The organism is Amycolatopsis orientalis (genome assembly GCF_000943515.2).
Taxonomy (GTDB): domain Bacteria; phylum Actinomycetota; class Actinomycetes; order Mycobacteriales; family Pseudonocardiaceae; genus Amycolatopsis; species Amycolatopsis orientalis.
In genome coordinates this window covers 964428-1190939 of the sequence record NZ_CP016174.1, presented here as the reverse complement: position 1 = coordinate 1190939, position 226512 = coordinate 964428, and the positions used below count along the sequence as shown (strand labels likewise).

The 226512-nt window shown below is 68.0% G+C and carries 218 protein-coding genes, 3 tRNA genes, 2 pseudogenes and 1 riboswitch (2 of these 224 running past the window's edge); of the genes and pseudogenes, 111 read left to right on the top strand and 112 right to left on the bottom strand.

Features of this window, described 5'->3' with window-relative positions; all coding sequences use genetic code 11:
• The 6 genes from SD37_RS05815 to SD37_RS05790 all read right to left on the bottom strand — a co-directional run.
• Positions 1-343, bottom strand: partial view of a Ppx/GppA phosphatase family protein gene (locus SD37_RS05815; protein ID WP_044852176.1) — the 5' end (the start) only. The gene continues 611 nt to the left of window position 1, outside the view; 343 of the gene's 954 nt are visible here — the first part of the coding sequence; the start codon lies at positions 341-343; its stop codon lies beyond the left edge, outside the window.
• A 67-nt stretch (positions 344-410) separates the two neighbouring features.
• Positions 411-1568: a lytic transglycosylase domain-containing protein gene (locus tag SD37_RS05810; protein WP_044852175.1), complete on the bottom strand. Its 1158-nt coding sequence runs from the start codon at positions 1566-1568 to the stop codon at positions 411-413.
• Between the two features lie 184 nt (positions 1569-1752).
• The gene (locus tag SD37_RS05805; RefSeq protein ID WP_418189803.1) at positions 1753-2268 is read right to left on the bottom strand and encodes a DUF501 domain-containing protein; all 516 of its coding nucleotides are present in this window, start codon (positions 2266-2268) and stop codon (positions 1753-1755) included.
• Between the two features lie 18 nt (positions 2269-2286).
• The gene (locus SD37_RS05800) at positions 2287-2655 is read right to left on the bottom strand and encodes an FtsB family cell division protein (protein ID WP_044852174.1); all 369 of its coding nucleotides are present in this window, start codon (positions 2653-2655) and stop codon (positions 2287-2289) included.
• 177 nt (positions 2656-2832) lie between these two features.
• Positions 2833-4119, bottom strand: a complete 1287-nt coding sequence (gene eno / locus SD37_RS05795) for a phosphopyruvate hydratase (protein WP_044852173.1) — start codon at positions 4117-4119, stop codon at positions 2833-2835.
• A 104-nt stretch (positions 4120-4223) separates the two neighbouring features.
• Positions 4224-4712: a VOC family protein gene (locus SD37_RS05790; protein WP_044852766.1), complete on the bottom strand. Its 489-nt coding sequence runs from the start codon at positions 4710-4712 to the stop codon at positions 4224-4226.
• Positions 4713-4784: 72 nt separating this feature from the next.
• Between SD37_RS05790 and SD37_RS05785 the strand changes: the two genes are divergently transcribed.
• A complete protein-coding gene (locus SD37_RS05785) occupies positions 4785-5198 on the top strand; it encodes a tetratricopeptide repeat protein (protein WP_037317260.1) in 414 nt (137 codons plus the stop codon).
• A 38-nt stretch (positions 5199-5236) separates the two neighbouring features.
• Here SD37_RS05785 and SD37_RS05780 read toward each other — a convergent pair whose 3' ends face one another.
• Positions 5237-5806 (bottom strand): helix-turn-helix domain-containing protein, encoded by a 570-nt coding sequence (locus tag SD37_RS05780; RefSeq protein WP_037317263.1) that lies wholly within the window; start codon positions 5804-5806, stop codon positions 5237-5239.
• 54 nt (positions 5807-5860) lie between these two features.
• Here SD37_RS05780 and SD37_RS05775 point away from each other — a divergent pair, with 54 nt between their 5' ends.
• Positions 5861-6781 carry an NAD(P)/FAD-dependent oxidoreductase gene (locus SD37_RS05775; RefSeq protein ID WP_044852765.1) on the top strand — a complete coding sequence of 307 codons (921 nt, stop codon included), beginning with the start codon at positions 5861-5863 and terminating at the stop codon, positions 6779-6781.
• On the opposite strand, the gene SD37_RS05770 is transcribed toward SD37_RS05775, so the two are convergent.
• Positions 6754-7461, bottom strand: a complete 708-nt coding sequence (locus tag SD37_RS05770) for a lysozyme family protein (protein ID WP_044852172.1) — start codon at positions 7459-7461, stop codon at positions 6754-6756. The genes SD37_RS05775 and SD37_RS05770 overlap by 28 nt on opposite strands.
• A gap of 277 nt (positions 7462-7738) precedes the next feature.
• Between SD37_RS05770 and efeU the strand changes: the two genes are divergently transcribed.
• The 4 genes from efeU to SD37_RS05750 are packed head-to-tail and all read left to right on the top strand — an operon-like array spanning position 7739 to position 11432.
• Positions 7739-8581, top strand: a complete 843-nt coding sequence (gene efeU / locus SD37_RS05765; RefSeq protein ID WP_044852171.1) for an iron uptake transporter permease EfeU — start codon at positions 7739-7741, stop codon at positions 8579-8581.
• 10 nt (positions 8582-8591) lie between these two features.
• Positions 8592-9725, top strand: a complete 1134-nt coding sequence (efeO, locus tag SD37_RS05760) for an iron uptake system protein EfeO (RefSeq protein WP_083255245.1) — start codon at positions 8592-8594, stop codon at positions 9723-9725.
• Positions 9722-10987, top strand: a complete 1266-nt coding sequence (gene efeB / locus SD37_RS05755) for an iron uptake transporter deferrochelatase/peroxidase subunit (RefSeq protein ID WP_044852169.1) — start codon at positions 9722-9724, stop codon at positions 10985-10987. Before efeO ends, efeB begins: the two co-directional genes overlap by 4 nt.
• A 34-nt stretch (positions 10988-11021) precedes the next feature.
• Positions 11022-11432: a PPOX class F420-dependent oxidoreductase gene (locus tag SD37_RS05750; protein ID WP_044852168.1), complete on the top strand. Its 411-nt coding sequence runs from the start codon at positions 11022-11024 to the stop codon at positions 11430-11432.
• A gap of 14 nt (positions 11433-11446) precedes the next feature.
• Here SD37_RS05750 and SD37_RS05745 read toward each other — a convergent pair whose 3' ends face one another.
• The gene (locus SD37_RS05745) at positions 11447-11794 is read right to left on the bottom strand and encodes a MerR family transcriptional regulator (protein ID WP_044852167.1); all 348 of its coding nucleotides are present in this window, start codon (positions 11792-11794) and stop codon (positions 11447-11449) included.
• Between the two features lie 64 nt (positions 11795-11858).
• On the opposite strand from SD37_RS05745, the gene SD37_RS05740 reads away from it, so the two are divergent.
• Complete coding sequence (locus SD37_RS05740; RefSeq protein WP_044852166.1) at positions 11859-12188, top strand: putative quinol monooxygenase; 330 nt, start codon at positions 11859-11861, stop codon at positions 12186-12188.
• Positions 12189-12200: 12 nt separating this feature from the next.
• Here the strand turns inward: SD37_RS05740 and SD37_RS05735 are convergent, their stop codons facing one another.
• Genes SD37_RS05735 through SD37_RS05710 form a run of 6 tightly spaced genes read right to left on the bottom strand, consistent with a single transcriptional unit; the run spans position 12201 to position 16786 of the window.
• Complete coding sequence (locus tag SD37_RS05735; RefSeq protein ID WP_044852165.1) at positions 12201-12773, bottom strand: hypothetical protein; 573 nt, start codon at positions 12771-12773, stop codon at positions 12201-12203.
• On the bottom strand, positions 12770-14143 hold the full coding sequence (locus SD37_RS05730; RefSeq protein ID WP_044852164.1) for an ABC transporter permease: 1374 nt from the start codon (positions 14141-14143) through the stop codon (positions 12770-12772). The genes SD37_RS05735 and SD37_RS05730 overlap by 4 nt, the downstream gene beginning before the upstream one ends.
• The gene (locus tag SD37_RS05725; protein ID WP_044852163.1) at positions 14140-14943 is read right to left on the bottom strand and encodes an ABC transporter ATP-binding protein; all 804 of its coding nucleotides are present in this window, start codon (positions 14941-14943) and stop codon (positions 14140-14142) included. Before SD37_RS05725 ends, SD37_RS05730 begins: the two co-directional genes overlap by 4 nt.
• Before the next feature lie 17 nt (positions 14944-14960).
• The gene (locus tag SD37_RS05720) at positions 14961-15776 is read right to left on the bottom strand and encodes a zf-HC2 domain-containing protein (RefSeq protein WP_044852162.1); all 816 of its coding nucleotides are present in this window, start codon (positions 15774-15776) and stop codon (positions 14961-14963) included.
• Positions 15773-16315: an RNA polymerase sigma factor gene (locus SD37_RS05715; protein WP_044852161.1), complete on the bottom strand. Its 543-nt coding sequence runs from the start codon at positions 16313-16315 to the stop codon at positions 15773-15775. The genes SD37_RS05720 and SD37_RS05715 overlap by 4 nt, the downstream gene beginning before the upstream one ends.
• Positions 16316-16369: 54 nt before the next feature.
• Entirely contained in the window at positions 16370-16786 is a 417-nt protein-coding gene (locus SD37_RS05710) for a winged helix-turn-helix transcriptional regulator (RefSeq protein ID WP_044852160.1), read from the bottom strand.
• 67 nt (positions 16787-16853) lie between these two features.
• Between SD37_RS05710 and SD37_RS05705 the strand changes: the two genes are divergently transcribed.
• Positions 16854-17768, top strand: coding sequence for an NADP-dependent oxidoreductase (locus SD37_RS05705; RefSeq protein ID WP_236725276.1), 915 nt, complete (start codon positions 16854-16856; stop codon positions 17766-17768).
• A gap of 16 nt (positions 17769-17784) precedes the next feature.
• Here SD37_RS05705 and SD37_RS05700 read toward each other — a convergent pair whose 3' ends face one another.
• The 4 genes from SD37_RS05700 to SD37_RS05685 form a co-directional block, all read right to left on the bottom strand.
• On the bottom strand, positions 17785-18702 hold the full coding sequence (locus SD37_RS05700; RefSeq protein WP_044852159.1) for a nucleoside triphosphate pyrophosphohydrolase: 918 nt from the start codon (positions 18700-18702) through the stop codon (positions 17785-17787).
• Positions 18699-19703: a hypothetical protein gene (locus SD37_RS05695; RefSeq protein WP_044852158.1), complete on the bottom strand. Its 1005-nt coding sequence runs from the start codon at positions 19701-19703 to the stop codon at positions 18699-18701. The genes SD37_RS05700 and SD37_RS05695 overlap by 4 nt, the downstream gene beginning before the upstream one ends.
• 67 nt (positions 19704-19770) lie before the next feature.
• A complete protein-coding gene (mfd, locus tag SD37_RS05690; RefSeq protein WP_044852157.1) occupies positions 19771-23325 on the bottom strand; it encodes a transcription-repair coupling factor in 3555 nt (1184 codons plus the stop codon).
• Between the two features lie 56 nt (positions 23326-23381).
• A complete protein-coding gene (locus SD37_RS05685) occupies positions 23382-24284 on the bottom strand; it encodes an LLM class flavin-dependent oxidoreductase (RefSeq protein WP_044852156.1) in 903 nt (300 codons plus the stop codon).
• 97 nt (positions 24285-24381) lie between these two features.
• Between SD37_RS05685 and SD37_RS05680 the strand changes: the two genes are divergently transcribed.
• Complete coding sequence (locus SD37_RS05680) at positions 24382-25146, top strand: helix-turn-helix transcriptional regulator (protein ID WP_037318728.1); 765 nt, start codon at positions 24382-24384, stop codon at positions 25144-25146.
• Here SD37_RS05680 and SD37_RS05675 read toward each other — a convergent pair.
• The gene (locus SD37_RS05675; protein WP_044852155.1) at positions 25143-25646 is read right to left on the bottom strand and encodes a DedA family protein; all 504 of its coding nucleotides are present in this window, start codon (positions 25644-25646) and stop codon (positions 25143-25145) included. The two genes, SD37_RS05680 and SD37_RS05675, sit on opposite strands and share 4 nt — an antisense overlap.
• Entirely contained in the window at positions 25618-26220 is a 603-nt protein-coding gene (locus SD37_RS05670; RefSeq protein ID WP_044852154.1) for a class I SAM-dependent methyltransferase, read from the bottom strand. Before SD37_RS05670 ends, SD37_RS05675 begins: the two co-directional genes overlap by 29 nt.
• A gap of 131 nt (positions 26221-26351) precedes the next feature.
• Between SD37_RS05670 and SD37_RS05665 the strand changes: the two genes are divergently transcribed.
• Genes SD37_RS05665 through SD37_RS05655 form a run of 3 tightly spaced genes read left to right on the top strand, consistent with a single transcriptional unit; the run spans position 26352 to position 29377 of the window.
• Complete coding sequence (locus SD37_RS05665; protein WP_044852153.1) at positions 26352-27518, top strand: sensor histidine kinase; 1167 nt, start codon at positions 26352-26354, stop codon at positions 27516-27518.
• Positions 27515-28171, top strand: coding sequence for a response regulator (locus SD37_RS05660; RefSeq protein WP_044852152.1), 657 nt, complete (start codon positions 27515-27517; stop codon positions 28169-28171). The genes SD37_RS05665 and SD37_RS05660 overlap by 4 nt, the downstream gene beginning before the upstream one ends.
• A gap of 21 nt (positions 28172-28192) precedes the next feature.
• Positions 28193-29377: a PQQ-dependent sugar dehydrogenase gene (locus SD37_RS05655; RefSeq protein ID WP_044852151.1), complete on the top strand. Its 1185-nt coding sequence runs from the start codon at positions 28193-28195 to the stop codon at positions 29375-29377.
• Here the strand turns inward: SD37_RS05655 and SD37_RS05650 are convergent.
• Positions 29374-30099 (bottom strand): SDR family NAD(P)-dependent oxidoreductase, encoded by a 726-nt coding sequence (locus SD37_RS05650; protein WP_044852150.1) that lies wholly within the window; start codon positions 30097-30099, stop codon positions 29374-29376. The two genes, SD37_RS05655 and SD37_RS05650, sit on opposite strands and share 4 nt — an antisense overlap.
• A 32-nt stretch (positions 30100-30131) precedes the next feature.
• On the opposite strand from SD37_RS05650, the gene SD37_RS05645 reads away from it, so the two are divergent.
• Both SD37_RS05645 and SD37_RS05640 read left to right on the top strand, forming a co-directional pair.
• Positions 30132-30653, top strand: coding sequence for an isochorismatase family protein (locus SD37_RS05645; protein ID WP_044852149.1), 522 nt, complete (start codon positions 30132-30134; stop codon positions 30651-30653).
• Positions 30654-30656: 3 nt separating this feature from the next.
• On the top strand, positions 30657-31049 hold the full coding sequence (locus tag SD37_RS05640) for an NUDIX hydrolase (RefSeq protein WP_044852148.1): 393 nt from the start codon (positions 30657-30659) through the stop codon (positions 31047-31049).
• Between the two features lie 3 nt (positions 31050-31052).
• On the opposite strand, the gene SD37_RS05635 is transcribed toward SD37_RS05640, so the two are convergent.
• The 3 genes from SD37_RS05635 to SD37_RS05625 form a co-directional block, all read right to left on the bottom strand.
• Positions 31053-31688 (bottom strand): LppU/SCO3897 family protein, encoded by a 636-nt coding sequence (locus SD37_RS05635; protein WP_044852147.1) that lies wholly within the window; start codon positions 31686-31688, stop codon positions 31053-31055.
• 81 nt (positions 31689-31769) lie between these two features.
• Entirely contained in the window at positions 31770-32363 is a 594-nt protein-coding gene (locus SD37_RS05630) for a TetR/AcrR family transcriptional regulator (RefSeq protein ID WP_037318732.1), read from the bottom strand.
• A 98-nt stretch (positions 32364-32461) separates the two neighbouring features.
• Positions 32462-33412, bottom strand: coding sequence for an acyl-CoA desaturase (locus SD37_RS05625; protein WP_037317330.1), 951 nt, complete (start codon positions 33410-33412; stop codon positions 32462-32464).
• Positions 33413-33584: 172 nt separating this feature from the next.
• On the opposite strand from SD37_RS05625, the gene SD37_RS05620 reads away from it, so the two are divergent.
• From SD37_RS05620 to SD37_RS05600, 5 genes are all read left to right on the top strand, one after another.
• A tRNA-Gln gene (locus SD37_RS05620) sits at positions 33585-33656 on the top strand.
• Between the two features lie 43 nt (positions 33657-33699).
• The gene (locus SD37_RS05615) at positions 33700-35454 is read left to right on the top strand and encodes a GGDEF domain-containing protein (protein WP_044852146.1); all 1755 of its coding nucleotides are present in this window, start codon (positions 33700-33702) and stop codon (positions 35452-35454) included.
• Between the two features lie 44 nt (positions 35455-35498).
• A complete protein-coding gene (gene glmU, locus SD37_RS05610; protein WP_044852145.1) occupies positions 35499-36986 on the top strand; it encodes a bifunctional UDP-N-acetylglucosamine diphosphorylase/glucosamine-1-phosphate N-acetyltransferase GlmU in 1488 nt (495 codons plus the stop codon).
• On the top strand, positions 36983-37963 hold the full coding sequence (locus SD37_RS05605) for a ribose-phosphate diphosphokinase (protein WP_037317339.1): 981 nt from the start codon (positions 36983-36985) through the stop codon (positions 37961-37963). The genes glmU and SD37_RS05605 overlap by 4 nt, the downstream gene beginning before the upstream one ends.
• Before the next feature lie 129 nt (positions 37964-38092).
• The gene (locus SD37_RS05600; RefSeq protein WP_044852144.1) at positions 38093-38962 is read left to right on the top strand and encodes a TIGR03621 family F420-dependent LLM class oxidoreductase; all 870 of its coding nucleotides are present in this window, start codon (positions 38093-38095) and stop codon (positions 38960-38962) included.
• On the opposite strand, the gene SD37_RS05595 is transcribed toward SD37_RS05600, so the two are convergent.
• Together SD37_RS05595 and SD37_RS05590 are read right to left on the bottom strand one after the other, a co-directional pair.
• Positions 38956-39573, bottom strand: coding sequence for an NAD(P)-dependent oxidoreductase (locus SD37_RS05595; protein WP_044852143.1), 618 nt, complete (start codon positions 39571-39573; stop codon positions 38956-38958). The two genes, SD37_RS05600 and SD37_RS05595, sit on opposite strands and share 7 nt — an antisense overlap.
• Before the next feature lie 94 nt (positions 39574-39667).
• Positions 39668-40789 (bottom strand): hypothetical protein, encoded by a 1122-nt coding sequence (locus tag SD37_RS05590; RefSeq protein ID WP_083254885.1) that lies wholly within the window; start codon positions 40787-40789, stop codon positions 39668-39670.
• Between the two features lie 340 nt (positions 40790-41129).
• Between SD37_RS05590 and SD37_RS05585 the strand changes: the two genes are divergently transcribed.
• The 4 genes from SD37_RS05585 (at position 41130) to SD37_RS05570 (ending at position 43189) form a co-directional block, all read left to right on the top strand.
• The gene (locus SD37_RS05585; RefSeq protein ID WP_044852762.1) at positions 41130-41735 is read left to right on the top strand and encodes a 50S ribosomal protein L25/general stress protein Ctc; all 606 of its coding nucleotides are present in this window, start codon (positions 41130-41132) and stop codon (positions 41733-41735) included.
• 10 nt (positions 41736-41745) lie between these two features.
• A complete protein-coding gene (gene pth / locus SD37_RS05580) occupies positions 41746-42342 on the top strand; it encodes an aminoacyl-tRNA hydrolase (RefSeq protein WP_037317348.1) in 597 nt (198 codons plus the stop codon).
• A 158-nt stretch (positions 42343-42500) separates the two neighbouring features.
• Positions 42501-42860 carry a DivIVA domain-containing protein gene (locus SD37_RS05575; RefSeq protein WP_044852142.1) on the top strand — a complete coding sequence of 120 codons (360 nt, stop codon included), beginning with the start codon at positions 42501-42503 and terminating at the stop codon, positions 42858-42860.
• Positions 42860-43189 (top strand): DivIVA domain-containing protein, encoded by a 330-nt coding sequence (locus SD37_RS05570; RefSeq protein ID WP_044852141.1) that lies wholly within the window; start codon positions 42860-42862, stop codon positions 43187-43189. The genes SD37_RS05575 and SD37_RS05570 overlap by 1 nt, the downstream gene beginning before the upstream one ends.
• A gap of 61 nt (positions 43190-43250) precedes the next feature.
• On the opposite strand, the gene SD37_RS05565 is transcribed toward SD37_RS05570, so the two are convergent.
• The 5 genes from SD37_RS05565 to rsmA all read right to left on the bottom strand — a co-directional run bounded on the left by SD37_RS05565 (position 43251) and on the right by rsmA (position 50314).
• A complete protein-coding gene (locus SD37_RS05565; RefSeq protein ID WP_044852140.1) occupies positions 43251-44942 on the bottom strand; it encodes a fatty acyl-AMP ligase in 1692 nt (563 codons plus the stop codon).
• A 51-nt stretch (positions 44943-44993) separates the two neighbouring features.
• Positions 44994-46766 carry an ABC-F family ATP-binding cassette domain-containing protein gene (locus SD37_RS05560; RefSeq protein ID WP_044852139.1) on the bottom strand — a complete coding sequence of 591 codons (1773 nt, stop codon included), beginning with the start codon at positions 46764-46766 and terminating at the stop codon, positions 44994-44996.
• Positions 46767-46833: 67 nt separating this feature from the next.
• Positions 46834-47799, bottom strand: coding sequence for a 4-(cytidine 5'-diphospho)-2-C-methyl-D-erythritol kinase (locus SD37_RS05555; RefSeq protein ID WP_044852138.1), 966 nt, complete (start codon positions 47797-47799; stop codon positions 46834-46836).
• A 122-nt stretch (positions 47800-47921) separates the two neighbouring features.
• Entirely contained in the window at positions 47922-48932 is a 1011-nt protein-coding gene (locus tag SD37_RS05550) for a methionine ABC transporter ATP-binding protein (protein WP_044852761.1), read from the bottom strand.
• A gap of 210 nt (positions 48933-49142) precedes the next feature.
• A riboswitch (SAM riboswitch) is annotated at positions 49143-49233 on the bottom strand.
• Between the two features lie 244 nt (positions 49234-49477).
• Positions 49478-50314 carry a 16S rRNA (adenine(1518)-N(6)/adenine(1519)-N(6))-dimethyltransferase RsmA gene (gene rsmA, locus SD37_RS05545; RefSeq protein ID WP_044852137.1) on the bottom strand — a complete coding sequence of 279 codons (837 nt, stop codon included), beginning with the start codon at positions 50312-50314 and terminating at the stop codon, positions 49478-49480.
• 40 nt (positions 50315-50354) lie between these two features.
• Between rsmA and SD37_RS05540 the strand changes: the two genes are divergently transcribed.
• Positions 50355-50960: a GNAT family N-acetyltransferase gene (locus SD37_RS05540; protein WP_052674993.1), complete on the top strand. Its 606-nt coding sequence runs from the start codon at positions 50355-50357 to the stop codon at positions 50958-50960.
• 126 nt (positions 50961-51086) lie between these two features.
• Positions 51087-52151, top strand: coding sequence for a DUF222 domain-containing protein (locus SD37_RS41830; protein WP_083254883.1), 1065 nt, complete (start codon positions 51087-51089; stop codon positions 52149-52151).
• 59 nt (positions 52152-52210) lie between these two features.
• Here the strand turns inward: SD37_RS41830 and SD37_RS05535 are convergent, their stop codons facing one another.
• From SD37_RS05535 to metG, 3 genes are all read right to left on the bottom strand, one after another.
• Positions 52211-53587 (bottom strand): resuscitation-promoting factor, encoded by a 1377-nt coding sequence (locus SD37_RS05535; RefSeq protein ID WP_044852136.1) that lies wholly within the window; start codon positions 53585-53587, stop codon positions 52211-52213.
• A gap of 413 nt (positions 53588-54000) precedes the next feature.
• Positions 54001-54837, bottom strand: a complete 837-nt coding sequence (locus tag SD37_RS05530) for a TatD family hydrolase (RefSeq protein ID WP_044852135.1) — start codon at positions 54835-54837, stop codon at positions 54001-54003.
• A gap of 7 nt (positions 54838-54844) precedes the next feature.
• Positions 54845-56638 (bottom strand): methionine--tRNA ligase, encoded by a 1794-nt coding sequence (gene metG, locus SD37_RS05525; protein ID WP_174567823.1) that lies wholly within the window; start codon positions 56636-56638, stop codon positions 54845-54847.
• A gap of 62 nt (positions 56639-56700) precedes the next feature.
• Here metG and SD37_RS05520 point away from each other — a divergent pair, with 62 nt between their 5' ends.
• The 5 genes from SD37_RS05520 to SD37_RS05500 all read left to right on the top strand — a co-directional run bounded on the left by SD37_RS05520 (position 56701) and on the right by SD37_RS05500 (position 61251).
• The gene (locus tag SD37_RS05520; RefSeq protein WP_044852133.1) at positions 56701-57294 is read left to right on the top strand and encodes a PadR family transcriptional regulator; all 594 of its coding nucleotides are present in this window, start codon (positions 56701-56703) and stop codon (positions 57292-57294) included.
• 87 nt (positions 57295-57381) lie between these two features.
• The gene (locus SD37_RS05515) at positions 57382-58392 is read left to right on the top strand and encodes an ATP-binding cassette domain-containing protein (RefSeq protein WP_044852132.1); all 1011 of its coding nucleotides are present in this window, start codon (positions 57382-57384) and stop codon (positions 58390-58392) included.
• Positions 58382-59146, top strand: a complete 765-nt coding sequence (locus SD37_RS05510) for an ABC transporter permease (protein WP_044852131.1) — start codon at positions 58382-58384, stop codon at positions 59144-59146. Before SD37_RS05515 ends, SD37_RS05510 begins: the two co-directional genes overlap by 11 nt.
• Positions 59147-59238: 92 nt before the next feature.
• Positions 59239-59853: a glycoside hydrolase family 25 protein gene (locus SD37_RS05505; RefSeq protein WP_044852759.1), complete on the top strand. Its 615-nt coding sequence runs from the start codon at positions 59239-59241 to the stop codon at positions 59851-59853.
• Between the two features lie 120 nt (positions 59854-59973).
• Complete coding sequence (locus SD37_RS05500) at positions 59974-61251, top strand: aminodeoxychorismate synthase component I (protein ID WP_044852130.1); 1278 nt, start codon at positions 59974-59976, stop codon at positions 61249-61251.
• Position 61252: 1 nt separating this feature from the next.
• Here SD37_RS05500 and SD37_RS05495 read toward each other — a convergent pair whose 3' ends face one another.
• On the bottom strand, positions 61253-62212 hold the full coding sequence (locus tag SD37_RS05495; RefSeq protein WP_044852129.1) for a quinone oxidoreductase family protein: 960 nt from the start codon (positions 62210-62212) through the stop codon (positions 61253-61255).
• A gap of 123 nt (positions 62213-62335) precedes the next feature.
• On the opposite strand from SD37_RS05495, the gene SD37_RS05490 reads away from it, so the two are divergent.
• Positions 62336-62866, top strand: a complete 531-nt coding sequence (locus SD37_RS05490) for a QsdR family transcriptional regulator (RefSeq protein WP_240546935.1) — start codon at positions 62336-62338, stop codon at positions 62864-62866.
• A 3-nt stretch (positions 62867-62869) separates the two neighbouring features.
• On the opposite strand, the gene rsmI is transcribed toward SD37_RS05490, so the two are convergent.
• The gene (gene rsmI, locus SD37_RS05485; protein WP_044852127.1) at positions 62870-63703 is read right to left on the bottom strand and encodes a 16S rRNA (cytidine(1402)-2'-O)-methyltransferase; all 834 of its coding nucleotides are present in this window, start codon (positions 63701-63703) and stop codon (positions 62870-62872) included.
• 68 nt (positions 63704-63771) lie between these two features.
• Here rsmI and SD37_RS05480 point away from each other — a divergent pair, with 68 nt between their 5' ends.
• From SD37_RS05480 to SD37_RS43590, 3 genes are all read left to right on the top strand, one after another.
• Positions 63772-65343, top strand: a complete 1572-nt coding sequence (locus SD37_RS05480; RefSeq protein ID WP_044852126.1) for a dolichyl-phosphate-mannose--protein mannosyltransferase — start codon at positions 63772-63774, stop codon at positions 65341-65343.
• Positions 65344-65427: 84 nt separating this feature from the next.
• Positions 65428-66471: a DUF3558 domain-containing protein gene (locus tag SD37_RS05475; protein WP_065912750.1), complete on the top strand. Its 1044-nt coding sequence runs from the start codon at positions 65428-65430 to the stop codon at positions 66469-66471.
• Between the two features lie 76 nt (positions 66472-66547).
• Entirely contained in the window at positions 66548-67117 is a 570-nt protein-coding gene (locus tag SD37_RS43590) for a hypothetical protein (RefSeq protein WP_236725274.1), read from the top strand.
• Between the two features lie 78 nt (positions 67118-67195).
• On the opposite strand, the gene SD37_RS05460 is transcribed toward SD37_RS43590, so the two are convergent.
• A complete protein-coding gene (locus tag SD37_RS05460) occupies positions 67196-68953 on the bottom strand; it encodes a serine/threonine-protein kinase (protein WP_044852124.1) in 1758 nt (585 codons plus the stop codon).
• Between the two features lie 183 nt (positions 68954-69136).
• Here SD37_RS05460 and SD37_RS05455 point away from each other — a divergent pair, with 183 nt between their 5' ends.
• Both SD37_RS05455 and SD37_RS05450 read left to right on the top strand, forming a co-directional pair.
• The gene (locus SD37_RS05455; protein ID WP_065912749.1) at positions 69137-71008 is read left to right on the top strand and encodes a propionyl-CoA synthetase; all 1872 of its coding nucleotides are present in this window, start codon (positions 69137-69139) and stop codon (positions 71006-71008) included.
• Positions 71009-71116: 108 nt separating this feature from the next.
• Positions 71117-72709: a beta-N-acetylhexosaminidase gene (locus tag SD37_RS05450; RefSeq protein ID WP_044852122.1), complete on the top strand. Its 1593-nt coding sequence runs from the start codon at positions 71117-71119 to the stop codon at positions 72707-72709.
• A gap of 58 nt (positions 72710-72767) precedes the next feature.
• Here SD37_RS05450 and SD37_RS05445 read toward each other — a convergent pair whose 3' ends face one another.
• Positions 72768-73379, bottom strand: coding sequence for a TetR/AcrR family transcriptional regulator (locus SD37_RS05445; protein ID WP_044852121.1), 612 nt, complete (start codon positions 73377-73379; stop codon positions 72768-72770).
• Positions 73369-74064, bottom strand: a complete 696-nt coding sequence (locus SD37_RS05440) for an MOSC domain-containing protein (RefSeq protein ID WP_145926532.1) — start codon at positions 74062-74064, stop codon at positions 73369-73371. Before SD37_RS05440 ends, SD37_RS05445 begins: the two co-directional genes overlap by 11 nt.
• Before the next feature lie 40 nt (positions 74065-74104).
• On the opposite strand from SD37_RS05440, the gene SD37_RS05435 reads away from it, so the two are divergent.
• Positions 74105-74677, top strand: a complete 573-nt coding sequence (locus SD37_RS05435; protein ID WP_044852120.1) for a TIGR03086 family metal-binding protein — start codon at positions 74105-74107, stop codon at positions 74675-74677.
• Here SD37_RS05435 and SD37_RS05430 read toward each other — a convergent pair.
• Together SD37_RS05430 and exaC are read right to left on the bottom strand one after the other, a co-directional pair.
• Positions 74631-75014, bottom strand: coding sequence for a DUF779 domain-containing protein (locus tag SD37_RS05430; RefSeq protein ID WP_007028746.1), 384 nt, complete (start codon positions 75012-75014; stop codon positions 74631-74633). The genes SD37_RS05435 and SD37_RS05430 overlap by 47 nt on opposite strands.
• The gene (gene exaC, locus SD37_RS05425) at positions 75014-76537 is read right to left on the bottom strand and encodes an acetaldehyde dehydrogenase ExaC (RefSeq protein ID WP_044852119.1); all 1524 of its coding nucleotides are present in this window, start codon (positions 76535-76537) and stop codon (positions 75014-75016) included. Before exaC ends, SD37_RS05430 begins: the two co-directional genes overlap by 1 nt.
• 105 nt (positions 76538-76642) lie before the next feature.
• Here exaC and SD37_RS05420 point away from each other — a divergent pair, with 105 nt between their 5' ends.
• From SD37_RS05420 to SD37_RS05405, 4 genes are all read left to right on the top strand, one after another.
• Positions 76643-78124, top strand: coding sequence for a helix-turn-helix domain-containing protein (locus SD37_RS05420; RefSeq protein ID WP_044852118.1), 1482 nt, complete (start codon positions 76643-76645; stop codon positions 78122-78124).
• Positions 78125-78192: 68 nt separating this feature from the next.
• Positions 78193-78993, top strand: a complete 801-nt coding sequence (locus SD37_RS05415) for an SGNH/GDSL hydrolase family protein (RefSeq protein ID WP_044852117.1) — start codon at positions 78193-78195, stop codon at positions 78991-78993.
• Entirely contained in the window at positions 78972-79553 is a 582-nt protein-coding gene (locus SD37_RS05410; RefSeq protein WP_044852116.1) for a TetR/AcrR family transcriptional regulator, read from the top strand. Before SD37_RS05415 ends, SD37_RS05410 begins: the two co-directional genes overlap by 22 nt.
• Before the next feature lie 108 nt (positions 79554-79661).
• Entirely contained in the window at positions 79662-80618 is a 957-nt protein-coding gene (locus SD37_RS05405) for a DUF1996 domain-containing protein (protein WP_052674992.1), read from the top strand.
• Positions 80619-80637: 19 nt separating this feature from the next.
• Here the strand turns inward: SD37_RS05405 and SD37_RS05400 are convergent, their stop codons facing one another.
• Positions 80638-82071 carry a phytoene desaturase family protein gene (locus SD37_RS05400; protein WP_044852115.1) on the bottom strand — a complete coding sequence of 478 codons (1434 nt, stop codon included), beginning with the start codon at positions 82069-82071 and terminating at the stop codon, positions 80638-80640.
• 93 nt (positions 82072-82164) lie between these two features.
• Between SD37_RS05400 and SD37_RS05395 the strand changes: the two genes are divergently transcribed.
• From SD37_RS05395 to SD37_RS05370, 6 genes and pseudogenes are all read left to right on the top strand, one after another.
• Positions 82165-82899, top strand: a complete 735-nt coding sequence (locus SD37_RS05395; RefSeq protein ID WP_044852114.1) for a DUF2786 domain-containing protein — start codon at positions 82165-82167, stop codon at positions 82897-82899.
• A 52-nt stretch (positions 82900-82951) separates the two neighbouring features.
• Positions 82952-83696 (top strand): annotated as a pseudogene (locus SD37_RS05390) (GNAT family N-acetyltransferase).
• Positions 83697-83724: 28 nt separating this feature from the next.
• Complete coding sequence (locus tag SD37_RS05385) at positions 83725-84084, top strand: ArsR/SmtB family transcription factor (protein ID WP_037318764.1); 360 nt, start codon at positions 83725-83727, stop codon at positions 84082-84084.
• Positions 84081-84350, top strand: a complete 270-nt coding sequence (locus SD37_RS05380) for a hypothetical protein (protein WP_037317443.1) — start codon at positions 84081-84083, stop codon at positions 84348-84350. Before SD37_RS05385 ends, SD37_RS05380 begins: the two co-directional genes overlap by 4 nt.
• 121 nt (positions 84351-84471) lie before the next feature.
• Positions 84472-86679 (top strand): MMPL family transporter, encoded by a 2208-nt coding sequence (locus tag SD37_RS05375; RefSeq protein ID WP_044852113.1) that lies wholly within the window; start codon positions 84472-84474, stop codon positions 86677-86679.
• Positions 86672-87394 carry a class I SAM-dependent methyltransferase gene (locus SD37_RS05370; RefSeq protein WP_044852112.1) on the top strand — a complete coding sequence of 241 codons (723 nt, stop codon included), beginning with the start codon at positions 86672-86674 and terminating at the stop codon, positions 87392-87394. Before SD37_RS05375 ends, SD37_RS05370 begins: the two co-directional genes overlap by 8 nt.
• Here the strand turns inward: SD37_RS05370 and SD37_RS05365 are convergent.
• A complete protein-coding gene (locus SD37_RS05365; protein WP_044852111.1) occupies positions 87391-88761 on the bottom strand; it encodes a UTP--glucose-1-phosphate uridylyltransferase in 1371 nt (456 codons plus the stop codon). The genes SD37_RS05370 and SD37_RS05365 overlap by 4 nt on opposite strands.
• Positions 88762-88792: 31 nt before the next feature.
• Complete coding sequence (locus SD37_RS05360) at positions 88793-89365, bottom strand: 5-formyltetrahydrofolate cyclo-ligase (RefSeq protein WP_044852754.1); 573 nt, start codon at positions 89363-89365, stop codon at positions 88793-88795.
• A gap of 218 nt (positions 89366-89583) precedes the next feature.
• On the opposite strand from SD37_RS05360, the gene glp reads away from it, so the two are divergent.
• The 9 genes from glp to SD37_RS05315 all read left to right on the top strand — a co-directional run bounded on the left by glp (position 89584) and on the right by SD37_RS05315 (position 101644).
• Entirely contained in the window at positions 89584-90855 is a 1272-nt protein-coding gene (glp, locus tag SD37_RS05355) for a molybdotransferase-like divisome protein Glp (RefSeq protein WP_037317457.1), read from the top strand.
• The gene (locus SD37_RS05350; RefSeq protein WP_044852110.1) at positions 90855-91526 is read left to right on the top strand and encodes a GNAT family N-acetyltransferase; all 672 of its coding nucleotides are present in this window, start codon (positions 90855-90857) and stop codon (positions 91524-91526) included. Before glp ends, SD37_RS05350 begins: the two co-directional genes overlap by 1 nt.
• A gap of 161 nt (positions 91527-91687) precedes the next feature.
• A complete protein-coding gene (sepX, locus tag SD37_RS05345) occupies positions 91688-92488 on the top strand; it encodes a divisome protein SepX/GlpR (RefSeq protein ID WP_044852109.1) in 801 nt (266 codons plus the stop codon).
• Positions 92489-92558: 70 nt separating this feature from the next.
• Positions 92559-92631: transfer RNA gene (locus SD37_RS05340), tRNA-Ala, on the top strand.
• A gap of 810 nt (positions 92632-93441) precedes the next feature.
• The gene (locus SD37_RS05335) at positions 93442-95874 is read left to right on the top strand and encodes a type I restriction-modification system subunit M (RefSeq protein WP_083254882.1); all 2433 of its coding nucleotides are present in this window, start codon (positions 93442-93444) and stop codon (positions 95872-95874) included.
• The gene (locus SD37_RS05330; RefSeq protein ID WP_083254881.1) at positions 95871-97118 is read left to right on the top strand and encodes a restriction endonuclease subunit S; all 1248 of its coding nucleotides are present in this window, start codon (positions 95871-95873) and stop codon (positions 97116-97118) included. Before SD37_RS05335 ends, SD37_RS05330 begins: the two co-directional genes overlap by 4 nt.
• The gene (locus SD37_RS05325) at positions 97115-97843 is read left to right on the top strand and encodes a TIGR02391 family protein (protein WP_201788868.1); all 729 of its coding nucleotides are present in this window, start codon (positions 97115-97117) and stop codon (positions 97841-97843) included. The genes SD37_RS05330 and SD37_RS05325 overlap by 4 nt, the downstream gene beginning before the upstream one ends.
• Positions 97840-100926: a type I restriction endonuclease subunit R gene (locus SD37_RS05320; RefSeq protein ID WP_044852107.1), complete on the top strand. Its 3087-nt coding sequence runs from the start codon at positions 97840-97842 to the stop codon at positions 100924-100926. The genes SD37_RS05325 and SD37_RS05320 overlap by 4 nt, the downstream gene beginning before the upstream one ends.
• On the top strand, positions 100913-101644 hold the full coding sequence (locus SD37_RS05315; protein ID WP_044852106.1) for a M48 family metallopeptidase: 732 nt from the start codon (positions 100913-100915) through the stop codon (positions 101642-101644). Before SD37_RS05320 ends, SD37_RS05315 begins: the two co-directional genes overlap by 14 nt.
• A 40-nt stretch (positions 101645-101684) precedes the next feature.
• On the opposite strand, the gene SD37_RS43585 is transcribed toward SD37_RS05315, so the two are convergent.
• The gene (locus SD37_RS43585; protein WP_236725273.1) at positions 101685-101936 is read right to left on the bottom strand and encodes a hypothetical protein; all 252 of its coding nucleotides are present in this window, start codon (positions 101934-101936) and stop codon (positions 101685-101687) included.
• A 391-nt stretch (positions 101937-102327) separates the two neighbouring features.
• The gene (locus SD37_RS05305) at positions 102328-102834 is read right to left on the bottom strand and encodes a MarR family winged helix-turn-helix transcriptional regulator (RefSeq protein ID WP_044852104.1); all 507 of its coding nucleotides are present in this window, start codon (positions 102832-102834) and stop codon (positions 102328-102330) included.
• Between the two features lie 93 nt (positions 102835-102927).
• On the opposite strand from SD37_RS05305, the gene SD37_RS05300 reads away from it, so the two are divergent.
• Together SD37_RS05300 and SD37_RS05295 are read left to right on the top strand one after the other, a co-directional pair.
• Complete coding sequence (locus tag SD37_RS05300) at positions 102928-103833, top strand: EamA family transporter (RefSeq protein ID WP_044852103.1); 906 nt, start codon at positions 102928-102930, stop codon at positions 103831-103833.
• 880 nt (positions 103834-104713) lie between these two features.
• The gene (locus SD37_RS05295) at positions 104714-105103 is read left to right on the top strand and encodes a hypothetical protein (protein WP_044852102.1); all 390 of its coding nucleotides are present in this window, start codon (positions 104714-104716) and stop codon (positions 105101-105103) included.
• Positions 105104-105365: 262 nt separating this feature from the next.
• Here the strand turns inward: SD37_RS05295 and SD37_RS05290 are convergent, their stop codons facing one another.
• Positions 105366-105773 carry a VOC family protein gene (locus SD37_RS05290; RefSeq protein WP_044852101.1) on the bottom strand — a complete coding sequence of 136 codons (408 nt, stop codon included), beginning with the start codon at positions 105771-105773 and terminating at the stop codon, positions 105366-105368.
• A gap of 104 nt (positions 105774-105877) precedes the next feature.
• Between SD37_RS05290 and asnB the strand changes: the two genes are divergently transcribed.
• Positions 105878-107629, top strand: coding sequence for an asparagine synthase (glutamine-hydrolyzing) (gene asnB / locus SD37_RS05285; RefSeq protein WP_044852100.1), 1752 nt, complete (start codon positions 105878-105880; stop codon positions 107627-107629).
• 68 nt (positions 107630-107697) lie between these two features.
• Here asnB and SD37_RS05280 read toward each other — a convergent pair whose 3' ends face one another.
• From SD37_RS05280 to SD37_RS05255, 7 genes are read right to left on the bottom strand one after another with little or no spacing between them, the layout of a single operon-like run.
• A complete protein-coding gene (locus tag SD37_RS05280) occupies positions 107698-108957 on the bottom strand; it encodes a nucleotide sugar dehydrogenase (protein WP_044852099.1) in 1260 nt (419 codons plus the stop codon).
• A gap of 9 nt (positions 108958-108966) precedes the next feature.
• The gene (locus SD37_RS05275; protein WP_044852098.1) at positions 108967-110346 is read right to left on the bottom strand and encodes an MFS transporter; all 1380 of its coding nucleotides are present in this window, start codon (positions 110344-110346) and stop codon (positions 108967-108969) included.
• Positions 110343-110495 carry a hypothetical protein gene (locus SD37_RS43025; RefSeq protein WP_167369610.1) on the bottom strand — a complete coding sequence of 51 codons (153 nt, stop codon included), beginning with the start codon at positions 110493-110495 and terminating at the stop codon, positions 110343-110345. The genes SD37_RS05275 and SD37_RS43025 overlap by 4 nt, the downstream gene beginning before the upstream one ends.
• Positions 110492-111187 carry a TfuA-like protein gene (locus SD37_RS05270; RefSeq protein WP_044852097.1) on the bottom strand — a complete coding sequence of 232 codons (696 nt, stop codon included), beginning with the start codon at positions 111185-111187 and terminating at the stop codon, positions 110492-110494. The genes SD37_RS43025 and SD37_RS05270 overlap by 4 nt, the downstream gene beginning before the upstream one ends.
• A gap of 10 nt (positions 111188-111197) precedes the next feature.
• Positions 111198-112550, bottom strand: coding sequence for a YcaO-like family protein (locus SD37_RS05265; RefSeq protein WP_044852096.1), 1353 nt, complete (start codon positions 112548-112550; stop codon positions 111198-111200).
• Positions 112547-113527, bottom strand: coding sequence for a selenoneine biosynthesis selenosugar synthase SenB (gene senB, locus SD37_RS05260; RefSeq protein ID WP_044852095.1), 981 nt, complete (start codon positions 113525-113527; stop codon positions 112547-112549). The genes SD37_RS05265 and senB overlap by 4 nt, the downstream gene beginning before the upstream one ends.
• Positions 113524-115158 (bottom strand): NAD-dependent epimerase/dehydratase family protein, encoded by a 1635-nt coding sequence (locus SD37_RS05255; protein WP_044852094.1) that lies wholly within the window; start codon positions 115156-115158, stop codon positions 113524-113526. The genes senB and SD37_RS05255 overlap by 4 nt, the downstream gene beginning before the upstream one ends.
• Positions 115159-115354: 196 nt before the next feature.
• Between SD37_RS05255 and SD37_RS05250 the strand changes: the two genes are divergently transcribed.
• Entirely contained in the window at positions 115355-115759 is a 405-nt protein-coding gene (locus SD37_RS05250; RefSeq protein ID WP_044852093.1) for an arsenate-mycothiol transferase ArsC, read from the top strand.
• A gap of 92 nt (positions 115760-115851) precedes the next feature.
• On the opposite strand, the gene SD37_RS05245 is transcribed toward SD37_RS05250, so the two are convergent.
• On the bottom strand, positions 115852-116589 hold the full coding sequence (locus tag SD37_RS05245; RefSeq protein WP_044852092.1) for a class I SAM-dependent methyltransferase: 738 nt from the start codon (positions 116587-116589) through the stop codon (positions 115852-115854).
• Positions 116590-116881: 292 nt separating this feature from the next.
• Here SD37_RS05245 and SD37_RS05240 point away from each other — a divergent pair, with 292 nt between their 5' ends.
• From SD37_RS05240 to SD37_RS05230, 3 genes are read left to right on the top strand one after another with little or no spacing between them, the layout of a single operon-like run.
• Entirely contained in the window at positions 116882-117898 is a 1017-nt protein-coding gene (locus tag SD37_RS05240) for a daunorubicin resistance protein DrrA family ABC transporter ATP-binding protein (RefSeq protein ID WP_044852091.1), read from the top strand.
• A complete protein-coding gene (locus SD37_RS05235) occupies positions 117895-118755 on the top strand; it encodes an ABC transporter permease (protein WP_044852090.1) in 861 nt (286 codons plus the stop codon). Before SD37_RS05240 ends, SD37_RS05235 begins: the two co-directional genes overlap by 4 nt.
• Positions 118756-118769: 14 nt before the next feature.
• Positions 118770-119153, top strand: coding sequence for a YciI family protein (locus SD37_RS05230; RefSeq protein ID WP_044852089.1), 384 nt, complete (start codon positions 118770-118772; stop codon positions 119151-119153).
• 58 nt (positions 119154-119211) lie between these two features.
• Here SD37_RS05230 and SD37_RS05225 read toward each other — a convergent pair whose 3' ends face one another.
• Together SD37_RS05225 and SD37_RS05220 are read right to left on the bottom strand one after the other, a co-directional pair.
• Positions 119212-119499, bottom strand: a complete 288-nt coding sequence (locus SD37_RS05225; RefSeq protein WP_044852088.1) for a DUF1905 domain-containing protein — start codon at positions 119497-119499, stop codon at positions 119212-119214.
• A 4-nt stretch (positions 119500-119503) separates the two neighbouring features.
• On the bottom strand, positions 119504-121057 hold the full coding sequence (locus tag SD37_RS05220; RefSeq protein WP_044852087.1) for a GMC family oxidoreductase: 1554 nt from the start codon (positions 121055-121057) through the stop codon (positions 119504-119506).
• A 153-nt stretch (positions 121058-121210) separates the two neighbouring features.
• On the opposite strand from SD37_RS05220, the gene SD37_RS05215 reads away from it, so the two are divergent.
• The 3 genes from SD37_RS05215 to SD37_RS05205 are packed head-to-tail and all read left to right on the top strand — an operon-like array spanning position 121211 to position 124639.
• Positions 121211-122572 carry an aminotransferase family protein gene (locus SD37_RS05215; RefSeq protein ID WP_044852086.1) on the top strand — a complete coding sequence of 454 codons (1362 nt, stop codon included), beginning with the start codon at positions 121211-121213 and terminating at the stop codon, positions 122570-122572.
• Between the two features lie 23 nt (positions 122573-122595).
• Positions 122596-123813, top strand: a complete 1218-nt coding sequence (locus SD37_RS05210; RefSeq protein ID WP_044852085.1) for an epoxide hydrolase family protein — start codon at positions 122596-122598, stop codon at positions 123811-123813.
• A complete protein-coding gene (locus SD37_RS05205; RefSeq protein WP_044852084.1) occupies positions 123806-124639 on the top strand; it encodes an alpha/beta fold hydrolase in 834 nt (277 codons plus the stop codon). The genes SD37_RS05210 and SD37_RS05205 overlap by 8 nt, the downstream gene beginning before the upstream one ends.
• A gap of 54 nt (positions 124640-124693) precedes the next feature.
• On the opposite strand, the gene tnpC (SD37_RS05200) is transcribed toward SD37_RS05205, so the two are convergent.
• The 3 genes from tnpC (SD37_RS05200) to SD37_RS05190 all read right to left on the bottom strand — a co-directional run bounded on the left by tnpC (SD37_RS05200) (position 124694) and on the right by SD37_RS05190 (position 126951).
• Positions 124694-126139 carry an IS66 family transposase gene (tnpC, locus tag SD37_RS05200; protein ID WP_083254876.1) on the bottom strand — a complete coding sequence of 482 codons (1446 nt, stop codon included), beginning with the start codon at positions 126137-126139 and terminating at the stop codon, positions 124694-124696.
• A gap of 84 nt (positions 126140-126223) precedes the next feature.
• Complete coding sequence (locus tag SD37_RS05195; RefSeq protein WP_044852069.1) at positions 126224-126616, bottom strand: SgcJ/EcaC family oxidoreductase; 393 nt, start codon at positions 126614-126616, stop codon at positions 126224-126226.
• Positions 126613-126951 carry a hypothetical protein gene (locus tag SD37_RS05190; protein WP_044852068.1) on the bottom strand — a complete coding sequence of 113 codons (339 nt, stop codon included), beginning with the start codon at positions 126949-126951 and terminating at the stop codon, positions 126613-126615. The genes SD37_RS05195 and SD37_RS05190 overlap by 4 nt, the downstream gene beginning before the upstream one ends.
• 194 nt (positions 126952-127145) lie before the next feature.
• Here SD37_RS05190 and SD37_RS05185 point away from each other — a divergent pair, with 194 nt between their 5' ends.
• The 3 genes and pseudogenes from SD37_RS05185 (at position 127146) to SD37_RS05175 (ending at position 131465) form a co-directional block, all read left to right on the top strand.
• The gene (locus SD37_RS05185) at positions 127146-128549 is read left to right on the top strand and encodes an FAD-dependent oxidoreductase (protein ID WP_044852067.1); all 1404 of its coding nucleotides are present in this window, start codon (positions 127146-127148) and stop codon (positions 128547-128549) included.
• A 35-nt stretch (positions 128550-128584) separates the two neighbouring features.
• Positions 128585-130051, top strand: a complete 1467-nt coding sequence (locus SD37_RS05180; protein ID WP_044852066.1) for an MFS transporter — start codon at positions 128585-128587, stop codon at positions 130049-130051.
• A 197-nt stretch (positions 130052-130248) separates the two neighbouring features.
• Positions 130249-131465: pseudogene (locus tag SD37_RS05175) on the top strand (IS30 family transposase).
• A gap of 26 nt (positions 131466-131491) precedes the next feature.
• Here the strand turns inward: SD37_RS05175 and SD37_RS05170 are convergent.
• A complete protein-coding gene (locus SD37_RS05170; protein ID WP_167369609.1) occupies positions 131492-133063 on the bottom strand; it encodes a tryptophan halogenase family protein in 1572 nt (523 codons plus the stop codon).
• A gap of 205 nt (positions 133064-133268) precedes the next feature.
• The gene (locus SD37_RS05165; protein ID WP_044851736.1) at positions 133269-133697 is read right to left on the bottom strand and encodes an enediyne antibiotic chromoprotein; all 429 of its coding nucleotides are present in this window, start codon (positions 133695-133697) and stop codon (positions 133269-133271) included.
• A gap of 297 nt (positions 133698-133994) precedes the next feature.
• On the opposite strand from SD37_RS05165, the gene SD37_RS05160 reads away from it, so the two are divergent.
• The 4 genes from SD37_RS05160 (at position 133995) to SD37_RS05145 (ending at position 137837) form a co-directional block, all read left to right on the top strand.
• The gene (locus SD37_RS05160) at positions 133995-134834 is read left to right on the top strand and encodes an alpha/beta fold hydrolase (protein ID WP_044851735.1); all 840 of its coding nucleotides are present in this window, start codon (positions 133995-133997) and stop codon (positions 134832-134834) included.
• Positions 134835-134872: 38 nt separating this feature from the next.
• Positions 134873-136111, top strand: a complete 1239-nt coding sequence (locus SD37_RS05155; RefSeq protein ID WP_044851734.1) for a cytochrome P450 family protein — start codon at positions 134873-134875, stop codon at positions 136109-136111.
• Positions 136108-136890 (top strand): SDR family NAD(P)-dependent oxidoreductase, encoded by a 783-nt coding sequence (locus SD37_RS05150; protein WP_044851733.1) that lies wholly within the window; start codon positions 136108-136110, stop codon positions 136888-136890. Before SD37_RS05155 ends, SD37_RS05150 begins: the two co-directional genes overlap by 4 nt.
• Positions 136891-137006: 116 nt before the next feature.
• Entirely contained in the window at positions 137007-137837 is an 831-nt protein-coding gene (locus tag SD37_RS05145; protein WP_044851732.1) for an alpha/beta hydrolase, read from the top strand.
• A 58-nt stretch (positions 137838-137895) separates the two neighbouring features.
• Here SD37_RS05145 and SD37_RS05140 read toward each other — a convergent pair whose 3' ends face one another.
• Genes SD37_RS05140 through SD37_RS05130 form a run of 3 tightly spaced genes read right to left on the bottom strand, consistent with a single transcriptional unit; the run spans position 137896 to position 141372 of the window.
• Entirely contained in the window at positions 137896-139167 is a 1272-nt protein-coding gene (locus tag SD37_RS05140) for an aminotransferase family protein (RefSeq protein WP_044851731.1), read from the bottom strand.
• Positions 139168-139185: 18 nt separating this feature from the next.
• Positions 139186-140391, bottom strand: a complete 1206-nt coding sequence (locus SD37_RS05135) for a cytochrome P450 (RefSeq protein ID WP_044851730.1) — start codon at positions 140389-140391, stop codon at positions 139186-139188.
• Positions 140392-140409: 18 nt separating this feature from the next.
• Positions 140410-141372 (bottom strand): PDR/VanB family oxidoreductase, encoded by a 963-nt coding sequence (locus SD37_RS05130; RefSeq protein WP_044851748.1) that lies wholly within the window; start codon positions 141370-141372, stop codon positions 140410-140412.
• Positions 141373-141541: 169 nt separating this feature from the next.
• Here SD37_RS05130 and SD37_RS05125 point away from each other — a divergent pair, with 169 nt between their 5' ends.
• A complete protein-coding gene (locus SD37_RS05125; protein WP_044851729.1) occupies positions 141542-142105 on the top strand; it encodes a carboxymuconolactone decarboxylase family protein in 564 nt (187 codons plus the stop codon).
• A 150-nt stretch (positions 142106-142255) separates the two neighbouring features.
• Complete coding sequence (locus tag SD37_RS05120) at positions 142256-142828, top strand: dihydrofolate reductase family protein (protein WP_044851728.1); 573 nt, start codon at positions 142256-142258, stop codon at positions 142826-142828.
• 92 nt (positions 142829-142920) lie between these two features.
• On the opposite strand, the gene SD37_RS05115 is transcribed toward SD37_RS05120, so the two are convergent.
• From SD37_RS05115 to SD37_RS05100, 4 genes are all read right to left on the bottom strand, one after another.
• Positions 142921-144162, bottom strand: coding sequence for an MFS transporter (locus SD37_RS05115; RefSeq protein ID WP_044851727.1), 1242 nt, complete (start codon positions 144160-144162; stop codon positions 142921-142923).
• Positions 144155-145426: a galactosyltransferase-related protein gene (locus SD37_RS05110; protein ID WP_044851726.1), complete on the bottom strand. Its 1272-nt coding sequence runs from the start codon at positions 145424-145426 to the stop codon at positions 144155-144157. The genes SD37_RS05115 and SD37_RS05110 overlap by 8 nt, the downstream gene beginning before the upstream one ends.
• Before the next feature lie 57 nt (positions 145427-145483).
• Positions 145484-146785 carry a cation:proton antiporter gene (locus tag SD37_RS05105; protein ID WP_063774574.1) on the bottom strand — a complete coding sequence of 434 codons (1302 nt, stop codon included), beginning with the start codon at positions 146783-146785 and terminating at the stop codon, positions 145484-145486.
• A gap of 73 nt (positions 146786-146858) precedes the next feature.
• Positions 146859-152153 carry a type I polyketide synthase gene (locus tag SD37_RS05100; protein WP_083254880.1) on the bottom strand — a complete coding sequence of 1765 codons (5295 nt, stop codon included), beginning with the start codon at positions 152151-152153 and terminating at the stop codon, positions 146859-146861.
• Between the two features lie 217 nt (positions 152154-152370).
• Here SD37_RS05100 and SD37_RS05095 point away from each other — a divergent pair, with 217 nt between their 5' ends.
• A complete protein-coding gene (locus SD37_RS05095) occupies positions 152371-154044 on the top strand; it encodes a (2,3-dihydroxybenzoyl)adenylate synthase (RefSeq protein ID WP_044851725.1) in 1674 nt (557 codons plus the stop codon).
• A 54-nt stretch (positions 154045-154098) separates the two neighbouring features.
• Here SD37_RS05095 and SD37_RS05090 read toward each other — a convergent pair whose 3' ends face one another.
• The gene (locus tag SD37_RS05090; protein WP_044851724.1) at positions 154099-155112 is read right to left on the bottom strand and encodes a methyltransferase; all 1014 of its coding nucleotides are present in this window, start codon (positions 155110-155112) and stop codon (positions 154099-154101) included.
• 155 nt (positions 155113-155267) lie between these two features.
• Here SD37_RS05090 and SD37_RS05085 point away from each other — a divergent pair, with 155 nt between their 5' ends.
• Positions 155268-156530 carry an FAD-binding protein gene (locus SD37_RS05085; protein ID WP_044851723.1) on the top strand — a complete coding sequence of 421 codons (1263 nt, stop codon included), beginning with the start codon at positions 155268-155270 and terminating at the stop codon, positions 156528-156530.
• Here the strand turns inward: SD37_RS05085 and SD37_RS05080 are convergent.
• Both SD37_RS05080 and SD37_RS05075 read right to left on the bottom strand, forming a co-directional pair.
• On the bottom strand, positions 156494-157864 hold the full coding sequence (locus SD37_RS05080; protein ID WP_044851722.1) for a pyridoxal phosphate-dependent decarboxylase family protein: 1371 nt from the start codon (positions 157862-157864) through the stop codon (positions 156494-156496). The genes SD37_RS05085 and SD37_RS05080 overlap by 37 nt on opposite strands.
• Positions 157857-158270: a hypothetical protein gene (locus tag SD37_RS05075; RefSeq protein ID WP_236725271.1), complete on the bottom strand. Its 414-nt coding sequence runs from the start codon at positions 158268-158270 to the stop codon at positions 157857-157859. Before SD37_RS05075 ends, SD37_RS05080 begins: the two co-directional genes overlap by 8 nt.
• Before the next feature lie 356 nt (positions 158271-158626).
• On the opposite strand from SD37_RS05075, the gene SD37_RS05070 reads away from it, so the two are divergent.
• From SD37_RS05070 to mscL, 3 genes are all read left to right on the top strand, one after another.
• Positions 158627-158938: an FmdB family zinc ribbon protein gene (locus SD37_RS05070; RefSeq protein ID WP_037317537.1), complete on the top strand. Its 312-nt coding sequence runs from the start codon at positions 158627-158629 to the stop codon at positions 158936-158938.
• 115 nt (positions 158939-159053) lie between these two features.
• Complete coding sequence (locus SD37_RS05065) at positions 159054-159695, top strand: SAF domain-containing protein (protein ID WP_044851721.1); 642 nt, start codon at positions 159054-159056, stop codon at positions 159693-159695.
• An 84-nt stretch (positions 159696-159779) separates the two neighbouring features.
• Positions 159780-160184: a large-conductance mechanosensitive channel protein MscL gene (gene mscL, locus SD37_RS05060; RefSeq protein ID WP_037317542.1), complete on the top strand. Its 405-nt coding sequence runs from the start codon at positions 159780-159782 to the stop codon at positions 160182-160184.
• Positions 160185-160190: 6 nt separating this feature from the next.
• Here the strand turns inward: mscL and SD37_RS05055 are convergent, their stop codons facing one another.
• Entirely contained in the window at positions 160191-160373 is a 183-nt protein-coding gene (locus tag SD37_RS05055) for a hypothetical protein (protein WP_044851720.1), read from the bottom strand.
• Positions 160374-160428: 55 nt separating this feature from the next.
• Here SD37_RS05055 and SD37_RS05050 point away from each other — a divergent pair, with 55 nt between their 5' ends.
• Positions 160429-160707, top strand: a complete 279-nt coding sequence (locus tag SD37_RS05050) for an Rv0909 family putative TA system antitoxin (protein ID WP_044851744.1) — start codon at positions 160429-160431, stop codon at positions 160705-160707.
• On the opposite strand, the gene SD37_RS05045 is transcribed toward SD37_RS05050, so the two are convergent.
• Complete coding sequence (locus SD37_RS05045; RefSeq protein ID WP_005155592.1) at positions 160704-161204, bottom strand: MogA/MoaB family molybdenum cofactor biosynthesis protein; 501 nt, start codon at positions 161202-161204, stop codon at positions 160704-160706. The genes SD37_RS05050 and SD37_RS05045 overlap by 4 nt on opposite strands.
• 128 nt (positions 161205-161332) lie before the next feature.
• Here SD37_RS05045 and SD37_RS05040 point away from each other — a divergent pair, with 128 nt between their 5' ends.
• Positions 161333-162394 carry an NAD-dependent epimerase/dehydratase family protein gene (locus tag SD37_RS05040; protein WP_044851719.1) on the top strand — a complete coding sequence of 354 codons (1062 nt, stop codon included), beginning with the start codon at positions 161333-161335 and terminating at the stop codon, positions 162392-162394.
• A 69-nt stretch (positions 162395-162463) separates the two neighbouring features.
• Entirely contained in the window at positions 162464-163267 is an 804-nt protein-coding gene (locus SD37_RS05035) for an MBL fold metallo-hydrolase (protein WP_037317548.1), read from the top strand.
• A gap of 99 nt (positions 163268-163366) precedes the next feature.
• Here the strand turns inward: SD37_RS05035 and SD37_RS05030 are convergent, their stop codons facing one another.
• The 9 genes from SD37_RS05030 to SD37_RS04990 all read right to left on the bottom strand — a co-directional run bounded on the left by SD37_RS05030 (position 163367) and on the right by SD37_RS04990 (position 171471).
• A complete protein-coding gene (locus tag SD37_RS05030) occupies positions 163367-164557 on the bottom strand; it encodes a serine hydrolase domain-containing protein (RefSeq protein ID WP_044851718.1) in 1191 nt (396 codons plus the stop codon).
• Between the two features lie 54 nt (positions 164558-164611).
• Complete coding sequence (locus SD37_RS05025; RefSeq protein WP_044851717.1) at positions 164612-165661, bottom strand: sensor histidine kinase; 1050 nt, start codon at positions 165659-165661, stop codon at positions 164612-164614.
• A complete protein-coding gene (locus SD37_RS05020) occupies positions 165658-166356 on the bottom strand; it encodes a response regulator transcription factor (protein ID WP_044851716.1) in 699 nt (232 codons plus the stop codon). Before SD37_RS05020 ends, SD37_RS05025 begins: the two co-directional genes overlap by 4 nt.
• A 10-nt stretch (positions 166357-166366) precedes the next feature.
• Complete coding sequence (locus tag SD37_RS05015) at positions 166367-167734, bottom strand: hypothetical protein (RefSeq protein WP_044851715.1); 1368 nt, start codon at positions 167732-167734, stop codon at positions 166367-166369.
• A 58-nt stretch (positions 167735-167792) separates the two neighbouring features.
• Positions 167793-168413, bottom strand: coding sequence for a cupredoxin domain-containing protein (locus SD37_RS05010; protein WP_044851714.1), 621 nt, complete (start codon positions 168411-168413; stop codon positions 167793-167795).
• Entirely contained in the window at positions 168410-168874 is a 465-nt protein-coding gene (locus tag SD37_RS05005; protein ID WP_044851713.1) for a hypothetical protein, read from the bottom strand. The genes SD37_RS05010 and SD37_RS05005 overlap by 4 nt, the downstream gene beginning before the upstream one ends.
• Before the next feature lie 93 nt (positions 168875-168967).
• Positions 168968-169948, bottom strand: a complete 981-nt coding sequence (locus SD37_RS05000) for a cupredoxin domain-containing protein (protein WP_044851712.1) — start codon at positions 169946-169948, stop codon at positions 168968-168970.
• 26 nt (positions 169949-169974) lie between these two features.
• Positions 169975-170877, bottom strand: a complete 903-nt coding sequence (locus SD37_RS04995; RefSeq protein WP_044851711.1) for a copper resistance D family protein — start codon at positions 170875-170877, stop codon at positions 169975-169977.
• A 3-nt stretch (positions 170878-170880) separates the two neighbouring features.
• On the bottom strand, positions 170881-171471 hold the full coding sequence (locus SD37_RS04990) for a hypothetical protein (protein ID WP_236725502.1): 591 nt from the start codon (positions 171469-171471) through the stop codon (positions 170881-170883).
• A 364-nt stretch (positions 171472-171835) separates the two neighbouring features.
• Between SD37_RS04990 and SD37_RS04985 the strand changes: the two genes are divergently transcribed.
• The 6 genes from SD37_RS04985 to SD37_RS04960 all read left to right on the top strand — a co-directional run bounded on the left by SD37_RS04985 (position 171836) and on the right by SD37_RS04960 (position 175959).
• Positions 171836-172390 (top strand): copper resistance CopC family protein, encoded by a 555-nt coding sequence (locus tag SD37_RS04985; protein ID WP_052674968.1) that lies wholly within the window; start codon positions 171836-171838, stop codon positions 172388-172390.
• Between the two features lie 144 nt (positions 172391-172534).
• On the top strand, positions 172535-173191 hold the full coding sequence (locus tag SD37_RS04980) for a glycosyltransferase family 2 protein (protein ID WP_174567822.1): 657 nt from the start codon (positions 172535-172537) through the stop codon (positions 173189-173191).
• The gene (locus SD37_RS04975) at positions 173188-173844 is read left to right on the top strand and encodes a TIGR04282 family arsenosugar biosynthesis glycosyltransferase (protein WP_044851710.1); all 657 of its coding nucleotides are present in this window, start codon (positions 173188-173190) and stop codon (positions 173842-173844) included. The genes SD37_RS04980 and SD37_RS04975 overlap by 4 nt, the downstream gene beginning before the upstream one ends.
• Positions 173841-174452: a methyltransferase domain-containing protein gene (locus SD37_RS04970; protein ID WP_044851709.1), complete on the top strand. Its 612-nt coding sequence runs from the start codon at positions 173841-173843 to the stop codon at positions 174450-174452. Before SD37_RS04975 ends, SD37_RS04970 begins: the two co-directional genes overlap by 4 nt.
• Positions 174449-175528 carry a molybdopterin-dependent oxidoreductase gene (locus tag SD37_RS04965; RefSeq protein WP_044851708.1) on the top strand — a complete coding sequence of 360 codons (1080 nt, stop codon included), beginning with the start codon at positions 174449-174451 and terminating at the stop codon, positions 175526-175528. Before SD37_RS04970 ends, SD37_RS04965 begins: the two co-directional genes overlap by 4 nt.
• A complete protein-coding gene (locus SD37_RS04960) occupies positions 175525-175959 on the top strand; it encodes a hypothetical protein (RefSeq protein ID WP_044851707.1) in 435 nt (144 codons plus the stop codon). The genes SD37_RS04965 and SD37_RS04960 overlap by 4 nt, the downstream gene beginning before the upstream one ends.
• A 108-nt stretch (positions 175960-176067) precedes the next feature.
• On the opposite strand, the gene SD37_RS04955 is transcribed toward SD37_RS04960, so the two are convergent.
• From SD37_RS04955 to SD37_RS04945, 3 genes are all read right to left on the bottom strand, one after another.
• Complete coding sequence (locus SD37_RS04955; protein ID WP_044851706.1) at positions 176068-177468, bottom strand: S1C family serine protease; 1401 nt, start codon at positions 177466-177468, stop codon at positions 176068-176070.
• 73 nt (positions 177469-177541) lie between these two features.
• Positions 177542-178624, bottom strand: a complete 1083-nt coding sequence (gene galT, locus SD37_RS04950; protein WP_044851705.1) for a galactose-1-phosphate uridylyltransferase — start codon at positions 178622-178624, stop codon at positions 177542-177544.
• Positions 178621-179421, bottom strand: a complete 801-nt coding sequence (locus SD37_RS04945; protein ID WP_037318807.1) for a DeoR/GlpR family DNA-binding transcription regulator — start codon at positions 179419-179421, stop codon at positions 178621-178623. The genes galT and SD37_RS04945 overlap by 4 nt, the downstream gene beginning before the upstream one ends.
• An 82-nt stretch (positions 179422-179503) precedes the next feature.
• Here SD37_RS04945 and SD37_RS04940 point away from each other — a divergent pair, with 82 nt between their 5' ends.
• Positions 179504-179887 (top strand): VOC family protein, encoded by a 384-nt coding sequence (locus SD37_RS04940; protein WP_044851704.1) that lies wholly within the window; start codon positions 179504-179506, stop codon positions 179885-179887.
• Here SD37_RS04940 and lspA read toward each other — a convergent pair.
• The 6 genes from lspA to SD37_RS04910 form a co-directional block, all read right to left on the bottom strand.
• Positions 179865-180383 (bottom strand): signal peptidase II, encoded by a 519-nt coding sequence (gene lspA, locus SD37_RS04935; RefSeq protein WP_044851703.1) that lies wholly within the window; start codon positions 180381-180383, stop codon positions 179865-179867. The two genes, SD37_RS04940 and lspA, sit on opposite strands and share 23 nt — an antisense overlap.
• Positions 180361-180861 carry a carboxymuconolactone decarboxylase family protein gene (locus SD37_RS04930; protein ID WP_044851702.1) on the bottom strand — a complete coding sequence of 167 codons (501 nt, stop codon included), beginning with the start codon at positions 180859-180861 and terminating at the stop codon, positions 180361-180363. The genes lspA and SD37_RS04930 overlap by 23 nt, the downstream gene beginning before the upstream one ends.
• On the bottom strand, positions 180861-182285 hold the full coding sequence (locus SD37_RS04925; RefSeq protein WP_044851701.1) for a sensor histidine kinase: 1425 nt from the start codon (positions 182283-182285) through the stop codon (positions 180861-180863). Before SD37_RS04925 ends, SD37_RS04930 begins: the two co-directional genes overlap by 1 nt.
• A complete protein-coding gene (locus SD37_RS04920; protein ID WP_037317602.1) occupies positions 182282-182974 on the bottom strand; it encodes a response regulator transcription factor in 693 nt (230 codons plus the stop codon). Before SD37_RS04920 ends, SD37_RS04925 begins: the two co-directional genes overlap by 4 nt.
• An 85-nt stretch (positions 182975-183059) precedes the next feature.
• Positions 183060-183674: a trimeric intracellular cation channel family protein gene (locus tag SD37_RS04915; RefSeq protein ID WP_037317604.1), complete on the bottom strand. Its 615-nt coding sequence runs from the start codon at positions 183672-183674 to the stop codon at positions 183060-183062.
• On the bottom strand, positions 183674-184327 hold the full coding sequence (locus tag SD37_RS04910; protein ID WP_037317606.1) for a response regulator: 654 nt from the start codon (positions 184325-184327) through the stop codon (positions 183674-183676). The genes SD37_RS04915 and SD37_RS04910 overlap by 1 nt, the downstream gene beginning before the upstream one ends.
• A gap of 357 nt (positions 184328-184684) precedes the next feature.
• On the opposite strand from SD37_RS04910, the gene SD37_RS04905 reads away from it, so the two are divergent.
• Positions 184685-184757: transfer RNA gene (locus SD37_RS04905), tRNA-Arg, on the top strand.
• Positions 184758-184785: 28 nt separating this feature from the next.
• Here SD37_RS04905 and SD37_RS04900 read toward each other — a convergent pair.
• On the bottom strand, positions 184786-187350 hold the full coding sequence (locus tag SD37_RS04900; RefSeq protein WP_044851700.1) for a GmrSD restriction endonuclease domain-containing protein: 2565 nt from the start codon (positions 187348-187350) through the stop codon (positions 184786-184788).
• A gap of 317 nt (positions 187351-187667) precedes the next feature.
• Between SD37_RS04900 and SD37_RS04895 the strand changes: the two genes are divergently transcribed.
• Genes SD37_RS04895 through SD37_RS43020 form a run of 5 tightly spaced genes read left to right on the top strand, consistent with a single transcriptional unit; the run spans position 187668 to position 194184 of the window.
• Positions 187668-188525: a vWA domain-containing protein gene (locus SD37_RS04895; RefSeq protein WP_044851699.1), complete on the top strand. Its 858-nt coding sequence runs from the start codon at positions 187668-187670 to the stop codon at positions 188523-188525.
• A complete protein-coding gene (locus SD37_RS04890; protein ID WP_044851698.1) occupies positions 188522-189247 on the top strand; it encodes a protein phosphatase 2C domain-containing protein in 726 nt (241 codons plus the stop codon). The genes SD37_RS04895 and SD37_RS04890 overlap by 4 nt, the downstream gene beginning before the upstream one ends.
• Positions 189238-190905, top strand: coding sequence for a DNA-binding protein (locus SD37_RS42470; RefSeq protein WP_145926531.1), 1668 nt, complete (start codon positions 189238-189240; stop codon positions 190903-190905). Before SD37_RS04890 ends, SD37_RS42470 begins: the two co-directional genes overlap by 10 nt.
• A gap of 1 nt (position 190906) precedes the next feature.
• Entirely contained in the window at positions 190907-193945 is a 3039-nt protein-coding gene (locus SD37_RS41825) for an AAA domain-containing protein (RefSeq protein WP_083254878.1), read from the top strand.
• Positions 193942-194184 (top strand): hypothetical protein, encoded by a 243-nt coding sequence (locus SD37_RS43020; RefSeq protein ID WP_044851696.1) that lies wholly within the window; start codon positions 193942-193944, stop codon positions 194182-194184. Before SD37_RS41825 ends, SD37_RS43020 begins: the two co-directional genes overlap by 4 nt.
• Before the next feature lie 83 nt (positions 194185-194267).
• On the opposite strand, the gene SD37_RS04870 is transcribed toward SD37_RS43020, so the two are convergent.
• The 6 genes from SD37_RS04870 to msrA all read right to left on the bottom strand — a co-directional run bounded on the left by SD37_RS04870 (position 194268) and on the right by msrA (position 198891).
• On the bottom strand, positions 194268-194714 hold the full coding sequence (locus SD37_RS04870) for a hypothetical protein (RefSeq protein ID WP_236725270.1): 447 nt from the start codon (positions 194712-194714) through the stop codon (positions 194268-194270).
• Positions 194715-194716: 2 nt separating this feature from the next.
• Positions 194717-195832 carry a wnt family protein gene (locus SD37_RS04865; RefSeq protein ID WP_236725269.1) on the bottom strand — a complete coding sequence of 372 codons (1116 nt, stop codon included), beginning with the start codon at positions 195830-195832 and terminating at the stop codon, positions 194717-194719.
• 62 nt (positions 195833-195894) lie between these two features.
• The gene (locus SD37_RS41820) at positions 195895-196191 is read right to left on the bottom strand and encodes a hypothetical protein (protein ID WP_083254877.1); all 297 of its coding nucleotides are present in this window, start codon (positions 196189-196191) and stop codon (positions 195895-195897) included.
• A 68-nt stretch (positions 196192-196259) separates the two neighbouring features.
• Entirely contained in the window at positions 196260-196982 is a 723-nt protein-coding gene (locus SD37_RS42465) for a hypothetical protein (RefSeq protein ID WP_145926530.1), read from the bottom strand.
• A gap of 965 nt (positions 196983-197947) precedes the next feature.
• Positions 197948-198418, bottom strand: coding sequence for a molybdenum cofactor biosysynthesis protein (locus tag SD37_RS04860; protein ID WP_044851694.1), 471 nt, complete (start codon positions 198416-198418; stop codon positions 197948-197950).
• Positions 198397-198891 (bottom strand): peptide-methionine (S)-S-oxide reductase MsrA, encoded by a 495-nt coding sequence (msrA, locus tag SD37_RS04855; RefSeq protein ID WP_037317611.1) that lies wholly within the window; start codon positions 198889-198891, stop codon positions 198397-198399. Before msrA ends, SD37_RS04860 begins: the two co-directional genes overlap by 22 nt.
• 108 nt (positions 198892-198999) lie before the next feature.
• On the opposite strand from msrA, the gene SD37_RS04850 reads away from it, so the two are divergent.
• The 4 genes from SD37_RS04850 (at position 199000) to SD37_RS04835 (ending at position 206136) form a co-directional block, all read left to right on the top strand.
• The gene (locus SD37_RS04850) at positions 199000-199326 is read left to right on the top strand and encodes a hypothetical protein (protein WP_044851693.1); all 327 of its coding nucleotides are present in this window, start codon (positions 199000-199002) and stop codon (positions 199324-199326) included.
• An 86-nt stretch (positions 199327-199412) separates the two neighbouring features.
• On the top strand, positions 199413-200906 hold the full coding sequence (locus SD37_RS04845) for a TIGR02677 family protein (RefSeq protein ID WP_044851692.1): 1494 nt from the start codon (positions 199413-199415) through the stop codon (positions 200904-200906).
• The gene (locus SD37_RS04840; RefSeq protein ID WP_044851691.1) at positions 200903-202135 is read left to right on the top strand and encodes a TIGR02678 family protein; all 1233 of its coding nucleotides are present in this window, start codon (positions 200903-200905) and stop codon (positions 202133-202135) included. Before SD37_RS04845 ends, SD37_RS04840 begins: the two co-directional genes overlap by 4 nt.
• Positions 202132-206136, top strand: coding sequence for a TIGR02680 family protein (locus tag SD37_RS04835; RefSeq protein WP_044851690.1), 4005 nt, complete (start codon positions 202132-202134; stop codon positions 206134-206136). Before SD37_RS04840 ends, SD37_RS04835 begins: the two co-directional genes overlap by 4 nt.
• A gap of 71 nt (positions 206137-206207) precedes the next feature.
• Here SD37_RS04835 and tnpC (SD37_RS04830) read toward each other — a convergent pair whose 3' ends face one another.
• Positions 206208-207653 (bottom strand): IS66 family transposase, encoded by a 1446-nt coding sequence (gene tnpC, locus SD37_RS04830; RefSeq protein WP_083254876.1) that lies wholly within the window; start codon positions 207651-207653, stop codon positions 206208-206210.
• 176 nt (positions 207654-207829) lie between these two features.
• Here tnpC (SD37_RS04830) and SD37_RS04825 point away from each other — a divergent pair, with 176 nt between their 5' ends.
• Positions 207830-210850: an AfsR/SARP family transcriptional regulator gene (locus tag SD37_RS04825; RefSeq protein ID WP_236725268.1), complete on the top strand. Its 3021-nt coding sequence runs from the start codon at positions 207830-207832 to the stop codon at positions 210848-210850.
• A 1-nt stretch (position 210851) separates the two neighbouring features.
• Here the strand turns inward: SD37_RS04825 and SD37_RS04820 are convergent, their stop codons facing one another.
• Positions 210852-211283 (bottom strand): hypothetical protein, encoded by a 432-nt coding sequence (locus SD37_RS04820; protein ID WP_044854007.1) that lies wholly within the window; start codon positions 211281-211283, stop codon positions 210852-210854.
• 152 nt (positions 211284-211435) lie between these two features.
• Here SD37_RS04820 and SD37_RS04815 point away from each other — a divergent pair, with 152 nt between their 5' ends.
• A complete protein-coding gene (locus SD37_RS04815; protein ID WP_044854006.1) occupies positions 211436-212143 on the top strand; it encodes a hypothetical protein in 708 nt (235 codons plus the stop codon).
• 18 nt (positions 212144-212161) lie between these two features.
• Here SD37_RS04815 and SD37_RS43015 read toward each other — a convergent pair whose 3' ends face one another.
• Positions 212162-212323: a hypothetical protein gene (locus tag SD37_RS43015; RefSeq protein WP_167369607.1), complete on the bottom strand. Its 162-nt coding sequence runs from the start codon at positions 212321-212323 to the stop codon at positions 212162-212164.
• A gap of 51 nt (positions 212324-212374) precedes the next feature.
• Entirely contained in the window at positions 212375-212863 is a 489-nt protein-coding gene (locus SD37_RS04810; RefSeq protein WP_044854005.1) for a DoxX family protein, read from the bottom strand.
• A gap of 84 nt (positions 212864-212947) precedes the next feature.
• Here SD37_RS04810 and SD37_RS04805 point away from each other — a divergent pair, with 84 nt between their 5' ends.
• Positions 212948-213490, top strand: coding sequence for a TetR/AcrR family transcriptional regulator (locus tag SD37_RS04805; RefSeq protein WP_037317637.1), 543 nt, complete (start codon positions 212948-212950; stop codon positions 213488-213490).
• Between the two features lie 9 nt (positions 213491-213499).
• Here SD37_RS04805 and SD37_RS04800 read toward each other — a convergent pair whose 3' ends face one another.
• Together SD37_RS04800 and SD37_RS04795 are read right to left on the bottom strand one after the other, a co-directional pair.
• Positions 213500-214267, bottom strand: a complete 768-nt coding sequence (locus tag SD37_RS04800; RefSeq protein WP_044854004.1) for an SDR family oxidoreductase — start codon at positions 214265-214267, stop codon at positions 213500-213502.
• Between the two features lie 110 nt (positions 214268-214377).
• Positions 214378-214932 carry a TetR/AcrR family transcriptional regulator gene (locus SD37_RS04795; RefSeq protein WP_044854003.1) on the bottom strand — a complete coding sequence of 185 codons (555 nt, stop codon included), beginning with the start codon at positions 214930-214932 and terminating at the stop codon, positions 214378-214380.
• 80 nt (positions 214933-215012) lie between these two features.
• Between SD37_RS04795 and SD37_RS04790 the strand changes: the two genes are divergently transcribed.
• Positions 215013-215816 carry an SDR family NAD(P)-dependent oxidoreductase gene (locus SD37_RS04790; RefSeq protein ID WP_044854002.1) on the top strand — a complete coding sequence of 268 codons (804 nt, stop codon included), beginning with the start codon at positions 215013-215015 and terminating at the stop codon, positions 215814-215816.
• On the opposite strand, the gene SD37_RS04785 is transcribed toward SD37_RS04790, so the two are convergent.
• Genes SD37_RS04785 through SD37_RS04775 form a run of 3 tightly spaced genes read right to left on the bottom strand, consistent with a single transcriptional unit; the run spans position 215803 to position 217624 of the window.
• Positions 215803-216486, bottom strand: a complete 684-nt coding sequence (locus SD37_RS04785; protein WP_044854001.1) for an ABC transporter permease — start codon at positions 216484-216486, stop codon at positions 215803-215805. The genes SD37_RS04790 and SD37_RS04785 overlap by 14 nt on opposite strands.
• Complete coding sequence (locus SD37_RS04780; RefSeq protein WP_044854000.1) at positions 216483-217295, bottom strand: ATP-binding cassette domain-containing protein; 813 nt, start codon at positions 217293-217295, stop codon at positions 216483-216485. Before SD37_RS04780 ends, SD37_RS04785 begins: the two co-directional genes overlap by 4 nt.
• Positions 217292-217624 (bottom strand): PadR family transcriptional regulator, encoded by a 333-nt coding sequence (locus SD37_RS04775; RefSeq protein WP_037317652.1) that lies wholly within the window; start codon positions 217622-217624, stop codon positions 217292-217294. The genes SD37_RS04780 and SD37_RS04775 overlap by 4 nt, the downstream gene beginning before the upstream one ends.
• A 162-nt stretch (positions 217625-217786) precedes the next feature.
• Between SD37_RS04775 and SD37_RS04770 the strand changes: the two genes are divergently transcribed.
• Together SD37_RS04770 and SD37_RS04765 are read left to right on the top strand one after the other, a co-directional pair.
• Entirely contained in the window at positions 217787-218155 is a 369-nt protein-coding gene (locus SD37_RS04770) for a YciI family protein (protein ID WP_044853999.1), read from the top strand.
• On the top strand, positions 218143-219363 hold the full coding sequence (locus SD37_RS04765) for an RNA polymerase sigma factor (RefSeq protein ID WP_044853998.1): 1221 nt from the start codon (positions 218143-218145) through the stop codon (positions 219361-219363). The genes SD37_RS04770 and SD37_RS04765 overlap by 13 nt, the downstream gene beginning before the upstream one ends.
• Here the strand turns inward: SD37_RS04765 and soxR are convergent.
• Complete coding sequence (soxR, locus tag SD37_RS04760) at positions 219353-219799, bottom strand: redox-sensitive transcriptional activator SoxR (protein ID WP_083254875.1); 447 nt, start codon at positions 219797-219799, stop codon at positions 219353-219355. The genes SD37_RS04765 and soxR overlap by 11 nt on opposite strands.
• Before the next feature lie 76 nt (positions 219800-219875).
• Here soxR and SD37_RS04755 point away from each other — a divergent pair, with 76 nt between their 5' ends.
• The 3 genes from SD37_RS04755 to SD37_RS04745 all read left to right on the top strand — a co-directional run bounded on the left by SD37_RS04755 (position 219876) and on the right by SD37_RS04745 (position 222488).
• On the top strand, positions 219876-220466 hold the full coding sequence (locus tag SD37_RS04755) for an antibiotic biosynthesis monooxygenase (protein ID WP_044853996.1): 591 nt from the start codon (positions 219876-219878) through the stop codon (positions 220464-220466).
• Positions 220463-221287, top strand: coding sequence for an NAD(P)H-binding protein (locus tag SD37_RS04750; RefSeq protein WP_044853995.1), 825 nt, complete (start codon positions 220463-220465; stop codon positions 221285-221287). Before SD37_RS04755 ends, SD37_RS04750 begins: the two co-directional genes overlap by 4 nt.
• Before the next feature lie 124 nt (positions 221288-221411).
• Positions 221412-222488, top strand: coding sequence for a methyltransferase (locus tag SD37_RS04745; RefSeq protein ID WP_044853994.1), 1077 nt, complete (start codon positions 221412-221414; stop codon positions 222486-222488).
• A 39-nt stretch (positions 222489-222527) separates the two neighbouring features.
• Here the strand turns inward: SD37_RS04745 and SD37_RS04740 are convergent, their stop codons facing one another.
• Positions 222528-223412 carry a LysR substrate-binding domain-containing protein gene (locus SD37_RS04740; RefSeq protein ID WP_044853993.1) on the bottom strand — a complete coding sequence of 295 codons (885 nt, stop codon included), beginning with the start codon at positions 223410-223412 and terminating at the stop codon, positions 222528-222530.
• Between the two features lie 70 nt (positions 223413-223482).
• Between SD37_RS04740 and SD37_RS04735 the strand changes: the two genes are divergently transcribed.
• Positions 223483-224823: an FAD-binding oxidoreductase gene (locus SD37_RS04735; RefSeq protein WP_044853992.1), complete on the top strand. Its 1341-nt coding sequence runs from the start codon at positions 223483-223485 to the stop codon at positions 224821-224823.
• A gap of 96 nt (positions 224824-224919) precedes the next feature.
• Positions 224920-226101 (top strand): acyltransferase family protein, encoded by a 1182-nt coding sequence (locus SD37_RS04730; protein ID WP_044853991.1) that lies wholly within the window; start codon positions 224920-224922, stop codon positions 226099-226101.
• Between the two features lie 75 nt (positions 226102-226176).
• Here the strand turns inward: SD37_RS04730 and SD37_RS04725 are convergent, their stop codons facing one another.
• On the bottom strand, positions 226177-226512 hold the 3' portion of the coding sequence (locus SD37_RS04725) for a nitroreductase family deazaflavin-dependent oxidoreductase (protein ID WP_044853990.1). Its footprint extends 81 nt past the window's final position; 336 of the gene's 417 nt are visible here — the last part of the coding sequence; the start codon falls outside the window, past its right edge; it ends in the stop codon at positions 226177-226179.

Below are 226512 nucleotides of genomic sequence, written 5' to 3'. Positions count from 1 at the left end.
CGCCGCTGATGACCTCGGCCTCGGTGCCGAGCACCTCACGCGTCATCGCGAAGAACTCGTCGCGGTTGCTCGCGTCACGGGTCGCCGACGTCGCGACCATGCGGACCTTCTCGACGCCCTTGCGGCGCGCGGCGATCGTGTAGTCGGCCAGCGCCTTGCGGGTGCGCTCGAGCGCCTCGGGGGCCAGCTTCCCGGTGGCGTCCACACCCTGGCCGAGGCGGACGATCCGCATCTCGCGGTGCAGGTCGCGCAGGTCGACCGTCCCGTCGTGGCGGGGGGTCAACTCGGCGACGAGCAGGCGGATGGAGTTGGTCCCACAGTCGATCGCGGCAACACGAGGCATGCCCGGAGATTACAGCGGAGCGAAGCTTCTCCGTTGAGGGTGGTGGCGGGGGCATGGATGAAGGCGATCAGGTGGGTTTGGTGCTGGGGCTCCCTGACGTCACCGTCGTCGTCGTTGTGGTCGTCGTCGGTGAGCTGCAGGTCGGCGGCGGCGGTGATGGCGTCGTGGTCGCCTGGCTCGGGCTCGAGGTCGGTTGTGTCTCCGTCACGGTGACTGTCGGGCAGGGCGGCAACTTCGAGGGCGTCGTCGTCTTGGACGGCGAAGACGAATTCGTCGACGGCGGCAACGTGCTCGACGGCGGCGGCGTCACCGAACCGGGCGGCGTCGGCGGCACCGGAGGCGGCGGGACCGAAGCGGGCGGCGGAGCGGCGGCGGCGTTCGGCGCGCCGATGGGCACCTTGCTGTCCGGCGTCGGCAGCACCCCAGTGCGGTAGGCCTCGGCCCAGATCAGCACCGTGTTCACGTAGGTGTCGGAGTTGTTGTAGCGGTACACCGCCGCGCGCAACTGGTCCGGTTTGGACAGATCCAGTCCACCCGAGCACAGGTAGCGGCCGGTGCCCAGCGCCGCGTCGAAGATGTTGTTCGGATTGGATTCGCCGTCGCCGTTCCCGTCGGAGGCGTAGCGAGCCCAGGTCGACGGGATGAACTGCGTCGGCCCGACGGCGCGGTCCCAGACCGTGTCGCCGTCGTACTTTCCGCCGTCGCTGTCCGGGATGGCCGCGAACGGACCGGCGCCGTTGAGCTGCGGGCCGAGGATCGGTTCGAGGGTGTTGCCCTTGGCGTCGACGAAGCCGCCGCGAGCGTGGTTGGACTCGATCCGGCCGATGCTGGCGATGAGCGCCCAGTCGATGTGACAGCCGGGCTGTTCGGCGATGAGGATGTCGGCGGCGTTGCGGTACGCGGCGAGCGCGGTGACCGGGATGCCGAGCGGTCCGTTGGGGAGTTCGTCCGCGGGGAGCGGGAGCGGGGTCGGCGCGTTCGGCAGGCTTCCGTCGACGCCGATCTGCTGGACGAGCGGGTTCTTCGGGTCATAGCCGCCGACGAGGGCGACGTTGTCGGAATGGATCGTGCTCGCCGTCGCGATCCAGGTGCCCGTGCCGATCACCGCGGCACAGGCCGGGACGATGGCGAGGACTCCTCCGGTCACCGCGGCGATCGTGCGGTGCCGGAGACAGAGTCTCCGGACATGACCGTTCACCGCGCCTGGCACGTGCCTCACGCGCATACCTCAGAACCCTCCCGGCGGATCGCGACTCGGCGATCCGGTTACTTGCCCACCCCGACAACCCGCAACTGGTGCATAGCCTGCCGCATGCGGTGACCGGTTTCACCCCATAGGGAGAAGGAGTTGACCGACAACGGGTGAATTAACCCACCTGGAGGAACTATCTGTACAGCGGGGGCGGGTGTTACCCCTGGCAGTCGCCCGACGGCCACCCGTTCGACTTAAGCAGCGCGAGAGTCTCGTCCCCGAAGGGGTTCACGCCGGGGCCGACGGCGAGCGTATGCGCCAGGTGGACGTGCAGGCACTTGACGCGTCCGGGCATCCCGCCCGCGCTGACCTCGTGGCCGAGCGATTCGATGGCGTCGCGTTCGGCGAGGTAGCTCTCGTGGGTCCGCTGGTAGGCGGCCGCCAGCTCGGGGTCCTCCGCGAGCCTGTCGGTCATCTCCTTCATCAGCCCGGACGCCTCGAGGGTGCCGACCATCGAGGTCAGCTTCGGGCAGGTCAAGTAGTAGAGCGTCGGGAACGGAGTGCCGTCGTCGAGGCGGGGACTGGTCTGCACGACCGACGGGTGGCCGCTCGGGCAACGCGCGGCGACGGCGCGCAGCGCACGGGGTACCCGGCCGAGCTGTTCCGCGATGATCTCGCGGTCGGCGTCGGTCACAGGCTCATAAGAAGACTTTTCCGTGCGGTTCACGCCCATAAGGGTAAACAGGGAGCTTTAGCCGCCCGCGACCTGATCCCACAGCTTCTCGTACCAGGAGCCCGCGGGCACCGGCTGCTCGCCTTGCCGGCCCTGCTCCGGCGCCTTGTCCTCGGGCAGCTGCACGATGTACGGCGTCTCACCGGGTTTCACGAAACCGAAGCGCTTCCGGGCCTCCGCCTCGATCTGCGCGGGATCGCTCAGCTCGGCCTTGCGGCCCTCCAGCTGGGCGACGCTCCGCTGCAGTTCGGACTGCAGCTGCTGCTGCTCACTCACCTCGGACTTCTGGCTGAGGTAGGTGCGCAGCGGGACGGCGATGGTGAACGCGAGGGCGCACACCACGATCGCCACCACCGCGGCCCGGCGGGTGGTGGACATGCCGAGCACCTTCGCGGCGCCCGATGCCCTTTTCGCCGCCAGGCTGCGGCGCAGCCGGGTTCGGGCGCGGACCTCCGTCGTCGTGGTCCGCCGGGCGCGCTCCGGTCGGCGGCCCCTGCTGGAGCCACCGCCGTCCGCGCGCCCGCTACGACGGGTCCGCGCCCTCCCCCGGTCCGCCATAACCGATTACCCCTCCGGGGTGAACCGCGGGAAGGCGAGGTCGCCGGCGTAACGCGCCGCGTCGGCGAGGGTCTCCTCGATCCGCAGCAGCTGGTTGTACTTGGCGATGCGCTCGCCGCGCGCCGGGGCGCCGGTCTTGATCTGGCCGACGCCGGTGGCGACCGCCAGGTCGGCGATGAAGGTGTCCTCGGTCTCGCCGGACCGGTGGCTCATCATCGACTTGTAGCCGTAGGAGGTGGCCAGCGAGATCGCGTCGAGGGTCTCCGACAGCGTGCCGATCTGGTTGACCTTCACCAGCAGCGCGTTCGCGGCGCGGCGGGTGATGCCCTCTTCGAGGCGGTCCGGGTTGGTGACGAACAGGTCGTCGCCGACGATCTGGACCTTCTCGCCGACCTCGGCGGTCAGCTGGACCCAGCCGTCCCAGTCGTCCTCGCTCAGCGGGTCCTCGATGGACACGAGCGGGTAGTCGCGCAGCAGTTCGGCGTAGTAGGCCGACATCTGCTCGGCGCTCTTCTTCGCGCCTTCGAAGGTGTACGCGCCGTCGGAGAAGAACTCCGTCGCGGCGACGTCGAGCGCGAGCGCGACGTCGCGGCCCGGGGCGTATCCGGCCTTCTCGATCGCCTGCAGGATCAGGTCGAGCGCCTCGCGGTTGTTCTTCAGGCTGGGCGCGAAGCCGCCTTCGTCGCCGAGACCGGTGGCCAGGCCGCGGCCCTTCAGCACCGACTTCAGCGAGTGGTAGACCTCGGTGCCCCAGCGCAGGGCCTCGCGGAACGACTCGGCGCCGATCGGCGCGATCATGAACTCCTGGATGTCCACATCGGTGTCGGCGTGCGCGCCACCGTTGAGGATGTTGAGCATCGGCACCGGCAGCACATGCGCGTTCGGCCCGCCGAGGTAGCGGAACAGCTCCAGCTCGGCCGACTCCGCGGCCGCCTTCGCGACGGCGAGGGAGACGCCGAGGATGGCGTTCGCGCCGAGGCGGGACTTCGCCGGGGTGCCGTCGAGGTCGACCAGCTTCTGGTCGACGATGCGCTGGTCCACGGCGTCGGTGCCGACGAGGTCCGGGCCGATTTCGTCCAGGACGGCCGCGACCGCGCGCTCGACGCCCTTGCCGTTGTAGCGGCCGGTGTCGCCGTCACGCAGCTCGACGGCTTCGTGTTCGCCGGTGGAGGCACCCGAGGGGACCGCGGCCCGCGCCAGCGTGCCGTCGTCGAGAGCCACCTCCACTTCGACCGTCGGGTTGCCTCGCGAGTCCAGAATCTCGCGAGCGCCTACCTGCTCGATGAGCGCCACGCCATGCTCCTCATGTGGGTTGTGCCTGCGGTGACGGGCCCCAGCCTAGCCGTCGGCGCCGTTCACCCGTTGGAGGCACGCGCCACAGCGCTCACTCCGCGGGGTCACTCCGAGGGAGGTTCGTCCGCACGGACTTCGCGCCAGCCCGACGGCAGCTCGACGGTGTCGGAGAACTGCTGCCAGAAAGTCCAGCTGTTGCCGCCGATGTCGGAGACGGTGAACACGCGGGCGCCGTAGGGCTGATCCTGTGGCGCGTCGAGGCCGGCGTCGTCGCCCAGCGCGGCGCGGACCCGCTCGTACTGCGCGTCGACGTCGGGGACGTAGACGATGTTCAGCTGGCCCACCGGGCCGTCGACGCCCTTGGCTTCCCAGTACTCGGGACCGACCCCGGCCAGCTGGATCTTGGCCGGACCCGCGCACAACGTGGCCTGGAACACCTCGCCCGACGCGTCGGCGAAGCGCACTTCCTCGGTGAACCCGAACACTCTGACCAGCCACGCGACGGCTTCGGTCGCGTCGGCGTAGTAGAGGTACGGCGCGAGTCCGAGGTAGCCGGGCTCGCTTTCGGGCCTATCCGCTTCGGCACTGCTCATGGCGAGACAGTCCACCATGACCGTTTCAGCTCCTCGTGAACGACCCTGCCCAGGCGTATCGTGGAGCGGACCATGATGGATGCCGAACCCGACCCAGAACCCGGTCCGGACTCGTCCGGCGAATCCCGGTTCCGTGCCTTCCGGCAGGCGGAGGCACTGGTCGAAAGCCGCAGGCCGCTCGACGCCCTCAAGGCCCTCGAGCCGCTGCTGGAGGAGGAAACCGACAAACCGAGCGTGCAGCTGCTGGCGGGGCGCGCGTACTTCCACTCCGCACAGTTGCGGCGGGCCGAGCGCGCCTTCACCCGGGTGCTGGAACTGGATCCCACCGATCATTACGCCCGGTTCGTGCTCGGGCGGACCCTCCAGCGCCTCGGCCGGTTGACCGAGGCGCTCGCGCAGATGCGGATCGCGTCGGCGATGCACCCGATCCCGGAGTATCTGGAAGCGATCAGCGAGGTCAGCGCGCGGATCGCGCTGCGGGACTGATCCGGTCGCCGTCGCCAGAGAGCGAGGGACCTTTGCTCTCATTTCGACTTGGCCCGCAGGTGGGCCCGCTCCCCCTGCTTGCCGAACAGCACCAGCAGCTCCACCGGCCCCGGCCCGGCGCTCCCGAACCAGTGCGGCACCCGCGTGTCGAACTCGGCGGCCTCGCCGGGTCCCATCGTGAAGTCGCGGTCGCCGAGCACCGCCCGCAACCGTCCACTGAGGACGTACATCCATTCGTAGCCCTCGTGCGTCCGTTGCACCGGTTCGATGTCCTCGACCGGGATCAGCAGTTTGAACGCCTGCGGCTGCCCCGGCTGCGCGCTCAGCGACCAGGCGGTGAACCTGCCGAACTTCTGCGGTTTCATCCGGACCCGCGGATCGGACGGCTCGGGTTCGCCGACCAGTTCGTCGAGCGGGACCTGATGCGCTTCCGACAACGTCAGCAGCAGCTCCAGGGTGGCCTTCCGCGCTCCCGATTCGAGCCGGGAGAGCGTGCTGGCGGAGATCCCGGTCGCCGCCGAAAGAGCGGAGAGGGTGGTGCCGCGTTCCTTGCGGAGCAGCTTGAGCCTCGGTCCGACCTCGGCGAGTCGCCGTTCGATGTCCTGCATGACCCCAGTTTGCCAAATCGGCAATGAACTTTGCCAGATCCCGGCCGGATGCGGATGCTCGGGATCATGAAGAACGAATTCGACGTAGTGATCATCGGTGGTGGCGTCGCGGGTCTCAGCGCGGCACTGGTCCTGGGCCGGGCACGGCGAGAGGTCGTCGTGATCGACGCCGGTACCCCGCGCAACACGCCCGCCGCGCACGCGCACGGTTTCCTGACCAGGGACGGCATTCCACCCAAAGAACTGCTGGCGATAGGCCGCGACGAAGTCCGCGCGTACGGCGTGGAAATCGTCGAGGACGTCGTCCACCGGTTACGGCACGACAAGGCGGTGGAGCTGGCGAGCGGCCGGGTCGTCAGGGGCCGCCGGATCGTGGTGACCACCGGGCTGGCCGACGAACTGCCCGACGTCCCGGGCGTCGCGGAGCGGTTCGGCACCGACGTGCTGCACTGCCCGTACTGCCACGGCTGGGAAGTGCGTGATCAGCGCTTCGGCGTGCTGGCCACCTCCGAGAAGTCGGTCCACCAGGCGCTGATCGTGTGGCAGTGGAGCAAGGATCTGACCTTCTTCACGCATACGCGGCAGATCTCGGCCGAGGACAGGGCGAAACTGACCGGGCTCGGTATCCGGATCGTCGACGGCAAGGTGTCCGAACTCGCCGTCGAGGACGATCGGCTGACCGGTGTCCGGCTCGTCGACGGCGAACTCGTCGAACGCGATGTCGTCTTCGTCGGCCCGAAGTTCGTCCCGCACGACAGGCTGCTCGCCCAGATCGGCTGCGAGCGCACCGAAGACGGCTTCGTCAAGGTGGACGCCCAGGGACGCACGAACGTGGACGGCGTCTGGGCGGCCGGGAACGTCGTCGATCCGATGGCGCAGCTCGTCGTCGCGGCCGGCGACGCCTACCGGATGGCGTCGGCGCTCAACTTCGATCTGGTGCTCGAGGATCAGGGCGCGACGCTGGCGTCCGCGTAGGCGTCGGCCGCGCTGAAGACTTCCTGGATGTAGGGGACGGCCGGGTTGAACACCCGCATCGCCTTCCACCAGCCCACCGGGGTCGCGATGTCGTCGCCGTCGGCGCACAGGTAACGAGCGGTGGCGAGGGCGGCGTCGTCGAGGTTCTCGGGATCCGGCCGTTTCCCGTCGCCGGTGGCGCGCATGGAGTGCTTGGCCCAGACATCGGGGGCGAGCGTGATCGGGCCCGGCCTGCCCTGCGCGGTCTCGACGTGGGAGACCCCGGCGAGGGTCGCCCACGAGAGGTGACAGCCCGGCTTCTGCCGCCGGAGCCACATCTCGGCCCGGCCGTAAGCGGACAGGTCGGCGACCGGGAGCTTGGTCTTCGCGGCGACCCGTTTCGCCCAGGTCTCGAGTTCGGCAGCGTCGGACACGGTGGGCCGGTCGGGCGGGGCGGCGAGCCCGGCGCGCGGCGTCGCCACCCCCGGCTGCGGTTTCTGGTCGGGCACCGCGAGCACGGGCTGGGGTGCCGCCGGCGGGGGCGGTTCCTCCCCGCCCGGCCGGTGCACGCCGACGGTCATGATCAGCACCACGCCGGTGAGCACGAGCCCACCCGCGAAAGCGAGCCTGGGGACGTACGGCGGCAGAGGACGCGCGAGGCGCTCCTCGGTGTCGAAGCTCGACTGGGTGGTTTCGGCCACCCGGTCAGGTTACTTCGCGCCACTCCTGGGCGATGACCCATTCGGTCTACGAAGCCAACTGACGGTTAAACGGATCGCCGACCGGTCCTCGGCGGCCGATTCGTTATGCGATCGCCCTAGGTCGCGCTGACCTGGGGATGCGTCCGACGACCGCGTCCGATCAAGGCCTCATCAAGCGTTTCGTCCGCTTTCAGACCACGTCACTCCCGCTGGACTTTCAGGGAAGCCTTACCTAAAACCAGGAGGTTCAGTCAGGACGACGACCAGGGAGAACGACGTGTGGTTCGCGAGTGCGCTCATCGGCCTGCGTGAAGGTCTGGAAGCCGCCCTCGTCGTCAGCATCCTCGTCGCGTTCCTGGTCAAGACCGACCGGCGGCACGCGCTGCGCTGGGTGTGGCTCGGCGTCGGCGTGGCGGTCGTGCTGTCGGTCGGGGTCGGCGCGATCCTCACCTACTCCACCGCGCAGCTGTCCTTCGAACAGCAGGAACTGCTCGGCGGCACGCTGTCGATCGTCGCGGTCGGGTTCGTGACGGCGATGATCTTCTGGATGCGCAAGGCGTCGAGGACGATCGCCGCCGAACTGCGCGGAAAGCTGGACGAAGCGCTCGACGTCGGCCCGCTCGCGGTCCTCGTCCTGTCGTTCTTCGCCGTCGGGCGTGAAGGCCTGGAAACGGCGGTGTTCTTCTACTCCACGGTGCAGACCGCCCAGGGCGGGACGACCGAACCGCTGATCGGCTTCACCGCGGGCATCCTGGCCGCGATCGTGCTGGCGTACCTGATCTACCGCGGCGCCGTCCGCTTCGACCTCGGCAAGTTCTTCACCGTCACCGGTGTCCTGCTGGTGTTCGTCGCGGCGGGCGTCCTCGGCTACGGCCTGCACGACCTGCAGGAGGCCGCGTTCCTCCCCGGTTTGACCACGCTCGCGTTCGACGCGTCGGCCGTCATGCCGGAGACGAGCTGGTACGGCGCGCTGTTCAAGGGGATCTTCAACTATTCGCAGCAGACGACGGTGCTGCAGGCCGTCGCGTGGCTCGCGTACGTGGCCATCGTCCTGCCGCTGTTCCTCAAGCCCAAGAAGAAGACCGTGGCGACTCCCGCCGCGGCCGCAGTTAAGGAGTGACCCCGTGTCCTTGCCTCATCGGATCCCGCTCGCCGCGCTCGCCGGTGTCGGCGCCTTGGTGCTCACCGCCTGCGGTGGCGGCGAGGGCACGCCCGCGGCCACCACGGGCGGCCCGATCAAGGTCGAAGCCTCCGACAGCGCCTGCGCCGTCTCGGTGAACACCGCGAACGCGGGCAACGTGACCTTCGAGATCACCAACAAGGGCAGCAAGGTCACCGAGTTCTACCTGTACGCCGAGGGCGACCGGATCATGGGCGAGGTCGAGAACATCGCGCCCGGGCTGAACCGGCGTCTCATCGTCGAGGTCGCCGAGGCGGGCAAGTACCAGACCGCGTGCAAGCCGGGGATGACCGGCAACGGCATCCGGGGCGATTTCACCGTCACCGGCGGAGCGGCGAAGCAGGCGGACCCGAACTCGCAGAAGGCGCAGGCGGTCAAGAGCTACGCGGAGTACGTCGCGAACAACACCAAGGCGCTCGACGAGGAGACGGGCAAGTTCGTCACCCTCGTGAAGGCGGGCAAGGTCGACGAGGCGAAGGCCGCGTACGCCCGCACTCGCGTCTACTTCGAACGGGTCGAGCCGGTCGCCGAGAAGTTCGGCGACCTGGACCCGAAGATCGACGCACGCGAGGCCGACCTCGAACCGGGCCAGAAGTTCACCGGCTTCCACCGGCTGGAGAAGGACCTTTGGGTGACCGGGCTCCAGCCGGACGCCAACCAGATCGCGGACCAGTTGCTCGCCGACGTCAAGGAACTGGTCACCAAGTCGGCGTCGATCGAACTGAACGCGCTCGACCTGGCCAACGGCGCCAAGGAACTGCTCGACGAGATCGCCACCGGCAAGATCACCGGCGAGGAAGAGGCGTTCTCGCACACCGACCTCTCGGACTTCCAGGGCAACCTCGACGGCTCGAAGGCCGCGATCAACTCCCTGCGCCCGCTGCTGCAGGCCAAGGACCCGGCCCTGGTGTCCACTTTGGACAAGGAGTTCGGCAACGTGCAGGCGCTGCTGGACAAGCAGCGCGAAGGTGACGGCTTCAAGCTGTACACCGCGCTGAGCCAGGATCAGATCAAGGAGTTCGCCGCGGCCGTCGACGCGCTGAGCGAACCGCTGAGCAAGGTCGCGGAGGTGGCCGCGCAATGACGGACACGGAGCACACCCGGGTCTCCCGCCGGAAACTGTTCGGCATGGCGGGAGCGGGTGCCGCTCTCGTCGGTACCGGCGCGGCGGCCGGGATCGGCGCCAAGAGTCTCGCCGGCGGCGACAGTCCGGCGCAGGCCGCGCAGAGCGTCGTCGAGTTCCACGGCGAGCATCAGGCCGGGATCGTCACGCCGGTGCAGGAGAACCTGCATTTCGTCGCGCTGGATGTGACGACGAAGGACCGCGAAAAGCTGGTCAAGCTGCTGCGGACGTGGACCGACGCGGCCCGGCGGATGACCGCGGGCCAAGAGGTCGGAACCGGGGGCGCCGTCGGTGGCGCCCCCGCCGCGCCGCCGAGCGACACCGGTGAAGCGCTCGATCTGGCGGCGTCGTCGCTGACGCTGACGATCGGCTTCGGCCCCTCGCTGTTCGACGACCGGTTCGGGCTGGCCCCGAAACGGCCCGCCGCGCTGATCGACCTGCCTCTTTTCCCGCAGGACAAACTCGATCCCGCCCGCAGCGGCGGCGACATCTGCATCCAGGCGTGCGCGGACGATCCGCAGGTCGCGGTGCACGCGATCCGGAACCTGGTGCGGCTGGGCTTCGGCGTCACCGCGGTGCGCTGGTCGCAGCTCGGGTTCGGCCGCAGTTCTTCGACGTCGCGGGCGCAGTCCACGCCGCGGAACCTGTTCGGGTTCAAGGACGGGACGCGCAACATCAAGGCCGAGGAGACCGACGTCCTGCGCGACCAGGTGTGGGCGACGGCCGAAGACGGGCAGCCGTGGATGGCGGGCGGGTCGTACCTGGTGGCCAGGCGGATCCGGATGCACATCGAGACCTGGGACCGGGAATCGTTGAAGGGCCAGGAAGGGATCGTCGGCCGGTCGAAGGGCGCGGGCGCGCCGCTGGGCCAGGCCGCCGAATTCGACACCCCCGATTTCCAGGTCGGCGGCGCCGGCGGCGAAAAGCTGATCCCGGAGGACTCGCACGTCCGGCTGGCCTCGCACGAGAACCTGAACGGGGTGCGGATCCTGCGCCGCGGCTACAACTTCGTCGACGGTTCCGACGGTGTCGGGCATCTCGAAGCGGGGTTGTTCTTCCTCGCCTTCAACCGGGACACGCGCAAGCAGTTCGTGCCGATGCAGCAGGCCCTGTCCTCGAAGGACGCGATGATGGAGTACCTGCAGCACACCGGTTCCGCCCATTTCGCCGTGCCGCCGGGCGTGCGCGAAGGAGGTTTCTGGGGCGAGGGCCTGTTCGCTTGACCTCTAGTTCGGTAGAGGTCGCAGACTGGGTTCCATGTTCAGTGAAGCGGAACTCGACTTCCTCGCCACCCAGCCACTCGGACGGCTCGCGACGGCACAGCCGAACGGGACTCTGCAGGTCAGCCCGGTCGGCTATGCCTACAACCCGGAAACCCGGACGATCGACATCACCGGCTACGAACTGGCGAAGAGCAAGAAGTTCCGGAACGTGGCCGCCAACGGCCAGGCCGCGTTCGTGGTGGACGACATGCCTTCCCAGGACCCGCCGAGGATCCGCTGTCTCGAGATCCGGGGCCGCGCCGAGGCGTTGACCGGCGCCGGTACCGCCGACGGTCATTTCGACGGCGCGGTGATCCGGATCCACCCGTCGCGGATCATCAGTCTCGGCGTCGACGATCCGGACCACGACCCGCTCGATCTCGTTCCGCACAACCGGAACGTCTGACGGAGACGCACGGTTCAGGCGTGAGCGGAGGCTTCCAGGAGGTCGCCTAGAGCGGAGCGGGCTTGGGTGAGGTCGGCGATGCGGGCGTCCAGCTCGGCGTACTGGGTTTTGAGGTGGTCGAGAACGCAGGCCTGGAGTCCGGTGCCGTCACCGGCGAAACAGGGCATGAGTTCGTGGATGACCTTGGTCGGGAGCCCGGCGGCGAGCAGGGTGCGGATGCGGGCGACGGTGGCCGGGGCTTCGGAGTCGTAATGACGATGGCCGCCTTCGCTGCGGCTCGAGGTCAGCAGCCCCTGGGCCTCGTAGTAGCGAAGAAGGCGTACAGCCACGCCTGTTTCGCGGGACAGCTCGCCGATCTTCATGTGACCCACCTCATGGGGCAGCGACTTGAACCTGACATTGATGTCACATTCTACCGTTGATCGCATGACGACGACTTCGACCGCACCAGTTTCGCTCTACGGTTTCCTGACCCCGAAGCCCGGACATGCCGACGAGCTGAGGAAGCTCCTGTTGGACCTCGTCGAGCCGTCCCGGAGACACGAGGGCAGCCTTCAGTACCACCTCCACGAACAGGAAGACGGCCGGTTCTTCCTCTACGAGGTTTGGCGTTCGCAGGAGGACCTCGACCGGCACAACGCGACCCCGCTGCTGCGCGCCTTCATGGACGAATTGCCTGAGCACCTCGAAGGAGCGCCCGAGGCCTACTTCGGCACGATGAGGAGTTCCTATCCAGCCACCGTGGTCGTTGATTGACGACCACGGCGTTCAGCGACGGTTACCGAAGACCGCGTAGCTCCCCAGTCCCACCACGGCGAGCACCACCGCGGTCCACGTAGCGGCGGCCACCCCGGCGGGCTGGAAGAGCCAGGTCACCACCGAGTGCACGGTCTCCTCGCTCGACGTGGTGACCCAGACCACGAACGACACGATGAACACCAGAAGCGGCAGCGTCCACCCGAAGGCCCCGCCGAACAGCACCGCGGCGATCCCGACGAGACCGAGCAGCCCGCCCGCGTTCCGCACGATGACCTCCACCGGGACCCGCTCCGCCTCCCACAGCCGCGGCAGCAGCGCGGCACCGAGGCCGAGACCGCCGATCAGCAGGAGATGCAGGGCCCGGCGAGGCACCCAGCGGATCGCGGCGGTCCGGTCGAGATCGGTGTCCTGCCCGCTGAGGCCGATGGCGGTCACCGCGATCGCCACCAGGAGCGCCAGGGAGACCGGGATCTCCGACCAGCGGTCCCGCGCGAGGAACCAGACCACGGCCATGCTCACCACCAGCCCCGCGAAGGACGCGGGCATGGCACGGGAGCGGGCGTACAGCACCGCCCATCTCATCGGGTGCCTCCGACGAGGACGTCGAGCTGGTTGCCCTGGCAGGTCAGCGCCGCCTGTCGCAGCGCGATGATCCGCTCTCGCTGCACATCGGGAGGAAGAGCACGGAAGGTCTCCCACTTCCGTGCGACCTCGTTCTTCGTGTCTTCGCTCAGCCAGGAAGCCCCGGACACCTTCCACTCACCGAGGAACCAGCTCGACGAAATCGACCGCGCGGTGAGCTCGTCCAAAAAGGACCGATTGACGCCGTGGAGGCTGTAACAGGTCGGCGTCCCGGCACCGGCGACCAGTGTCCGTGTCATGTCGTTCGAATTCAGGACCGAACGGATGGACCAATCCACCAGGTCCACGTAGACGGTGTCGGCGGCACGCGGCGGCACCTCGTCGTAGCCCAGCCGCCGGTCCAGTACCTCGACCTTGACCGGCGCGTCCGGCAGAGTTCCCAACAGCCGCAACGCTTCCTTGCCCGGCCCGGCGAGGCGAGGCAGCTCGGCTTCGAGCATGCGGGGGACGCAGACCGGGCCGTCGCAGACCATCTCCGTCGCGGCCGGGTCGGCGACTTCGGCTTCGGCCGTGGTGCCGGGAAGAACGGGCAGGGCGATCACGGCCGCCGCCAGTGCGGGGACGACGGCGAGCCCCTTCGCCCGCTTGGAGCGGGCAGCCAGCAGGAGGAACCCGGTCGCGGCCAGTCCGGCGAGCCAGACCCCCTGCCCGAGATCCAGCCGGCCCGCGGTGGTGCTGAACGGATCCCGGACGACGTCCATCGCGGGAGAGAGCAAGGAAACCCGGAACGGCACGATCCCGGCCAGCGCGCTGCCCTCGGCCCCGGCGAACTGGAACAGGAGCACGGCCACGAAAGCGGCGACGGCGACCGCGGGCGCGGTCAGCGGATGCGGCAGTAACCGGCCGATCCCGAGCCCGAGCCAGGCGCCCGCGAGCATCGCGAGCACACCGACCACGACGATCGGGAGCCAGCCGAAGGTGAAGAACCCGCCATTGAAGGCGGCCTGGGCGGCGCCGACCGCGAAGATCAGCAGGTAGCCCGACGTCAGCAGGCCGCCCAGCGCACCGGCGAGTTTCGCGGCCCGTTGCCAGCCGGGACGCGGCATAGTGGTCATGAGTTCGACCGTGCCGGACCGCTTGTCGCGCATACCTTGGATGACGCCGGCGCCGATCGCGATCGGCCACAGGAACACCAGCAGGAACCGGCTCCACTCCGCGGCGTGCGTCCAGTGCTCGTCCCAGGCGAGCGGCGCCTTCGTCCACGGACCGCTGAACGAATAGAGGAAGCCGAACGCGACGACGAGGATCGCGAGCGTGGCCCAAGGGGCGATGGAACGGCGGGTTTCGGTCCGCAGGACGCGTGTGTTCACCAGTTCCCCTTCCCCGGCTCGTGCCCCAGCAGCGCCGAATACCCGCGCTCGATCGGGCTGTCGCCGACGTACTCCTCGCTCCCGGCCGCGGCCAGTTCGTCCGGCGTGCCCTGGAAGACGAGCTTCCCGTTTTCGAACAGGACGACGTCGGTGCAGGCCGTCGCCACGTCCTCGACGAGATGCGTCGAGACGACGACGCAGGCGTCCCGGCCCAGTTCCTGCATGAGGTCCCGAAACCGCACGCGCTGCGCCGGATCGAGTCCGGCGGTCGGCTCGTCCAGCAGGAGGATGTCCGGATCGTTGACGATCGCCTGCGCGATCCCGACCCTCCGCACCATGCCGCCGGACAGCGTCTTCATCTTGTCGTCGGCGCGATCGGCGAGGCCGACCCGCTCGATCGACCGCTGCACCGCCGCCGGGATGTCCTCTTTGGACATTTCCTTCAGCCAGGCGATGTACTCGACGAACTCGCGGACGGTGAATCGCTTGTAAAAACCGAAATTCTGCGGCAGATAGCCGATACGGCGGCGTAGGCGGCGCTGATCGGTGAATCCCCCGACGGATTCACCGAGCAGCGCCAGCCCTCCCTCCGCCGGCCGGAGCACCGTCGCCAGTGCCCGGATCAGCGTGGTCTTCCCGGCGCCGTTCGGGCCGAGCAGACCGTGCACCCCCGTGCCCAGTTCCAGGTCGAGCCCGTTCACGGCGAACTTGCGTTTGCCGACCCGGACCTTCAGCCCCTCCGCCTTGATCTGCCACGCGTAGGTCGTCGGCGCGACCTCCGCGGCCCCGACAGCACGCATCATGTTCTCCCCTTCGTTCAACGTTCGGATCCGGTGAGCAGGCCGAAGACGCTCCGGCGGAGCACCACCACGACCGCGGTCACCGCGAAGATCGCGCCCCACACCGGGAGCAGGCGGGGTTCGAGCGCGGTGGCACTCCCTTGCGAAGCCACCGCGGGCGCCAGGATCACCGCCACCCAGACCCCGGCGAGGACATAGGCCGCCCGCACCACCCCGATCACCCCGCCGAGCGCGAGCGTCCCGGTGGTGAAGGCCAGGCTCGGCAGGAGACCGAGCCCGAATCCGCCGCCGCCGAGCCAGCTCGAGAGGCCTTGGATCGGCAAGACGACGGCGAGGACCGCCGTCGTCCGGCGGAGCAGCAGGTAGAGCCCGGCTCTCGGCGTCGAAGTGACGAGTTCGTACGCGGGGTCGAGCCCCTTCGCCCACGACACCGCCACCCCGAGCACCGGCAGTACCGGCGAGAACAACTGGACGAACGAGTAGCCCTTGCTCCCCGTGAACCCGACCCCGTCCAGCAGGAGGCCGATCGCCGGGATCAGGAGGATCATCACCAGCCACGGCAGCATCACCGGCGTCACCCAGGTGTGCAGCCGTCCGGACCACCGGCTCCGCATCGGGCTCGGCCCCGTTTCGGCGAGTTTCGGCCCCAGCCCGGCCCAGACGTCGTCCACCAGCGCCGACACCGACGGCAGGCTGACCGCGGCCAGCCTCCCCCGGCATTCCGCGCACGATTCGAGATGGGCTTCGACCGCCCAGACCTCGTCACCGGCCAAGCCGTCGTCCCCGGCGACGTACCCGGCGAGGAGCTGTTCGGACACGTGTTCCTTGTTCACGACAGCGCCTCCCGCATCGCGATCCGAGCCCGCCTGGCACGGGTTTTGACGGTTCCTTCGGGCACGCCGAGCAGGACCGCGGTCTCGCGGACGGTCAGCCCGTCGAGCACCATGGCCTGCAGGACCTGACGGAGTTCGGGAGCGAGCCGTCGCAGCGCGTCACCGACGTGGTCGCCGACCGCACCGGCCAGCGCCTCGTCCTCGGCCGCGGGTGAAACGGCCGTTTCCGCGACCGGCGGCGGTTGCGCGTACTTCGCCCGGCGACGGAAGGCGTCGACCAGTCGCCTCGCGGCGATCGTCCACAGCCAGCCGACGGCGCTCCCGCCGACGGCCGAACCGGCGAACGCGCCGGCCGCGCGCCAGACCGCGAGGTAGGTCTCCTGCATCACCTCGGCGACGATCTGCTCGTCGGCGCAGCGACGGCGCAGGCGCACGGCCAGCCACGGCGACGTGCGGCGGTAGAGCTCCTCGAACGCCGCGCGGTCGCCTTTGGCGGTGCGGCGGACGAGCTGCTCTTCGTCCGGTTCCGTTCCCTTCACACCCGGCAAGACGCCGAAGTCGCGAAATCGGTTCTCACTCGATTGTGTTCTGGATCACAGCGGCCGGGTGGCCTCCGCCGCCTTTTCGTCGAAGGCGGCACGCGCGGCGAAGATCTGGTCGACGTTTTCGACCGCCCATTCGGCGACGGCGTTCGTCAGCTTCCCGACGTCGACGCCGAGCGGGGTGAGGCCGTACTCGACCCTCGGCGGAACGGTCGGATAGACCTCGCGCCGGATCAGCCCGTCGCGTTCCAGGGAGCGCAGGGTCTGGGTCAGCATCTTCTGCGTGATCCCGTCGAGCAAACGGCGAAGTTCACTGAACCGCATCGGCCGTTCATAACGCCGGATCGCGCCCAGGACGTACAGCGCCCATTTGTTCGCGAGGACTTCGATGACCGTGCGCGAAGGGCAGTTGCGTCCATGCACGGCCACCCATTCTTCGAACATGCGCCGCTCGGCGAAGGTACCCATGAGGTACCTAGATACCATTCGGGTGCCTACTTCACAACGGGTACCGATGGCCGACATGCTCGTTTCCATGCGAAAGATCCAGCAGGTCTCCTTCGGCGGTCCCGAGGTCCTTCACCTCGTCGAAACCGGGAAACCCGTTCCAGGCGACGGCCAGGTCCTGGTGCGCGTCCACGCCGCCGGGGTGAATCCGGCGGATTGGAAGATCAGGAACGGGCTGGTCATCGGCGAACTGCCGCTGACCGTGGGACTCGATTTCTCGGGTGTGGTGGCCTCGGCCGGAACGCGGTTCCGGCCGGGGGACGAGGTCTACGGCGTCACTTTCCCGCCGAACGGCACGTACGCCGAGTACGTCGTCGTCGGCGAGGACGCGATCGCGGCGAAACCGAAAAGTCTCGATCACGTCGAGGCGGCCGCGCTCCCGATCGCGGCGCTGACCGCTTGGCAGCCGTTCACCCGCGTCTTCCCGGTCGGACCGGGGCACCGCGTGCTCGTCCACGCCGCGGCGGGCGGGGTCGGACACCTCGCCGTCCAGATCGCGAAGGCACGCGGTGCGTACGTCATCGGGACAGCGAGGGAGGCGAAGCACGCGTTCCTCCGGGACCTCGGCGCGGACGAACTCATCGACTACACGACCGGCGATTTCGCGAAATCGCAGGTCGTCGACGTCGTCCTGGACCCGATCTCCGGGGATTACGGTCCTCGTTCCCTGGACGTCCTCGAACCGGGCGGTTCGCTGATCGACATCGTCGGGCACGGTCCGGACCGGACGGAGGTCCGGCGGAAGGCCGAGGAACTCGGTCTCCGTTTCGACGAATTCCACGTTTCCCCGTCCGGAGCGGATCTGGCCGAAATCGCCACTTTGGCCGACGCCGGCTCACTGCGGGTTTCGATCGCCGACGTCCTCCCGCTCGAACAAGCGGCGAAGGCGCACGAACTGAGCGAATCCGGACGCGTTCAGGGCAAACTCGTGCTGACGCTCTAGAACTTGTGAAAACGCCCTAAGGCCAGAACTTGCGCCAGCCGTCGGCTTCGAGCGTGGTCGGTTCGAGACCGGCGTCGCGAGCGGCCTGCTCGGCATCGCGGATGTCGTGGGCGAACTGCTTCGCGACGGCGCGGAGTTCGCCTTCGGGATCGATCCCCGCGCGACGAGCGGTCGCGGCCACCCGGAACAACTGGGCCGCCGCTTCGGAACCACCGGGGAACAGGTCGAGCGGGATCCCGGCACGGCCGCTGCGCTGCCCGAGCTTCCCGGCCAGCGCCACGGCGGGCTGCCCGAGCGCGACGCCGTCCACAATGGACTGGCGGCTCTTCTCGGCCTGTTTCAGTTCTTCCCATTTGAGGTTCTGGTGGTCGACGGTCTCGACCCGCGGGGCGTCGGTGAAGACGTGGGGATGCCGTCCGACGAGTTTCGCGACCAGGTCGGCGGCGACCTCGTCGATCCCGAACGGATCACCCGCGTCCTCGGCGGCGATCCGTGCGTGGAACAGCACCTGGAGCAGGACGTCGCCGAGTTCCTCGCGCAGGGCCGCGCGGTCGCCCTCCTCGATCGCGTCGAGCAGCTCGTAGGTCTCCTCGACCAGGTACTGGCGCAGCGACTCGTGCGTCTGGACGGCGTCCCACGGGCATCCGCCCGGCGAGCGGAGGCGGTCCATCACCTCGGCGGCCTCGACCAGCGGCGGCACGGGCGCTTCGAACACCCGCGCGCCCGCCCTGATCAGCGCCGCGGCCTTCGGTTCCCTTCGCGAACCGGCGATGAGCACGAGGTCGCGCACCTGTGCGTCACCGAGCGCGGGAACACCGAAAACGGCGGGATCGACATCCGATGCCGCATAGACGGCGTCGCTGCTTCGCAGGATCGGGAGTGCCGCGGCGGGCAGGGTCGCCCCGTGGGCGACCACGACGACGGCAGTGCTCACCGTTGTTGCGGGGTGGCACCGTGCACAGGCAGCACGATGCCCTTCTTCGAAGCTTCGTTGGGCGCGAGGTCCATGCCCACAACATCCCACACGCCGTAGCGCGGGTTCACCTTGAGGTCGGCCTGCTCGAGGTACGGCTGGAGGAGCCGGACACCGACGCCTGCCAGCTGCTGGGCACTGGGCTGGGCCGCCTGATCCGACGCGACCGGCTTGTCGGCGGTCCGCTCGCGCATCACGACGACGACCCACAGCGGCTGCTGCGGGGTCGGCTGGAACGCGGCGACCGTGTTGGGCTGGATACCGAACAGGACGGTGGCCGCGGTCGCGGGCGACTGCATCGCCGGCAGCTTCTGGCCGACGCCCGCCTGCGTGTCGGTCGTCTTCTGGTCCTGCTCGATCAGCTCGGCGGCCGCGTTCGGCGACGCGGCGAACCGCTGCGCCTTCTCGATCGCCTGCTCGCGCAGCTTGTCCGCGTCGGCGCCGGTGGCGTCGGTCGAGGAGACCGAGCTGAAATCGAACGTGACGCTGAGCTTGTCCAGGTACTTCATCGCGAGCTGCGTCTGCAGCGCGGCGTCGATCAGGGCGTCGCGGTGATCCCGCACGCGCGCGACGAGCTGCTGGACACTGATCGCGGGGTCGTCCTGCTGCTTGGCCTCCATCGGCTTCGCCAGCGGATCGTTCTGCAACGCGGACACGACGAGGGACTCGTCGACCCGGATGCCCTCGCGCTGGGCGGCGCGTTCGGTGAGCTCGTGGAGGATCTCCTGGCGCACGATCTCGCGGCCGACCAGATCGAGCTTGTGCTCCTTGGCGAGCTGCTGCCCGTACGGGTGCTCACGGACGGCCTTGTCGATCATCTGCTGCACGCGATCCACCGAAACGGACTTGCCGTCGATGAGCACCGCCGCACCGACCTGCCCCGGTCCGGCATTGCATCCGGCGAGAAGGAGAGAACCGGCAAGAACCCCGACCAGCGCGCGACGGCGCCCCATGATCCGCATCACAGCGCATACCCTCTCATACCGGCCTCGGTGAGAGAACCAGGTTGTAGCTCGGGATTTCGGTCGGTCACGCGACGGGCGCCGGCGCCTTCATCAGATTCGTCAGCAGTTTCGCGCACCAGTCCAGCAGTTCCTCGTCCCGCAACGGGGGCGCGCCGATGCGGCCACCGGCCGCGCCCTCGGTCGGCTTCGGCACCGAAACCGTGTTCGTCACGGCCTTGTAGAGAGCCTTGGGATACAAGCGCTTCAGCCGCACCAGCTGCGAATCCGCCAGCGGCAGCGGCGCGAACCGGATCGAAGTGCCCTGGACCGCGACCTCGGTGACGCCCGCCGCGCGGCAGGTGTGCCGGAACGTGGCGACCGCGAGGAGCCGCCGCACCGCGGCGGGCGGCTGGCCGTAGCGGTCGACGAGTTCTTCGCGCACCGCGTCGAGCCCGGCCTGGTCGGGCGCGGCCGCGATCTTGCGGTACGCCTCCAGCCGCAGCCGCTCCCCCGGGACGTAGTCGTGCGGGATGTGCGCGTCCACCGGGAGGTCGACCCGCACGTCGGCGAGCTCTTCCTCCTCCGGCGTGTCCGCGCCCGCGTGCCGCCGGAACGCGTCGACCGCTTCGCCGACGAGCCGCACGTACAGGTCGAAACCGACGCCCGCGATATGCCCGGACTGCTCGGCGCCGAGGATGTTGCCCGCGCCGCGGATCTCCAGGTCCTTCATCGCGACGGCCATCCCCGCGCCGAGTTCGGTGTTCTGCGCGATGGTCGCCAGCCGGTCGTGCGCCGTCTCGGTGAGCGGGGCCTCCGGCGGGTACAGGAAGTACGCGTACCCGCGCTCGCGTCCGCGCCCGACCCGGCCGCGCAGCTGGTGCAGCTGCGCCAGGCCGAGCAGGTCACCACGCTCCACCAGCAGCGTGTTGGCGTTCGAGATGTCCAGCCCGGTCTCGACGATCGTGGTGCAGACGAGCACGTCGTACTCGTTCTCCCAGAAACCCTGGATGATCTTCTCGAGCTTGTCCTCGTTCATCTGCCCGTGCGCGGTGACGACCCGCGCCTCCGGCACCAGCTCGCGAATACGCTTCGCGGCCTTCTCGATCGAGGAAACCCTGTTGTGCACGTAAAAGACCTGGCCGTCGCGCAGCAGTTCGCGCCGGATCGCCGCACCGACCTGCTTGTCGTCGTACGCGCCGACGTAGGTCAGGATCGGATGCCTGTCCTCGGGCGGGGTCAGGATCGTGGACATCTCGCGGATCCCGGCGAGCGACATCTCCAGCGTCCGCGGGATCGGGGTCGCCGACATCGTCAGGACGTCGACGTGGGTCCGCAGCGCCTTGATGTGCTCCTTGTGCTCGACGCCGAACCGCTGCTCCTCGTCGACGATCACCAGGCCGAGGTCCTTGTACCGGATCCCGGTCTGCAGCAGGCGGTGCGTGCCGATCACGATGTCGACGTCGCCCGAGGACAGCTGTTCGAGAATCGCGTCGGACTCGGTCTTGTTAGTGAACCGCGAGAGACCCCTGATCTTCACCGGGAACGAGCTCATCCGTTCGGTGAAGGTGTTGAGGTGCTGCTGCGCGAGCAGTGTCGTGGGCACCAGCACCGCGACCTGCTTACCGTCCTGCACCGCCTTGAACGCCGCGCGCACCGCGATCTCGGTCTTGCCGTAGCCGACGTCACCGCAGATGACGCGGTCCATCGGGACCCCGCGTTCCATATCCGCCTTGACCTCGTCGATCGCGGCGAGCTGATCGTTGGTCTCGGTGAACGGGAAGGCGTCCTCGAGTTCGCTCTGCCACGGGGTGTCCTGCCCGAAAGCGTGCCCGGGCGCCGCCTGCCTCGCTGCGTAGAGCTGCACCAGTTCGGCGGCGATCTCCTTGACCGCCTTCTTGGCCTTGGCCTTGGTGTTCTTCCAGTCGGACCCGCCGAGTTTGTTCAGCGTCGGCAGCTCGCCGCCGACGTAGCGGGAGACCTCGTCGAGCTGGTCTGTCGGCACGAACAGCCGGTCGCCGGGATGCCCGCGTTTGGAGGAGGCGTACTCCAGCAACAGGTACTCACGGGTCGCGCCGGCGACGGTGCGCTGCACCATCTCGACGAACCGCCCGATGCCGTGCTGGTCGTGCACGACGTAGTCGCCCGTCTTGAGCGCCAGCGGGTCGACGGCGTTGCGGCGCCGCGACGGCATCTTGGTACTGAAGTCCTTTGTGGACGTCCCGGCGCCGGAACCCCGGCCGGTCAGATCCGACTCGGACAGGACGACCAGCGCGCGCTCCGGCGACACGAAGCCGTCCGAAAGACCGCCGCACGTCACCGTGACGACGCCCGCCGTCAGCGGACCGGTGATGCCTTCGGCGAGCGACGCGGGCACCTCACCCGCCGACAGCTGCTCGACCGCGCGTGCCGCGGTGCCGTGCCCGGCGACGACGAGCACGGCCGTCCCGCCCGCGGCCGTATGCGCGCGCAGATCGGTCGTCGCGCGCTCGACCTCGCCGCGGTAGTTCGGCGCGGCCTCGACCGAGACGCGGTAGACGTCGGGATCGTCGCTGGCCAGCTGCGTCAGCGTCCACCAGGGACGCTTCGTCTCCTGAGCGTGCTTCGCGATCTCCGCGAGGTCCCGGTACGCGGAGGCGCCGAGATCGATCGGCGCCTGACCGCCCGCGGCCGCCGTGGTCCAGGACGCTTCGAGGAACTCCTGTCCGGTGCGGACCAGGTCGGCCGCGCGGGCGCGGATCTTCTCCGGATCGGCCAGCAGGACGTGCGTGCCCTCGGGCATCGCGTCGGTCAGCAGGTCCAGCTCGCCCTCGCACAGCACGGGGATGAGCGCTTCCATCCCCTCGACGGGGATCCCGCCGGACAGCTTCGTGAGCATCTCGGTGAGCTGCGCGTCCGCCTCGTACGTCGTCGCCAGCTCGGCCGCCTTCGCGCGCACCGGCTCGGTGAGCAGCAGCTCACGGCACGGCGGGGCGCTGACGTGCTGGATCTCCCCCGGCAGCGACCGCTGGTCGGAGACCGCGAACGCGCGGATCTCGCTGACCTCGTCGCCCCAGAACTCGACCCGCACCGGATGCTGCGCCGTCGGCCCGAACAGGTCGAGGATGCCGCCGCGCACGGCGAACTCGCCGCGCTTCTCGACCATGTCCACCCGCGTGTAGGCCAGCTCGACCAGCCTGTCCAGCAGACCTTCGAAACCCTGCTCCTCGCCGACGACCAGGTCGATCGGCGCGAGTGACCCCAGTCCGGGCGCCATGGGCTGGATGAGGCTGCGCACGGTCGCGACGACGACGCGCAGGTCGTCGTCACCGGTCTTGAGCCGGTGCAGCACCTCCAGCCGCCGTCCGACGGTGTCCGCCCGCGGGGACAGCCGCTCGTGCGGCAGCGTCTCCCAGGACGGGAAGTCGGCGACGGCTTCCTCGCCGAGGAACGACTTCAGCGAAGCGGTCAATTCGTCGGCCTCGCGGCCGGTGGCCGTCACCGCGAGCACGGGGCGGCCGGCGCCCTCGTCCGCGGCGAGGGCGGCCGCGACCAGCTGGCGGGTCGCGATCGCGCCCTGCAGCTCGAGCAACGGGGCGCCGGCCCGCTCGACGACCCCGCGAAGGGCCGGATCGGGAAGGATGGCGTGAAGGAGTCCGGACAATGGAGCGTTTGTCACCGTCCCAGCCTACGTGGGGGCACCGACAGTTCGCCGCGCGATTACCTGGGCAGGGCGTCGACGACCTTCGGGAGCTGCTCGTCGAACTCGGCCGGTTCCTGCGTGGCGATGCGGATCAGCACGTGTTCGGCCCCCGCGTCCTGGTATTCGCGCAATCTGTCGGCGACCTGCGCGGGGCTGCCCGCGATCAGCACCTGGATCTTCTCGACGAAGTCCAGCGGGACGCCGTAATTCCGCTGTGCGTAATCCTCCAGCCGTTCCCGGGCCCGGATCGGGTCGTCCTCGATGAGGACCGTCGCGAACAACGCGGGTGTCACCGGCCGTACGGCGGCTTCGCGGATCTTCGCGAGTCCGTCGGAGTAGTCCGCGACGTCGGGCGGATACGGCAGCCAGCCGTCGTAAAGCCGCCCCGCGCGTTCCAGCGCGCCCGGGGTGAACGCGGCCAGCCACACCGGCGGGCCACCCGGACGGTGCGGCTCCGGGTACTCCGGAAGGGTGTCGTAGTGCAGGACGTCGCCGTGGAACGGACCGCTGTTCCCGGCCCAGACATGCCGCCACAGCGCGACGATGTCGTCGAGCCGCGCGCGGCGGCGTTCCCACGGCACGCGGGTGAAGGCGAACTCGGGTTCGCTGCGGCCCGCGAAACCCGCGCCGACCGCCAGCGTGACCCGGCCCTGGCTGATCAGGTCGAGGGAAAGGATCGCGTTCGCGGACAGGAGCGGATCCCGCAGGGCCGGGAGCAGCGCGGCGGTACCGAGGGTGACCCGCTCGGTTCTGGCGGCGAACGCGCCGAGCAACGTCAGTGGATCGATGGGCGCCTTCGCGAGGGTGTCGCCGACCCAGACCGAATCGAGGCCGAGGCGTTCGGCTTCGACCGCGATGGCGACCATTTCCGGCGCGGTGCGCCCGGCGTCGAGGATGGACCGATAAGTGGGGACGACCAGACCGAATTTCTGCCGGAAGCATCTCCGCGGCGGGGAATGGCCTCAATTCCTTCGAGGGAATGGCGGCGGCGCCGTCGCCTCGGCCAAGATGACGACCATGGTTTCCGGATTCGGCCCCGCGCTGCGGGGCTGGCGTGAGCGGCGGCGGCTGTCCCAGCTGGAACTGGCGCTCCGCGCCGGAACCACCCAGCGGCACGTGAGTTTCCTCGAAGGCGGCCGGTCGATCCCCGGCCGCGGCCTGGTGCTGCGCGTCGCCGAATCACTCGAACTCCCGCTCCGGGAACGCAACGGTCTGCTGCTCGCGGCCGGGTTCGCGCCGGGATTCCCCGAAACGAAACTGGACGATCCCGGGTTGAAGCCGGTCCTCGACGGCATGCGGCGGCTGCTCGACGGGCACCGGCCGTATCCGGCCATCGTGGTCGACCGCTACGGCGTGCTCGTCGCCCGCAACGACGCGCTCGACCTGCTCTTCGAAGACGTGGCACCGGAGTTGCTGGAAGAACCGGTCAACACCTTGCGGCTCGCACTGCATCCGAAGGGGATGGCGCCGCGCGTGCGCAATCTCGCGGATTGGGCCCGGCACATCCTGGAGCGGCTGACGCAGGAGATCGCGCACGCTCCCGACGAACGGCTCGCGGCGCTGCTGACCGAACTCGAGGGATACGTTCCGGCGCCCGGACCGCCCGGCCCGGATCACCTCGGGTTCGCCGTCCCGATGCGCCTGTCCACTTCGGCCGGTGAACTGCGGCTGATCACGGCCATCACGACGTTCGCGACCGCCGCCGACGTCACCGTGTCGGAGCTGAAGCTGGAGACGTTCCTGCCCGCCGACGCCGAGACGGCCGAGATCCTGACCCGTTAACCCAAGGCGGCGCCGGCATGGCCCAAGAGCAGCTCGGCACCCGCCCACACCACGGCCGCGCAGACACTGCCCGGCACGAACCGCCGGTACGGCATCTCGGCCGCTCCCGCGATCCGCGGCACCACGGTCCGTACCCCGGCCAGGCAGCGCCCGGCGATCACCGCCGGGACGCCGTAGCGGACGACGGCCCGCTCCACGCGGTCCCACCGGTCCTGGCCGAACCGCCGCCCGAACCGCGTGGTCCGCAGACGGGGGCCCAGCTTCCGCCCCTCCAGGAACGCGATCTGGTCCCCGGCGACCGCGGCGCCGATCGCGACCGTCAACGCCAGCGCCAGGTCCAGCGTGCCTCGTCCGGCGAGGAAACCCATGAGCAGCAGGCTGGACAACGTCGGCAGTACGATTCCCGGCAGCAGCGCGGTTTCCAGGAAGATCAGCGCGCCGCAGACGAGGTAGACGAGCACGGGCGGCGCCTCAAGAAGCGGCCGTAACAGGTTGTCCACTACGCCTCCCGGTCCTCTGCGGCAAAGCCGCGCGGTGCACGAAGGCGGGCGGAAGGTTCGGCCAGACCAGCGGGGTCCGGCCGGTCACCGCGAACCGGTCCCGCAGCGCCGCGGCGAACCGGCGGGCAGGCGACGTCCAGGCGGCGTGCGCGTAGGCGAACGTCGTGAACCGTCCGTGCGGGGCGAGGACTTCCGTGACCTGGTCGAGGATCCGCAGCTGCCGTTCGCCGGGCATGACCGTCCACGGCAGCCCGGACACCACGACGTCGGCGGCCTCGTCCACATACGAACACAGGTTTTCGGCGGACCCCTCGACGACCTCGACGTCTCGATGCCGGGACCGGAGTTCCCGCGCCAGCCGCGGGTTGATCTCGACCGCGATCAGCCGCGCACCAGGCGGCAGGCGGCGGACGACGGCGTCGGTGAACACACCCGTCCCGGGACCCAGCTCGACGACGAGCCCCGCGCTTTCCAGTCCGAGACCCGCCGTCATGGCCTCGGCGAGTTTCGGTGAACTGGCCGCGACGGCCCCGGTCAGGACGGGATGGCGGAAGAATTCCCTGGTGATCGACATGTTCCCGACGCTAGGAACGGTCCTGGTGGCCCCGCGTCGGCCACGTCGGCCGGGTCCGTACTCCCGTGGGAGGACCCCGGCGGTACTCCAGGACGACGCGCGTTCGTACCGGCCGGAGTTACGTTCGAACGGTGCGATGGCTTCTCGACCGGTTCCGCGCCCACCCGTGGGTGACCGACCTTCCCCTGTACGCGTGGTTCGTCTTCCTCGCGCCGACCGGGTCGTCACCGGTGCCCAAAGCCGTCCTGCTGGTGCCGTATCTCTTCCTCGTCCCGTTGCTGTGGCGGCGGCGTCACCCCGAGATCGTCGCCGTGCTGATCGTCGCCGGGGTGACAGCGCAGTACGCCACGGAGATCTGGGCCTACGACCGCGGCCGGGGCGAGCTGGCGATGGCCGTCGCGCTTTACACGCTGGTCCGCGCGGGAAACCGCCGGTTCGGCGCGCTGATCGCCGTCTGGATCGTCGCGCTGGACATCGCGTGGGGTCTCGGCTGGGGAGTGACCACCGACCAGGGAGCCGGTCTCGCCATCGTCGTGACGCTCCCGCTGCATGTCGCGGCGTGGGCGCTCGGAGAGTTCTTCCGTGCGCGGCAACGGCTTTCGGCGGAGGAGACGTCGAAGGCGGAGTTGGCCGCGTCCGAACAGGAGGCCCGCGCCCGTGCCGCCGTCGCGGAGGAGCGCACCCGCATCGCTCGCGAACTGCACGACGTCCTCGCGCACAGCGTGAGCGTCATCGTGGTCAACGCCGAGGGGGCGAAACTCATGCGCGACAAGGATCCCGACGTCGTCGACCGGACACTCGACACGATCGGCAAGGCGGGTCGCGACGCCCTCGCCGAGCTGCGCCGCCTGCTGGAAGTCCTCCATGCCGGCGAAGCCGCCCGAAGCCCGCAACCGACCGTCGCGGAGCTTCGCGACCTGGTCGCGCAGGTCAGCGCGAGCGGGCGGGAGGTGGATCTGCAGGTCACCGGGGACGCCGAAGGGCTGCCGCCGAGCGCCGCGCTGCAGACGTACCGCATCGTCCAGGAGTCGCTGACCAACATGCTCAAACACGCGCCGGGCGACGCGAGCGGCCAGGTCGAGATCGATTTCGGCCACGAAGGCCACCGCCGGAACGTCCGGATCGAGGTGACGAACACGGGCGGGACCGAACCCGTCGCGCCGCGGCTCCCGTCGTCCGGCCGGGGCATCGCCGGCATGACCCAGCGCGTCGAGATGTTCCACGGCAGCCTCGACACCGGACCGACCCACGACGGCGGCTACCGGGTCGCCGCGCGCCTGGTGGTGGAGGCGGGATGACCACGAAGGTACTGATCTGCGACGACCAGGAGCTGGTCCGGGTCGGGATGGGGATGATCGTCACGAGCCAGGACGACCTGACCGTCGTCGGCGAAGCCACCAACGGCGCCGAAGCCGTCGAAGCCGCCGAAAGACTGCGACCGGATCTGGTCCTGATGGATGTCCGGATGCCCGTACTCGACGGCGTGGCGGCGACCGAGCGGATCAGCGAGTCTCTTCCCGACACCCGCGTCCTGATGATCACCACGTTCGACCTCGACGAGTACGCGTATGCCGCGTTGCGTGCCGGTGCCAGCGGCTTTCTCGTCAAAGACGCGCCTGCCGACGAGATCCTGGTGGCGATCCGAGGTGTCCTTCGCGGTGACTCCATGGTCTCGCCTTCGGTGACGAAACGGCTGCTCGACCGCTACCTGGACGACGAACGGGACTCTGGTGCGAGCGCGCGGCTCGAGACACTGACGGAACGCGAAAAGGACGTCCTCTCGCTCATCGCGCGCGGTTTGGCGAACGCCGAGATCGCCGCGAAGCTCTACATCGGGGAGACGACGGTGAAGACCCACGTCGGCCGGATCCTCGCGAAACTGTCGCTGCGCGACCGGGTCCACGCCGTCGTGTTCGCCTACGAAAGCGGTTTGGTTCGCGCGGGCGGTTGAGCGCGGTGGCATGCTGATGCCATGCGCACTACCGCGGTCGTCGCGTTCGCCTCCCTGTCCTTGCTGGTCACGGCCTGTTCCGGGGCGTCGAGCGAAACAGTGCAGAGCGCGCCGCCGGTCACCTCGAAACCCGCCGTGTCGAAACTGAAGGTCGAGCAGGTGACGGCCGGGCTCGAACACGGCTGGGACGTCGGCTTCCTGCCGGACGGGAAGATCCTCGTCACCCAGCGCCCCGGGAAGCTTGCCTTGGTCGACGGCGGCACGAAACGCGACGTCACCGCGGACTTCTCCGACGTCCACGTGCGCGGCGAGGGTGGCCTGATGGGGATGGTGATCAGCAAGGACTTCGCGACGTCGCGCGAGTTCATCACCTGCCAGACCCACAAGGAGGGCGACACTCCCGTCGACATCCGGCTGGTCACCTGGCGGCTTTCCGACGACGGCGCGAGCGCCACGAAGGTCAAGGACCTGCTGACCGGACTACCGCTGAACCCCAGCGGCCGTCATTCGGGCTGCCGTCCCGCGTTCGGCGCGGACGGCGCGCTGCTCGTCGGCACCGGCGACACCGCCCGCCCTCAGCACCCGCAGGACCGCACGAGTCTCGGCGGCAAGGTGCTGCGCGTCGACGCGAAGACGGGGAACCCGTTGCCGGACAACCCGTTCATCACCTCGGCGAACCCGAACGAGCAGCGCTTGTTCACCTACGGGCACCGCAACGTCCAGGGCGTGACGGTCCGGCCGGGCTCCGGCCAGGTGTTCACCGCCGAGCACGGGCCGACCATCGACGACGAGGTCAACCTGGAACGGGCCGGCGCGAACTACGGCTGGGACCCGTCGAAGGGCGGCACCGAGACCAGCTACGACGAAAGCGTCCCGATGACCGACAAGCAGCGCTTCCCGGACGCTGTCAGTCCTTTGTGGACGACCGGTGAGATCACCGAGGCGATCTGCGGCGCCGAGTTCCTCACCGGATCGCAGTGGGGCGCGCTCGAAGGCTCGCTCGCCGTGACCGCGCTGAAGGGACAGAAGCTGCTGCTGTTCCGCCTCGACGACACCGGCAAGGTCACCGAAGTGACGCTGCCACCGGAGTTCGACGACAAATTCGGCAGGCTGCGCGCCGTCCGCAGCGGCCCGGACGGCTCCCTCTACATCACGACCTCGGAAGGCGAAGACGACAAACTGCTGCGCGTCACCCCGGGTGCCTAGCGGCCGAGGTACGCGCCGCCGTTGACGTGGACGACCTGACCGGTGACATGCCGCGCGGCCGGGCTCGCCAGGAACGCGACCACTTCGGCGACGTCGGCGGGTTCACCGGCGCGTTTGGTCAGCGTGTTGCCGATCAATGTCGCGCGGCGCTCGTCGGAAAGCTTGCCGCGGAAGAACTCGGTGTCCCCGACCAGACCGGGCGCGACGACGTTCGCGGTGATCCCGCGCGGCCCGAACTCCCTCGCCACGTCGGCGTTCCACGCCTCCAGCGCGGCCTTGGCGGCGCCGTAGGAACCGGCTCCGGTGCGGGCGGCGATGGACCCGATCGTGACGATCCGCGCGCCGTCGGCGAGCCTGTCCCGCAGGGCGCGGGTGACCAGGACGGCGCTGAACACGTTCGCGTCCAGATTGGCCTGCCAGCTCGCGGCGAACGCCTTCAGGTCATCGGCGGGACCGGTCTGGAAATCGGTGTTTCCGCCGGCGTTGTTGACCAGGACGTCGACCCGCTCCGGCAGGTCCGCCAGCGCCCGCTCCACCGCGTCCGGGTCGGCCGCGTCGAACGGGACCGGGTTCGCGCCGAGCAACGCGGCGGCTTCGGTGAGGACCTGTTCGCGGCGGCCGGTGATCGTGACGCGGTCGCCCTGCGCGGCGAACGCCGCCGCGACCGCGTATCCGATCCCGGTTCCACCGCCGGTGACCACGATTTCCCTGTGCTTCCCCATATCTCCAGCATAGGGACACTAGGCTTCCCCGCATGACGAAGATCGACCCGGCGACGACCGCGCTCGTCCTGATCGACCTCCAGACGCGGATCGTCGCGCTCGAAACCGTCCCGATCGAAGGCGCCGAAGTCGTCTCGAACGCCGTCCTACTGCGAGACGCCTTCAGCGCGGCCGGTTCACCGGTCGTCCACGTCCGGGCGCACCGGCCGGATGTCGGCGAACAGCCGCTCGGCAGCGAAGTGGTCGCCGAACTGACGCCCCGGGAGGGCGAGCACCTGATCACCAAGCACACGATCGGCGCGTTCTACCGCACCGGACTCGACGAACTCCTGCACCGGCTCGGCGTGAAGACGCTCGTGCTCGGCGGGATCGCGACGGAGTACGGCGTCGAATCGACTTTGCGCGCCGCGATCGACCACGGCTACGAGACCATCGCCGTCTCGGACGCGATGGCCGGGATCGCCGCGATCTCCCACGAATCGGCGATCGCGAAGGTGTTCCCGCGGCTGGGCGAAGTGCTCACGACCGCCGAGACCGCCGCGGCGCTGGGCTGAACCATGATCGACAAGATCGCGTGGCTGCACCTGCGGGACGGCCGGATCCTGAGCACCCGCTCCCGCGGCAAGTCCGTGTTCTACCTGCCCGGCGGCAAACGCGAAGCCGGTGAAAGCGACGCCGAGACCCTGATCCGGGAGATCCGCGAGGAACTGACCGTCGAGATCACCCCGTCGAGCATCGCGCCCGCCGGGATCTTCGAGGCGCAGGCCGACGGGCATACGACGGGCATCGTGGTCCGGATGACCTGCTACACCGCCGAATTCGCCGGAACACTCACGGCCAGCAGCGAGATCGACGAGGTCGCGTGGCTCGGCTACGAGGACCGGGGCCGGGTCTCCGCGGTGGACAAGATCATCTTCGACCACCTGCGGGAGACCGGTCTTTTGCGCTGACGCCTACTTCAGTTCGTCGAGGCACAGCACGCGTTCGCGCGGGATCAGCCCACCCACACCCGACGCCCACGTGAGCTTGATGTCCGTCGCCACAACGGAGGCGCACGCCGTGGTCCCGATGGAGACGTCGGGTTCCCTTTCGATGGCGAGCACCTTGAAGTGCGCTCCCGCGCAGTCCACCGTCTCGAGCTTCTTCGCCGCGAAGGCATCCCCGGGGAGGCAGTCCCCGACAGCCGGCAATCGCGCGCCCGGATTCTTGAGGTTCTCCAGACAGAGCAGGATGCCGTCGGAAGCCGTCTGCCTGCCCTGGAAGTAGTACAGGTCGGCGGTGGGGTACTCGTCGCATTCGGACCCGCCCGAAAGCAGTATCCCGCCTTCCGACTTCCCGCCCTGCTTCCCGACGACCTTGAAGTTCGCTTCCGGCGTCCCGCACTCGACGTTTCTGATACTTTCCGCGTTGTCGACGTTGCCCTTGAGGCAGGCGCCGACCTCGGTACGCGCCGCCGTCAACGGATTCTCGACGAAGATCCCCAGCAGGACGATGCCGGCGATGACACCCAGGACGATGACAGGTTTCAGCCACGTTCTCTTCTTCCGCGGAGCCGTCGGTTCCACGGCGTATGCGGGATGGTTCTCCACGGTACTTCCCCCAGCTGGATGATCTCTTGGGGAAGCTAGCGCTCATCGCCCGGGAAACGTTACAGCCGCGCGACCGACGTCTCAGTACAGCCGCAGCTTCGGTTTGTGCTCCAAATTGGACAGACCGTTCCAGGCGAGGTTGACCAGATGCGCGGCGACCTCGTCCCGCTTCGGTTTCCGGGCGTCGAGCCACCATTGCCCGGTCAGCGCGACCATCCCGACGAGTGCCTGTGCGTACAGCGCGGCCAGCTTTTCGTCGTAGCCCCGCGCGGCGAACTGCTGCGCGAGGATGTGCTCGACCTGGCTCGCGATGTCGTTCAGCACCGTGGAGAACGTGCCCGTCGAACTCGCCACCGGTGAATCCCGCACGAGGATGCGGAAACCGTCGTGCGAATCCTCGACATAGGAGAGCAGCGCGATCGCCGCCTGCTCCAGCATCACCCTCGGGTGTCCACCGTGGAGGGTGGAGACCATCCGGTCGAGCAGCAGTTGCGTCTCGCGGTCGACGACGACCGCGTAGATGCCTTCCTTGCCGCCGAAGTGCTCGTACACCACCGGTTTGGAGACGTTCGCGCGATGCGCGATCTCCTCGATGGAAGTGCCCTCGAAACCCTTCTCCGCGAAAAGGGCCCTGGCGACGTTGAGCAGTTGCTGCCTGCGCTCGGTCCCCGTCATCCGTACCCGGGCCACCGGGGCGACAGGACGCGCCCCGGTGACCGCTTCACGTTTGCTTCGCCGTCTCCCCGCCATTCGAGAAGACTAACGCGACCTCGCTATTTGCTTTCGGCGGCGATGCGCGCGAGGCGCTGCGGGGTCGGCCAGCGCACGTCGTAGGCCCAGCCGAACTTCTCGAAGATCCAAATGAGCCGCGCGGAAATGTCGATCTGTCCGCGCTGCACGCCGTGCCGGGCCGAGGTCGGGTCGGCGTGGTGCAGGTTGTGCCACGACTCGCCGAAGGAGAAGATCGCCAGCGGCCAGAAGTTGGCCGACTTGTCACGGGCGGCGAACGGGCGCTCACCGATCATGTGGCAGACCGAGTTGACCGACCAGGTCACGTGGTGCAGCACGCAGACCCGCACCAGCCCGGCCCAGAAGAACGCGGTCACCGCGCCCCAGAACGACCAGGTGATCAGTCCGCCGAGGATCGCGGGCAGCACCAGGGTGAGCAGGCTCCACAGCCAGAACAGGTCGTCGACCTTCTTGATGGCCGGATCCTTCACCAGGTCCGGCGCGAAACGCTCCGCGTTGGTCTGGTCGCGGTCGAACAGCCAGCCCATGTGCGCGTGCCAGAAACCCTTGGCGATGGCGACCGGTGACGTCCCGAACAGCCACGGCGAATGCGGGTCGCCGTCGCGGTCGGAGAAGGCGTGGTGGCGCCGGTGGTCGGCGACCCAGGTGATCACGGGGCCCTGGACGGCCATGCTGCCGGCGATCGCCATCGCGACGCGCAGCCACGGCTTGGCCTTGAACGAGCCGTGCGTGAAGTAGCGGTGGTACGAAACGGTGATACCGAGTCCGCTGATCGCGTAGAAGACCACGAACAGGCCGACGTCGACCCACGTCAGTCCCCAGCCCCAGGCGAACGGGACGGCCGCGAGCAACGCGGCGAGCGGGAAGATGACCCCGAGATAGACCGAGAGCTGCACGCCGCTCGATCGATGTCCTTCCAGGACCGGCTTGGGGCCCTTCGCGGGCGTCTGGGAACGGTCGAGGGTAGCCGTCATGCAGTCACTTCTTTTCTCCGTGCAGCCCTCAGGTGACCCTAAGGGTGTCCTTACCTACGATGCCGTAAGTTACGGTACAGGAGGTTTCGCCCCCTGGGGAGAGGCCGCGGCCGTGAGGTAACCCCCGGGCGCGCGCGGGCGTCTCCGGCATGGCTATCCTGACCAGGATCGATCCGCCGTAGTGTAATCGGCAGCACTTCAGATTTTGGTTCTGACAGTTCAGGTTCGAATCCTGGCGGCGGAGCAGACGAACAGATGACCAGCGGCGTTTTCAACGGTGGGGGTGTGTGCGGCTGACCGAGGACGCGATCGACCCGACGACCAGCAGGCGGCCGGCGCTTGCGGAGATGTCCGACGCCTGGCTCTACGGTCGCGCGCGCGAACTCGGTGCGGCCATCCAGCGCGTCGGTTTCACCGAACAGCTGGACATCGTCACCAGCCTCGACGAACTCCTCGACGAGACACAGCGCCGCGGCGAACCCCTGCTGGTCGCCCAGTTGCTGCGGTACTCCGCGATGGCCAGGCTGGTCACCCGCGGTCTCGCCGCCGAAGCCGAACCCAGGCTCGACGAGATGCTCGCGCACACCAGGCGGCACGGTCTCGCGCTGATGCGGGCCGACGCCCACGCCATGCGCGGTCGCCGTCTGGTGATCGCCAAGCAGGAGGACGCCGCCCTCACCGAGATCGCCAGGGCGCTGGCCATCCTCGACGACTCCGCGGTCCCGGACCGCCAGGTCGGCAGGCGCAACTGGGACCGGATGCTGTCCACGACCCTGGTCGACTGCTGGCTGGTGCTGAACCAGCTGGGCGTCTACGAGGCGGCCGAAGAGGCCATCGCCCGCGCCGCGCAGGCGATCCGCGACAGCGCGAGCCCGCACGAGATCGCACTCCAGCTGATCAACCGGGTCAAGATGCTGCTGGGCTGGGGCCTGCGGCTCGAACGCATCGAGCGGTACGACGAGGGAGCGGACAAGTTCCGCACCGCGGCGTCGATGGCGCAGGCCGCCGAAGGCCCGTTCACCGAGTCGCTGTTCCCGCGCAAGGCCGGGGTGCCCGCGATCGACCAGGTCGGCGTGCTCGCCGCGGCCGCCGCACTGGCGTCACCCGATTCGTCGCATATCGAACGGCTGCACGGGCTGCTGCATCCGGAGCTGGTCTTCCCGCACGAACGCGAGATCATCGCCATCGCGCTGGCCCGCTGCCTGGACAACTCCGGTCGCCGCGAGGACGCGCTGCAGGTGCTCAAAGAGGTTCGCGAGGACAACGAAGAGGGCTCGCTGCCGTCGATGCGCCTGAACCTCGCCCGGGAGCTGGCCCGGCTCGACACCACGCCCGACTACGCGTCCGGCGCGAGCCAGTCGCTGATCGACTACGCGACCATCCTGGAAGCGGAGATGTGGTCGCTGCGGGAATCGCAGATCGCCACGCTCAACGCGCGCCGGGAGCACGAACGCCTGTCCGCCGAGCACGGCGCGATCACCCAGCAGGCCCTGCAGGATCCGCTCACCGGCCTGCCGAACCGGCGCGCGCTCGACGAAAAGCTGCGTTCGCTGGCGTCGTCCGCGGACGCCCAACCGCTCGCGGTCGCCCTGGTCGACCTCGACGGCTTCAAGGACGTCAACGACAAGCAGTCGCACGCCGAGGGTGACAACGTGCTCCGTGTCATCGCGAGCACGCTGCGCGACGCCCTGCGCGGCGACGATGTCGTCGCCCGGTACGGCGGCGACGAGTTCATCGTGCTCCTACCTGGGGCTCCGGCCTCGGCGGCGAAACAGGCGCTGGGTCGTTCTGTGAATGCCGTCGCATCTCTGCCACACCATCTTTCGCACGGCGTCACCCTCTCCGTCGGCCTCGTTTCGCTCCGCCCGCAAGAACGGGCCGAGCAGGTGCTGGCGCGCGCCGATGCGGCCATGTACCAGGCGAAACGCGGCGGCGGGAACCAGGTTTCGTCGGTGAACTCGATGGCCGTCGATCCGGTGACCGGATGGCCCGGCGAGGATGCTCCGACCGACCCCGCGTGGGACGCCGAGCACCCCACGTAGGATCAATGCCCGACAACCACCGTTGGTGAAATGTTGGGAGCGCCGTGACCGGCCCGCTGAGCACGTTGATCCTCGCCGCGGGTGAGGGCACCCGCATGCGTTCGTCCACCCCGAAGGTGCTGCACCCGATCGCCGGCCGTCCTCTGGTCGAGCACGCGGTGCGGGCCGCCGCGGGGCTGAACCCGGAACACCTGGTCGTGGTCATCGGCCATGGTCGCGACTCGGTCGGCGCACGGCTCGCGGAGGTCGGCGAGGCGCTCGGCCGCGAGGTCGTCACCGCCGTCCAGGAGGAGCAGAAGGGCACCGGCCACGCCGTCTCGTGCGCCCTCTCGGCGCTGCCGGACGGACTGACCGGCACCGTCGTCGTCAGCTACGGCGACGTCCCGCTGCTCGACACCGAAACGCTCGGTTCCCTGGTCGCCGAGCACAACTCCACCGGAAACGCGGTCACCGTGCTGACCGCGGTCGTCGCGGACCCGACGGGTTACGGCCGGATCATCCGGGACGAGAACGGCGTCGTCACCTCGATCGTCGAGCAGAAGGACGCCACCCCCGAACAGCACGAAATCGCCGAAATCAACTCCGGCGTCTACGCCTTCGACGCTTCGGTGCTGGTCGACGGGCTCTCGAAGCTGTCGACCGACAACGCACAGGGCGAGCTCTACCTCACCGACGTCCTCGGTATCGCCCGCGGCGACGGCAAGGGTGTCGGCGCGCTGGTCATCGACGACCCGTGGGTGACCGAAGGCGTCAACGACCGCGTGCAGCTCTCCGTGCTCGGTGCGGAACTGAACCGCCGGATCGTCCGCGGCTGGCAGCGGGCGGGCGTCACCGTCGTCGATCCGTCGAGCACCTGGATCGACGCGGGCGTGACCCTCTCGCGCGATGTCGTCATCGAACCCGGCGTCCAGCTCAAGGGTTCGACGTCGGTCGGCGAAGGTGCCCAGATCGGCCCGGACAGCACGCTGGAAAACGTCTCCGTCGGCGCGGGCGCGTCCGTGGTGCGGACCCACGGTTCGGATTCGGAACTGGGCGACGGCGTGAAGGTCGGCCCGTTCACCTACCTGCGGCCCGGCTCGAAGCTGGGGACCAAGGGCAAGCTCGGCGCCTTCGTCGAGACGAAGAACGCGGACATCGGCGCCGGGACGAAGGTTCCGCACCTGACCTACGTCGGCGACGCGACCATCGGCGAGAACAGCAACATCGGTTGTTCCAGCGTCTTCGTCAACTACGACGGCGTGAACAAGCACCACACCACGATCGGCTCCCATGTGCGGCTCGGCGCGGACAACACGTTCGTCGCCCCGGTGACCATCGGCGATGGCGCTTACAGTGGGGCAGGCACCGTGATCAGGCAGGACGTGCCCCCGGGCGCGCTCGCCGTGTCGACCGGGCCGCAGCGCAACATCGAAGACTGGGTGTCCCGGCGCAGGCCGGGTACACCCGCGGCGGAAGCAGCTTCCGCCGCGAAGCAGGACACCACCGCCGTGTCCGATTCAAATAAGGGAAACGACGGGGAGTCGCCAGCATGAGTTCGAAGTCCGGCACACCGAAGAAGAACCTGATGCTCTTTTCCGGGCGCGCGCACCCGGAACTCGCGGAGGAGGTGGCCAAGCACCTCAACGTGGCGGTCGTCCCGCAGACCGCGCACAACTTCGCCAACGGGGAGATCTTCGTCCGGTTCAACGAATCGGTGCGCGGGACCGACGCGTTCGTGATCCAGAGCCACCCGGCGCCCATCAACGAGTGGGTGATGGAGCAGCTGATCATGGTGGACGCCCTCAAGCGGGCGAGCGCCAAGCGGATCACCGTGATCATGCCGTTCTACCCGTACGCGCGGCAGGACAAGAAGCACAAGGGCCGCGAGCCGATCTCCGCGCGCCTGATCGCGGACCTGTTCAAGACCGCGGGTGCCGACCGGATCATGACGGTCGACCTGCACACCGCGCAGATCCAGGGCTTCTTCGACGGCCCTGTCGACCACCTGCTCGCGCAGAACGTGCTGGCCGCGCACATCAACAAGACCTACCACGGCGAGAACATCACCGTCGTCTCGCCGGACTCGGGCCGCGTGCGGCTGGCGGAGAAGTGGGCCGCGCAGCTGGGTGACCGGCCGATCGCGTTCATCCACAAGACCCGCGACCCGGACAAGCCGAACCAGGCCGTCGCGAACCGCGTCGTCGGCAAGGTCCGCGGTCAGCTGTGCGTGCTGATCGACGACATGATCGACACCGGCGGCACGATCGTGAAGGCCACCGAGGCCCTGCTCGACGAAGGCGCCGCCGACGTCGTCATCGCCTCGACCCACGGCATCCTGTCCGACCCCGCCACCGAGCGGCTGTCGAACTGCAAGGCGCGCGAAGTGATCGTCACCAACACGCTGCCGATCCCCGAGGAGAAGCGGTTCCCGGGCCTGACCGTGCTGTCCATCGCGCCGCTGCTGGCGCAGGCGATCCAGCAGGTCTTCGAGGACGGGTCGGTCACGTCCCTCTTCGACGGCAACGCCTGATCGCAGCGAAGCAAGGGACCTTTGCTATCGCTCTCTCCCGGAGAGTGACAGCAAAGGTCCCTTGCTTCGTTTTCGGCTCCTCGCGAAACGGGACGCGCCCAGCCACCCCGCATGGCTAGGTTGCCGTTCATGGGGAAATTCAAGTTCGGCGTGAACCTGTGGGGCGCCGAGAGCCGCGCGGACTGGATCAAGAAGTGCCACCGCGTCGAGGCCCTCGGCTACGACGTCATCTCCGTGCCGGACCACCTCGGCCCAGGACGGAACGCGCCTTTCCCGGCGTTGACGATGGCGGCCGCGGTGACCCAGCGTCCGCGCGTAGGCACCCTCGTCTCCAACGTGCCCTTCTACAACTTCGCGCTCTTCGCCCGCGAAGTCGCGACGACGGTGAAGATGACCGGCGACCGTCTGGACCTCGGGCTCGGTTCCGGCCACATGAAATCGGAATTCGACGACGCCGGCCTGCCGTGGATTCCCGCCAAAGAACGCATCGAGTACCTCGCCGAGAGCCTCGGCCACCTGCGCGAACACTTCGCGAGCGAAGGGGTCACGCCTCCACCGCTGCTCCTCGCGGGCAACAGCGACGGCGTCCTGTCCCTCGCCGCCCGCGAAGCCGATATAGCCGGCTTCGCGGGCCTTCGCCAAGCACCGGGAAAACCGCCGGGCACGTTCCGTCTCGACGACGCCGAGCGCATGGACGAACGCGTCGCCTTCTTCCGCTCACACGCGAACGGCCGAGAACCCGAAATGAACATGCTCGTCCAGCGAGTCGTCGTCACGGACGACAGACGCGCCGCCGCCGAGTCCTGGCGTGACCAGGACGACGACGGCCTCGACGTGGACAGGCTGCTCGAAACGCCACAATTGCTGTTCGGGACCGTCGGCGAGATCGTCCGGCAGCTCCAAGAGCGTCGCGAAAGGTACGGCTTCTCCTACATCACGGTGTTCGAACCGATGCTGGAAGTGTTCGCGCCGATCGTGAAGAAACTGTCCGGTCAGTAAGCGACGCAGAAACGCTGACGGCGGCGCTCCGGCTTGTCGATCTCGTCGACGAAGGCGATCGCGTAGTCGGCGCCGCTGATCTTCGAATCGCCGTTTTCGTCGGTCAGGAGCACGTCACTCCCGAGCCGGAATTCGCCGGTTCGCTCGCCCTCGGCCCACGCGCCGAACTCGGCGGCCGGGCTGAGGTAGAACCAGTCGATGTCCTCGGGAAGCTCGCGGAACGCTTCCAGCACCTTGGCGTGAGACCCCGCTTCACCCTTGTACTCGTCCGGGAACTCGGGGGTGTCGATCAGCCGCGGTCCACCCTCGGCCACGTGCAGGCTCCCGGCGCCGCCGACCACGCCGATCCGGGCGCCGTTGTCCTTCGCGACGCGGGCGATCGAGGGCACCGCGTCCAGCAGACCGCTCTGCCCGTGAACCGCGATCACCAGGACGTCGGCGCCCTTGGCGACTTCGGCCAGGAACGCCTCGTCGTACAGCGACCCCGCGCGGGTCCCCTCGCCTTCGGCGTTCCTCGAAACCGCCAGCACCTCATGCCCACGGCCACGCGCTTCGGCGGTGATCTTCCCGCCCGCGTACCCGGTTCCTCCGAACACGACCAGCTTCGCCATCACGTTTCTCCTTAGATCGGTGTCGACACCGATGCTAAGAACGCAAGATCGGCTACTTCAACGTATGCAACGCACCCCGAGGTGAGTATGCAGGTCAACCGCCCAGCGCGGCGAACTCGGACTTGAGCTTTTCGCGTACTCCGTTCACGTCGACCGGAGCCCGGACCTCACCGCGGGCCGACGGCTTCGCCTGGACCTGATAGCTCGCGTTCCGATTCGGCAGCCTGAACTTGACCTCGCAGGTCATGCTCGTCGTGGTGTCCGGCGCCGCGTTGGCGTCCGCCGTGCAGGTCTGGGCCCCGAGGGACTGGGCGCTGAACTCGACGGTCAGCATCAGGTGCACGGGCGTCCCGCTCGCGCCACCGATCACGGTGTTGGCGACGTCGATGGTCGCCCGGCAGGTGCCGACGTAATCCGTGCAGTCGAGTTTGTCGTTGACCACGCTGACGCTGACCTGGGTGAGCGCGTCGAACGGCTGCCCGATCCCGCCGATCGCGCCGTCGAGATCGGTCTGGAGCTTTTTGAGCGCGTCCCCCGTGAGCGGCTCGACCCGCATCTCGGCGCCGAGCGTCTTGCCGCCCGCCGCGTCGATGAGGGAAGGCGCGAAACTGATCACGCGGTGCGGCGCCGCGGTGGTCACCCGCAGCGCGCCGAGCCCGCTGCCGACGTCGTAGACCTCGGTACCGTCGGGCAACTTCGACCGCACCGGATCGGTCAGCCGGTTCATGGCGGACACCGCGGTCCGAAGCGTCGACGCGGCCTTACGCGGGTTGAGCACCTCGACGGCGTTCACCGGGAGGTCGCTGCTGTCGGTGCGGACCCAGTTGGTGCCGTACTGGTCGCTGTTGCCCAGGCCGTGCGCCTTCCAGTACTCCGGCGTCGCCGAGAGGTACAGCTGCTTGTCGGCCGCGACCACGTTGATGGCCTGGCCATCGACCGGCAGCGCACCGTGCGCGCTGCCGTTGCGCGTGATCCGGAACTGCAATTCGGCGGGTTTGCCGACGGCATCCTTGATTGTCGACTTGTAGACAACGACAGGCGCCTGTTCAAGCGCCTTCAACGCGCTCTCGACGGCGCCGCGCTGCTCCGCGCGCCGGTCCACCCGCTGCTGCTCGGCGGGCGAGATCCCCGCCGCCCCGTCGATCGCGACGTCGCAACCGGCCACGAGGCAGCACAAGACGGCGACCGCGCCGATCCTCAACCGTCGTGCCGGCATTTCGCCCCCTGTGTCTCGCGTGCGAAGAGATCACACCTTAGGAAAGGGGTCGCGCACCACCGCATCCGCGGGTTCCCGAAGCAGCTGTCACCGACTTGTCACCTGAACGAGCCACCCGGCGGGACCCCCGCGCGACCGGTTGGTCTACACTTTCCCGGTCTCGGCGAGGCGGGTTCCGTGAGCACCTGGTGCCCGACGTGATCGACGCGGCGGCTTGAGTGGCCACACGCGGTCGAGCACGCCTGTGGAATTCGCCGCCGAACACCAGAACCGCCCCGAACCATCCCCACCTCAGCATGCTTTAGCTGAACATGTTGGTGAATTGAAGGAGTGCTACACCGTGTCCGAGGTACGTCTGTCCGTCGAGCCCCGCACCGAATTCGGCAAGGGTGCCGCGCGCCGCACGCGTCGCGCCGGCAAGATCCCCGCGGTGCTGTACGGGCACGGCTCGGACCCGCGCCACTACGCCCTGCCCGCCATCGAGTTCGCCCGCGTCGTGCGTGAGAACGGCAGCAACGCCGTCATCACCCTCGACCTCGAGGGCAAGAGCGAGCTGGCGCTGACGAAGACCATCGTCGTCCACCCGCTGAAGAACTACATCGAGCACGTCGACCTGCTGGTCGTCATCCGCGGCGAGAAGGTCACCGTCGACATCCCCGTCGTCGTCACCGGCACCCCCGGCCCGGGCACCCTGGTCACCACCGACCTCGACGCCATCCAGATCGAGGTCGAGGCGCTGCACATCCCCGAGCAGGTCGAGGTCTCGGTCGAGGGCGTCGTCGCCGGCACCCAGATCAACGCCTCGGACGTCGTCCTGCCGAAGGGCGCTTCCCTGGTCACCGACCCGGACGCCCTGGTCGTCGCCGTGAACGAGGCGCCGTCCGAATCCGCGCTCGAGGGCGACGAGGGCGAGGCGGAGGAGACCTCCGCCGAGGCCGCCGAATAAAGTCACTCGTGTGACCGAAGCAGTACTTCCCGGGGCCGGCGAGCAGATTCTGCTCGCCGGCCTCGGCAATCCCGGGCCCCAGTACGCGGGCAACCGGCACAACGTCGGCTTCATGGTGCTCGACGAACTCGCCGGCCGCGTCGGCGGCAAGTTCAAAGCCCACAAGAGCGGTGCCGAGGTACTCGAAGGCAGGCTCGCGGGGCAGCGAGTGGTCCTGGCCAAGCCGCGCTCGTACATGAACCTCTCGGGCGGCCCTGTCGTGGGCGTGGCCCGGTTCTACAAGATCCCGCCGGCCGGTGTCGTGGTCGTCCACGACGAGCTCGACGTCGATTTCGGTGCGCTCAAGATGAAGCTGGGCGGCGGCGACAACGGACACAACGGTCTCCGCTCGATCACCAAATCTCTCGGCACGAAGGACTACTACCGCGTCCGTTTCGGTGTCGGACGCCCTCCGGGACGACAGGATCCGGCGGATTTCGTACTGAAAGACTTCTCGACGGTCGAGCGTAAAGAGCTCGCTTTCGAGATCGATCGTTGCGCCGACGCCGTTGAAGCGCTTATCAGCACGGGGCTCGCGGCGGCGCAGAACACCTTCCACGCTGGGTGAATCAGCTCACATGGCGGTGCGTTACCTCTCGTCACTCGAAGGCGTTTCACCACGCCCCTGATCGAGTCGTGGAATAGCGTGAGCTCTTCCGGGGAACTCTCAAACCCGTTAGGACGGAATGCGGAGATCGCATTCCCCACCGAACCGGAGAGAGTTTCATGTCGTTTACGGCCGAAGACATCACCGGCGCCAGTTTCCCGAACGCCCCGATCGGGCGGCGCGGATACGCCAAACACGAGGTTGACGCGTTCCTTCAGCGAATCGCGGACACCATCTCGGACCGGGACGACCTGACGGCGGCCGAGGTCCATCACGTCATGTTCTCGCGCCCGTTGATCGGGAAGCGCGGCTACGACGAACGCGACGTCGACGAGTTCCTCGACAAGGTCGAAGAACAGCTCGCTCACAGGACCGGACAGCAGGTGCTCGGAGTTCCCGGCGCCCGCGAAGAGGACCAGTTGACCGCCGAACGCGCCGTTCCGGACCGCGGCCCCGTCGAGTTCCTCCAGGAGCGCTAGTGCCCGTCACCGCGTTCGAGGCAAGAACCCGGCAGTTCGACCGGGCACCCATCGGCGCCCGGGGTTACCACGAACCCGCGGTCGACGCCTTCCTCGAACGTGTCGCGGCGACCCTCGACGGCGAAGACGACCTGTCGGTTTCGGACGTCCACAACGTGGCGTTCGCCAAAGCGCCGCTTTCGAAACGAGGCTACGACCCGGCGGCCGTAGACGCGTTCCTGCGGGACGTCGAAGGCACGCTTGCCGGGCTCTCCCAGTCCGCCGGCTACCACATCGCGCCGGCCTTGGAACACACCCACACCCGCAAGCCGCTCTGGCGGCGCCGCTGACGCACGGGAGGTGCAGCGAGAGGGCCGGGTCCGCGATGTTCGCGGACCCGGCCCTCTCGTGTCAGCTGGTGGCCGCGTTCTTGGCGATCTTGTCCGCGAACTGGATGGCGGTCGCGGCCCGCTTCACCTTGCCCGAAGGCGTCTTGGGCAGACTTCCCGCAGGAAGCACGACGACCGCGAACGGCCGCATATCGACGGCGTCGCGCACCTTGGCCGCGACCTCCTTCGCCAGCGCCTTCTCGGTGTCAGGATCCCCGGCGAGTTTCGATTCGACGACGACGGCGAACCGCTCCCGGCGGCTGCCCGCGTCGATCCGCACGGCCACGGCGTTCCCCGCCCGCACCCCTTCGACCGACGTGGCCGCCCGTTCGATATCGGTCGGATACAGGTTCCGGCCGCCCATGATGATGACGTCCTTGCGACGACCGCAGATCACGATCATGCCGTCGACCAGGTAACCGAGGTCACCGGTGAGCAGCCAGCCGTTCTCGTCCTGTGTCGCGAGCGGACCTTCCATCGTCAGGTAGCCCGGCGTCACGGCCTCGCCGCGCAAGCGGATCTCCCCGACCTGGCGCTCACCGAGAACAGTGCCCTTGTCGTCGACGATCTCGGCCTCGAGCCCATCGAGCGGTGGCCCGAGCACGGCGAAGGAGCGGACCTCATCGGTCCCGCGCCGCGGGTCGTCCTCCGGCACCGGCACCGCCCGGTTGTCCGTTTCGAGCGCGTCGGCTTCGACAACGTCCAGCGTCAGCCCGGTGAACAACGGCGCGAACGAAACCGCGAGAGTCGCCTCCGCCATGCCGTAGGCCGGGAAAACACATTCGGCGGGCATCTTGAACCGCGCCCCCGCCTCGACGAACGCCCGTACGGCCGTTTCGTCGATCGGTTCGGCGCCGTTCAGTGCGATCCGAAGCTTCGAGAGGTCGTACGCGTTGTCGTCCTCGACGCGCGCCATGCGCCTGCCCACGATCGCGTACGCGAAGTTCGGCGCGGCAGTGGTCGTCCCGTTGTACTTGCTGATCAGCTGCGGCCAGATCAACGGCCCCGACAAGAACTCGAGCGGCGTGATCTTGACGAGCTCGACGCCGAACGTCATGGGAACGGTCAGGAAGCCGACCATTCCCATGTCGTGGAAGGTAGGCAGCCACGAAACCATCACGTCGACGTCGAAATCGAACTCGGCGCGGTCGACCATCGCCTTGACGTTCGAGTACAGGTTTCCGTAGGTGATCTGAACGGCCTTCGGATCGGCCGTCGACCCACTGGTCAGCTGCAGGAGCGCGGTGTCGGACTCGGCTGTCGGAACGGCCTCGGTCAGGGGTTCGGCCTCAAGCAGTTCGGTGATCACCCGGAAGGCGATCCCATGCTCGGTGAGCACCGGCGCCAGCTGATCGAACGGCTCACCGAGCAGGACGAGACCGGACCCGATCATCCGCAGTACGCGAACGGTGTCCTCGGCCCACTCGGCCAGATCGGTGCGCTGGGTCGGCTGGTGCAGCATCGTCACGCTGCCGCCGGCGAGCCACACGGCCTGAACCGTCGGCGCGATCAGCGATGGCGCTCCCGCCAGGACCGCCACCGCTTTGCCTGGCTCCAGCCCTCCGGCGACCAGGCCCCCGGCCACCCGCATGGCCTGCTCGTGAATCTCGGCCCAGGTACGCCGAACCGGCTCCTTGGGCTCACCTGTGACCATTCCTCGCTGCTGACCTCGCCCCGCCGCGGTGGCGACGAGCGTGTCCACGAACCGACTCATGCGCGTCACAGTACTGTCCGCCCGAGAACGACCGCTCGCCGTCGAGTGAACTCACTCGATCGCTTCGGAGGTCTCGAGCCACTGGGCCTCGACCTCCTCCTTCTCCGTTTCGACGGCTTTCAGTTCAGTGTTGAGCTCGATGAGCTTCGCCGGATCGGTCGCGGCCGCGAGCAGCGCCGCGTGCAGCTTGCCTTCCTTGGCGTGCAACTGGTCGAGCTTGCGCTCGAGGCGGGAGAGTTCCTTCTGCGCCGCCCGCTGTTCCGCGGCGCTCTTCTTGGGCTCGGAAGGCTGTCCGTTGCCCGATTTCCGGTCGGCACCGGCCTTCGCCAGGCTCTTGGTCCGCCGATCGAGATACTCCTCGATGCCGCCCGGCAAATGGGTCACGTGCCCATCTCCGAACAGGGCGACGATGGTGTCGCAGACGCGTTCCACGAGGTACCGGTCGTGCGAAACGACGACAAGGCTGCCCGGCCACGAATCGAGCAAGTCTTCCAGCTGCTGCAAAGTGTCGATATCGAGGTCGTTCGTCGGTTCGTCGAGCAGCAGCACGTTGGGTTCGGCCATCAGCAGCCGGCACAACTGCAGGCGGCGTCGTTCACCACCGGACAGGTCTTCGACCGGTGTCCACTGCCTCGACGCCGGGAACCCCAGCTTTTCGGCCAGCTGCGACGCGGAAAGCTCCTGCTTGCCGAACACGACCCTTCCGGAGACCTCCTCGATCGCCTGGAGGACGCGAAGGTCGCCCGGCAGATCATCGAGCTCCTGCCGTAGGTGCGCGAGACTGACGGTCTTCCCCTCGATGCGGCGCCCCGTCTCGGGCTCCGTGTCACCGCCGAGCAGCTTGAGCAACGTCGTCTTACCCGACCCGTTGACACCGACCAGCCCGATCCGGTCACCGGGCCCGATCCGCCACGTGACGTGGTCGAGCAAGGTGCGGTCGCCGGCGGTCAGGGTGGCGTCCTCGACTTCCAGTACGGTCTTCCCCAGCCGTCGCCGCGCGAACGCCTGCAGTTCGACCGAGTCGCGCGGCTCCGGGACGTCGGAGATCAGGGCCTCGGCGGCTTCGACGCGGTAGCGCGGCTTCGAAGTCCTTGCCTGTGGACCGCGACGTAGCCACGCGAGTTCTTTGCGCGCCAGGTTCTGCCGCTTCTCCTCGGCCGTCGCCGCCAACCTCGCCCGTTCCGCCCGCGCGAAGATCCAGTCCGCGTAGCCACCTTCGTACTGTTCCACGCGACCGTTGGCGACCTCCCAGGTCACACTTGCGACGGTGTCGAGAAACCACCGGTCGTGAGTGACGACCACGACGGCGATCTTGCGGTTGAGCAGGTGGTCCGCCAGCCACCGCACACCTTCGACGTCCAGGTGGTTCGTCGGCTCGTCGAGGACCACGAGGTCCAGCTCGCCGGTGAGAGCCGCGGCCAGCGCGACTCGACGCCGTTCACCGCCGGACAGGTTCTTCGTCGGTGTGTCGACACCGAGAGCGGTGATCCCCAGACCATCCATAATGGACCTGACTCGCGCGTCGGCCGCCCATTCGTGCTCCGCGCCGTATCGTTCCAACACGACGTCGCCGATGGTGCTGCCGCCGGGAAGTTCGGTTCGCTGGGTGACGACGGCCATCCGCAAGCCGCGGACGTGACTCACCCGTCCCGTGTCCGGCTCGCTGATACCCGCGAGAACTTCCAGCAATGTCGTCTTCCCGCCCCCGTTGAGACCGACGACGCCGACGCGCTGCCCCTCCGCGACACCGAGCGAAACACCGTCGAGCAGCGGGCGCACCCCGTAGGACTTGCTCACCGACTCCAGGTTGACCAAGTTGGCCATTCCTCAGCCGATCCTTTCCGAAAAGCTTGCACCACAAGGAATTAGTCGACGTCCGGTTCGGACGTCCTCACGCATGTACTCGAGGCGGCGCCGGGCGCGGCGCGTCATCCCCACCGACCAGCCGGGCGCCGGGTACCGGCCCATGCGCGACCCGCACCGTCCGGCACACTCCCGCTCCGGACAACTCCGCGGCGACCTCGACCGCCGACTGGGCGTCCGCGCAGAGGAACGCGCAGGTCGGCCCGGACCCGGACACGGTGCCCGCGAGCGCCCCCGCGTTGACCCCCGCCCTCAACGTGCGCCGCAGGCCAGGACGCAACGAGACGGCAGCCGCCTGGAGATCGTTGCCCAGCAACAGTGCCAACTGCCTCGGATCACCGGACGCCAGCGCTTCGACCACCGGCGTATGCGAACCGATCCGCGGCGGAGTGCCCTCTTCACGCAATCTGTCCAGTTCGCCGAACACGCGAGGGGTCGAAAGACCACGCTGGTCGAACGCCAGCACCCAGTGGAAGGTATGCCGAGACAGGACCGGTACCAGTTGCTCACCCCGGCCCGTTCCCAGCGCTGTCCCGCCATAGAGAGCGAAGGGGACATCGCTGCCGAGCTTGGCGGCGATACCGGCCAGCTCATCGCGGGAGATGTCGAGCTTCCAGAGTGACGCGAGCCCGACCAGGGTCGCGGCGGCGTCAGCGCTACCGCCTGCCATCCCGCCGGCGACCGGGATGCCTTTGCGAAGTACCACGCGGACCTTGGATTCGCCGTCCGCCTTGCCCACGTGGGCCGCCAGCGCCTGCGCCGCCTTCCACGCCAGGTTGTTGGCCCCGGTCGGTACGGAACCTTCACCCTCGCCATAGACCTCGACGCCGGGGTCCTCGGTGACCGCCACGGTCACCTCGTCGGTCAGGGAAAGCGCCTGGAACACGGTCACCAGCTCGTGGTAGCCATCCGGACGTACGTCACCGACCGACAGGTGCAGGTTGACCTTGGCGGGAACCCTGACGGTGACTGGGGGCGGTACGACGGCGAGCACGAGTCAAGCCTACGTGGCCGCTCCACTTGTGCTGTCACCAGGAGAAAAGAGAACGGGACGAGTCAGACACGAGCGGGTTGTCCTGGACGAAATCCGTCCAGGACAACCCGCACGTGAAGGATTCAGGCAGCGACACCCTGCGGTCCGCGGACCGGGTGAGTCACGTGACCGCCCCGTTCGGCGATCCAGGCGAGGGCGGCATCCGCGTGCTCACCGCGCACGCCGAGGCGGAACCGGCCGACCGGCGTGTCACCGATGCGGGTCAGACCACCCCCGATGGTGGCGAGTTCGACGTCGAAGCGACCGGCGGCCTCAGGAAGCAGCGCGCCGACCGACGCGAAGCCGACAAGCACGACGTCCACCGCGCGGTCGTACTTCGAAGCCTGCGCCCGGCTGGTCTCGATCGAAGGCAGGAGCGCTTGCGCGGTCCGGCTGTTCGGGTCGGAGACCAGGTCGAGCACGGTCCCACGTTCGATGATCGCACCGGCCTCGAGAACCGCCACGTCATCGCAGACACGGCGAACCACGCTGGCGTCAGGTGTGGTGAGCAGCACGGTCACGCCGAGCTCCGCGCGCGCACGGTCGAGCACGGTCAACACCGCCCCGGACTCCTCGGGCCGCACACCCGCGGTCGGGTCGTCGGCCAGGAGCACGGACGGCCCAGCGGCCAAGGCCTTGGCGATCGCCACCCGACGCAGCTGCCCCTCGGACAACTCACCCGGTCGCTGCCCCGCGCGCGGGGTGAGTCCGACGAGGTCGAGCAGGTTGCCGACCCGGGTCCGGCGCTGCGGGCCGTCGAGGCCGAGCTGCTCGAGCGGTGACGCGATGTTGCCGGCGATGGTGCGCTCCGCGAGCAGCTCCGGCTTGGTGCTCACGACACCGACCTGGCGGCGGATCTCGCGCAGGCGGCGTCCGTCCAGGGTGCCGGTGTTGAGGCCGTCGAGCCGGACGACGCCCCGGTCAGGGCGTTCCTGCAGCCCGATGCAACGAGCGAGGGTCGACTTGCCGGAGCCCGCCGGACCGACGACTCCGAACAGCGAGCCGGCTTGGATGTCCACGCTGACGTCGCGTAGGGCGACGACGGGATTTCCGTTGAGGGGGAAGGACTTGGACAAGTTTTCGACAGTGATCACGAAAGGCTCCATGCGAATGGGGCGCCGCTTCTTTCGAGCGCGCCAACCGTCACCGATTAACCGTCCAGACCGGACGGATTTCAGAGGTAAGGGAAAGACTCAGGCAGTAACGGTGGAGCGTCGACACGCACTTACCGTGCGGCGACCTTCATCGACGACACGTCGCCTGGTCAGCAGGAGCGGGTGGGTGACCCTGTTCATTAGGCACAGCCTCCATCGGTCCTGGCGGTAGCACCTGCCCTGTGGAGGGTGGTTGCTGCGACTTCGGCGAGCCAGGTCTCTCAGTCGCTCGGGATGGCTCACTGAGTAAAACCGATCCCACTGGATGAAAGCAAGCGCGTAGGCGCAGATCACACGTCTGGTCGCGTCCATACTACAGGATCTAGTGTCCAGAATATGGGAAAGCGGTAGCGTTCCCGGCTACCCCTCGAGGCCCCTGCCTGCTAAGACAGGCTAGAGCTGCGCAAATCGAGAAGAGGGTTTACGCCGTCGTGCTGACCTGGGCCGGCATCTGCCGGGCGGTGCCCTTCATGCCCACCCGCTGGTCACTCGGCCGCTGCGGCGATACGAGCGAATTGATGAACATCCAACTGCTCGCCGCGCGCCTTGGGGTCGACACCCGCCTTCTCGAGCAACTCCCCCGCGCGTTCGGCGGAACCGGCCCATGACGCCAGCGCCGCGCGCAAAGTCTTTCGCCGCTGCGAGAAGGCGGCATCGACGACCGCGAACAGTCGCTGCCGATCCACGGACCACACCAAGTCGCCACGTTCGAAGGCGACCAATGCGGAATCCACATTCGGCACAGGCCAGAAGACCGATCGGGGCACCGCGGCGACTTTGCGCGCCTTTCCGTACCACGCCAGCTTGACGCTGGGCACGCCGTACGTCCGGCTCCCCGGCCCGGCGGCCATCCGGTCCGCGACCTCGGTCTGGACCATCACGAGACCGCTGGTCAGCGACGACAGCTCGGCGAGCAGGTGAAGCACGACGGGAACTGCGACGTTGTACGGCAGATTCGCGACAAGCGCCGTTGGCCGTTCGGGCAGGTCCTCCGCCTTGATCCGCAGCGCGTCCGCCTCGAGGACCGTCAGCCTTTCGGCCCCGCCCCGCTCGGACACCGTGTGCGGCAACCGTCCGGCCAGGACGGGATCGATCTCGACCGCGACGACCTTGGCGCCGGTCGCGAGCAGACCGAGCGTCAACGAGCCGAGCCCCGGTCCGACTTCCAGCACGACGTCGTCTTCGCCGACCCCCGAAAGGTCGACGATACGGCGCACGGTGTTCGGATCGTGCACGAAATTCTGGCCGAGCTTCTTGGTCGGACGTACGTCCAGCTCGGCCGCCAACGCCCTGATCTCCGCAGGCCCGAGCAGTTCAGTCACCTGACGATCGTAGCCAGCCCCGGTGGGCCACGATTGGCCGGTGGACAACGTCGCACTCGAAGGTGAGAAAGTCCGGCTGCGTGACTGGCGGCCGTCGGATATCCGATCGCTCCGCGACCTACTCGATCCCGCTCGGCCATGGCATAAGACGAACGGCCCGTACTTCGGCCTTCCGTCAGCCGCGGATACCGAATCGGCGGCGCTCAAGCTCACCACGGCCGAGTCGGAACGCCCCGACCCTCGCAGCAGCCTTGCGGTGACAGACCTGAGCGACGGCCGGTTGATCGGTCAGGTCAGCTGGTACTGGGAGAGCAGGCAAACCGACTGGCGACGACTGGGGCTGGCCATCTACGACGAGCGCTATTGGAACGGCGGGTTCGGCACCGAGGCCTTGCGATTGTGGACGACCTACCTGTTCTCCCGCACCGACGCACTCCGCCTGGACTTCGCCACGTTCTCGGGCAACCCGGGAATGATCGCCGTCGGACGACGGCTGGGGTTCGTCGAGGAAGGCCGGTTCCGGCGCGCTCGGCGCTGGTCTGGCGGTGTGCACGATGCCGTTGTCTATGGAGTCCTCCGTGAGGAGTGGGAGCAGATGAATGGCGCCAGGCCCCGTTCCCCCGAAGCTCCACCGCATCATCCTTAGACCGTCTCCGACGCAACCTACGTCCTCCTACGGAGTGATGGGAGCAAGTTCGGGCTGCCGGAGCGTGATCATCATCCACCCGATCGATACCGTGCACTTGTTCGAATCTGGCCCGACAATCGAGGGATGACCAGTACAAACATTCCCAACACCTTCCCGCTCAACCTGCCGGAAGGTGACCCCGATCTGCTTCTCGACGAGTTGCAGACTCGGCTACGCGAAGGGCGACGTCTGTTCGCCGAAGTCGGCCAGATCCTGGCCGAAATCGAGTCCCGTGGTGTCCGAGACCTCTACGGATTCAACTCGATAGCCGTCTTCTATGAGCATGTGGCCCGGGTCCCCCGAGCCGAGGCGAAGAGGGTGGCCGATCGAGCGCTGGCTCTCAACTCGAGACGGACGCGCGACGGGACTTCGACTCCGCCCGTCGCGCCTTTGACCGGAGCCGCGGCCGCCACGGGCGCGCTGGCCGATGGCGGCATCGACCGGATCGTCACGGTCATGAGAAGGCTGCCGGAGCACATCGCCCCGAGCGCCCGGCTCGAAGCCGAAAAGGACCTGGTCGATCTCGCCAGTGTCGCAAGACCACGCGACGTCACGATTGCCGGAACAGATGTGCTCGCGCGTCTAGCCCCTGACGACAACGACACCCACGACCCGACCCCGAGAACTCCGCGAAGCGAGTTCTGGTTGCGGCAGAAACGCACCGGTCGCTGGGACATGCGCGGCAACCTCGATTCTGAGACAGGCGCTCGTCTGAACGCGCTTCTCGTGCCGTTGGCACAACCGGCCCCGGACGGGAAAGCCGACAGCCGTACGCCGGCGGAGAGACGCGGTGACGCTTTCGCAGAGATCGTCGATCTTGCGGAGAGCAGCCCGGACGTTCCTATGCCTCGGCAGACATCAGAACCGCTCACCGAGCGGCCTGAGCCCGCGGAGCCGGTCGAGAAACCGGCGAACAGCTCAGGTACCGCCCAGCCGCGAGAACGAGGCGACCAAAGCCGGCACAGAGGCGACGACAGCGCGCGATCGGACAAGGCTCACGGCGTGGCCCACATACGACCGCCGCGCTGGTGGTTCCGTCTGTCGAGGTCAAGACCCGGCACCGAAACCTCATCGCCGGCGCTTGATCGATCAGTCGTACAGATCTCCGACAAAAACGCTACGCACTCTCAGCAGCGAAAAACGGCCTGAAGGCCACCCTGCGGGAGGAACCCACACGATGGCCTTCAGGAAAGGAGAACGATCTGGCGTCAGGCCTTCTTGCCGCAGTGCGGCCAAGCGCTGTAGCCGCCACGGTCGTCGCGCACCTTCTCGGCGACGGCAATCTGCTGGGCCTTGCTGGCCTGGTGCGGGTACGCCGCGTACTGCGAGCCGCCGTAGGCATCCCAGGTGCTCTTGTTGAACTGCAGGCCACCGTAGTAGCCGTTACCGGTGTTGGCGGCCCAGTTCCCGGTCGACTCGCACTGCGCGATGCGGTCCCAGGCGCCGGCGTCACCGATGACCGGGTCCGCGGGCTTCTTCGTACCGACCTTGATGATCTTGGGCTTGGCCTCGGTGATGACCTCTTCGGAGACCTTCTCGCGGCCGACCTCTTTGCCATTGCGCTGGGTGACCTTGTAGGTCACGGTCTTCTGGCCAGGGGTACCCGGGTCTTCGACCTTGGTCTTGCCCTTTTCGAGCTCCGGGTCGTCGACCTTCTGCTCGGGCGGTGCGATTTCCTCGTTCTGCTTGACCATGGTGACGCCGGTCCGGCTGACGTGGACCTCGGCGCCGTCGACCAGCTTGACGTCGAGACCGCCGACGGCCTCGTCGTCCGGGCCGAGGGTCATCCGCAGCTCACCAAGGAATTCCTTGGTGGTGACCGAGTTGGTCTGGACCTTGCGCGGTTCGTTCGCGCCGTCGTAGAGCGTGACGTTCTTGAGAGTCTTGACCTCGACAGTGGCGCCCTCGAGCGGGAGTTCGCCGTTCTGCGGCATCGAGGTCCAGGTACCGGACTTCGCGAGATCGGAGCGGCCGAGCTGGTTCAGGGCCTCGCCCAGATTGGTCGCGCGAACCCAGGATTCCTGCGCTACGCCGTCGACGACCAGGTTCAGCTTGCGGCCGCGCTCCAGCTTGATGACGCCGCCGTCGCCGACCTCGGCCTGAGGCGAGGGCGAGAGCGAGTCGTGGGCGCCGACCGAAAGGCCAGCGTCTTCGAGGACCTCACCGACCGTGTCACCGAAGCTGTGAACGGTCCGCTGCTGGCCGTCGACGTCGAGCGTGACGCTCTTGTTCATCGCCATCGCGGCCGCGCCGCCACCACCGAGGGTGAGCAGCACCGCCATGACGGTTCCCTTGAGGAAACGCTTCTTCCACACGCGGGTCGAGTTCGAGATGACCTCGTCCTTGGTCGCGGCCTTCATCGGCGCGCCCGCGGTGCGGTCCTCAGCCATCTCGTCCGGAATGACGATCGGCGGGAGCATGGTGGTCTCGGCGCTGATGAGGCGGATCAGCTCGTCGACGTCGACGTCGATCTCGGCCATCAGGGCATCGGCGTCGGGGCCGAGGGCGGCCAGGACGTCCTGGTGCGTGATGCGCGGATCGTCGGAGTAGTCCAGCTCGCCGTACTGAGTGTCGCGGTCGAGCACGGCAACCGAACCGGCGGAAGCGAAGGTGTTCGTCTCTACGCCGAGGCGCGAGCCATCCTGCCTACTGCTACCAGTCACTGGGTCGTTCCCTTTCCCAAGACGTCAAGGAGCTCGACAACCGCTCCATAACGTCCTTCGTCTCGATGCGCACTTTGGCACACCTCTAGAAGTCCGACACCCGCAGCCAGCGCCATCGTCACGGTTCCAGGCCGTACCGCTCCCGGTTCCGCTTCCCCGACGTGCACTGACGTGACTGTGGGCGTAACAGCCGGAGACCGCATGAGCGGGCACCGACCGGCACGATCACGGGACAGTAACGAACCTCGCCGGGTTGCGCAAACACCGCCCGGAGTGTCGTGACGTTGGTCACTCATCAGAGTGGACCATTGATGATCACTAATGTCGCAATCCGTTCAACTGGAGGTGACTCTCGGCAAACGGAAGACCCGCTCGGCGGTCACTCGCACCGATTCGGCCACCTCATGTACAGCCTCGCCCCTGAACGAGGCGAGGTGGCGAACGGTGTAGGCGGCGCAGTAGGGCTCGTTCGGTCGCCCACGGAAAGGATGAGGTGTCAGGAACGGCGCGTCCGTTTCGACGAGGTACTGGCCGACCGGAACGATCCGTGCCGCCTCATGAAGTCCGCGGGCGTTGCGAAAGCTGACCGTTCCAGCGAACGAAAGTACGTATCCCGCGTCGATGCAACGACGAGCCACGTGCTCGTCCCCTGAGAAACAATGGAAGACGACCTGCTCGGGCGCGCCCTCTTCGTCGAGGATCCGGAGGACATCGTCGTGGGCGTCTCGATCATGGATCATCAGGGGCTTACCGATCCGCTTGGCGAGATCGATGTGCCACCGGAAGGCGTCCTGCTGTGCGTCGTGAGGCGAGTAGTCCCAGTAGTAGTCGAGGCCGGTCTCGCCGACCGCGACCACTCTGGACTCCTTCGCGAGACTCTCCACTTCGGATTTCTCGGCTTCGCCGAAATCCTTGGTACGCGTGGGATGGATCGCGACGGCGGCCCAAACCCGGGAGTCCCAAGTGGACGCCTGCGCGGCCCAGCGAGCGGCCGCGAGATCGTCCGCGACGGTGATCACCCGCGAAACACCCGCGCGTTCGGCGCGGTCGACCATGGCGGTGACATCAGCCGCGGTGACCGCGCCGCACGCGTCGAGATGGGTGTGCGCGTCCACCACCGAAACCGGCAACCTGTCCGGGATCGGTGGCAACTCCTTCTTCTCTGTGCTCATCGACTGATCACTTCGAGATCGGCGCCCATTCGGGGCCGGTCTCGCCGAGTTCCGGATCCAGTTTGGCGAACAACGGGGTCGGCTTCTCCAGCGGCTTCCCGACCTCGATCGGCACGGACTTCCAGCGCGCCTGCTCGGCCTTGTAGTCCCCGGTCAGGATGGGGTTGATCCGGCCGGGGATGTCGAGGTCCTCGACTTCCTGCAGTTCGGGCTGGGCCGCCCAGACACCGGAACCGCCGAGTGCCTCGTGCACCTTCTGAGCCGAGTGGGGCAGGAAGGGGGTGAGCAGCGTGTTGGCGTCCGAAACGACCTGCAGAGCGGTGTGCAGGACGCTGTCACGACGAGCGGGGTCGTCCTTGAGCTTCCAGGGCTCCTGATCCGAAAGGTAGCGGTTCGCGGCGGTGACGACGCGCATGGCCTCGCTCGCCGCCGCTTTGAACCTGGACCGCTGGAGGTGAGCGCCGGCGGTGTCGAATGCCTTGCGGGAGAGCGCCTTGAGTTCCTCGTCGGCGGCCGTGGGGGCGTCCGGACGCGGAATGGCACCGACGTTCTTGTGCGCCATCGAGATGGACCGGTTGACGAGGTTGCCCCACTCATTGGCCAGCTCGAAGTTGGTCCGGCGGACGAATTCGTCCCAGGTGAAGTCGGTGTCCTGGGTCTCGGGACCCGCGACCGAGATGAAGTAGCGCAGGGTGTCCGGGCCGAAGTCGCGCAGGAAGTCGTGGACGTAGATGACCGTGCCACGCGAGGTCGAGAACTTCGAGCCGCTCATGGTGAGGAACTCGCTGGAGACGATCTCGTCCGGCAGGTGCAGCTTGCCGTACTTGCCGGGCTCGCCACCCCGGTCGCCCTCGCCGTTGTGACCGAACAGCAGCGCCGGCCAGATCTGGGCATGGAAGGTGATGTTGTCCTTGCCCATGAAGTAGTAGGCGCGAGCGTCCGGGTTGCTCCACCACTCCTGCCAGGCATCCGGATTGCCGGACCGGCGCGCCCATTCGACGCTCGCCGAGAAGTAGCCGATGACCGCGTCGAACCAGACGTAGAACCGCTTGAGCGGCTGGTCACGCCAGCCCTCCAGAGGGATCTTCACGCCCCAGTCGAGATCACGGGTGATCGGCCGCGGCCGCATGTCGTCGATCAGGTTCTTGGTGAAGTTGAGGACGTTCGGACGCCAGTCGGTCTTGCTGGACAGCCACTTGCCCAAGGTGTCGACGAACGCGGTCAAGTCGAGGAAGTAGTGCTCGGTCTCGACGAACTTCGGCGTTTCACCGTTGATGCGGGACTTCGGGTTGATCAGTTCGGCGGCGTCGAGCTGGTTGCCACAGTTGTCGCACTGGTCACCGCGGGCGCCGTCGTAGCCGCAGATCGGGCAGGTGCCTTCGATGTACCGGTCGGGCAGAGTGCGGCCGGTCGAGGGGCTGATCGCGCCCCGGGCTGTCTTGGGGACCACGTAGCCGTTGCGGTGCAGCGCGAGGAAGATCTGCTGGGTGACCTCGGCATGGTTACCCGTGGTGGTGCGGGTGAACAGGTCGTAGGTGAGACCGAGCCCCTGCAGGTCCTGGCCGATCTGACGGGTGTACTTGTCCGCCGTCTGCTGGGAGGTCAGGCCTTCCTTGTCGGCCTGGACGGTGATGGGGGTGCCGTGTTCGTCGGTCCCGGACACCATGAGCACCCGGTTGCCGACCATTCGCTGATAGCGGGAGAAGACGTCGGACGGGACGCCGAATCCGGACACGTGGCCGATGTGGCGGGGGCCGTTGGCGTAGGGCCAGGCCACCGCAGTCAACACTGGGGTGCTCATGCTTGTTTAGCCTACGGACGTCGTCTAAGGCATTGTTGTCCGGGAGAGGATCGGAGGCCTCGGTGTCCGCCACGCGTCTGCTGGTGCTGGGTGTCGTGCGCATGTACGGGAAGGCACACGGCTACCAGGTCCGGCGCGAGCTTCTCTCGTGGGCGGCCGACAAATGGGGCAATGTCCAGCCGGGTTCGATCTATCACGCGCTGAAGAAGATGACCTCTGAAGGGCTCCTGGAACAGGTCGAGGACGTCGAGGCGGGCAGTGGGCCCGACCGGACCGCCTACAAGCTGACCGAAGACGGCGAGACCGAGTTCCTCGTGCAACTCGGCAGGGCCTTGTCGAGTGATGACGCGACCGGGTACTCGCTGTCGGCGGCGGTCACGTTCATGCCGAGCCTGCCCCGCGCGCAGGTGCTGACCCTCTTGAAACAGCAGCTGGCGAATATGGAAGCACACGCTCAATCCACCCACTACGCCCGTGAGCACGCGATCGACCTGGGCAAACCGCCCCACGTCAGCGAGCTGTACCGACTGTGGAGCGCTCACGCCGAGGCGAACGTGACCTGGATGAGGGACCTGATCGGCCGCCTTGAAGCGGGCGAATACGTGATGCTGGGCGAAGGCGACGACGAAGTCGTGTTCGGCACGCCACCCAAGTAATCAAATTTGACTGCCGGACGACCTTTAGGGCACAGTGCGTCCGTTCACTAGTCAAGTTTGACTAGTTGGATCCGGAAAGGAGTACTCATGATCAAGGCACGCGGCCTTGAGCGGCGGTTCCGCCGCAAGGGCCGCAATGGGGGCGAGGTCCACGCCGTCAAGGGCGTCGATCTCGACGTGTCGGCCGGAGAACTGGTCGGCTTCCTCGGACCGAACGGTGCGGGCAAGACCACGACCCTGCGCATGCTCACCACGCTGCTCAAGCCCACGGCGGGCGAAGCGACCGTCGGCGGCTGCGACCTGCTCGCCGACCCGCTGGGGGTGCGCCGGCGAATCGGCTACGTCGCACAGGGCGGCGGCACCGCGCCGGAGAGCAAGGTCGTCGAAGAGATCGAGTTCCAAGGTCGGCTGTACCGGATGAGCAAGGCGGAAGCCCTCGCGCGCGGGGCCACTCTCGCGGAACAGCTGGACCTCGCCGGACTCGACCAGCGGGCGACCAAGACCCTGTCGGGCGGGCAGCGCCGTCGTCTCGACATCGCGCTCGGGCTGATCCACTCGCCCGGTCTCGTCTTCCTCGACGAGCCGTCGACGGGGCTCGACCCGCAGAGCCGCGCGAACCTGTGGGACCACATCCGCAGGCTGCGCGACGAGCAGGGAGTCACGGTCTTCCTGACCACGCACTATCTCGACGAGGCCGACGCGCTCTCCGACCGGCTGATCGTCATCGACGACGGGAAGATCGTCGCCGAAGGCACACCGGATTCGCTGAAGGCGAGGGTTTCAGGCGACAGCGTGGTCATCGGGGTTTCACCGGACTCGGCAGCGGAGACCGCGGAGGTCGCGGGCCGGCTCGAAGGGGCGCACGAAATGACCGTCACCGACGACACGGTGCGTTTCCGGGTGCCGCGCGGGGACACCGCGATGCCCGAGTTGCTGCGCGCGCTGGACGCGCGGGGTATCACGATGACGTCCATGCAGGTGCACAGGCCGACGCTCGACGACGTCTTCCTGACTCTGACGGGCCGCAGCCTGCGTGACGCCGAAGAGGGCGCGCCTCTCGGCGACGAGCCGGCGAAGGAGGCCACACATGTTGCATGACACCTGGTTGATCTTCCGCCGGGACATGCTCGCGGCGTTGCGCAATCCGACGTGGATCATCATCGGCATCATGCAGCCGTTGCTGTATCTGTTCTTCTTCGGACCGCTTCTGGTGAAGGCGCTCAACGCGCAAGGCCTGTCCGATGTGGACGGCTGGATGATCTTCACCCCGGCGATCATCGCGCAGCTCGCGTTGTTCGGCAGTTCGTTCGTCGGGTTCGGTCTCCTCGCGGAGTATCGCTCGGGCGTGGTCGAGCGCATGCGGGTCACTCCGGTGAGCCGGGTGGCGCTGTTGCTGGGCAAGGTGTTCGCCAACGCGCTGCAGACCGTCGTCCAGGCTCTGCTCATCATCGCGCTGGCGTATCTGGTCTTCGACCTGAACGCGCCGTTCGGCGGCGTCGTGCTCAGCCTGGTGATCGTCTTCCTTCTGTCGATCACGCTGGCGTCGTGCTCCTACGCGCTGGCACTGACCCTCAAGAGCGAGGAAGCCTTCCCGGCCTTGCTCAACGCGGTTCTCATGCCGTTGCTGTTGCTTTCCGGAATCCTGATCCCGATCACCGCGGGATCGGCGCCGGATTGGCTGTACACGATTTCCCGCATCAATCCGTTCCGGCATGTCGTGGACGTCGAGCGGAACACTTTCCGCGGTGACTTCTCGATGGACGCGCTGTTCACCGGGAGCGTCGTGGTGCTGGTGATGGCGGTTCTGGCCATCTGGTGGGGCTCGCGGACGTTCCAGCGAGAAAACGCCTGAGACACGCTGTACCGAAAGGTCACCTTGCGGCCGCTCCGCGGACGTAAGGTGACCTTTCCGGCGTACTGGGGCGAAATTCGAGGCAGGTGACTTTGATCGATCCGGAAGGTGAGCACGGCGTCACCCTGTCCCACCGAGAGACGGTGACGGACTGGGCGGCGGTGCGTGGCGCCGACATCCGGTTCGCCTCGGTCACCGTCAGCGAGAACACCAACTGGCGGGACGTCGCCGCGGAACGCAATCTGACGGGCGCGCAGCACGCCGGAATCCACACCGGTGCGCGGCACTACGCGCGCCCCGGCGCGGTCCACGATCAGGCAGACCATTTCGTGCGGACGGCCAGCGCGCTCGGGGCCTTCGCCCCCGGTTCGCTCGCGCCCGCGCTCGAAGTGGAGGCGCCCAGCGTCGACGACAGGTTCATCAAGGCGTGGATCAAACATGTCAGGCAAGCCGCACGCGTCGAACGGGTCCTGGTGTACGCCGGACTCGACTGCTGGACGAACCGCCTGCACCCGGACAAGTGGGCGGACAGCGAAGTGGTGTTGTGGCTGGTCAGGCACAACGAAATCCCGGGAAGACCGGGGTGGTTCCATTCCCGGTTGGGCCTGCATCAGCATGGCTTCGGCACCGGGCTGCCCGGGGTGGAGGGGCCGATCGCCCAGGACGCCGTGGTCTACCCCTTCACTCTCGGGGATGTGCTCCTGTAGCGATTCACTCGTGACGATGGGTGCGCTCAGTGTCACCGACGTGAGTCTTCGTGGTAGCGGATGTCACTTTCCGGGAGGCGCGGGTTGCCATTTCGACTGCTCGGACAGCGACAATGTCGCGTGCGGTTGATGTGCCGGAAACTGCGGACGGACGTCGCGCCCGAGCGGGCGCTGGCGGCTCTCGGCCTGCGCGCCAAGACCCTCGGATCCGCTCCTCCGGCGGCGCTTTGCGGAGAGTGGTTCTCCTCACGCGCGGTCATCGCGCTGTGTGCTTCCCCGTCTCCAGTCCGGAATGTGGCCGAAGCGTTCGCGATTCCCACTCGTCTGCCCATGGTCCGTGACGCCGTGCCCGGCGCGGTCGGGGGCGGCTGGTTCGGTTACCTGGGTTATGACCTGACCGATCCCTCGCACCGTTCGGGCGAGCTTCCACCGGCGGCCTGGGGCTGGGTCGACCGGGTACTGCGGCTGGACCTGGACGGTTCGTGGTGGTTCGAGGCTTTACTCGCCGACGACGACCCGGATCCGGTCGGCGAGGTTTCCGCGGTCGAATCCTTGCTCGACGAGCCCCTCGAAACCACGAGGTGGAACTCCGGTCCGCTATCGCGTCCGCTGCCGTCGGAACATTACGACGCCGTCAAGGCATGCGTGCACGCGATCGAGGCCGGCGAGCTGTTCCAGGCGAACATCTGCGCGCGCTTCACCGGGGAATTCGACGGCGACCCGATCGCGTTGTTCGCCGAAGGGGTGCGGTGCCTGCCCGCCCGGCGGGCGGCGTTCCTCAGCGGCGAGTGGGGCTCGATCGTCTCATTTTCCCCTGAGCTTTTCCTTGCGCGGCATGGACGAAATGTCCGGTCGACGCCGATCAAGGGCACCCTGCCCCGGCGGAACGCCGACGACGATCACCTCGCGCAGCGACTGCGGGAATCGACCAAGGACGTCGCCGAGAACGTCATGATCACCGACCTCGTCCGCAACGACCTCGGACGGGTCTGCGCCACCGGCAGTGTGCGCGTACCGGAGCTGCTCAAGGTCCGGCCCGCGCCGGGGGTCTGGCATCTTGAGTCCACTGTGGAGGGATTGCTCGCCGACGGGATCGACGACGCGGATCTGCTCGCGGCCACCTTCCCGCCGGGCTCGGTGACGGGCGCGCCGAAGATCCGGGCGCTGGACCTGATCGCCGAACTGGAACCCACGGCGCGCGGTGTCTACACGGGCGCGATCGGGCTCGCGTCGCCGATCGCGGGCCTGGAGCTGAACGTCGCGATCAGAACCTTCGAAATCCACGACGGCACGATCGCGCTGGGAGTCGGCGGCGGGATCACCGCCGACTCCGACAGCGAAGCGGAATGGCAGGAATGCCTGCACAAGTCCGCTCCGCTGGAGCGATTGCTCGGCTGACCTACTTGGCGGGGTCCAGCAGGAGCTTGCCGGTGGTCCCGCGCGAACGCAGGGCTTCGTGAGCGGCGCGGGCGTCCGACAGCGCGTACTCGCCACCGGCGATGGCACGCACCTGACCCGCGAGGGCCAGCGAGAAGAGGTCGTCCAGGGCGCGACCGAACTGGTTCCCCGGCAGTTTGAAAACGTGCGGCAGCCACATGCCCGACACGGTCGTGCTGTGCCCGAGGAGGTTGCGGGCTTCGATCGGCTTCGGCTGCCGACGGCTGGCCATGCCGTAGAACGCGAGGCGGCCGAACGGGGCGAGCGCCGCGATGCTCTGATCCGTCACAGAGCCGCCGGTCATGTCGAGAACGACGTCGACGCGTTTGCCGCCGTTCGCTTCCCGAAGGGCGTCGGTCATGTTCTCGGCGCGGGAATCGATGGCGACGTCGGCTCCAAGCTCGAGCGCGAGGGCGCGCTTCTCGTCACTGCTGGCGGTCGCGATGACCCGGCCCGCTCCCCAAGCCTTCGCCAGCTGGACGGCGATGGAGCCGACACCACCCGCGGCCGCGTGCACGACGACGGATTCGCCAGGTTCGAGGTGCACGTTCTTGCGCAGCAGGATCGCGGCGGTGGTGCCTTGGACGATGAAGGAGAGCGCGGTCAGGTCGTCGACGCCGTCCGGCACGCCGAAGGTGGTGACCTCGTCCGCCACCGCGCGCTCGGCGTAGCCGCCGCCACCGTTGAGCAAGGCGACGACGCGCTTGCCGTCGGCGGTCCGGCCGACGACCTCGCCGCCGGGCACGAGCGGGAGCTTGCTCGGCGCGAGGTAGGAGTTCTCGGCTTGGTGCGTATCGGCGTAATTGACGCCGATACGGTCGACGTCGATGAGCAACTGACCAGGGCCGGGAATGGGATCGGGCAGGTCGACGAGGTTGAGCACCTCGGGTCCGCCGAATTCGGTCACCTGTACTGCACGCATCCGCATCCTCCTCGTCGAGATGAGACATTCTTGCATATGTCTCATTCATGAGACAGGTCGTGATATGTTTCACTCATCGAAACCGCACTTGAACGCCAGCTGACTTCGCCGCGCCCGGACGCCGTGCGCGCGTTCACGATCGCGCGCTCCTGGTTCCTGGCGGGACGCCGCGTGGACATGCGCGACCTCGCGGGCGAGCTGGAGATCAGCCGCGCGACGCTGCATCGCTGGGTCGGCGGCCGGGATCAGCTGCTGGGCGAGATCCTGTGGTCGATGACCGTGGAGGTGTTCGAAGCCCGGGTCCCCGGCAAACTCGGCCGCGGCGCCGAAGGGATCGCGGAACTGATCGGCACCTTCGTGCGGACCGTGAACGACTCGAAGCCGTTCCGGGAGTTCCTGCGCAACGAGCCCGAACGGGCGCTGCGGATCCTGACGACGAAGGCCAGCGTGGTGCAGAGCCGGGCGATCGCGAAGTTGAGCGAGTTCCTGGACGAAGAGGTCGCGGCCGGACGGCTCGCCCCGCCGCTGCCGGTCGAGGACCTGGCCTACCTGCTGGTCCGGATCGGGGAGTCCTTCATCTACACCGACGTCATCACGGGCGCCGAGCCCGACTCCGCGAAGGCTCACGCGGCCGCGAAGGCCCTGTTGTCCTAGCCCTTATTTACGGGACGCGAGGACGGCGTCGTAAAGCTCCTTCTTCGACACTCCGGTGGCCTCGGCGACTTCGGCGGCGGCGGACTTGAGCCGTTCGCCGGCGGCGACTCGCGACGAAACTTCCGAAACCAGGTCCGCGACGCTCACCGAGCGCGGAGGCGCACCCGCGAGGACGACGGTGATCTCCCCCTTGACCCCGTCGGCGGCCCAAGTGGCCAATTCCGGAAGATTGCCGCGTTTGACCTCTTCATACGTTTTGGTCAGCTCGCGGCAGACGGCGGCGCGACGGTCGGAGCCCAGGACCTCGGCGGCGTCGGAGAGCGTGCTGGCCAACCGGTGGGGCGACTCGAAGAAGACGACGGTGCGGGGCTCGTCCTTCAGCGAACCGAGCCACTTCGCACGTTCGCCGGGCTTGCGCGGGGCGAATCCTTCGAAACAGAAGCGGTCGCACGGCAGGCCGGAGAGGGCGAGCGCCGTGGTCACCGCGGACGGGCCGGGCAGGCAGGTCACCGGCACTTCCGCCTCGACGCACGCCGCGACCAGGCGGAAGCCGGGATCCGAGACGCTCGGCATCCCGGCGTCGGTCACCAGCACCACCGTTTCGCCCGACCGGAGCGATTCGAGCAGTTTCGGCAGGCGGGCGGTCTCGACATCCTCGTAGAAGCTGACCACGCGTCCGACCGGCGAGACGTCGAGGGCGGTGGTCAGGGAACGCAGGCGGCGGGTGTCCTCGGCGGCGATCACATCGGCGGTCGCGAGGGCTTCGGACAGGCGCGGCGAAGCGTCGCGGACGTCTCCGAGCGGGGTGGCTGCCAGCACGAGGCGTCCTTCGGTCATTCCCGAAGGTTAACCGGTTCACGGATCCGGACACCGAGTTCACTCTTCCGCCCGTAGGATCAGGCCCCGTGACCGCGCTGCTGACCCGTGACAACGAGAGCGTGCGGCCGGATCCGGTCGACGCGCTCCGTCCGCCGAACGACCGGGAGGCCACCCTCCTCGGCCGTGGCATGCCGACCGACCGCCTGCGCGGCTGGATCGTCACGCTGGTGCTGACGCTCATCGGCGGCATCGTCCGGATCCAGAACCTGGGCACGCCCACGGACAAGGGCACCCCCGTCTTCGACGAGAAGCACTACGTCCCGCAGGCGTGGCAGATGCTGCGCAACGGCGGTTACGAAGACAACTACGGCTACGAGCTGATCGTGCACCCGCCCCTGGCCAAGCACCTCATCGCGATCGGTGAATGGCTGTTCGGCTACAACGCCTGGGGCTGGCGGATCATGCCCGCGCTGGCGGGCACGCTGATCGTCTTGCTCACCATCCGGATCGCCCGGCGGCTCACCCGGTCGACCCTGCTCGGCGCGGTCGCCGGGATCCTGGTGATCAGCGACGGCGTGCTGCACCTGCAGTCGCGGATGGGCATGCTCGACATCTTCATCGCGCTGTTCGTGCTCGCCGCGTTCGCCTGTGTGCTGTGCGACCGCGACCAGGTGCGGCGGCGGCTCGCCGTCGCCGTCCGCGAAGGCTGGATCAACGAATCGCGGTTCGGCCCGAAGCTGGGTTTCCGGTGGTGGCGGTTCGCCGGTGGCCTGATGATCGGGCTGACCTTCGGCGTCAAGTGGTCGGCGCTGTACTACATCGCCGCGTTCGGACTGCTCACCGTCTTCTTCGACGTCGCCGCACGTCGCGCCGCCGGGGTGCAGCGGCCGTGGGCGGGCACCCTGCGCCGCGACGTGCTGCCCGCGCTGTGGGCGATCGTCGTCATCCCGATCCTGGTGTACCTCGCCTGCTATTGGGCCTGGTTCGCGAGCGAGACCGCGACCGACCGAAACTACGTGGCGATCAAGGACATCGACCCTGGTTTCTGGGCCTGGATGCCACCGGCGCTGCGCTCGCTCGGCGACTACTCGATGAACGTCCTCGACTTCCACGCGAACCTGGTCACGCCCAAGGACAAACCGCATCCGTGGGAATCGAAGCCGTGGACCTGGCCGATGGGATTGCGGCCGATGCTCTACGCGTACGCGGGCGGGACCGAAGCGACCGGTTGCGGCGAGTCGACCTGCGTGCGGGCGACGATGCTGATCGGCACGCCGGCGATGTGGTGGCTGGCCCTGCCGATGCTGGGCTGGAGCCTGTGGCGGTCGTTCTTCCGCGCCGACTGGCGCTACGCCGCCGTGCTCGTCGGCTACTTCGCCGGTTACCTGCCCTGGTTCACCAACCTCGACCGCCAGATGTACTACTTCTACGCGACTCCGCTGGCGCCGTTCCTCGTACTCGGGTTGACGTTGATCCTCGGCCAGATCCTCGGCAGCGCGAAACGCGGATTCGAACGGCGGGGTACCGGACTGCTCGTCGTCGCCCTCTACGTGGGTCTCGTCGTGGCCAATTTCGCCTGGTTGTGGCCGATCCTCAACGGCAACGCGATCACGAACGAACACTGGAACGCCGAGTTGTGGCTGCCGTCCTGGAAGTGACCACTACCGGTTGACCCAAGACCCAGCGAAACCACTGAAAGCGACTTAGACTCCCGTCCGAATTGAGGACTACTGGGGGTCATCATGTCTCGTTGGCCGTATTTCGTGGCCATCGCCCTTCTGCTCACCGGATGCTCCAGCGCCATCGACGGCACGGCTTTCCGCGAAGGTTCGGCACCGGGTGCGAGTGAAACGAAGTATCCGAAGTACAAGCCACCCGCCGACGGATCGGGTTTCAGCGACCAGGTGCTCGATCAGCCGCTGGCCCTGCCGTCCCGACAGGGTGAAGAAGGCTGTACCTGGCTGGATTCGATCAAACCCGACCTGCAGCCGCTCGGCCTGATCAGCACCAAGGGGGTGCTCAGCGGCTGCCAGTTCGTGTTCCCGAACAACAAGGGCGCGCAGGTGCACGCCTACAGCCCGTACAGCTGGATCACGCAGGACTCCGCGGTGATGGAACCGGTGGAGATCGCCGGGATCAAGGGCCGGACCTACGCCTTCGACCCGGAACCGGCGACGTTCTGCTCGGTCAACATGGATGTCCGCGCCTACGCCTCGATCGCTGTCGACGCCTATGACGTCGACAGCGACGAAGCCGGCAGCCGCGCCGAACACTGTGAACTGGCGAAGAAGGTCGCCGAAGTGGTGTTGAAGAAGTTCGTGCCGCTCGCCGGTGGCAAGCCCGCGCCGGGCACTGTTCAAGAGCCGCCGGCGGAGGCACTGGAGGACGCTGACATCTGTGAGGTCGTCAAGTTCACTCATACGAACTATGCCGGGATCAACGCCGGCCGCGAAGGCGCGCAGAAGGGCGAGAGCCCGCTTGGGCCGACTTGCACTCACGAAGTCGCCTACGCGAAGGCTGTGGGGATGTACACGACCGGCATGGGCGGCCTCGAGGCCGTGCCGCCGAAACAAGGCGCGGAGGTGCGGAACGGGATGTTCGGCACACTGAAGGCCAGGTTCGAGCAGACCGAGGAGACCTGCGCCTTGAGCGTCCAGCTGAGCAACGGCCAGGTCGTGCAGGTCGACTTCATCGGCAAGAAGAAGGAAGCGATGAACCGGACCTGCGTATCCGCCCAGCTCATCTTGTCGGTGTCGATGCTCGCCCTGATCAACGGTGACGGCTGATTTCCCGATTCAAGTGTGACACTTGGGCATTAGTTGTTACTCTCCCCTGGTCAGTAGCAGTTCGACAGGGGGCACCATGACTATCCGACCGCTCGGAATGACCTGCGCGGCAGCGGCACTGTTCTTGCTCGCGGGCTGCGAAGAGCAGACACCGGGCACCGCGGCACCGCAGCCTTCGGCCGTTCCGAGCACTTCGGTGGCGCCGAGCAGCAGCTCGAGCGCGCCTACGTCGACCACGACTCCCAGCGCGACAGTTCCTTCGGCGACCGCCGCGACGGTCACCAAACCCGCCACCGGCGGCGCGGTGGCGCACACCCCGGAAGGGGCCGCGACCGTGATGGAGGAGTACCACCACGCGTTGGGCGACAAGGACCTCGACACCGTCTGCCGGATCACCGCGCCGGCGTTCGACGGCGGGATGAAGGAGTGCCGCAGCCTTACCCCCATCCAGTTCGAGATGTTCACGCCCGCGGATTTGAAGAATCTGAAAGTCACCCGGGTCGACCGGACGAAGGTGAAGAGTCAGGGGCCCGACCAGGTGATCGTCCCGCCCGAGGCGATCGCGCCGAAGGCGACGATCATGGACGGCGACCCCAAGATCTTCACCATGGGCTGGCGCGGGGGGACCTGGGTCATCATCAAGTGAGAGAGCAAGGGACCTTTGCCAGCGTTCGTTAGCACACTAACTAACGACAGCAAAGGTCCCTTGCTCTCTTTGCGCAGGTCAGCGCGGGTGGCGCTGCGGCTGCGGCTGGTGGTGCGGTTGCGGCGGGCGGCGCGGAACGATCTGCGTCACCGGGCCGTCCGGCGATTTACCCGCGCGGGCCAGCCAGCCTTCGACGTCGCGCCGCACGGCGGCGAGTGTCGGACGGCGGCGGGGTTCCTGGTCCAGCGACGCGATGAGGATCCGGGCGTGGGCGCTGCGGTTCGGCAGCTTCGACACCGGTTCGGCGCGGGCGGCGGCCATCAGCGCGGCCATCGGGGTCTCGCGGGTGCCGCGCGGCGGCTGGCCCGACAGCGCGTAGCTGACCGTCGCCGCGAGCTGCCAAGCGTCCGATGCCGGGCTCGCCGGAGAACCCATCGCCTGCTCGGGGGCGACGAAGTCCGGCGTGCCGATCATCATCCCGGTCGCGGTCATCTTCGAGTCGCCCTGGCTGCGGGCGATGCCGAAGTCGATGAGATGGGCGAGGCCGTTGCGGTCGAGGATGATGTTCGACGGCTTGAGGTCGCGGTGCAGCACACCCTTCTCGTGCGCCGCGGCGAGCGCGCCCGCCATGGTCGACCAGAGCCGTCCGGCGGCGATGTCGTCGAGCGGGCCCTGCGAGTCGACGATCTCGGCCAGCGATCTGCCTTCGAGGTATTCCATCACCAGCGCGAGCCCGTCGGGCTCCTCGACGAGGTCGTACACGCGGACGCAGTTGGGGTGGTTCACCACGGCCAGCGCACGGGCCTCGCGCTGCATCCGCTCCTCGGTGTCCCGGTCCGGCGCGTGCGCGATCTTCAGCGCGACGGTGCGGTTGAGCTGGGTGTCGACCGCTTCCCAGACGGTGCCGAAACCACCGTGGCCGAGCCGCCGGACGCGCTTGTAGCGGCTGCCGCCGGAGTTACGGGAACCAGGGGGCGCCGGGACCGGACCCGGCATCGCGGCCAAGGCGGGCGGTTCGGGTGTCTGCGCCAGCGCGGTCGCCGGGTATTGCTTGGGCGGCGGGGGCAGCTGCTGCTGCGGCTTCGGGGCGGGCGGCTCCGGGCGGTACGGCTCGACCTTCGGCCGGGGCTGCGGATCCGGCCGGTTGATCACCGACCAGGCGGGCGGGCCGACCAGTGCGACCGGGATCAGGCCCAGCACGCTGAACGGCAGGAATCCGAGCCAGAAGTGCACGGCGGTGTTCGCACCCATGCCGACGCTCGCCAGCACCATCAGGACGAACGGGATCCAGAAGAACCGCGAAGGCCACTTCGGACCGCGCCGGAACGCGGTGCGTGCCTGCAGCATCACGAACAGCAGCGACAGCGCGGGCAGGCCGACCAGCAGGATCAGATAGAAGACGTAGCCCAGCTGCATCCCGTTCGGATAGAACAGGACCTCGTAGACGTTCTGGCCGCGGCCGAGGTACTCGCTCTGCTTGCCGATCAGCGGGCTGTAGTCGGTGTTGAACGTCGACAGATCACTGGCGGAGAAGCCGGATTGACCGCCTGACTTCGTCGAGGCCGCCTCCTGGTAGACCTGCGACGCACCGGTGGCCAGCAGCCACGGCAGCAGGAAGACGGCGACCACGCCGATCCCGCCGAAGACGGACAGGGTCACCACGTCGTAGCGATTGCCGGTGCCTTTGCGGATGATCGCGACGACCATCGCCCCCAGTGCGGGCAGCAACGCGACCAGCGCCCCCGCGGTGCTCGTCGCCCACACCCAGTCCCCAGGCCAGATACCTGGCCCGAACAGGCCGTGCGCGAACGAAAGCAGCGCGCTCGCTAGTCCCATGGACCCCGCTCCCCTCGCTAGTTAAGGCCGTTTCCGGCCGTTTTTCCCTAGTTCAGCTTAGGACGCTCTACGCCCTTACAGGGTTGCCGGGTTGTCGCGGCCGTCTCTTCGCCGTTACCACCAGGCATTAGCGCTGCCGGAAGTCCATGATGGGGTCCGTACCCGAGCGCGAAGGAGCATTCGATGTACGCGGAGTCGTACCAGCGGAGCCTCGAAGACCCGGAGGGTTTCTGGCTCGAAGCCGCACAAGCGATCGAGTGGACCCGCCCGCCGACACGGGCCCTCGACGCGTCGAAAGCACCCTTCTACCGCTGGTTCCCGGACGCGGAGCTGAACACGGCCTTCAACGCGCTCGACCGGCACGTGCGGGACGGCCGCGGCGAGCAGACTGCGCTGATCTGGGACTCCCCGGTGACCGGTTCGGTCCGCCGGTTCACCTACACGGAATTGCTGGACGACGTCGCCCGGTTCGCCGGCGCGCTCGCCTCGCTCGGCGTCGGGAAGGGCGACCGCGTCATCGTCTCCCTGCCGATGGTGCCCGAGGCCGCGGTCGCGATGCTCGCCTGCGCCCGGCTGGGCGCGGTGCACTCGGTGGTGTTCGGCGGGTTCGCGCCCAAGGAACTGGCGGCGCGGATCGAGGACGCGAAACCCAAGGTGATCGTGGCGGCCTCGTGCGGGATCGAACCGACCCGGGTGGTCGAGTACAAGCCGATCATCGACGAAGCACTCGCGGGAACGGCACATCAGCCGGACAAGGTCATCGTGCTGCAGCGAGAACGGGCACGCGCCGAACTCGGCGAACGCGACGTCGATTGGCACGAATTGGTCGCGAAGGCGGTTCCCGCCGATCCGGTGCCGGTCGCCGCGACCGATCCGCTGTACATCCTGTACACCTCGGGCACCACGGGGAAACCGAAAGGCGTCGTGCGCGACAACGGCGGGCACGCGGTCGCGCTGGCCTGGTCGATGGGCGCGATCTACGACATCGAGCCCGGTGACGTGTGGTGGACGGCTTCCGACGTCGGCTGGGTCGTCGGCCATTCCTACATCGTGTACGCGCCGCTCCTCATCGGATCGACGTCGCTGATGTACGAGGGCAAGCCGGTCGGCACGCCTGACGCGGGCGCGTTCTGGCGCGTCATCGCCGACCACGGAGTGAAGGCGTTGTTCACCGCGCCGACGGCGTTGCGGGCGATCAAGAAGGTCGACCCGGACGCGGACGAAATGAAGAAATACCAGCTCGGCGGGTTCAAGACGCTGTTCATGGCGGGGGAACGACTCGATCCGGAGACCTACCTCTGGGCGCACGGGAAGCTCGGGGTCCCGGTGATCGACCATTGGTGGCAGACCGAGACCGGCTGGCCGATCGCGGCGAATCCGCGCGGTCTGGAGCCGATGCCGGTCAAACCCGGTTCCGCGACGAAACCGGTGCCGGGCTGGGACGTGCGGATCCTGGACCAGGCGGGCGAGCCGCTCCCGGCCGGGAAGGAAGGCGCGATCGCGATCAAGCTGCCCCTGCCGCCGGGTTCGCTGCCGACACTTTGGCAGGACGACGAGCGGTATCGGGAGGCGTACCTTTCGCGGTACGACGGGTACTACCTGACAGGTGACTCCGGATACGTCGATGAAGACGGCTACCTGTTCGTCATGGGCCGCACCGACGACGTCATCAATGTCGCGGGTCACCGGCTTTCGACCGGTTCGATGGAGGCCGTGCTCGCTTCGCATCCCGCCGTCGCCGAATGCGCGGTGATCGGGGTCCGGGACCAGCTCAAGGGTCAGCTTCCGCGCGGTTTCGTGGTGCTGAAGTCGGGGGTCGACACCGATGCCGAAACGCTCAAGTCCGAATTGGTCGCGCTGGTGCGGCGCGACATCGGCCCGGTCGCCGCGTTCCGTGCCGTGTCCATTGTGGACGCGCTGCCGAAGACGCGCTCCGGCAAGATCCTGCGGAAGACCATGCGGGGCATCGCCGACGGCCGCGACGAACAGGTGCCCTCGACGATCGAGGACGCGAGCGTTCTCGATGCACTGAAAGCGGTGTTACGCGGCGAGTGAACCGGTGACCGGTACGCCGTCGTAGTCCGATCGGGTGTTGTCCCGTTTCCCCTATTGGTCTATACCTCCAGGAGAAGAGAGTCTCCAGTTCCCGACCGGAGGTGCTCCATGAGTAAACGCCTGTCCAGAACCGTGCTCGGCGTCGCCGTCCTGAGTCTCGTGACCTTCGGGCTGCCCGCGACGGCGAGCGCGGACCCCGCGACGGCACAGCGCGCGAAGGCCGAACGGACCGTCGCCGACGTCGTCCCCGCGCCGGTCGAAGCGAAACCCGACCCTCGCGCCGACTTCCGGCTCAGCCCCGCGACCGTGATCCGCACCGACCGCGACGGCAAACAGGTCGCCGACTACCTGGCCGGACTGCTCCGGCCCGCCACCGGCTATCGGCTGCCCGTCGTCAGCGGTCACCGCGGCGGAGGACCCGCCATCTCGCTCGAAACCGGCCACGCGGGCGACCGTGTCGGCACCGAGGGCTACCAGCTCAAGGTGTCCCCCGCCGGCGTGACACTGAAGGCGAACACCGACAAGGGCCTCTTCCTCGGCGTGCAGACGTTGCGTCAGCTGCTCCCGTCGGCCATCGAGGCGAAAACGGTCCAGAAGCGTTCATGGGTGGTCTCGGGCGGCACCGTGCTCGACTACCCGCGCTTCGGCTACCGCGGCGCGATGCTCGACGTCGCCCGGCACTTCTTCACCCCGGCGCAGGTCAAGCTCTACATCGATCAGATCGCGCAGTACAAGATCAACACGCTCCACCTGCACCTGAGCGACGACCAGGGCTGGCGGATCGAGATCAAGAGCTGGCCGAAGCTGGCGACCGTGGGCGGGCAGACGGCCGTCGGCGGCGCTCCCGGCGGCTACTACACGCAGGAGCAGTACAAGGACCTGGTGCGCTACGCGGCTTCGCGGCACATCACGGTCGTTCCCGAGATCGACATGCCGGGGCACACCAACGCGGCCCAGCACTCCTACGCCGAGCTGAACTGCGACGGTGTCGCGGTGCCGCCGCGCACTGACACCGAGGTCGGCTACAGCTCGCTGTGCATCAACAAGGACATCACCTACAAGTTCGTCGACGACGTCATCCGCGAACTGTCGGCGATCACCCCCGGGAAGTACCTCAACATCGGCGGCGACGAGGCGCACGCGACCACTCCGGCGGATTACCAGACCTTCGCCAAGAAGGTCCAGCCGATCGTCGCGAAGTACGGCAAGCAGATCACCGGCTGGCACGACATCGCCAAGACGAACCCGCCTGCTTCGGCCATCCCGCAGTACTGGGGCACGACCGATACGGACGCCAATGTCGCGGCGGCCGCGCAGCGGGGCAACAAGATCCTCATGTCGCCCGCCAACAAGGCGTACCTGGACATGAAGTACAACCCGCAGACGCGCCTCGGCCTGGACTGGGCCGGCTTGATCGAGGTCAAGACGGGCTACGACTGGGATCCGGCCACGTACCTGAAGGGGGTGACGGAGCAGAACGTCGCCGGGGTCGAGGCGCCGCTGTGGTCGGAAACGCTGGTCACCAGTGACGACATCGAGTTCATGGCGTTCCCGAGGCTGCCCGGTTACGCCGAGATCGGCTGGTCGCCGAAGGCTTCCCGCACCTGGGACGCGTACCGGCTCCGGCTGGCGAAGCAAAGCCCGCGGTGGGTTCAGCAGGGAATCGACTTCTACCGGTCCACTCAGGTCGACTGGAAGTAGCGGCTCGCGAATGCCATGAAAGGTCCTTTCCTTGCAAAATTTGCCAGGAAAGGACCTTTCATGGCGCGACCGCGGCGTCGAGGCGGGCGGTGATCGCGGCCCGCGCCAGCGCGTACGGCTCCGCGCCGCCGAACATGACCGAGTCCGCGTTCGCGGCCCGGCCGAGGGCGTGCAGTTCGAAGGCCAGCCGGTCCACGTCGACGGATTCGCGCAGCTGCCCGGCCTGCCGGGCTTCCACGACCGTCGACCGGATGAACCGGGCGAAGGCCCGGCTCGCCTTCGCGACCGCGTCGTGGACCCGGCCGGTCCGCGCGTCGAACTCGGCGCCGGTGTTGAAGAAGAAACAGCCGCCGGGGAACACCCGGCGTTCCGAATAGTCCAGCCAGTTCGCGCACAGCGCGCGCAACCGGGCGATCCCGGGCTCGATCTCCATCGTCGGGGCGACGACGTTCTCCGCGAAGATCGCGCTCGCCGTCTCGACGGCCGCGAGCTGCAGGTCCTCCTTGGAGCCGAACAACGCGAAAACGCCGGATTTGCTCAGTTCCAGCTCGGTGGCGAGCCTGCCGAGGGACAGTCCGTCGAGCCCTTCGACGGAAGCGATGTCGACGGCACGCCGCAGCACGATCCGCCTCGTCGCGTCGCCGCGGGCCACCCGGCCGTCAACCGGCATTCCGTTCCTCCCGACGCCGTTTCGCCGATTCCAGGCCGTCACGGTACTGCCGGGAGAGCGCGGGCGCCGCGAGCACCCGGTCCAGCAGCGCCCAATAGGCGGCCTGGCGATCATCGGTCAACTGGGCGACGTTGGTGAACGACGCGACGTACACCTCGGCGATCGTCGGGTTCGCCGGATCGGATTCTTCGAGCGTCATGCGGCCCGAAGTGGGGACCTCACCCGTCCGCAGTACGCGCAGGTACCAGCCGCTGCGGCCGGAATCGATCATCGCCGGGATGACGTCCTTGCGGCCGGTCTTCATCGCGAGCTTGAAACACGGCGTCCGCGGCTGCGAGACCTGGACCAGCGCGTCTCCCCAGGCCCAGACGTCGCCGACGCGCACGTCGTACTCGTCGGCCCCCACCACCGACACGTTCTCCCCGAAATCGCCCGTGGCCACCGGGAAACCCTGCTCCGCCCAGGCCGCGTAATGCGTGGCGGGATAGACGTAAACCGCCTTGTCGACGCCGCCGTGGACGGTGCGGTCGGCCTGGTCGTCGCCCGCCAGATTGATCTCGCCCAGCCGCAGAACGGGCGTCTCCACCCGCGATTTCGCGATAGCGCTGTAAACCGGGACATCGCGCTTCGTCCCCAGCACCGACGGCCGCCCCACGAAGACCTCGTTCACTTCCAGAGTGCTCACACCCTAGATTATAGCACGATCGTTCGTATATTTTACCTCCATGGACTTCCTCGCTTTGACGACCCGGGCCCATCACGCCACCGGAACCACGATCGCCGGAATCGGCGCGGACGACTGGGACCGCTCGACCCCCTGCGCCGAGTGGACCGTCCGCGACATCGTGAAACACCTGATCGACAACAACGAGCGGGCGGCCGCACAGGCGGCAGGCCGTCCCCGCACGACCCGCTCGACGACAGTCGACAACCTCGTCAACGCCTACGAAGAAAGCTCCGCCGAGTTCCTCGCCGCCTTCGACGGGCAGGCACTGAAGAAGACCTTCGACTTCGGCAAATTCGGCCCACTGCCGGGCAAGAACGTCCTGGCCGTCCTCTTCGCCGACAACCTCGTCCACGGCTGGGACCTCGACGCCGCCCTCGGCCGCGCGCATCGCTGGGACGACGAACTGGCCACGGCCGCTTTGGGCGTGGCCAGCCGCTTTCCCGACGTAGCGCCGGTGCGCGGGCCCGGCGGCGCCTTCGACCACGCTGTCGAGGCACCGCCGGACGCCGGTCCGGGCGAACGGCTCATCGCGTTGCTGGGCCGTTCAACTCCGCCGATTCCTCGTCGCTGAACAGCCGGGAACGGACCAGGAAGCGAACACCTTCCGGCGCCTCCAAGGAAAATCCGCTCCCCCGGCCGGGCACGACGTCGATGGTCAGATGCGTGTGCTTCCAGTACTCGAACTGGGGTCCCGACATCCACACCGGAACGTCGTCGATGCCTTCGACGCTCAGGTCACCAAGATGGACATCGGACGCCCCGGTGCGGAACTCGCCCGCCGGGTAACACATCGGGGCGCTCCCGTCGCAGCATCCGCCGGACTGATGGAACATCACCCGGCCATGGAGCGACACCAGCCGCCGCAGCAGATCCGCGGCGGCCGGTGTCAAACCGACCCGCTCGGCCATCAGAAGAACCCGAGCGCACTGTCCGAATAGGACACCAGCATGTTCTTGGTCTGCTGGTAGTGATCCAGCATCATCTTGTGGTTCTCGCGCCCGATCCCGGACGCCTTGTAGCCGCCGAAGGCCGCGTGCGCGGGATAGGCGTGATAGTTGTTGACCCACACCCGGCCGGCCTGGATGTCGCGGCCGGCCCGGTAAGCGGTGTTGCCGTCGCGTGACCAGACACCGGCACCGAGGCCGTACAGCGTGTCGTTGGCGATCTTGAGCGCGTCGGCGTAGTCGTCGAACTTCGCCACCGAGACAACCGGGCCGAAGATCTCCTCCTGGAAGATCCGCATCTTGTTGTCGCCCTCGAACACCGTCGGCTGTACGTAGTACCCGCCGGACAGTTCCCCGCCGAGGTCGCTGCGCTCGCCACCGGTGAGGATCTTCGCGCCTTCCTGCACGCCGATGTCGATGTAGGAAAGGATCTTCTTCAGCTGGTCGTTGGACGCCTGCGCGCCGATCTGCGTCTCGGTGTCGAGCGGATGACCCTGCCTGATCTTCTTGACCCGCTCGACGGCGTCGCCGAGGAACCGGTCGTAGATGCCGGACTGGATCAGCGCCCGCGACGGGCAAGTGCAGACTTCGCCTTGGTTCAGCGCGAAGAGCGCGAAGCCCTCCTGCGCCTTGTCGTAGAAGGCGTCGTTGGCCGCGGCGACGTCGTCGAAGAAGATGTTCGGGCTCTTGCCGCCGAGTTCGACGGTGACCGGGATGATGTTCTCGCTGGCGTACTGCAGGATCAGCCGCCCGGTGGTGGTCTCGCCGGTGAACGCGACTTTCCGCACGCGAGGGCTCGACGCGAGCGGTTTGCCCGCCTCGACGCCGAATCCGTTGACGATGTTGAGCACGCCCGGCGGGATCAGGTCGCCGATGAGCGACATCAGCAGATGGATCGACGCCGGGGTCTGCTCGGCGGGTTTGAGCACGATCGCGTTGCCGGCGGCGAGCGCGGGCGCGAGCTTCCAGACCGCCATCAGCAGCGGGAAGTTCCACGGGATGATCTGGCCGACGACGCCGAGCGGCTCGTGGAAGTGGTACGCCACGGTGTTGTCGTCGATTTGCGAGATGCCGCCCTCCTGGGCGCGCAGCGCGCCGGCGAAGTAGCGGAAGTGGTCGATCGCGAGCGGGATGTCGGCGGCGAGGGTCTCGCGGACCGGCTTGCCGTTCTCCCACGATTCGGCGACGGCGATCGCTTCCAGGTTCCGTTCCATCCGGTCGGCGATCCGGAGCAGCACGTTCGCCCGCTCGTCCACCGACGTCCGGCCCCAGGCCGCGGCGGCGCCTTCGGCCGCGTCGAGCGCGCGGTCGATGTCGGCGGCGGTGCCGCGGGCGACCTCGGTGAACACCTGTCCGGTCACCGGGGTCGGGTTCTCGAAGTACTGGCCGCTCGCGGGCGGTACGTACTCGCCGCCGATGTAATGGTCGTAGCGCGACTCGTAGCTGACGACGCTGCCTTCGGTGTTCGGTGCCGCGTACTTGGCCATCTTTCCTGCCTCATCGCTAGGGGTGACGGATGGCGGCGAAGGTAGGCCGGGAGGGGTTGCACGCACGTTGCAACGAAGTGAGGCGGGTCACCTATTCTCGGAAAGGTGGCGGAGCGGCCCGGTGGTGAGGCGTCGCCGCGTGACCCTCAGGCGTACGCGCGGCTGCTGAAGGACGTCCACGACGCCGTCCTCTCCGGTGGTCCCGCGCCGCGTTCGCCCAGGTCGATCGTGTCGGCGTCGTGGGATCGCTCGCTCGCCGCGCATGTCGATCCGGACACGGGCGTCGCCCCGCTGGTCTACGACTCCAGCGAACTCAGCGGGCTTCGCGAGGAGCATCCGCTGGCACCGGTGTTGCCGATCCTGCGGCAGACGCTGGTGAGCATCGCCGACGACGCCGAGCACATGATGATCGTGACCGACGCGGCCGGGCACATCCTGTGGCGCGAAGGCGCGTCGGGCGTGCTGCGGCGCGCGGACGGCGTGATGCTCGCCGAGGGCACCCGGTGGAGCGAAGACGTCATCGGGACGAACGCGATGGGCACCACGCTCGCCACCGGGGAGCCGGTGCAGATCTACTCGGCCGAGCATCTGGTGCGGACCTATCACGGCTGGACCTGCGCGGCGGCGCCCGTGCACGATCCGGAGACCGGCGCGCTGCTCGGGTCGATCGACGTCAGCGGTCCACTGCGGACGGTCCATCCCGCGATGCTCGCGCTGGTCACGGCGGCGGCCCAGCTCGCCGAAGGCCAGCTACGGGCCCGGCTCGCGATGCGCGACGAACGGTTGCGGCTTGCGAACATGACCCACCTCGAAGCTCTACGCGGTGCGCCGGGAGCCCTGCTGTCGGCGCAGGGACGGGTGCTGGCGGCCGAATCCTGTGGTGATCTTCCCTCCACTGTGGACATCCGGCGCGGCGGCGGCGAGGTCACACTACCCGACGGACGGCTCGGCACGGTGGAGCCACTGAGCGAGGGCTACCTGCTGCGACTGCGGAACCGGGGCCCGGCAAGACGGCCGCGGCTCGCGCTGGAATTCCTCACCGACGGCCCGCCGTCGACCACAGTGGACGGTCGTGAAGTGCCGTTCACCTTGCGGCACGCGGAGATCCTCACCCTGCTCGCCCTGCATCCCGGCGGTCTCTCGGCGGAACGGCTGGCCCTGCTGCTCTACGGTGAGAGCGGCAACCCGGTGACGGTGCGCGCGGAGATCCACCGGCTGCGGACGCAACTTGGTTCGGACATCGTGCGGACGCGGCCGTACCGGCTCTCGGCCGACGTCGACGCCGACTTCCTCCGCGTCCGGGCCGCCCTCAAGCGAGGTGACGTCACCGGAGCCGCGGTCGCGTTCCGCGGTCCGCTGCTGGCCGAGTCGGAGTCGCCCGCCGTGCGCGAGGAGCGTGAGTCGGTGACCGCGTCGGTCCGGCGGGTCGTGCTCGGCGGCCGGGACGCGACGGCGCTCTGGTCGTACTGGGAGACCTCGTGCGGGGCCGATGACGTCGAGATCGTCGACGCGCTGTGCCGGGTGCTCCCGGAAGACGATCCGCGTCGCGCAGTCGTGTGCGCGCATCGGAGCCGCCTGGACCACTGAGTGGACAGCGTCTACACGAGTTTGATAGACAGTGTCTACAAGGTGAACTCGCGGTTACGGAGATCTGGATGGGCTACCAACGTTTCGTCGCGCTCGGCGACAGCTGCGCCGAAGGGCTGGCCGACCCGCATCCATCCGGTGGCCACTACCGCGGCTGGGCCGACTTCGTCGCGGGACGCCTCGCCGAGGACGAGCCCGAATTCCGCTACGCCAATCTCGCGGTCCGCGGTCGCAGGCTCGACCAGATCCACGCCGAGCAGACCCCGGCGGCACGCGGGCTCCAGCCGGATCTGATCGCGCTGTTCGGCGGCGGAAACGACGTGATGAGCCGCGGCTGGGACGCGCGGACCATCGCCCGCCGCGTCGACACGGCCATCCGTGCCTGCACCGAGATCGCGCCCGCCGTCGTCACCTTCACCCTCAGCGACATCTCCCACCGCATGCCGATGGGCCACCGCATGCGACCGCGCATCACCGCGTTGAACGACGCCGTCCGCGAAGCGTCCGTCAGCTACGGCGCGACGCTCGTCGACCTCTGGCTGGATCACGCCGCGCACGATTCCCGCTATTTCGGCCCGGACCGGTTGCACCTGTCCGAACAGGGTCACCGGCGCCTGGCCGGCCACGTCCTCGGCAAGCTCGGCGTCGAGCATGACCCAGCCTGGCTCGCGCCGCTCCCCGGTTCGGCCGGACGTCCCGGCCTGCGGGCCGACCTGCGCTGGATGACGCGGGAGGTGCTCCCGGTCGCGTTCAGCCGGTTCCGCAACCGGCTCATCGGCCGCCAGCCCGGCGACGGCTTCCTGCCCAAGCGCCCCGACCTCCTTCCCGTCCTCGAGGAGACCCGGTCGTGGGCGCCCGAACCCGCCTGATCGACACGGCGGCGAACCTGCTGGCCGAGGCAGGCGTCGCGGCCGTGACTCTGCGCGGGATCGCCAAGGCGGCAGGCGTCTCGCACGGCGCGCCCTTGCGCCACTTCACCGGCCGCGCGGCCCTGCTCTCGGCCGTCGCCACCCGTGGTTACACCGAACTGCTCGACCGCGGCACCGGCCTGCCCGCCACGACGCCACGCGAACGGCTCATCGCGGCCTGCCACGGCTACCTCGACTTCGCGCTGGCCAATCCGGCGATGTTCGAGCTGATGTTCCGCCGCGACCTCATCGATCCGGCGGATCCCGAACTCACGCGGGTGAGCAGCGCGGTGTTCGACTTCTTCGCCGCGCTCGTCGGCGACGTCCAAGACGACGGATGGCATCCCGCCACCGATCCACGGCTGCTCGCGGCCTCGCTGTGGGCGTCGCTGCACGGGCTCGCCCAGCTGTGGCTCTGGGGCGGGCTGGCGGGTGCGAGCTTCGCGCCGTCCCCGGAAAGCGCGCTCGCCGTCACACTCGACGCCTACCTCGGCCCGGTCAGCGGGATCCCCTCACCCTGACGGCCGCTTGTCCAGACCATTCGCACGGGTTCTCATGGAGACGCCGGTTTGTTGCCGGTAGCAACATATCCGCCGTCTCCGTCTCTCCGCCAAGCAGAGGAGCGTGCGATGAGAACCCGGAACCTGTTCGGTGTCACGGGTGCGGTGGCCGCCGCACTCGTGATGATCGCCGTGGCGATGCCCGCCGTCCCGGTCGGACACGGCACCCACGACGGCAAGGTGAACCACGACGCCCACTTCTTCGTGCCGTCCGCGGAGCAGACCGAGGCGATCGTCGCCCAGCAGGCGCTGGCCCCGGTGCGCGGTTCGGAATTCCGCGCCGACTGCTTCAGTTCCCATCGGAAGGGTGACGACCCGATCGTCTTCCCCGGTCGAGCCGGGGTCTCCCATATCCACGAGTTCTACGGGAACCGGACCGCGAACGCCGGCTCCACCCTCGAATCGCTGAGCGCGGGCACCACGAACTGCGATCCGGTCGTGGACCTTTCCTCGTACTGGACGCCGACGCTGTACAAGAACGGGCAACCGATCGCGCCGGACCGCGTCACCGTCTACTACCAGGGCATCACTCAGATGGGGAACGCGATCGCGCCGCCGCGCGGGCTGCGTTACGTCATCGGCAACGCGGGAGCGACCAGTCCCGACCAAAACCCGTACGCCCGCTGGTCCTGCCTGGGCGCGCCCGAGTCCAGCCGGGACTTCCTGACCTGCCCTCCCGGTTCGAAACTCCAGACCTATTTGGACTTCCCGACGTGCTGGGACGGCGTCCGGCTCGACTCACCGAACCACCGCGACCACATGGCCTTCGCGCTCGGGCAGACCTGCCCGGCCGGTTATCCGAAAGTGGTCCCGCGAGTCGAGCTGCTGATCACCTATCCGGTGAACGGTGGCGGGCTCACCCTCGCCGGGACCCGCGACGGCGCCCTGGTCACCAACGCGCCCGGGTACACGTTCCACGGCGATTTCTTCAACGCCTGGAACCAGAACGAACTCCAGCGCCGGGTGAGCACCTGCATCAACGGCGGTTACGTCTGCGGCACCGACGGCGAGCCGATCCAGCAATGACCTTCCGGCGGGTGCTCGCTCAGCCGAGCACCCGCCGGAAGTCCTTGCCCAGCACGGCTTTCGCCGCGTACCAGCCGCCCATTCCGTGCACGCCCGGTCCCGGTGCCGTCGCGGCCGAGCAGAGGAAGACGCCGCCGAGCGGGGTCCGGTGCGTGTTCCACCGCGGGACGGGCCGTCCGAGCACCTGCCGCAGGTTCACCGCCCCGGTGGCGACGTCGCCACCGGGGTAGTTCGCGTTGTACGCCTCGAGTTCAGTCGCCCGGAGGCATCGGCTCGCCAAGATCGTGTCGGAGAACCCCGGCGCGAACCGCTCGATTTGTCTCCGCACGACGTCGGTGACATCGCGCGGATCCCCGTTCGGCACATGGCAATACGCCCACACCGGCCGTTTGCCCGGCAGCCCGCGGGACGGGTCGAGCGCCATCGGATCGGACACCAGCACGAAGCGGTCGTCCGGATCTTCTCCGCGCACGATGGCGTTTTCGGCGGCGTACACCGCGTCCCGCGTCCCGCCGAGATGAACGGTGCCCGCCTTGCCGACCTCCGGCACCGACCACGGAACCGGTTCGGACACCAGGAAATCGACCTTCGCGGCGCCGGGTCCGTAGCGATAGGACTCCAGCGCCTTCCGGTATCGCGGAGGCAGCAGATCGCGGGCGATGTCGAGGAAACCTCGCGGGGCGATGTCGAGGATCACGGTGCGCGACTTCGCCAGCTGCCGCAGATCCGTGACCCGGCTGCCGGTGTGGATCCTCCCGCCGTGCGCACGGAGGTCGGCGGCGAGTGCCTCGGTGATGGTCTGGCTGCCACCGCGGGCGATCGGCCAGCCGGTCGCGTGCGCGAGATGGGCCAGCAACAGCGTCGCCCCGGCCGCGGCGGGCGAAGGCTGCCGGCCCATCACATGCGCGGAGACGCCGGAAAGCAGCGCGGGCGCCTCCGCACCGGTGAACAGGCGGCGGTCCAGCCCGGAGGCGAGCATCGCCATCCGGGCGGGCAGGAGGGCGGCGACCCGGGGGTCATGGGGTGGATGGCGGAGGTCGCCGAGCAGGAGTTCGGTCAGGTCCTGGCTGCGTTCGGCGAGCGGGCCCAGCAAGCGGCGCCACCGCGGGCCGTCCGCGCCGAGTGCGTCACAGGTCCGGTCGAGATCCTCGTACGCGAGTCCTGCCCGGCCGCCGTCGAGCGGATGCGCGTACGCGATTTCGGGCCGCAGAAGTTCGACCCCGTGCGCGGCGAGGCCGAACCAGCGGAAGAACGGGGACGCGGCGGCCATCGGATGCCCTGTCGCGCAGATGTCGTGGCGGACGTCGTCGTCGAACAGCGGTGCCGTCCGCGTTCCCCCGCCGATCACCACCGCCGCCTCGTGGACCTCGACCGACCGTCCCGCCCTGGCCAGCAGGACCGCCGCCGCGAGCCCGTTCGGACCGGAACCGACCACCGACACCTCGGCCGACATGCCACCCCCTTGCCGGGTTCCGAACATCTGGTCGAATATTGTCGGACCCCTCTCCTAGGGTGACCCACTCCAACCCAATCAGGAAGGGGGGCCATGCCCGACCATGACACGCTGCTCGCACGCGTCCGGAAACTTCTCGCCAAGGCGGAGGACCCGGCCGTCACCGAGGCCGAAGCCGAGTCGTACAACACCAAGGCCGCCGAACTGATCGCCCGGTACGGCATCGACCAGGCACTGCTGGCCGCATCCGGGGCGAAGGCCGACGAGATCACCCAGGTCTCGATCCCGATCGACAACCCGTACAGCCGGGACAAGGCGGGACTGCTGACGAACATCGCGCATCCGCTGCGGTGCCGCGCCCTGCTGCACCGGCTCGGCCAGTCCGTCACCGCGGTGACGGTGTTCGGTTTCCGGTCCGATCTGGAGCGGGTCGAGCTGCTGTACACGAGTCTGCTGCTGCAGGCGACCACTCAGCTGACCAGGGTCCGTCCGGAGAACCGTGTGTTCGCAGGCGAATCGCTGGCCGCGTACCGGCGCACCTGGCTGCACGGGTTCTCCGGCGCGGTCTACGAACGGCTCCGCAACAGTGAGGACACCGCGGCCCGCACGCATGGCGCCACGCCGGGCCACCGCTCCGCGGAACTGGTGATCCAGGACCGGACGGCGATGGTCAAGCAGGCGTACGACGAACGGTACGGTGATCTGCGCTCGGCACCGCCGAGGCGACTGTCCGGCAGCGGCTATCTCGACGGGCACTCCGCCGGCGAGCGCGCCAACCTCAACCCCACCGGCCTCACTGGACGGCGCCGCGCGCTGCCGGTACGTTAGGTGATCTGAAAACCACCTCGTGAAAACAAGTGTCCTCGGGTCTACTGAGGACATGATCGTGATCGAAGACCTGGCCACTCGGCCTGAGCTGCGTGAGCCCGCGCTCGGCCTCGGTGGCGTCGGCGGCGAATTCCTCAAGCATGACCAGACTGGCCTGCTGGCGAAATCGTCCCATCTGGCCGGAGTACTTCCTCGTCCTACTGGAAGACGGCGTCCCGGTGGCGAGAGCGGCCGCCGTCCCGGTCGGCTTCCCGACGGCGGAACGCCCGGAACTGCCGGACCACGGCTGGGACGCCGCCCTGATCTGGGCCGCGGAAGACCTGATGAGCACCCGTGAGACGAATACGCTGATGGCACTCGACGTGATGGTCGCGCCAGGCCGCCGCGGTGCCGGCCTGGCCACAAAAGCGTTGGCAGCATTGAAAGAGCGCGCCTTGACGAAAGGGATGCGCAACCTCGTCGCGCCGGTCCGCCCGGCCGGGAAGGAGAACGAACCCGGACTGTCCTTTAAGGACTACATCGCCCGCCGTCGTCCGGACGGACTGCCCGAGGATCCATGGCTGCGCACGCACGAGCGGCTCGGTGCCCGGTTCGTGAAGGTGGCGCCGTTCGCGATGACGGTCACCGGAACCTTCGCGCAGTGGAAGGCGTGGACCGGCGTGGAACTCCGGGACGGTCTCACCGCCGTTCCAGGCGGGATCGCGCCGATACTCGCCTCCTCGGCACAGGACGTGGGCGTCTACGTGGAACCGAACGTCTGGATGGAGCACCTGGTAGCCGGAGTCGGCACCTGCTAGATTTCTTTGGCATGTGCAGGAGCTCGGCATGACCGCCACCGGACCGACCGGCGACGAGTTGCTGCGGCTGCTGGGGACCCTGGCGAATCCGCACCGGCTGCGGATCGTCGCGGCGCTCCGCGCGGAGCGCGCGTACGTGAGCCAGCTGGCGCGAGAACTCGGCATCAGCCGGGCACTCATGCAGCTCCACCTGCGCAAACTGGAGGCGGCCGGGCTCGTGTCGGCCACCCTCGAGCTGTCGGAGGACGGGAAGGCGATGAAGTTCTACGAGGTGAAACCGTTCCTGGTCGAGCTGAGCCCGGACGCCATCGCCGCCGCGGCGCCGACGCTCAGTACTTCGGCACTCGGTACTTCCACACAGGACGGCGAGCAGGGGGAACGACCGTGAAGTGGCATCAATGGCAGGAGGTCGCCGGACTGGTCGGCATCTTCGTGTTCCTCACCGTGGTGATCACGGTGGTCGTCTGGCAGTTCGGCGCGACCGTCCGGGCCAGGGGCGCGCTCGCGCGGGAACAGGAATACCGCAGGCTCGCCGAAAAGGCGGTCCAGGCGCAGGAAGAGAACGAACGCAAACTCACCGAACTCGACGGACGTCTCGCCGATCTCCAGAAGAGCGTGGGGTCGGTCGAGCGGATGCTCAAGGAGGTCGACTGACCACCCGTACACCGGTGTGAAAAGGCCCTGGGCCGCCGAGCGGCAACTCGACGGCCCAGGAAAGAAGAAGCAAAAACCTCGCCCGAGGCATCTCACTCCTTCACGCAAAGGACTGTAGTTCATGCTGCCCGAAAACAACTCGCGCGCTCCGGTGACCGAGCGGATCGCCACCTGGTCCCTGCGGCATCGCGCGCTCACCCTCGTCGGCTGGATCGGCCTGGTACTGATCGCCCTGGCGGCCGGAACGCTGCTGGACGGCGAAAGCCGTCGCAGTACCGACCCCGGGGAATCCGGCCGCGCGCAGACCGCCTTGAACGCCCAGAACACTTTCGATCCCTTACGCGAGAACGTTCTCGTCGAGGCGAAGAACCCCGGTTCGCCGCCCTTCGCCGCCGACGAGGAGGTCCGGCGGGCGACCGATGACCTGGTCACCACGCTCACCCGGTCCGGAGCCGTCACCGAGGTCCGGTCGCCGCTGGCCACCGATGGCGCCGACCGGGTCTCGGGTGACGGCCGGTCCGGTCTGGTCGGCTTCTCGATCGCGGGCGGGGAAAAGGCCATCCGCCCGAACTTCGAGACCGCGACGGCGCGGGTCGAGGAGGTTGCGGCCCGGCATCCATCGGTGCGGCTGGGCCTGTCCGGCGATCTCAGCCTCTCCTCCGTGGTCGACAAGGGCATCCGGCAGGACGTCCAGCGGTCGGAGTTCCTTTCCCTGCCACTGACGCTGGTGATCCTGCTGATCGTGTTCGGCGCGCTGGTCGCCGCGTCGGTCCCGTTGCTGCTGGCCGGCACGAGTGTCGCGGCGACGTTCGGCTTCCTCTCCGTCGTCGATGACCTCACCCCGATCAACAGCGCGACAACGGTGATCACCCTGCTCATCGGGATGGCGGTCGGTGTCGACTACTCGCTGTTCTTCCTCAGGCGGCAACGAGAAGAACGGTCGTGGGGCCACTCGGTCGACGACGCGATCCGGGTCTCGGCGAGGACGTCCGGCCACGTCGTGGTCGTCTCCGGCGTCACGGTCGTGTTGTGCGTGAGCGGGCTGGCGATCACCGGGCTCGACAACTTCACCGGACTCGCGATCAGCACGGCGTTCGTGGTCGGCCTGGCCGTGCTCGGCGCGGTCACCGTCCTGCCCGCGCTGCTCTCACTGCTGGGCGACAAGGTCGATCGCGGCCGGATCCCCTGGCTGGGCAAGCGGCGCACCGCCGCGGAGAACTCGCGGTTCTGGTCCGCGACGGCACGGGCGGTCACCCGGCGGCCGGCGCTGTGGGGCGGGCTCGCGACCGCGCTGCTGATCCTGCTCACCTTGCCCGCGCTCGGCATGCGGCTGCAGGATCCGACACCGGCGGAGAGCCTGCCGCGATCGCTGGCGACGATCGACGCCGCCGTTCGCACCCAGGAAGCCTTTCCCGGGGTGGTCTATCCGGCGACGGTGGTGCTCACGGCGAAGGGCGGCGGACCGGTCGACAGTCCGGCGTTGCGGTCGGCGATCACGGATCTCGACCGGCGGATCGGCGAAACCGGTGGCGCGCTGAACAAACCCCTCGCGGTCGCGAATGTCGACGAAGCGGTGGTCCTCCGCGTACCGCTGTCCGGCGCGGGCCGGGACGCCGAGGCCGACGCCGCGCTGGCGAAACTACGCACCGAGCTGCTGCCCGCCACGGTCGGCGAGGTGGCGGACGTCGAGTACGCGGTGTCGGGGCGCACGGCGAACGCCCGCGACTTCGCCGACCGGGTCCTCGAGCGGATGCCGCTGGTCTTCGGGTTCGTCCTGCTGGCCGCGTTCGTGTTGCTGCTGCTGGCTTTCCGGTCCGTGGCGGTGTCGCTCGTGTCGATCGCGCTCAACCTGCTCTCGATCGGCGCGGCCTACGGCGTGCTCACCTGGATCTTCCAGGACGGGCATTTCGCTTCGCTGCTGGGTTTCACCCCGTACGGCGGGGTGGTCGGCTGGCTGCCGATGTTCATGTTCGTCCTGTTGCTCGGCTTGAGCATGGACTATCACATCTTCATCCTCAGCCGGATCCGTGAACGCCGGGCCGACGGCGCCGTCGCCGCCATCATCCGCGGTACCGGCACCAGCGCGGGGGTGGTCAGCAGCGCCGCGGTGATCATGGTGGGCGTGTTCAGCGTCTTCATCACGCTGAGCGCGATCGAGTACAAGATGATGGGCGTCGGGATGGCGGTCGCCGTGCTGATCGACGCCACCCTGGTCCGTGGGGTGCTCCTGCCCGCGTTCCTCGCGCTGCTGGGAGAACGGCTCTGGCGGCCGGGCCGTAAATCCCTCGCACCCGCACGCGTACCGGAACTATCGTCGCCGAATGCCTGACGCGCTCTTCGCCCACGCCCGGCTCGCACCGATCTACGACGCCTTCGACGGCGCTCGCGACGATCTGGACCACTATCTCGCCATCATCGGCGAGCTCGGGGCCAAGAGAGTGCTCGACGTCGGCTGCGGGACCGGCTGCCTGGCCGTTCTCCTGGCCGGACGCGGGATCGAGGTCGTGGGGGTCGATCCGGCCGAAGCGTCCTTGGAGATCGCGAAGGCCAAGGACCCGGAAGGGAAGATCACCTGGATCCACGGTGACGCCGAAGCGGTGGGCGAGGTGGGTGCAGATCTCGCCGTGATGACCGGCAACGTGGCGCAGGTCTTCCTGACCGACGACGTATGGAGGCGGACTCTCGAAGGCATCCACACCGCACTGACACCGGGTGGGCATTTGGTGTTCGAGATCCGGCGTCCCGGTCGCCGTGTCTGGGAGGACTGGGCCGTCGACACCGCACACGACACGCGTGACGTCCCGGGTGTCGGCGAGGTCGAGCAGTGGCGTGAGGTCACCGAGGTGAACCTCCCGTTCGTCTCGTTCCGGTACACCTACCGGTTCTCCGACGGGGAGGTCGTCATCTCGGATTCGACCTTGTGGTTCCGCGAGCGCGAAGACCTGGAGGCCTTGCTGGGCGAACACGGCTTCCGCGTCCTGGACGTCCGGGACGCCCCGGACCGTCCAGGACGCGAGTACGTGTTCATCGCCCAGCGCGGCTAGAGGATTTCGCCGTCCGGAATGGTTTTCGGACCGGTGATCTTCACGTCGCCCCGGACGACGACGTTCTTGCCGAAGGTGACGTCGCCTTCCACTTCGAGGCTCGTGCACTCCTTGAGCGAAGGAGCGGAGGGGATACGCGCGTCGAAGTCCGGCAGGAGCTTGTAGTACTCCTTGCTCAACGAGACGACCGGCGGGGTGGTGAACTCCGGGATCAGCTCCCCGCCGGGGTCGAGCACGTAGGCGTCGGAGCGGACGACGAGCAGGTCGTCGGTGGTCTTGACCGGCGCGAACCGGCTGCGCGGGATCTCGATGGCCCGCGCGCCCTCGACCGAGCCGATCGCCGCGCCCATCGCCGTTTCGAGCTGGATCACCGGGGTGCTGGCGGAATCGGCCGGATCGACGGTCTTCCGGTTCACGATCAGCGGCAGCACCGGGGCCGCCGGATCGGCGTCCTGCAGTTCCTTCAACCGTTCGAGATCGAACCAGATGTTGTTGGTGTTGAAGAACCGCCATTTGGCGACATCGCCGAACGAGTCGTCGCCGTCGGGGACCTGCGCGGATTCACGCAGGACGATCCGGCCCGCGCGCCGCGCGAGATGCCCGCCCTTGCGGTCGGCCGCGGTGCCGAGCACGGTCTCCATCGCGAAGGGGATGTTCTCCTTCGCGAGCCAAGCGGCGATCCGGGCGTCCGGGAGCGCGCCGAGGTTGTCGGCGTTGGACACGAAGCACCAGCGGATGCCCTGTGTCAGCAGCAGGTCGAGCATCCCGCTCACCGCGAGCGCGATGTAGATGTCGCCGTGTCCCGGCGGGCACCATTCGAGTTCCGGGTTGGCAGGCCACTCGACGGGCCGCCCGTCGGCGGTGATCTTCGGTTCGCGGCCCTGCAGGAAGTCGGCCGGGATGACCTCGTCGGCGAGATCGGGATACCTCTTCAGCAGCTCAAGCGAAGGCTCGCGGGTGCCCGCCGAATTCATCAGGATCAGCGGAAGCCGGGCGTTGTACTTCTCGCGGGTCGAGAGCACCTGCATCGCGATGACGTCGAGGAACGTCTTGCCCGGTTTGATTTCCAGCAGCGATTTCGGCCCGGTGAGCCCCATGCTCGTGCCGAGTCCGCCGTTGAGCTTGAGAACGGCGGTGCGGTCCAGCACCCGGCGGGCTTCCTCGGCGTCCGGCTCGGGCAGATCCACGAGCCTGCTGATGTCATCGAGAGGTTCGAGTTCGTTTCCCGGCAATTCACCGGCACCGGGTTCGGACAGCTGCTCGATGCGCCTTCGCAGGGCGGCCAGTTCCATGGCGTGTGCCCCGGCGGAACGCATTTTCGACAGCGTTTCGGCGAACTGATCGGACAGGTGCGCGTCAGAGCTCATTGTGCCCTTTCTGAACCACTGCGTCGGGGCGTCAGTGTATTACCGGTCTCGGGGCCGCCCCCTGATCCGGGGTCAGCACTCCGGTCATCCTGACGTCGTGCGGTTCCGACGGCAGCGCGTGCACGAGTTCGACGTCCCGGACGACGGCGATCAGCGCGGCATCCGGCGCGGCGAAGGCGAGCGACCGGTCGTAGTACCCGGCACCGCGGCCGAGCCGGACGCCTTCGTCGTCGACAGCGAGCGCGGGGATCAGCACCAGATCGGCCGTCCCCAGCGTGTCGGGACCGAGCCGTCGCCCCGTCGGTTCGAGCAGCCCGCGAAGCCGGCCCGGCGCGAGACTCGACGGCCCCTCGTAGGCGGCCCAGCCGAGCGGCCCCGGTTCGGCCGGGACGATCGGCAGCAGCACCCGTTTGCCCTGGTCGGCAAGTTGATCAAGGAGCAGTGTCGAGCCCGGTTCAGTCCCGAAGGGGACGTACGCGCAGACGACCGCGCCCGGCAGGAGGGCGGCCGCGGCGGCCAGCGAAACCGCCTCCCGGGCCCGGTCTTCGGGCACCTGCGAACGTCGTTCGGCGGTTATCCGGGAACGCCACTCCGCTTTGCTCAGGTGCTCATTGCCGGGCTTGCCCACGTGGTCAGGTTAGGCTTCACGCCTATGACAGGCGCAGCGACCACCCCGGCGGCACGAACCATGAGGAGCTTGCCCGATCGGGCGATTTCCACGGCTTCGGACCGCATCACTCCTGGTAACGGTGGTGAACTTCAGTTCACCGACGGGCCTTCATCGCGTGCCTGGTCGAACGAACGGATCGAGATCCCCCAGTCATGACGGAGCCCATCGCCGAAGCGGCCGAGACCGAAGACGCGGGACCCTTCCGTTCCGTCGAGGATCAGATAGCGCTGACCCTGGACGCCGCGGTACGTCCGCGCCCGGTCCGGGTCGCCATCTCCGAGGCCCAAGGCCTCCTGTGCGCCGAAGAGGTCGTCGCCGAACACGCGCTGCCCGGTTTCGACCAGGCCGCCGTCGACGGTTACGCGGTGCGAAGCGTCGACGTCCGCACCGCGGGCCAGGAGCCGGTGGTGTTGCCGGTGGTCGGCGAGATCGCCGCCGGTTCGCGCCAGCCGCGACGGCTGCAACCGGGACAGGCCGTGCGCGTGGACACCGGCGCGCCGCTGCCCACCCTCGCCGACGCCGTCGTCCCGACCGCCTACACCGACGGTCACCAGGCCAAGGTCACCGTGCACAAGTCGGTGCCGTCCGCCGGTTACGTACGCCGGACCGGCGAAGACGTGCAGATCGGCGACGTCGCCGTGCGCAAGGGCGACACCATCGGCTCGGCCCAGGTCGGCCTGCTCGCCGCGGTCGGCCGCGCGAAGGTGCTTGTCTACCCGCGGCCGCGGGTTTCCATCGTGTCCGTCGGCGACGAACTGGTCGACATCGACCGCACCCCGTCGGTCGGACAGGTCTACGACGTCAACTCCTACGCCCTGTCCGCCGCCGCGCGGGACGCGGGCGCCGAGGTGAGCCGCGTCGGCATCGTCCCCGGTGACCCGAAACGGCTGCGCGAGATCGTCGAAGGCCGCCTGCTGATGTCGGAGATCGTCGTCGTCGCGGGCGGTGCCGGCGGGAGCGCGGGCGACGAGGTGCACGCCGCGCTGTCCGACCTCGGCCACATCGACATGACCCGCGTCGCCATGCACCCCGGTTCGGTGCAGGGTTTCGGCAGGCTCGGCCCCGATTCGGTGCCGACTTTCCTGATCCCCGGCAACCCGATGAGCGCGCTCGTCGTGTTCGAGGTCCTGGTCCGCCCGCTCATCCGCGCCGCGCGCGGCACCCGCAACCCGCATCGCCGGATCGTCGGCGCGCGGCTGCTCTCCCCGATCACCTCGACCAAGGGCCGCAAGGGCTTCCTGCGCGGGCAACTGCTGCGGGACGAGGGCAACGGCGAGTACTTGGTGCAGCCGCTCGGCACTTCCGGCGCGCATCTGCTCGCCTCGCTGGCCGAGGCGAACTGCCTGATCAACATCGACGAGGATCTCACCGAGGTCGCCGCGGGCGAGCAGGTCAAGGTGACCTTCCTGGCCCAGCGAGCGTAATGGGCGCACCGATTTCCGGCGTCGCGTATCCGATCGAGAGCAGGCATCCGGGCTGGCCCGCGAAACTCGGGCCGCTCCGGGTGCCCGCCGGGGTACTGGCCGTCCGGCCGGTCCGGCTGCGGGACGCGGGCGATTGGAGCCGCATCCGGCTGAGGGACCGCGAACACCTCGAGACGTGGGAACCGACCGGGGTCGGGCCGTGGCCGGATCGCAACGCGTTCTGGTCGTGGCCGTCGCAATGGGCCGCTCTGCGCGGACTGGCCCGGCGCGGGCAATGCCTCCCGTTCACCATCACGGTGGATGGACGCTTCGCCGGACAGATCACTGTGGGTAACGTCATCCGGGCCTCGCTCCGGTCCGCCTGGATCGGTTACTGGGTGTCATCGGACATCGTCCGCGGCGGCGTCGCGACCGGCGCCGTCGCCCTCGTCACCGATCACGTCTTCGATTACGGCGGACTGCACCGCCTTGAGGCGACCGTCCGCCCTGAAAACACCCCCAGCCTGCGAGTTCTCACCAAAGTCGGGTACCGGCAAGAGGGCCTTTTCGAGCGCTATCTCGACGTCGCGGGCGGCTGGCGGGACCATTTCTGCTACGCCATCACCAAGGAGGAGACCGGTCACGGACTGGTGTCCCGGCTCGTCGCGAAGGGCCTCGCGGAGCGCGTTTGACCCCATCACTGAGTCGTTCCAGTGACCGCGTTACCACAAACTGTGAGATTCACCTAATTTGGTGATGCATTTTCCGTGATCGAAACCGGCGAGTCTGCGCGTCGTGTGTGACTGTTGTGGCTAGCGTGACTACAGCAGTGGATCGGGGGAGGTGACGGGAGATGCCCAGTTCGGTGATCATCGTCGCGCTCGCAGCGGCATGGCTCGTCGTTCTCGTGCCCATGGTCGCCCGCAAGCGCCAGCAGGTCGCACGGACGGCGGACTCGGCCTTGGCGGCGCGAGTCGTGCGGAGCGGGAGCACACGCCACGAGGGACCGGAGGAGTTCGCCATGGCGGAGAACACGGAACCATCGGTAGAGGACGACCTGGCCGAGCTCGAGGCGGAACTCGACGCCGACCTCGAAGACGAGGAACCGGAAGCCGAACCGCTTCCGCAGCCCTCGCGCGCGCCCCGCACCGAAAGAGAACGCCAGAGCGCGGGCTACCGGCCCGGCCGAGGCGGTTTCGACCCCGAGGCGGCGGACATCGCGGCCCGGGCCAAGTACGCGTTCCGGCAACGGGTTGTCATCGCGCTACTGGTACTCGTGGTCACCACCGCGGTCGTCGCCGGCTTCCTGACGCCGATGGTCTGGTGGGCCAACGGTGTCGTCGACGCCGTCCTCATCGGCTACCTCGCCTACCTGCGCCGCCAGGTGCGGATCGAGAACGAGATCCGGCAGCGCCGCCTCGCCCGCTACAACAGCACCCGCGCCCCGCGCCGCCCGTCGCTCGACGACGACGAATCCCACGACGACATCGAGGTCGTCGCCGCCGAACGACCTGAAGTCGTGGAGCGCAAACCGTCCCCGATGTCCCGTATCCGGCGCCAAGCCGTCGTCGTCGACCTCGACGACGAGGACCCGGCCTTCCACGAGCTCGACGAGCCCGGGACCAGGCCGTTCCGCCGGGCCGCCGGAGAGTGACCCCCCGTTTTGGGGCTCCATGAGCCACTGATAGGCTCATGGAGCTTCAAACAAGGGGCAAGCTTCACCAGGGGCTGTAGCGCAGTTGGTAGCGCGTCTCGTTCGCATCGAGAAGGTCAGGGGTTCGATTCCCCTCAGCTCCACATATGAAGTTGTAGATGAACCCCCTGAGCGCTTGGAAAACCCAGGTCAGGCGCTCGCAGGGGGTTCATCTGTGTCGGGGGCATGGCCGCGGCACGTTGGGTCGCTTACTAGAACTTCGGTCGGGCTGTCTGGATCTTGACCCAGGTCGACATCCAGATTTCTTGCGAGCTCAACGAGCACCTTGGCGATCTTGTGTGCGTATGGTGGATCGTGTCGCACACCCCGAATCCTGATCTTCGACACTCGGGTTCGGGGCTTGTGTCCCCGCTTCTTTGGTTCGACCATCAGTGTCACCACCCTGTCGCGACGGCTTGTTGGTCACACAGGTGGGGAAGAGGACGTTGCTGGTCGCCAGCGAGCCTGCTGACGCTGATTTGAATCTCTCATCGAGGATAAGCTCGCAGCATTCGGATGTCTCCTCCTGTGAGGGCGCTGCAGGCGACGGTTCCCGCTGGGGACGCCCAGCTCGTACAGGACTGCCCTGACTTGGTCGCCAGTGATGAGATCCTGGACTTGATCGGCCTCAAACTGAGGGGCTAGTGGTGGTTTGGGCTGGTCGCCGGGTGATGAAGCCCGGCCCGTTGGGTACGGCAGCTTCCGGAGCAGGGTGTCGCGCGACGGCAACTCACTTCGCGAGGGTCCGGGCACTATCGTTGAAGCGGTCGATCCAGATATCACCCTTCGTAGTGTAATCGTCACGCAAAGTCACATAAGGATGGATGCCGCAGAATGGACAGGTCGCACGCACGTTTTGCCGTGGGCTCGCGCACAGGCGCGGGTCTTGAGGTAGGCGGGGGGGTGGCGTGGTAATGGCCCTCAAGAAGTCGGACTTGTACAGCTCGCTCTGGCGTAGCTGTGACGAGCTGCGCGGCGGCATGGACGCGGGCCAGTACAAGGACTACATCCTGACGCTGTTGTTCGTGAAGTACGTGACAGACAAGGCAAAGTCCGACCGCACCTCCTTGATCGACGTCCCTGATGGCGGCTCCTTCGATGACATGGTTGCCCTCAAGGGCGATAAGGAGATCGGCGACGGGATCAACAAGATCATCGGCAAGCTCGCCGAGGCTAATGGGCTGGAGAAGGTCATCGACCTGGCCGACTTCAACGACGAGGAGAAGCTCGGCAAGGGCAAGGAGATGCAGGACCGGCTCTCCAAGCTGGTGACGATCTTCGCTGACCTGGACTTTCGGGGCAGTCGCGCTGAGGGGGACGACCTGCTCGGCGACGCCTACGAGTACCTGATGCGACACTTCGCCACGGAATCTGGCAAGTCGAAGGGCCAGTTCTACACGCCAGCCGAGGTCTCCCGCGTGCTCGCCAAGGTTGTCGGCATCGGGCCGGGTACCCGGCAGGACCACACGGTCTACGACCCCACGTGCGGGTCGGGCTCGTTGCTCCTCAAGGTTGCCGATGAGGCCCCTCGCGGCATCACTATCTACGGTCAGGAGAAGGACAACGCTACCTGGGCACTGGCCAGAATGAACATGATTCTTCACGGCAGCGAGGACGCGGACATCCGTAAGGGTGACACGATCACGAGCCCACAGTTGATCACGGGCGTGCAGCTACGGACCTTCGATTTCGCCGTTGCCAATCCGCCGTTCTCGATCAAGTCGTGGAGCAACGGCCTGGAGAATGAGTACGGTCGATTCGAGTTTGGCCGGCCACCGGAGAAGAACGGCGACTACGCCTTCCTGCTACACATCCTCAAGTCCCTCAAGAGCAACGGCAAGGCTGCGGTCATCCTGCCACACGGTGTGCTCTTCCGTGGCAACGCCGAGGCCAACATCCGCAGGGAGCTACTGCGTCGCGGCTACATCAAGGGCATCATCGGTCTGCCCGCCAACCTATTCTACGGAACCGGTATCCCGGCGTGCATCATCGTTCTCGACAAGGAGAACGCCCAGGCTCGGACCGGCGTGTTCATGATCGACGCCTCCAAGGGATTTATCAAGGACGGCAACAAGAACCGCCTCCGTAGCCAGGACATTCATAGGATCGTCGACGTCTTCAACAAGCAGACTGAGATCGAATGCTACTCACGCATGGTGCCGCTGCACGAGATCGCCGACCCGAAGAATGACTACAACCTCAACATCCCTCGTTACATAGACTCCTCCGAACCTGAAGACATCCAGGATCTCCACGCGCACCTGCACGGTGGGATTCCGGACCGCGACCTGGACGCGCTCAGCAGATACTGGGACGCCTTCCCCAGCCTGCGTACCACGCTCTTCAAGCCAAACCGCCCCAGCTACAGCGATCTGGCAGTCAGCGTGGCCGAGGTGCAGCAAACCATCCTCGACTCCGACGAGTTCCAGAAGTTCACCACCGATGTGCGCGGCCAAGTGGACGACTGGTTCGCCGCACACCGGCCGATCTTGCAGGCGCTCAACGCGGAGACAGTCCCCAAGGACCTAATCGCTCGCATCGGCGACGACCTTCTTGCCCGGTTCAAGGACACGCCGCTGCTCGACGAATACGACGTCTACGAGCAACTCATGACCTACTGGCACGGCGTCATGCACGATGATGTCTACCTCATCATGAACGAGGGATGGCTCGATGCGGCAAAGCCTCGCAAGACCATCGAGGACAAGGAGCGCAAGCTCTCTGAGGATCCCGACCTCGAGGTTGGCGCCGGCCGCAAGAAGACCAAGTACAAGATGGACCTCATCCCGCCGGCACTGGTCGTCGCTCGCTACTTCGCGGACGAGCAGGCCGAGGTCGATTCGCTGAATGCGACGGCCGAGGAGGCAAGCCGCGCTGTCGAGGAGTACATCGAGGAACATGCCGTTGAAGACGGCCTGCTTGCCGAGGCTATGGACGACAGCAAGGTCACTAAGGCCCTTGCTTCAACCCGACTGAAGGTGGCCCGGCATGAAGGGGCCGACCCGGAAGAGATCAAGGCGCTGCAACACTTGATCAAGCTGTACAACGACGAAGCCGTCGCCAAGAAGGCCGCCAAGGAAGCCCAGGCCGCACTCGACCTGGCGACCCTCCAGAAGTACGGCGACCACACGCTGCCCGAGGTCAAGGGGCTTGTGCTCGATGACAAGTGGCATTCAACGGCTGCTAGCCGCGTGGCCTCTGAGGCTGAGTCGCTGACGCTCACCCTCGTCGCGCGAATCCAGGAACTCGGTGAACGATACGCCGAGACGGTCAGCGCGCTCGATGCTGAACTTGAGAAGCTCGAAGCCAAGGTTGCCGGGCACTTGGCAGATATGGGGGTCGAGTGACTACGGCCAGCTCGACAACCACCAGCACTGGCCCGAACGGGTGGCGCAAGGTGCGGCTTGATGCGATCGGAACGATCGTGACAGGGAGTACACCTCCAACCCATGATCGAACCTACTACGGGGGCCGGTGGATGTTCGCGAGCCCGGCGGACTTGGGACGATCGAAGTACGTCAGGACCACAGTCAAGCGGTTGTCGCGCAGTGGCCTTGCCCGATCACGTTCAATCCCTGCTGGTTCGACACTCTTCGTGTGCATTGGCTCCACAATCGGCAAGGTCGGTCTCGCCACCGAGGAGCTGGCGACCAATCAACAGATCAACTCAATAATCCCTGGCGCGGAGATCGACAGCGAGTACCTCTACTACGCGGCAACAACGCTCTCGTCCGTCGTCCGCAGTCGGGCTGGCGAGCAAGCTGTTCCGTTGGTTAACAAGTCGGAATTCTCAGCCTTTGAGATTCTGCTGCCTCGGTCCGACGAGCAGTGCCGAATCGCTTCGTCGCTACGCGACGCAGATGATCTGATCGCTGCGCTGGAAAGGATGATCGCCAAGAAGCAGGCGATAGCGCGGGGCGTAATACAGGAACTCCTGACCGGCCGCACCCGACTCCCCGGATATTCTACACAGTGGCGCCAGGCTCGCGTTGCTGACCTACTAGAGTTCAAGAACGGGCTCAACAAGGCAAGTCGGTACTTCGGATCGGGAACCCCAATCGTCAACTTTATGGACGTCATGAACGGGCCTATCGTCACGGCTCGTGACGTAGGCGGCAAGGTGACGCTCACGAGGGACGAAATTAAGCGCTTCTCGGCGCGACGCGGCGACATCTTTTTCACCCGCACCTCTGAGGTAGTCGAGGAAGTCGGGACCGCAGCGGCGTTGATCGATTACATCCCCCACGCCGTCTTTAGCGGTTTCATCCTTCGTGGCCGACCGCGAACCACAGAAGTGGATTCCCGGTTCCTCGCTCATCTGTTCCAACTCGCCGCCGTGCGCAAACAGGTCCTCTCGACCGCGACCTACACAACGCGTGCTCTAACGAACGGGGGATCGTTGGGTCGGGTCACCGTCAACTTGCCAGCGGTCGAAGAACAGTCAGCCATCGCCGACGTGATCGCTGACATCGACCACGAGATCGGTTTGCTCCGTGAACGGCTAGCCAAGGCACGAGACGTAAAGCTCGGGATGGCGCGAGAGCTGCTGACTGGTCACACGCGCCTGCCCGCCAAGGAGTGCGCGGCATGAATACCGAGTGGGCGTTGAAGGAGCTTGAAAAGTTCATCGACCAGACCGTAATGCGCAACGCAAGTGGCGGCGGCCTCATTACTACGAGGAATGTAACGGCCGCACCTGATACCGAGGTTACCCAGCAGGCGCAGGTGGTCGAACAGATCCTTGATCGCGTCATCCCGGGGTGGTCGTCGAAATATAACGAGACTCGTAATAACCGGTGGACCGGCCATCGCGAAGCAGCGATACGTGCGCGTGAAGCTTTGCTGCGCAAGCAGGAGCTTGATGAGAATCTCGGCGAGAACGCGCCAGAGCTGTCAGCTGTCGAACTGCATCCATGGGTCTGGAGTGGTGCACGATCTCTCTGGCAGTCGGGCCACTATCGAGAAGCTGTCGAGGGCGCGATCAGGAAGCTCAATGCCGAGACTCAGAACAAGGTCGGCCGTCGAGACGTGAGCGAGACAGACCTGTTCAAGCAGGCGTTCTCGATGGATGACCCGAAAGCTGGTAAGACGCGTCTGCGCCGCATGAAGGACCACGGCAGCGACACCTACAAGTCAGTGCAGCGCGGTGCGATGAATCTCGCCGAGGGTGTTTTCGCTGGTATCCGGAACCCTCTTAGTCACGAAGTCGACCAAGAGCTCAGCGAGCAGGAAGCTCTTGAATATCTTGCCGCGTTGAGTGTCCTCGCTCGCTGGGTTGACGCTGCGACCGTAGAGCGTGCGGAGGGTGAGTCGTGAGCAATGTAGGCCAGCCCGAGCGCAAGGCGCAGGATCGTGTAATTGCACTGTTCCAAGAGTCGCTGGGCTACGAATACCTTGGTAACTGGGGGTATCGCGACGGGAACTCGAATGTCGAGGTTGAGCTGCTTGCGCAGAATCTCCGTGCCCGCGGTTACAACGATAATCTCATCAACAAGGCCGTCGACAAGCTGAAGAGCGACGCTTCGCTCGGCGGCGGCCGTGACCTGTATGAAGCGAACCGTGACGTCTACGGTCTGCTGCGATACGGGGTGAAGGTCAAGCCCGGCGTTGGCGAGCAGACGGAGACGGTGTGGCTCATCGACTGGGCACGTCCGGAGGCCAATCACTTCGCCTTGGCCGAGGAAGTGACGGTGCTCGGCCAGCACACTAAGCGCCCGGACATCGTGCTGTACGTCAACGGTATCGCGTTCGGGACTATCGAGCTCAAGCGCTCGAAGGTCGCCGTCTCCGAAGGCATCCGGCAAAGCTATGGGAACCAGCGGCCCGAGTTCATCCGGTCGTTCTTCACGACGGTGCAGCTCGTGATGGCCGGCAACGATGTGGAGGGGCTGCGCTACAGCGTCATCGATACGTCGGAGAAGTACTGGCTGGCGTGGCGTGAGCCTTCTGACATCCTTGCCCCTCTCGATCGTTCCTTGACGCAGCTCTGCTCGAAGGCGCGTCTGCTTGAGCTGGTCCATGACTTCATGGTCTTCGACGCGGGGCAGAAGAAGACAGCTCGGCATAACCAGTACTTCGGCGTCAAGGCAGCCCAGGAGCGTATTGCCAAGCGCGAAGGCGGCATCATCTGGCACACGCAGGGGTCTGGCAAGTCGCTGACGATGGTGTGGCTGGCCAAGTGGATCCGCGAGCACCAGTCGGATGCCCGCGTTCTTCTCATCACCGACCGCACCGAGCTGGACGAGCAGATCGAGAAGGTCTTCAACGGGGCCAACGAGTCGATCTACCGCACCAAGAGCGGCGCCGATATGCTGGCCACCCTCAACACCAGCGACGAGTGGCTGATCGGTTCGCTGGTCCATAAGTTCCGCGGCTCTGAGGACAGCGCGGCTCGCGACCAGGCCGTGAGCGAGTTCATCCGCGAGCTGAACGCGAGTTTCCCCAAGGACTTCCGTGCCAAGGGCAACATCTTCGTCTTCGTCGACGAGGCCCACCGAACCCAGTCGGGCAAGATGCACGACGCCATGAAGGAGCTCTTGCCGGGCGCGATGTTCATCGGCTTCACCGGTACACCGCTACTCAAGGCGGACAAAGCAACCACGATCGAGAAGTTCGGCAGCTTCATCCACACCTACAAGTTCGACGAGGGCGTGGCTGACGGCGTCGTACTGGACCTGCGCTACGAAGCGCGCAACATCGACCAGGAACTGACCTCCCCTGCGAAGGTCGACAAGTGGTTCGAGGCCAAGACCAAGGGCATGACAGACCTCTCCCGCGCGGAGCTCAAGAAGCGCTGGGGCACCATGCAGAAGGTCGTCAGCTCCGAACCGCGTGCCAGGCAGATCGTCAACGACATCCTGCTCGATATGGAGATCAAGCCGCGCCTGTCGGATGGCCGTGGCAACGCGATCCTCGTCAGTTCGAGCATCTACCAGGCGTGCAAGTTCTACGAGCTGTTCACGCAGGCTGGGTTCAAAGGCAAGTGCGCCATCGTCACGTCATACGAACCGCAGGCGAGCGACATCGCCAAGGAAGACTCCGGCCACGGCGCCACTGAGCGGCTGCGCCAGTACGAGATCTACCGGCAGATGCTGGCCGACCACTTCAACGAGCCTGCCGACAAGGCGATGACCAAGGTCGAACAGTTCGAGAAGGACGTCAAGGACCGTTTCGTCAACGATCCGGGACAGATGCGCCTGCTCATCGTCGTCGACAAGCTCCTCACCGGCTTCGACGCGCCCAGCGCGACCTACCTGTACATCGACAAGAAGATGGCCGACCACGGCCTGTTCCAGGCGATCTGCCGGGTCAACCGCCTCGACGGCGAGGATAAGGACTACGGCTACATCGTCGACTACCGTGACCTATTCAACTCGCTTGAGTCCGCGATCACCGACTACACCGGCGGTGCCCTGGAGGGCTACGAGAAGAAGGACATCGAGGGACTTCTGTCCGACCGGCTCGAGAAGGCTCGGGAGGACTTGGACGAGGCACTGGAGAAGATCCGGGCGCTGTGCGAACCAGTCGCACCGCCGAAGAACACGGTGCAGTACCAGCACTATTTCTGTGCCCGTGAGCATGGCAACGCCGAGCAGCTCAAGGCCAACGAGCCCAAGCGAGTTGAGCTCTACAAGTCTGTTGCCATCGTGACCAGGGCATACGCCAACCTCGCCGATGAGATGAGCGCCGCAGGCTACAGCGACGGGGAAGCCGCTGCGATCAAAGACGAGATCGTGCACTACGCCAACGTGCGTGATGAGGTCAAGCTCGGTGCTGGCGAGAACGTCGACTTCAAGCAGTACGAGGCTGGCATGCGCCACCTGCTCGACACCTACATCAGTGCGAGGCCGTCCGAAGTGGTCTCCGACTTCCAGGACGCCGGCCTGATCCAGCTGATTGTTGAGATGGGGGCCGGTGCTCTCAGCAAGCTGCCCGCGGGCATCAAGAAAGAGCCCGAAGCGGTGGCGGAGACGATCACCAACAACATTCGCAAGCTCATCATCGATGAGCGGGCGATGAACCCGAAGTACTACGACAAGATGTCCGAGCTGCTTGACGCCATCCTCGAGGAACGCCGCCAGGGGGCGCTGGACTACCAGGAGTACCTTGCGAAGTTGTTGGAACACGCGACCAAGCTCGGTAAGGGCGAATCAGATACTCCGTACCCGGAGTGGGCCAACAACGGTGCCCGCCGTGCCCTGATCGACTTCTGTTATCCATCGATCAAGCTTGCGATTGACATCGACGCAACCATCTGGCACACCAAGCCTGACTCGTGGGTGGGCAATCCGATCAAGGAGAAGAAGGTCAAACGCGCGCTCGCCCAGACGTTGCCTGACGACTTCGACCGTCTTGATGAACTGTTTGAGCTGGTAAAGGCACGTCATGAGTACCGCTAGTGCCTACTTGACCGTCCGCGGGATTAACATCGACGTCGTCTACAAGGACATCAAGAACCTGCACATCGGTGTCTACCCACCACTGGGACGCGTCCGAGTCGCCGCCCCGCATCGGCTTGACGACGACCACGTCCGGTTGGCCGTGATCCAGCGGCTGCCGTGGATCAAGCAGCAGCGTGAGCAACTTCGCTCGGCCGCGCGCCAGTCCGAGCGAGAGATGATCACGGGCGAGTCTCACTACGTGTGGGGAATTCGCCGCCGAATGAAGGTGATCGAGCGCCCTGGACGGGCTCACTTCGAGGTAGACGGCGAACGGTTGCTGCTCTATGTTCCGGCAGGCACCACGGCAGAGCGCCGACGCGAACTGATTGATCGTTGGTACCGGGAGCAACTACGACAAGCGATCCCGCCTCTGATCGCCAAGTGGGAACCGAAACTGGACGTGTCGGTGCCGCGCTGGACCATCAGACGAATGAAGACCAAGTGGGGTTCCTGCAACCCTGGCAGCGGGCACATCTGGTTCAACGTCGAACTCGCCAAAAAGCACCCAGACTGCCTGGAGTACATCGTCGTCCACGAAATGACGCATCACCTCGAACGCAACCACGGACCGCGCTTCACCGCACTCATGGATAAGTTCATGTCGAACTGGCGAAGCCTTCGTGATCAGCTAAACGAGGCGCCACTAGGGCATGAAGAATGGAGTCAGACTGTATGAGTGGGTTGCACGGCTGTTGACTGAGCATGGACGATCGCGATTACGATCGCGGCCGTCCGTGGGTGTCTCGCGTGGGGATGCCGCGTTCGCGCAGCTTGTTCAGCACGGTGGTGTGGTTGACGCCGAGGTGGTCGCCGACTCGCGCCAGGGACCAGCCGAGGTTATAGAGGTGGACAGCGTTGTCGATCTGCTCGGCGGAGAGGCTGCGTCGGCGCATCGGCACACCGTGCCGGTGGAGGATGTTGCTGACCGTTCGCCGTTCGATGCCGAACCGGGCACCCAACTCGTACACCGTCGCCCCGGTCTGGTATCCGGCGATGAGTTCCTGAACCTGATCAGCGTCGAGTTGGCGTGCCCGCCGTGGTTTGGGTCGGTCGACGGGCGGAGCCGGTGCAGCGCGGTCCGGGAGCTTCCGGAGCAAGGTCTCCAGGGCTTCTACCTGGGTTTTTGTGTTGTAGTAAGCTCCCCCAAGGTCCACAGATAGAAAGCTCGTGCTCGCGGAGAGTGCGAGCTTTTTCTGTTCCGCGTGTCTTGTGGGGGCCGAGCCCCCGGACCCCCCGCGTTCGGTTGCGTTGATCGGTCTGGGGTCCAGGTTCACAGCAAGGGAAAGGCCCTTCCCGGGGAATCGGGTAAGGGCCTTTTCGCTGCCCGTCGGCCTCTGTTCGAGAGGGGTCGTGCCGGCATCACTCCAGTGACGTGTCGCCGAAGTGTTCGAGCAGCAGCCGCAGGCCGCCGACGAGTTCGGCCCATTGCGCCGGTTCCAGATCAGGCAGGAGATCGGCTTCGTTCTCCAGATGGAGCACGAAGACCTCGTCAACGACCTGCCGCCCCTTACCGGTCAACCGGATCTTGACCGAACGGCGGTCGTCGCCGTCGCGCACTCGCTCGACCAGCCCCTTGGCCTCCATCCGGTCGATGCGGTTCGTGATCGCCCCCGAAGTGACCATCGCGGCTTTCAGCAGCGCGCCCGGTGTCAAACCGTCAGCTTCCCCGGAGCGGCGGAGGGTGGTGAGCACGTCGAACTCCCACGACTCCAGGTCGTGCCGGGCGTTGAACTCCTTGAGCTTCCGGTCGAGGATCCGGGAAAGCCGCTGAACACGCCCGATCACCTCCGCGGGCCAGAGCTTGTCGTCGAGGTCCGGCCGCTCGTGCCGCCAAAGCGCGATCACCGCGTCCACCGCGTCGGCCATGACACGCTCCAATCGTCTCAACATTAAGAGACTTGACATTGACAGAACTCGCTGTTGTTATCTCAACGTTGAGATTATCAGTGAGGAGACACCATGGCGATCATCGCCGAGCGGCCCGTCGCCCCGGACGGGCCCACAGCCGGGAAACCGACGCTTCGTGACGCCGGGCTCGCCGCACTGGCACCGGCCAGCTGGGGCACCGTCTACGTCGTCACCGCGACCCTGCTGCCCCCGGACCGGCCGCTACTGGCCGCCGCGCTGCGAGCGCTCCCGGCCGGCCTGCTCCTGCTGGCGCTGACCCGGCGACTCCCGCACGGGTCCTGGTGGTGGAAGACGGCGGTACTCGGGATGCTCAACTTCGGCCTCTTCCTGCCGTTGATCTTCTTCGCCGCGTACCGCCTTCCCGGCGGTGTCGCCGCGACGCTCGGCGCCCTGCAACCACTGCTGGTGGCCTTGCTCGCGCTCCCGCTGCTCCGCGTCCGGACACCGGCGCCGATCCTGCTCGCGGCGATCGTCGGCGCCGGCGGTGTCGCCCTGCTGACCCTTTCGGCGGAAGCCCGGCTCGACCCGCTCGGCCTGATCGCCATGCTCACCGCTGTCGGGCTCATGGCCGTTTCCCTGATCCTGACCAAGAAGTGGGGCCGCCCGGACCATCCGCTGGCGATGACCGGCTGGCAGCTGACCTTGGGCGGTGCCGTCCTCGCCCCGGCGACGATCCTGTTCGAAGGCCTCCCCGAGTCCCTGACGCCCGCCAACCTGATCGGCTACGGCTACATCGGCGTCGTCACCACCGCGCTGGCCTACCCGCTGTGGTTCCGCGGCATCGACCGCCTCGCCCCCGCGTCGGTGTCCCTGCTGACGCTGACCAACCCCCTGGTCGCCACGGTCGCGGGATTCCTGGTGCTCGACCAGACCCTCACCGGCTGGCAGCTGACCGGATTCGCCGTCGCCCTCACCGCTTTGACACTCAGCCAGACCCTCGCCCGCCCCAAGAACTGATGGAGGAACCGATCGCGATCGCCGGTGCCTCACCGGGCGCCTTCGGTTCGGTGGCCGACGTCGTCCTCGCACTGCGACCACCCGTGGATTCCCCACTCACTCCGGGTGGCGGCAACCGAATTGTGGAATTTTCGCGCTGACTCCGGCGCCGTTCACAATGGGGTATCAAAGGCAGGCTTTGTTCGGTACCGGCTTGAACTCGTCCCGAGATTCGGCCGATCGGCAGCCGCGGTCAGTAATTGCGCGATTATCCCGGCATGACAAGGTTGCCAACTACGAATTTCGTGTGGCGACAGCGACGTGGACCCGCGAGGAGCATCCGCCAAGAGCGTGACGGCCCGACAGAATGACGTCTCAGATACAGAGATCAACCGTTCCTGCGATGAACGGCCGATCTTTTGCGGCAAGTAGCGGTGCACGTGCGACTGCACGGCTGACTGCAGCCGCAGACGCCCATGAAAGGCAACTGTCACACGACTTATCACTCGGAAGAACCGCGTCGACTATGCTTACCCCGAAGTAACACTTCGACCGATCACTGAACTCGCACCAGAAGTAATGTCAATTCACACGTTCGGGTGTAGAGTAGGAACTCGTGCCGCCTGAATACGCTTTTCGTATCGGAGCGGGCCTGACCGCTCGACCGTTCAACCTCATTTAGAGACCGGTCGGCGATTAATCATGTCCGGGACTCGCTCTCGGCCCTGATCTTCTGCAAGCTGGCTTCAGCGACAGCCGGGAGGCGAGTCGGGCAGCCAGTGCTTGCCTCGCTCTCCCGCACTCTTTTCAGAGTAGGACGTGGCCCCCTGCGCGAACAGGGGGCCACGTGTGTTCGTCGCGATACCAAACCCCCGCATAAGAGATAAGGAGACGCAAGAACATGACGACCGTACCGGTTGCTACCGGGGAACCGCCAGAGAAACCATCGCCCGATCCGGTCACAGGCCCCCTCGAACGGGGATCGATCACGCCGATCGAGGCGCCGGAGTACGTCAGCTTCGACGAATTGCTCGATGCCGCGTTCGTCCTCCAGCCGCCGTGCCGTTCGCATTCCCGCGGTTGGCTGGGTATGGCGGATCGCGTCACCTCGGGCGAGTGGAAGCACACCTGGCAAGCCGTCGTGCTCATCACCGTCGTCGGCGTCGTCGCCTCCTGCGTGCTGCTGGCGGGTTCCGTGCTGCTGCAAGCAGCGGCGCTTTCGGTGACGGGGCTCGGCGCGTTGCTCTGGTTGAGCAGGCGTAACGCGGACCGGGCACCGCGGCAGGCGTAGCCCTTATCGGCCCAAGACAACGGGAATATGCCGTGCCGCTGCTGTTACCAGCGGCACGGCATACCCAGCTCGGGCGGCAGAACGACCAGCCGCCGTCGCCGCTTGTGGGACAGGTTCCACACGTGGCTCTGATGCGGCTTGTTCAAGTCGGTCACGTATTCACTCGGTTGCTTCATGAGCGACTGCGGGCTGTCGACGTGAGACGACCTCGTATGCACCGTCCGGGGTACGTGTCCGGGGCGGGTGGCGCCGCCACCGGGCCTCAGACGCGCTGCTGGATACGGATCAGGTTCCCGGCGGGGTCGCGGACGGCGCCGTCGCGGAGGCCGTAGGGCTGGTCGGTCGGTTCCTGGATGATCTCGGCGCCCGCCTCCGCGAGGTGCTTGAACAGGCCGTCGAGGTCGTCCGACGAGAACAGGATGCTCGCGTAGGTGCCCTTGGCCATCATCTCGGTGATGACGCGGCGTTCGTCCTCGGTGATGCCGGGATCGACGGCGGGCGGGTGCAGCACGATCGACACGGGCTGCCCCGGCGGGCCGACGGTGATCCAGCGCATGCCGTCGTAGCCGACGTCGTTGCGCACCTCGAAGCCCAGGATGTCGCGGTAGAACGCCAGTGCGGCTTCGGGGTCGTTCTGCGGGAGGAAGCTCCCGTGAATGCTGATGTCCATGGCGATCACGCTAGGTGAGGCCGGTTTCCGGCGCTTCTCGATTCCTGATCGGTCCGGCAATACGGGAGTCTCCGGGGACGCCGTCCCGGTGCGAGGCTGGAGACATGTGCGGCATCACCGGGTGGGTGGATTTCGGGCGGGATCTGACGCGGGAACGCGACACGGTCGAGGCGATGACGGACACCATGGCGAAGCGGGGGCCCGACGCCGGCGGGATCTGGCTCTCCCCGCACGCGGCGCTGGGTCACCGGCGGCTGTCCATCATCGACCTCGACGGCGGCCGCCAGCCGATGACGGCGGGTACGGCCGTGCTCACCTACAGCGGTGAGGTCTACAACTTCCGTGAGCTGCGCGCGGAGCTCACCGGCCGCGGCCATCGGTTCGACACCCGCAGTGACACCGAGGTCGTCCTGCGCGCCTACCTCGAATGGGGTGACGCGTTCGTCGACCGGCTCAACGGGATGTACGCGTTCGCGATCTGGGACGGCGGCGAGCTGCTGCTGGTCCGCGACCGCATGGGCGTCAAGCCGCTCTTCTACTACCCCACCGCGGACGGTGTCCTCTTCGGTTCGGAGCCGAAGGCGATCCTCGCCAACCCGCTCGCCGAACGTGTCCTCGACGCCGACGGCCTGCGGGATCTGCTCTCGGTGGCGAAGAATCCCGGGCACGCTGTCTTCCGCGGGATGCGCGAGCTGCCGCCGGGGCATACGCTGCGGGTCCGCCGCGATGGGCTAGACCTGCGGAAATACTGGTCGCTGCAGGTCCGGGAGCACCCCGATGACCTCGCCACCACGGTCGCCAAGGTCCGGGAACTGCTGGAGGACACCGTCACCCGCCAGCTGGTCGCGGACGTGCCGCTGTGCACGCTGCTGTCGGGCGGGCTCGACTCCAGCACGCTGACCGCGCTCGCGGCCAGGACCTCCGACGTCCGGTCCTATTCGGTCAAGGTGACCGACCAGCCGGGCGACAACCTCGACCACGTGCACGCGCGGCTGGTCGCGGACCACGTGGGGACGCGGTACGAGGAGATCCTGCACACCACCGTCGACCTTCTCGCGCCGCCGGTGAAAGCGGCCGTGCTGACCGCGTACGACCTGCCGATCGCCAAGGGCGACGAACACGCGTCGCTGCACGAGCTGTTCCGGCTGGTCCGGGAGCGGTCGACAGTGGCGTTGTCCGGAGAATGCGGCGATGAGGTCTTCGGCGGTTACCGCTGGTACCGGAACCCCGAGGCGGTCTGGTCGGGCACCTTCCCGTGGGTCCATTCGGGACGGAGCCGCCACGAGGGGCTCGACCTGCTTTTCGCGCCGGACCTGATGACGAAACTCGGGCTGCGTGAGTACGAACGCGACAGCCATGACTCCGCCGTCGCCGAACTGTCCACTGTGGCCGGTGAGGATCCGCTGGAGGCCCGGATGCGCGAGGTCACCTACCTCGGGCTGACCCGGCACGCACAGGTGCTGTTCGATCGCAAGGACCGGATGAGCATGGCGGCCGGGCTGGAGGTGCGGGTGCCGTTCACCGACCATCGGCTGGTCGAGTACACCTTCAACGTCCCGTGGTCGATGAAGAACTTCGACGGCCGGGAGAAGAGCCTGTTGCGCGCGGTCGGCAAGGAGCTGCTCCCCGCCGAGGTGCTGAACCGCGCCAAGACCCCGTATCCGTCCATTGAGGACGATTCCTACGACCGGATCCTGCGTGACCGGCTGCGGAAGCTGATGCTCGCGAAGGACGAACCACTCTCGCCGCTGCTGAACGACGAGTTCCCCGCGGGACGGCTGACGCGACCCGCGCTGGAGACCACGCTGCAGCTCAACGACTGGCTCAAGGCCTACCGCGTCCGGCTGGTGCTCTAGCTCCGATACGCGTTCAGTCCTCTAGATGCGGGGGTGTGCCGCATCTAGAGGACTGAACGCATGAGGTGTCAGAGGGCGACGACGTGCGCGTCGTGGGGAACGGCGCCCCTGGTGTCCAGCAGCAGCCGCGCGCCGGAGGCGAGGACGTCGACGTCGTAGGCGGCGTGCTTCTGCAGCAGGATCGTCAGATCCGCCGACGCGAGTTCCCCGGACAGGTCGGTCACGCGCGGGATCGCGTCGCCGTGCACGCGCCAGTCCGTGACGTGCGGATCGTGGTAGACGACGTCGGCGCCCAGCGCCCGCAACCGCGCCGCGACCGGTTGCGCGGGTGACTCGCGCTGGTCGGCGATGTCGGGTTTGTAGGTCACGCCGAGCAGGAGCACGCGCGAACCGCGCAGCGCCCGGCCGGATTCGTTGAGCATGTCCTGCGCCCGTTCGACGACGTAACGCGGCATGCGCGAGTTGATCTCCTGCGCCAGTTCGACGAACCGGAACGGGTAGCCGAGCGTGCGCACCTTGTACGACAGGTAGTTCGGGTCGATCGGGATGCAGTGCCCGCCGACGCCCGGCCCCGGCCGGAACGACTGGAAGCCGAACGGTTTCGTGGCGGCGCACGAGATGACGTCCCACAGGTCGATGCCGAGTTCGTGGCAGAACACCGCCATCTCGTTCACCAGCGCGATGTTCACGTGCCGGTAGGTGTTCTCCAGCAGCTTCGCCATCTCGGCCTCGCGCGTCCCCTTGGCGGGGACGACGTCGTCGACGAACCGGCCGTAGAACCCCGCCACCGCGGCGGCGCACGACGACGTCAGGCCGCCGACGACCTTCGGGGTGTTGCGGATGCCGTAGACGGCGTTGCCGGGATCGACCCGCTCCGGCGAGAACGCCAGGCAGAAGTCCTCCCCCGCGCGCAGCCCCGACCACTCCAGTATCGGGGCGACGACCTCTTCGGTGGTTCCGGGATAGGTGGTCGATTCCAGTACCACCAGCGTTCCCGGCTTCAGCTGACGGCTGACCGCCTCGGCTGCCGCCTTCACCGCGCCCAGATCCGGTCCGCCGTCGGACGCCAGCGGCGTCGGTACGCAGATGACGATGACGTCGGCCGAGGCCAGCACGCCTTCGTCGGTGGTCGCGGTGAATCCCGCCTCCACCATCGTCGCCACGTCGGCGTCCGGGATGTCGTCCACATGCGACAGTCCGGTGTTGAGCGCGGCGACGACGCGCTCGTTCTGGTCCAGGCCGGTGACGGTGAGCCCGGCACGGATGGCTTCCCTGGCCAACGGCAGCCCCACGTACCCCAGGCCGATGACCGCGAGATCCTTCTGCACGAGTGCCTCCTAGATGCGGGTCCGCAGCGCCAACAGGCACGCCGGGAGCGCTATGAGTGCCACGAAGGTGAAAACCACCCCGTAGACGAGGCCGCCGGAATAGCCGACGGCGGTACCGACGTTGAAGAGCGCGCCCGCCGCGCCGATCATCACGACGCTGCCGAGCCCCTGGGAGACCTGCATGGCGGCCGAGTAGCGGCCCTGATCCTCCGGCGGGCAGTGGTCGAACGCGAGCACGGTGAGGCTCGGCAGCACGAGCCCCATGCCGAACCCGGCGACGATCAGCGCGACGCTGGCGGTCATCGGCGGCGCGAAGCCGAGGACGCCGAAGATCGCGATCAGGCTGGACCCGGCGATCACCGCGGACCCGAGCAGCACCAGTTTGTGCCGGGGCACCTCGGACCAGGGGTGGCCCTGCAGCCACGCCGCGCCCGCCCACAGCAGCGTGGCCCCGGTGAACGAGATCCCGGCGGCGGTGACCGAGATCTGCCGCTGGTTGATCAGCATCAGCGGGATGTAGGACTCCAGCGCGAAATAGATACCGGAGGCCAGCCCGCGCAACAGGATCGCCGCGGGAATGCCCCTGACCGCGCGCAGTGTCCCGGCGGGCAGCAGCCGGGGAACGCTGATCACCAGCGCGATCACGCCGGCGAGCGCGAACAGGAGGTGCACCGGATCCAGCCCCGAGGCGCCGAAGTGCAGGATCCCGGCGGCCACCGCGACGATGGTCGCGGCCCGGACGAGCCCCGGCGGGGTCGACCGTTCCGCGTCGGCCACCGGGGCGAGCCGCCGCAGGAACCCGAGCGGGATCAGCGCGGCGACCGAGACCAGGATGGCGAGGCCGAAGAACACCCAGCGCCACGACAGCAGTTCGGTGACGGTCCCGGCGATCGCCGGGCCGATCATCGACGGCACGATCCAGCAGGTGCTCATCAGCGAGAGCGCCTTCGGCCGGAGCTTCGACGGATACGACTGCGCGATGGTGACGTTGAGGCCGACGACCACGACGCTGCTCGCGAAACCCTGCACGCAGCGCCCGGCGATCAGCTGCCACACCGTCGTCGCGGTCCCGGCGAGCAGCAGCCCGGCCAGGAACAGGCCCAGCCCGAGCACCAGCAGCGGCCGGGGACCGCGTTTGTCGGCGATCTCGCCGGCCAGCACGCTGCCGAACAGGCTCATCGTGACGAACCCGCCCAGCGCCAGCGCGTACACGGTGAGCCCGTCGAGCTGGCCGACCGCCACCGGCAGGGTGGTGACCAGCGCCAGCGCGGCGAACCCTTCGAGGAACATCACCGACGCGAAGCCGATGGTGCTCGCCCGGTACTCCTTGGAGAAGATGCCCGCCTTCGCCGGGACGACGTCCTCCTCCGTCAGCGGCGCGGCGGTCATTCGATCGAGGTCATGATCGTCATGGTCAGGGACTCCAGCGTGCCCTGGACGCCGTCGGACGACGTCCGCACGGCCTCCAGGAAGCGCTCCAGCTGCTCGGGGGTGAACCCGGCCAGCGGGGCGAGCGACGGATCAACGGGGTTGGTCACAGCGCACCTCGGTGTTCGACGGATTTGATCTGCGGTTTTCCGGCCGGGTCGAGGAACTCCCGCATCGCCGCGAGCAGGAGCAGCGCGTCCTCGCGTTTCGTGTCGGGTGCCCCGCCGGCGAAGAAGGCGGCGATCCTGGCGTACTCGTCCTCGCCGATCTCCTTGCGCAGCAACATGAGCACGGTCCGGTTGACCCGCTGCGGGAAGTACAGCTCCTTGGCGATCTCGAGGAACCGCTCCCCCGTTTCCGCGGCGAAGGCGCCTTGCTCGATCCCGGCGGCGATGGCGAAGCGCATGTTGACCATCGGTTCGGACAGCGCCGAAAGATTCTCTTCGTCATAGGTGACGGCGACCTCGTCGTCGGCGTCGATCCGCCCGGAGAAGTACTCCTCGTAGATCTTGCCGACGCCGACCATGCCGAACGGCGAGCATTCCGCCGCCCGCAAGGCACCCATACTCGACGAACCGAACATCGTGACGCCGCGGTCCATCGCTTCGAGCACCTCCTTCGGCGAGATGCACAGGCTCTGCAGGAACCGGCCGTCGACGATGCCGATGGCCTCCGGCGGCTCCGGCCGGGCCAGTAGTTCGGCGAGGTCGCCGCGTTTGACCGGTGGCAGGAACTCGACGTCGAGTTCGGCGGAAGCCGCTTCCCGGTCGATGCTCGGGCCGATGAAAACCACTGCGCGCATGAGAGATCTCCTAGGCGGGCTTGGAAAGTTCGGCGGCGCGCTTACGGGCCGACAACTCGACCAGCGCGTTGTTCCAGACCGTCGCCCCTCGCGGGCCGATCTTGCAGTGGTCGACGGCCCACGATTCGAGCCGCGGCACGATCACCCGCACGACACTGACCGGGATCCCCGGCGGGGAGAGGTCGACGGCGAGCGCGCGTTCGATACCGGCGGCGCGGATCCGGTCCAGGATCAGCTTGATGTCGGTCATCACGTCGTCGGTGGTCCACGACGGGATGTCGGCGAACGCGACCTGTTTGCGCATCGGCTGCCAGGCCCACGCGCCCTTGTCGATGGTCGCCGAACGCTGGACGTGGTTCTGGTACTTGGACACGTTCTCGGTCGGGAGCCGGATGTCCTCGCGCATCGCCTGGATGTCGACCGCGCGGCCCTGCGCGCATTCGGTGATGGCGCGGATGAGCGCGACGTTCGCGTCGGGATGCGTGCCGAACCCGCCGTGTCCCTGCGACGTCGTCGGGCCGAGGTCTTCGGAGGTGGCGGCGAGGAAGCTCGGGATCTCCAGATCCGAGGTGATGTGCACGATCCGCATCTTCAGCCCGGCGTCGTGGAACTTGTCCACGAGGGACTTCGCCAGCGGTGGCAGCGAGTCCAGGTCGACGTGCGGATGCAGTTCCCGGAGGTGGGAAGTGATGTGCTCGGGCTGCGGCTCGACGAAGATGCCCTTCTCCAGCACCTGCGCGAGCTGGCTGCTCACGAGTTCGGCGTTGGTCATCGAATCGCGTTCGATGAGTTCGGTGAGCGCGTGGCAGATGGCCTCTTCGAGACTGTTGCCCGACGCCAGTCCGTTGGTGGAAAGCACCTTGTAGCAAGGAGGTTCGTGGAACTTCAGCCCGTAGACGGCGGAGGCCTGCGGGATCAGGATGGACTCTTCGTTGATCAGGTCGTACGCCTCGACCCACGAGATCGGGAGATCGTCGCGGTAGTGCGCGGAGAGCTCCGCGTTGTTCTCGCGCGGGTCCAGCACCGTGCGGCCTTCGGCGACCAGCTCCTCGTAGGACGCGATGACCTGCGGCCGCACCGGAAGCGCGGCGGAGAACCGCTCGATCGCCTCCATCGCCGCGGACGTCCTGGCGTCCATGTTCGTCAGGCCCTTGCCGTTGTACACCGAGATGATGTCGTTGGAGCGGGGCGCGATGGCGTTGTAGACCGGGATGCCGACCCGGTCGAGCCAGGTGATCTCCGCGACCCGGGTGACCCCGGCGCGCCGCAAATGCGGTTCGATCCGCGCGTAGGTCTGCTCGGCGGTGAACTCCCGGTGCACCCCGCCGCCGCCGACCTTCGGAACGCTCTTCCTGAGTTTCATCGCACTCCCTCGTATCCGGCCTTCTCGGGGACCGCTTCGGCGAGCAGTCGCTTCCAGGCTTCGGTCTCGCGCTCCGGATCGGCCGAAGCGCGGCGGGCGGCGCATTGCCGCCGCAACTGCGTGTAGAGCCCGTCGCGGTCGTGCTCGGCGGCGTCGAGCACGGCGGCCAGCGCGGCCGCGTCGCCGACGGGGAAATAGCCCGCGTAGTCCTCGCCGAGCAGCCCGACCGAACCCGGGATGCGAGTGGAGACGATCGGGACGCCGGCGGCGAGTGCCTCGGTGACGACGTTCGCCCCGCCCTCGTGCCGGGACGTGAGCACCAGCAGACGGCTGCGGGCGAGGACGGCGAGCGCTTCGGGGCGCGGCAACGCGCCCAGCCACGAATAGCGCGGGTTCCCAGCGGACTCGGCTCGCAGCCGGTCGCCGATGTCGTCCTCGCGGACACCGCCGACGTGGGTCACGGTGATCCGGGACGACGGCGGCAGCAGCCGCACCGCCTCGCTCAGCCGCAGCGGATCCTTGACCGGCCTGGCGTGCGCGAGGAACGCGATTTCGAACCGGTCCGCGGCGGGCGCCTCGCCGGAGATCGACGGCATGGACTGGGTGATCACCCTGGTCCGGCTCCGCAACGCCTCCGGGACCTGCAGAACCCCTTGCGGCTGCAGAACGACGACGCGTGCCGCGGCTTCGAGCAGGGCCAGGTCGACCCCGCCGCTGACCAGGTCCGGATAGAGATCGGTGCCGGTCAGCGCGATGACGATCGGGGCGTCCGGGCAGGCGGCGCGGAAGGCCCGGATCGCGGCCTCGCTCTTGCGGGCGTGCAGGGCGATGAGCAGGTCGTAGGTGTCGCCGTCGTAATCCTGGACCACCCGGACCTCGTGGCCGAGGTCCCGGAGCAGACTCGCCCAGCGGCGCGCGGTGACGCCGTTCCCGTAGTCGCTGGCCGCCGGGACCGGGCCGGCGACGAGGATCCTCATCGGTCCCAGTCCGTGTCGTAGGCCAGCCATTTCCCGAAGGTCCGGACGGCTTCGTCGGCCGGGATGGTGGCGGTCCAGCCGAGTTCCGCCGCGGCGAGCCCCAATTTCAGCACGGGTGTCTCCGAGGGGTCGGTGACCTGCTCCGTCGGCACGGCGCGAACCGCGGCGCACACGACCTTCGCCAGTTCGTTCCCGGTGAGCGTGGCCGTCGCGATGTCGTACACCGGCGAGACCGGCCCACCGGTCAGCACCGCGTCGATCGCGCTCGCCAGGTCCCGCACGTCGGTGAACTGGTGGACGCGATCGGGATCGACCGGCAGCGGCTTACGCGTCCACGCGAGCTGGATCCACCGAGCCACCAGGGAATCGTCCGGGGTGTGCGGACCGATCGGGGTCGCGAACCGCAGGACGTGCTCCCGGGCACCGGTGTCGACGATGGCGCAGAAGACGTCGCCAGGATCGTTCTCGTCGCCGAGGTGGACGAGCCGCGTCGAGGCGGACGGGTTCTCGCCGTCGACGATCTCGTGGCCGAATTCGGCCAGCAGCCCGGCCAGATGGTCGGTGAGCGTGCCGCCCGGGCCGGTGATCGCGACTTGGAGACCACTCCGGGCGGCTGGACGGCGAGGGCGGGCGGCACGCGCACGTCCCGCGGCGAAGGCCTCGATCGCAACTTGGTGGTGTGAAGCCGTGATCGCCTCGATCTCGGACGCGGTGTACTGATCGCAGAGACCGCCGGGACCGATGCTCGCGAGGGCGAGATCGAGCGTGTCGCCACCGGCCGCGTCCACAGAGGACAGTCCCATGGCGAACGCGGTCAGCCAGGTCTGCCAAGCCCCTTCGGAAAGGTCATCGCCGCGCTCGAATTCGGTTCTGCACTCCTGCGGCGAAATCCCCGATCGCCGCAGGAGCCGTTCTGTTCCGAGGTATTCCCAGTAGCCACCGGACCGCACGGCGCATTCCGACGTGACGTGCTTGTGGAAGGGGATCATCTCGGGCTCGGCGATCGCGCCGCCGACGACGGCAGGCGCGACAGCGGAGAAACACGAAGAACGCCGGAGCCCGTGCGCGTCATTGCCCGCCACACTGGGCAGGCCGGAATGCTGGACGGTGTTGGGCACGGCGATGCGGATCGGTACCCCGATGGCCTTCAGGTACCGGAACATGAGCACGTCGCACGGCCAGCCTTCCGGGTGCGCGTCGGCGTAGGGGGCGTAACCACGCGCGGCCGCCGCGGGCAGCATGATGGCGACGCACGGCGCGTATTCGTTGACCGCGGTCGCCCACGCGGCACCGGCGGCCGCGGCCATCCGCACCGCCGCGCCATTGCGGGAGTTCCAGTTGGCGTAGAAGGCGATGGCGTCGCCGGGCAGCTGTCCGGCCGCTTTCCGCGCGTGCTCGAAGAAACCGTCCGCGAGTTCGACGTCGTCCTGCAGCACGAGGAAGTGCGTGGCGTCGCCGGGGACACTGCTCCACGCCAGTTTCGCCGTCCGCAACGCCGTCGGCGGCCCGTCCGGCTCGGGGTCGAGCACCACGCGCAGCGCGCCGGCGGGGTCGAGGCGCGCGAGTTCCTCCGCCGCTTCCCTGCGTCTGGGATGCGCCATCACGGCGCCGCTGAGCCGGATCTCGGTCATCGATAACCCCCACCTGTTTTCACGGGCACCGGAAAAGTGTGGCAGCGCCTATAACGCAAGCTCATCTCCGTGGGTGCGCGTGGGACGGAATGGTGAAGTTCTCCTCGATTGCCACCCTTTTCCTCACCCGGGATGGATGACGTTTTCACGGGTAACCTCGGTATGAGTACACAACACCGACAAGAGGGACGGCGCGATGACGCAAATCCTGTTCGTGTGCGTGCACAACGCGAGCCGGTCGCAAATGGCGGCCGCCCTGCTGAAGCATCACGGATTCGGCAGGGTGACCGTGCGGTCCGCGGGCTGCGACCCGGCGGAACGGATCAATCCACTGGTGGCGGGAGCCTTGGCGGAATGGGACGTCGACATTTCGGCGGAGGTGCCGAGCCAGGTGACCTACGCGGACGTCGCGGCGGCGGACATCGTGATCACCATGGGGTGCAAGACCTATCCGATCGCCGAGGGGACGCGCTACGTCGAGTGGGTCGTCCCCGATCCGGAAACCGAAGGGGTCACCGGGATCCGGCCGTTGCGGGACGATATGGACCGGCGTGTCCGGGAGCTACTCGCGTCCCTTGTGGACAGTCCCGTACACGTCTGACACGAAGCGCATGCGACGAAGGGCGCTTTCCCCGCATCCTATGCGAGGAAAGCGCCCTTCAGCGCGTGAGATGAGGCGAAAGGCCCCTTCGGTCAGGCTTTGCGGCCTTGGACGATCAGTCGTTTGGCGCGCTTGTCGTACGGCGCGCCGTCGAAACCGCCGTAGGCTTCGATGTCGGTGAAGCCGGCGTCCTCGAACAGACGGCGCAATTCGGCGGCGCTGTAGATGAACGACTGGATATGCGCGGAACGGGCGACCTCCCCGTCGACCAGCGTCCAATCGGTCCGCAGCTTCGTCCAGTCGTCGAGGACGCTGTGCCGCATGTACGCGATGCCGTCGGGCTGCGGGAAGGCGTGCGTACGGCCGATGTTCTTGGCGACGATCTCCTTGCCGAACACCTCCAGCAACAGCTTTCCGCCCGGCGCCAGACTGGTGTGCGCGTTGCGCAGCACCTGGAGGTTCTTTTCGGCCTCGTCGAAATAGCCGAACGACGTGTACATGTTCAGCACGACGTCGAATCCGCCGGGGCGGACGAATTCGAGCATGTCGCCCTGGACGAGTTCGGCGGAGACATCGGCGTCGGCGGCGGCCTGCTTGGCACGGTCCAGCACCGGGGCGTTGAGGTCGACCCCGGTCACCTGATATCCCTTGCGGGCGAGCGGGACGACGAACCGGCCCGGGCCGCAGCACAGGTCGAGCACCCGGGAACCCGCCGGGAAGGCCAGCAACGGGGACTCACGCACGAGTTCGTCGGCCTCGGCCGTCAGGTACTGCGGCCACATCAGTTCGGAGAAACCCGACCACAGGCCATCGTCGGAGTACCAGGTCATTTTCGTCCTCCCTAGGGCGCCATCAGGCAATGTCCCGATTCTCGGCCGACCGGTACCCGCTGCCTCTCCTCGACTGCGCGCGAGGACGGGTAGCGCAAGACGGAAGAAGAGAACGCCGCCGTGCTCGGCGACCATGAACTCTTCACATCGCGGTCGTGCCCTGATCACTGTTCGTGATGAACGCCCGGCGACACAATGAAGGGCAAACGGACCATCCGGACCCTGTGGGTCCGTCGTTCAACGGCGCCAGGCCGCCCAGAGATGTCCGGCGCGAAACCAGAAAGGTCTGCTCATGACAAAGGTCCGCGACGGGGATCCAGCGATCGAAGCATCCGGTTTGACCAAGATATACGGCGACAAACGCGCGCTCGACGGTCTCGACCTCACCGTTCCCGCGGGAACGGTCTACGGCGTCCTCGGCCCGAACGGGGCGGGGAAGACCACGTCGGTCAAGGTGCTGGCGACGCTGCTGCGTCCCGACGGAGGACAGGCCAAGGTCTTCGGTCACGACGTCGTACGCGAGGCGGACGCGGTCCGTTCGCGCGTGAGCCTGACGGGTCAGTACGCCTCCGTGGACGACGACCTGACCGGCACCGAGAACCTGATCCTGCTGTGCCGTCTGCTCGGCCACGGCAAGGCCGCCTCGAAGGCGCGCACCGAGCAGCTCCTGAACGCCTTCGGGCTGACCGAAGCGGCCGGCCGTCAGGTGAAGAACTACTCCGGCGGTATGCGGCGGCGGCTCGACATCGCGGCCAGCATCGTGAACACCCCGGATCTGCTCTTCCTCGACGAGCCGACCACCGGGCTCGACCCGCGCAGCCGCAACCAGGTCTGGGACATCGTGCGCGCGGTCGTCAAACGCGGCACCACCGTGCTGCTCACCACCCAGTACCTCGACGAGGCCGACCAGCTCGCCAGCCGCGTCGCGGTCGTCGACCACGGCAAGGTCATCGCCGAGGGCACGCCGGGCCAGCTGAAGGCGTCGATCGGCGTCGGTGCGATCCACCTGCGGCTCCGGCATTCGAACCAGCGGACCGACGCGCAGAACGTGCTTTCGCGGTTCCTGGAGCAGCCCACGCTTTCGGAGCACGACGAGGTCCTGGTCAGCGCCCGCATCCCGGGTGTGGAGGGCGACGCCGGCATGGCCGAATGGGCTTCCAAGGCCCTCCACGAGCTTTCGCTGCGGGACATCGTCGTCGACGAATTCTCGCTCGGGCAGCCGAGCCTCGATGAAGTGTTCCTCGCGCTGACCGACCGTCCCGCGACGGCGGACCCGGAGCACGCCGCCAAGGAGGGGGCGAACCGATGACTTCCACCATCAAACCGACCGAAACGACCGAAGCGGCCGAGGAAACCCGGCCTGCCGACGTCGCCGCGCTCGACGCGGTACTCGCGTCGGTCGACCGGCCCAAGCGCCCCAGCGCGATCTCCGCCTCGCTCACCTTCGGCTGGCGGGCCGCGCTGAAGATCAAGCACCTGCCGGAGCAGCTGTTCGACGTCACGGGCTTCCCGATCATCATGACCGTGATGTTCACGTACCTCTTCGGCGGCGCCATCGGCGGTTCGACCGAGGCGTACCTGGACTACCTGCTCCCCGGCATCCTCGCGATCACCGTCGTGATGATCACGATGTACACCGGTGTCGCGGTGAACAGCGACATCGCCAAGGGGGTCTTCGACCGCTTCCGGACGCTGCCGATCTGGCGCCCGGCCACGATCGTCGGTTACCTGCTCGGCGACTTCCTCCGCTACCTCATCGGCTGCGTCGTCATCATCGCCGTCGGCCTGATCATGGGCTACAACCTGGGCAGTGTCGCCGGCACTGTCGGGGCCGTCGCCCTGCTGCTCGTGTTCTCGTTCTCGCTCTCGTGGATCTGGACGTTCCTCGGCCTGTCCATGCGGTCCGAAAAGACCGTGATGAGCGTGAGCATGGTCGCGCTGTTCCCGTTGACCTTCCTGTCCAACGTCTTCGTGCAGCCGTCCACGATGCCCGGCTGGCTCGAAGCCGCGGTCAGCTGGAACCCGATCACCCACCTGGTCACCGCGATGCGGGGCCTGATGAGCGGCAGCCCGAACGCCGGCGAGATCATCTGGGTACTGGTCGCCAGCGCCGTGCTGATCGCCGGATTCGGCTCGGCCACGATGGCCGCCTACAAGCGGAAGTAATAAGGAGAAAACGAATGAAGTACATGGTCCTGCTCTACTCGCATCCCGAGCCGTGGGGTCACCCGGTGGAGGAATTCACCCCGGAGTTCGCGAACCTTTCCGCCGACGAGCGCAAGAAGCACTTCGAGGCATTCGAGGCACTGCTCGGCCGTTTGCACGAAAACGGTGAGCTGGTCGGCGGGGAAGCACTCGGCGACCCCGCCAAGGCGAGCCTGTACTCGGCCGAATCCGGCTCGGTGAAGAAGAGCGAAGGTCCGTATTCGGCGACGAAGGACCACCTCGCGGGCTTCTTCCTGATCGAGGCCAAGGACCAGGCGCGGGCCGACGAGATCGCCGCGGAGTTCGCCGCTCCCGGCCAGAGCGTCGAGCTGCGGCCGATCTGGACCGGCGGCGAGTAGACCGCGCACGAAAGGGCCGGACCGAGTTCGCTCGGTCCGGCCCTTTTTCGTGCTCAGTTCAGGAAATCCGCTTGGTCAGGTGCACGGTGACCTTGTCGCCGATCTCCTTCTGGATGACCTTCCGGAAGGGCTTGCGCAGCGGCAACATGTGGACGCCGCCGCCGATCGGCAGCATGCTGGCCTCGTAGTCGTGACCGTCCACGGTGCCGCTGACCTTGACGGCCTTGCCGGTGCCGAAGAACTCGGCGGAGTCCGGCATGTTCACGCACGGCCAGCCGCTGTTCCCGTCGGGAATGACTTCGGCCGTGAAGGTGATATCGATCGCTTGCGGTGTCTTGTCAGCCATACTCTCAGATCTTCCTAGTCGTAGTTGAGTGGAGAATCAAGTCCGCGGCCTTTTCGGCGATGGCGATGACCGGGGCGTTGGTATTACCCCGCACGATCGTCGGCATGACGGAAGCGTCCACGACACGAAGTGATTCTATTCCCAAAACCCGCAATTGCGCATCCACGACCCTGCCCATGCCACAGGTACCCACCGGATGATGCCCGGTCAGCACGTTTCGCCGGGTGAAAGCGAGCAGATCCGCCTCGGTGTCGGAGGCGGGCGCGGCGATGGCGTCGAGCGTGTAGGGCTTGAGCGCGACCTGCCGGGAGAGTTCCAGGCTGATCCGCACGCCCTCGACGGCCATCGCGAGATCCTCCGGATCGGCGAGGTAGTTCTGCACGATCTTGGGTTTGGCGGTCGGCTCGGGGCTGAACAGGGTCACGTTCCCCCGGGTGCGTGGTTTCGCCACGGAGGCGCCGAACGAAAGCGCGTGCCGGGACGGCGGCGAAAGGAAGCCGTCGGAGATCATCAAGGGCATACAGATGAACTGGAGATCCGGCGCGTCGCCGGTGGTCGTCACGAAGCCGCCGGTCTCCGGGCCGCCGGAGGTGAGGAAGCCGCTCGCGTCGCGTTCGTATCGCTCGGCGTGCTGGGGTTCGCCCGCCGCGAGCAGGCTCACCGGCCGGTCGTGGCCGAAGCTCAGCCAGACATGCGGATGGTCCTGGAGGTGCCGCCCGACCTCGGGCTGGTCGACGACGACCGGCAAGCCGAACGCGCGCAGGTGATCGGCGGGGCCGATCCCCGAATGCATCAGGATCTTCGGCGAGTTGTAGGTGCCGGCGCTGATGATGACCTCACGTCCGGCGCGGATCTCGACGAGTTCGTCGAGCCGGTTGCCGACGATCCCGACCGCCTTGCCGTTCTCGACGAGCACCCGGTGCACTTCGAGGTCGGTCTCGACGGTGAGGTTCGGGCGGTGCAGCACCGGGCGCAGGAACTCCGACGCGGTGCTGGCGCGGCGCCCGTCCCGTTGCGTGACCTGGAACGCCCCGAATCCGTCCTGTGTCGCGCCGTTGAAGTCGGGGTTGTGCCCGTAGCCCGCCTCGATCGCGGCCGCGGTGAAGGCGGCGGAACTGGGGTTCCCCGTCCGGCCGTCGCTGACCCGCAGAGGGCCGCCGACGCCGTGGAACTCGTCCTCACCGCGCTCGTTGTCCTCCGACCGCCGGAAGTACGGGAGCATCCCGTCGAAATCCCAGCCCGGCTGACCCCATTCGTCGAAGTCGGCGCGGTTGCCGCGCACGTACGCGCCGCCGTTCACCGACGTACCGCCGCCGAGCACCCTGGCCTGCGGCAGGTAGATCCGCCGCCCGCCGAGGTGCCACTCCTGATGGGTGTCGAAGTCCCAGTCGTACCGGGTCTTGAAGAACTTCCCCCCGGCGACGGGAACCTGGAAGTTCGGGTGGTCGTCGGACGGGCCGGCTTCGATGAGGACGACGGTGACGGAAGGGTCCGCGCTCAATCGGTTAGCGAGGACACAACCGGACGCACCGGCCCCAACCACGACAAAATCGAACATATCGGGAATTTAGCAATCCGTTTACGTTCAGGGATTCTCCTCGGTTGCGGGAAGAACTCCTGGATCCTGCGGCAATCGGCGAGAAGACCCCGGCCGCGGCCTCACCTAGCGTGGGTCGTGTCTGATGCCGGAATCCGCGGAGGGAACGCCGAAATGACCATCGCTAGCCAGGCGCAGGGGCAAGCGGCGTACGCCGCCGCGCTTCAGGCTCTGGACCGGAAGCACCTCATCCACCCGCACCAGAACCCGACGCGGACCGAACGGAACATCTTCGTCCGCGGCAAGGGATCCGTGGTCTGGGACGCCGCCGACGTGCCGTTCATCGACGGGATGGCGGGCGGCAACTGGGTGGTCGCCGTCGGCCACGGGCGGGCCGAACTGGCGGAGGTCGCGGCGGCGCAGGCGGAGAAGCTGGAGTACTTCTCGCTGTGGCGCGAATATTCGAACGAACCGGCGATCCGGCTCGCCGCCCGCCTCGCGGAGCTGGCCCCGCCCGGGATGAGCAAGGTCCACTTCACCAGCGGCGGTTCGGACGGCACCGAGGCGGCGATCAAGATCGCGCGGCGCTACCACTTCGAACGCGGTGACGTCGGCCGGACCTGGCTCATCGGGCGGCATTTCGGTTACCACGGGACGACTTTCGCCGGCGGCGCGGTCAGCGGCATGGACGACATGCACTACGGCGCCGGGCCGGTAATGCCGGAGGTCACCAAGGTGAGCCCGCCCATGGTGTCCCATCCGGAGATGTTCGGCGGGGAGGATCCGACCGAGTTCCTCGTGCGGGAACTGGAAACCGAGATCCTCCGGATCGGACCGGAGAAGATCGCCGCGATGATCGGCGAACCGGTGATGGGCGGCGGCGGCGTCATCGTGCCGCCGTCGGACTACTGGCCGCGTATCCGCGCGCTGCTGTCCCGCTACGGCATCCTGCTGATCGCCGACGAGGTCATCACCGGCTTCGGCCGCACCGGCGAATGGTTCGCCTCGGCGCACTACGACCCGGACATCATCGTCACCGCCAAGGGGATCTCCAGCGGCTACGCGCCGCTCGGCGCCGTCCTCATGCGCGACGAGATCGGCGAGACCATGGTGGGAAACCCCGAGAAGTTCTTCTTCCACGGGCTGACCTACTCGGGGCATCCGGTCGCGTGCGCGCTGGCGCTGGTGAACCTCGACATCATCGAACGGGAGCACATCCTCGGCCAGGCGCCGAAGATCCAGGGCTGGTTCACCGAAGGCCTCGACGGCATCCGGGACCTCCCGATCGTCCACGACGTGCGCGTGCACGGCGCGATGGTCGGCATCGAACTGGTCGCGGACCCGAACACCGGCGAGCCGATGCCGTTCGACCGCATGGTCGCCCTCATCGACGACCTGCGCGGCAAGCACCGCGTCCTGGCCCGTGACTACGGCCCCACTCTCGTCGTCGGCCCGCCGCTCGTCCTCGAACGGGAGCAGGCCGCGGAGATCTCCACCGCCATCACCGACGTGCTGTCGCGGGCCATCGTCCGCTGAGCCGCCTTAGAAGGGACCCTGTCGTGACTCCGTTCAAAGTGGACATTCCACAGGAAGCCATCGACGACCTGCGCAGACGGCTCGGGGAAACCCGCTGGCCCGCCGAGACACCCGACGTCGGGTGGACCCGCGGGGTGCCGCAGGCGTATCTGAAGGAACTCGCCGAATACTGGCGCACCGAGTACGACTGGCGCGCCACCGAGGCGAAGATCAACCAGTTCCCCCAGTCGATCACGAACATCGACGGGGCGAACATCCACTACCTGCACGTGCGGTCCCCCGAACCGGACGCGACGCCGATGGTGATGACCACCGGCTGGCCCAGTTCGATCATCGAATACCTGGACCTCATCGGGCCGCTGACCGACCCACGCGCCCACGGCGGTGACCCGAAGGACGCCTACCACCTGGTGATCCCGACGTTGCCCGGCTTCGGTTTCTCCACGCCGCTGACCCAGCACGGGTGGACCGTGCCCAAGATGTCGGAGATCTGGGGCAAGCTCATGGCCGAGATCGGCTACGAGCGCTACATCGTCCAGGGCGCCGACTGGGGCTCGTTCATCTCCATCATCCTGGCCGCGATGAAACCGGAGAACGTGCTCGCCGCGCACGTCAACTTCCTCGTGACCCCGCCCGCCGACGCGAGCGATCTCGAAGGCCTGAGCGAAGAGGAACTCGAACTGCTCGACCCGTACATGTTCCCCGCGCCGGGATACATGGTCGAGCACGCGACCCGGCCGCAGACACTGAGCTACAGCCTCAGCGATTCGCCGGTCGGGCAGCTCGCCTGGTACATCGAGAAGTTCCACGGCTGGTCGGGTGCGGTCGATTCCCCGGAAGAGGTCTTCGACCGCGACGATCTGCTCGCCAACGTGACGCTGTACTGGCTCACCGGGTCGGCGGGCAACGCGGCGCACTTCTACTGCGACAACGCCCAGTTCACCCGGACGTCGGCGACCCCGCATCCCGAACTCGCCGTCGCGCATCCGAGATTCGAGGAGTACAAGACCTTCGTGGCCCCGCTGCCGCCGATCTCGACGCCGATCGGTGTCGCCGCCTACAAGTACGACATCATGGAGCCGATCCGCACCTACGCGGACCGGGCGTTCTCCGACATCGTGCAGTGGCGCCGTCTCGACCGCGGTGGTCACTTCCCCGGCCTGGAGGCGCCCGACCTCTTCCTGGACGACCTGCGGCAGTTCAAGCGCGCCTTGCTCGCCAGGGGCGTGGGCCGTGGCTGAGCAGGCGGAAGCGAACATCGAGAACCTCGACTACGGCAACCGGGATCTCCCGATCGAGAAGGTGCGATCGGCGGACGGGACGACCATCGCCTACGAGAAGTCGGGCTCCGGGCCGCCGGTGGTCATCATCGGCGGCGGCCTGAACGAGAAGGCGATGCACGCCGAACTCGCCGAGGGCCTGTCGGAGAACTTCACGGTGTACAACTACGACCGCCGTGCCCGCGGGGACAGTGACGACAAACGCGTCGGACCGTACACAGTGGACTGTGAGATCGAAGACCTGGCCGCGGTCATCGAGGCCGCAGGGGGCACCGCCAACGTCTTCGCGAATTGCACCGGCTCGATGATCGCCGTGCCGGCGGCCGCCCGCGGCGTCCCCATGATCAAGCTGGCCATGTACGAACCGCCGTACAGCGGCCCGAAGGTCCCGCCCGGCTACACCGACGAGCTGACGGCCCTGCTCGAAGCGGGCAAGATCAAGGAGGCCGTCTCGCTGTTCCTCAAATGGGACGCGCTCTTCACCGAGGACGAGATCGCGTTCTTCTCGACCCATCCGATCTGGCCCGCGTTCGAGGCGATGGCGTATTCCATGCCGTACGACTCGATCCTGTCCGACGACGCGGACCGCGTGCCGGTCGAGGAGCTGGGCGCCATCACGGTACCCAGCCTGGTCCTCGGCGGGAACAAGAGTCCACAGTGGATGAAGGAGATGTGCCAGGCCGTCGCCGACGGGATCCCGCGGGGTGAGTACGTCACCATGGACACCGCCGGACATCTGATGGACGACACGCTGGGCGCGGAACTGCTGACGAAGTTCTTCCGCTGATCCGCAAAAAGACTCGTGAGTGGTAATGACGGTTAGAACCGTCATTGTTACTAGTCAGGTGGTTGCGGGTCGGGTTGGTAGCCAGGGGTTTCCGGTGATGGCGTCGCGGAGCGCGGTGAGGGTGTTGAGGCCGTGTTTGCGGATGGTGGAGATGTAGGAGCGCACGGTGAGCCAGGTGGTGGCGCCGTGGTGGGTGCGCCATCCGCCGGTGATTTTGAGCTGGGTTTTGGTCATGCGGATGTCGCGTTCGGCCTGGTTGTTGGTGAAGGGAACGGTCAGGTCGAACGCGAACCGCAGGGTGTCGCCGCGGTATTTCTCGAGTCGTTCGAGCAGGCGGCGGGCCTGGGATTGGGTGGGTCTTCCGCCTTTGGGGTGGCCTCGTTGGTTGCGCGGATGCAGGTCCAGGCCGGTGCGGACGTGGGTGTCGTAGCGGCCGGTCATCGGTGTGAGGACGTCGTCGGGGATCTCGGACAGGTCCAGGTCACGGGCGGTGTGGGCGGCGGCGTTGAGTTCGTCGAGGACATCACTGAGCCCGGTGGGCCAGGCCTGATCGGGATGGGTCTCCGCCGCGGCTTGGAGCTCCCGCTGGTGGTGGGCGTTGCAGAGGGCGTGAGTGAGGTCGTAGGTGCGGTAGGAGTGGTAGCCGTCGTGCACCGCGATGCCGGCGAAGCCGTTCAGGATCCCGAACGCGTCGATCGCTTCGCGGCCGCGTTTGTCATGCAGGAAATAGACGGTCAACCACAGCGTGCTGGCCGAGTGGAGCCACCTGTTCTTGCCGAGCACCCGGACACCGGTCTCGTCGAAATGCGCCAACGGCGCCGCCACGATCGCTGCCTGAACGGCCTCGACGAACGGGGCCAGCCCGGGCGCGAGACGCCCCAGCACCGAGCTGACCCAGCCGGTGGACACCGCCATACCGGTCACCTCGGCCAGCAGTTCAGCGGCACGGGAGATCGGAAGATGCTGATAGGTCAGCAGATACGCGGCCAACGCGGTCACATTCGGCCCATAGCAGGCCGCAGCGGTGGCCTCGGCCGGGGCGGGCGCGGTGGTCAGCACCCCGCACCGGCAGCGACGTTGATACAGACGATGCTCGGTCACCACCGGGACGATCTCGGGCAGATCATGCACCTGACGGCGCACCACGCCCACATCCGGACGGCACGACAGCCCTGTCCCGCAGCCCGCACATGCCGACGGAACATGATCAACCACGGTGCCGGGATTATCGACCAGTGTCAGGCTCGCGCCCGGCGCCCCGGGTTGTTTCCCTTGCCCACGACCGGTTTTCCGGCGCAACGACCTCGGCGCCGGCTTGACATACACATCCTGCGACGGCGGTTTCGACGAATTCCGCGACGTGGTCTTCAGCTGCCGTTCCAGCTCCCCGACCCGCGCGGACAACCGCTCCACCTCGGCCCGCAACACCCGGATCGTCTCCGCCTGAGACACGACCAGAGCAGCCAACTCGTCATACGACGGACGCTCACCCCCGGCCACGTGGTGATCATCGCAGAACCATGATCACCACGTGACCGGGACCTGACTAGTTACCCGTCATTACCACTCACGAGTCTTTGGGGGTCAGTCGCGCGGCGAGTTCTGGTAGGCGGCCAGCTTCCAGACGCCGTCGCGTTCGACGGCGAGCCAGGAAGCGCGGATCTTGGCGTTCTCGGCGACCTCGGTCTCGCCCGGGCGGATCACGCCGCCCTCGGTCAGCAGCAGGACGACGCCGGGGCCGATCTGGCGGACGTCGAACGGGGTGCCGGTGACCTTGGTGCCCTGGTAGGCGGTGGCGAACGCGCCGCCCATGAACTGGGCGATGTTGTCGCGGCCCTTGACGTACACGCCGGGCAGGATCATCGTGCCGTCCTCGATGAACACGTCGGCGAACGCCTGCGCGTCGTGGCGGGCCCACGCGTCGACGATCTGCCCTGGCAGGGCGGCGACCCCGGTGGTGTCGGCGGTAACGGTCATCGGTCTGTCTCCTGTCGTTCGTTTCCGTTGTGGTCACTGGAGAAGCCATAGGAGCCGATGAGCGTGGCCCCACTGGGTACCGGTCCTTCCGGAGCCCGTTCGCGGATGCCCCGCTGGAACTCGTGGAAGGCAGCCGAAGCGGCGAGGGGATTCCCGTCGCCCTCGACGACACCGACGTGGACGAAACTCACCCCGTCGTCGAGTTTGAACGACGCGTAGCTCAGCCCTCCGGGCTGTTCCCGCGCCAATTCCGCGAAGACGGCTTCCACCAGTTTCTCGTTCTCACCGGCGGATTCCTGGGTCGTCTGGTACCGGACGACGAACGCCGAACCCATTGGCGTGCTCCTTCCTCGTGGCGCGGAGGTCCACAACGGAAACTACGCGGTCGCCAGGCACCGGAAAACCGCCGCGGAACAAGCTCGCAACCCCGGAGAAGCGCTACGCAAAGCGGGAGAAGAGGACAGCCACCGGCGGGCATAGCGTTTTTCGTAGTCGTCCACGCACCTCGATCACCGAAAGGCCTACGCCAATGGGAACGAAAATCGGCGATCACGCCGTCGTGCTCGGGGGCAGCATCGCCGGGATGCTCGCCGCCCGCGTGCTTTCCGACGCCTACCGCCAGGTGACCGTCATCGAACGCGACGACCTCACCGCGGCCGGGACGAATCTGCGCCCGGCGATCTCGTGGGCGATCCACATCCACGCCCTGCTGGAACGCGGACGGCTGATCATCGAGGACCTGTTCCCGGGGTTCGTCGACGACATGATCAAGGCGGGCGTCCCGGTCGGCGACTACGGATCGACCTGCCACTACTACTTCAACGGCGAGATGTTCGCCGTGACCGACACCGGGATGGCCTGCGTGGCCGCCAACCGCCCGGTGATCGAGCACTTCCTGCGGTCCCGCACGCTGCCCCGCCCCGGTGTCGTCCTGCGCGAGCGCACCGACATCATCGGCCTGGTCGCGAACGACGGCAACGAGCGCATCACCGGGGTCCGGGTGCAGAGCCGTGACGGCGGCGCCGAAGAGGTCATCAGCGCCGACCTCGTCGTCGACGCCAGTGGCCGCGGTTCGCGGTCCCCGCGCTGGCTCGAAGAACTCGGCTATGAGAAGGCGCCCGAGGAGAAGGTCCAGATGGACCTGACCTACACGACGATGGACTTCGTCGGCCCCCTGCCCGTCGACCCGCTCGGCGAGGACATCGCGCTGGTGCCGACCGCGACGCCGGGCTTCCCGCGCGGCGGCATCTTCGCGCGCCTGGCCGACCGGTACGCCCTCACCCTCACGGGTATCGCGGGCGACCGGGCGCCGACCGACCACGACGGCTTCCTTGCCTACGCCAAGACGTTGCCGGTCAAGGAGGTCTACAACGCCATCGAGAACGCGGAGCAGCGCGCGCCCGCCGGTTCGTTCCGGTTCCCGGCCAGCGTCCGCCGTCACTACGAGAAGCTGAGCCGGTTCCCCGCCGGCTACTTGATCCTCGGTGACGCCGCCTGCATCTTCAACCCCGTCTACGCCCAGGGCATGACGGTCGCCGCGATGGGCGCGGACGTGCTGCGCAAGCACCTCGAAAAGGGTGTCGAGCCGTCGTTCCGCGGGTATTTCCGCGACCTGGCCAAGGCGACGGACTCGCCGTGGATGATGTCCGCCTCGGCCGACCTCGGGTACGAGTCGGTGCGCGGGAAGCGCACGCTCGCGACGAAGATCGGCAACGCCTACATGTCGAAGGTGATGGCGGCGGCCGCGAACGACCCGGTGGTGGCGCGCGGGTTCATGCGCACCATCTCGCTGATCGACCCGCCGCAGGCGCTGATGAAGCCGTCGATGATGCGCCGCGTCCTGTTCTCCGGCGGTGCCAAGAAGACCGCGACCGTGACCACCCTCCCCACCGCCCGGCCCGACACCGGCGAGGCCGAGCGTCCCGCGGCCTGATCCGCTTTTCCTTCGCTAGCGAACAAGGAGTTCCGGTGACTCATCTCCAGGCGGCGGGCGACGCCGTCAGATTCCGCTGGGCCGCGCTGGTCCTGTTGTGCGCGGCCAACTTCGCGGTCCTGCTGGATTCGCAGAGCGTCATCCTGGCGTTGCCCTCGCTGGCACCCGACCTCGGGATGGCGCCCGCCGACGCGCAATGGGTGCTGAGCGCGAAGCTCATCACCTTCGGCGGCCTGCTGATCCTCGGCGGCCGGGCGGCCGACCACTTCGGCAGGCGCCGGGTCTTCATCCTCGGCACGGGGTTGTTCCTCGTCGGCTCGGTGCTCTGCGGTCTGGCGTGGAGCCCGGCCGTGATCATCACCGCGCGGGCGCTCAGCGGGATCGCGGCGGCGCTGATGGTGCCGACCGCGCTGTCGATCCTGATGAACACCTTCCCCGAGGGCAAAAGCCGCAACACCGCCCTCGCGGGCTGGTCCGGGATCGGCGGGATCGGCGCGACGGCCGGCCTGCTGGTCGGCGGGCTGCTGACCCAGACCCTGGGCTGGCAGTGGGTGTTCTACGTCAACGTGCCGATCGCGGTGCTGGTCATGCTGCTCGCCCCGGTGCTGCTGCGGGAGAGCCGCGATTCCGGCAAGCGCCGCAGCCAGGACGTCGCGGGTGCCGTGATCAGCACGCTGGCGCTGGTCGCGATCATCCTCGCCGTCGTACAGGCACCGGTCTGGGGCTGGACGAGCGCGGCGACGCTCATCCTGTTCGCCGTCGCCGCCGGGCTGCTCGCGTTGTTCGTGGCCGTGGAGAAGCGTTCGGCGTCGCCACTGGTACCGCTCGCGCTGATCAAACGCCCGGCGCTCGCGGGCGGCAACCTCGTCACGGTCGCGATGGGCATGGCGGCGTTCGGCCTGTCGGTCACCATCTCGATGTACGGGCAGGTCGTCCTCGGCTACAGCCCGCTGGAATTCGGGGTACTGCAATCGGTCATGCCGACGCTGGCCTTCGTGGGCGCGTACGTCGGCCAGTCCGTGGTCACCCGGCTGGGCTTCCGGCCGGTCGTCGCTGCCTGTCTCGTCCTGCTCGGCGCCGGCTGCCTGCTGCTGGCCCGGGTGCCGGTCGACGGCAGCTACGTCCCCGACATCCTGTGGGGGCTGGTCGTTTTCGGCCCCGGTCTCGGCGCCGGGATGGCGGCCGCTTCGGTGGCCGCGCTGTCCAAGGTGCCGCAGGCGGACAGCGGTGCGGCGTCGGGGATCAACGTCGCTTCGTTCCAGATCGGTGGCGCGCTCGGCGTCGCCGTGGTCACCTCGGTGTCCACGTCGTTCACCGCCGCGCCGGGCGGGCCCGCCGAATTCACCGTCGGCCTGCGGGCCGCGTTCATCGCGTGCGTCGCTTTCGCCGTCATCGGCCTCGGGGTCACCGCGACTTTGTTGCGGGGCACCAAGAAGCGGCACCTGCGCAGTATCGACGGCCAGGACCGGCCCGACCGGGACGATCTCCCGCTCGCCGGCTGACCGACGTCACGTGGCCGAAGGGGCCTTTCCTCTCGTCACATGCGGCGAAGGGCGCTTTCCTCGCATGCGATGCGGGGAAAGCGCCCTTCAGCACCTCGGCCCGACCGACCCCGGTCCGAAGTCCGTGAAGGCCTCCTTGAGGGACTCTGGGTCCCTCAAGGAGGCTCGGAGTCATGGGGTTGTTGCAACACCGTCTGATGGAGGGCGGGGTTGTGGTGGTGCGGGTTCATCGGTGGTTGCCGCGGTCGGTGCGGGTGGCGTTTTGGGAGCAGGTCCGGGCCGGGGTGGCGGCGAAGCCGGCGGCCCGGGCGGTGGGCTTGTCCCCGACGACGGGGGTGCGGTTGTTCCGGCAGGCTGGCGGGGTGATCGGTAACGCACCCACCCGGCCTGGTCCGGTCCGGTTAAGCCTGGCCGAGCGGGAAGAGATCGCCTGCCTGACCGCGGCAGGGCAGGGGCCTCGCGCGATCGGGCGGGTGATCGGCCGCCCGGCCTCGACGGTGTCACGCGAGGTGGCCCGTAACACCGGCACCTCCGGTGCCTATCGGGCGGTCAGTGCCCAGCACGCGGCTGAGGAACGCGCGAAACGCCCGAAGGTCGCGAAACTGGCCGCGGACGCCTCGTTGCGCCAGGTGGTGCAGGCCGGACTGGACCGGAAATGGTCCCCGCGTCAGATCTCCCGGAGACTGGTGCTGGAGTTCCCCGACCGGCCGGAGATGCGGGTGTCACACGAAACGATCTACCAATCCTTGTATGTCCAGGGAAAGGGTGCGCTGCGCCGCGAACTGACCGCCGCGTTGCGGACCGGGCGGGCACTGCGGATGCCACGCCGTCAGGCCCAGGCCCGCCGGGAACGCACCCCCGGCGGGCTCAAGGACATGGTCAACATCTCCGCCCGGCCCGCCGAGGCCGCCGACCGCGCGGTCCCCGGGCACTGGAAGGCGACCTGATCCTGGGCAAGGACAACAAGTCCGCGATCGGAACCCTGGTCGAACGCTCGACCCGGTTCGTGATGCTGCTGCACCTGCCCCACGGACGCGACGCCGCCACCGTCGCTCACGCCATGACCGAGATCATCCACACCCTGCCACCACTGCTGGCCAAGTCCCTGACCTGGGACCAAGGCAAAGAAATGGCCCACCACCAGCAGATCACCCTGGCCACCGGCCTGGACATCTACTTCTGCGACCCTCACGCACCCTGGCAACGCGGCACCAACGAGAACACCAACGGCCTGCTCCGCCAATACTTCCCCAAAAGCACCGACCTCACCCAGCACACCCCAGCCGACCTCGCCCGCGTCGCCACCGAACTCAACGGACGACCCCGAGAGACCCTCGGCTGGCACACACCCGCCGAAGCCCTCGAAGCACTACTCTCAGACCAACAAACAATGCGTGTTGCAACCACCATGTGAATCCGCCAGGCCTTCACGGACCGCGATCAGAGGCCTCGGTGCAGGGCCTCGATGTATTCACGGTGGTCGGGCAGGCTCGCGGAGTAGATCTCGCGTTCCTTGTCGATCTGCTCGAACATCTCCCACGCCGCGGCGTCGTTCATCAGCTCCACCGACGGCGGCGCCTTCCGGAAGTCGAAGTCCATTCCGGACAGGATCGCCCACAGGCTGCGTGTCTCGAACAGCCGCAGCTGACTGCCGTCGGGGATGATGACGCTGTCGGCGTACTCGGTCAGCTTCTCTTCGAGGCTCGCCGGGATCGGTGCCTCGCGGACGGCACGCCAGAACTCCGTGTCGTCCCGGTCGGTGAGCGTGTAGTGCATGACGATGAAGTCGCGCATGTCTTCGAAGGCGCCGACCATCAGCTCGTTGTAGCGGGCCTTGCGGCGTTCGTCGAATTCGACGTCCGGGAAGTGCAGCACGAGCAACGCCAGCTGGTACTCGATGAGCGCGATCGTGGTGGATTCCAGCGGCTCGACGAAACAGCTCGACAGGCCGACTGCGACACAGTTGTTCACCCACGAGCGCCGGTTGTGCCCGACCCGCATCTTGATGTGGTTGCCCGGCACGTCGTGGTCCCGGCCGCCCAGGTGCTGCCGCAACTGCTCCTCGGCCTTCTCCGGCGTGGTGAACGCGCTGGAGTAAACGAAACCAGTTCCGTCCCGGTCGGCCAGCGGGATCTCCCAGATCCAGCCGTCGGGTTTCGCGGTGGCGGAAGTGTACGGCCGCAGGCCGCCGTCCAGGTGCGCCGCGGGCAATGCGACGGCGGAGTCGCACAGGAGGACGTCGTTGGCGCTGACGAACGGTTCCTTCAGCGTCTCGTTGATCAGCAGTCCCCGGAATCCGGTGCAGTCGAGGAAAAGATCCGCTTCGATCTCGCCGGCGGTGTCGGTGACGATCTTCTCGATCGTGCCGCGCGGGTCAACGGTCACCGACTTCACGTCCGCCGAAACGTGCTTCACCCCGCGGCCGGTCGCGAGTTCCCGGAGGTACTTGGCGATCAGCGCGGCGTCGAAGTGGTAGGCGTAGCGGTAACCCGGGTCCGGCGCGTCTGTGCCGGGCAGCGGTTTCGGGGCCTTGTTGAGCTCGCACAGGCGCTGCAGGGCCATTCCCGCGTCACCGAAGGTCTCCCGGACCCGCGTGTCCCCGGCCAGCCGCTGCTTCAGCCAGAAGTGCGCGAGCGACACACCGCGGCCGAACCGCTTGTGGAACGGCTTCTCGTAATTCGGCACCGCGGGTTCGGGAACGGTGAAGAACGGGTGGTAGTACGTGTGCCCGTCGCGGCCCTCGTGCGGTTTGCGCCAATCGTTGAACCGGACGGCGGACTTGAAGACCGCGTTGGTCTTCGGCATCCAGTCTTCTTCTTTCATGCCAAGGAAGGAGAAGGTGGTCCGCAAGGTCGGGACGGTGGCCTCGCCCACCCCGATCCTCGGGATCCGCGGCGATTCGACCAGGGTGATGTCGATCTTTCCGCCGAAGGCGCGATTGAGATAGGCGGCGGACAACCAACCCGCCGTCCCACCCCCGACTATCACTATCTTTTCGATGGGACGTGCCACGGAAGTACTCCTTTGCGGTCCAGAAACCCCCATTGAGCTGCGCAAACGAGCGTAGGTTCCGATCGCACGATCGGGCAGGGCCCGGCTCACCTCTTCCCGGTGAGTTACACCCTCGCGATCATGAAGTTCACCCCAACCGGACACCAGGGCACGGATCGCCACTGGACGATCCGTGCCCGATGCCTATTCCATAGTGCGATGGCCGTTAATTGAACGAGATGGCGACCCCGGCCGGACCATTACCCGCGGCGTCGGCGAGACCGACGACACAGGTGACCGCGGCACAATCGACGGTGCCGTACGAAGTGCCGTCGAAAAGAATTCCTTCGAAGCTCTTCTTGACGGTCAGCGGAGTGGACAGGGTGCCGTCGGCGCCGGCGGTGGCGTCGACCCGGCCCGTCGCGTTGCAGGCGAGCACGCCGGACTGCACCTCGGCACATTCGCCGACGGTGTAGACCGCACCCGCCGTCAGCCCCGCCGCACCCACCTGGACCACGGCATTGTCGGCCAACCCGGAAGACGGAGTCACCGTCGCGGAAGGCGCTTCGGCCGAAGCGGGCGCCTGGAAGGCGACCAGCATGCCGAGAGCGGCGGCGGTACCGGCGACGGCCTTTGCGAAAACGCTTTTGCGCATGCCTGTTTTCTCCTTTGTCGGGGTTATTGGAGTGAATAGCGTGGGAGATATTTTCGAAGTGTTCCCCAGCGCTTCCGGTAATAAAGTTACGGATCTTCGAGGTTGCTTGTCAACGAATTCTATTAGCAACTTGGGAGAAGCGGGGCGATCTTGAATGCCGATACCCTTTGCGCACTATGTCGGATTCGCCCTCCGCCGGGCGGCCCGGCCCCGCGGTATGCGGGCAAGCAGGGAGATGGCATGGCGGTGGCCGGGACCTAGCGTGGGAAGCGGGTTTCGACAGGCGGGAGATTCGGGATGGCGAACCAGGAAACCGCGGCCAGCCTCGACAACATCGGGTTCGGGGCGCGCGGTCTCGTACTCGAACATGTGACGTCGGCGGACGGGACGCGGATCGCCTTCGAGAAGTCGGGGCAAGGCGCGCCGGTGATCATCCTCGGCGGCGGGCTCAACGAGAAGGCCATGTTCGCCGATCTCGCCGAGCTGCTCTCGGAGGATTTCACCGTCTACAACTACGACCGGCGCGGCCGCGGGAACAGCGAGGACAACGGCGGACTCGCCGGGTATTCGGTCGACCGGGAGGTCGAAGACCTCGCCGCGGTACTCGAAGCGGCAGGTCCCGACGCGGCGATCTTCGCCAACTGCACCGGCGGCCTGATCGCCATGCGGGCGGCGGCGCAGGGCGTCCCGATGGGGAAGATGGCGCTCTACGAACCGACCTACGGCGGCCACCAGCTACCCGAGTCCTATATGGACGATCTGGAGCGGCTGGTCGCGGCCGATCACCGCACCGACGCCGTCGCGCTCTTCCTGAAGGAGAACGTCCGGTTCAGCTCGGAAACCATCGAAGGGTTCAAGTCCCTTCCCATCTGGCCCTCGTTCGAGGCCATGGCCCCGACGACGCTCTACGACTCCATCCTCGACGCGAACCACGAGTACGTGCCGTTCGACCAACTGCCCGGGATCAGGGTGCCGACCCTGGTCATCGGCGGCCGGGAAAGCCCTTCCTGGCTGATCGACAACTGCCACGCCCTCGCCGACGGGCTCCCCAACGGCCAGTACGTGTGCATGAACGAGGGGCATCTGTTCAACCAGAAGGCGGGCGCCCCGCTGCTCACGGTGTTCTTCCGGTCCTAGCCAGCACAACCTTTTTCGATCGTTGAGGAGAAGATCCGATGGAAAGCCGCTGCCCTTACACCTTGGACATCGCGGGTACGGACATTCACGCGGAGAGTGAGGCTCTCCGCGCCCAAGGGCCGGTCACCCAGGTCGAACTGCCCGGCGGGGTGATCGGGTGGTCGGTGACCGGGTATCAGGCGGCCCGGCAGGTCCTGTCCGACACCAGGTTCGCGAAGGACCCGCAGAAGTGGACCAAGTACACCGACGGTGAGATCCCGTCGAACTGGCCGCTGATCGGCTGGCTCCTGATGGACAACATGACCACCAACGACGGCGAAGACCACATGCGCCTGCGCAAGCTGGTTTCCCGCGGTTTCACGCCGAAGCAGGTCGAGCTGACCCGTCCGCTGATCGAGAAGATCGTCGACGACCTGCTGGACGGCCTCTCCACCGCGGGCCCGGACGAGGTCATCGACCTCAAGGGCCGGTTCGCCACCCCGCTGCCCGCACGGGTCATCTGCGACATGTTCGGCGTGCCGGAGGCGGCCCGCGCGTCCGCCCTGCGCGGCGCCGGCGTCAACGTCACCACGACCACCACCGGTGACGAGGCCGAGGCGAACGTCGAGCTGTGGCACCAGGAACTGACCGAACTCGCCGAGTTCAAACGCGAGCACCCCGGCGACGACCTGACCAGCCTCCTGCTCGCCGCGCGCGAGGAGGACGGCAGCAGGCTCACCGACGAGGAGATGGTCGGCACCCTGCACCTGATGCTGGGCGCCGGTTCCGAGACGCTCATGAACGCGCTCAGCGCCGCCGTCGTCGCGCTGCTGAGCCAGCCCGAGCAGAAGGAACTCCTCGACAGCGGCCAGGTTTCCTGGGACGACGTCATCGAGGAGGCGCTGCGGGTCAACGCCCCCGTCGCGCAGCTGCCGCTGCGGTACGCGCTCGAGGACGTCGAGGTCGCCGGGGTCACCATCCGCAAGGGCGACCCGGTGCTGATGGGCTTCACCGCCATCGGCCGCGACCCGGAGAACCACGGCGAGACCGCCGGGCAGTTCGACGCCACGCGCGCCGACAAGACCCACCTGTCCTTCGGGCACGGTGCGCACTTCTGCCTCGGCGCGCCGCTGGCCCGGCTGGAGCTGCGGATCGCGCTGCCCGCGCTGTTCGCCCGTTACCCGGACCTGAAGCTCGCGGTCGCCGCCGACGAGCTGGAGCCGCAGGGGACGTTCATCATGAACGGCCACAAGGAGGTCCCGGTGCGACTGGGCGAGCCCTCGCTGGTCCGGTCATGACCGCGGGGTCGGTCCACGACGCGCCACTGGCCGTGGTCACCGGCGCGTCGTCCGGTATCGGCGCGGAGTTCACGCGGGTGCTGGCCGCGCGCGGTTACCGCGTGCTGGCCGTCGCCCGGCGCGCGGACAGGCTCGCCGAGCTGGCGAAGGGCTCCAACGGCTTCATCGTCCCCGAAGTCCGTGATGTCACCTCCGAGGGCGCGGCCGAGGCGATCCTCGGGCGTGCCGAAGAACTCGGCGGTGCCGACCTCATCGTCTGCAACGCGGGCCGGGGTTCACGCGGCCGGTTCCACGAAACCGATCCCGCCGACGCGCTGGGCATGATCCAGCTCAACGTGACGGCGAACGTGAACCTGGTTTCGCAGGCCGTCCCCAAGATGGTCGCGCGTGGCTCCGGCGGTTTCATCGTCGTCGCGTCGAACCTGGGCTTCTTCGCCACCCCGAACATGGCCGTCTACGGCGCCACCAAGGCCTTCCTGCTGTCCTTCACGGAGTCGCTGTCGGCCGAACTCGCCGGCACCGGCGTGCGGGCCATGGCGCTGTGCCCAGGGGCGACCTCGACGGAGTTCGGCGACGTCGCCGGGCTGGGCGACACGGTCGAGAAGACCCCGGGCTTCACCACCGCGGAAGAGGTCGTCCGCGGCGGCCTGAAGGCCTGGGACGCCGGACGCACGATCACCGTCCCCGGAACGGTCGCGCGCCTGCTCACGGCGTTCCTGGCTTACTCGCCCAGGGCCCTGTCACGCCGGATCATGGGCAAGATCTTCACCGCCGGATGACCACTATCGGGTGAATGTCTGAAACCGCCGGGCGCGAGCGATGAGTTCGCGCCCGGCCCGGAGTCCAACCCTTGACGCCACCCGACGGGCGGGAAGATCAAGGGAGGACGACCGAGATGACCAGCAAGAACGAAATCACCGTGACTGGCGGCCGGCTGTACTACGAGGTCCGCGGCGACGGACCGCTGCTGCTGGCCATGGGCTCACCGATGGGCGCGGACGCCTTCGCCCCGCTGGCCGACGCGCTGGCGGACCGGTTCACCGTGGTGACCCATGACCCCCGGGGGATCTCCCGGAGCGCGCTGGACGATCCGCGGGAGGACTCGACACCGCGGCTGCGCGCCGAAGACGTCGTCGCGATCCTCGACGACCTGGGCGCCGAAACGGCCGACGTGTTCGGCTCCAGCGGCGGTGCGATGACCACGCTCGCGCTGGCCGCCCGCCACCCCGGCCGGATCCGGACGGTCGTCGCGCACGAGCCGCCGACGCTGAACCTGCTGCCCGACGCGGTGGACCGGCACGCCGAGGTCGACGAGATCGTGAAGACGTTCGAGACCGACGGCCTCGAGGCCGCGTGGCGGATGTTCCTGAGCACGTCCGGCTACCAGGAGGACGAGGCGGGCCCGCCGCCGAGCGACTCCCCCGAGCAGGATCTGGAGGACGGGCGCCGCTTCTTCGTCCACGAGCTGCGCGAGACCACCCGTTACATCCCCGACCTCGACGCCTTGCGCGACGGCCCGTTCCGGGTCGTGGTCGGCCTCGGCGCCGACTCCGGCGGCCTGCTCACCCGGCGGACGTGCGCCGCGCTCGCCGACGAACTCGGCGTTCCGGTGGTCGAGTTCCCCGGTGACCACGGCGGTTTCATCTGGGACCCGGAAGGTTTCGCGAAGCTGCTGGGCGACATCCTCATGACCGAGAACGTGCGGATCCCGCTCGCACGGGTGTGACCGGGAGGGCCGGGAGCGCCACCCCTCGGGGCACTCCCGGCCCGGCCTCGGTGACCACTCAGTACTCGACGACGGCGGCCTTCTCCGCGGCGGCGAGCAGTTCCCGCGCGATCCGGCCCGCCTCGTCCGCGGTGAGGATCAGCGGCGGTGCGAGCACCACGTTCTTGGCCGTGCGCCGGACGAGCACCCCGTTGTCCCGCATGAGTTTCCGCACGTGGGCGGCCCGGCGTGACCGGTCCATCTCGACGGCGATCATCAGGCCTCGGCCGCGGATGTCGGTGACGCAGTCCAGCCGCCGCAACGGTTCCAGCGCGGCCAGCAGCTGGTCACCCCTGGCCTGGACGTTGGCCAGGATCTGTTCCTTCTCGATGTAGTCGATCACCGCGAGCCCCGCCGCGCACGCGGTGGCGTGCCCGGAATGGGTGTGCCCGTGCACGAACCCGGCCCGCTTCTTGTTGCTGTCGAAGACTTCGAAGACGTGCTGAGTGGTGGTGACGGCGCCGAGCGAGATGTACCCGGCCGCCAATCCCTTGCTGGTGGCCAGGATGTCCGGCTGGACCCCGGCGTGCTGGTGCCCGAACATCAGGCCGGTGCGGCCGAATCCGGTCGTCACCTCGTCGAGGACCAGCAGGATCCCGTGCTCGTCGCACAGTTCCCGGACGCCGCGCAGGTAGTCCTCCGGCATGACGTAGGCGCCACGTGACTGGACCGGCTCCACGAGGACCGCCGCGGTGCGCTCGCCATGGCCGTCGAGGAAGTCACGCAGCGCGCCGATACCCGCTTCCGGGCCGGGGACGGTGACGAAGCCGCCCGGGGTCAGCTCGCCGGCGATCGGTGACGGCGCCCCGGCGGTGGCGGCACCGGCCATCGTGGCGCCGTGATAACCGTTGTGCAGTGAGACGATGAGCCCGCGCTCGGGGGAATCGAGCACCGCCTGGTAGAAGCGCGCGATCCGGATCGCGGCCTCCATCGCCTCGGAACCGCTGTTGCAGAAGAAGGTCCGGGTCAGCGCCGGGCCGGCCAGCTCCCCGATCCGTTGCGCCAGGCGGATCGCCGGGATGTTGGCGCCCTCGCCCATGTCGTAGGTCATCAGCTTCGCCACCTGCGCGGCGATCGCGTCGACCACCGGACGGCAGGCGTAACCCAGCGTCGCGTTGAACCCGGACGATTTCGCGTCCAGGTAGGTGCGGCCGTCCGCGTCGGTGACCTCGCAGCCCTCGCCGGACACCGCGACCAGCGTGTCCGGGCTGACCCGGCTCGGTGACCACGGATGCCACAGGTATTCGGCGTCGACGGCGAGCAGTTCCGCCTGCCCCTCGGTTTCGCTCATTCCGCTCAGCCTCTCTGCTTAGTGCGCCAGCCGGGCGCGCACCGGGATGGAATGCCAGGCCCGCAGCGTGTTGTTGAGCCGCCGCTCCCCTGGCGCCGCCAGTTCGAGCGTCTCCACGCGTTCCGCGAGCGCGGTGAGGAGACATTCGGCCTCGAGCCGCGCCAGGTTCTGCCCGACACATTGGTGGAGCCCGAATCCGAAGCCCACGTGCCCGGACGGGTCACGGGAAAGGTCGAACTTCTCCGGGTCGCTCCAGCGCCGGGGATCCCGGTTGGCCGCGCCCAGGAACATCAGCACCTTCGCGCCGTCGGGCACCACGTGCTCGCCCACTCCGACGTCGCCCACCGCGGTGCGGAAGAACGTCTGCACCGGCGACGCCCAGCGCACGGCTTCGTCGAACGCGATCCGCGCCAGCGACGGTTCGGCGCGCAGCCGCGCCCACTGCTCGGGATGGGTGACGAGCGCGTGCATGACGGCGGCGAGGGCGTGGACCGTGGTGTTGAACCCGGCCGCGAACAGCGAGCGCACCACCCCCGGCGCCTGTTCGTGGGTGATCTCGCCGCGATCGGCGGCCGCCCAGATCTGCCCGCCGAGGCCGTCTTCGGTGAGCGCGTCACGCCGGCAGTGCTCCATGACCCACGTGGTCAGGAACTTCGCCTGGGGCGCTCCCGCGGCGACGAGTTCGTTGCGGGGCCCGAACGCGTTGAGCAGGAAGTCGCTGAAGGGCAACAGGTTCTCGCGGCCTTCTTCGGGCAGGCCCAGCGCGTCGCCGACCGCGCGCGGCGGGAACTTCTCCGCGATCGCCGTCACGGCGTCGAATTCGACCGTACTGCCCGGGGTGCCGTCGAGCACCTTGCCGACCATCTTGTGCGCCTTGGCCATCCATTCGGCGCGGAGCCTGCGCTGCGCGCGCGGGCCGAGCAGATTCGCGAGCACCCGGCGCGGCGCGTCGTGATGCGGCGGGTCCGCCTCGACGACGATACTCAACTGCCGCCACGGTTTCTCGGTCCGGAAGTTGGAGAGGCCCACCCCGGCGCCGGACTGGAACCCTTGCCAGTTGCGCAAAGCCGCGTACACCTCGTCATAACGCGCGACGGCGTAGATGTCGTGCGCGCTCAGGTACACGAGCGGCCCGGAATCGAGCAGCGCCTGCTCCAGCGGATACGGATCCGTCAGCACCTCGGTGCCGAACGGGTCGATGTCGATGACGGGCAACGACGTCATGGTCACGGCCTCCGGGGCTTACAGGTCCAGTACGAGCCGGTCGGTGCACGAACGTGAAACGCAGGGGAACATGCAGTCCCCCGCCGCCCGGTCCTCGGCGGTGAGCAGGGCGTCACGGTGGTCGACGACGCCGTCGAGGACCGTGGTCTCGCAGGTACCGCAGACACCCTCCATACAGGACGAAAGCAGATCGACGCCGACCGTGCGCATCGCGTCGATGACGGTCATGTCCGGGGTGACGGTGACCGTCGCCCCGCGCCGGGCCAGCACGATGTCGAACGGCTCGTCGCGCACCGGCGCGCCCTGGTCCGGCGCCGAGAAGCGTTCGGTCCACAACGTCGGCGCGGGCCAAGGGGCGCAAGCGTTTTCGACGGCGTCGAGCAGTCCGGCCGGGCCGCAGCAGTAGACGCGGAGACCGTCACGGACTTCGCCGAGCCAGGCGTGGAGATCCGGTCGGCCCTGTTCGTCCTCGGGGACGATGTGGACTCTGCCGCCGTAGGGTGTCAGCTCGTCGAGGAAGGCCATGGAGCCGCGTGTCCGGCCGCCGTAGACCAGATTCCAGTCCGCGCCGGTGAGTTCCGCCTGGTGGATCATCGGGATCAGCGGGGTGATCCCGATGCCGCCCGCGATGAAGAGATAATCCTTCGAAGGCACCAAAGGAAAGTTGTTACGCGGGCGGCTGACCCCGACGGTGTCCCCGGCCTTCAGGCGATCGTGGACGTAGGCGGAACCGCCCCGGCCGTCGGGCTCACGGAGCACTCCGACGCGGTATTCGTAGGCGTCCCAACGGTCCCCGCACAGAGAGTACTGACGGGTCAGCCCACCGGGCAGGACCAGGTCGATATGCGAACCGGGCGTCCAGTCGGGCAGGCGCGCGCCGTCCGCGGCCTTGAGGACCAGTGAGACGACGCCCTCGGCGACGACGTTCTTGGCCGCGACGCGCAACGTCGTCTGCACCTGCGCCGCTACGGCGTCCTGCATCGTGACCCGCCCTCCGCTGAAGTTCGTGTTCTCCACGGTTCCACGGCGGGCGAAGGTGTACGTCTCCCTGAATGCTCGGTCCGTTGCCGGGGCTGAGCAATCGGGAATATTGTTCCCGGAGGTGCGCGGGGCGGACCATCGGGTGTCTACGTCGATCCCTGGAGGACGCATGTCGCATATCACGGTGGATCCCACCAAGCCCGGAATCATCGGCCTGTTCGCTTTCCGCCCTGAGACCGCGAAACCGCTCGGCGAACTGGTCGAGACCCTGCTGCGCGGCCCGAGCTCGCTGACCACCGGCGAGCGCGAGCTGATCGGTGCCGTCGTGTCCCAGGAGAACGACTGCCGCTTCTGCGCCGAGGCACACGGCGCGTTCTCCGCCGCGCAGATCGAAGGCGGCGCCGAAACCGTCGCCGCCGCCAAGGAGGACATCGCCTCCGCACCGATCTCGGACAAGCTCCGCGCGCTGCTGAAGATCGCGCTCGCCACCCGCGAGAGCGGTCACTCGGTCACCGGCGCCCTGGTCGAGAACGCCAAGGCCGCGGGCGCCTCCGAGGCCGACATCCACGACACCGTGCTGATCGCCTCGCTGTTCTCGCTGTTCAACCGCTACGTCGACGGGCTCGCCACCGACGCCCCCGACCAGCCCGAGTGGTACGCCGGTGCCGCGCAGGCGCTGGTGGCCGGCGGCTACGGCGCGATCTCGGGTGCCGCGCAGGCCCAGGCCGCCTGATCCTTCCCACCGAGCGGGGACACGACGACGTCGTCGTGTCCCCGCTTGTTTTTTCGGTGGGTTTTTCGTGGCGATGTCGAAGGGCGTCGAGTGCGTTCGTAGCCAGGGTGAGAGGCAGGTAACGAGCCGGCCGCACCCGAGGAGGACGTCATGACCGCCACCTACACCTTCGACATCTTCTGCAGCCTCGACGGCTTCGGCGGCCACACCGGTGACTGGGGCGGCTACTGGGGCAAGCAGGGCTCTGAGCTGCTCGAACGCCGCCGCGGCCTCTACAGCGAGCCGCAGCGGATGGTCTTCGGGGCCACCTCGTACCGGGAGAACGCCGAGATGCTGGCCGCGATCCCCGCGGCGGCCCTCGACCCCTGGGTCACGCGGATGCGGGAGCTTCCGGCGACGGTCGTGTCGAGCACCCTGCGGGAGCCGCTCGACTGGCCGGACGCGACCATCGTGAGCGGCGACGCGGTCGACGTCGTGACCCGGCTCAAGAAGGAGTCGGATGTCCCGTTGCGGTCCCACGGCAGTCTGTCGTTGAACCGGGCGCTGCTGGACGCGGGCTTGGTCGACTTCGTCCAGGTGACGATCTTCCCCGTGCTCACCGGCCGGACCGGGGTGATGCCGATCTTCCAGGGGGTGGCCGACTTCGACCTCGACCTGGTCGAGAGCCGGACGCTCGACGGCCACACCCAGGAGCTGATCTACCGCCCCACGCTTCACGCCTGAGACCCTGCCCCGCACCGGACTCGTGAGTGGTAATGACGGTTCTAACCCTCATTACCACTCACGAGCCCACTGTGCTGCGCAAGCGATGACGGCTAAGCCGCCCGAGGCACCACCGGCTCCGGCCCGGGGTCCGCGGTGGGCGCCGAGGCACGCACCGAAGCGGGGGCCGTGGCCGCGGCGAAGACGACGATCACGGCGAGGGGGACCAGCAGCAACGTCAGCGCCGTGCTGATCCCGAATGTCTGCGCGAGCCAGCCGAAGATCGCCGGACCGGCGAGCACCCCGGCGTTGTGGAGCGTGCTGTACCGCGCGATGGCCAGGCTGGTGTTGGACTTCGTGCCGTGCCCGACCGCGCTGGAGATGATCGGGATCGCCACGGCGAGCCCGACCCCGGCCATCGCGAGCCCGGCGAGGCCGAACCACACGCTCGGCACGACGACGGCCACCAGGACGCCCGCGCCGGTCATCGCCATACTCCAGCGGACCAATGCCACGGCGCCGAAGCGCCGGTGCAGCCGGTCCCCGACGAGCCTGGTCCCGGTCTGCGCCACGATGAAGGCGAAGTAGCCCAGCGACGCGATGTTCGCCGCCGCCCCGCGTTGCTCGCTCAGGAACACGCCGCCCCAGCTGGACACCGCGCCTTCGCACAGCGCGACCGCAGCGCCGAGACCGCCGAGGACGATCACCGCGCGAGTCCAGCCGGACAGGAAACCGACCTTCGGCGCCTTCTCTTCCGCGGGCGAAGAAGCACGCGCCTCGGTCAGCAGCCGGCGTCCGCTGAACAACGCGATGACGACGAGCACCACCGAAACGACCCAGAAATGCGCGCTCAGCGACCATTCCGCGCGCACCGCCAGCACCGTGCCGCCCGAACCGAGCAGCGCGCCGATGCCCCAGACCGCGTGCAGGCTGTTGAGCACCGGCCGCCGCGCCCGCCGTTCCACCTCGACGCCCTGCGCGTTCATGGAGACGTCGAGGAGGCCGGCGATGACACCCCACGTCAGCATCCCGAGCCCGGCGGTGAGCGCGCCCGGCATCGCCGCCATGAGCGGCAGGAACCACGGCAGGACAAGGGAAGTGACGCGGATGACGGCGCGGCTGTCGAGATGGTTCGACAGATGTCCCGCCAGCTGCATCGCCAGCAGCACGCCGACGGTCTGGGCGAGCAGCACCATACCCAGTTCCGCGAAGTTCAGCCCGAGTTCGATCCGTAACTGCGGCACCCGCGCGAACCACGAACCGAGCATGATCCCGACCATCAGGAAGATGCCCGAAATCGCGATCCGCTGCCGCCGCACGTCCTTCACCGGATGGATTTCCAGCCCGCTACTCATCGCCGCTCGCCACGCCGGACGTGTCCCCGAACCCGGCCTCGCCGGTCCAGCTGCCCACCTCCACGTGCGCGTTGAACGGTTTCCCCTCGGCGTTGCGCATCGGCGGCCGCCGGTGCGCGAGGTGCAGGAAGACATCGTCGTACTGCGTGACATCGCCCGCCGCGGAAATGCGGTAGAGCATGTCCTCGTCCTCGCCGCCCCAGCCCTTGTAGCGTTCGTCGAAGCCACCGATGCGGTGGAAGATCTCCGGCCGCGTCCACAGGCACGCGCCGGGGACGTCGCGCAGCAGCAGTCCGCGCGCCCCGGCCAGCGGCGCCTCCGGGGTGTTCTCGCCGCAGCGCCGTTCGATCAGCCAGTCGCTCGACGGCGCGTCCAGCGACAGCATCTCGGTATGCGGCAGATGCGCGTCGGCACGCTGGTCGGCGAAACGCGCGTGGTTGCGCTCCAGGAATTCCCGGTCCACCAGGATGTCCGCGTCGAGCAGACACAGAGTCCTTGCCGCACCGAGGGTTTCCCGTACGCCCACGTTCAGCGTCCAGGACTTGTTGAACAGGCCCTCGCCCTTGATGTGCACGTAGTGGTCGGCCAGCGGCTCGACGACGTGCTTCCAGCGCGGCTTCTCGTCGAACTCGACGACGGTGACGCGGTACCGGTCGGCCGGGAAGGTCTGGTCGCGCAACGCGAGCAAGCAGGCGGTGAGGTTCCGGATCCGGCCCGCACCGTCCCGATCGGACAGAGGGACGACGACGAGGATCTCGTCGCCGGTGCCGGACGGCCGCGCGCGCACGCCGCCCGCGAGTTCGACCAGCCTGTCGAGTCCGGCGGGTTCGGCTTCCGGTTCGTAGAGCCTGCCGCGGAAGTAGTTGATGTAGACGTTGTCGTCCGCGGCGTCGGCCTCACTGGCCAGTTTCCCGGCCAGCTCGGGATTTTCGTCGAGCAGCGCGACGACGCGCTCTTCGAGACGCCGTTCGGCGAAGGTGTCCGTCGGCTGCGCGACGAGCCGCCGGTACGCCAGGTCGTGGCCGATCGCGGCTTCGAGCGGGTCGACCACGGCACGGTAGAAGCGTTCGCTGTGCATCCAATAGTCGGCGGCGACGTCCGGGACGGCGGGATCGTTGGCCAGGACGACGTACCGGACGATCCGCCCCGCGAGATCCGCGCTCCCCGGCTCGGCCTTCCAATAAGCCGATGCCGAAGCGAAGGTCTTGCCGCCCGTGCGGGTCGGCCGGATCTGCATCGGATTGGTCGCCCGTAACACGCACATCGGGCTGCAGTCACAGGGATGCGGTTGCACTGCTCCTCCGTCCCTCGGTTTCCTTGATTACTCGGATACCGAGCGTGACAGTCGGTCGCGGGGCGGTACGTCTTCTTGATTGCCGACAATCTCGAAGACTTCCGGCTTCTCGGCGGTCTTTTCCCGGCGCAGGAGAAAACGCATCAACGGACCCGTGACAGCCGTCGTCACGACGGCGACCAGGACGAGAATGGTGAACCCCAATTGGTTCACGAGACCGTACTTCAGCCCGATGGTGGCGACGACGAGTTCGGTGACACCCCGGCAGTTCATCAGTGCGCCGAGCTGGATCGCCTGTCTCCCCGGCAATCCGGCCAATCGTGCCGCTCCGCCGGCGCCGAGGAATTTGGTCAGCTGCGCGACCACCAGTACCCCGAGGAACAGCAGCCAATGCGAAAGATCCGAACCCAGCAGCCCGATCGACGTGCTCAGGCCGACCAGCGCGAAGAACAACGGCAACAGGACGACCAGGGTGAAGCCTCGCAGCTGGTCGCTGATCCGTTCCACCACCGGGCAGTCGCGGGGGACGGCGGTCCCGAACAGGAACGCGCCGAGCAGCGCGTGCAGGCCGAGCAGCTGGGTCAGCACGGCGAAACCGAGCGCGCCGACGAGCAGCACCACGGTCATCACCTTGTCGGATTCGATCCGGGTGACCAGCCCGCTCAGCACCCGGCGGACGACCACCTGCGTTCCGACGACCAGCACCACGGCCAAGATCGCCGTCGTGACAGGATTTCCGCCGCCATGGGCTCCGGTGCCCACCAGGATCAGGGTGAGGGTGAGCCAGGCGACGCCGTCGCCGATCGCCGCGCTGGTCAGGGAAAGCGCACCGAGTCCGGTCCGGTCGATCTTGAGGTCGACGAGGATCCTCGCCAGCACGGGCATGGCGGTGATGGCCAGCGCGAGCGCGAAGAACAGGACGAAGCCCGCCTTCGGGGCGCCGTCCCCGGCCAGCACGGACGCGGCCGCGAACGCGACGCCGATCCCGGCGACGAACGGCAGCCCCATGCCGCCGAGGACCACCGCGCCGACCAGCGACTTCCGCTCGATCCGATCGGTCCGTAGTTCGCAGCCGAGCAGGAACATGAACACGACGAGGCCGAGTTGCGCCGCTTTGTCCAAACTGGACAGTACCTCCGGCGAGAACAGCCACGCGCCGCCCGCCGGCCAGATCAGGCCCAGCACCGAGGGACCCAGCAGGAGCCCGCCGACGATCTCGCCGAGCACCGGCGGCTGGCCGACCCTGCGCAGCACCTCACCGCAGAAATGGCTGACCAGCAGGATCGCGCCGACGGCGAGCAGGAACCGCGTGATCGGTTCGACGGCCATGGGCCCACCTCTCCAAAGATGCGCCGAAGGGCGCGGGCGGCCGGGAAGGCCACCCACGCCCTTCGGCTGGGGATCAGGCCGCGTCGGCCTGGTTTTCGCCGGCCTCGGCCAGTTCGGCAAGGCTGGTGTAGATGTGGTCGGACACCGCGGCCACGGTGGGCTTGGCCCACAGGATGGTCGGCGGGAGGTCCAGCCCGTAGCGTCGCTGCAACCGCACCCGCAGCGCCACCGTCATCACCGAGTCGACCCCGAGTTCGACCAGCGGCCGCTTCAGCTCGATGTCGCCCGCCTCCAGGTTCAGCTCCGCCGCCACCTGCTCGCGGACGTCGCCGGTGACCTTCTCGCGGGCGTCCTCTTCGGACAGATTCGCGAAGTCGACGGTGAACCCGTTGCCCGCGTTGGCCTCGGCACTCTCGTCGACCACCGTGAGCTCACGGAACATCGGCAGCTTCCGCTGATGCGGCGGCGTCGGCAGCACCCGCAGCACCGCTTGGTAGTCGGACGAGAACCGGTCACCGAACGCCCACGCCCGGAACGCCTCCGACGCGGAAACGGCTTCCAGACCACGGGAGTTCGCTTCGAGCATGGTCGTCGCGATGTCCTGCGACAGACCGACACCGCGCCACGCCGTCCAGCCGAGGCTGATGGTGTCGTTCGTGCCACCCGAGTTGCGATGCGTGGCCAGCGCGTCGAGGAACGAGTTGGCCGCCGCGTAGCTCGCCTGCCCGGAAAGGCGGGCGAACTGGCCGCACGAGGAGAACAGGACGAAGAAGTCGAGCGACCCGGCCGGGAACAGCCGGTGCAGCACCAGCGCACCCCCGACCTTCGGCGCGAACACGTCACGCAGCCCGTCCTGGTCGACCTTGTCCACCAGCGCGTCGTTGACCACACCGGCGGCGTGGATGACGCCGGTCACCGGCGGGAGACCCAGCGCGCCCGGCGCCAGCGCCGCCGCGACCGCGTCCTCGTCGGTGATGTCGAGCGCCAGCACGCCGACCGTGACACCCAGCGCTTCGAGCCCGAGGACGCTGTCGATCTGGTGCCGCACGTCCGGGTCGGTCACCGAAGGCCATTCCGCGCGCGGCGGCAGGCCACGGCGGCCCGCCAGCAGCAGACGGCGGGCGCCGCGGGCGACCAGCCAGCGGGCGACCTCGAGCCCCAGCCCGCCGAGACCACCGGTGATCAGCACCGTGCCCGAAGGCGAGCAGTGCAGCGGTGAACCGTCGGCGCTGCGGGTGATCTGGCTCAACCGGGCCACTTCCGCGCCATCCCCGGTCAGCGAGATGACGTCCTCGTCACCGGCCGGGCCGCGGAAGACCTCGATCAGCCGCGCACCGAGGTCCGACGCCGTGCAGTGCTCGACGTCGATCGTGCCGCCCCACAGTTCCGGGTGCTCGCCGGCGATGATGCGGCCGACACCCCACAACGGGCCGTGCGCGACGGAACGTTCGTCGGTGCCCTGACGGACGCCGCTGGTCACCGCCCAGATCCGCTGGCTCGCGACCTTGCCCTTCGACGTCGCCTGCAGTTCCGCGATCCGCTGCGCGGTGCGGATGAGCGACCACGTCGCGCGTTCGGTCGCGTCCTCCAGCCGCTCGCCTTCCACCGCCCGCGAAGGCGCGACGACGACCGCGCCCGGGTTCGCGAACAGTTCGGCGGTGAGGTCGAGCGGTTCCCCGTCGACGGCGACCTCGACCGCGCTGGCGGTGACGCCCGCCGCGGTGAACTGCTCGACCAGGGTGCCGGTCGTGGCGGGCGGGCCCACCACGACGATCTGGTCGAGGTCCGAGGCCAGCGTGGCTTCGGGCAGTTCGTGCCAGGTGATCTCGTGCACCAGGTCGCGCGGCAGGACCGCGGTGCCCAGATGCTCGACGGCGGCGAACTTCAGGCCGGTGACCTCGCTGATGATGTCGCCGTTCTCGTTGGCGACCAGCACGTCGACGGTGTCTTCCGGCGACTTCGGCGAACGCACGGCGTGCACGATGATCCGCGCGGGCGGCTCACCCTTCCACGCCACCTTCTCGATGCCGCGCGACATCCACAGCACGGTGGCGTGGCCGGGCGAGACCACCATCGCGCTGATCGTGAGCGCGGCGTCGATCACGTGCGCCCAGCTCGTCGCCAGCTTCGCGGGCGGCGCGACGCAGTCCATCAGCGCGAGCTGCTCGACGTCGTCGTAGTACAGCTCGCTCATGGTCCACGGGAACGCGTAGCCCTCGACACCCATCCGGCCGAACATCTCGTCGGCCTTCGTGAGCGACCCGCTGGGCAGGCGGTCGCGGATCGTCGCGAACTCGATCCGGCCCTCCGGCACCTTCGCGCTCGTGTCGATCGAGGCGGTGGTGTGCGTGATCCACTCGTCGCTGTCGGCGCTGGTCTCGTCCGCGACCCGGGTGGCGAGCGTGAGGGACCGGCCCTCTTTGACGATCTGGACGATCCGGGCGGGCTGTACGGCGAGCGGGGTGCGCAGCACGATGTCGGTCAGCGCCGGCGCGATCTCTTCCTCCGCCGCGAGGGCGAAGGTGTTGATGATCGACGCCGCCGGGGTGACCTCGACCCCGACCAGGCCGTGGCTCTGCGGATACGGACGGCTGTCCATGTCGAGCCGGGTCTGCCAGACCTGGCGCGACGGCGCGCCGCTCACCGTCATCCGGCCGCCGAGCAGGCTGTGGCTCTCCGGGTCGTGCCCGCTGCCGAGGCCGGTGTCGGCGCCGGTCTCCGGGAAGATCCAGTACGGCCGGTGCTGCCACGCGGCCGCCGGGATGCCCAGCAGCTCACCCTCGGGGAAGTCGCGCGTCCAGTCGATCTCGACGCCCTGGACGTGCAGCTTGGCGAGGTTGTGCAGCAGGGTGCCGACCTCGTCGGTGTTGCGCCGCAAGGTGGCGCAGCCCGCGAGGTCGTCGATGCCGAGGCTCTCGGCGGTCTCGATGATGGAGTGCGAGACGACCGGATGCGACGAGATCTCGACGAACACGCGGTGCCCGTCGGAGAACGCCGCCTGGACCGCTTCGGCGAAGCGGACCGGGTTGCGCAGGTTGCCGGCCCAGTAGTCGCCGTCGCGGGCGACGTCGGAGCGCGGGTCGGTCAGCGCGGTGCTGTAGAGGCTGACCGACGGCGTGCGCGGGTTGAGCTGCCGCGCCGCCGTCGCGACCTCTTCGAGCACCGCGTCCACGTGGGTGCTGTGGAAGGCGATGTCGGTGTCGACGACCCGCATGTCGATGCCCTCTTCACGCCACCGCGTGACGAGTTCCGCGATCGCGCCCTTGTCCCCGGAGACGACGGTGGACGTCGGGCTCGCGGAGATCGCCGCGACGAGGTCGGGGCGGTCACCCAGTTTGGCCTGGACCTCGGCGAAGGACAGGCTCGCCAGCACCATGCCGCCGTCACCCTCCAGCCGCTGCAACGCGGCCGCGCGGCGGCAGGCGAAGCGGGCGGCTTCGAGCAGGTCGAGCGTCCCGGCGGCCACCGCGGCGGCGATCTCGCCGACGGAGTGCCCGATGATCGCGCCCGGTTTGACACCCCGGCTGCGCCACACCTCGGCGAGACCGACCTGCATGGCGAAGGTCAGCGCCTGGACGTGCGCCGCGGTCCACGGGCCGCCGTCGAGGATGGCCTCGCGCGGCGTCCAGCCCAGCTCCTCCTGGAAGACCCCGGCCAGCGAGTCGATCGTGGCAGCGAATCCGGCGTGCTCGGCCAGCAGCTGACGTCCCATGCCGGACCACTGCGAACCGTGCCCGGAGAAGACCCACACCGCGCCGTCACTCTGCTGCCCCGCGCGGGCCAGCAGGATGCCCGAAGCGGGTTCGTCGACGGCGAGCGCGCGGAGCCGCTCGGCCAGCTGTTCGGTGGAGGCGGCGATGACCGTGCCCCGCTGCGGAAGGTGCGACCGCCGCTGCGAAAGCGTGTACCCGATCGACGAAAGCGAGGCCTCGGGGTTCGCGTCGATCCAGTCCGCGACCGAACCGGCCAGCGCGCGAAGACCCGCTTCCGACATGGCGGAGATCGGGAAGACCTTGCGGGTGCCGTCGCTGCTTTCCTTGGCGGGCTTGACTTCCGCCTCGGTCCGCGGGCCCTCCTCCAGTACGACGTGGGCGATGGTGCCGCCGACGCCGTAGCTGGAGACACCGGCGCGGCGGACGTGCTCACCGGCGGGCCACGGCGTGGTCTCGCCGACCAGCTTGAGACCCGAGGCCGGGTCGGAGATCGCCTCGTTGGGCTCGGTGTGCAGGCTCGGCGGGATCTGCTCGTGGCGCAGCGCGAGCACGGTCTTGATCACGCCGGTGATCCCGGAACCACCCTCGACGTGCCCGATGTTCGGCTTCACCGAACCGACCAGGCAGGGGTTCTCCCCGGCACGCACGGCGCCGATCACGGCCGCCAGTGCCTCGACCTCTTCACCGTCCCCGGTCGGGGTGCCGGTGCCGTGCGCCTCGACGTAGTCCACAGTGGACGGATCGACCCCCGCACGCTCGTAGACCTCGCGGAGCATATGGGCCTGCGCCTCGGCGTTCGGTGCCATCATGCCCTCGGACCGGCCGTCCTGGAAGACGCCGCTGCCGCGGATGACGGCCTGGATCGGGTCGCCGTCGCGGATCGCGTCCGAAAGCAGCTTCAGCACGATGACCCCGGCGCCCTCGCCGCGGCCGTAGCCGTCGGCGTTCTTGTCGAAGGCCTTGCTGCGGCCGTCCGGCGACATCGCGCCGGCGCCCTCCAGCGCGACGTTCAGCGCCGGGGTGGCCATGATGTTGACGCCACCGACGAGCGCGATCGACGTCTCGCCGACACGCAGACTCTGCGCCGCGATGTGCAGGGCCGTCAGGGAACCCGCGCACGCGGTGTCGACGGCCATACTCGGGCCGCGGACGTCGAGGAAGTAGGAAACGCGGTTCGCGATGCCGTAGAACGTCGTGCCGTTGACCGCGTACGCGCCGGTGAGGGGGATGTCCTCCAGCAGACGGCGGCCGTAGTCGTTCGAGTTCGCGGCGACGAACACACCGGCGTCGGAGTTGCGCAGCGACAGCGGCGGGACACCCGCGTCCGCCAGCGCCTCCCAGGCCAGTTCGAGGATGAATCGCTGCTGCGGGTCGAGGAAGTCCGCCTCACGCGGGGAAATGCCGAAGAAGTCGGCGTCGAACCCCTCGATGTCGTCGAGGAAGGAACCGCGGATCGTGGTCCCCCTCAGGATGGCCGTGGCCTGGGGGCTGCTCGCGGCGTAAGCCTTCCACCGCTTTTCGGGCATGTCGCTGACGGTGCTCTTGCCATCGGCGAGGAACTCCCAGAACTTCTCCGGGGAGTCGAGGTCTGGAGCGAACCTGCAACTCATACCGATGATCGCAATGGCTTCGTCGGGTGCTTTGTACTCGCTCAAGTCCTCGCTCCTCGAAATAGGTCGCCCGACCGGAGACAACACAAAATTCCGGCGCCTCTTTGTACGGACAGCGTCTGCCTTGACGGTGGTCTCCGGCATCTCCTCGACTGCTTGCGCGGGATCCTCGAGCGATCCCCGAGTGCGAGCGCAAGGTTCGAGACGCCGGTACGCCCGCCCCGTGAGAGTGTCCGATCGGGACCCATATCGAGGAGGAGCCATGCCGGGATCAGCGGGACGGTCGACCGGGACGGGAGTCGTGCCGTGGCCGAGAAGCGTCGCGGACCGCTATTTCGCCGAGGGCTATTGGGAAGGCCGGTCGCTGGGGACGCAGCTGGCCGAAACCGCGCGCAAGTACCCGGACGAGGTCTGCCTCGTCGACGGGGAGGTGCGACTGACGTTCGGTGAGCTGCTGGCGAAGGCCGACGGAGCGGCGATCCGGATGAGCGCGGCCGGGATCGGCGCCGATGACCGGGTCGTCATCCAGTTGCCGAACTGCTGGGAGTTCGTCGTCACCACGGTCGCCTGTCTCCGGCTCGGCGCCGTTCCGGTGTGGACGATGCCGCAGTTCCGCGAGCACGAGATCGGCGGCATCCTCGCCAACGCCGAAGCGGGCGCGATCGTCGTCCCGGATGTCCACAAAGGATTCGACCATCAGGCGCTGGCCCGTGAAGTCCTGCCGGACGGGCTCGTGTTCGTGGTCGGCGAGGACGTCCACCCTGGCAACATCGACCTCCGGGCGTTGTTCGTCGCGGACGAACCCGCCGAAGTCTCGCAAGCCCTCGACGCGGCCGCCCCGAACGGGGACGCCGTCGCGACCTTCCTGCTCTCCGGCGGGACGACCGGGCTGCCGAAGCTGATCCCGCGCAGTGGCAACGACTTGAGCTACATGATCAAGACCGCCTCGGAGATCTGCCGGTTCGGCCCGGACACCTCGTACCTGGTGGTGCTGCCGCTCGGACACGGATTCGCCAATACCGGTCCGGGTATCCTGGGCGCGCTGCTGTCCGGCGGCCGGGTCGTCATCGCGCCGTCCCCGGCGCCGCACCAGGCGCTGCCGTTGATCGAAAGCGAGCGGATCACCGCGACTTCCGCGGTGCCGGCGATCTTGCATCGCTGGATCGAATACCTGGACTCCGCCCCCGGATTCGATCTGTCCACTTTGGAAATGATCCAGATCGGCGCGGCCAAGCTCGATCCCTCGCTGGCGGCGCAGGTGCGGCCGAAGCTCGGCTGCACGCTGCAGCAGGTCTTCGGGATGGGTGAAGGACTCCTGTGCCTGACCCGGCTCGACGATCCGGACGAGCTGATCCTGCACACCCAGGGCAAACCGATCTCGCCCGGGGACGAACTCCGGCTCGTGGACGAAGAAGGCGTCCCGGTGGCGCCTGGTGAGCCCGGGTTGCTGCTGGTCCGCGGCCCGTACACGACTCGCGGTTACTACCGCTCCCCCGAGCTGAACGCGCGCTCGTTCGTCGACGGCGGCTGGTACAACACCGGCGACATCGTCCGGCTGACGCCCGAGGGCTATCTGGTGGTCTCCGGGCGCGAGAAGGACGTCATCAACCGCGGCGGGGAGAAGATCAACGCCGAGGAGATCGAGACCTTCGCGCTGGAGGTATCCGGTGTCGAGCACGCGGCCGCGGTCGCGATGCCGGACGCGGAACTCGGCGAGGTCGTCTGCCTCTATGTGGTCGCCACCCGGCCGGTGGCCCTGCAGGACGTGCACACCCTGATGCTCGCCGCGGGCGCCGCGCGGTTCAAGCTGCCGGAGCGGCTGGTCGTCGTCGACGCCTTGCCCGCCACGGGAATCGGGAAGGTCGACAAGAAGGCGCTGCGGGCCGACATCGCGTCACGCCTGACTGAGGAGCTGAAGGGAACCATCGCCGCATAGGACGCGACGAAGGGGACTTTACCCGCATGCGATGCGGGTAAAGTCCCCTTCAGCTCAGGCCTTGCCCAATTCCACAATGGACATATACGACTTCTGGCCGACCCGGTGCGTCCCGCGCACCCTGAGCCCGGCCATCCGCGCCAGCTCCGCCAGCTCGGAGAGGCCACGTTCCTTGCCACCGTTGTAGATGAGCATGCGCAGGTCCATCCCGGTGTTCGGCGTCTCGCCGTCGGAGCCGATCGCCTCGACGAGCAGGACGACGCCGTCGTCACCGGCCGCCTCCGCGCAGCGCTTCAGGATCGCGACGGACGGTTCGTCGTCCCAGTCGTGGATGATCGCCGAAAGCACGTACGCGTCCGCGCCGGCGGGCAGCGGGTCGAAGAAACTTCCCGGTACGACGTCGACCCGTTCGGACAGACCGCTTTCGGCGAAGCGTTCCCGCGCGTTCGCCGCCGGCCCCGGCAGGTCCACCAAGGTGCCGTGCAATCCGGAATGCTTGGTCAGCAACGCTTCCAGGAGTGCGCCGCTACCGCCCGCGACGTCGACCACATGTCCCAGGTTTCCCCAGTCGTAGGCGTCGACGATGCCCGAGTTGTCGAGCGCGATGTGGTGGCCCATCAGCGCGTCGAACGACGCCGAGAGCGCCGCGTCCCCGCTGAGGTCGTCCCAGAACGGCACGCCGTGGCGCACCGAGTAGGACTCCTCGCCGGTCTTCACGGCATGGGCGAGGTCGACGAAACTCAAGTCCCCCTTGCCGATCGCGCCGTTCATGTCCAGCCATTTCCGCTTGCTGCGGGGATGCCCGTCCCGGAGCTGCTCACCCAGTTCGGTCGCGGCGTACCTGCCCGAGGCGTCCTTGGTGAACAGACCGACGGTGACCAGATGCAGCAGCAGGCGGTCCAGCGCCCCCGCATGCGTGCCGGTGACCGCGGCGAGCGCGGCCGGGGTGCGCGCCCCGCCGTCGATGTGGTCGGCGAGCCGCAGGGTGGCCGCCACCCGGACCGCCATCGGTGTCGCCAGATCCGCCAACGCCCTCAGCCCGACGCGCCCTGCTTCGTCGACCGACATTTGTGCTCCTTTCGCCCTCCGGTCAGGCTAGGGGCGGGAAGCGTGCCGAGGCTTATCCACGACTGCTCGCAATCCGGAAGAGGCCGGGCACCGTCCGTGGCCGTTACCGTCGTTGCCGAGGAGAGGGCAGTTCCCCGGACCGGAGGTCGCATCCCGTGGCACACCACGATTTCGAACCCCGGCTGTCGATCCCCGGACGCGGAGCCGTGGCACTGCCCGAACTCGCCGGAACGCTCAGCGTCCGCGACCGTGACCTCGCGGACGCTGAGCGGGACTTCGGCGGCCACGTCCACCGGCGGCCGCTCGCCGTCGCCTTCCCGGCCACCGCGGTCGACGTGGCGGCGCTCGTGAAATTCGGCCGGGCGCACCGCATCCCGGTCGTCGCCCGCGGCGGCGGGAATTCCGTCGACGGCCAGGCCTTGGTCAGCGCCGGGATCGTCATCGACATGTCGACGCTCGGCGGGGTCCGCCCGTTCGGCCCCGACCGGATCAGCGTGGACGCCGGCGCCCGCTGGCGCGCCGTCGTCGACGCGACGCTGCGCACCGGCACCGTCCCGCCGGTACTCCCGGACTATCTGGAGCTTTCCGTCGGCGGATTGCTGTCCACCGGCGGTTTCGGCGGCGCGAGCCACCGGTTCGGCTCGCAGGCCGACAACGTCCACGATCTCGACGTGGTCACCCCCGACGGCGAACTGGTGACCTGTTCGCCCACCGGCAACGCGGACCTTTTCGACGCCGTGCGCGGGACGCAGGGACGGCACGGGATCATCACGCGCGCCACCGTCGCGCTGACCCGGGCGCCGTCGACGGTCCGGCGGCATCGCCTGACTTATCACGATCTCGGCGCGTACCTCGGTGATCAGCGGCGCCTGGTGGACGAACTGCGTTTCGAGCACGTCGACGGCCAGGCGCAGTACGCGGACGGACGCTGGCGTTTCGTGCTGGAGGCGGTTTCCCCGCAGTCGCCGCCGATCGACGACCTCCGGCACGATTCCGCCGAGATCTTCGAGGTGACCTACCGGGAGTTCGTCGACCGGCTCCGGCCGATCGAGGCGCAACTGCGATCGGCCGGTTCGTGGTACCACCCGCATCCGAGGGCGAACGTCCTGCTTCCCGGCGCTCAGGCCGAAACGGTGCTCGGCGACGCTTTGGCGGACCTGACACCCGATCTGCTCGGCGTCGGCGGGAGCGTGCTGCTGTACCTGTTCCCGACGGCGCGTGTCGCCGCGCCCCACGTCCCGAAGGCGCGGGATCCGTACACCGTGCTGTTCGGTGTCCAGCGCACCGCGCCGCCCGGCGATCTCGCGACGCTGCGACGGATGCGTGAGGCCAACGCCGCCCTGCACGCGACCGCCCGACGTCTCGGCGGGGCGAGCTACGCCTACCCCTTGGCCGCCACGGACGCCCAGGCCGCCTGAATCGCGGCGACACCGCGGTCGACGTCCGCTTCCGTGGTGGTCCAGTTGGACACGGCGATCCGCATGAGCCGCCGACCGTGCCAGGTGGTCGCGCCCATCCAGCATTCGCCGGACCGCTGCACGGCTTCGACCACCTCGTCCGTCTTGTCGCCGAAACTCACGAGAACCTGGTTCAGCACCACGTCGTTCACGACCGTGACACCTTCGATCGCTTCGAGCCGTTCGGCGAACCGGCGGGCCAGAGCGCAACAGCGGTCGACCAGCTCGGCGAGTCCCGAGCGGCCCAGTTCGCCGAGCGCCGCCCACGTCGCGAACCCCCGCGCCCGGCGCGAGGACTCCGGCACGAAGTCGCCCGGCGCGCGCACGCCACCGTCTCCCTGCCCGGTCAGGTAGGCGGCCGTGACCGACATCGCGGCCCGGTGCGAGTCGGGATGGGCGCAGAAGGCGTACCCACTGTCGTAGGGCACGTTGAGCCACTTGTGCCCGTCGACCGCCCAGGAGTCGGCCTGTTCCACCCCCGCCACCAGAGGACGAAACGCGGGGCTGGCGGCGGCCCACAGCCCGAACGCGCCGTCGACGTGGACCCAGGCGCCGTGCTCGTGGGCGATCCGGATCGCGGCTTCGAAGTCGTCGAAGGCGCCACTGTTCACGTTTCCGGCCTGAAGGCAAACGATTGCGGGCCTGTCAAGGACTCGTTCGAGATCGGTGACGTCGATGGTGCCCTGCGCGTCCGCGCGCACCGGATCGACGGCGTCGGTGCCCAGCCCGAGGAGGCGCAGGGAACAGTCGATCGTGGCGTGGCGCCCCTCACCGGCGACGACCCGGAGCGGCGGCGCCCCGTTCAGGCCGCGGCGCTCGACGTCCCACCCGGCCTGAGCCAGCAGATGATGGCGGGCGGCGGCCAGGCAGACGGTGTTCGCGCCCTGCCCACCGGTCACGAACCCGAAGGAAGCGGTGGACGGCAGACCGAGCACGTCCTTGAGCCATTCGCCAGCCACTTCCTCGACGATCGCGGCGGCGGGTGAGGTGATCTTGTTGAAGGCAGGCTGGTCCCACCCGGTCGTCAGCATGTCGGCCGCCGTCGCGGCGTCGAGCGCGCCACCGACGACGAAACCGAAGTACCTCGGCCCGGTGGTCGCCACCAGCGTGGGCTCCACGGCGTCGGCCAGCCGCCGGATCACGTCGACGGGCGGAGCGGGCTGTTCGGGCAGGTCACCGAGCTTCTCCCGGACGCCGGTCGTGTCCTCCGGGAAGACCGGCGCCCCGGCCACGTTTTCGCGGTAATCGGCCACGCGGGCGGCGACCTCGGCCAGCAAACCTCGCAACTCACTCATCCGACGGCTCTCTTTCGATCGTCGCGAACCAGGCGGGCGCGCCGTTCTCGTCGTGGAACCTGGTCCGGACGCGCTGCCTTTCGATGGTCTTCACCCGCCATCCTCGACCGAAGGGAGCCGTCAGCGCTTCCCGTTTTACGGGGTGGGGCCCGGCGTTCTCGCCTTCGTCGCTGAAACACAGGATGAACAGCGTCCCCTTGGTGACCGCTTCGAGGCTCTTGACGTACTGGACGCGCTCGTCGGCGTCGAAGGTGTGGAAGAGCCCGCAATCGAGCACCGTGTCGAATCCGCGCCCGAGCCGTGCGTGGCTGAAGGGGCCTTTCCTCTCATCGCATGCGGCGAAGGGCGCTTTCCTCTCATGCGATGCGGGGAAAGCGTCCTTCAGCCCCCGACGAACCCAAACCACGGTCCGTGAAGACCTCCTTGCCTACCGTGAAGGTCACGGTAGGCAAAGTCGGCATCGCGCAGATCGGGCACCGCTTCGTCATGGGGCAGGCCGTCCATGAAGGAATTGGGACGTTCTATGTCCCAATTCCTTCATGGACGCGGGGGCGGTACGACACCTCGCGCCGACCAGAACGACCCGCGGCTCGCTGAAGGCACCCACGTAGTGAGACCTGCCCGGAACAGGCACGGGACAAGTAGCGTGACCAGGCCGTCATGTGACCTTGGGAAACCTTGTTTGACCTGCGCCGGAATGCCCCGGTACCGTGTTGTGTTAGCACTCTTGTCGGCTGAGTGCCAATGCACGAAGGAGCAGCAGTGCCCACCTACCAGTACGCCTGCAAGGAATGCGACCACGCTTTCGAGGCCGTGCAGTCGTTCTCCGACGCCAGCTTGACCGTGTGCCCGCAGTGCTCGGGCCCGCTTCGCAAGGTCTTCAGCTCGGTCGGCGTGGTCTTCAAGGGCAGCGGTTTCTACCGCACCGACTCGCGCGACTCGAAGGCCAGCACGACCTCGGCCCCGGCCAAGAGCGAGACCAAGTCGGAGTCGAAGACCGAGTCGAAGTCGGAGAGCAAGAGCCCGGCATCCTCCTCCACGGGTACGACGAAAACGGCCGCCGCCGCTTCCTGACGTCCCGAGTTGTCCACAGGCCCCCGGTTATCCACAGCCGGGGGTTTTCGTTCTTTCCAGGCCCGGCACCGGCCCCTAGCGTCGAGATCATCACCGATCGACGAGGGGGAATCCCGTGTTCCACGATCTGCCCGTCCTGCGAAGACTCCACGGCAGGCCCGCGCGGCTGCTCCGCCGCTGGCTCGCCCTGTCCCTGCTGTTCAGCGGCCTGGTCGCGCTCTTCCTGCCCGCCTCGGCCCGCGGTACGCCCGGCACCGCGACCGTGGTCTCCGCCCGCGACCTGCCCGCCGGGGCCTTGCTGCGGCCCGGCGACCTCAAGCTCGTCGACCTCCCGGAGGACGTCCGTCCACAGGGCGCCCTCGGCCAGACCGTCTCGGCCGAAGGACGGCTGCTCGTCGGAGCGGCGCGGGCGGGTGAGCCGCTGACAGACGTCCGCCTGCTGGGAGCGGCCATCCCCGGAACGGGTGATCCAGAAAGCTCGACCGTGCCGGTGAGACTCGCCGACGCCGGGATCGCCGAACTCCTGCGGCCGGGTCAGCGGGTCGACGTCGTCGCGGCCGCCGAAGCCGGCCGGGAGGCGTCTGTGCTGGCCAGCGCGGCCGTCGTGACGGCCGTCGGCGAGCAGGAGGCCGCCGGGACGAGGAGCCCCAAACCCGGGAGCAAGGGACCTTTGGTGCTGCTTTCCCTGCCGTCCGCGATCGCGACACGGGTGGCGGCCACCTCGCTGGAACGGTCCATAACGGTTACCCTCCGCTAGCTCGCGCCTGCCCCGGCGGGCGCCTGCGTCCCCCCGGTACGGACGGGACGGTCGGCACCGTCCCAGGTGAAAGAGGAGAGCGTCTTGCTCAAGGGTTTCAAGGACTTCCTGATGCGCGGGAACGTCGTCGATCTCGCGGTCGCGGTGGTCATCGGCGCCGCGTTCACGTCGATCGTGACGGCGTTCACGAACGGCCTGATCAAGCCGCTGATCAACACCATCGGCGGTTCGGACGCCGCCAAGGGGCTGGGCTTCAACATCCTCAGCGCGAACGACGCCACGTTCCTCGACTTCGGTGGCGTGATCAACGCGGCGATCAACTTCGTGCTGGTGGCCGCTGTCGTCTACTTCGTGATCGTGCTGCCGGTCAAGCACATCCAGGAGCGTCGCAAGCGCGGTGAAGAGGCGGGTCCGACGGAGCCGACCGACGTCGAGCTGCTCACCGAGATCCGCGACCTGCTGCGCGCCCAGCAGAACCGCCAGGGCTGAGCCGGATCACCGGTCGTGGTGAGGCGGCCGGTTCTCCAGGTACCACGAGTCGGAGTCCGGGGTCCGCCGGCCCGGCTCCCGCTCGTCGGAGGTCGTGTCCGGCAGGACGTCGCCGAAGATCTCGTCGACCCGGCGGCGTGCCGCCGAGGCCGCCTTCGAAGGGCGCTTGTCTTCGTCTTCACCTGGCATGACGTTCATTTTCGCACCGGTCGCGGGTCCCGCCGACCGGTGGGACCATCAGCGCATGAGCATTGTCGACAAAGCGAAGGGGCTGGCCGCGCAGGCCATCCACAAAGCGGAAGAGGTCGCGGGCGAAGTCCGCGAGAAGGCCGGGCCGCTGGCCGAGAAGGCGGGCGACGTCGCGGCCAAGGGCGTCACGGTGGCGTCCGCCGGGGCGAACAAGGTCACCGGCGGCCGGTTCGAAGACAAGATCGGCAAGGTCACCGAGAAAGTGGAAGGGGTGCTGCACCAGGACAAAAAGGACGAGCCCGGGACTGAGCCCGGACCCGCCCCCAAGAGCTAGGCCTCTTCGAGACCGGAAAGCTCGTCGATCACGTACGGCACCAGCGACGAGAGCGTCGCCATGCCGTCGCGGACGGCCGCGCGCGAACCCGCGAGGTTGACCACCAGCGTGCTGCCGGAGACGCCGACGAGCCCGCGGGAGATACCCGCGTCCACCGCGCCGGCGGCGAGGCCGGACGCGCGCAGTGCCTCGCCGATGCCCGGGATCGGACGGTCGAGCACACCGGCCGTCGCGTCGGGCGTGCGGTCGCGCGGGGAGACCCCGGTGCCGCCGACGGTGATCACGAGGTCGGCGCCGCCGATCACCGCGGTGTTGAGCGCGTTGCGGATCGCGGCCGTCTCGGCCTCGACCACCACGACACCGTCGACGATGAAGCCCGCTTCTTCGAGCAGCTCCGTGACCAGCGGTCCCGTGTTGTCCTCGTGTTCGCCATGAGCGACGCGATCGTCCACGATGACCACCAGTGCGCGGCCCAGCCGTTGTGCGCTCCGTTCCATACGCACACCGTATCCGGTTTCGGCTGATCTTCGCTCCCGCGGTGTCACGGGCCACGAGTTGTGACGATTCCCTGACGTGAGCGGCGGATCCGGCGCCGAAGGCGAAGATCGCCCTTAGCGTCGGGAGCGTGCGAACACTGGTAACCGGCGGGGCCGGGTTCATCGGCTCCCATATCGCCGATCTGCTGTCCGATCAGGGCCACGAGGTCGTCGTCCTCGACAACCTCCTGCGGACAGCGCACGGTTCGTCGCGCCCACCCGCCTACACCGAGCGCCACCGGTTCCTGCGCGGCGACATCACCGATCCGGAACTCGTCGCCGGGTTGCTGGACGGCGTGGACGCGGTCTGCCATCAGGCGGCCGTCGTCGGGCACGGGATCGACCCGTCCGACGCGCCGTCCTACACGCTCAACAACGACCACGGCACCGCCGTGCTGCTCGCCGCGATGCACGCCGCCGGGGTGCGGAAACTCGTGCTCGCCTCGTCGATGGTCGTCTACGGCGAAGGACGCTACGAATGCCCCGCACACGGGATGGTCCCGCCGTCGCCGCGCAAACGGTCCGATGTGGACGCGGGGCGCTTCGAGCCGGCCTGCGCCACTTGCGGGAGCGAACTCGGCTGGCGGCTCGTCCCCGAGGACGCCCCGCTACAGCCGCGAAGCACCTACGCGGCCACGAAGCTCGCTCAGGAGCATCTGGCGGCGGCGTGGGCCCGGCAAACCGGCGGAACGGTCTGGGCGATGCGCTACCACAACGTCTACGGACCGCGGATGCCGCAGAACACCCCATACGCCGGGGTCGCGTCGCTGTTCCGCTCCTCCTTGCTGCGCGGCGAGGCGCCCCGGGTACTGGAGGACGGGAAGCAGCAGCGCGACTTCGTCCACGTCCACGATGTCGCGAGGGCGAACGTCCTCGCGCTTCACGCCGAAGGCCCCGAAGGCGAACTCACGCCGCTGAACGTCTGCTCCGGGGAGCCGCACACCGTCGGCGAACTCGCCGAAGAACTCGCGAAGGCCTGCGGTGGCCCGGCCCCGGTGATCGCCGGTGGCGCGAGGCCCGCCGACGTCCGGCACGTGGTCGCCGACCCGGGACGCGCGGAGCGGCTGCTCGGGTTCAAGGCGGAGACCGGTTTCGCCGAAGGCATCGCCGGCTTCGCCACCGCTGAACTGCGGGAACCGGCAAGCCTCTGAAACCGGGAACAGACCGGGCCCCCGCGCGGTTGTCGTTCGCGGACAACGTGGAACGACCTTGGGGGTTTTGTGGGCATCACCGTCGGCGACATCGAGATCGAGGCACTGGGCGACGGTCTGATAAGGCTGCCGCTCGCCTTCTTCCCCGGTCTCGACCCGGACGCCCACCCGGACGTGCTCGACGAAGACGGCACCGTGCACGTCCCGACCGGCGCGTACCTGATCCGCGGCAACGGCCGCACGATCCTCGTCGACACCGGACTCGGCCCGCGCGAATTCGCCTTCCCCCAGGGGATGACACCCGCCAAGGGCGATCCCACCCCGCCGATGGGCACGGGCGGCGACCTCGCGGCCGCGCTGGACAAGGCGGGCTGCCCGGTCGGCGAGATCGACACCGTCTTCCTCACCCACCTGCACAACGACCACATCGGCTGGATCGCCCCCGAAGGCGAGCTGACCTTCCCCGGCGCGCGGGTCGTGTTCGGGCAGCTCGACTGGGAGGCCCTGATCGAACCGGCCGGGACGGGCGAATGGGGCCGGGTCGGGATGGAGACCGCCCGCGGTGCGGGCCTGACCGAGGCGATCAGCGGCGACGACGTCCCGATCGCCCCCGGGATCGTGGCCCGGCACGCTCCCGGCCACACGCCGGGCCACTACGTCCTCGACATCACCGCGGACGACGAACGCCTGCTGCTGCTCGGCGACGTCCTGCACACGCCCGCCCAGCTGACGGACACGCGGGTGAGCTTCCTGAGCGACGTCGACCCGGACCTCGCCCTCCGCACCCGGCAACGGTTCCTCGCCGAAGCCGAAGAGACCGGCGCGATCATCGCGCCGGCCCACTTCCCGGACATGGGCTTCCTTCGCCTCTGAGCCCGGTTGCCGAAGGGCCCTTTCCCCTCATCTCACGCGGTGAAGGGCGCTTTCCCCACGTCGGATGCGGGGAAAGCGCCCTTCACCTCCGAGCCCCGGTCACTTGCCGCAGAGCACCTTGTCGGTGAGCATCTGGTCCGCCTTGTAGTACGCCTGCCCCAGGTCGGCCGCGGAGTCCCCGTAGGTCATCGACAGCTCGTAGGTCCTGCTGCCGTCAGGGGTGCTGGCCATCAGCGTCCCGTAGCCGTGGAAGCCGCCCATGCCCTTGAGGACGGTTCCGCAGCTCGACTCCTGCACGTACAGCCCGAGGCCGTAGCCGCCCTTCGGATGCGGTTTGCGCATCTCGGCCAGCAGCGGCGCGGGCAGGAGCCGTCCGCCGAGCAGCGCGGAAAAGAACGTGTGGAGGTCCTTGGTGGTCGAGATCAGTTCACCCGCGCTGGACGCCCAGGAGGGGTTCTGCTCGGTGATGTCGACCGTCTTCCACTCCCCGGCCTCCTGGTAGCGGTAGTACCCGTGGGCGTGCGGCCCCGGGATCCCCGGCCACGTGCCCGGCACCACGGTGTCCCGCATCCCGAGCGGCCGCAGGATCCGCCGCCCGATCTCGTCGCCGTAGGGACGGCCGGTGACCTTCTTGATCACGAGCCCGGCCAGCACGTAGTTGATGTTCGTGTAGGTCCAGTCCGTCCCCGGCGCGAAGAGCGGCGGCTTGGACAGCCCGAAGCGCACCAGCTCCTCCGGCTGGTAGGTGTGGTAGCGGTTGTCGAGGAATTCCTTGCCCTGCAACGGGATTCCCGGCACGATCGTCCCGTCGGGCAGGATCGCGCCGGTGTAGTCGAACAACCCGCTGGTGTGCTGCAACAGCATCCGCACCGTGATCCGCCGGTCGAGGCCGAACTCGGGCAGGTAATCCGCCACCGGCGCGTCCAGCCCCACCTTGCCCTCGCCGACCAGTTGCAGCACGACGGTGGACACGAAGGTCTTGGTGTTGCTGCCGATCCGGAACCGTCCGTTCGTCGGCGGTTTCGCGGCCTCGCCGAGCTTGCGCACCCCGGCGCTGCCGGTCCAGTCGCCGCGCGCGTCGTGCACCCGCAGCTGCGCCCCGGCGAAACCCGAGTCGGCGATCTCCTGGACCATCGCCCGCAGCTCCGGGCGATCCTTCCCGGCGGTGTCCGCGGTGGCCACCCCTGGCAAGGCCGCCCCGGCCAGCAACGCCGCCGCCAACGCCGTGGCCCCCACTCGCCGGATGGCCCGGCGCTTGTCGTTCTTGGCTGTGATCGCTGAAGTCGTCATGGCCGCTACGTTCGCCGTCCGCGCTGACACCGCGGTGACACGGCACTGACACGGTCAGGACGTCGAGAGCGGCAGCCGGACCTCGAAGCGGCAGCCGGGCCCGTGGTTGCGGACGCCGATCCGGCCGCGATGGGCCTCGACGAGCCCCTTCGCGATCGCCAGCCCGAGCCCGCCACCGCTCGCCAGCCCGCCGCGCTCGGGTGTCCGCGCCCGCGTCCCGCGGAACGCGACGTCGAAGACACGCCCGATCTCGTCGTCGGGGATCCCGCCGCAGCCGTCGTCGACGGCCAGCAGGGCCTCGCCGCCCTCGATACCGAGCTGGACCGCGACCGTCCCGTCCGGCGGGGTGTGCCGGACGGCGTTGGACACCAGGTTGCGCACGATCCGCGCCAGCTCCGGATCGCTTCCGGAGACGACCGGCCAGGCGTCGGCGTGCTCGACCATCCGCACCCGTTTCTGCCCGGCGAGCGGCGCCTGCGCGGCGACCGCGTCGCTCACGACGTCGCGCAGCGGCACGGAAGCCATGGTCAGCTCCAGTGCGCCGGCGGTGATCCGCGACAGCTCGAAGAGGTCGCCGACCATGCCCGAAAGCCGCGTGGTCTCCCCGCTGATCCGCCGGGCGTACTCCGCGACCTCGCCGGGATCGGCGACGACGCCGTCCGCGACCGCCTCGGCCATCGCCTGGATCCCGGCCAGCGGGCTCCGCAGGTCGTGGCTGATCCACGCGACGAGTTCGCGCCTCGACGCTTCGGCCGCGCGCTCCCGCTCCCGTGCTTCGCGCTCCCATACGCTGCGGCGCGCGATGACCCGGCCGAGTACGAGCGCGGCGGGCACGGTCACCAGCGCGACCAGCAGGCAGACCAGCGTCATCGTGGTCAGCGCGGGGGTGAACATGAACCCGCTGATGCCGAGCACCGCGACCAGCGTCGCGAGCACCGGGATCAGCACGAGGGTCGTCATCGTGCCCGCCAGCGAACCGCGTCTGAGCAGGTACAACACCAGCCCGCCGAGCAGCACCACCGGTAACGCGAACAGCAGGGCGAACGGCAGGATGTGCCAGGCGTGCGCCAGCATCTCGCCGAACGACTCACCCGCGCCGATCATGGCCGCACCGGGTCGTACCGGTAGCCGACACCCCATACGGTGGCGACCCGGACGGGTTTCGCCGGATCCTTCTCGATCTTCTCCCGCAACCGTCTCACGTGGACGGTCACAGTGGACTGATCGCCGAAGTCCCAGCCCCAGACCTTTTCCAGCAGATCGGCACGGGAGAACGCCACCCCCGGATGCGCGAGGAAGAACGCGAGCAGATCGAATTCCCTGCTGGTCAAGGGAAGTTCGACGCCGCCGATCCTCGCCTGCCGCGCGGTCATCTGCAGGCGGAGGTCGCCGTCGGCGAGTTCGGTCGCCGCCGGTTCGGGCCTCGGCATCCGGGCCCGCCGCAGCACCGACGCCACCCGCAACGCGAGTTCCTTGGGACTGAAGGGTTTCGTGACGTAGTCGTCGGCGCCGAGCTGGAGCCCGGCGATCCGGTTCTCCTCCTCACCGAGCGCGGTCAGCATGACGACCGGCACCTGGCTCACCTGCCGCAGCCGGCGGCACACCTCGAGCCCGTTGAGCCCGGGCATCATCACGTCGAGCACCACGAGGTCCGGGCCGGTGGCGGAGAACAGCCGCAGCCCCTCGGTGCCGTCCCCGGCGACGTCGACGTCGAAACCCGCGACCTCCAGGTACCGCCGGACGACGTCCCGGACGGTCTCGTCGTCGTCGACCACGAGCACACGGCCCTGCTCGGTCATCGCATCCCTCTCACCAGCTCGTCAGCACCAGATGGTTCACCACCAGCGCCGTGGCCGCCTGCGCGGCGAGCCACCACCGCCGCCGGAGTGACGGCAGCAGCGCGACCGCGGGCAGCAGCCACACCTCGAACGGTAGCCAGATGCGCTCGACCTCCGCCTTCGACAGGCCGGACAGGTCGGCGAACGCGATCGTCAGCACCGCGGCCGCCACGATCAGCGTGACCGGGTCCCGGAACGACCGCCGGGGTCCGGCCAGGAACTCCGCACCGGTCCGCCGCGTCCCGGCGATCACGGCGGGACCGAGCGCGATCAGCACCGCCGCGACATCCGCCCACACCCAATAGGAGTATGGGCGCAGCGTGGCGATCCCCTGGTAGTAGCGCTCGACCACCAGGTGATAGCCGTCGAGCCACCAGAACCCGGTCAGCGCGAACGCCGCGACGACCGCGGCCACCCCCAGCGCGGCGAGGAGCAGGATCCGCCACTGGCGCGTCAGCGCGACGACGGCGAGCGCGATCAGGCCCAGCAGCACGAGACCGTAGGAGAGGAAGAGCCCGAATCCGAGCAACAGGCCGGCGGGCAGGGCGAGGATCCGCCGCCGGGCCGCGAGCGCGAGGAGCGCGATCCCGGTGGCCGTCACTCCGGCGAAGAGCCCGTCCGCCGAGACCCCGATCCAGATCGCGCCGGGGGTCAGGACGGCGAACGGCAGGACCGTCCGTGCCGCGTCCTGCCTGCCCAGCGCGGACAGCGTCACCGGGACGGCGACGACGACCAGGCAGCCGACCAGCACGACGAACGTCGAGGCCCAGGCACCGCCGTGCAGCCCGAGCCGGTCGAGCCAGACGAAGACCAGCGTCGCGCCCGGCGGATGCCCGGAGACATGCGTCGTCCACGAGTTCGGCTGGTAGTCCAGGATGCGCGAGGAGAACTCGGCCAGCATCCGGGGGATGTCGGTGATACCCGGTACCTCGTGCAAGTACTCGTGTTCGGTGGTGAGCCTGCCGGTGAAGCCCCGGGTCCAGCCGTCGATCATCGCCAGCGAAAACGTCCATGCCAGTGCGGCCACGTAACCGAGTGCCAGCAGCGGCCGCCAGCGCAGCCGGGCGGCGAGCGAGGGACCTTTGGTGACGACCACGAGCGCGAGCACGACGGCGGCGACCGTCCCGGGGCCGACGTGCGGCGACCACAGCCCGAACAGCGGCGGCGCGAAGGCGTAGATCACCACGCCGGAACCGGGACGGTTGTAGTGGAGGCCGACGGCGATCGCGGCGGCCACCACGAACATGGCCAGCCCGACGGCGATCAGATCGGCCCGGTGTCCCTTCCGGACGGACGCGGTGGGGGCGGGCTCGGTGACTGTGGACATCACCGGCACCATAACCACGTTTTCCACGTCCGACGGCCCGCGGACGCCGTCCGTCAGAACTCGGTAAGACTCACCTCGCCGGTCGCGACGCCACCAGGAGCAGGCACAGCACCGCCACCGCCGTGACGATCCCGGCGACCAGCAGCATCGGGTCGAGCGAGGGCTCCGACGCCGCCGCCTGCTGGGTGACCGGCTGGGCGGGCGCGGTGGTCTCGGTCTCTGAAGGCGCCGGAGCCACCGGGGCCGAGGACGCGGTGCTCGACGGCGGTGCGCTCGCGGGCGCGGACGTCGCGGGGCGGGCCGATGTGGTCTGCTTCGGGGGCGCGGGAGCCGGTTGTTTCGTGGGCGTCTCCGCGGCCAGCACGGTGACCGACGCGCGCATGTCCGGATGCACCGAGCAGTAATACGAGTACGTTCCCGGCTTTGTGAAGGTGTGACTCCAGCTCTGCCCGGCAGAAAGCTGCGGACTGCGGAACGCGACCGGCGCGCTCGTCGTGACGACGTCGTGCGGCGCCTGATCGTGCTGCATCCAGGTGACGGTGTCCCCGACCCGTACGGTCAGCGATGCCGGGCCGTAGGCGTAGTCCTGCATCATCACCTGCTGCGTGGCCGCCTTCGACGGCGGAGCGAGGTAGATGGCTTGCAGGATCAGGAAAATCGCCGCACACGCGAATCCGGTGAGCCGCCTCATCGGACGAACTCGATCGCGATCTCGACGTGGACGCGGCGGGCGAACCAGGGCGCGCGCCGTGGCCGAGGCAGGACTCCCTTGGCCCACAAGACGATCCGTTCTTCATCGACGTAGCGCAGATCTCCCTCCAGCACGAGGCCGCGGCCGCCGACCCGCCCTTCGATCAGCACCCGCCTCTCGTCGACGACGAGTTCGTCGGAGGTGAACGTGAGCACCTTGGCCGGACAACGTTTCAGGATCGGACGCCGGAGCGGCCGCGGATAGGTGCGCAGCGACGGGACGTCGAGTTCGACGAAGAGCGCCGGTTCCTCGGAGATGTCCAGGTATCCCGCCGTCGCGGCGAATCTGCCCCGTGCCAAGGGGAAGCGCAGGAACCTGATCGACGGCTCGATGACGCAGCGGTCCGGGCGCAGCCGGTGGCCGGCCTGGACCTGGACGGGCAGGAGTTCGGTGTCGGACATCGCTCGTCTCCGCGGGAGGGGAACGTGGATACTGGCGAAGGGCCCGGCCGGCCGCTTACCGGCCGGGCCCCCCGATTCAGCGGCCGGCCTGGTTCAGCAGCTCGCCTGATTCAGCAGCGGGGTGAGCACGGTTTCGAGCCACACCGTATGCGTCTTGATGTACTGGTCGAGGTTCAGCAGATCGGTGACCTGCTGGCCGAGCGACGTCTCCAGATGCGCGGACTTGATGTGCGCGATGATCGGGGCCAGCGTGTCGGCGACGACCTTGTCGGCCGAACCGTCCAGCACCGGGGCGAGCACGGTTTCCAGCCACACCGTGTGGGTCTTGATGTACTGGTCGAGGTTGAGGATGTCCTGCACCTGCTGGCCCGGTGAGGTCTGCAGATGCGCCGCCTTGATGTGGTCGATGATCGGCTGGAGCACTCCCTTGGGCACACAGGAGCCCCCGCCGGGACTGGTCGGCGGCATCGAGTGCGACGACGTCGGCGGCTTGCTGCTGCTCGTCGAGGTCTGCGGGGCGCTCGTCGGGGTCGGCTGTGAAGTCGGCGGGGTGCCCGAACCCTCCACCTTGACCGACGCCTTCATGTCCGGGTGGATCGAGCAGTAGTAGGAGTAGTCGCCCGCCTTGGTGAAGGTGTGGCTGAAGGTCTGCCCCTTCTGCAACGTCGGCGACGTGAACTTCTCCGGGCCGTCGGTGATGACGACGTTGTGCGGCGCGGTGTCGTGGTTGGTCCACGTCACCGTGTCGCCGACGGCGACGGAAAGGCTCGCGGGGCTGAACTTGTAGCCCATCATCTCGACCGTCTTGGCCGCCGCCGGCGCCGCCGCGGGTGCCGCCTTCTCCTGGGAAAGTCCCTGGTACAGCGGAACCGCCAGCGGACCCTGCTTGGACAACGCGGCGAGATCGACGTCGGCGGTCTGGGCGGTGTCCGCCTGCTGCCCGCCCCGCAGGGTGGCGAGGCTGAACAGCGCGACACCCAGGGCGAGGATCGCCACCGCCACCGGCCAGGTCCGCCGCGCGGGCACCACCGGCGGGGCCTCGGCGGCGGGGTTCTTGGGCTCTGGGTTGTCCATGAAGGACACTCCTTTCTGTAGGGCGGTCACCGGCCGGGGCTGGCCGTGACGAGGAGGCTCGCCGCGAGGAGGACCGCGATGACGAGCGCGGTCTCGGCGGCGACGGAATAGACGAAGGGGCGGACGGTGGCGGCGTCCCCGCGCAGGACCACCGCGAAGTCCAGCCGCCGGGAGACCCAGCTCTTGCTGCCCTGCGCGATGACGAGGACGATCGCGAGGACGAGCAGCTTGACCAGCAGCGTCCTGCCGTAGTCCGTTGTGGACAGTCGATGCCAGCTGCCGACCGTCTGCCACGCGAGTACGACCCCCGCCGCGATCACCGCGAACACAGACAGCATCGCCAGCCGGGAATAGCGCGGCACGACGGCGGCGAGTTCCCCGGGATCACGCCGGGAGAGCACGCCGAACAGCAGGACGGCCAGTCCGCCGATCCAGGCGCAGATCCCGGCGAGATGGACGAGATCCGCGATCTGGGTGAGCAGCGGCCGCGTGCTCTCGACCGCGTGCCCGGTCAGCCCGGTCGTGCGCAGCAGCCCGAGGGTCACCACTCCGGCACCGACCCGCCAGGCCGTCGAACCCGCCGCCGCCCGGCCGCGTTGCAGCAGATCCGCGAGGACGACCCCCGCCAGCAGCCACAGCAGCGCCTTCGCGGACCAGACGCGGCCGAACTGCGTGTCGAGTACTTGCCCGAGCAGGTCCCAGTCGAAGAGATCGGCGGCCGGACGTTGTGCCGACCACGCGCCCTGGAGGCCGAGACCCGCGACGGTGCCGGCGAAGCCGAGCAGCCAGCCGATCCCGACGACCTTGCGCGCCCGGCCTTGCGCGGCGCCGTCCGGCCAGAGGAACGCGAGGAAGAACAGACCGCCGGTGAACAGGGTCATGCCGAAGTAGTCGACACAGCGGGCGAGTACGTACCAGGTCTTGACCATGACTTACCGGACCGGCGCGGGGACGTTTTCGAGGACGACCGTGCCGTCGGGAGCGCGGCAGTACCCGAGGAGGGCCGCGCCGAGGCCGTCCGCGCCGCTCACCCCGAGGCCGCCGGTGACGCCGCCCAGTAGCGGGAGCGCGGCCACGGTGTCCAGAACCTGTTGTGCCGCACCGGGTTGACAGGCGGGCAGCTCGGTACCGGGCGGCGGCGGTGGCGGTGGCGGTGGCAAGGGCGGCGTGCTCGACGGCGGATCCGGATGCGGATGCGGGGGAACAGGATCCGGGACGGGCGCCGGGGGCGGGACCTCGATGCCGCCGGGTGGTGACGCGGGCGGGGCCACCGGGGCGGGGATGTCGGTGACCGGAACCGCCGGCAGGGAAGGGATCGGGGCAGGAGCCGGTGGTTCACCACCGGGCAAGGGCGTGGCGGCGGACGGCGGGGTCTGGGGCTGGGCGAGTACCGGCGGGCTTCCCGCGGCCGTCCCGGGTTTCAGCCCGAGTCCCGAGGCGTAGCCGACCACGATCACGACGGCACCGGTGAGGCCGGCCGCGATCAGCTGATCACGACGCGGGGCGATTCCTCGCAAGGCCACGAATGCTTCCTCCCATACGGAACGAGAGAGAGAATCGAGCGGAAAAGGGGAACGGGCTCGATGGGCCAGAAGAAAACCAGGTGCCGCGTTACCCGGCATGATCGTCACATGAAGCCCAGGTAAAGTAACTCGGCTCCGTACGGCCGGACGGCTGTGAGTTCGGCGGCCGAATGCGCGATCGGCACGGCCATTCGAGTGAAGCGCGGGTGCGCCGTGTCCGATTCCGCGTCTTCTTTCCCGAAAGGCTGTGAGTTTTCGTTAACACGGTTGTTGCGCGAACCCCCGCCACCGCAACGCGTCCGACCATTCCGTCGCCGACCATGGGCTCCCATTCCCGTCGTCGACGTAATCGTGAGGAAGAACCATGTCGCTTTCCCCGCCATCGGCACGGAATCGGTCGCGCGGCGCCTTCCTCGCCGCACTCGTGCTGTTCACGACGCTGGCCGTCGCCCAGCCGGCCATGGCGCACAGCGTGCTCGTCTCGAGCGATCCGGCGAAGGATTCTTCGATCGCGTCTCCGCCCGCCGCCGTCACCTTGGTGTTCAACGAGCCGCTCGATCGCGGCTTCACCGAACTGACCGTCCTCGGCCCGGACGGCTCTTCGCATTGGGAAGGCGGGGCGCCCGTCGTCGCCGGAGAGAAGTTGTCCGCCTCTCTCCGGCCGTTGGGGGCCGCCGGGATCTATACGGTGAAGTACCGCGTGGTGTCCGCGGACGGCCATCCGGTTTCGGGTTCGGTTCCGTTCACGCTCACCAAGGGGGGTGCGGGGACGGCGGCGGCCGAACCGGTGGTGCGGACCGAAACCGCGGTCGCCGCTCCGGCGACCGATGACGCGATGCCGGTGTGGCCGTGGATCGCCGGTGCCGTGCTGATCGCGATCGCCGGGGCGTTCGTGGCGCGGCTGATCGCGAAACCGTGAAACGCGGCACCTTAGCCGGGCGGTCCGCGCCGGGCGGGGTGCGGAAGCGAACCGTCAGCACTCGGTAAGAACTTCGCGGCCGTCATGATTCGGTAAGCACGGCAAGGGTTTTCGTCCGTCCACCCCGGACTTACCGTGCTGTTCGTGAACGATGACCGGATCGACGTCGTGCTTCCCTGTCTCGACGAGGCCGGTGCCCTGCCCGGGGTACTGGCGACCCTGCCCGACGGCTACCGGGCGATCGTGGTCGACAACGGTTCCAGCGACGGTTCCGCCGGGGTGGCGGCCGGGCTCGGGGCGAAGGTCGTCCACGAGCCGCGGCGCGGCTACGGCGCCGCGGTGCACACCGGGCTGGAGGCGGCGACGGCGGACATCGTCTGCTTCGCCGACGCCGATGGTTCACTCGACCTCGCCGAACTGCCGGTACTGGTGGACGGTCTCGCCGAAACCGATCTGGCGGTCGGACGACGAGTGCCGACCGGCCCCGGCGTCTGGCCGTGGCACGCGAGAGCCGGCAACGCGGTGGTCTCGACCCTGTTGCGGCTCAACGGGTTACCGGTCCATGACATCGCGCCGCTGCGCGCCGTCCGGCGGCGGGCGCTGCTCGACCTCGGCGTCACCGACCGCGCCTTCGGCTACCCGCTCGAACTGCTGATCAAGGCACGGCGTGCCGGCTGGCGGGTCGCCGAGTTCGACGTGTCCTACGGCGAACGCGCCAAGGGCACGAAGTCGAAGGTCTCCGGTTCGCTGCGCGGCACTCTTCGCGCCGCGAGGGACTTCGGGCGGGTGCTGAGCCGATGACGTTCTGCCTGCTGATCGTCGCCAAGGCGCCCGTACCCGGGTTCGCGAAGACGCGCCTCTGCCCGCCCGCGACACCGGAACAGGCCGCCGGGATCGCGGCCGCCTCCTTGCTGGACACGCTCGAAGCCGCGCTGCTGACGCCCGGGGCACGGGTGGTCGTCGCGCTGACCGGCGAACTCGGCGAGGCCACGCGCGGCGAGGAGATCGCCGCGCTCCTCGAACGCACGGCCGTGATCCCCCAGCGTGGCAACGGTTTCGATGTCCGCCTCGCCAACGCCCACGCCGACACGGCGGCGGGTCATCCGGGCCTCCCGGTCCTCCAGATCGGCATGGACACCCCGCAGGTCACCCCGGACTCCTTGGCCGCGGCCGCGGAGGCGCTGGCCACCGAGGACGCCGTCCTCGGGCTCGCGGAAGACGGCGGCTGGTGGGCGCTCGGGCTCATGGATCCCTCGCACGCCAAGGCACTCGCCGGGGTCCCGATGTCCAGCGCCGATACCGGCCGGGAGACCCTGCGCGCGCTGACCGACGTCGGCCTGCGTCCCGGCACCCTGCCCACACTGTCCGATGTGGACACCATGGCGGACGCGTGGCGGGTCGCGGCGGCGGCACCGCACGGCCGGTTCGCCCGAGCGGTCGCGGAAGTCCGGTGACCGCCTTCGACCGCGGCCTGCTCGGTCACCGCTGCTGGCTGGAACTGGCGACCGGCGAACGCGTCGACCTGCCGGTGGAACGCTGGACGGCCATCCCGTGCGACGGCGACGACGTCCTCCTCGACGCCTGCGCAGGCCCGACCCTCGACATCGGCTGCGGCCCCGGCAGGCTCACTGCCGCGCTGACCGAACGCGGCGTCGCCTCGCTCGGCGTCGACATCTCGGCCACCGCCGTCCGGCTCACGCACGCCAGAGGCGCCGTCGCGCTTCGCCGAGACGTCTTCGACCGTGTCCCCGGCGAAGGACGCTGGCGGCACGTCCTCCTCGCCGACGGGAACATCGGCATCGGCGGCGATCCCCCGCGGCTGCTGTCACGCGTGGCCGAACTGATCGCCGACGGCGGGACCGTGCTCGTCGAACTCGACCCACCCGGCCGCGGCATTCGCCGGGACCGGGTCCGGCTGCGGCCCGACGACGACGGCGCCTGGTTCACCTGGGCGTGGGTCGGCGTCGAAGCGATCGCCGGACTCGCCGCCCGGACCGCGTTCCGGGTCTCCTGGTCCACCCGTCGAGGCCACCGCTGGTTCGCCTGCCTGGAGAAATCATGAAGTTCCGCTCCGCCGCGCATGCCGAACGGGTGACTTCCCGGATCGGGCTCGCACTCGCCGTCACGTTCACCTTGTGCTTCGTCACCGGCCTGCTCAGCCATCTCGTCCAGCATCCGCCGTCGTGGTTCGGCTGGCCGAGCCGCCCGGTCTGGCTCTACCGGGTCACGCAGGGGACGCACGTGCTCTCCGGGATCGCGTCGATTCCCTTGCTGCTGGCCAAACTCTGGAGTGTCTACCCGAAGCTGTTCGAACGCCCGGCGATCCGCGGCCTGGCGCACGCGCTGGAACGCCTCTCGATCCTGGTGCTCGCGATGGCGGCGTTCTTCGAACTCGTCACCGGCCTGTTCAACATCGCGCAGAACTACCCGTGGACGTTCTACTTCCCGCAGCTGCACTACGCCGTCGCGTGGGTGGCGATCGGCTCGATCCTGGTGCACGTCGCGGTGAAGCTGCCCATCGTCCGCCGCTCCCTCGCCACGGAGCCCGAACCCTCGCGACGTGCCTTCCTCCGCACGACCTGGCTGGCCGCCGGTGTCGCCGTGGTCGCCACGGCGGGTGCGACGGTTCCGTTGCTGCGTAACGTTTCCGGCTTGTCCTGGCGCAGCGGTAAGGGACCGCAGGGCATGCCGGTCAACCGGACGGCCGCGGCGGCCGGTGTCCTGGACGCCGCCCGCGACCCGGGCTGGCGTCTGTCGGTGGTGACGCCGGGCGGCACGAAAACCTATTCCCTGGACCAGCTCCGCGCCTTGCCGCGGACTTCGGCCGAACTGCCGATCGCCTGCGTCGAAGGCTGGAGCCAGTCCGCGCGCTGGAGTGGGGTCTCGCTGCCGGAGTTGTTGCGGCACGCCGGAAGTACGCCCGGTACGCCGGTGCGGGTGTTCTCGCTGGAGAAGGCCGGGATCTACGGGATCAGCGAACTGCCCGGCGAGCACACCGGCGACGACCTCACCCTGCTGGCGCTGGAACTCAACGGCGAGGCCCTCGACGCCGACCACGGCTTCCCGTGCCGGATCATCGCCCCGAACCGGCCCGGCGTCCTGCAGACGAAATGGGTCACCCGGTTGGAGACGCTGTGAAAACGCTGCGGCTGTTGCTGTTCCTGCCCGGACTGGGCGCGCTCGCCTGGGGCGCGGTGCTGTTCGCCGAGTACGCGTTCCCCTTGCGCGCGGACGTCTTCGGGACCCTCGGCTGGCTCGCCGGCGGCCCGCTCGTGCACGACCTGCTGATCGCTCCGCTGGTCGGCGTCGTCGGGCTCGCGCTGAGTAGCGTCCTTTCGGACCGCTGGAAGACGCCGGTCAAAACGGGGGCGGTCCTCACCGGGGTGCTGACGCTGCTCGCGGTGCCGCTGCTGTGGCGCCCTTTCGGCGGGGCCACGAACCCGGGCCTGCACGACGCCGACACCGGCACCGGCCTGCTCGTCACCCTCGGCGTCGTCTGGCTGGGTGTGCTCGTGGCCGGCACCCGGAACGCAATCAGAGGACTAAACGCGAAAAAAGGCCACGCGTGACCGGGATTGGCAGCCGGTCACGCGTGGCCTTCGGTTCCGGCCCGCTGGGGGTTCGAGCCGGGGCTGGTCTCGGCCGCGCACTGCGGCCGAGCGTCTGGGAATTCTCGCTTAGTTCGGCGTGACCGGCTGGCCGCCGAGGGTCACCTCGACCACCTTGTCACCGCCGAGGGTGAACTTGACCTTGTCGTTCGGCGCCCGGGTGCGGATCTCGGCGACGAGCGCGTCGGCGTTCGGGATGATCCGGTCGTCGAGCTTCGTCACGACGTCACCGGATTTGAGGCCCGCCTTCTCCGCGGGGCTGCCCGGCGAGATCTCGCCCAGCTGCGCTCCGCCCGTCGGCGCCGTCTGCACGCGTGCGCCGATGAAGGTCTGCGTCGCCTGGCCGGTGTTGATGATGTCGTCGGCCGTGCGGCGCGCCTGGTCGATCGGGATCGCGAAGCCGATGCCGACGTTGCCGCCGGTCTCGCCCTGGCTTTGCGCGGACTTCGGGCTGTAGATCGCCGAGTTGATGCCGATGACCTGGCCCGCCATGTTCGCGAGCGGGCCACCGGAGTTACCCGGGTTGATCGCCGCGTCGGTCTGCACCGCCGACATCACCGTGGTCTGGTCACCGCCGCCACCGGCGCTCACCGGCCGCTTCAGTGCGCTGACGATGCCCGAGGTGACCGTGCCCGCCAGTTCGAACGGCGAGCCGATGGCGACCACCGGCTGCCCGACCCGCAGGTCGTCGGACCGGCCCAGCTCCACCGGGGTCAGCCCGCTGACGCCGCTGACCTTCACCACCGCGATATCCGTCGTGGGGTCACGGCCGACGATGGTCGCCGCGCCCTTCTTGCCGTCCTGGAACACGGCCTGGATCTGCCCGCCGTTGGCGGCGACCTCGACGACGTGGTTGTTGGTCAGCACGTAGCCGTCGGTGCTGAGCACGAAACCGGAGCCCTCGCCGGCCCCGGATCGCCCGGAGACCTGCAGCTCGACCACGCTCGGCGACAGCTTCTGCGCCACCGACTCGACCGAACCGGCAGGCACGTTGCCCGTCTGCTGGGCGGGCTTCGGCGCGTCGAGCGCGTTCACCGAGCCACCGCCCGCGGCGTCCCCGGTCAGGTAACCGACCGTGCCGCCCGCGACCCCGCCGACGACCAGGGCGATCGCCGCGACACCGGCGAGCAGCTTCCCCGAAGTGGACTTCGAGGTCTGCCGCTGCTGCGGGATCGTGTAGGCCGACGGACCCGGCTGGCCGTGCTGCTGGCCGTAAGGCGCGTGCTGTGCCTGGGTCTGGTGCGTCTGGGGCTGCTGTGCCTGGGCCTGTGGTGACCACGGGTTGTACTGCTCTTGGGGGTAGGCCTGCTGCGCTCCGGTCTGCGGAGTGGCGTGGCCGCCGAGCCCGGTCGCGTCAGGCTGCTGCGGGGCGGGCTGCGCGGCCCAGCTCGCGCTCTGCTCCGCGTCCGGCTGAGCACCGGCGGGCCGTGCCTGCTCGGCGTTCTGGCCGCTGGGGTCGTTCTCGGTCATGTCTCTACCTTGCGGGATGGTCCTGAGAAGTTCCTGAGCCAATGCTGTGCATCGCACATGAAGTATGGCCCCGTCAGCGGGTGGCGCGCAGCCTGTCCGCGATCTGCTCGGGGGTGGCGTCGTTGATCCACACGGCCATCCCGGACTCCGAACCCGCCAGATACTTGAGCTTGTCCTTGGACCGCAGGACCGAGAACACCTCCAGGTACAGCCACCCGAGTTCGCGATCGCGTTTCGCCGGTGCCTGGTTCCAGGCCGCGATGTAGGGCAGCGGACGCTCGTAGAGCCCGTCGCAACGACGCAGGACTTCGAGGTAGACGTCGGCGAACTCGTCACGCTCGGCGTCCGACAGCGCCGGGATGTCGGGCACCTGGCGATGCGGCACGATCTGGACCTGCACCGGCCAGCGCGCGGCGGGCGGCACGAACGCCGTCCAATGCTCGCCCGCGACCACGACGCGCGCGCCGGATTCCCGCTCGGCGGCGAGGACGTCGCCCATCACCGGACGGCCGTGCTCGGCCTCGTACGCGCGGGCGACCTGGAGCATCCGCTCGGTCTTCGGCGTGACGAACGGGTAGCCGTAGATCTGGCCGTGCGGATGGTGCAGCGTCACGCCGATCTCTTCGCCGCGGTTCTCGAACGGGAAGACCTGCTCGACACCGTCCATCGCGGACAGTTCGGCGGTGCGGTCGGCCCAGGCGTCGACGACCGCGCGGACCTGCTTGGCCGTCAGCGCCGCGAAGGAACCGTCGTGATCGCTGGTGAAGCAGACGACCTCGCATCGGCCGACGCCCGGTGCGACGGGCACCAGTCCGGCTCCGTCCACTGTGGACGTGTCACCGATGACGTGGCGGGCGAAGGAGGGGAAGCGGTTCTCGAACACCGCGACGTCGTAATCCGGTTCCGGGATCTCGCTGGGCTTCCCGGGTTTCGTGGGGCACAACGGGCACAGGTCGGCCGGCGGTTTGTAGGTCCGCGTCTGCCGGTGCGCGGCCATCGCCACCCACTCGCCGGTCAGCGGATCGCGCCGGATCTCCGACGCCGCCGCGACCCGCGGCAGGTCACGGGTGTCCTCGGCGGTGCGCTCGGGCGCTCCAGGCGAGTCGAAATAGATGATCTCCCGGCCATCGGCCAGGTGCCTTACCGTGCGCTTCACGCTTCTTCAGCCTCAGCCGTCTCCGCCGTTTCGGCGATCATCAGCTCACCCGCCTGCTCGGTGAGCGTTTCCCTTGCGTTGTCGGACAAACCGTCGTCCGAGACGACGACGTCGGCCTCTTCGAGACCGGCGATGGTGGAGATCCCGACGATGCCCCATTTGGTGTGGTCGGCCAGCACGACCAGCCTGCGGCCGGCTTCGACCAGCGCGCGGTCGGTCTCGGATTCGGTGAGATTCGGCGTGGTGAAACCGGGGCCGTCGGCCATCCCGTGCACGCCGAGGAAGACGACGTCCAGGTGCAGCGAGCGCAGGCTCTGCACGGCCACCGGCCCGACCAGCGCGTCCGACGGGGTGCGGACGCCGCCGGTGAGGACCACCGTGCGATCCGGCTGGTTCGCGCCGCGCAGCACGTCGGCGACCTGGATGGAGTTCGTGACGATCGTCAGGCCGGGGACCTCGTCGAGCGCCCTGGCCAGCGTCCACGTGGTGGTGCCAGCGGAGATGCCGATCGCGGTGCCCGGCCGGACCAGCCCGGCCGCCACGGCGGCGATCGCTTCCTTCTGCGCGCGCTGACGGACGGATTTGGCCTCGAAACCGGGTTCGTCGGTGCTCTTGCCCACGATGGAGGTGGCGCCGCCGTAGACCTTTTCGACCAGGCCGCGACCGGCGAGCACGTCGAGGTCGCGGCGCACCGTCATGTCGGAGACGCCGAGCCTCGCGACGAGGTCGCTGACCCGGACCGCCCCGGTCCGGCGCGCCTCTTCGAGGATCACCGCCTGTCGTTGCCGCGCGAGCAAGAACCCTCCCTGGATCAACTACACAAAATCCTACACGAATAAACATGCCAGGACGAGCCGCGCCTCCTGTCACCATGGGGCCATGGCCAGGCTTCGCGACGTCGTCTTCGACTGCCACCACCCGGCTTCGCTGGCCCGCTTCTGGGCGGCCGCGCTCGACGGCTACGAAGTCGCACCCTATGACGAGGAAGAGCTTGAGCGCCTTCGCTCGCTGGGTTTGTCCGGTCCCGAAGACGATCCTTCGGTGCTGGTCGAAGCATCAACGGGACCGCGTCTGTTCTTCAACCTGGTCCCGGAGGGAAAGATCGCCAAGAACCGCGTGCATCTGGACCTGACCGGCGACGACGTCGAACGGCTCGTCGCACTGGGCGCGAAGGTGCTCGCGCACCCCGAGGACGGGCTCGTCGTTCTCGCCGATCCGGAAGGGAACGAGTTCTGTCTCGTTACTCCGACGCCGTCTGCTTGACGCCGTCGATCGGGATGTTGCGGAAGCTGAGCACGAACAGCGAAACCGCGCCGAAGAAGAGCGCGATGTCGGCGACATTCCCGACGAACCAGCCGTTGTAGTCGATGAAGTCGACGACGTGACCGCGCGCGAAGCCGGGCTCGCGGAAGAGCCGGTCTCCCAGATGCGTCGTCGCGCCACCGAGCAGCAACCCGAGCGAGATCGCCCAGCCCGCCGAGCGGACCTTGCGGGAGATCCACAGCAGCGCGACCACCGCGGCCGCGGCCAGGACCGCGAAGATCCAGGTGGAGCCGGCCCCCAGCGAGAACGCCGCGCCCGGGTTGTAGAGCAGCCGGAACCGGATGAAGTCGCCGATCAACGGGATCGGCGCCCGGTCGGTGAGGGCGTCGACGGCCCACCATTTGGTCAGCTGGTCGGCGGCCAGCAGGACCGCGGCCACCAGCAGTGTCCACAGCAGACGGCGGGGCGGCGGCTCAGGCGCGTTCTCGGTGCTCATCACTCGTCAGGGTACGGGCGGCGCCGAGCGCGTTGAGGGCGGCGGGGAAACCCACGTAGACGGCGAGATGCAGGATCGCCTCGATGGCCTCCCGCAGCTCGCCCGCGTCCCGTGCTTCCCGAAGGACGTCGGACAGCTCCGGCGCCACCCCGCCCTTGGCCGTGTACACCGCGATCAGCCTGAGCCGCCTGGTCGTTTCGTCGCCGGAGTCCAGGTCACCGCCGACATTCGTCACGGCGGTCCGGTGGAACCGAAGCTGCGCTTCCGCGTACCCCAAGGCTTCCAGCGCGGCGACCGTCACCAGCTGCCGCTGTGCCAGCGAAAGCCCCGGACGCTGGTAGACGCCGCCGTAGACGAAGGCGACGGCCTCCTCGCCGAAGTCCGTCGCCTGGACGCTTTCGAACAGCTGCAGCACGGCGGGGTCCTCGACGCCGCCGAGCAGGCGCAGCAGTTCGAGACCCTTGTCGTAATCACCCATCAGGCAGGGGCTCCCGGGAGTCGCATGGTCATCAGCGCGCCGCCCGCGGGCGCGCGTCCGGCGTAGACGTCGCCGCCGTGGCGCTGCGCGGCATGCTGGACGATGGCGAGGCCGAGCCCCGAACCGGGCAGGGTCCGCGCCTCGGAAGAGCGGTAGAAACGGTCGAACACCTTCGGCAGGTCCTCGTCGGCGATCCCCGGCCCGGCGTCCTCGACCTCGAGCACCGCGGTGCCGTCGCCGACCGGGTACAACCGGACCCCGACCGTCGAGCCCTCCGGCGAGAACTTCACCGCGTTGTCCAGCAGGTTCAGCACCGCGCGTTCCAGCGCGCTGGTGTCGCCGGTCAGCACCCACGGCTGGAGCGAGACGTCGAACTCGATCTCGCCCGCACGGCGGCGTGCCCTGTCGAGCGCGCGCTCGACGACATCGACCATCTCGACCCGCTCGTGCTCGATCCGCGGCTCGTCCTGGCGCGCGAGTTCGACGAGATCGCCGATCAGCTGGGTCAGCTCGTCGAGCTGGCCGCGGATGTCGGCCTCGATGTCGCTGCGGTCCTCATCGGACAGCGTGCGCGCCCCCGGCCTGCTCGCGGACAACAGGAGTTCCAGGTTCGTGCGAAGCGACGTCAGCGGCGTCCGGAGTTCGTGACCGGCGTCGGCGACGAGCTGCCGTTGCCGTTCCTGCGATTCGGCGACCGTGCCGAGCATCGTGTTGAAACTCTGGGTGAGCCGGGCGAGTTCGTCGTCGCCGCTGACCGGGATCGGCCGCAGGTCACCCGTGGTGGCGACGCGTTCCGCCGCCGACGTCAGCCTGTCGACCGGCCGCAGGCCCGCTCTCGCGACGGCCGTGCCCGCCGCCGCGGCGACCAGGATCCCGGCGCCGCCGATCAGGAACAGGACGACGGAGAGTTCGTTCAGGGTGCGTTTGGTCGGACCGAGCGACTGGGCGAGCACCATCGCCTGCCCCGCACCCTGCGGGAGCGCGACGACCCGGCTGTCGGTCCTAGGGTCGGTGCGCAGGGAGAACGGTGAGGTCCCCGAAGCGACCGCGATCTCGTCCGGACCGTAGGGCGGGCGGCTCCCGGACTGCGGATAGGTCAGCCGGACCTTCTCCCCGACCGTCAGCTGGCCGATCTGCAGGTCCGCGCTGGCCAGGAAGGCACCCGGCACCTGCTGCAGCTCGGTCTGCACCTGCGGCGAATCGACCGCGGCCTGCGCGCGGGCCAGCAGGTTGTCGTCGACCTGCTGGTAGAGGTTCTCCTTCACGACGAGATACGCGCCGAGTGACACCAACGCCACCGCGCCCGCCACCGAAACGGCCGCGAGCAGCGTCACCCGGCCGCGGAGCGAGAAGCGCCGCGTACCCCAGCGGTCGCCGCGCGGATCCTTTTCGGACCCGTCGGCGACCTCGACCGGGTCTGTCACGGCGGGGTTTCCCTCAGGACGTACCCCACTCCCCTGACCGTGTGGATCAGCCTCGGTTCGCTCCCAGCCTCGGTCTTTCGGCGCAAATAGCCGACGTAGACCTCCAGTGCGTTGCCCGACGTCGGGAAGTCGTATCCCCATACTTCCTCCAGGATCCGGCTACGAGTCAGGACGTGTTTCGGGTAGGAGAGGAACAACTCCAGCAGCGCGAATTCGGTCCTCGTGAGACTGATCTCCCGGCCGGCGCGGCGCACCTCGCGCGTACCCGGGTCCAAGGTGAGATCCGCGAACGACAGGATCTCGGCGTTCTGCCCCGCCTGCGGATCCGGGATCGCCCGGCGCAGAAGAGCGCGAAGGCGAGCGAGGAGCTCTTCGAGCGCGAAGGGCTTCGGAAGGTAGTCGTCGGCACCGGCGTCGAGACCGGACACGCGGTCGGAGACGGTGTCCCGCGCCGTCAGCACGAGGATCGGCAGGTCGTCACCGGTGCTTCGCAGCCGTCGGGCCACCTCCAGGCCGTCGAGCCGCGGCATCATCACGTCGAGGACCATCGCGTCGGGTCTGTTGGCGATGATCGCTTCCAGGGCCTGCGCGCCGTCCCCGGCCAGTTCCACCTGGTACCCGTTGAACTCAAGGGATCGCCTGAGTGATTCACGGACGGCCCTGTCGTCGTCCACTACGAGGATGCGCATGACGACAGTCTTACGCAGCGTGCTGAGACTCGCCTAAGAACACACACAGAACAAACAAAGGAAATCCGGCAGTCCAGAAGACGTTTCAGCCGGTCTCGGGCCCTTTTGCAACAGGTGCGTTCCATCTACGCCACAAAGCGAGCATCCGGACCCCCACCACGGCGGCGGCTGCTACGGCCGTCACGGGCCCCGGCGGCAGTCGCAGAGCGTGACCGATCACGACCAGCACAGCCCCCGCGAGCGCCGCGACCGCGTAGATCTCCTTCCGCAGCACGAGCGGGATTTCCCGCAGCAGGAGATCACGCACCGCACCGCCACCGATACCCGTCGTCATCCCGATCAGGCACGCCGCGTAGGGAGTCGCGCCCGCGTTCAACGCGATGGTGGTCCCCGCCGTCGCGAACACCCCGAGCCCCAGCGCGTCGGCGAGGAGCACGCCACGCCGCAGCTTCGCGATCTGCGGATGGAAGACGAACACGACCAGCGCCGTCCCGCCACAGACCGCGAGGTAAGGCCACGTCCGCAGGGTGGTGGGCGGCGTGATCCCGAGCAGGACGTCACGGATGATCCCGCCGCCGAGCGCGGTGGTCAGCCCGACGACGACCACCCCGAAGACGTCCAACCTGGACCGCACCGCCGCGAGCGCACCCGAAGCCGCGAACGCGATCAAGCCGAGGAACTCGAGCGCGGTGAGGATCATTACTGGTCGAGCAGGCCACCGCGGTAGGCCAGCAGCGCGGCCTGCACCCGGTTCGCCGCGCCGATCTTGGACAGGACGGCCGAGACGTAGCCCTTGACCGTGGCCTCGGACAGATGCAGTCGCCCGCCGATCTCCGCGTTGGACAACCCCTGCCCGATCAGCCCGACGACCTCACGCTCCCGCTCGGACAGCGACGCGAGCAGCTTGCGCGCCGGCTGCGCGGCCCGCTGCTCGTCCCGATGCGACTGGACCATGCGCGCCGCGACCCCCGGATCCAGCACCGCACCCCCGCGCGCCAGGTCCCGGACCGCCCGCAGCAGCGCCGCCGGGTCGATGTCCTTCAGCAGGAAGCCGTTGGCCCCGAGCCTGAGCGCGAGACTGACGTAATCGTCGATGTCGAACGTGGTCAGCATGGCCACGGTCGGCGGGTCCGGCAGCGCGAGAATGGCCCTGAGCGCGCGGATGCCGTCGTCAGGGGACCGCATCTTGATGTCGAGCAGCGCGACGTCAGGGTGGTACCGCCGGGCGACCTCGACCGCCGATCTCCCGTCGCTCGCCTCGCCCACGATCTCGATGTCGGCAGCGCCCGACATCATGGCACGCAGGCCCGAACGGACCAGTTCCTCGTCGTCGGCGAACATGAGCTTGATCAACGAAGCCCTCCGGCAGCCGGGGGAGCGGCGTCTCGCGTCCCGTTAACGAAGATTACCTACTGTTGTTCAGGGTTTCGAAACCAGACACGTACGAGTGACCCTCGCGGGTCATCTGTGTCGATCTAGCGCTCGATTCAGCCCTGGTTTGCTGGTCCCGAGTCTGGCCGCCGGGCCGCGGATCCGCAGGTCGAGTGTCACTAGTCGGCCAGTGTCCCTCTTCGGCCGCATGCTCCTTCTCGGGCTCGTGGGCAACCGCCGTTCGGGTGCTCCGGGCACTTCACCTCGGCGGCCGCATCGTGACCTGACCTCACGCACGGCCGGACCCGGCGACCCGGTAGGCTGTGCCCGGCAGTACATGCCCTCGTAGCTCAGGGGATAGAGCACCGCTCTCCTAAAGCGGGTGTCGCAGGTTCGAATCCTGCCGGGGGCACACCTTGACCAACAGGCCGTTCGTCACATCACCGAGTTGTCAGTGGACCGGCCGGCACCGTTCCTTGGCCGTTCAGTCCGGCCCGCGCCTGCGTGTGGAACCAAACAAGGGTTTCCAGCACCACCTTTTGCGCCGCCGGATCGGCGAGCACGGCAAGCGGGAAGCCAGGCCGCAGTCCGATCTTCGCCGCCGCGATCGACACGCCCGGCGCCTGATTCAGGCGTTGCCGCAGCTCGTCGCGCAGCGCCAGCTGGTCAAACGGCGCACGGATACGCAGATGCTGAAAGACGACCTCGAATTTGCCGCTCGGGTAGAGCGTCGCTGGCCAGATGTTGCCACCCGCCTCAGTCTTCTCTCGAGACAAGAGAAAACAAGAGGTCTCGTTTCGCCCAGTACCGAACTCGGGTCGACCGCCCATCTCGGACCAGCTGTCAAGTAAACGCAACGTTGCGACGGCTACTTCCGCGGAGTGGTGGACTTTCAGTTGTTCGATGAAACGTTGCTTCAGGACACCCTGGTCGGCAGTCGGCTCGAGAGTCGTGGATGGATCGACTGGCTCCAGTTCGACGAGCTGCGCGAGTTCTTCGAGATTGATCCGCTGAGCCTCCGATGCCCGACCGAAGGAATCGAATTCGACCCCCTCCGCGCGCAGCAATTCTCGCGGATCGTCATCGCGGTCCGGCTCGGTCCACTTGAACCCCGGAGACACGTTGCCTCCGGTCTGGAGCACCCGATGGGCGTTGGGAGCTTTCACCGAGGCCAGCCGTGTACCCACCGCAACAGGATGACTGCCGATGATCGCGGCCAAGTCACCGTAAGTGGTCCATGTACCCGCCGGAAGCTCGGCGAGAACCGTATTCATCAGCCCCCACGCGGTACCGGAATCTTCGCCGGCGTCCGCAAGTGGCGCTGGCCAGGCCTTGCTGATCCGCTCGGCGAGCGAGTCGGCACGATTCTGGATCTCGACAGGCCCCCAGCGCTCGTTCTGCGCGATCTCCTGATTCATCGCCAAGCCACTGGTGGCCAGAAGCTTGCGCTTCACTCCGAACGCGCTGTTGCTGAGTTTCGCGTTGTAGCCGGTCAGAGTGAGGTTGCCGAGGGTATGCATCAACGACTTGTGGACATCCTCGTAGTTTTCACCCGGCTTGAGATCCTCGCTCACCATCGCCTGCCAGTCCTCTGTCGAGGTCTGCGGAAGCACATGTTCGATCGTCAGTGTCGTGAGATCGACGGGCTCCTTACTGTCGTACGTCTCTTCGAGCCAGCGCAAGATCAAAGATCGTTGGTTCGGACGTCCGTTGAGATAGTACGGAAGTGTGCGCAAGCTCCGGCGAACCTCGTCATCGCTCGCATAATGCTTGCGCCCGGCCGAAAGATACTTGTGCACAGCCTGATCGACAGGTAGGTCTCCAGGCATCTCCGTCACGATGGACAGGAGAATACGGTTCAGATTCGCTGTCGCCCGCCCGATCAAGAGCCGCCGGACGAAGAAGCTCTCCACGTACAACATCGCGGAGGCGATCTCTTCGGAACTTGCCGTTCCAGCCTCACGACGATCAAGCAGATGCAGGAGCAACGGCGAGACCGTGGTACTACCCCACTCCCGTAGCCGGATCAACCTGGACCGTACGGACACGTCCGGCTCGAGCGACGGGTCAAGTATCAAACGAAGCAGCGCGCCCAACCGGCTGAAGCGGGCTACTTCCTCCTCGATTTCCGCTTCGCTATGGAATCGATCAAGCCTTGCCTGTTGCCCCGCATAGATCTCGGTTTGCTTGATGCGCGCGTCCCGCTGAACTAGGTCCAGCCAGAACAACAACTCCAAATTCTCTCGCGACAGTTGATCCTGCAATGGCAACCACAACGAGTGGTAAACCTGCTCCCCACGCGTCGGCATACGCATGAACAGGTAGTTCCGGAGGAGATCCCCCTGAGTCAGCCGCAGGCCCGTGTTGTTCAACGACTCGAAGATACGATGTGCGTTATCACCATGATGAGTTGTGACGGAGACCAGAGCGAGGCCGGATATCACCGCATTCTCGATGCGCTCGATGTCCAACTCGTCATCTGGATCGTCGACTCGCACAAGTTGCGCCGCGAAGTACCGGTAAGCCGCACCGACGGGGTCCGCTCCACCTGCCTGCGGCGTCGAGTCGATGCACGCGCGGTAGGCCGCCGCATCTGCCTGCGTCGGAACGATTTTGAGACGGTGAGGCTCCGGGCTGTAAGTGTTGATCAAATACCGATCGTTGATACGGTCACGATGGCGAGAATTTTTCTCAGTAGCAGCGCGGTGATCGCGAACCGCACACAACAGCAGAGTGAGCGTGGTCAGCCGTTGCTGGCCGTCGACGACGAGAAAGTCTTGTACTCCTGTCGGGCCGTTTCCAGGACTTGGCGCGAGCACGACCGAGCCGATGAAATGTGTGGCGTTCGGGTGGCCGACCCGGTCCTCGGCCAACTGAACGACGTCTTCCCAGAGGCGGGCCAACTGCTTTCTATCCCACGAGTAGGTTCGCTGATATAGCGGCACTCGGTACTGCTTGGTTCCCTCAAGCAGCTCCTGCAACGTTGTTTCCCGTGCGGCGACCATTTCGGACCCTCCCCTGGTTTTGCTGTGTTTCGACTCTAGTGGACATCCCGGGTGGCCGATAACCTTGCCGTCCACTTGCTTTGCCTGGGCGGCGAGCGCGGCGACGACCAGCCCACGCGCACTCCACCGGTCAGATCCCCTGTAACGCAACATCGATGCGATGCGAGGCAGCGAATCCACGAGCGGTTGCCGACGGCCGAGAAGCAGGCGCACTGACAGGCGAGTCACCCAACGTACAAACTACTGTCGAGTAGCAGGGTCACAAGATCGTCATCAAGCGCTATCATTGTCGGCTGATGAGACCGGGGAGGGTCCTTTTGTACACAGCAGAGATCAACCGACGACGGCCCGCGTGCCTGCTTTTGCTCATCGACCAGTCCTTTTCCATGTCAGAGCCATGGGGGACAGAAGGCCATTCCAAGGCCGAGGCCTTGATGGCCAGCGTCAACCGGTTGCTCGGTAACGCGGTCATCCAGTGCAGCAAGGGCAGCAACAAGATCCTCGACTACTTCGAGGTCGGCGTGATCGGGTATGGCGCCGACGTCCAGTTCGCCCTACACGGCACAAGCATCGACCGGCCGTTGCTGCCGATCAGCGAAGTCGCCGCCGGTCCACTGCGCGTCGACGAGGTCCTCCAAAAGGAATCGGACGGAGCCGGCGGCATAATTCAGGTTTCAAGGTCGTTTCCGGTTTGGGTCGACCCGGTCACCAACGGCCCCACACCCATGGTCGAAGCCCTGCGCATCGCGGAAGGGGTTCTATCGGCATGGTGCGCTGAGCATCTGACCAGCTTCCCGCCGATCGTGATCAACCTGACCGATGGCGTCAGCACGGACGGTGACCCTCGTGTAGCGGCGGACAAGATTCGTGCTGTCCGAACCGACGACGGTCCCGCACTCATGTTCAACGTGCATCTCTCGAGCGCTGTGGTCAACGAGATCGTATTGCCGAATGCCGCGGACACTCTTCCAGACGACTACGCCGCGATGCTGTTCTCGATGTCGAGCGAGTTACCCGTGCAGATGGCGGAAGCAGCCGCCGGACTCGGCTACAAGGTGCAGCCAGGCACACGAGGATTCCTCTACAACGCGAAAGCGACATCGGTGATCGAGTTCCTCGACATCGGCACACGGCCCATCAACCCCGGTGGCTTCCCGGAGCTGCCTCCGGCATGACCCGACCTCCGGCATACCGAGCCGTTCGTCCATTGCGCGTCGCAGTACGTACGACGGCCAAGCAGGACAGAGGGCCGTGCGAGAACGAGGACAGCGCAGCCGCGGATATCAACGCAGGCCGCTTTGCCTTGTCCGATGGCGCTTCGGCCGCTGCTCGTGCCGAAGTTTGGAGCCAACTTCTCACCGAGGCCTTCGTCAGTGGTGGAGACCCCCTCAAGAGCAGCACGTTGTCCGCGCTGCGGCGAAGTTGGCGAGAACGCGTATGCGCACCAGATCTGGCGTGGTATGCGAGGGAAAAGCTGGCCCAGGGTTCAGCGGCCACTTTTCTAGGCGTACGAGTCGAAACGAGCGGCTACACCATAACGGCAGTCGGTGACTCCTGTTTGTTTCACGTCTCCGAGCGTGAGCTGGTGCTCGTCGCGCCGCTCACAGACTCGCGGGAGTTCACCCGCTTCCCCGATCTCGTGCACACCTCTCCGGACACCCCCGTACCGCTAGAGCACGTCTGGTCGGGAGGCGGACCGCTTCGCGACGGCGACGTCTTGCTGCTCGCGACGGACGCCGTAGCGAAGTACCTGCTACGACAGCATCGCGAAACAGGAGAGCTCCCCGCCATCCTCGATCATCTCGCGGACGAGGAGCAGTTCATCGAGTTCATCACACGTGCTCGGGAACACGGTTTGGAGAACGACGACTCGACAGTGTGTGCGGTGTGGACGTGAAGCTGCCACAGCTCATCGATTACCAACAGGCCGTGCAAGCAAGGACGTTCGCTGACCCGTTGCTGAACGGCGGCCAGCCTGTACTCACACCACTGAAGCAAGCCTCGGTGGCAAGTGGAGGGTTCGCCTTGACCTTCGAGGTCCGGGCTGGAGGCAGGCGGTTCGCCGTTCGCTGCTTCCATAAACAGAGCAAGCGCTTACGCGAGCGGTACACCGCAGTGGCCGAGTTCGTACAACGGCATCGAGGTGGCCTTGACTTCCTGACCGACGTCGCCTACGTGCCAGAGGGCATAAGGGTGAACGGTGGTGTCTTTCCGATCGTCCGAATGCCGTGGGTCAACGGAGAGCGGCTGGACAGTTGGATAGAGGACCACCTACACGAACCCCACCGCCTCGATCGGGTCAGCAAACAGCTGGTCATAGCGGCCACGCGGCTCCGCGCCGCAGGCGCAGCCCATGGCGACCTTCAACACGGCAACATACTTGTCGACAGTTCGGACCGTGTCCAGCTGGTCGACTACGACGGAATGTACCTCCCAGCCTTGGCTGATTTCGGCGCGGCAGAGTACGGACATCGCAACTACCAGCACCCCGATCGTGGCCACAGCTACGACAATCGACTGGATATGTTCGCAACTGCCGTGATCGACCTGTCGATGGGCGCTTTGAGGTACAACCCCTCGCTGTGGGAGGAATACAACACGGGGGAAAACCTCCTTCTCGAAGCCGAAGACTTCGCCGACCCCGCCAGGTCGGAGGTTTTCGGCAGACTCCTCGAGATCGAACCTTTGGCCGACCAAACCCGGCGGCTCATGGACGCATGCAAGGCCGGCTTTTCCGCGGTTCCAACCATCCTCGCTGGCGAGCACGCCACCGGACCGAGCAGCCGAACCGGGCCTCGCCGATCACTTGGCCCTCGCGCGCTCGACGCGCACGACCGCGACGCACTCTTGGCTTGCGTCGGCGACCATGTCACGATCGTCGGCCAGGTGACCGATACTCGTATCGCCCATACCCAGCGGACCACGACGACGTTCATCAATTTCGGCAACTGGCGCCATGGCGCCTCCCGGATCGTCGCTTGGGGAAAGATCAACAGGGAGATCGAGGCGAAGTTCGGGAAACAGGCAGAGGCTTTGCGCGGATCATGGGTCATGCTGAGCGGGATGGTCATGCAGTTCCACTCCAACGGGAGCGATGCTCCCTGCCCGCAGATCGAGCTGAAGCGCTTCCAGACACTCCGCGTAATCAGCGAAGCTCAAGCCAAGGCGTATTTGTCACCACCGCCGGAGCCAGAGGCCGCCCCGACCACACTGCCGCCCCCTGCGGTGCAGACCGAGTCCGGTCCCGAGCCTGCTCAGCAGGACGCTCCTCCCGCTTCAGGTGTTTATCGGTGGAAGGCTCCACCCAAACCGAGTACTACCGAAGAGGACCTCACCCGTCGCCTCGATCAGCTCTACTCGTCTCCGAGCTTCATTCGCCCGACGGCTCCTGCCTCCCCACCGCAGCCGGCACGACCACAGCCTCCTGCTCCACAGCCTCATCCGCCACCGGCTCCACCTGTCTACTTGCCGCCGCAGCCACAGTCGGCTCAGCCTGCGGCGAAGGCGGCCCGAGCCGGTTGGCGGCAACGCCTACGTGCATGGTGGCGGTGGTGACATGGCGACACGGAACTACCCGATCGACGACCTGGTCACGGCGATCCGGTACGAGGTCGCTGCCATACTTTCCGGAAGCGGCTCAGATGCCGAAAAGACCACACTCCGTGACGGAAGCCTGCTGGCCAGTACCGATGCGGGCTACGACTACGTCTTCTCGGCCCCGAAATGGCAGCCCGCGCCTCGCAACCGGTACCTCCTGCGGCCATCGCGGTCGCGGAAACAGTGGTCCCGAGCGACCGCCTCGCTCATGCCCGATGGAAAGATCAGACTGACCTCCACGACCGATTGGGGCCAGAACCCGGGCAGCATGCAACTCCGCGCCGACGACACGGCGACACTCGAGCTGCTTGCCGACCGCATCGCGACCATTGGTGACGATCCCAAGTCGTTCAATACAACGACGGCGTCGTGGATTTTCGGAGAGGGCTCCCCGAGAATCGGACGTTGCACCGAGATCGCTCGGCTTGTACAGGGCTACGAAAAACTTGGACTGAACAGCAGACAACGGCTGGCGATCGACCATGCCCTGGGGAGCGACATCACGTTCATCTGGGGACCACCTGGCACCGGGAAAACGGACGTCCTCAGCCGCATCATCGAAGGCTCTTACAGGCAGGGTCTGCGAGTGCTTTTCTTGGCGCCTACCCATGTCGCGGTCGACCAGGCTTTGGAGCGCGTCTGCGAGCTGTTCGAACACGAGGACCAGTTCATGTCCGGCCTGGTCCAACGCAACGGCGAGATCGCCGTCCCATCACTGGAGCGACGGTACGGTCCGGCGATCAGATCCAGTGACATCGCGGCCCGGTTGACGACAGAGCTGACCGCACGCATCGACGAGACCACCGCGCGTCTCAAGAACGTTCGCGCCGGCATCGAGCTGCATCGGCAAATCCAGACCGCCACGGTCGAGCGTCACGAGTTGGAGGAGCGCGCACGGCAACTCGCACTCACTGTCTCCGAACACGATCTCAGCTCACGACGAGAGGAACAGGCGGCATCCGACTGCACGGCGCGGGCAGATCGCCTGGAGGGTCAGGCCGGTATGTTCGCGGGGCGACGTGAAGAGAAGATCCGCTCCTTACGACTGAAGGCAAGCCGACACTTGACAACGGCCGAAGAGGTCCGTCTGTTGCGTCGAGCCGGTGATCAAGACCTTCTAGCCTGTAATGCGGCTCTGGACCTTGTGGTTCAGCAGCTGCAAGACCAGCTGCCCCGGCTATCCCGTATTCAGCCGCTGGCGCGCCTCAGGACGATGGAACGCGACCTGACTGATGCACTGACCTGCTTCGAGAAGGAACGAATGGACATCGCGGCGGCGGTACGGGACCACTGCCGGGTCATGGGCGCGACCGTCTCTAAAGCTGTGCAGTCAACTGCGCTGATGCCCGCGATCGACCTCGTGATCATCGATGAGGCCGGGATGGTCGACCTGCCTTCAGCCTGGTATGCGGCCGGGCTGGCGGCGAAGCGGGTCGTACTTGCCGGAGACTTCCGACAGCTTCCTCCGATAACGCATGGCTCGACCAGCAGAACTGCCACACCGGCCGAACGCGACCACTCGAAACGGTGGATGGACCAGGACGTATTCACCGCAGCGGGGCTCGTCGACGCCTCCGGAACGGCGAAACCTGACTCTCGAATGATCTGTCTCGACTCGCAGTACCGGATGCGTCCGGAAATCTGCGCGGTGGTGAACGCGGTTGCATACCCGGACAGCCCGCTCCGCACACTTCGGAACGATGTGAGCCGGTTGCCGGATTCGCCTTTGCTCACGGGGGCGGTCGTACTCGTCGACACTTCCGCCCGACGAGTCCCGAACACCCGCGGCAACTACGGCGCACACAAGACCAACCCGGTGCACGAAGCCGTGATCCACGAGTACATCCGCGGACTTCAGTACGACACTGTACTGCCAGGCCGAAAGGCCGACACCGCCGCAGATGGTGACCGCGTCACCGATCGTCTCGCCGTAATCGCGCCTTACAAAGACCAGGTGCGGTCCCTGAAAGCGAGTCTCCGATACCGTTTCGGTGAACCATACGAGGGACTGGTGGACACAGTTCACAGGTTCCAGGGAAGCCAGCGACCCGTCGTGGTCATCGATACGGTCGCCGGCGCCGGCGACGAGCTCGGCATGTTCTACGCGGAAACCGGGTTGTCGTCGACAACCTGCCGCCTGCTGAACGTCGCGTTGAGTCGTGCGCAGGACCACCTCGTCGTCGTTGCGGATGTGGATTTCCTCGGTGAGCGCCTCCAACCCGGGAGCGAAGCCGCACACATGCTCGACCATCTGGTGCGCCATGCCGACCGCATCTCGGTCGACGACCTGGTTCCCGTACGTGAAGCCGCTGATCTGTCCGGCCTGTCCAAAGAGGAACTTGCTCGCCCTGCCTTCTTCCCCGCGGATGAAGTACCTCGCGCCATCGAATGGGATATCGACCACGCCGTACGCAGCCTGGAGATCTACTCTCCTTTCCTTGATCGGCGAGCGGTAAAACGATGGCTGGGCCGACTCGCCCCGCGGTTGGCGAACGGGATTCAGGTCACTGTGTTTACGCGACCGCCCGAGGAAGAGACGGTTGCGGTCCAACTCGCAGAAGACTTGCGAGCGGCCGGTTGCGAGGTGTCGTACCGCGAACGTATGCACGAAAAGGTCGTGATCGTGGACGGGATCGTGCTGTGGCATGGCTCGCTCAATCTTCTGGCGAATACCGGGCCGACAGACCTCATGATGCGCATCACCGACGTGAGTGCCTGTGAGCGGGTGCGGCGGATCATGACCACCGCGCGCAGGGAACGACCGCTGGCGGCACGCCGGTTCCGGAGTGGCCCTAGTCCGCAAGTCGGAACCGCGCAGAAAGTCAGTCCTGGCGATGTGATCGAGGGGCGACTGTATCTGCAAGTACCGTACGAGGAGCGGCACGAGGCCAAGCGGACGGTCAAGGCGCAGTGGGACGCAAAACTCAAGCTTTGGCATGTCGATGAGAATGTCGCTCTTACGCAAGTCGCCCGCTGGTTGCCGACGACGAAGTCATGATCTTCAAAGGTTTCCGCATCACCTTCTTCGAAGGACATGCTGTTTTGCTCAACCATCGCTCGGGCGTATCGGATGGGCCAAATCCGAAGGCTCAGGTCCATCGCCTGCCGGCGAAGGGAAGCGCCAGCGAACGGATGCGCGAAATACAGGAGCGCAAGAGCCTCTTGTTCGCCGAATTCGCACGCAAGAGCGAAGCCAAGGAAATCGCCGAGCAACACCGCCTCAGCATCAATTCCTAGATCACGAGTGTCACCGACACCGGACGGCCTGATGCCGCACCCGGCGCGGGCTCAATTCCGGTCTCGTCGTAGCGTCAGCTCGCTCAGCCACCTGCGGGACGGCCGTCCGGGTCCGTCATCGTTATGGCCCCACCTCGCGCTTGCAGCACCACATCGGCCCGGTACTTGCCCTCACCGAGGGCGGCGAGAGTTCCGAGGCTGACCATCCGCGTAGTGGTGCCGTCACGGTCGAACACCAGCAGATTGCCGTCCTGGATGTAGTCCCCACTGTGCGTACCGTCGCCCTCGACCGTGACGGGCCTACCGAGTTCGCGTTCGATCCGCGCGCCTGAAGCGGGGCCGGTGAGGACCTGCACTGACGTCCAATCGCCGGGTGCCAGTTCCTTGAGCGGTCGCGAGCCGCCTATTCTGGCGAGATCGCCGATCGTCTTCTCGAGACCTTCGTCGAATTCCACTGTCACTCCTGGGGTACTCGTACCGCAGCCCGCCACGAGGGCGAGAAGGGCGAGCAGAGTCACGATCAAGCGCATGGTCAGTATTGGTCCGGAGTCGCCGACGGATCGCCGGGGTCATGGTCGTCATTGCGCCCCGGATTGTCCGTTGGCCAGGGCTTGTTCTTGGTTTCGCGGGTCTCGCCTGGAGGCGATTCATTGGACGATACCAGTGTGTCGTTCTTGTCGATGACCACCATTTTGCCGTCCTTGACCGCCTGTTCGACCAGGTTCGCCAACTCCTCCGGACTGGCGTCCGGGTGGGCCCGGGCGATCGAGCGGCCGACTTCGTTGTTGTGCAGGTCCATGGCCACGGGGACATGGTGGCTGCTCGGGTTCCGTTCGTGCGCCGTGGCGAAGTCGCGGGCCCATTCCTCTCCGTACCGCTGCGTCATCATCGCGTTCCAGTAGGCGTGGCGGAACGCGTCGGCGTGCCCGTCGGTCAGGCCTTTGCCCTCGAACTTGCCCTCGGCGACATGCAAGGCGTCCTGCCGAATGTCGGCGAACTCCTTGAGCCCGAGCAATCCTTTGCGCATCTGCAGATCGTCGAGCAGTTTGGCCTCGGCTTGAGTGATCTTCTCCTTCGTGAAACCCGCCCGCTCCGCGAGCCAACCCGTCAGACCACTCGGCCACACAGTGGTGCCGTCCGTCCTGACCTGGTACTTCCCAAGGAGCTCGCGGTGCCGTTGTTCGTCGACGATGCGGTCTTCGCCGGCCGCGGCGGCCGCCGCCAACGTCGTCGCGCCATCGTCACCGATCTCGCCTGCCAGGATGCGCTTGAGCACGGAGTTCAGTTCAGTGTCGATCTGGTCGGCGCGGGCCAGGATGGCTTCCACCTCGACTTGCAAGAGCACACTGGAGAGAAAGCCGGTGGCTTCCTCGGTCTCGACGACCTTGCTGTCGTCGATCCGGAAGCCGTTCTTGGCGGCGAAGTCCTCTGTCGTCTCGACGCTGCGTACCAAATCGCGCACCGCCTGCTCCGTGTCATCGATGATCTTCACGGCGGCGGACAATCGCGCCGCGAGGTCCTCGAGTTCCTGACATCGGACGCGAAGATTCTCGGCCGCCGCGTCCGCTGCTTCCCCGGCCCACCCGGCGGGCTTGGCACCCTCGATCTCGTCCTGCAAGCCGAGCACCTGGCGGTTCTGCGCGGCCAAGTGGTCACCGATCTGTCCTATCCCTTCAGCCTTCCACCGGCTGACATCGGCCCACGTGACCATCATCGACCACCTACCCCGTCGAATCCCTGCTCACCTGCGTCATCCCGAACCCGGTACGCAGTCGCGGCAGTGGTCAGCGACGCCGCATAGGAATCCACAGCCTTCGCCCAGACGCCGATTGAGTTCTCCCAATGCGGACCAAGCTCGGTAGCGGTCTTCGCGGACTCCGTACCGGTCAATGCACCGGAAAGTGCTGTCACCCTCTCCAGATCCAGTTCACGAACGATTACTGCGGCACGCTTTGCCTGATCAGCCGCGTCGCGCAGGGTTTTCGGATCAGCTTCGAACCCGGTCATCCACCCCTCCCCCTCGACTTGAGGCTACTTGTCCTGTTTGGGAGGTTCAAGCATTGCGCGGATTCGATTCAGTCGGCAGCTACCGAAGTTTCCGCAGACGGCAAAGCAGGCAGTAGGCCAGGAACCGCATCAGGTTGCCTGCCATGAAAACCGGCATGCTGGAGCCAGCCATGCGGCAGCCAGCCACCCGTAACCAGTTGTGGATGCTGCCGATGCTGATCGAGCGCCCAACTCACGAACACCAGCTCCGCGTAGTCCGACTGCAGAAGCCGCGAAATGGGACCGTTGGTGCTCTCCCCGGTGAAATGCAAAGTCGCGGGGGCCACGATGCTCGCTGCGGTGATAGCACTCCAGTGCCACCTGAGTACCTGCGGCGTATACATGTAGAAGCCGTAGCTGCTGACATAGAGGGAACCTCGGACTATAGGCACCCATCGAGGTACGGCAGCCGCCTGCGCAGCTGTGCGTGCCCGAGACTTGGCGACGGCTCCACCGATCAGCGAGCCGGCGACCAAACCCAGCCCTACCGCTCCAGTGCCGAAGACCATCGGCGTATTGACTTGCCAACTTCCGTCCCCCAGTGGTCGAAAGTCGGACAGAATGAATTGCCCTACCGCCCACAGCCGTTCGTCATCGGCGTTGACCGCCGGAAAGGGCGCGAGCACTTCCGGCGTCTGACTGAGATCGTGCCCGCCCGCCAGCATGGCCGCGAGATAGCACGTGTAGCGCAGCACCTCGTCGCGCTGGGTCCACGGCGGAGGCCCGCTTGTTTTCGTTTTCTTCTTCCCCATTCCGAACCCCCTCCGGCGATCCCGGTGATCAACGTACGCCGCAGGATAGCAACAGCCCACGAACCCGGATCAGGGAATACTGGTGCACCACGCACGTGTCGAAACCCTATAAAACAGGAAGCTGGACGACATAAATCCGCACCATATGTGGGCCTGTGCCACGCTTTTCGAATTTCAGGCTTCGTGAAAATCGCCGAGGCGATGAGCTTCGGCCGAAGGTTCCATGACGGCCGGCCAGTGCGGCTAGGTGACACAGACCAGTGTCATGCCCTCATCAGCCACGTAGATCACCTAGTCGGCACGAGCCTTCGTCGGCCCTGGAGGACCTTCGACGGTGAAGGTGCCGGAAGTGCTGACGAGCGCCTCGTCGCAGGTCCTCTTCCAGAGGTTCTTCCCACCTTCCCGTAGCGTCCGAAGCTGACTGACATGGCCGCCGTGCTTCCCACCGCAGGATCCGGTCCGGTAGAGCGGGCGGACACGACTCGCAACCGGCAGAAGATCGTCCGCGCGACGGCCAGGCTTGTGACAACCAAAGGGATCGACGGGCTCGCGCGGCGAAGGCCGACGCCGGGGTCGGGACTGTGTATCGGCGGTTTCCGACAAAGGTGCATTGGCGCAGGCGTTGCTCGTCGAGTACGAATGCGAGTTTCAGGAGGCGTTCATCAGCGGATCGCCTCCGTTGGGACCAGGCGCGCCGCCAGAAGAACGACTCAAAGCCTTCATGGATGCGTACGTCGACAGACTCAAGTCACACGGGCACTGTTGATGGCCGCGGAGACGGAGAGGCCGATGGCGCGGTTCGTCACCGACGCATGCCGGCTACACCACAGTCACCTGGTCATATCGATCAGTGAAATCGAGCCAGCCATCGATGCGCACTTCCAGGCAGACGCGTTTCTCGCACCGCTAGCGGCCCAGTACGGCTACCAGCGACGAAGCATGACGCCGGACCAGATCAAGCGGGTCTACGAGATCTCCACTGGCCCGACACGTAGAACCCCGTCATCCAGCGGCACGCACCGCTTCCCACCTCTACCCCGCAAAGAGCGGAAGGTGCCAGGCTCGTAGACGACGTCCATCCAAGCGCAAGGATTAGCGAGCCGGTGCACCTCGAACCGCACCGGACCATCGCCAGAATCCAACGTGACCACAGACCCCCGCGGCAAAGCATCCACATCGAACCCCGAAAGCACGATGTTCCGCCGAGCAAGCAGCGGGTCACCAGGCACGGAAGCCGAGAACAACGTCACCGCGGCCTCGCGATGGGCGGAGTGGCCGAAGTACCGGTCCCCCACCAGCCCCAGCCCCGCGCGCACCTCGACGTGGTCGCGCGAGACCGGAGCAGGATCGGGCCGAGGGCCGTCGGAGGGACGGCCCTCGTAAGCGTGCACGGAAGAGACGTGCAGCGCGACGATCAGCGCTCGCCCAGTTGCCATTCCGGCCGCACGTAGTGGCAGGTGTAGCCGTTCGGGATGCGCTCCAGGTAGTCCTGGTGTTCGGGCTCGGCTTCCCAGAAGTCGCCGGCCTGGGTCACCTCGGTGACGACCTTGCCCGGCCACTTGCCGGAGGCGTCGACGTCGGCGATCGTCTGTTCGGCGATCTGCTTCTGCGTGTCGTCGGTGTAGAAGATCGCCGACCGGTAGCTGGTGCCGATGTCGTTGCCCTGGCGGTTGCGGGTCGTCGGGTCGTGGATCTGGAAGAAGAATTCCAGGATCTGCCGGTACGACAGCTGCGCCGGGTCGAAGACGATCTCGATGCCTTCGGCGTGCGAGCCGTGGTTGCGGTAGGTCGCGTTCGGTACGTCGCCGCCGGTGTAGCCGACCCTGGTGGAGACGACTCCGGGGTGCCGGCGGAACAGGTCCTGCATACCCCAGAAGCAGCCGCCCGCGAGAACAGCCTTTTCCGTCACGATTGATCTCCTCTGGTCGTTGACAACCAGTACAACGTGTCCGGGCGCCCCTGTCATCCCCGCCCAAGTGTGACGGAACGCTTACGTTCACCGTGCGTCTCACGCTAGGTGAAAGCCCTGATCGCGGTCCTCGCCCTCCTGCTGGCCGGCTGCGCGACCCCAGAGCCGGCTCCGTCACCCGAGGACGCCTTCCGATTCGGCGGGATCTCGATGCCCGCGAGCGGGAAAGTCCTGGAGACGAAGTACGACCGGGGCATCGACTCGAGGTACCAGGTCGTCCTGACCCTTCCGGCGGAGGACGTGCCCAAGCTGCTCGAAGCGTCGAACTTCGCGCCCGGGGTCATGGCGGACGACCGGCTCGTCAACGGGCGCCGCGTGGTCCGGAAGGTCACCGTCGAGGGGACCACCGTGCACCTTGAGCTGTTCACGACCTGAGTACACAGCGTGAAAAAGATGGGCCGTTCGGACTCGCCTGGGTGACCCCCTAACGTGTAGCTCCACGCACCACCGCCGGAGGCCGCATGGATCCGATCCGTGTACCGCCCGAAATGTTCCGTTTCACCGACGGCAGCAAGTCCGGGCTTCCCCTGGCGATCCTGCACGTCTTCGGTGAGGCGAACGAGCGGCTCGAGACGGCGCTCGGTATCGACGACATCCGCACGCGGCTGCGAGAAACCGGCTGGCTGGAGACGCTGGACGACGAGGATCTCGCCAAGGCGCTGGAGCAGCTGAGGAGCCAGAGCCACCTCGACATCGTCCAGAATCACGCGGGCGACTACCGGACGGCGTCCGAGTACGAACGCCGCAATCTGCAGTACTCGCTCACGCGACAGGGTGAAGCGGCGCTCGCCGGGATCGTTCGCGCGAACGAGGTCCTCGCCGGGGCCGGGGCGCTGCAGACGGCGACGCTCGACGCGCTCGGCGAGCGGCTCGGCGAACTGGTCAGGCAGCTGGAGGACGGCACCGACAGGCGCGTGTTCAGCACGCTCGCCGAGATCGAGAGCCACCTCGAATCGTTCCGGGACAACACGAAGCGGTTCAACGGCGACCTGCAACGCCTGCTGCGCGCGGAAGCGGACCTCTCGACGTTTCACGAGGTCAAGGCGTCCACGGTGGCGTATCTGCAGCAGTTCCTGAACGACCTGGAGCATCACACCCACACCATCGCCACCCGCGTCAAGGAGATCGACGAGTACGGCGTCGAGCGTGTGCACCGGCGCGCGCTCAACGGGGCCGCCTTGCCAGGTCCGGATCAGCGCTGGCTCGAAGTGCGCAAGGCGCGTTGGGACGGGCTCCGCGCGTGGTTCCTGCCCGAAGACGGCGCGACGCCGCGGGTCGAGGACCTCCACCAGGTCGCGCGGCGGGCGATCATCACGCTTCTCCAGGTCCTGGACCGGATCACCGAATCGCGGCGGCGCGCGAGCAGCGCGGTCGCCGATTTCCGGGAGCTGGCACGGTGGTTCACCGTCGTCCCGGCGCAGGAGGACCTGCATCGCCTGTGGTCCACGATGTTCGGGCTCAGTTCCGCGCGGCACGCGCATCTCGCCCACGCCGACCCCGAGGTGGTCAGCACGACGGCGTCGTGGCTCGACGCGCCCCCGGTCGAGGTTTCCGAGCTGCTTCGGTCCGCGGGCCGCACCGAGCGGTTCACCAGGACCGGAAGGGTCCGTGACGTCAGCGCGATCCGGGCCGCGCGGGTCCGGCAGGCGATCGCGGAACGTGCCGAACTCGAGGCGGCGTGGAGCATGCTCGACACCGGCGGGGTCGTGCGGCTTTCGGCGTTCGAGAAGCTGGACCACACCGTCTTCGAGCGGCTGCTGGACCTGCTGGGCCAAGCGCTCGGCAGCAGCCCCGGCACCGGCGGCACCCGCCGGAGCACGACGTCCGACGGTCAGATCGAGATCATCCTGAGGCCGCCGCACAACGGCGCGGTCGCGCGCCTCACCACGACGAGCGGCGTCTTCCGCGGGCCCGATTACGAGATCGAGATCAGCACGGCCGGAGGCGGTGCGTGAGCCTCACGAACCAACTGGTCATCGCGGAGCGTGAGGAGGTCGCTCGCGGGATCCGGGCCCTGCTGGCCAAGCCGCTGATCGGCGAACGCGGCTCCCCCGAGACCTTCGACCTCATCCGGCGCCGCCGCGAACCCATCCGGCAGTGGTTCGACTACTACTGCGGCTGGACGCTCACCGTCGAACCGCGGCTCGGCTACGCGCGGCTGGTCAAGGTCCGCGCGTCCGCCGACCCCACCCGGCCGGCCCGGCGCCTGCGCTCCGGACGCGCGGCGTTCGACCGCCGCCGCTACGTGCTGCTCTGCGTGGTGGCGGCCGAACTCCTGACCGTGCCGGTGACCACCATCGGCCTCCTCGCCGACCGTGTCACCCGCGCGAGCGCCGCCGACGACCTCGTCACCACCTTCGACGTCACCAGCCGGGCCGAGCGCATCGCGTTCGTGGACGTCCTCAAACTGCTGGAGTCCTACGGCGTCCTCACGACGGCCGACGGCGACGCCGAGTCCTTTGTGGACGAGACCACGGCGAAGGTGCTGTTCCGGGTCGACGCGACGCTGCTGCTGCGCCTGCTCGCCGCCCCGGTCGGGCCGTCGCAGCTCGCCGTACCCGCCGACGACGTCGCGCTGCGGTTCGAGGAACTACTGGACGCGGTGTCGTACGAGCAGCGCTACGGCCTCTCCTCAGGCCGCCACGAGGACACGCCGAACGCGTCCGACGTCCAGCGGAACCTGTGGCTCCGGCATTCGGTCTTCCGCCGTCTCGTCGACGATCCCGTGCTGTACTTCGCCGAACTCACCGCCGAGGAGCGCGCGTATCTCGGCTCGCCGACCGGGCGTCAGCTGCTGCGCCGCGCGGCGGAACAGGGCGGGTTCGTCCTCGAAGAGCGGGCCGAGGGGGTGCTGCTCGTCGACGTCGACGGCATCGCCACCGACGAGCGGTTCCCGGACGACGGCAGCAACGCGAAGGTCGCCGCGCTCCTGCTGCTCGACGTGCTCGACGAACCGCGGACGACCGACTACCTGCGGGGCGCCACCGCGAAGCTGCTGAAACGGTTCCCGCGCTGGGCCAAGACCTACCGGGGCAAGGACGGCGTGCGGCGGCTGACCGTCGACGCGCTCGCGGTGCTGACCGGCTTCGGGCTGGTCCGCGTCGAAGCCGAACTCGTCCGGCCGCTCCCGGCCGCCGCGAGATACACCGACCGGGACCCCGGCCGGAAAGAGGAGGCGACGTGACCGTGACGAGGTGGATCCCGTCCCGCGCGGGCATCCTCAACATCTGGCGCTACTACGACGAGATCTTCGAGTTCCACGACGGGCGCCTGCTGTTGCGCGGCCCCAACGGGAGCGGGAAGTCCAAGGCGCTGGAACTGTTGCTGCCGTTCCTGTTCGACGCGAGCCTGCGCGCCAACCGGCTGTCGACCTTCGGCACCAGCGAGCGCAGCATGCACTGGAACCTGATGGGCGAAGGCGCTTCCGGCGCCACTCGTGTCGGATACGTCTGGCTCGAATTCCGCCGGGGCGAAGACGACTGGTTCACCTGCGGCGCCCGGCTGCAGGCGAGTACGCACACCAGCACGGTGCACGCCGACTTCTTCACCACCGGGCTGCGGGTCGGCGACGGCCTGCCGCTGGTCAACGAGGCGGGCCAGCCGCTGACCAGGAACGCACTGGAGGAACACCTCGGCGAACGCGGGACCGTGCACGCCGGCGCGGCCGAATACCGCACCGAAATCCGCGCGAAACTGTTCCCCGGCTTGAGCGAGCAGCGCTACGACGCGCTGATCACCGCGCTCCTCCAGTTGCGGATGCCCAAACTCTCGCAGCGGCTCGACCCGAGCCTGCTGTCCAACCTGCTGTCCCGCGCGCTCCCACCGCTGGGACAGCAGGAGATCGCGGACCTCGCCGAGGGGTTCGAACGGCTCGACGCGCAACGCGAACGGCTGGGCTCGCTGGAGACCGAGGTCGACGCGACCCGCGCGCTCGCCGCGCGGCAGAAGACCTACGCCCAGCGCGTGCTGCGCGCGGGCGCCGCGAACCTCATCGCCGCGACCACCGAACTCGACGAACTCGCCGCGGCCGCCCGCCGTTCGGCCGAGGAGTACGACGAGGTCGCCGCGCGCAAGGAAGCCGCCGAGGAACGCGCGGCGAAGCTCGAAAAGGACGTGGAGGAGGCCGAGGCCCGTATCTCGGGGCTGACCGAATCGGAGTCGTACCGCAAGGGCCAGGAACTCGACAAACTGCGGCAGCGGACCCTTTCGGCGAAGGAGCAGGCGGAAACGCTCCGCGCGGACGCCGACCGGCTCCGTGCCGAGGCGGACGCCGACGAGGAGCGATCGCGGGCCGCGCAGCAGGTCGTGAAACGGCAGGCGGATCTCGTTCGCGCGCAGGAGGCCGACGTCCGGGCCGCGGCGACGCGGGCGAATCTGGCCGGGGTGCACGACGAACTCGTCGCGGGGCTTGATGAATCGACCAAGCAGGGTGAACCGGCCCGGCTCCGCCCGCTGCTGCAGGCCGCGGTCCGCGGGAAACGTGAGCAGGTCGAGGCCGTCGCCAGGACACTGGACAAGCACGAGCGCGCCGTCGCCCGCCGTCACCAGGCCGAGGCGGATCTGGACCAGGCGAGGTCGGATTTCTCGGTCGCGCAGGACAAACTGGATCTCACGACGGCGACCCGCGAACTCGCGTTGAGCGATCTGCGCACCCGGCTCGCCGAATGGGCGATCGGCTGCCGCGAGCTGCGTTTCCCCGACGCGGAAGCGCTCGTGCGGGAGGCCGAGGCGGAAGCCGCGCTGCTGGACAAGGTCAGCGCGGTCGCCGAGACCGTGCTCGAAGACATCATCCGGCAGGAGGCGGCGACGGGCGCCGCGCTGGCCACCGCGCGCACCGAACACGACGAACTCCTCGTCGAGGCGGGTGTGCTCGAAACCGAAGACGTCCTCTTGCCCACGTCGCCGCGCACCCGCACGGCGGACCGGGCCGAGATGAGCGGCGCGCCGCTGTGGCGGCTGGTCGATTTCGCCGTCTCCGTCCCGGAGGACGCGCGCGCCGGGATCGAAGCCGCACTCGAAGGCGCCGGGCTGCTGGACGCCTGGGTGAACTCGCACGGCGTCGTCGACGGACACGACGTACTCGCGGAAACCGCGACGCTGCCGTCGGTTTCCGGCCGTTCGCTCGCCGACGTCCTCGTGCCGGAACCCGACGCGGAACTCGCCCCGGCGAAGATCCGGCGGGTGCTGGAAGCCATTGCCTTCGACGACACGCTGCCGCCGGGGCCCGCCGCGATCGGCGCGGACGGCGGCTGGCGGATGGGCGGGCTGACCGGGAGCTGGGAGAAGCGGAGGCCGGCGTACATCGGCTCGTCGGCCCGCCGTCACGCCCGCGAACTCCGCATCGCCGAACTGCGGGACGAGATCACCCTCCGCGAGAAGACGATCGCCGAGCTGGAAGGCGAACTGGCCGCCCTGCGCGGCAGGCGCGAGCTGATCAAGATCGAACGCGCCGCCCGGCCCAGCCACGAGGATCTTCTCGCCGCGACTGGAGAACTGACCAGGGCCGAGGCTGATCTGACCGCCGCGGACGCCGTCGTCCGGCACCGGGAGACGACCGTCTCCGCGCTGGAGACCGAGGCCAAGAACGCCCTGCACGAGCTGACCGGCCAGGCTTCGGAAAACGGGCTGCCGACCGAACGCGCGCCGCTGACCGCGCTCGCCACGGCGCTGCGCACCTATTCCGACCAGGGCGAGAACTGGCTGTACGAGCACGGGATCCTGCGTGCGGCGAGCCAGCGGGCCGAAATCTTCGCCGAACAGGCGGCACGCTCCGAGGCGAACGCGGCCCGGCGCGAGGAGGAGGCCGCCGAGGCGGAGGCCGAGCGCACCAAGCTCACCGCGATGCTCGACGCCATCGAAGGCACCGCCGACACCGGCCAGCGCGAGGTGCTCGCCGAAATCGACGGCCTGCGCACGAAACTGCGGGAACTCGGCGACGAACTGCGTGCCGCGAACCGCACGGTCACGGATCTCGCCGTCCGCCTGGGCGCCCTCGGCGTCCAGCGCACGACCGACGCGCAGGCCCGCGAGGACGCCGCAGCGAAACAGGACGCGGCCGCGCTCCGGTTCCGGAAACTCGCGACCGGGGTCTTCCCGGCGGACGGCGGGATCGAGGACCTCCCGAAGTTCCAGGCCACCTTGTCCGCGTCCGAAGGGGTGCAGGCCGCGCTCGACACGGCCCGGCTGGTGGCCGCGGCGTGGCCGTCCGTGCCGCACGCCCCGAGCAATCTCGGCGAGGCACTGCACCGGCTTTCCGAGGCCGTGCACACCTGCCGGAACACGCTCAGCTCGCGCGCGGAACTCGATCTGGAGACCGACGAGGACGTCCAGATCTTCACCGCCGTCGTCGACGGGCTGCGGGTCGGCGCGGCCGAACTGCTGAAGATCCTTTACGCCGAGGCGGAACAGAGCAGGCACGAGATCACCGACCGCGAGAGCGATCTGTTCGACAAGACGCTGACCGGTGACACCCGCCGTCATCTCGCGGCCCGCATCCGGCAGGCCAACGACCTCGTCGACGGGATGAACGCGCGCCTGGAACGGGTGCGGACCGCGTCCAGGGTCGCCGTCCGGCTGGTCTGGCAGGTCTCCCCCGATCTGCCGCCGGGCACCAAGACCGCGCGGGACCTGTTGCTGAAGGATCCGGACCAGCTGACCGCCGAAGACCGCGTATCGCTGCACCGGTTCTTCCGCGAGCGCGTCGAGCAGGCGAAGGCGGACGACACCGCGACCAGCTGGGAACAGCAGCTCGCGCAGGTCTTCGACTACACGTCCTGGCACCGGTTCGTGGTCAAGGTGGACCGCGCCAACGGGGCGGGCTGGCAGCTGCTGACCAAGAAGCTGCACGGCGCGCTTTCCGGTGGGGAGAAGGCGATCGCGCTACACCTTCCGCTGTTCGCCGCCGTCGCCGCGCACTATCAGGCCGTACCGGAGGCGCCGCGGGTGATCCTGCTCGACGAGGTCTTCGTCGGCGTCGACACCACGAACCGGGGGCAGGTCTTCGGCCTGCTGTCCGCGCTCGACCTCGACCTGATGCTGACGTCGGACCACGAATGGTGCACCTACGCCGAACTCAGCGGCGTCGGGATCCATCAGCTGATCACCGGCGGGGACGGCGACGACGCGGTCACCACGGCCCGGTTCACCTGGAACGGGCACGACCTCTTGCCCGCCGAACCGCATTAGGCACTTGAGATCGGCGCAGGCCGTCCGTGGTCGTGAGTGTTGAGTGTCGTTAGAACGACACTCGTTACTAGTCAGGTGGTTGCGGGTCGGGTTGGTAGCCAGGGGTTTCCGGTGATGGCGTCGCGGAGCGCGGTGAGGGTGTTGAGGCCGTGTTTGCGGATGGTGGAGATGTAGGAGCGCACGGTGAGCCAGGTGGTGGCGCCGTGGTGGGTGCGCCATCCGCCGGTGATTTTGAGCTGGGTTTTGGTCATGCGGATGTCGCGTTCGGCCTGGTTGTTGGTGAAGGGAACGGTCAGGTCGAACGCGAACCGCAGGGTGTCGCCGCGGTATTTCTCGAGTCGTTCGAGCAGGCGGCGGGCCTGGGATTGGGTGGGTCTTCCGCCTTTGGGGTGGCCTCGTTGGTTGCGCGGATGCAGGTCCAGGCCGGTGCGGACGTGGGTGTCGTAGCGGCCGGTCATCGGTGTGAGGACGTCGTCGGGGATCTCGGACAGGTCCAGGTCACGGGCGGTGTGGGCGGCGGCGTTGAGTTCGTCGAGGACATCACTGAGCCCGGTGGGCCAGGCCTGATCGGGATGGGTCTCCGCCGCGGCTTGGAGCTCCCGCTGGTGGTGGGCGTTGCAGAGGGCGTGAGTGAGGTCGTAGGTGCGGTAGGAGTGGTAGCCGTCGTGCACCGCGATGCCGGCGAAGCCGTTCAGGATCCCGAACGCGTCGATCGCTTCGCGGCCGCGTTTGTCATGCAGGAAATAGACGGTCAACCACAGCGTGCTGGCCGAGTGGAGCCACCTGTTCTTGCCGAGCACCCGGACACCGGTCTCGTCGAAATGCGCCAACGGCGCCGCCACGATCGCTGCCTGAACGGCCTCGACGAACGGGGCCAGCCCGGGCGCGAGACGCCCCAGCACCGAGCTGACCCAGCCGGTGGACACCGCCATACCGGTCACCTCGGCCAGCAGTTCAGCGGCACGGGAGATCGGAAGATGCTGATAGGTCAGCAGATACGCGGCCAACGCGGTCACATTCGGCCCATAGCAGGCCGCAGCGGTGGCCTCGGCCGGGGCGGGCGCGGTGGTCAGCACCCCGCACCGGCAGCGACGTTGATACAGACGATGCTCGGTCACCACCGGGACGATCTCGGGCAGATCATGCACCTGACGGCGCACCACGCCCACATCCGGACGGCACGACAGCCCTGTCCCGCAGCCCGCACATGCCGACGGAACATGATCAACCACGGTGCCGGGATTATCGACCAGTGTCAGGCTCGCGCCCGGCGCCCCGGGTTGTTTCCCTTGCCCACGACCGGTTTTCCGGCGCAACGACCTCGGCGCCGGCTTGACATACACATCCTGCGACGGCGGTTTCGACGAATTCCGCGACGTGGTCTTCAGCTGCCGTTCCAGCTCCCCGACCCGCGCGGACAACCGCTCCACCTCGGCCCGCAACACCCGGATCGTCTCCGCCTGAGACACGACCAGAGCAGCCAACTCGTCATACGACGGACGCTCACCCCCGGCCACGTGGTGATCATCGCAGAACCATGATCACCACGTGACCGGGACCTGACTAGTTACCGACACTCAACACTCACGACCACTTTGCCGGCCGTACCGCCCTTGGGCTGAGCGGCCCAAAGCGGGCCGCTTTCCGCGCTTCTTCCTTGTGCGACGCGGGATGGCTCGCTACGTTCCCATCGATGGGGCCGACGGCGGTGCGGATCCAGATGCTGGGTTCGCTGCGCGTGTGGCTCGGCCGGGAGGAACTCGACCTCGGCCCACCGGCCCGCCGCGCCGTGCTGGGGTTGCTGGTGCTCGCCGGCGGCGAGGCGACCTCCCAGCAGGACCTGGTCGACGCGCTCTGGGGCGAACGGCCGCCGCGCAGCGCGGTGAACGTCCTCCAGACGCATGTCAAACACCTGCGACGGCTGCTGGAACCCGATCGGCCGTCGCGGTCCGGGAGCGAGATCCTGCCGCATGTCGGCGGCGGCTACGCGCTGCGCTGGGACGCCGTCGACGTCGACCTGCCCCACGTCCGGGGGCTGATCGCCGAGGCGAACGACGCCCTGCGCGACGGCGAGACGGGCCGCGCCGCCGCACTGTTCGGTGAGGCCCTGCGCCGGTGGCGGGGTAAACCACTGGCCGACCTCCCGGTGCTCGCGACACATCCCAAGGTCGTCTCCCTCGTCGCGGAACACCGTTCGCTGCTCGCCAGGTACGGCGACGCGATGCTCGCCATCGGCGCCGCCGAGGAGGTGCTGACGGAGCTGGTCGAGGCCGCCGCGGACCAGCCGCTGGACGAGCCGGCACAGGCCAGGCTGATCCGGGCGTATCACGGCGCGGGCCAGCGGGCGACGGCTTTCCGGCTCTACCAAGAGGTTCGTGAGCGGCTCGTCGAAGAGCTGGGTGTCGAACCCGGCCCCGAACTCCTCGCGGCGCACGCCGCCCTTCTCGACGACGGGGGTCCGCTCCCGGCCGCGAACCCGCGTCCGGCCGTCCGGGTGCCGCGTCAGCTGCCCGCCGAACCGCCGGGGTTCACCGGCCGCGCGATCGAACTGTCCCTTTTGGACGAACTGGTGCCGGAACAGCGTGACTCCGGCGGCTCGGTGGCGATCGCGGCCATCACGGGTACGGCGGGTGCCGGGAAGACCGCGCTGGCCGTGCGCTGGGCGCACCGGATGAAGGACCGGTTCCCCGACGGGCAGTTCTACGCGAATCTGCGCGGGCATTCACCCGGCCCGCCCGCGACGGCGCTCGAAGTGCTCACGCGGTTCCTGTCCGCCCTGGAGATCCCCGCCGAACGCCTGCCCGCGGACACGGAGACCGCGTCGGCGCTGTACCGGACGCTGATGACCGACCGGAAGGCCTTGGTACTGCTGGACAACGTCGACGGCGTGGAGCAGGTCCGGCCGCTGCTGCCCGCCGGGCCCGGCTGCCTGGTGCTGGTGACCGCCCGCGACCGGATGGCCGGTCTGGTCGCCCTGCACGGCGCCCGGCGGCTCACGCTGGACATGCTCGATCCCGGCGAGGCACTGGAACTGCTCGCGCGGATACTCGGTCCCGAACGGATCCAGGCCGAACGCGAGGCGGCCGCCGAGGTGGCCGGGCTGTGCGCGTATCTTCCGCTCGCACTGCGGATCGCGGCGGCCAACCTCGCCGACAATCCCGGAAGCGGCATCGAGGATTACGCCATCGAGCTGCGCAAGGGCAATCTGCTGGCCGCGCTCACCGTGCCCGGTGACGAACAGATCGCCGTCCGGACCGCCTTCGACCTCTCCTACGCGGCCTTGCCCGCGGAAACGCGGCGGCTGTTCCGGCTGCTGAGCCTGGTGCCGGGCAACGACATCGGCGTCGAGGCGGTCGAAATCCTCACCGGGACGAGCCGGGCGGGCGCGATGCTGGACGCGCTCGCGGGCGCGCATCTGGTCGAGCAGCACGCCCCGGGCCGCTATCACTTCCATGACCTGCTTCGGCGCTACGCCGCGGATCGACTGGAGTCGCGGGAATCCCCGGCCGAACGCGAATCCGCCCGCCGACGGCTGCGCGAGTGGTACCTGCGTGCCGTCGACCACGCGGCGAAACAGAGCTACCCGCACATGTTCCGCACTCCGTTGTCCGTCCCCGACGGCCCCCTTCCCGCCGTGGTGAAGGAAAACGCGTCGGAATGGCTGGAGACCGAACTGGCCAACGTCGTCGCCGTCGCCGAGGACACGGCGCGGACCGGGCCGCGTCCGGTGGCCTGGCTGCTGGCCGACGCCCTGCGGGGGTACTTCTGGATGTCCTTGCGCCAGGTGGAATGGCGGGCCGCCGCCGGAGCCGCACTCGCCGCCGCCGAGGAGGACGGCGACCTCCGCGCCCGCGCGTCCGCCCGGTTCAGCCTGGCCGACCTGAATTTCCGCCAGGGCCGGTACCGGGCGGCCGTCCGGCACTACACCGGCGCGCTCGTGCTCGCCCGGCGAGCGGGCTGGGTGGAGGCACAGGCCGCGGTACTGGGCAATCTCGGCTGCGCGTACTGGCAATCCGGACGGCTGCCCGCGGCCGCGGCGCGGTTCTCCCGGGGACTGGAGTTGAGCAGGCGCGTCGGCAGACCGGCCGGGGAAGCCGTCGCGCTCGGCAATCTCGGGCTCGTCCACTGGGAGATGGGCGATCTGCCGCGGGCGGCCGGGCATTACGTCCAGGCCCTGCGCCGATATCGGCGGATCGGTTCGCGTTATGGCGAAGCGATCAATCTGAGCAACCTCGGACAGGTACAGCACGCCCGCGGCCGCACCGCCGAAGCGGCGGGACTGCTCACCAGGGCGCTCAGCCTGCATCGCGAAGCCGGGAACCGGGCCGGAGAGGCGGAAACGCTCGGCAGGCTCGCCGCCGTGTACGCCGATCTCGGGCGGATCCCCGAAGCGCTCGATCACGCGCGTGACGGGCTGCGGCTGGCGCGGGAGACCGGCGAACCACGTGGGGAAGGCGAAGCGCTCATCGCGCTCGCCGGGGTGCACCAGCGCGCGGGTCACCGGCCGGACGCCCTCCGCCGGTACCGGCAGGCCCTGGCGCTGCTGCGGGAGACCGGCGACCGGTACCCCGAGATCGACGCGCTCATCGGGCTCGCGACCGCCACCGGCGACGTCGGCCAGGCCCGGCACGCGCTCGCCCTGGCCGAGCGGGCCGGCTACCGGGCGCTGCGCGACCGGGCGGCGGCCGCCGTCGACTCGATCCTCCGCGGCTGACTCACGTCCCGGCGACGTCACCGCGGGTGTCGTAGCCGCCCGCCGGGTCGAAGGTGACGATGACCCACGGGTTGACGCCGTGCTCCTTGCCCGCGCCGTCGAGGCAGGAGAACTCGCTCATGTCGAACGCCCGCCAGGCGGCGCCGCCCGGCTCCCGGCCGAGGGATTCCTCGACACGGCCGACCCAGCGGCAGGCCGGGTCGAGCACCAGCGGGGTCACCGACGGCTGGGCCCAGACGATCGTCCCGGCGTCCGCGCACCACGACAGGTCGAACGTGTAGGTCCACCTCCCCGGGTCTTCGAGTACGACAGGTTTGATGGTCTTGACGCCGGAAGCGCAGTCCGGGATCGCGGCGGACGCCTCGCCGGCGGCGACGAACGTGAGCCCCGCGCATAGGACCGCGGAACCGGCCAGGACCTTCATGATCGTCATCGTGCCCCCTGAATCCGTTGTCCTCACACTGTTCCGCCGGTTCCCCCCGCCCGCAATCCGCCGGACGCCGGACGAGCCCACCCACGGTCTGAGCCGGGAAGTCAGCCCCCGAGCCGATCCGGGGACGCGTCCGGATCGGCAGGCTTCCCGGTATGGAAACCGACTACGTCTTCCCCGGCCGCCGGATCGCCGCGGTCTCGATGGTCCTCGGCCCGATCCTGCTGCTCACCGGAACGCTGCTGCGCTCACCCTTCGACTTCTTCTTCCCCAGCCAGCTCAGGGCGATGAGCGAGCATCCCGCGCTGACGACCGCGGCCTACACCTGTTTCCTGGCTGGCAACGTCCTGCTGTGGCCCGCGATCATCGCGCTCGCCACGAAGATCGGGCGGACCAGACCGGCACTGGCCGCCTGGGGCGGCGTGTTCGTCCTCATTGGACTCTTCGAGCGGACCTTCCACGCCGGGATCGACCAGGCCGCGCTGAGCCTCGCCGGACGCCGCGGCGCCGAATTCGCCGAGAGTGTGGTCGGCGCGTCGTACCAGGACCTGCACCTGTTCAGTTTCCTGTCGTTCACCATCATGTTCGGCTGGTACTTGCTCGCCTTCGCCGCCTATCGCGCGAAAGCACTCGGCGTCGTGGGATCGATCGGGTTGGCCACGATGGGACTTCTGCCGCTCGGGGTGCTGAAGGGCACCGAAATCGTGTCGATCATCGGCACCGCGGGGCTTTGTGCCGCGTTGGTCCCGGCCGGGGTCCGCGTATTACTGGAAAGTCCCAAACCGGATCGGAAGACGGTACTTTTGACGGCTTTGGCGATTCCGGCATTGGGCGCGCTCGCTTTCGCGAGCACCTTGGGATAAGGATTTCCCGTGCGGCCGTCAGGCCAGCCGCACGGGAGCTTTTCCTGCCCTGTCACCGGATTCGTGGTCGTGTCCCGCCGGGAGGCAGCTCATCAGCAGGACGAGCCCGACCGCCCCGAGAAGCATGTGCCCGGCGACGATGCACAGTCCACAGAATCCGATCCACAATGAGATCTTCATTCTCAGATGGTAGGGCCGTTCCCGGGGACGGGGCCCCGACTTGGGAAAGACTTAAGGTCTCCTTTGGGCAAAGGGTCCGTTCGGCGCACGCACGTAATGCACCACCAGCGACACCGTCGCGGCCAGGAAGACCACCTGCATCAGGCTGCGCGGCACCAATTCGTCCATCGTCGAAGTCACCGGCCCGTTCAGCGCCTTGTACACGTTCGCCGGGAACATCCCCAGCAGCAGAACGGTCAGTCCACCCGCCGCCCACGGTGCCGTACGCGACCACAGGATTCCCGCCGCGCCCGCCAGCTCGAGAACACCGGTGACGGTGACCAGCAACGCCGGGGCGGGCAAGGCGGGCGGCACCATCGCGATGAGTTCCTCGCGCATGCCGACGAAATGCGCCGCCCCGGTCGTGACGAACAGCGCCGCGACGCCGCCGCGCACGGCCACCGGCCAGGACCGCAGGCGCCGCACGCCCACCGCTCCGAGCAGGGACAACGCCGCCGTGACGACGACCAACATGAGGACGGGGACGAGACCGGGATCCATGACCGACGCCTTTCGGGCAGTGAAACTTTCCACTGACAAGATGCGCCGTTGCGGACCATCTTGTCAATGACTAGATTCATCGGCATGAGTCCGTACCACCATGGCGACCTCCGGCGGGCCGTCCTCGACGCCGCCGTCGCGGCCATCACCGAACACGGCCCCGCCGGGATCAGCCTCCGCGACCTCGCCCGGCGCGCGGGGGTCTCGCACGCCGGGCCGGTGCACCACTTCGGCGACAAGGCCGGCGTGCTCACCGCACTGGCCGCCGAGGGATTCGGGCTGCTCGCGGACGCGCTCGCCGCCGCCGAGGAGCGCACGCGGGACTTCGTCGAGGTCGGGGTGGCCTACGTGCGGTTCGCGATCGAGCATCGCGCGCATTTCGAGGTGATGTTCCGCCCCGATCTCCACCGCGAGGACGACGCGGCACTGGTCGCCGCACGCGACCGCGCGGGTCTGCTGCTCACCGGCGGAGCGTCGTCGGTCAGCGACGACGCCATGGCGGGAGTCGCCGCGTGGTCGCTGATGCACGGCTTCGCGAACCTGTGGCTCACCGGCGCGCTGCGCACCGAACACCTCGAGGATCCGGACACCGCCGCCCGCGCGATCGCCCGGATCCTCTTCCCCTGACGCCCGGGATCAGACCTGCGCGGTGGGCATCACGGTGACCTGCTGGAGGTTCACCCGCGCCGGGAGCGAGGTCAGGAACGCCACGGTCTCGGCGATGTCCTCCGGCTTCAGCCAGGTCAGCGTCTCGCGCACGCTGTCGAGCCATTCGATCGCACCAGGGTCGGTGACGTGACCCTGCAGCTCCGTCTCGACCAGACCAGGCTCCACCGCCGCGACTCGCACACCCTTCGGCCCGAGGTCCGCGCGAAGGTTCTTCGAAAGGTGCGTGACGTACGCCTTCGAAGCGACGTACACGGCGAAGGACGGGAAGACGGCCTGCGCACCGATGGACGAGGTGTTCACCAGGTCCGCGACGCCCTTTTCGGCCGCCGAAGCGACCAGATGCGGGACGAACGCGCCGATCGCGTTCATCAGGCCCGACATGTTGACGTCGATCATGCGCTGCCAGTCGGCGGTCGCGAGTTCGTCGATCGGCGCGGCCAGCATCACGCCCGCGTTGTTGAACAGCAGGTCCGCGCGGCCCAGTTTCGCCTCGACCTCGGCCGCCGCGGCCCGCATCGCTTCGGCGTCGGCGACGTCGGCCGCGAGGACGAGCGCGGTCCCGCCGTCCCGGTCGATCTCCTTGGCGAGCGTTTCCAGCCGGTCCGCCCGGCGGGCGATGAGCGCGACCGCCGCTCCGGAGGCGGCGAGCCGCCGTGCGGTCGCCTCGCCGATCCCGCTGGACGCGCCGGTGACGACGGCGACCCTGTTCGCGTGCCGTGCCGGGGAGTTCGTCATCTCTGTCTCTCCTAAGTGGACTCGTTGTCGCGTTCTGAGTCCAGGAAACCGGCTACGGCGCGGAGATGGCACGGTCTGTCCGACCTGGGTCTGCCAGTACCAGGCAGGACTCAGGCCGCGAGCGCCCCGAGGACGAGAGCGGCGTGCTTGCGCCAGACGTCGTCGCCCTGCGAAGAGGTCAGCTCGACGATCCGGCCGAGCGCGAGGATCTGCAGGCCGATGTCGGCGGAGGTGATCCCGGCCCGCAGGCGACCCTCCCGGTGCGCGCGTTCGACCAGGTCATCGAGGCTCTCGGCGAGGTGCGCGCGGCAGGCTTCGAGTGCGCCTTCGGTGACGGTGAGCCCGTCGAGGAACGCGCGATGACGAGCCATCATCGCCAGGGTCCGCTCGACGAACAGCCCGATTCCCTCCCACGCGTCCTCGGCGGCCTTCGCCCGCTCGGAGACGGCCGTCCACTCGGCCACGTCCTCCTCCAGCACGGCTTCGACCAGGTCGTCCTTGGTCGGGAAATGCCGGTAGAGGGTGGCGACGCCGACGCCCGCCCGCCGCGCGATCTCCCGGACGTCGGTCGCGAGACCGCGTTCGGCGAAGGTCTCGCGCGCGGCCTCCAGCAGTTGCGCCCGGTTCCGCGCCGCGTCCCAGCGCTGACGTCGAGGAGTGGTCATACCGGAATCCTACCTGTTCCGGAACGCATGTTTCGGATACGGTAGTTTCCGGATCACTTGTTCCGGAACAGGAGGCGACCATGTCCACGATCGTGATCACCGGGGGAACCGACGGACTCGGCCGCGCGCTGGCGGCCCACCGGCTGCGCGCGGGCCACACCGTCGTCGTGGTGGGCCGTAGCGAGACGAAATTCCGCGAGCTGGCGAAGAACGGCGACGCGCACTTCGTCAAGGCCGACCTTCGCGAAGTCGCGGAGAATCTGCGCGTCACCAAGGAGATCGCCACCCGGTTCCCCGTCGTCGACACCCTGGTACTGGGTGCCGCGTACGTGCACCGAGACCGGCAGATGACCAGCGAGGGCTTCGAACACAACTTCGCGCTCTACTACCTGAGCCGCCACATCTTCGCGTCGGAACTCCAGGAGGTCCTCGGCGCCGCCGAGCGGCCGCTGATCCTCGACACCACCGTTCCCGGCGCGCCGGAGGACGCCGTCCGCTGGGACGATCTCCAGCTGGAACGGGGCTATAGCTGGAAGATCGCGAACCTCCAGAGCCGTCGGCTCGGTCTGTTGTCCGCGTTCCGGCTGGCGTCCGACCACGTCCGGTACGTGCTCTACAACCCTGGTTTCGTCCGCACGAGCCACCAGGGCGCGCTCGGCAGGACCTCACGCGCGATGGTCGGTGTCCTCGCGAAACTCCTGGGCACCCCGCCGGAGAAGGCCATCTCGCCGATGCTCGACCTCATCGAGAACCGGCCGGAAGTACCGCTGAGCGCCTACCTTCGCGGCAAGCGCCTCGAACTCGACGCCGCCACCGCCGAAGAAGCCGAGCGGCTCCATCGGGAAACCGCCCGGCTCCTGGGGGAAGTCGCTAAACGAACTTGAGATGCGAGCGCCGCCGCAGCCGGAATCCCGACGCGACGGCGACCGCCGCGAGCAGCACCGCCATCGAGATCACCCCGTGCACACTTCCCCTGGTCAGGTACCCGATGTCGGTATGGTCGATGGCGTAGGTGCCGATCTCGCGACTGGACCAGAACGGCAGCAGACGCGCGATCAGGCTCGACGGATCGGCCATCATCTGCAGCCCGACGACGGCCAGCAGGACCAGCGTCCCTTCGAGTTCACGCGGCAGCACCGCGCTGAGCGCGAGCCCGAACGGCGCCGACACGGCGACCGTCAGCACCATGATCAGGGCGACCGGGCCGTACCGGACGTCGTGCTGGTCGACGAGGATCAGCACGAAGTACGGTGCGGACAAAAGCGTTCCGACCGTCCACAGTGCACTCAACCGGCCGAGGTACAGGTGATGGGAGCGGTAGCCCGAAAGCCGCAGCCGGGGTTCCATCGCGCGGCTCGCGCTTCCGGCGAACAGCGCGGCGGTGCTCAGCGCCCAGCCGAGGCCGAGGCAGACGAACCGGATCGACTGGCCGAGGTGGTCACCGCTCCTGCTCAGGTAGAACACCAGCGGCAACAGCAGGAGGATCAGCAGGACCGCCCGGCGGCGCAGGAGTTCGCGCAGCGCCATCTCGGCGATCGTCAGTACCTTCTTCACGCGACCGCCTTCCTGGCCGGGGAGAGTTCGAGCACGGTGTCCACCTGGTCCAGCCGGTTGAGCAGATGGGTGACCACGACGACGGCTTTGCCCGCCTCCCGCCATTGCCAGACCTGGTGCCAGAAGTCGAGGTAGGTGCCCTTGTCGAAACCCTGGTAGGGCTCGTCGAGCAGGAGGACGTCCGGTTCGCCGAGCCCCGCCAGCACCAGGTTCAGTTTCTGCCTGGTCCCGCCGGAAAGGTGCCGCGCCTGCCTGCCGCGTCCCGGCGTCCAGTCCAGGGCCGAGGCACGCGCGTCACCGACGCGGACAGCCTCCTCGCGCGACATCCCCCGGCCCGCCCCGATCAGCACGAAATGCTCACCCGCGTCGAGGAAGTCCGCCGTACCCCCGTCCTGCGGGCAGTAGCCGAGCGAACCGCGGACGCGGACCTCACCCTTGTCCGCCCCGGTCAGTCCGGCGCAGATGCTCAGGAAGGTGCTCTTGCCGCAGCCGTTCGCGCCGATCACCGCGGCGACCTCTCCCGACCGCACGACGAGGTCGACGCCGGTCAGCACCGGACGGCGGCCGTACTTCTTCGTGATGCCCCGCGCTTCCAGCAGCACCTCACCCGGGCGGCGCCGGGGACGCCCCACGCTGTCGGCCACGGCCGAGGCGTAGGCGGGCGGCGGACCGAAGACCCGCATCGGATCCCCGCCGCTTTCCCGCAGATGCACCGCCGCCTCCGCGACCACCTGCCGCGCGGCGTCCCCGCCGACGCCGCGACGGCGCAGTTCGTGCGCCAGCGCGGAAAGCCAGCCGTCGTGGTTCATCTTCCCTCCCGCAAGATCGAGGCCACCCCGGCGGAGAACTCCTGCCAGTCGGCGGTGGCGTGCCGCAGTGTTTCCCGGCCCGCGGCGGTGATCCGGTAGTACTTGCGCGCCGGCCCGGCCGTGCCGTCCCGCCAGCTCGCGGTGACCAGGCCGAACCGCTGCAGCCGCAGCAGAACCGGGTAGAGCGTGCCGCCCTGGATGGGGCCGAGGCCGGCGGCGTCGAGCGACTGGGCCAGCTCGTAGCCGTAGGACTCGCGCTCGGCGACCAGCGCCAGCACACACGGCGCCAGCACTCCCCGCAGCCATTGGCCTCGCCGGTCCTGATCCATGACGAGCAATGTAGCAGTACTACCTAGATAGCACTACAAGCTAGTCTGACCTGCGACAATACGTAGCCGAAGAAAATCCGGGAAAATATCGCCGCCGCTGTCGAATCGGTGGGACGCCCTTCGTATAGGGGGTGACAAACCGCTCCGAACGAGGAGGACGCCATGACCCAGTACCTCATCAGCCTGTACCAGCCCGACGGCCCCACCCCGCCGCCGGAGTTCCTCGAACCGATCGCGCGCAAGCTCCAGGCGCTCAACGAAGAGATGCGGGCAGCGGGTGTCTGGGTGTTCGCCGCCGGGCTGCACCCGCCGACCACGGCGACGGTGCTCCAGGCCAAGGAGAGCGGCGACATCGTGATGACGGACGGCCCGTACGTCGAGGGCAAGGAACATCTCGGCGGCTTCACCATCGTCGAGGCGCCGGATCTGGACGCCGCCCTCGACTGGGGCCGCCGGATCGCCGAGATCACCTACCTGCCGATCGAGGTCCGGCCGTTCCAAGGCGAGGAAGACCCTTCGTGCGTTCCCTGACCACCGAGGACATCGGCCGGATCTTCACCGAGGAGTACGGCCGCGCGGTCGCTGTCCTGGTCCGCGTCTTCGGCAGCATCGACATCGCCGAAGAGGCGGTCCAGGACGCCTTCGCCGCGGCGGTGGACCGGTGGCCGTCCACCGGTCTGCCGCCGAGCCCGGCCGGCTGGATCATCACGACCGCCCGCAACAAAGGCATCGACAGACTGCGCCGAGAAGCCGCACGCGACGACAAGCACGCCCAGGCCGCGCTGCTCCACGCGGGCGACGAAGCGGAGGAGGAGGGTCCCGTGCGTGATGACCGTTTGCGGCTGATCTTCACCTGCTGCCACCCCGCGCTCGCCCTCACCGCGCAGGTCGCGCTGACGCTGAAGCTGCTGGGCGGGCTGACCACCGGCGAGATCGCGCACGCGTTCTTCGTCCCCGAAAGCACGATGGCGCAACGGCTCGTGCGGGCGAAGGGCAAGATCCGCGACGCGAAGATCCCGTACCGCGTCCCGGACGACGCCGACCTGCCGGACAGGCTGCGTTCGGTGCTCGCCGTGGTGTACCTGGTGTTCAACGAGGGCTACACGGCCAGCTCCGGCGAACGGCTGGTGCGGGAGGATCTGTGCGCCGAGGCGATCCGGCTCGGCAGGCTGCTGGCCGCGCTCATGCCCGACGAACCCGAGGTCACCGGGCTGCTCGCGCTGATGCTGCTCACCGAGTCCCGCCGCGCCGCCCGCACCGGCGCGGACGGCGACGTCGTACTGCTGGCCGAACAGGACCGGTCGCGGTGGAACCAGGAACTGATCGCCGAGGGGCAGGCGCTGGTCCGCGGCTGCCTGCGGCGGAACCAGCCGGGGCCGTACCAGATCCAGGCCGCGATCAACGCCGTCCACAGCGACGCCGACGGCACGGAAAGCACCGACTGGTCGCAGATCGTCCAGCTCTACGACCTGCTGCTGACGATGAACCCGACGCCGGTCGTCGCGCTCAACCGGGCCGTCGCGGTGGCCGAAGTGGACGGTCCCGGCGCGGCACTCGACGTCGTCGACGGCCTGAAACTGGAGAAATACCACCTGTACCACGCCATCCGCGCCGATCTGCTGCACCGGCTCGGCCGTCCGGCGGACGCGGCACAGGCGTACGAGGCGGCGATCCGGCAAGCGGAGAACAGCGCCGAACGACGTCTGCTGGCACGGAAACTGGCCGCGATCAGTCCTTGAGCAGCCGGGCGGGGCCAGGCCCTTTCGCGGCGAGGAAGTCGGCGGGATTGACCAGGACGCACTGGTCGAAGGACAGGCAGCCGCAGCCGATGCATTCGGTGAACCGGTCGCGCATGCACTCCAGCTGCTCGATCCGTTTGTTGAGTTCGGCGCTCCAGCATTCGGAGGCACGGCGCCAGAACGCGTGATCCGGCGCGGCGCCCTCGGGAAGGAGGCTGAGCACGCCGCCGATCACCTCCAGGGGGATGCCGAGGTGATGCGAAGCGCGGATGAACGCGACGATCCGGAGGGTGCTGCGCGCGTACCGGCGCTGGTTTCCGCTGGTGCGCCTGCTCTGGATGAGCCCCTGACGTTCGTAGAACCGCAGGGCGGAGGTGGCGACACCACTGCGCCGCGACAGTTCCCCGATGGTGATCTCGGCAGGCAGTTCGGACATGTCCGCCATCCTAGCTTGACTTAAACCCTTGTTTAAGTTCGAAGCTGGAGACATGACAGCACAGGGGACATCCGAAATGACCATCCACACCGGACACTGGCCGACGCCGAGCGGCGACCTGGTGGCGGTGGCACGGGAATGGCCGGACGCCGACGCGGCACGGGCGGCGGTCGCGAGTCGTTCGGCCGAGGGGCTCGTTTCGGCCACCGCGTACGAGGGCATCGACCACGACGGCGCCTTCACCTACGAGCAATGGACCAGCGAAGACGCCATCCAGGACTTGGACGGCGCGCCCGTGTTCCGGCTCTATCGCGGGCAACGCGGCGAGGGGACGCCCGGCTGCCTCGTGATCGTCTCGGTCGAGTTCGAAGGACCCGACGAGCGGCGGCAGCGCGACTGGATCGACCTCGTCTTCACCGCGCTGGCCTCGGAACCCGCGCGGCCGGAAGGCGGGATCTCGGGGTACTTCCACGTGAGCACCGACGGGACCCGGGTACTGAACTACGCCGAATGGACCAGTGCCGAGGCCCATCTCGCCGCGCTCGCCGCCCCCGGAGCCGACGGCATCGGGACGACGGACGCGTGGAAGAGGGTGCAGAACTTCCCGGGGATGTCGGGCGGTTCGGTCAAGCGGTACCGCCCGATCCTTTCGGCGGTGGCGGCATGAAGCCGATCCTGGTCGCGGGAGCGACGGGCAACGTCGGCTCGCAGGTGGTCGCCCAGTTGCGGGCGCGGGACGTCCCGGTCCGGCCGCTGAGCCGGAACCCACCGGCCGACGGTGTCCGCGGCGACCTGGCGAAACCCGAGACGATCGCGCCGGCACTCGACGGCGTCGACACGGTGTTCCTGATGCTCTCCGGCCCCGCCGAAGCGCTCGTGCCCACTGTCTCGCTGCTCGGCGAGCGAGTGAAACGCGTGGTGTTCCTTTCTTCCGGCGCCGTCGACGATGCACTGGCAAAGCAGGACAATCTCATCGGCGCCTGGCATCGGACCGTGGAAGAGGCGATCGAGGCGACGGGCGTGGACTGGACCTTTCTGCGTCCACACGGGTTCGCCACCAACACTCTGGGCTGGGCGCCGTCGATCCGCGAGGACGGCGTCGTCCGCGGGGCGTACGGCGAGGCGTCGATGACGCTGATCCACGAACGCGACATGGCCGCGGTGGCCGTCGAGGCGCTGACCGGCGACGGGCACGCGGGGGCGAAGTACGTCCTCACGGGCACGCGGTCGATCACGCATGCCGAGCAGGTGCGGATCCTCGGCGAGGCCGCCGGCCGCCCGGCGCGCTGGGAGGAGATCAGCCCGGAAGCCGCGCGGGAGGCGATGCTCGCGCGAATGCCGGACTTCGTCGTCGACACGATGCTGTCCGGATTCCGGGCGATGGTGGACAACCCGGGCGAAGTCACCACGACCGTCCAGGACGTCACCGGCAGGCGGGCGCTGGACTTCGAGGTCTGGGCGGCCGACCACGCCGCGTCGTTCCGGTAGCATCGGATTCGTGTCGACACCGGTTCATGCCGCGGCGGTCCACTAGCCGCCGTTCCTGAAAACGCCCCCTCGGAGCAACGCCCGCGGGGTCTATTCGCCGCGGGCGGAAACAGGAACGGAAACCATGAACCCTCTGTCCACAATGGACTGCGGTCGGCGCTGGCTGACCACAACCGGCACGAATCCACCACGCCGCGTCGTCGAAGTCGGCGACGAACTCACCGCCGACGAGGCGCTTCGGCTCGCCGTGTCAGGCACCGGTCTCGCCTGGCACGGCGACTTCCAGAACGCGCGTAACCTTCTCTCCGCCTTGGGCCGCCGTTGCGCGCCAACGGCCGGGAAATCGTTCCAGGACCAGCGAAACCGGCAAGCACGCCGAGCAAGAATCCTCGGCAGGCTGCTGGTTCCGCTGGAACCCGGACACGTCCTGCGGCTGCGTCGCGGTCCGGACGTCCGGGACGCCTGCACCGAGGTCTACGGGCCTTCGGAAACTCCGTCGCTGGTGTCCCTGCGGGAACTGCTCGGCGTCATCGGCGCGCACGAGTGGCGAGTCAAGGGCGTCCAGATCCCGGCGCTCGACGCGAAGATCCATCCGCACTATGGGGTCTTCTCCCCCGTCCGCGGCGAGTACGTCGACCTGGTGGCGAGAACTCCCTTGCCTACCAAGGAACTGGTGTTCGACATCGGCACCGGGACCGGCGTGCTCGCCGCGGTGCTCGCCCATCGCGGCGTCGAAAGGGTGGTGGCGACGGACAGCGAACCCCGCGCGCTCGCCTGCGCGCGGGAGAATTTCGAACGACTCGGCTTCGAGGGAATCGAAACCCTCGAAACGGATTTGTTCCCGCCCGGACGCGCGCCGCTGATCGTCTGCAACCCGCCCTGGCTCCCCGCCCGTGCGCACACCCCGCTCGAACGGGCCGTCTACGACCCGGGGAGCCGGATGCTCAACGCCTTCCTTGACAGGCTGCCTCGGCATCTCACCCCCGGCGGGGAGGCCTGGCTGATCCTCTCCGACCTCGCCGAACTGCTGGACCTGCGCCCGCGCGAGCAGCTGACGACGGCGTTCGCGCGCGCCGGGCTGGAAGTCCGGGGACGGGTGGACGTCCGGCCGCGGCATCCCCGGGCGACCGATCCCCGCGATCCACTGCACGCGGCCCGCGCGAAGGAGGTGACTTCGCTGTGGCGTCTCGCCGCGGGGTAAGGCAAGTGTGGTCGGGAACCCGGATCACAAAGCCCCCCATCACAGCGCGAGCAACGCCCGCGCCTGACTGATGAACACGCGGGCGGCGGGGCTGACCGGCCCCTCCGTCCGCCACGCGAGCGCGAGTTTCGCCCGCAGCCCGGCCGGCCGGGTGATCTCCATGGCGTGCAGTTTCGTGTAGTAGGTGGCCAGTGACATCGGCACGACGGCGACGCCGAGCCCGCGTCCGACCAGTTCGGCGACGACGTTCGGGTCGCCCGCCTCCAGCGTCACGCGCGGCCGCGCGCTGTCGGCGAGGAAGGCCGCGTCGACGATCGCGCGCATGCCGGTGCCCTTCGGCAGGCTCACCAGCGAACGGTCCTCCAGCTCCGACAGCGTGATCGTGGCCCGCGCGGTGAGCGGATCGTCCGGCCCGGAGATGGCGACCAGCGGCTCGTCGAGGACGACTTCCAGGCCGATCCCCGGCGGCGGTTCGCCGGAGACGCCGATCAGCGCGAGGTCGAACCGGCCGTCGGCGACGCCCGCGAGCAGGACGTCGGAGGTCGCCTCGGCGAGCGTGATGTCCACCGCCGGATGGCGCTCGTGGAACCGCGCGAGCAGATCCGGCAGGTTGACCGGACCACGCGAGGACACCATGCCCATCGCGACCTGCCCGCGGACCAGCCCGGTGAGATCGTCGACGGCCTGCCGCACCCCGGCGACGGCGGCGAGCGCGGCCCGCGCGTGCGGCAGCGCGGCGGCGCCGACCTCGGTCAGCCGGACAGCCCGCGCCGACCGGTCGAGCAGTGGCTGCCCGAGTTCGCGTTCGAGACGGCGGATCTGGGCGCTGACGCCGGGCTGCGCGACGTGCAGCCGCTCGGCGGCGCGGGTGAAGTTCGCTTCCTCGGCGACCGCCACGAAGTATTCGAGCTGACGCAGTTCCATAACCGATGATTATAGTTGTCAGACAAACTAGATCTTGGACTTCTGGCCGGATCGAGATCAGGCTGAGGTCATGACCGAGATGCTCCGCCCCGGCGATGCCGAATACGACCAGGAACTCGCCGGCTTCCAGATCGCCGTACCCCGTCGACCCGACGTGATCGTGCCCGCCGCTTCGGCCGCCAACGTCGTCGAGGCCGTCCGATACGCCGGGGAACACGACCTCCCGATCGCCGTCCAGTCGACCGGGCACGGCGTGGCCGTCCCCTTCGAGGGCGGCGTCCTCGTCACCACCCACCGCATGAACGGCGTCCGGATCGACGCGGCGACGTCGACCGCCCGGGTCGACGCGGGGGTGCGCTGGGGTGCCGTCATCGAGGCGGCCGCCGAGTACGGCCTCGCGCCGCTGAGCGGCTCGTTCCCCGGCGTCGGCGTCGTCGGCTACACCCTCGGCGGCGGGTTCAGCCTGCTCGGCCGCCGGTACGGCCTCGCCGCCGACCAGGTCACCGCCATCGAGGTCGTGACCGCCGACGGCGAACTCAGGCGCGCCACCCCGGACACCGAACGGGACCTGTTCTGGGCACTGCGCGGCGGTCGCGACAACTTCGGGATCGTCACCGCGCTCGAGTTCGGGCTCGTCCCCGTCACCCGTCTCTACGGCGGCAGCCTGCAATTCGGCACCGAATCGCTGGCGACAGTGCTCCATGTCTGGCGCGATTGGGCGGCGGAGATGCCGCGCGAGATGACGTCTTCGCTGGCCATGGTCCCGATGCCGGACCTGCCGATGGTGCCCGAGCCACTGCGCGGTAAGCATGTCGCCCAGATCCGGATCGCCTACCTCGGCGACGCCGCCGAGGGCGAACGTCTCGTCGCACCGCTGCGCGCCGCGGCCCCGCTGCTGGGCGACACGCTCGCCGAGATCCCGTTCACCGAATCCGGCTCGATCGCGAACGAGCCGCCGTTCCCGCACGGTTACCGCGCCGACAACGCCACCGTGTCCGAACTGAACGACACCATGCTCGACGCGATCCTCGAGCACGCCGGCCCCGGCGCCCCGGTGCCGACCGTCGTCCTGCTCGACCTGCTCGGCGGCGCACTGTCCGAGCGTCCCGAGCACCCCGGCGTCGACTGGGACCGCGAAGCCCGCTTCACCGTGCGGGCACTGTCCGTAGTGGACGACGCCGGAATGGTCGCGATCAAGGCCGCGCACGAGAAGCTGTTCGACGCGCTGAAGCCCTGGTCGACCGGCAAGCTCCTCACCTTCGTCTACGGCGACAGCGACGCGGGCACGGAAGCGTCCAAGGTGTATTCACCGGCGGATCTGCGGCGCCTCGCCGAGGTCAAGGCGGCCGTCGACCCGGCGAACCGATTCCGGCTGACGCATAACGTCGAACCGGCGCGTGACGCTGGGTGATCTCCGAAAACCGCAGGTGAGAGGCCCCTATCCGGGGCGCAGGCGCGGTGGGCGGCCCCCGTATACTTCCGGGCCGAAACGCCATTAGGGGGCACCGTGCGCACTTTGGACCATGACGAGTTCCTCGCCATGCGTCGCTTTCCCGCTCTCGACGGGTTGCGCGCCATCGCCGCCACCATCGTGATCCTCTTCCACTTCGCGGGTCCGAAGTGGAGCTGGCTTTCCGGCTGGGTCGGGGTCTACATCTTCTTCGTGCTGTCCGGGTTCCTGATCACGACGCTGCTGCTTCGTGAGCAGGACCGGACTGGACGGATCTCGCTTTCGGCGTTCTACCTGCGCCGGGTCTTCCGGATCCTGCCGCCGTACCTGGTGATCCTCGGCGGCATCGTGGTCTTCGTGTGGCTGCGCGGCGAGTTCATCGCCCGCGAGTTCCCGCACGCGCTGAAGTACTACCTGACGTTCTTCAACGAGTTCCTGCCCGGCAGCAGGCCGAACGGCGCGGACAACTTCTTCAGCGGCTCGTGGACGCTCGGCATCGAGGAGAAGTTCTACCTGTTCTGGCCGTTCCTGCTGGTGGTCGCGGGTGCCGTCGGACTGGCCGCGGCGTGGCGCAAGCTCGCGCTGGCGATCGCCGCGTTCGCGGTGATGGCGGGCCTGGTCGGCGTCACCAGCGGCTGGGTCCTCAACGGACCGCAGGTGCCGATCTACCGGTCGACCGTGCACTACGCGATCCTGCTGATCGGCTGCGTGCTGGCGATCGCGATGCACTACCGCCGGTCCTACGCGGTGATCAAACCGCTGACGCATCCGCTCGCGGCGATCCCGGTGTTCGGCGCGTTCGCGCTGCTGCACGTCAACATGGAAAGCCTGTGGTGGGAGACCGGCAGCAACCTGGGCCTGCTGATCGCCTACGGCCTGCTCTCGGCGATGCTGCTGGTCGTGCTGGTGTCGCCCGGCCCGCTGCGCTGGCTGCTCGCGACCCGGCCGATGCGCTTCGTCGGTGAGCGGTCGTACTCGCTCTACCTGCTGCAGGGTCCGGTGCACTTCGCCGTGGTCGCGGCGATCCCGCCGCTGGGCGAGCACCGGATGATCAGCGCGCTGACCGTGTTCGCGGTCGGCCTCGCGATCGCGGACCTGATCCACCGCTGGGTGGAGCAGCCGATGATCACCACCGGCAAGAAGCTGATCGCGCGCCGCCAGGAGCGCAAGGCCCTGCGTGCGGCCGAGGCCGAACTCAAGGCACCCAGCGTCGTCGAAGCGCCCAGCGCCGCGCGCTGACCCCGCGTTGCGTCCTCTGGATGCGGTACTTGCGCGTGCAACCACCGCATCCAGAGGGCTAAAGGCGTGGGGTGATCAGCGGGAGATCGTGACGATCGGGATGACCCGGTCGGTCTTCTGCTCGTAGTCGGCGAAGCCCGGCATGAGGCTGACCATCTTCGCGTACAGACGGTCACGCTCGGCGCGGTCTTCGAGGACGACCGTCGCGGTCGCTTCGAACTTCTCCGTACCGACCTCGATGGTGACCTTCGGGTTGGCGACGATGTTGTGGTACCAGGCCGGGTTCTTGTCCGACCCGGCGTACGAGGCGGCGACGATGTACTTGCCGTCCTCCTCCGCATACGCCAGCGGCGAGGTGCGCGGCTCGCCGCTCTTCGCCCCCGTGGTGGTGAGAAGCAGCAGGGAGCCGCC

Coding starts and splice junctions, on each gene's coding strand:
- SD37_RS05810 (WP_044852175.1), bottom strand. CDS start 1,568: ATGCGCGTGAGGCACGTGCCAGGCGCGGTGAACGGTCATGTCCGGAGA.
- SD37_RS05805 (WP_418189803.1), bottom strand. CDS start 2,268: ATGGGCGTGAACCGCACGGAAAAGTCTTCTTATGAGCCTGTGACCGAC.
- SD37_RS05790 (WP_044852766.1), bottom strand. CDS start 4,712: ATGAGCAGTGCCGAAGCGGATAGGCCCGAAAGCGAGCCCGGCTACCTC.
- SD37_RS05785 (WP_037317260.1), top strand. CDS start 4,785: ATGATGGATGCCGAACCCGACCCAGAACCCGGTCCGGACTCGTCCGGC.
- SD37_RS05780 (WP_037317263.1), bottom strand. CDS start 5,806: ATGCAGGACATCGAACGGCGACTCGCCGAGGTCGGACCGAGGCTCAAG.
- SD37_RS05775 (WP_044852765.1), top strand. CDS start 5,861: ATGCTCGGGATCATGAAGAACGAATTCGACGTAGTGATCATCGGTGGT.
- efeB (WP_044852169.1), top strand. CDS start 9,722: ATGACGGACACGGAGCACACCCGGGTCTCCCGCCGGAAACTGTTCGGC.
- SD37_RS05750 (WP_044852168.1), top strand. CDS start 11,022: ATGTTCAGTGAAGCGGAACTCGACTTCCTCGCCACCCAGCCACTCGGA.
- SD37_RS05745 (WP_044852167.1), bottom strand. CDS start 11,794: ATGAAGATCGGCGAGCTGTCCCGCGAAACAGGCGTGGCTGTACGCCTT.
- SD37_RS05740 (WP_044852166.1), top strand. CDS start 11,859: ATGACGACGACTTCGACCGCACCAGTTTCGCTCTACGGTTTCCTGACC.
- SD37_RS05735 (WP_044852165.1), bottom strand. CDS start 12,773: ATGAGATGGGCGGTGCTGTACGCCCGCTCCCGTGCCATGCCCGCGTCC.
- SD37_RS05725 (WP_044852163.1), bottom strand. CDS start 14,943: ATGCGTGCTGTCGGGGCCGCGGAGGTCGCGCCGACGACCTACGCGTGG.
- SD37_RS05710 (WP_044852160.1), bottom strand. CDS start 16,786: ATGGGTACCTTCGCCGAGCGGCGCATGTTCGAAGAATGGGTGGCCGTG.
- SD37_RS05705 (WP_236725276.1), top strand. CDS start 16,854: ATGCGAAAGATCCAGCAGGTCTCCTTCGGCGGTCCCGAGGTCCTTCAC.
- SD37_RS05695 (WP_044852158.1), bottom strand. CDS start 19,703: ATGCGGATCATGGGGCGCCGTCGCGCGCTGGTCGGGGTTCTTGCCGGT.
- SD37_RS05680 (WP_037318728.1), top strand. CDS start 24,382: ATGGTTTCCGGATTCGGCCCCGCGCTGCGGGGCTGGCGTGAGCGGCGG.
- SD37_RS05670 (WP_044852154.1), bottom strand. CDS start 26,220: ATGTCGATCACCAGGGAATTCTTCCGCCATCCCGTCCTGACCGGGGCC.
- SD37_RS05660 (WP_044852152.1), top strand. CDS start 27,515: ATGACCACGAAGGTACTGATCTGCGACGACCAGGAGCTGGTCCGGGTC.
- SD37_RS05655 (WP_044852151.1), top strand. CDS start 28,193: ATGCGCACTACCGCGGTCGTCGCGTTCGCCTCCCTGTCCTTGCTGGTC.
- SD37_RS05650 (WP_044852150.1), bottom strand. CDS start 30,099: ATGGGGAAGCACAGGGAAATCGTGGTCACCGGCGGTGGAACCGGGATC.
- SD37_RS05645 (WP_044852149.1), top strand. CDS start 30,132: ATGACGAAGATCGACCCGGCGACGACCGCGCTCGTCCTGATCGACCTC.
- SD37_RS05640 (WP_044852148.1), top strand. CDS start 30,657: ATGATCGACAAGATCGCGTGGCTGCACCTGCGGGACGGCCGGATCCTG.
- SD37_RS05630 (WP_037318732.1), bottom strand. CDS start 32,363: ATGACGGGGACCGAGCGCAGGCAGCAACTGCTCAACGTCGCCAGGGCC.
- SD37_RS05625 (WP_037317330.1), bottom strand. CDS start 33,412: ATGACGGCTACCCTCGACCGTTCCCAGACGCCCGCGAAGGGCCCCAAG.
- SD37_RS05605 (WP_037317339.1), top strand. CDS start 36,983: ATGAGTTCGAAGTCCGGCACACCGAAGAAGAACCTGATGCTCTTTTCC.
- SD37_RS05600 (WP_044852144.1), top strand. CDS start 38,093: ATGGGGAAATTCAAGTTCGGCGTGAACCTGTGGGGCGCCGAGAGCCGC.
- SD37_RS05595 (WP_044852143.1), bottom strand. CDS start 39,573: ATGGCGAAGCTGGTCGTGTTCGGAGGAACCGGGTACGCGGGCGGGAAG.
- SD37_RS05590 (WP_083254885.1), bottom strand. CDS start 40,789: ATGCCGGCACGACGGTTGAGGATCGGCGCGGTCGCCGTCTTGTGCTGC.
- SD37_RS05575 (WP_044852142.1), top strand. CDS start 42,501: ATGTCGTTTACGGCCGAAGACATCACCGGCGCCAGTTTCCCGAACGCC.
- SD37_RS05565 (WP_044852140.1), bottom strand. CDS start 44,942: ATGAGTCGGTTCGTGGACACGCTCGTCGCCACCGCGGCGGGGCGAGGT.
- SD37_RS05560 (WP_044852139.1), bottom strand. CDS start 46,766: ATGGCCAACTTGGTCAACCTGGAGTCGGTGAGCAAGTCCTACGGGGTG.
- SD37_RS41830 (WP_083254883.1), top strand. CDS start 51,087: ATGACCAGTACAAACATTCCCAACACCTTCCCGCTCAACCTGCCGGAA.
- SD37_RS05530 (WP_044852135.1), bottom strand. CDS start 54,837: ATGAGCACAGAGAAGAAGGAGTTGCCACCGATCCCGGACAGGTTGCCG.
- metG (WP_174567823.1), bottom strand. CDS start 56,638: ATGAGCACCCCAGTGTTGACTGCGGTGGCCTGGCCCTACGCCAACGGC.
- SD37_RS05515 (WP_044852132.1), top strand. CDS start 57,382: ATGATCAAGGCACGCGGCCTTGAGCGGCGGTTCCGCCGCAAGGGCCGC.
- SD37_RS05510 (WP_044852131.1), top strand. CDS start 58,382: ATGTTGCATGACACCTGGTTGATCTTCCGCCGGGACATGCTCGCGGCG.
- SD37_RS05495 (WP_044852129.1), bottom strand. CDS start 62,212: ATGCGTGCAGTACAGGTGACCGAATTCGGCGGACCCGAGGTGCTCAAC.
- rsmI (WP_044852127.1), bottom strand. CDS start 63,703: ATGACCGAAGGACGCCTCGTGCTGGCAGCCACCCCGCTCGGAGACGTC.
- SD37_RS05475 (WP_065912750.1), top strand. CDS start 65,428: ATGTCTCGTTGGCCGTATTTCGTGGCCATCGCCCTTCTGCTCACCGGA.
- SD37_RS43590 (WP_236725274.1), top strand. CDS start 66,548: ATGACTATCCGACCGCTCGGAATGACCTGCGCGGCAGCGGCACTGTTC.
- SD37_RS05460 (WP_044852124.1), bottom strand. CDS start 68,953: ATGGGACTAGCGAGCGCGCTGCTTTCGTTCGCGCACGGCCTGTTCGGG.
- SD37_RS05455 (WP_065912749.1), top strand. CDS start 69,137: ATGTACGCGGAGTCGTACCAGCGGAGCCTCGAAGACCCGGAGGGTTTC.
- SD37_RS05450 (WP_044852122.1), top strand. CDS start 71,117: ATGAGTAAACGCCTGTCCAGAACCGTGCTCGGCGTCGCCGTCCTGAGT.
- SD37_RS05445 (WP_044852121.1), bottom strand. CDS start 73,379: ATGCCGGTTGACGGCCGGGTGGCCCGCGGCGACGCGACGAGGCGGATC.
- SD37_RS05435 (WP_044852120.1), top strand. CDS start 74,105: ATGGACTTCCTCGCTTTGACGACCCGGGCCCATCACGCCACCGGAACC.
- SD37_RS05430 (WP_007028746.1), bottom strand. CDS start 75,014: ATGGCCGAGCGGGTCGGTTTGACACCGGCCGCCGCGGATCTGCTGCGG.
- exaC (WP_044852119.1), bottom strand. CDS start 76,537: ATGGCCAAGTACGCGGCACCGAACACCGAAGGCAGCGTCGTCAGCTAC.
- SD37_RS05415 (WP_044852117.1), top strand. CDS start 78,193: ATGGGCTACCAACGTTTCGTCGCGCTCGGCGACAGCTGCGCCGAAGGG.
- SD37_RS05405 (WP_052674992.1), top strand. CDS start 79,662: ATGAGAACCCGGAACCTGTTCGGTGTCACGGGTGCGGTGGCCGCCGCA.
- SD37_RS05400 (WP_044852115.1), bottom strand. CDS start 82,071: ATGTCGGCCGAGGTGTCGGTGGTCGGTTCCGGTCCGAACGGGCTCGCG.
- SD37_RS05395 (WP_044852114.1), top strand. CDS start 82,165: ATGCCCGACCATGACACGCTGCTCGCACGCGTCCGGAAACTTCTCGCC.
- SD37_RS05385 (WP_037318764.1), top strand. CDS start 83,725: ATGACCGCCACCGGACCGACCGGCGACGAGTTGCTGCGGCTGCTGGGG.
- SD37_RS05375 (WP_044852113.1), top strand. CDS start 84,472: ATGCTGCCCGAAAACAACTCGCGCGCTCCGGTGACCGAGCGGATCGCC.
- SD37_RS05370 (WP_044852112.1), top strand. CDS start 86,672: ATGCCTGACGCGCTCTTCGCCCACGCCCGGCTCGCACCGATCTACGAC.
- SD37_RS05365 (WP_044852111.1), bottom strand. CDS start 88,761: ATGAGCTCTGACGCGCACCTGTCCGATCAGTTCGCCGAAACGCTGTCG.
- glp (WP_037317457.1), top strand. CDS start 89,584: ATGACGGAGCCCATCGCCGAAGCGGCCGAGACCGAAGACGCGGGACCC.
- SD37_RS05350 (WP_044852110.1), top strand. CDS start 90,855: ATGGGCGCACCGATTTCCGGCGTCGCGTATCCGATCGAGAGCAGGCAT.
- sepX (WP_044852109.1), top strand. CDS start 91,688: ATGCCCAGTTCGGTGATCATCGTCGCGCTCGCAGCGGCATGGCTCGTC.
- SD37_RS05335 (WP_083254882.1), top strand. CDS start 93,442: ATGGCCCTCAAGAAGTCGGACTTGTACAGCTCGCTCTGGCGTAGCTGT.
- SD37_RS05325 (WP_201788868.1), top strand. CDS start 97,115: ATGAATACCGAGTGGGCGTTGAAGGAGCTTGAAAAGTTCATCGACCAG.
- SD37_RS05315 (WP_044852106.1), top strand. CDS start 100,913: ATGAGTACCGCTAGTGCCTACTTGACCGTCCGCGGGATTAACATCGAC.
- SD37_RS05305 (WP_044852104.1), bottom strand. CDS start 102,834: ATGGCCGACGCGGTGGACGCGGTGATCGCGCTTTGGCGGCACGAGCGG.
- SD37_RS05300 (WP_044852103.1), top strand. CDS start 102,928: ATGGCGATCATCGCCGAGCGGCCCGTCGCCCCGGACGGGCCCACAGCC.
- SD37_RS05295 (WP_044852102.1), top strand. CDS start 104,714: ATGACGACCGTACCGGTTGCTACCGGGGAACCGCCAGAGAAACCATCG.
- SD37_RS05290 (WP_044852101.1), bottom strand. CDS start 105,773: ATGGACATCAGCATTCACGGGAGCTTCCTCCCGCAGAACGACCCCGAA.
- asnB (WP_044852100.1), top strand. CDS start 105,878: ATGTGCGGCATCACCGGGTGGGTGGATTTCGGGCGGGATCTGACGCGG.
- SD37_RS05275 (WP_044852098.1), bottom strand. CDS start 110,346: ATGACCGCCGCGCCGCTGACGGAGGAGGACGTCGTCCCGGCGAAGGCG.
- SD37_RS05270 (WP_044852097.1), bottom strand. CDS start 111,187: ATGCGCGCAGTGGTTTTCATCGGCCCGAGCATCGACCGGGAAGCGGCT.
- SD37_RS05265 (WP_044852096.1), bottom strand. CDS start 112,550: ATGAAACTCAGGAAGAGCGTTCCGAAGGTCGGCGGCGGCGGGGTGCAC.
- senB (WP_044852095.1), bottom strand. CDS start 113,527: ATGAGGATCCTCGTCGCCGGCCCGGTCCCGGCGGCCAGCGACTACGGG.
- SD37_RS05255 (WP_044852094.1), bottom strand. CDS start 115,158: ATGACCGAGATCCGGCTCAGCGGCGCCGTGATGGCGCATCCCAGACGC.
- SD37_RS05250 (WP_044852093.1), top strand. CDS start 115,355: ATGACGCAAATCCTGTTCGTGTGCGTGCACAACGCGAGCCGGTCGCAA.
- SD37_RS05245 (WP_044852092.1), bottom strand. CDS start 116,589: ATGACCTGGTACTCCGACGATGGCCTGTGGTCGGGTTTCTCCGAACTG.
- SD37_RS05240 (WP_044852091.1), top strand. CDS start 116,882: ATGACAAAGGTCCGCGACGGGGATCCAGCGATCGAAGCATCCGGTTTG.
- SD37_RS05235 (WP_044852090.1), top strand. CDS start 117,895: ATGACTTCCACCATCAAACCGACCGAAACGACCGAAGCGGCCGAGGAA.
- SD37_RS05230 (WP_044852089.1), top strand. CDS start 118,770: ATGAAGTACATGGTCCTGCTCTACTCGCATCCCGAGCCGTGGGGTCAC.
- SD37_RS05225 (WP_044852088.1), bottom strand. CDS start 119,499: ATGGCTGACAAGACACCGCAAGCGATCGATATCACCTTCACGGCCGAA.
- SD37_RS05220 (WP_044852087.1), bottom strand. CDS start 121,057: ATGTTCGATTTTGTCGTGGTTGGGGCCGGTGCGTCCGGTTGTGTCCTC.
- SD37_RS05215 (WP_044852086.1), top strand. CDS start 121,211: ATGACCATCGCTAGCCAGGCGCAGGGGCAAGCGGCGTACGCCGCCGCG.
- SD37_RS05195 (WP_044852069.1), bottom strand. CDS start 126,616: ATGACCGTTACCGCCGACACCACCGGGGTCGCCGCCCTGCCAGGGCAG.
- SD37_RS05190 (WP_044852068.1), bottom strand. CDS start 126,951: ATGGGTTCGGCGTTCGTCGTCCGGTACCAGACGACCCAGGAATCCGCC.
- SD37_RS05185 (WP_044852067.1), top strand. CDS start 127,146: ATGGGAACGAAAATCGGCGATCACGCCGTCGTGCTCGGGGGCAGCATC.
- SD37_RS05165 (WP_044851736.1), bottom strand. CDS start 133,697: ATGCGCAAAAGCGTTTTCGCAAAGGCCGTCGCCGGTACCGCCGCCGCT.
- SD37_RS05160 (WP_044851735.1), top strand. CDS start 133,995: ATGGCGAACCAGGAAACCGCGGCCAGCCTCGACAACATCGGGTTCGGG.
- SD37_RS05155 (WP_044851734.1), top strand. CDS start 134,873: ATGGAAAGCCGCTGCCCTTACACCTTGGACATCGCGGGTACGGACATT.
- SD37_RS05150 (WP_044851733.1), top strand. CDS start 136,108: ATGACCGCGGGGTCGGTCCACGACGCGCCACTGGCCGTGGTCACCGGC.
- SD37_RS05145 (WP_044851732.1), top strand. CDS start 137,007: ATGACCAGCAAGAACGAAATCACCGTGACTGGCGGCCGGCTGTACTAC.
- SD37_RS05140 (WP_044851731.1), bottom strand. CDS start 139,167: ATGAGCGAAACCGAGGGGCAGGCGGAACTGCTCGCCGTCGACGCCGAA.
- SD37_RS05135 (WP_044851730.1), bottom strand. CDS start 140,391: ATGACGTCGTTGCCCGTCATCGACATCGACCCGTTCGGCACCGAGGTG.
- SD37_RS05130 (WP_044851748.1), bottom strand. CDS start 141,372: ATGCAGGACGCCGTAGCGGCGCAGGTGCAGACGACGTTGCGCGTCGCG.
- SD37_RS05125 (WP_044851729.1), top strand. CDS start 141,542: ATGTCGCATATCACGGTGGATCCCACCAAGCCCGGAATCATCGGCCTG.
- SD37_RS05120 (WP_044851728.1), top strand. CDS start 142,256: ATGACCGCCACCTACACCTTCGACATCTTCTGCAGCCTCGACGGCTTC.
- SD37_RS05115 (WP_044851727.1), bottom strand. CDS start 144,162: ATGAGTAGCGGGCTGGAAATCCATCCGGTGAAGGACGTGCGGCGGCAG.
- SD37_RS05110 (WP_044851726.1), bottom strand. CDS start 145,426: ATGTGCGTGTTACGGGCGACCAATCCGATGCAGATCCGGCCGACCCGC.
- SD37_RS05105 (WP_063774574.1), bottom strand. CDS start 146,785: ATGGCCGTCGAACCGATCACGCGGTTCCTGCTCGCCGTCGGCGCGATC.
- SD37_RS05095 (WP_044851725.1), top strand. CDS start 152,371: ATGCCGGGATCAGCGGGACGGTCGACCGGGACGGGAGTCGTGCCGTGG.
- SD37_RS05090 (WP_044851724.1), bottom strand. CDS start 155,112: ATGTCGGTCGACGAAGCAGGGCGCGTCGGGCTGAGGGCGTTGGCGGAT.
- SD37_RS05080 (WP_044851722.1), bottom strand. CDS start 157,864: ATGAGTGAGTTGCGAGGTTTGCTGGCCGAGGTCGCCGCCCGCGTGGCC.
- SD37_RS05055 (WP_044851720.1), bottom strand. CDS start 160,373: ATGCCAGGTGAAGACGAAGACAAGCGCCCTTCGAAGGCGGCCTCGGCG.
- SD37_RS05050 (WP_044851744.1), top strand. CDS start 160,429: ATGAGCATTGTCGACAAAGCGAAGGGGCTGGCCGCGCAGGCCATCCAC.
- SD37_RS05045 (WP_005155592.1), bottom strand. CDS start 161,204: ATGGAACGGAGCGCACAACGGCTGGGCCGCGCACTGGTGGTCATCGTG.
- SD37_RS05030 (WP_044851718.1), bottom strand. CDS start 164,557: ATGACGACTTCAGCGATCACAGCCAAGAACGACAAGCGCCGGGCCATC.
- SD37_RS05025 (WP_044851717.1), bottom strand. CDS start 165,661: ATGATCGGCGCGGGTGAGTCGTTCGGCGAGATGCTGGCGCACGCCTGG.
- SD37_RS05020 (WP_044851716.1), bottom strand. CDS start 166,356: ATGACCGAGCAGGGCCGTGTGCTCGTGGTCGACGACGACGAGACCGTC.
- SD37_RS05015 (WP_044851715.1), bottom strand. CDS start 167,734: ATGGTGCCGGTGATGTCCACAGTCACCGAGCCCGCCCCCACCGCGTCC.
- SD37_RS05010 (WP_044851714.1), bottom strand. CDS start 168,413: ATGAGGCGGCTCACCGGATTCGCGTGTGCGGCGATTTTCCTGATCCTG.
- SD37_RS05005 (WP_044851713.1), bottom strand. CDS start 168,874: ATGTCCGACACCGAACTCCTGCCCGTCCAGGTCCAGGCCGGCCACCGG.
- SD37_RS05000 (WP_044851712.1), bottom strand. CDS start 169,948: ATGGACAACCCAGAGCCCAAGAACCCCGCCGCCGAGGCCCCGCCGGTG.
- SD37_RS04995 (WP_044851711.1), bottom strand. CDS start 170,877: ATGGTCAAGACCTGGTACGTACTCGCCCGCTGTGTCGACTACTTCGGC.
- SD37_RS04985 (WP_052674968.1), top strand. CDS start 171,836: ATGTCGCTTTCCCCGCCATCGGCACGGAATCGGTCGCGCGGCGCCTTC.
- SD37_RS04975 (WP_044851710.1), top strand. CDS start 173,188: ATGACGTTCTGCCTGCTGATCGTCGCCAAGGCGCCCGTACCCGGGTTC.
- SD37_RS04965 (WP_044851708.1), top strand. CDS start 174,449: ATGAAGTTCCGCTCCGCCGCGCATGCCGAACGGGTGACTTCCCGGATC.
- SD37_RS04955 (WP_044851706.1), bottom strand. CDS start 177,468: ATGACCGAGAACGACCCCAGCGGCCAGAACGCCGAGCAGGCACGGCCC.
- SD37_RS04940 (WP_044851704.1), top strand. CDS start 179,504: ATGGCCAGGCTTCGCGACGTCGTCTTCGACTGCCACCACCCGGCTTCG.
- lspA (WP_044851703.1), bottom strand. CDS start 180,383: ATGAGCACCGAGAACGCGCCTGAGCCGCCGCCCCGCCGTCTGCTGTGG.
- SD37_RS04930 (WP_044851702.1), bottom strand. CDS start 180,861: ATGGGTGATTACGACAAGGGTCTCGAACTGCTGCGCCTGCTCGGCGGC.
- SD37_RS04920 (WP_037317602.1), bottom strand. CDS start 182,974: ATGCGCATCCTCGTAGTGGACGACGACAGGGCCGTCCGTGAATCACTC.
- SD37_RS04915 (WP_037317604.1), bottom strand. CDS start 183,674: ATGATCCTCACCGCGCTCGAGTTCCTCGGCTTGATCGCGTTCGCGGCT.
- SD37_RS04900 (WP_044851700.1), bottom strand. CDS start 187,350: ATGGTCGCCGCACGGGAAACAACGTTGCAGGAGCTGCTTGAGGGAACC.
- SD37_RS04890 (WP_044851698.1), top strand. CDS start 188,522: ATGACCCGACCTCCGGCATACCGAGCCGTTCGTCCATTGCGCGTCGCA.
- SD37_RS41825 (WP_083254878.1), top strand. CDS start 190,907: ATGGCGACACGGAACTACCCGATCGACGACCTGGTCACGGCGATCCGG.
- SD37_RS43020 (WP_044851696.1), top strand. CDS start 193,942: ATGATCTTCAAAGGTTTCCGCATCACCTTCTTCGAAGGACATGCTGTT.
- SD37_RS04870 (WP_236725270.1), bottom strand. CDS start 194,714: ATGCGCTTGATCGTGACTCTGCTCGCCCTTCTCGCCCTCGTGGCGGGC.
- SD37_RS41820 (WP_083254877.1), bottom strand. CDS start 196,191: ATGACCGGGTTCGAAGCTGATCCGAAAACCCTGCGCGACGCGGCTGAT.
- SD37_RS42465 (WP_145926530.1), bottom strand. CDS start 196,982: ATGGGGAAGAAGAAAACGAAAACAAGCGGGCCTCCGCCGTGGACCCAG.
- SD37_RS04860 (WP_044851694.1), bottom strand. CDS start 198,418: ATGGCAACTGGGCGAGCGCTGATCGTCGCGCTGCACGTCTCTTCCGTG.
- SD37_RS04845 (WP_044851692.1), top strand. CDS start 199,413: ATGGATCCGATCCGTGTACCGCCCGAAATGTTCCGTTTCACCGACGGC.
- SD37_RS04825 (WP_236725268.1), top strand. CDS start 207,830: ATGGGGCCGACGGCGGTGCGGATCCAGATGCTGGGTTCGCTGCGCGTG.
- SD37_RS04820 (WP_044854007.1), bottom strand. CDS start 211,283: ATGACGATCATGAAGGTCCTGGCCGGTTCCGCGGTCCTATGCGCGGGG.
- SD37_RS04815 (WP_044854006.1), top strand. CDS start 211,436: ATGGAAACCGACTACGTCTTCCCCGGCCGCCGGATCGCCGCGGTCTCG.
- SD37_RS43015 (WP_167369607.1), bottom strand. CDS start 212,323: ATGAAGATCTCATTGTGGATCGGATTCTGTGGACTGTGCATCGTCGCC.
- SD37_RS04810 (WP_044854005.1), bottom strand. CDS start 212,863: ATGGATCCCGGTCTCGTCCCCGTCCTCATGTTGGTCGTCGTCACGGCG.
- SD37_RS04805 (WP_037317637.1), top strand. CDS start 212,948: ATGAGTCCGTACCACCATGGCGACCTCCGGCGGGCCGTCCTCGACGCC.
- SD37_RS04800 (WP_044854004.1), bottom strand. CDS start 214,267: ATGACGAACTCCCCGGCACGGCACGCGAACAGGGTCGCCGTCGTCACC.
- SD37_RS04795 (WP_044854003.1), bottom strand. CDS start 214,932: ATGACCACTCCTCGACGTCAGCGCTGGGACGCGGCGCGGAACCGGGCG.
- SD37_RS04790 (WP_044854002.1), top strand. CDS start 215,013: ATGTCCACGATCGTGATCACCGGGGGAACCGACGGACTCGGCCGCGCG.
- SD37_RS04780 (WP_044854000.1), bottom strand. CDS start 217,295: ATGAACCACGACGGCTGGCTTTCCGCGCTGGCGCACGAACTGCGCCGT.
- SD37_RS04775 (WP_037317652.1), bottom strand. CDS start 217,624: ATGGATCAGGACCGGCGAGGCCAATGGCTGCGGGGAGTGCTGGCGCCG.
- SD37_RS04770 (WP_044853999.1), top strand. CDS start 217,787: ATGACCCAGTACCTCATCAGCCTGTACCAGCCCGACGGCCCCACCCCG.
- soxR (WP_083254875.1), bottom strand. CDS start 219,799: ATGTCCGAACTGCCTGCCGAGATCACCATCGGGGAACTGTCGCGGCGC.
- SD37_RS04755 (WP_044853996.1), top strand. CDS start 219,876: ATGACCATCCACACCGGACACTGGCCGACGCCGAGCGGCGACCTGGTG.
- SD37_RS04750 (WP_044853995.1), top strand. CDS start 220,463: ATGAAGCCGATCCTGGTCGCGGGAGCGACGGGCAACGTCGGCTCGCAG.
- SD37_RS04745 (WP_044853994.1), top strand. CDS start 221,412: ATGAACCCTCTGTCCACAATGGACTGCGGTCGGCGCTGGCTGACCACA.
- SD37_RS04740 (WP_044853993.1), bottom strand. CDS start 223,412: ATGGAACTGCGTCAGCTCGAATACTTCGTGGCGGTCGCCGAGGAAGCG.
- SD37_RS04735 (WP_044853992.1), top strand. CDS start 223,483: ATGACCGAGATGCTCCGCCCCGGCGATGCCGAATACGACCAGGAACTC.